The sequence below is a fragment of the Chitinophaga sp. genome, from assembly GCF_017745275.1.
Lineage (GTDB): Bacteria > Bacteroidota > Bacteroidia > Chitinophagales > Chitinophagaceae > Chitinophaga.
The window spans coordinates 1-182,686 of record NZ_JAGHZS010000012.1; the positions used below are offsets into that span (position 1 = coordinate 1).

At 45.2% G+C, this 182,686-nt stretch carries 143 protein-coding genes and 4 tRNA genes; 83 read left to right on the forward strand and 64 right to left on the reverse strand.

Going from position 1 to position 182,686, the window contains the following annotated elements:
• Positions 1–4 precede the first annotated feature (4 nt).
• The 11 genes from J7623_RS29880 (at position 5) to J7623_RS29930 (ending at position 29,750) form a co-directional block, all read left to right on the forward strand.
• Positions 5–1,861, forward strand: a complete 1,857-nt coding sequence (locus J7623_RS29880; RefSeq protein WP_291928814.1) for an ABC transporter ATP-binding protein — start codon at positions 5–7, stop codon at positions 1,859–1,861.
• A gap of 74 nt (positions 1,862–1,935) precedes the next feature.
• Positions 1,936–5,697 carry a DUF3857 domain-containing protein gene (locus J7623_RS29885; RefSeq protein WP_291928424.1) on the forward strand — a complete coding sequence of 1,254 codons (3,762 nt, stop codon included), beginning with the start codon at positions 1,936–1,938 and terminating at the stop codon, positions 5,695–5,697.
• Between the two features lie 443 nt (positions 5,698–6,140).
• Positions 6,141–7,295, forward strand: a complete 1,155-nt coding sequence (atpB, locus tag J7623_RS29890) for a F0F1 ATP synthase subunit A (RefSeq protein ID WP_291928427.1) — start codon at positions 6,141–6,143, stop codon at positions 7,293–7,295.
• A gap of 70 nt (positions 7,296–7,365) precedes the next feature.
• Positions 7,366–7,623, forward strand: a complete 258-nt coding sequence (atpE, locus tag J7623_RS29895) for an ATP synthase F0 subunit C (RefSeq protein ID WP_089758700.1) — start codon at positions 7,366–7,368, stop codon at positions 7,621–7,623.
• Positions 7,624–7,735: 112 nt separating this feature from the next.
• Entirely contained in the window at positions 7,736–8,230 is a 495-nt protein-coding gene (atpF, locus tag J7623_RS29900) for a F0F1 ATP synthase subunit B (RefSeq protein WP_291928438.1), read from the forward strand.
• 62 nt (positions 8,231–8,292) lie between these two features.
• A complete protein-coding gene (gene atpH, locus J7623_RS29905; protein ID WP_291928441.1) occupies positions 8,293–8,853 on the forward strand; it encodes an ATP synthase F1 subunit delta in 561 nt (186 codons plus the stop codon).
• Between the two features lie 83 nt (positions 8,854–8,936).
• On the forward strand, positions 8,937–10,514 hold the full coding sequence (gene atpA / locus J7623_RS29910) for a F0F1 ATP synthase subunit alpha (protein WP_291928443.1): 1,578 nt from the start codon (positions 8,937–8,939) through the stop codon (positions 10,512–10,514).
• A 442-nt stretch (positions 10,515–10,956) separates the two neighbouring features.
• Complete coding sequence (locus J7623_RS29915) at positions 10,957–26,379, forward strand: gliding motility-associated C-terminal domain-containing protein (RefSeq protein WP_291928446.1); 15,423 nt, start codon at positions 10,957–10,959, stop codon at positions 26,377–26,379.
• Between the two features lie 143 nt (positions 26,380–26,522).
• Positions 26,523–28,679 carry a TonB-dependent receptor gene (locus J7623_RS29920; protein WP_291928449.1) on the forward strand — a complete coding sequence of 719 codons (2,157 nt, stop codon included), beginning with the start codon at positions 26,523–26,525 and terminating at the stop codon, positions 28,677–28,679.
• 11 nt (positions 28,680–28,690) lie between these two features.
• Positions 28,691–29,341 (forward strand): hypothetical protein, encoded by a 651-nt coding sequence (locus tag J7623_RS29925; RefSeq protein ID WP_291928452.1) that lies wholly within the window; start codon positions 28,691–28,693, stop codon positions 29,339–29,341.
• A gap of 106 nt (positions 29,342–29,447) precedes the next feature.
• Positions 29,448–29,750 (forward strand): transcriptional regulator, encoded by a 303-nt coding sequence (locus tag J7623_RS29930; protein WP_291928454.1) that lies wholly within the window; start codon positions 29,448–29,450, stop codon positions 29,748–29,750.
• Between the two features lie 112 nt (positions 29,751–29,862).
• Here the strand turns inward: J7623_RS29930 and pdxA are convergent, their stop codons facing one another.
• Positions 29,863–30,924 (reverse strand): 4-hydroxythreonine-4-phosphate dehydrogenase PdxA, encoded by a 1,062-nt coding sequence (gene pdxA, locus J7623_RS29935; RefSeq protein WP_291928456.1) that lies wholly within the window; start codon positions 30,922–30,924, stop codon positions 29,863–29,865.
• 143 nt (positions 30,925–31,067) lie between these two features.
• Between pdxA and rsmA the strand changes: the two genes are divergently transcribed.
• The 4 genes from rsmA to J7623_RS29955 all read left to right on the forward strand — a co-directional run bounded on the left by rsmA (position 31,068) and on the right by J7623_RS29955 (position 33,888).
• Positions 31,068–31,823, forward strand: a complete 756-nt coding sequence (gene rsmA / locus J7623_RS29940; protein WP_291928459.1) for a 16S rRNA (adenine(1518)-N(6)/adenine(1519)-N(6))-dimethyltransferase RsmA — start codon at positions 31,068–31,070, stop codon at positions 31,821–31,823.
• Positions 31,820–32,749 carry an NAD(P)-dependent oxidoreductase gene (locus J7623_RS29945; RefSeq protein ID WP_291928462.1) on the forward strand — a complete coding sequence of 310 codons (930 nt, stop codon included), beginning with the start codon at positions 31,820–31,822 and terminating at the stop codon, positions 32,747–32,749. Before rsmA ends, J7623_RS29945 begins: the two co-directional genes overlap by 4 nt.
• Before the next feature lie 185 nt (positions 32,750–32,934).
• Positions 32,935–33,408, forward strand: coding sequence for a transcription elongation factor GreA (greA, locus tag J7623_RS29950; protein ID WP_291928465.1), 474 nt, complete (start codon positions 32,935–32,937; stop codon positions 33,406–33,408).
• Between the two features lie 90 nt (positions 33,409–33,498).
• On the forward strand, positions 33,499–33,888 hold the full coding sequence (locus J7623_RS29955; RefSeq protein WP_291928468.1) for an HIT family protein: 390 nt from the start codon (positions 33,499–33,501) through the stop codon (positions 33,886–33,888).
• A gap of 5 nt (positions 33,889–33,893) precedes the next feature.
• Here the strand turns inward: J7623_RS29955 and J7623_RS29960 are convergent, their stop codons facing one another.
• Positions 33,894–34,592, reverse strand: coding sequence for a response regulator transcription factor (locus J7623_RS29960; RefSeq protein ID WP_291928471.1), 699 nt, complete (start codon positions 34,590–34,592; stop codon positions 33,894–33,896).
• A gap of 183 nt (positions 34,593–34,775) precedes the next feature.
• Entirely contained in the window at positions 34,776–35,336 is a 561-nt protein-coding gene (ruvC, locus tag J7623_RS29965; protein ID WP_291928474.1) for a crossover junction endodeoxyribonuclease RuvC, read from the reverse strand.
• 13 nt (positions 35,337–35,349) lie between these two features.
• On the opposite strand from ruvC, the gene J7623_RS29970 reads away from it, so the two are divergent.
• The 3 genes from J7623_RS29970 (at position 35,350) to J7623_RS29980 (ending at position 37,987) form a co-directional block, all read left to right on the forward strand.
• Complete coding sequence (locus J7623_RS29970) at positions 35,350–36,357, forward strand: lysylphosphatidylglycerol synthase domain-containing protein (protein WP_291928477.1); 1,008 nt, start codon at positions 35,350–35,352, stop codon at positions 36,355–36,357.
• Positions 36,358–36,366: 9 nt separating this feature from the next.
• Entirely contained in the window at positions 36,367–37,158 is a 792-nt protein-coding gene (locus J7623_RS29975; RefSeq protein WP_291928480.1) for a DUF3108 domain-containing protein, read from the forward strand.
• Between the two features lie 124 nt (positions 37,159–37,282).
• On the forward strand, positions 37,283–37,987 hold the full coding sequence (locus J7623_RS29980) for a response regulator transcription factor (protein WP_291928483.1): 705 nt from the start codon (positions 37,283–37,285) through the stop codon (positions 37,985–37,987).
• Positions 37,988–38,094: 107 nt separating this feature from the next.
• On the opposite strand, the gene ruvB is transcribed toward J7623_RS29980, so the two are convergent.
• A complete protein-coding gene (gene ruvB, locus J7623_RS29985) occupies positions 38,095–39,123 on the reverse strand; it encodes a Holliday junction branch migration DNA helicase RuvB (protein ID WP_291928485.1) in 1,029 nt (342 codons plus the stop codon).
• Between the two features lie 270 nt (positions 39,124–39,393).
• Here ruvB and J7623_RS29990 point away from each other — a divergent pair, with 270 nt between their 5' ends.
• The gene (locus J7623_RS29990; RefSeq protein WP_291928488.1) at positions 39,394–40,713 is read left to right on the forward strand and encodes a M20/M25/M40 family metallo-hydrolase; all 1,320 of its coding nucleotides are present in this window, start codon (positions 39,394–39,396) and stop codon (positions 40,711–40,713) included.
• A gap of 155 nt (positions 40,714–40,868) precedes the next feature.
• Positions 40,869–41,630 (forward strand): hypothetical protein, encoded by a 762-nt coding sequence (locus tag J7623_RS29995; RefSeq protein ID WP_291928491.1) that lies wholly within the window; start codon positions 40,869–40,871, stop codon positions 41,628–41,630.
• 125 nt (positions 41,631–41,755) lie between these two features.
• Here the strand turns inward: J7623_RS29995 and J7623_RS30000 are convergent, their stop codons facing one another.
• Both J7623_RS30000 and J7623_RS30005 read right to left on the reverse strand, forming a co-directional pair.
• A complete protein-coding gene (locus J7623_RS30000; RefSeq protein WP_291928494.1) occupies positions 41,756–42,598 on the reverse strand; it encodes an endonuclease/exonuclease/phosphatase family protein in 843 nt (280 codons plus the stop codon).
• Positions 42,599–42,690: 92 nt separating this feature from the next.
• Complete coding sequence (locus J7623_RS30005) at positions 42,691–43,377, reverse strand: peptidoglycan DD-metalloendopeptidase family protein (RefSeq protein ID WP_291928495.1); 687 nt, start codon at positions 43,375–43,377, stop codon at positions 42,691–42,693.
• A 64-nt stretch (positions 43,378–43,441) separates the two neighbouring features.
• On the opposite strand from J7623_RS30005, the gene J7623_RS30010 reads away from it, so the two are divergent.
• Genes J7623_RS30010 through J7623_RS30025 form a run of 4 tightly spaced genes read left to right on the forward strand, consistent with a single transcriptional unit; the run spans position 43,442 to position 46,163 of the window.
• Positions 43,442–44,200 carry a prolipoprotein diacylglyceryl transferase family protein gene (locus J7623_RS30010; RefSeq protein ID WP_291928498.1) on the forward strand — a complete coding sequence of 253 codons (759 nt, stop codon included), beginning with the start codon at positions 43,442–43,444 and terminating at the stop codon, positions 44,198–44,200.
• The gene (locus J7623_RS30015; protein ID WP_291928501.1) at positions 44,193–45,602 is read left to right on the forward strand and encodes a radical SAM protein; all 1,410 of its coding nucleotides are present in this window, start codon (positions 44,193–44,195) and stop codon (positions 45,600–45,602) included. Before J7623_RS30010 ends, J7623_RS30015 begins: the two co-directional genes overlap by 8 nt.
• A 3-nt stretch (positions 45,603–45,605) precedes the next feature.
• Positions 45,606–45,881 carry a hypothetical protein gene (locus J7623_RS30020; RefSeq protein ID WP_291928503.1) on the forward strand — a complete coding sequence of 92 codons (276 nt, stop codon included), beginning with the start codon at positions 45,606–45,608 and terminating at the stop codon, positions 45,879–45,881.
• Between the two features lie 30 nt (positions 45,882–45,911).
• Positions 45,912–46,163, forward strand: a complete 252-nt coding sequence (locus J7623_RS30025) for a hypothetical protein (RefSeq protein WP_291928505.1) — start codon at positions 45,912–45,914, stop codon at positions 46,161–46,163.
• A gap of 58 nt (positions 46,164–46,221) precedes the next feature.
• On the opposite strand, the gene leuS is transcribed toward J7623_RS30025, so the two are convergent.
• Positions 46,222–48,987, reverse strand: coding sequence for a leucine--tRNA ligase (gene leuS / locus J7623_RS30030; protein ID WP_291928508.1), 2,766 nt, complete (start codon positions 48,985–48,987; stop codon positions 46,222–46,224).
• A gap of 262 nt (positions 48,988–49,249) precedes the next feature.
• Between leuS and J7623_RS30035 the strand changes: the two genes are divergently transcribed.
• From J7623_RS30035 to J7623_RS30045, 3 genes are all read left to right on the forward strand, one after another.
• Positions 49,250–50,122, forward strand: a complete 873-nt coding sequence (locus tag J7623_RS30035) for a permease-like cell division protein FtsX (RefSeq protein ID WP_291928511.1) — start codon at positions 49,250–49,252, stop codon at positions 50,120–50,122.
• Positions 50,123–50,161: 39 nt separating this feature from the next.
• On the forward strand, positions 50,162–50,437 hold the full coding sequence (locus J7623_RS30040) for a DUF3098 domain-containing protein (RefSeq protein ID WP_291928514.1): 276 nt from the start codon (positions 50,162–50,164) through the stop codon (positions 50,435–50,437).
• Positions 50,438–50,513: 76 nt separating this feature from the next.
• On the forward strand, positions 50,514–51,314 hold the full coding sequence (locus tag J7623_RS30045; RefSeq protein WP_291928517.1) for an undecaprenyl-diphosphate phosphatase: 801 nt from the start codon (positions 50,514–50,516) through the stop codon (positions 51,312–51,314).
• 113 nt (positions 51,315–51,427) lie between these two features.
• Here the strand turns inward: J7623_RS30045 and J7623_RS30050 are convergent, their stop codons facing one another.
• Both J7623_RS30050 and tsaE read right to left on the reverse strand, forming a co-directional pair.
• On the reverse strand, positions 51,428–52,645 hold the full coding sequence (locus J7623_RS30050; protein WP_291928520.1) for an alanine dehydrogenase: 1,218 nt from the start codon (positions 52,643–52,645) through the stop codon (positions 51,428–51,430).
• 42 nt (positions 52,646–52,687) lie between these two features.
• Positions 52,688–53,125 carry a tRNA (adenosine(37)-N6)-threonylcarbamoyltransferase complex ATPase subunit type 1 TsaE gene (tsaE, locus tag J7623_RS30055; protein ID WP_291928523.1) on the reverse strand — a complete coding sequence of 146 codons (438 nt, stop codon included), beginning with the start codon at positions 53,123–53,125 and terminating at the stop codon, positions 52,688–52,690.
• A 191-nt stretch (positions 53,126–53,316) separates the two neighbouring features.
• Here tsaE and J7623_RS30060 point away from each other — a divergent pair, with 191 nt between their 5' ends.
• Positions 53,317–55,422: a cation-translocating P-type ATPase gene (locus J7623_RS30060; protein ID WP_291928526.1), complete on the forward strand. Its 2,106-nt coding sequence runs from the start codon at positions 53,317–53,319 to the stop codon at positions 55,420–55,422.
• 81 nt (positions 55,423–55,503) lie between these two features.
• Positions 55,504–57,411: an ATP-dependent DNA helicase RecQ gene (locus J7623_RS30065; RefSeq protein ID WP_291928528.1), complete on the forward strand. Its 1,908-nt coding sequence runs from the start codon at positions 55,504–55,506 to the stop codon at positions 57,409–57,411.
• A gap of 56 nt (positions 57,412–57,467) precedes the next feature.
• On the opposite strand, the gene J7623_RS30070 is transcribed toward J7623_RS30065, so the two are convergent.
• On the reverse strand, positions 57,468–58,514 hold the full coding sequence (locus J7623_RS30070) for a Gfo/Idh/MocA family oxidoreductase (RefSeq protein WP_291928532.1): 1,047 nt from the start codon (positions 58,512–58,514) through the stop codon (positions 57,468–57,470).
• A 54-nt stretch (positions 58,515–58,568) separates the two neighbouring features.
• Entirely contained in the window at positions 58,569–60,122 is a 1,554-nt protein-coding gene (locus tag J7623_RS30075; protein ID WP_291928535.1) for a helicase HerA-like domain-containing protein, read from the reverse strand.
• A 165-nt stretch (positions 60,123–60,287) separates the two neighbouring features.
• Between J7623_RS30075 and J7623_RS30080 the strand changes: the two genes are divergently transcribed.
• From J7623_RS30080 to J7623_RS30090, 3 genes are all read left to right on the forward strand, one after another.
• Complete coding sequence (locus J7623_RS30080; RefSeq protein ID WP_291928537.1) at positions 60,288–60,695, forward strand: hypothetical protein; 408 nt, start codon at positions 60,288–60,290, stop codon at positions 60,693–60,695.
• 121 nt (positions 60,696–60,816) lie between these two features.
• Positions 60,817–61,269, forward strand: coding sequence for a DUF2975 domain-containing protein (locus tag J7623_RS30085; RefSeq protein ID WP_291928540.1), 453 nt, complete (start codon positions 60,817–60,819; stop codon positions 61,267–61,269).
• A gap of 8 nt (positions 61,270–61,277) precedes the next feature.
• Positions 61,278–61,484, forward strand: coding sequence for a helix-turn-helix transcriptional regulator (locus J7623_RS30090; RefSeq protein ID WP_291928543.1), 207 nt, complete (start codon positions 61,278–61,280; stop codon positions 61,482–61,484).
• A gap of 133 nt (positions 61,485–61,617) precedes the next feature.
• Here J7623_RS30090 and J7623_RS30095 read toward each other — a convergent pair whose 3' ends face one another.
• The 8 genes from J7623_RS30095 to J7623_RS30130 all read right to left on the reverse strand — a co-directional run bounded on the left by J7623_RS30095 (position 61,618) and on the right by J7623_RS30130 (position 69,645).
• Positions 61,618–61,998: a co-chaperone GroES family protein gene (locus tag J7623_RS30095; RefSeq protein ID WP_291928548.1), complete on the reverse strand. Its 381-nt coding sequence runs from the start codon at positions 61,996–61,998 to the stop codon at positions 61,618–61,620.
• 56 nt (positions 61,999–62,054) lie between these two features.
• The gene (locus J7623_RS30100; RefSeq protein WP_291928550.1) at positions 62,055–62,894 is read right to left on the reverse strand and encodes an MBL fold metallo-hydrolase; all 840 of its coding nucleotides are present in this window, start codon (positions 62,892–62,894) and stop codon (positions 62,055–62,057) included.
• Positions 62,895–62,976: 82 nt separating this feature from the next.
• Complete coding sequence (locus tag J7623_RS30105) at positions 62,977–64,251, reverse strand: MFS transporter (protein ID WP_291928553.1); 1,275 nt, start codon at positions 64,249–64,251, stop codon at positions 62,977–62,979.
• 156 nt (positions 64,252–64,407) lie between these two features.
• A complete protein-coding gene (locus J7623_RS30110; protein WP_291928555.1) occupies positions 64,408–65,034 on the reverse strand; it encodes an ATP-binding cassette domain-containing protein in 627 nt (208 codons plus the stop codon).
• Positions 65,018–65,821 carry an acyl-ACP--UDP-N-acetylglucosamine O-acyltransferase gene (gene lpxA / locus J7623_RS30115; RefSeq protein WP_291928558.1) on the reverse strand — a complete coding sequence of 268 codons (804 nt, stop codon included), beginning with the start codon at positions 65,819–65,821 and terminating at the stop codon, positions 65,018–65,020. The genes J7623_RS30110 and lpxA overlap by 17 nt, the downstream gene beginning before the upstream one ends.
• A 5-nt stretch (positions 65,822–65,826) precedes the next feature.
• On the reverse strand, positions 65,827–67,242 hold the full coding sequence (locus J7623_RS30120; RefSeq protein WP_291928561.1) for a bifunctional UDP-3-O-[3-hydroxymyristoyl] N-acetylglucosamine deacetylase/3-hydroxyacyl-ACP dehydratase: 1,416 nt from the start codon (positions 67,240–67,242) through the stop codon (positions 65,827–65,829).
• Positions 67,243–67,284: 42 nt separating this feature from the next.
• Positions 67,285–68,334, reverse strand: coding sequence for a UDP-3-O-(3-hydroxymyristoyl)glucosamine N-acyltransferase (lpxD, locus tag J7623_RS30125; RefSeq protein WP_291928564.1), 1,050 nt, complete (start codon positions 68,332–68,334; stop codon positions 67,285–67,287).
• Positions 68,335–68,400: 66 nt separating this feature from the next.
• Positions 68,401–69,645 carry an HD domain-containing protein gene (locus J7623_RS30130; protein ID WP_291928567.1) on the reverse strand — a complete coding sequence of 415 codons (1,245 nt, stop codon included), beginning with the start codon at positions 69,643–69,645 and terminating at the stop codon, positions 68,401–68,403.
• 345 nt (positions 69,646–69,990) lie between these two features.
• On the opposite strand from J7623_RS30130, the gene J7623_RS30135 reads away from it, so the two are divergent.
• The 6 genes from J7623_RS30135 (at position 69,991) to J7623_RS30160 (ending at position 76,283) form a co-directional block, all read left to right on the forward strand.
• On the forward strand, positions 69,991–71,544 hold the full coding sequence (locus J7623_RS30135; RefSeq protein ID WP_291928570.1) for a response regulator: 1,554 nt from the start codon (positions 69,991–69,993) through the stop codon (positions 71,542–71,544).
• Positions 71,545–71,658: 114 nt separating this feature from the next.
• Positions 71,659–72,003: a hypothetical protein gene (locus J7623_RS30140; protein ID WP_291928574.1), complete on the forward strand. Its 345-nt coding sequence runs from the start codon at positions 71,659–71,661 to the stop codon at positions 72,001–72,003.
• A 24-nt stretch (positions 72,004–72,027) separates the two neighbouring features.
• A complete protein-coding gene (locus J7623_RS30145) occupies positions 72,028–72,789 on the forward strand; it encodes an MBL fold metallo-hydrolase (RefSeq protein ID WP_291928578.1) in 762 nt (253 codons plus the stop codon).
• A 70-nt stretch (positions 72,790–72,859) separates the two neighbouring features.
• Positions 72,860–73,831: a helix-hairpin-helix domain-containing protein gene (locus J7623_RS30150; protein WP_291928581.1), complete on the forward strand. Its 972-nt coding sequence runs from the start codon at positions 72,860–72,862 to the stop codon at positions 73,829–73,831.
• Between the two features lie 12 nt (positions 73,832–73,843).
• Positions 73,844–74,983: an acyl-CoA dehydrogenase family protein gene (locus tag J7623_RS30155; protein WP_291928583.1), complete on the forward strand. Its 1,140-nt coding sequence runs from the start codon at positions 73,844–73,846 to the stop codon at positions 74,981–74,983.
• 424 nt (positions 74,984–75,407) lie between these two features.
• The gene (locus tag J7623_RS30160; RefSeq protein ID WP_291928586.1) at positions 75,408–76,283 is read left to right on the forward strand and encodes a cytochrome c; all 876 of its coding nucleotides are present in this window, start codon (positions 75,408–75,410) and stop codon (positions 76,281–76,283) included.
• 68 nt (positions 76,284–76,351) lie between these two features.
• On the opposite strand, the gene J7623_RS30165 is transcribed toward J7623_RS30160, so the two are convergent.
• From J7623_RS30165 to J7623_RS30215, 11 genes are all read right to left on the reverse strand, one after another.
• On the reverse strand, positions 76,352–76,639 hold the full coding sequence (locus tag J7623_RS30165; protein WP_291928589.1) for a hypothetical protein: 288 nt from the start codon (positions 76,637–76,639) through the stop codon (positions 76,352–76,354).
• A gap of 55 nt (positions 76,640–76,694) precedes the next feature.
• A complete protein-coding gene (clpX, locus tag J7623_RS30170; RefSeq protein ID WP_291928592.1) occupies positions 76,695–77,939 on the reverse strand; it encodes an ATP-dependent Clp protease ATP-binding subunit ClpX in 1,245 nt (414 codons plus the stop codon).
• 342 nt (positions 77,940–78,281) lie between these two features.
• Positions 78,282–78,986, reverse strand: coding sequence for an ATP-dependent Clp endopeptidase proteolytic subunit ClpP (gene clpP / locus J7623_RS30175; protein ID WP_291928596.1), 705 nt, complete (start codon positions 78,984–78,986; stop codon positions 78,282–78,284).
• The gene (tig, locus tag J7623_RS30180; RefSeq protein WP_291928601.1) at positions 78,976–80,355 is read right to left on the reverse strand and encodes a trigger factor; all 1,380 of its coding nucleotides are present in this window, start codon (positions 80,353–80,355) and stop codon (positions 78,976–78,978) included. Before tig ends, clpP begins: the two co-directional genes overlap by 11 nt.
• A 510-nt stretch (positions 80,356–80,865) precedes the next feature.
• Entirely contained in the window at positions 80,866–82,212 is a 1,347-nt protein-coding gene (locus tag J7623_RS30185; RefSeq protein WP_291928603.1) for a right-handed parallel beta-helix repeat-containing protein, read from the reverse strand.
• A gap of 72 nt (positions 82,213–82,284) precedes the next feature.
• Positions 82,285–83,583: an IPT/TIG domain-containing protein gene (locus J7623_RS30190; RefSeq protein WP_291928607.1), complete on the reverse strand. Its 1,299-nt coding sequence runs from the start codon at positions 83,581–83,583 to the stop codon at positions 82,285–82,287.
• Positions 83,584–83,613: 30 nt separating this feature from the next.
• Positions 83,614–85,437 carry a RagB/SusD family nutrient uptake outer membrane protein gene (locus tag J7623_RS30195; protein ID WP_291928610.1) on the reverse strand — a complete coding sequence of 608 codons (1,824 nt, stop codon included), beginning with the start codon at positions 85,435–85,437 and terminating at the stop codon, positions 83,614–83,616.
• A 28-nt stretch (positions 85,438–85,465) separates the two neighbouring features.
• A complete protein-coding gene (locus J7623_RS30200) occupies positions 85,466–88,837 on the reverse strand; it encodes a TonB-dependent receptor (protein ID WP_291928612.1) in 3,372 nt (1,123 codons plus the stop codon).
• A 280-nt stretch (positions 88,838–89,117) separates the two neighbouring features.
• Positions 89,118–90,110, reverse strand: a complete 993-nt coding sequence (locus tag J7623_RS30205; protein WP_291928615.1) for a FecR family protein — start codon at positions 90,108–90,110, stop codon at positions 89,118–89,120.
• A gap of 82 nt (positions 90,111–90,192) precedes the next feature.
• Positions 90,193–90,738 (reverse strand): sigma-70 family RNA polymerase sigma factor, encoded by a 546-nt coding sequence (locus J7623_RS30210; RefSeq protein WP_291928619.1) that lies wholly within the window; start codon positions 90,736–90,738, stop codon positions 90,193–90,195.
• A 170-nt stretch (positions 90,739–90,908) separates the two neighbouring features.
• Positions 90,909–90,990 (reverse strand) — tRNA-Leu (locus tag J7623_RS30215).
• A gap of 205 nt (positions 90,991–91,195) precedes the next feature.
• Here J7623_RS30215 and J7623_RS30220 point away from each other — a divergent pair.
• The gene (locus tag J7623_RS30220; RefSeq protein WP_291928622.1) at positions 91,196–92,419 is read left to right on the forward strand and encodes an ROK family transcriptional regulator; all 1,224 of its coding nucleotides are present in this window, start codon (positions 91,196–91,198) and stop codon (positions 92,417–92,419) included.
• Between the two features lie 73 nt (positions 92,420–92,492).
• Positions 92,493–92,915 carry a VOC family protein gene (locus tag J7623_RS30225; protein WP_291928624.1) on the forward strand — a complete coding sequence of 141 codons (423 nt, stop codon included), beginning with the start codon at positions 92,493–92,495 and terminating at the stop codon, positions 92,913–92,915.
• Positions 92,916–93,009: 94 nt separating this feature from the next.
• On the opposite strand, the gene J7623_RS30230 is transcribed toward J7623_RS30225, so the two are convergent.
• A complete protein-coding gene (locus tag J7623_RS30230; RefSeq protein WP_291928627.1) occupies positions 93,010–95,298 on the reverse strand; it encodes a hypothetical protein in 2,289 nt (762 codons plus the stop codon).
• Between the two features lie 130 nt (positions 95,299–95,428).
• On the opposite strand from J7623_RS30230, the gene J7623_RS30235 reads away from it, so the two are divergent.
• Positions 95,429–96,817: a S41 family peptidase gene (locus J7623_RS30235; protein WP_291928630.1), complete on the forward strand. Its 1,389-nt coding sequence runs from the start codon at positions 95,429–95,431 to the stop codon at positions 96,815–96,817.
• 150 nt (positions 96,818–96,967) lie between these two features.
• On the opposite strand, the gene J7623_RS30240 is transcribed toward J7623_RS30235, so the two are convergent.
• A complete protein-coding gene (locus tag J7623_RS30240) occupies positions 96,968–97,390 on the reverse strand; it encodes a response regulator (RefSeq protein ID WP_291928633.1) in 423 nt (140 codons plus the stop codon).
• 136 nt (positions 97,391–97,526) lie between these two features.
• On the opposite strand from J7623_RS30240, the gene J7623_RS30245 reads away from it, so the two are divergent.
• The 5 genes from J7623_RS30245 to J7623_RS30265 are packed head-to-tail and all read left to right on the forward strand — an operon-like array spanning position 97,527 to position 104,639.
• Positions 97,527–101,540: a response regulator gene (locus J7623_RS30245; protein WP_291928636.1), complete on the forward strand. Its 4,014-nt coding sequence runs from the start codon at positions 97,527–97,529 to the stop codon at positions 101,538–101,540.
• Between the two features lie 4 nt (positions 101,541–101,544).
• A complete protein-coding gene (locus tag J7623_RS30250; RefSeq protein ID WP_291928639.1) occupies positions 101,545–101,919 on the forward strand; it encodes a response regulator in 375 nt (124 codons plus the stop codon).
• A 2-nt stretch (positions 101,920–101,921) separates the two neighbouring features.
• Positions 101,922–102,749 carry a protein-glutamate O-methyltransferase CheR gene (locus J7623_RS30255; protein WP_291928643.1) on the forward strand — a complete coding sequence of 276 codons (828 nt, stop codon included), beginning with the start codon at positions 101,922–101,924 and terminating at the stop codon, positions 102,747–102,749.
• A 19-nt stretch (positions 102,750–102,768) separates the two neighbouring features.
• Entirely contained in the window at positions 102,769–103,341 is a 573-nt protein-coding gene (locus J7623_RS30260; protein ID WP_291928646.1) for a chemotaxis protein CheB, read from the forward strand.
• 35 nt (positions 103,342–103,376) lie between these two features.
• Entirely contained in the window at positions 103,377–104,639 is a 1,263-nt protein-coding gene (locus J7623_RS30265; RefSeq protein WP_291928649.1) for a response regulator, read from the forward strand.
• Between the two features lie 39 nt (positions 104,640–104,678).
• Here the strand turns inward: J7623_RS30265 and J7623_RS30270 are convergent.
• The 6 genes from J7623_RS30270 to J7623_RS30295 all read right to left on the reverse strand — a co-directional run bounded on the left by J7623_RS30270 (position 104,679) and on the right by J7623_RS30295 (position 110,369).
• Positions 104,679–104,751: transfer RNA gene (locus tag J7623_RS30270), tRNA-Ala, on the reverse strand.
• A 62-nt stretch (positions 104,752–104,813) separates the two neighbouring features.
• Positions 104,814–105,233, reverse strand: a complete 420-nt coding sequence (locus J7623_RS30275) for a response regulator (protein ID WP_291928652.1) — start codon at positions 105,231–105,233, stop codon at positions 104,814–104,816.
• Complete coding sequence (locus J7623_RS30280) at positions 105,217–106,314, reverse strand: hybrid sensor histidine kinase/response regulator (protein WP_291928655.1); 1,098 nt, start codon at positions 106,312–106,314, stop codon at positions 105,217–105,219. Before J7623_RS30280 ends, J7623_RS30275 begins: the two co-directional genes overlap by 17 nt.
• A gap of 19 nt (positions 106,315–106,333) precedes the next feature.
• A complete protein-coding gene (locus J7623_RS30285) occupies positions 106,334–108,484 on the reverse strand; it encodes a 7TM diverse intracellular signaling domain-containing protein (RefSeq protein ID WP_291928658.1) in 2,151 nt (716 codons plus the stop codon).
• 50 nt (positions 108,485–108,534) lie between these two features.
• Complete coding sequence (locus J7623_RS30290; RefSeq protein ID WP_291928662.1) at positions 108,535–109,185, reverse strand: hypothetical protein; 651 nt, start codon at positions 109,183–109,185, stop codon at positions 108,535–108,537.
• 86 nt (positions 109,186–109,271) lie between these two features.
• Entirely contained in the window at positions 109,272–110,369 is a 1,098-nt protein-coding gene (locus J7623_RS30295) for a ThiF family adenylyltransferase (RefSeq protein ID WP_291928664.1), read from the reverse strand.
• A gap of 450 nt (positions 110,370–110,819) precedes the next feature.
• On the opposite strand from J7623_RS30295, the gene J7623_RS30300 reads away from it, so the two are divergent.
• Entirely contained in the window at positions 110,820–111,557 is a 738-nt protein-coding gene (locus J7623_RS30300; protein ID WP_291928668.1) for a superoxide dismutase, read from the forward strand.
• 135 nt (positions 111,558–111,692) lie between these two features.
• On the opposite strand, the gene J7623_RS30305 is transcribed toward J7623_RS30300, so the two are convergent.
• The 3 genes from J7623_RS30305 to J7623_RS30315 form a co-directional block, all read right to left on the reverse strand.
• Positions 111,693–113,315 carry a glycosyltransferase family 39 protein gene (locus J7623_RS30305; RefSeq protein ID WP_291928671.1) on the reverse strand — a complete coding sequence of 541 codons (1,623 nt, stop codon included), beginning with the start codon at positions 113,313–113,315 and terminating at the stop codon, positions 111,693–111,695.
• Positions 113,316–113,446: 131 nt separating this feature from the next.
• On the reverse strand, positions 113,447–114,121 hold the full coding sequence (locus J7623_RS30310) for a phosphatase PAP2 family protein (RefSeq protein ID WP_291928675.1): 675 nt from the start codon (positions 114,119–114,121) through the stop codon (positions 113,447–113,449).
• 11 nt (positions 114,122–114,132) lie between these two features.
• A complete protein-coding gene (locus J7623_RS30315; protein ID WP_291928677.1) occupies positions 114,133–115,563 on the reverse strand; it encodes an LptF/LptG family permease in 1,431 nt (476 codons plus the stop codon).
• 132 nt (positions 115,564–115,695) lie between these two features.
• Here J7623_RS30315 and J7623_RS30320 point away from each other — a divergent pair, with 132 nt between their 5' ends.
• Positions 115,696–116,313, forward strand: a complete 618-nt coding sequence (locus tag J7623_RS30320) for a hypothetical protein (protein WP_291928682.1) — start codon at positions 115,696–115,698, stop codon at positions 116,311–116,313.
• Here the strand turns inward: J7623_RS30320 and J7623_RS30325 are convergent.
• On the reverse strand, positions 116,310–116,690 hold the full coding sequence (locus J7623_RS30325) for an START-like domain-containing protein (protein ID WP_291928686.1): 381 nt from the start codon (positions 116,688–116,690) through the stop codon (positions 116,310–116,312). The genes J7623_RS30320 and J7623_RS30325 overlap by 4 nt on opposite strands.
• Before the next feature lie 363 nt (positions 116,691–117,053).
• Between J7623_RS30325 and J7623_RS30330 the strand changes: the two genes are divergently transcribed.
• The 9 genes from J7623_RS30330 (at position 117,054) to J7623_RS30370 (ending at position 125,148) form a co-directional block, all read left to right on the forward strand.
• On the forward strand, positions 117,054–117,920 hold the full coding sequence (locus J7623_RS30330; protein WP_079473598.1) for an RNA polymerase sigma factor RpoD/SigA: 867 nt from the start codon (positions 117,054–117,056) through the stop codon (positions 117,918–117,920).
• A gap of 171 nt (positions 117,921–118,091) precedes the next feature.
• Positions 118,092–119,417 (forward strand): signal recognition particle protein, encoded by a 1,326-nt coding sequence (ffh, locus tag J7623_RS30335; protein WP_291928693.1) that lies wholly within the window; start codon positions 118,092–118,094, stop codon positions 119,415–119,417.
• A gap of 109 nt (positions 119,418–119,526) precedes the next feature.
• The gene (gene rpsP / locus J7623_RS31810) at positions 119,527–119,988 is read left to right on the forward strand and encodes a 30S ribosomal protein S16 (protein ID WP_145660373.1); all 462 of its coding nucleotides are present in this window, start codon (positions 119,527–119,529) and stop codon (positions 119,986–119,988) included.
• A 161-nt stretch (positions 119,989–120,149) separates the two neighbouring features.
• Positions 120,150–120,674: a ribosome maturation factor RimM gene (gene rimM, locus J7623_RS30345; protein ID WP_291928695.1), complete on the forward strand. Its 525-nt coding sequence runs from the start codon at positions 120,150–120,152 to the stop codon at positions 120,672–120,674.
• Between the two features lie 79 nt (positions 120,675–120,753).
• On the forward strand, positions 120,754–121,425 hold the full coding sequence (trmD, locus tag J7623_RS30350) for a tRNA (guanosine(37)-N1)-methyltransferase TrmD (protein WP_291928698.1): 672 nt from the start codon (positions 120,754–120,756) through the stop codon (positions 121,423–121,425).
• 119 nt (positions 121,426–121,544) lie between these two features.
• Complete coding sequence (gene rplS / locus J7623_RS30355) at positions 121,545–121,892, forward strand: 50S ribosomal protein L19 (protein ID WP_079473603.1); 348 nt, start codon at positions 121,545–121,547, stop codon at positions 121,890–121,892.
• Between the two features lie 191 nt (positions 121,893–122,083).
• On the forward strand, positions 122,084–122,350 hold the full coding sequence (locus J7623_RS30360; RefSeq protein WP_291928701.1) for a twin-arginine translocase TatA/TatE family subunit: 267 nt from the start codon (positions 122,084–122,086) through the stop codon (positions 122,348–122,350).
• A gap of 58 nt (positions 122,351–122,408) precedes the next feature.
• Positions 122,409–123,854 carry an Asp-tRNA(Asn)/Glu-tRNA(Gln) amidotransferase subunit GatA gene (gene gatA / locus J7623_RS30365; protein ID WP_291928703.1) on the forward strand — a complete coding sequence of 482 codons (1,446 nt, stop codon included), beginning with the start codon at positions 122,409–122,411 and terminating at the stop codon, positions 123,852–123,854.
• Positions 123,855–123,864: 10 nt separating this feature from the next.
• Complete coding sequence (locus tag J7623_RS30370) at positions 123,865–125,148, forward strand: lytic transglycosylase domain-containing protein (protein ID WP_291928705.1); 1,284 nt, start codon at positions 123,865–123,867, stop codon at positions 125,146–125,148.
• A 78-nt stretch (positions 125,149–125,226) separates the two neighbouring features.
• On the opposite strand, the gene J7623_RS30375 is transcribed toward J7623_RS30370, so the two are convergent.
• The 3 genes from J7623_RS30375 to gap all read right to left on the reverse strand — a co-directional run bounded on the left by J7623_RS30375 (position 125,227) and on the right by gap (position 129,161).
• Entirely contained in the window at positions 125,227–126,645 is a 1,419-nt protein-coding gene (locus J7623_RS30375) for a cation:proton antiporter (RefSeq protein ID WP_291928707.1), read from the reverse strand.
• Between the two features lie 136 nt (positions 126,646–126,781).
• A complete protein-coding gene (locus tag J7623_RS30380) occupies positions 126,782–127,978 on the reverse strand; it encodes a phosphoglycerate kinase (RefSeq protein WP_291928709.1) in 1,197 nt (398 codons plus the stop codon).
• 166 nt (positions 127,979–128,144) lie between these two features.
• On the reverse strand, positions 128,145–129,161 hold the full coding sequence (gap, locus tag J7623_RS30385) for a type I glyceraldehyde-3-phosphate dehydrogenase (protein WP_291928712.1): 1,017 nt from the start codon (positions 129,159–129,161) through the stop codon (positions 128,145–128,147).
• 143 nt (positions 129,162–129,304) lie between these two features.
• Here gap and J7623_RS30390 point away from each other — a divergent pair.
• Positions 129,305–129,376, forward strand: a tRNA-Glu gene (locus tag J7623_RS30390).
• A gap of 383 nt (positions 129,377–129,759) precedes the next feature.
• On the opposite strand, the gene J7623_RS30395 is transcribed toward J7623_RS30390, so the two are convergent.
• The 3 genes from J7623_RS30395 to J7623_RS30405 form a co-directional block, all read right to left on the reverse strand.
• A complete protein-coding gene (locus tag J7623_RS30395) occupies positions 129,760–130,776 on the reverse strand; it encodes a hypothetical protein (protein ID WP_291928715.1) in 1,017 nt (338 codons plus the stop codon).
• Positions 130,777–131,247: 471 nt separating this feature from the next.
• Positions 131,248–132,249, reverse strand: coding sequence for a terpene synthase family protein (locus J7623_RS30400; RefSeq protein ID WP_291928717.1), 1,002 nt, complete (start codon positions 132,247–132,249; stop codon positions 131,248–131,250).
• 193 nt (positions 132,250–132,442) lie between these two features.
• On the reverse strand, positions 132,443–133,438 hold the full coding sequence (locus J7623_RS30405; protein WP_291928718.1) for a hypothetical protein: 996 nt from the start codon (positions 133,436–133,438) through the stop codon (positions 132,443–132,445).
• 446 nt (positions 133,439–133,884) lie between these two features.
• On the opposite strand from J7623_RS30405, the gene J7623_RS30410 reads away from it, so the two are divergent.
• The gene (locus tag J7623_RS30410; protein WP_291928719.1) at positions 133,885–134,427 is read left to right on the forward strand and encodes a hypothetical protein; all 543 of its coding nucleotides are present in this window, start codon (positions 133,885–133,887) and stop codon (positions 134,425–134,427) included.
• Positions 134,428–134,544: 117 nt separating this feature from the next.
• On the forward strand, positions 134,545–135,015 hold the full coding sequence (locus J7623_RS30415; RefSeq protein ID WP_291928720.1) for a hypothetical protein: 471 nt from the start codon (positions 134,545–134,547) through the stop codon (positions 135,013–135,015).
• Positions 135,016–135,207: 192 nt separating this feature from the next.
• On the opposite strand, the gene J7623_RS30420 is transcribed toward J7623_RS30415, so the two are convergent.
• Positions 135,208–136,338, reverse strand: a complete 1,131-nt coding sequence (locus J7623_RS30420) for an FAD-dependent monooxygenase (protein ID WP_291928721.1) — start codon at positions 136,336–136,338, stop codon at positions 135,208–135,210.
• Between the two features lie 66 nt (positions 136,339–136,404).
• The gene (locus J7623_RS30425; protein WP_291928722.1) at positions 136,405–136,974 is read right to left on the reverse strand and encodes a Crp/Fnr family transcriptional regulator; all 570 of its coding nucleotides are present in this window, start codon (positions 136,972–136,974) and stop codon (positions 136,405–136,407) included.
• Between the two features lie 140 nt (positions 136,975–137,114).
• Between J7623_RS30425 and J7623_RS30430 the strand changes: the two genes are divergently transcribed.
• Genes J7623_RS30430 through J7623_RS30450 form a run of 5 tightly spaced genes read left to right on the forward strand, consistent with a single transcriptional unit; the run spans position 137,115 to position 140,887 of the window.
• The gene (locus J7623_RS30430; protein ID WP_291928723.1) at positions 137,115–137,723 is read left to right on the forward strand and encodes a Crp/Fnr family transcriptional regulator; all 609 of its coding nucleotides are present in this window, start codon (positions 137,115–137,117) and stop codon (positions 137,721–137,723) included.
• A gap of 57 nt (positions 137,724–137,780) precedes the next feature.
• Entirely contained in the window at positions 137,781–138,572 is a 792-nt protein-coding gene (locus J7623_RS30435) for a sulfite exporter TauE/SafE family protein (RefSeq protein WP_291928724.1), read from the forward strand.
• Between the two features lie 2 nt (positions 138,573–138,574).
• Positions 138,575–139,135, forward strand: coding sequence for a YeeE/YedE thiosulfate transporter family protein (locus tag J7623_RS30440; protein WP_291928725.1), 561 nt, complete (start codon positions 138,575–138,577; stop codon positions 139,133–139,135).
• Positions 139,132–139,542, forward strand: a complete 411-nt coding sequence (locus tag J7623_RS30445; protein ID WP_291928726.1) for a DUF6691 family protein — start codon at positions 139,132–139,134, stop codon at positions 139,540–139,542. The genes J7623_RS30440 and J7623_RS30445 overlap by 4 nt, the downstream gene beginning before the upstream one ends.
• Before the next feature lie 10 nt (positions 139,543–139,552).
• On the forward strand, positions 139,553–140,887 hold the full coding sequence (locus J7623_RS30450; RefSeq protein ID WP_291928727.1) for an MBL fold metallo-hydrolase: 1,335 nt from the start codon (positions 139,553–139,555) through the stop codon (positions 140,885–140,887).
• Positions 140,888–140,959: 72 nt separating this feature from the next.
• Here J7623_RS30450 and J7623_RS30455 read toward each other — a convergent pair whose 3' ends face one another.
• Positions 140,960–141,520 (reverse strand): hypothetical protein, encoded by a 561-nt coding sequence (locus J7623_RS30455; RefSeq protein WP_291928728.1) that lies wholly within the window; start codon positions 141,518–141,520, stop codon positions 140,960–140,962.
• A gap of 589 nt (positions 141,521–142,109) precedes the next feature.
• Between J7623_RS30455 and J7623_RS30460 the strand changes: the two genes are divergently transcribed.
• Genes J7623_RS30460 through J7623_RS30480 form a run of 5 tightly spaced genes read left to right on the forward strand, consistent with a single transcriptional unit; the run spans position 142,110 to position 146,902 of the window.
• Positions 142,110–143,351: a hypothetical protein gene (locus tag J7623_RS30460; RefSeq protein ID WP_291928729.1), complete on the forward strand. Its 1,242-nt coding sequence runs from the start codon at positions 142,110–142,112 to the stop codon at positions 143,349–143,351.
• A gap of 12 nt (positions 143,352–143,363) precedes the next feature.
• Positions 143,364–144,239: a hypothetical protein gene (locus tag J7623_RS30465; protein WP_291928730.1), complete on the forward strand. Its 876-nt coding sequence runs from the start codon at positions 143,364–143,366 to the stop codon at positions 144,237–144,239.
• Positions 144,240–144,248: 9 nt separating this feature from the next.
• On the forward strand, positions 144,249–145,184 hold the full coding sequence (locus J7623_RS30470; RefSeq protein WP_291928732.1) for a gliding motility-associated C-terminal domain-containing protein: 936 nt from the start codon (positions 144,249–144,251) through the stop codon (positions 145,182–145,184).
• Positions 145,185–145,189: 5 nt separating this feature from the next.
• The gene (locus tag J7623_RS30475) at positions 145,190–146,188 is read left to right on the forward strand and encodes a type IX secretion system membrane protein PorP/SprF (RefSeq protein ID WP_291928735.1); all 999 of its coding nucleotides are present in this window, start codon (positions 145,190–145,192) and stop codon (positions 146,186–146,188) included.
• 57 nt (positions 146,189–146,245) lie between these two features.
• Positions 146,246–146,902 (forward strand): hypothetical protein, encoded by a 657-nt coding sequence (locus J7623_RS30480; protein ID WP_291928738.1) that lies wholly within the window; start codon positions 146,246–146,248, stop codon positions 146,900–146,902.
• Positions 146,903–146,945: 43 nt separating this feature from the next.
• Here the strand turns inward: J7623_RS30480 and J7623_RS30485 are convergent, their stop codons facing one another.
• Positions 146,946–149,723, reverse strand: a complete 2,778-nt coding sequence (locus J7623_RS30485; protein WP_291928741.1) for a TonB-dependent receptor — start codon at positions 149,721–149,723, stop codon at positions 146,946–146,948.
• Between the two features lie 282 nt (positions 149,724–150,005).
• Between J7623_RS30485 and J7623_RS30490 the strand changes: the two genes are divergently transcribed.
• The 3 genes from J7623_RS30490 (at position 150,006) to J7623_RS30500 (ending at position 151,982) form a co-directional block, all read left to right on the forward strand.
• Positions 150,006–150,689, forward strand: coding sequence for a DUF1345 domain-containing protein (locus tag J7623_RS30490; RefSeq protein ID WP_291928743.1), 684 nt, complete (start codon positions 150,006–150,008; stop codon positions 150,687–150,689).
• Positions 150,690–150,943: 254 nt separating this feature from the next.
• Positions 150,944–151,015: transfer RNA gene (locus J7623_RS30495), tRNA-Glu, on the forward strand.
• Positions 151,016–151,121: 106 nt separating this feature from the next.
• Positions 151,122–151,982, forward strand: coding sequence for a sigma-70 family RNA polymerase sigma factor (locus J7623_RS30500; protein WP_291928746.1), 861 nt, complete (start codon positions 151,122–151,124; stop codon positions 151,980–151,982).
• Positions 151,983–151,985: 3 nt separating this feature from the next.
• On the opposite strand, the gene J7623_RS30505 is transcribed toward J7623_RS30500, so the two are convergent.
• A complete protein-coding gene (locus J7623_RS30505; protein WP_291928749.1) occupies positions 151,986–152,636 on the reverse strand; it encodes a hypothetical protein in 651 nt (216 codons plus the stop codon).
• Positions 152,637–152,767: 131 nt separating this feature from the next.
• Here J7623_RS30505 and J7623_RS30510 point away from each other — a divergent pair, with 131 nt between their 5' ends.
• Positions 152,768–155,980 (forward strand): two-component regulator propeller domain-containing protein, encoded by a 3,213-nt coding sequence (locus J7623_RS30510; RefSeq protein WP_291928752.1) that lies wholly within the window; start codon positions 152,768–152,770, stop codon positions 155,978–155,980.
• A gap of 137 nt (positions 155,981–156,117) precedes the next feature.
• Here the strand turns inward: J7623_RS30510 and J7623_RS30515 are convergent, their stop codons facing one another.
• Genes J7623_RS30515 through J7623_RS30535 form a run of 5 tightly spaced genes read right to left on the reverse strand, consistent with a single transcriptional unit; the run spans position 156,118 to position 161,851 of the window.
• Positions 156,118–157,521 carry an MBL fold metallo-hydrolase RNA specificity domain-containing protein gene (locus tag J7623_RS30515; protein ID WP_291928755.1) on the reverse strand — a complete coding sequence of 468 codons (1,404 nt, stop codon included), beginning with the start codon at positions 157,519–157,521 and terminating at the stop codon, positions 156,118–156,120.
• 32 nt (positions 157,522–157,553) lie between these two features.
• Positions 157,554–158,063, reverse strand: coding sequence for a DUF4442 domain-containing protein (locus tag J7623_RS30520; RefSeq protein ID WP_291928758.1), 510 nt, complete (start codon positions 158,061–158,063; stop codon positions 157,554–157,556).
• Positions 158,064–158,070: 7 nt separating this feature from the next.
• The gene (locus tag J7623_RS30525; protein ID WP_291928763.1) at positions 158,071–158,574 is read right to left on the reverse strand and encodes a thioredoxin family protein; all 504 of its coding nucleotides are present in this window, start codon (positions 158,572–158,574) and stop codon (positions 158,071–158,073) included.
• A gap of 28 nt (positions 158,575–158,602) precedes the next feature.
• Complete coding sequence (gene ppk1, locus J7623_RS30530) at positions 158,603–160,594, reverse strand: polyphosphate kinase 1 (protein ID WP_291928766.1); 1,992 nt, start codon at positions 160,592–160,594, stop codon at positions 158,603–158,605.
• 6 nt (positions 160,595–160,600) lie between these two features.
• Positions 160,601–161,851, reverse strand: coding sequence for a Pycsar system effector family protein (locus tag J7623_RS30535; protein WP_291928769.1), 1,251 nt, complete (start codon positions 161,849–161,851; stop codon positions 160,601–160,603).
• Between the two features lie 161 nt (positions 161,852–162,012).
• On the opposite strand from J7623_RS30535, the gene J7623_RS30540 reads away from it, so the two are divergent.
• Positions 162,013–162,864 (forward strand): hypothetical protein, encoded by an 852-nt coding sequence (locus J7623_RS30540; RefSeq protein WP_291928772.1) that lies wholly within the window; start codon positions 162,013–162,015, stop codon positions 162,862–162,864.
• Positions 162,861–166,511, forward strand: a complete 3,651-nt coding sequence (locus J7623_RS30545; protein ID WP_291928774.1) for a BamA/TamA family outer membrane protein — start codon at positions 162,861–162,863, stop codon at positions 166,509–166,511. The genes J7623_RS30540 and J7623_RS30545 overlap by 4 nt, the downstream gene beginning before the upstream one ends.
• 84 nt (positions 166,512–166,595) lie before the next feature.
• On the opposite strand, the gene J7623_RS30550 is transcribed toward J7623_RS30545, so the two are convergent.
• The 5 genes from J7623_RS30550 to J7623_RS30570 form a co-directional block, all read right to left on the reverse strand.
• The gene (locus J7623_RS30550) at positions 166,596–168,926 is read right to left on the reverse strand and encodes a GAF domain-containing protein (protein WP_291928777.1); all 2,331 of its coding nucleotides are present in this window, start codon (positions 168,924–168,926) and stop codon (positions 166,596–166,598) included.
• 226 nt (positions 168,927–169,152) lie between these two features.
• Entirely contained in the window at positions 169,153–170,376 is a 1,224-nt protein-coding gene (gene lysA / locus J7623_RS30555) for a diaminopimelate decarboxylase (RefSeq protein WP_291928780.1), read from the reverse strand.
• A gap of 213 nt (positions 170,377–170,589) precedes the next feature.
• Positions 170,590–170,985 (reverse strand): RNA-binding S4 domain-containing protein, encoded by a 396-nt coding sequence (locus J7623_RS30560; RefSeq protein WP_291928783.1) that lies wholly within the window; start codon positions 170,983–170,985, stop codon positions 170,590–170,592.
• Positions 170,986–171,075: 90 nt separating this feature from the next.
• The gene (locus J7623_RS30565; RefSeq protein WP_291928785.1) at positions 171,076–172,446 is read right to left on the reverse strand and encodes a dipeptidase; all 1,371 of its coding nucleotides are present in this window, start codon (positions 172,444–172,446) and stop codon (positions 171,076–171,078) included.
• A 166-nt stretch (positions 172,447–172,612) separates the two neighbouring features.
• Positions 172,613–173,077, reverse strand: coding sequence for a response regulator (locus tag J7623_RS30570; protein ID WP_291928788.1), 465 nt, complete (start codon positions 173,075–173,077; stop codon positions 172,613–172,615).
• Positions 173,078–173,511: 434 nt separating this feature from the next.
• Here J7623_RS30570 and J7623_RS30575 point away from each other — a divergent pair, with 434 nt between their 5' ends.
• The 4 genes from J7623_RS30575 to J7623_RS30590 all read left to right on the forward strand — a co-directional run bounded on the left by J7623_RS30575 (position 173,512) and on the right by J7623_RS30590 (position 176,373).
• Positions 173,512–174,045 (forward strand): LemA family protein, encoded by a 534-nt coding sequence (locus J7623_RS30575; protein ID WP_366840116.1) that lies wholly within the window; start codon positions 173,512–173,514, stop codon positions 174,043–174,045.
• 118 nt (positions 174,046–174,163) lie between these two features.
• A complete protein-coding gene (locus J7623_RS30580) occupies positions 174,164–174,622 on the forward strand; it encodes a TPM domain-containing protein (protein ID WP_291928794.1) in 459 nt (152 codons plus the stop codon).
• A gap of 36 nt (positions 174,623–174,658) precedes the next feature.
• Positions 174,659–175,438, forward strand: a complete 780-nt coding sequence (locus J7623_RS30585; RefSeq protein WP_291928797.1) for a YgcG family protein — start codon at positions 174,659–174,661, stop codon at positions 175,436–175,438.
• Positions 175,439–175,455: 17 nt separating this feature from the next.
• Positions 175,456–176,373: a hypothetical protein gene (locus J7623_RS30590; protein WP_291928799.1), complete on the forward strand. Its 918-nt coding sequence runs from the start codon at positions 175,456–175,458 to the stop codon at positions 176,371–176,373.
• A gap of 94 nt (positions 176,374–176,467) precedes the next feature.
• Here the strand turns inward: J7623_RS30590 and J7623_RS30595 are convergent, their stop codons facing one another.
• A complete protein-coding gene (locus tag J7623_RS30595) occupies positions 176,468–179,017 on the reverse strand; it encodes a M1 family metallopeptidase (RefSeq protein ID WP_291928802.1) in 2,550 nt (849 codons plus the stop codon).
• A 134-nt stretch (positions 179,018–179,151) separates the two neighbouring features.
• Between J7623_RS30595 and J7623_RS30600 the strand changes: the two genes are divergently transcribed.
• The 3 genes from J7623_RS30600 to truA all read left to right on the forward strand — a co-directional run bounded on the left by J7623_RS30600 (position 179,152) and on the right by truA (position 182,098).
• The gene (locus J7623_RS30600) at positions 179,152–179,649 is read left to right on the forward strand and encodes a biotin/lipoyl-containing protein (RefSeq protein ID WP_291928805.1); all 498 of its coding nucleotides are present in this window, start codon (positions 179,152–179,154) and stop codon (positions 179,647–179,649) included.
• 38 nt (positions 179,650–179,687) lie between these two features.
• The gene (locus J7623_RS30605) at positions 179,688–181,220 is read left to right on the forward strand and encodes a DUF4476 domain-containing protein (protein WP_291928809.1); all 1,533 of its coding nucleotides are present in this window, start codon (positions 179,688–179,690) and stop codon (positions 181,218–181,220) included.
• Between the two features lie 113 nt (positions 181,221–181,333).
• Positions 181,334–182,098, forward strand: a complete 765-nt coding sequence (truA, locus tag J7623_RS30610) for a tRNA pseudouridine(38-40) synthase TruA (RefSeq protein WP_291928812.1) — start codon at positions 181,334–181,336, stop codon at positions 182,096–182,098.
• The last annotated feature ends 588 nt before the right edge of the window (positions 182,099–182,686 follow it).

Here is a 182,686-nt window from a genome sequence, read left to right on the forward strand (position 1 = left end):
CGCTCTGGTCAATCGCTTCAATAGCTTTTTGCTTTCTGCTTTCAGCTTTCTGCTATTTGTCGTAGGTTTGTTGTATAATACAAATAAACTTCCTGGCACATTGGAAAATCTTGCGGTAAAGAAAGTATTCGATTTTAGTTTATTACGGCGCATATTCTCGTTCGCAGCCCCCTACAAACGCTCCTTCTACATATCCATGGTATTAACGGTTGTTTTAGCCGCTATATCTCCATTACGCCCTTACCTGATACAGGTAACAGTGGATAAATACATCGCTAACCAGTTAATGCAGATGTTGCTGCTGGTAACAGTTGTACAGGTGGGATTACTGATACTGGAAACTATTGTGCGCTTTTTCTTTTCTTATCTGACTAACTGGCTGGGACAGTCGGTGGTAAAAGATTTGCGGGTAACTGTGTATAAGAAGATTGTACACTTAAACCTGGCATTCTTCGATAAAACCCCCATTGGTACACTCACCACCCGCACCATCAATGATATTGAAGCTATTAATGATGTTTTTTCAGAAGGGATTATCTCTATTGTAGCGGATTTATTGATGATAGTGGCTATACTGGTGGTAATGTTTATGGAAGACTGGCGTCTGACCCTGATAAGCTTGTCGCCCTTCCCGATATTGATTTTTGCGACTTATATTTTTAAAGAAAGTGTAAATAAATCCTTTTACCGGGTGCGTAACGCCGTTGCTGCCCTCAACGCCTTTGTACAGGAACATCTTACCGGTATGGTGGTAGTACAGGCCTTTACAGGAGAGAAAAGGGAGTTTGCCCGCTTTAAGCACATCAACAAAGAACATCGTAAAGCGAATATAGACGCCATTTTTGCCTATTCCGTATTTTTCCCGGTAGTGGAAATCATCCTGGCTATTTCGCTGGGCTTAATGGTATGGTGGGGCGCCAATAAAGTATTAAACTACGAAGTAACGCAGGGCGTCATGATCGCCTTTATTATGTACCTGAATATGCTGTTCAGGCCGCTGCGTATGCTGGCAGATAAGTTCAACACGCTGCAAATGGGAATGGTGGCCAGTGAGCGCGTTTTCAAAGTGTTGGATAACCAGGATTATATCCCGGATACTGGTCAGCAGCGGGCAGACAATATGAAAGGTGCGATCACTTTTGATAATGTTTGCTTTGCGTATGTAGATGACCGTTACGTACTGAAGAATGTCAGCTTTCATGCGAATCCCGGCGACACCGTTGCCATTGTGGGACATACCGGTTCCGGCAAAACTACCATCATCAGTATCCTGAACCGACTATACGAAATTCAGCGGGGAAGCATCAAAATTGATGGAATTGATCTGCCGTCGTATTCCCTGGAATCGTTACGCAGCAAAATAGGCGTGGTATTACAGGATGTATTCCTGTTTGCCGGATCTATTTATGATAATATTACCCTGCATAACAGCAATATCACCCGCGAACAGGTGGAGAGTGCGGCTAAGCTCATTGGCATCCACGATTTCATTATGCAATTGCCCGGTGGTTACAACTACCAGGTGATGGAGCGGGGTAGTACCTTGTCTCTCGGCCAGCGGCAGCTGATATCCTTTGTACGTGCCCTCCTGTATAATCCGGCGATCCTGGTGCTGGACGAAGCCACCTCTTCAGTAGATACGGAATCTGAAATGATGATCCAGCAAGCGATCGATAAGCTCATCGCTGACCGTACCGCGATTATTATTGCACACCGGTTGTCGACTATCAGCAAGGCAGACAAGATTATTGTGCTGGATAAAGGAGAGATCAAAGAAATGGGAACCCATGAAGAATTGTTAAGACTGGAAGGGTTTTACTATAAACTGCATAGTATGCAGTTCAACGTAAGTAAAGTATAAAGGTATACATCATAAATAGGATATAACTGCGATAAATTTATTTGTACATTTATTGCAGTTAAATCCTATACCTGATGAAAAGAGTTGTTAACGCTATTCTTATCCTGTTACTGTGCCCCACTTTGTTGTTTGCAGGCGATTATGAAAAGGCCTGGGAAGCGATTCACAGAAACGATCTGAAACTGGCTGTCACGTATTTACAAAAAGTCATTAAATCCAACGGACCACAGAAGAACAGTGCTATTAGTACGCTGATCTTCATACAAACCGGCACCGGCTATGCCGATGAATTTTCTACCACCTACTTTAATCCGCTGACCAATTTTATTAATCCGGCACCTTATGTATATGCGTTGTGGTTTAATGGGTCCATGCTGGGTGAGTATGGAGCCAAAGCCGGTACACAGTTGGAAAACCTGGATCGTATTATTGCTGATACGGTGAACTTTAACGGTTCGCTAAGGGCTGCTGCCAGGTACTTTAAGGCGTATCACTATACCACCAGCAATCAGAGCAACCTTGCCAAAGCCTTGTACCCGCAAATGGGGGCATTGGAAGAATGGGCATATGTAGGGCCCTTTGATAATATTATGGGTAGTGGTTTTGACAAAGACTATGGGCCGGTTAATCAGCCAAATGGGAAAAGTTTTATATCCAGTAATAACGCACCCGTGAATTGGTATGTACCCCTGGTGACTACCCGGCAAGGCTGGAATTTTGTAGGCTCTTCCTTCTCTGCCAGTAGCGCTGTTGGTTATCTTCAGACTTTTGTGAAGTCGCCCGCAGATATGGAAGCATTGGTAGGTTTGGCTGGTAATGGCACCCTGAAGCTATGGATAAATGATAAACTGATCATCAGCCAGCCGGAAGAACAACTGACCGAGCTGGATTGGTGGAAAGCCAAAGTGCGCCTGAATAAAGGCTACAACCGTGTGCTGGTGCAACTGGGTTACACAGAAAGTAATACCACTCCTCATTTTATAGTGCGGTTAACGGACAACCAATATAACCCGGTTGCCGGCCTTACATCCAAGGCAGCGCCGGAGCCTTATCACCCGGATTTATCTCAAACGGAAGTAGTGACTGTCGGACATTTTGCGGAGGAGTACTTTAAAAAGGAATGTGCATTGCATCCAACAGATCCGGCATTGGCTGTATTACTCAGCAGGGTGTACATCCGCAACGAAGCCTGGGATAAAGCAAAGGCAGTGATGTACGACTGGCAGAAGAAATATCCGAAAGATATGCTGCTGCAGAGTTGCTATATCGATTGTCTCTCCAACGAAAATGACCGCACAGAAATAGCAGAAAAGCTGGAAACAGTGAAAATGCTCACACCGGATAATTACTGGATTTTAGGTGGCAAAGTGACTAAGCTGGAGGAGGAAAAGAATTATACAGAAGCCATGGATGTGCTTAACCAGATGATTGCTATTCATGGAGAACATCGTTTTACTACCTATCGGAAATTACAACTGTTATTGTCGCAGGAAAAAATAGATAGCGCGGTGCAGTTGTTGAAGTTTGCCTATGAAAAATATCCGTTTTCTTCCGATATCGTGCAAGCTATGTATCTGTATGAAAGTAAGGTGAATAATGATCCGGCTAAAGCATTAGCGGTATTGGAGAAATTTTGCGAGAAAAGGTCGCTTTATGACATGCAGGGAGTTTTGGCCGATGAGTATCTCAACCAGGGAAAAACAGCGGCAGCGCTGGAAGTGATGCATAAAATGAAAAACATGTCGGAGTTTGATACAAGAGCGTATAACAGGCTTATCAAGTTTTATTATGGCCGGCAGGAATATGATTCAGCCATGCGTTATCTGCGTATTGTGCATCAGATAAGCCCGTACAGTCATGGCCCATTTGGGGATATGGCCAATTGTTTCCTTCAGCAAAAGCAAACTGATTCTGCCATCCATTACTATAAGCAGGCATTGACCATGTATGCCGGTGGGTTTGGTTATCGCGAAAAAGTGCGCACACTGGAAAATAAACCAGCTATGGATAAGTATTTTCCGGTGCTGGATTATTACAAAGAGATCACTGCCGCGTTGAAAGCTCCCCGTGACTCATCCCAGTCTTACGCGTACGTTTTTGATGAAAAGAATGTGATCATTTACCCGGAGGGTGCAGGGGAACAAACCATTAATACTGCTATCTGTATTAATAACAAAAAAGGTATTTCCCGCTGGAAGGAAATTTCTATTCCCTACAATACTGTGTACCAGGATGTGATGATTGTGAAGGCAGAAGTGATTAAAGCCAATGGTTCTAAAATACCCGCGGAAACCAATAATAATGAGATTGTATTTACCAAGCTGGATGAGGGAGATGTGATTTATTTCAATTACAAGGTTAACAGTTATGGGCGCGGGCGTTTGGGTAGAGAGTATTGGGACAAGGTGTATTTTTCTTCTTATGTGCCTAAGCATATTTGCAGTTATAATGTGTTGATATCAGACAGTATTCCGTTGTATTATGAATATGCAAAAGGGGGGAATACAAAGCCTAAGATCAGCCAGTATGAGCAGTTTAAGATGTACAGTTGGAGGGAGGAAAATATCCCGGCGTTGCGCAATGAATCTTATATGCCTAGTGTGAATGATATCGGTAAAGTATTGCACGTGTCTACCGTGAAAGACTGGGATGTGATAGGGGAGTGGTACAGTGATATTACGCGGGTACAGTCGAAGGAAGACTTCGAGATTAACAAGGCGTGGAAAGAAATTTTCCCGGCAGGTGTGGAGAAACTGGATGACGTTACCAAAGCCAGAAGGATATACGAATACATAGAAAAGAATATTGCTTATAGTTCAGTATCATTCCGCCAGGGTGCTTATGTACCGCAGCGTGCGGGTAAAACGCTGGTAACGCGCCTGGGCGATTGCAAGGATTTATCCACCCTGTTCCTGGCGTTTGCGCGGAAGTCGGGGCTGGACGCTAACCTGATACTGGTGAGTACCCAGGACTATGGGGAGCATAATATGCAGTTGCCTTCTATGGACTTTAACCACTGCATTGTACGGTATAAAGCAGGCGGTGTGTACCGGTACCTGGAATTAACAGATAATGCCTTACCATTTAGCTCATTGTCTTCAGCGCTGGCAGGTGCGCAGATACTGAATATCCCTTACAATTATAAAGCGGGTGAGAAGATAAGTGTATTGTCTGGTGCTACCTTTGCACCTAAGTCTGTTTACCGCCGCCTGCAGGTAGATTTAACCGGCAGCGATCAGCGGATTATTTCTGAATGTGCCTACAGTGGAGAGCTGGCTTCGCATATCAGGCATACTTATCAGCATAAAACGGCAGAAGAAACCAGGGATGCGGTGCAACAGAATATTAGCGGTATGTTTAAGAACCAGGTGGTATTGGATACTTTTTCTTTCCGCAATTTGGATAACCTGGAAGATACGGTGTGGCTGCGTGTTACGTTTACGGTGAAAAATGATGTGATCAATGTAGGTGATTTCAGTATGATTAAGCCTGCATTTATGGACATTGTAGCTACGGCAGATATTTTTACGCCAGAGGCGCGTGTGCATCCTTTCCTGTATGGGGATTATGAAAATACGGATGATTACAGTACGGAGATCCGTATCCGGTTGCCGGCAGGTAAGCAGTTTGACCAGGTGCCGGGTAATGCCAGTTTACAGTTGGATGAGATGAGTTATGTGCTGGGATTCAAAAAGGAGGGAGATGACCAGTTAGTGATTAACCGGCATTTTAAAACCAATTGTAATAAGACAGTGGCGCCGGAGGCCTTTAAGCAACTGGAAACATTTTTCAATGGGATTATAAAAGCGGAGCAAAAGTATGTTTCGTTTAAATAGTGGGATAGGGGATCTGGTTGGTCAATGAAGATGACCAGGAGGTATCCATCTTTCTAAAAATTATAAAGGGCAATGACTGTGAAATTATTTTACGTAACCAACTTGCCATGGTTACGGGGAATGAATCACAGGATTGCCCTTTTGTTATTTATATATGTTATTATTATAATAATATCGGTGCTTCGGAGGATTAGTAGCGGCCGAAAAAAGATTCAACAAATAGTGAAAATAGTAATATGAATTACTTTAGCGGACCGTTCATTTTAACGGTCTTTTTTTATCAAAAAAAATGATATTTTTTTACCTGCAAGGGGCTGGTTATCAATATAATTAGAATATATCGGTCTTTTTTTTCGTAGTCGCTTAATTTTGAAGATAAAAACGAGTATCTTTGCGCAAAATTTCAGAAAACGGTGATTTCTTTCAATTGGTTCAAACATAGAATGGTAGCACTTGTGATGGTTTTAGGCCTTCACGGTATTAGTAATTTTTCCTTTGCACAGGACAGTCATCATGAGAAAGCAGCGGTGGAAGCCCCTGCTAACAGTGGGGATAGTGAGTCAAAAGAGGCTGAACCTAAGAAATTGGATATTAAGGAAACTATTTTCGGCCACGTAAAAGATGCGCATGACTGGCATTTGTTCGAGCTGGGCGAAACGCATGTAACTATTCCGTTGCCTGTGATCATCCATAATCCTGCACGTGGAACTTCTGTATTTATGTCTTCCGCTTTCCATCACGGTCATGAGTCGCATGATGGATACCGTTTGGTAACTGAGCATTACCGTGCTGAAAAGGGGCTGGATGCTGCCAAATATCCAAGTGGCGATATCATCGCAGTGGATGGCAATGATAATCCTACTGGTGAGAAAATTTATGATTTGTCTATCACCAAGAATATCACTTCCATGCTCATTGCCGCTATTCTGCTGGTGGTGATTATGCTGAATGTAGCAAAATCTTATAAAGAGCGTGGTTCCAAGAAAGCGCCTAAAGGTTTCCAAAGCCTGCTGGAGCCGGTAATTATATTTATGCGTGATGAGGTGGTAAAGCCAAATATTCCCGGTAAAGGCGCTGCTAAGTTTACGCCATTTATTCTGACTGTATTCTTTTTCATCCTGATCAACAACTTATTAGGTCTGATACCTGGTTCTGCGAACGTAACCGGTAACCTGGCCGTAACTGCTGCACTGGCTATTATCAGCTTTATCGCTATTATGCTGGGCAGTAATAAGCATTTCTGGGGTCACATCTTTAATCCTCCGGTACCAATGGGTGTAAAAATCATCCTGGTTCCAGTGGAGCTGATTGGCGTATTCACTAAGCCAGTATCCCTGATGATCCGGTTGTTTGCCAACATCCTGGCGGGTCACATCATTATCCTGAGCATTATCTGCCTGATATTTATATTTGGTGCTATGAGCCCGATCGCTGGTTTTGGTTTTATGCCAATCACCATCTTGTTCAATCTCGTTATGATGATGCTGGAGTTGCTGGTAGCGTTTATCCAGGCGTTTATCTTTGCCAACCTGACAGCCGTATTTATTGGCCAGGCGATGGAAGGTTCACATGATGATGCGCATGCAGCACATCACTAAGCTGACAGCAATAGCTGATAGCTTCCAATTTTAGAAATAACTTTTTTAATAATTCAAATACATATTCATTATGGCACTTTTGTCTATTTTATTGCAGGCTGCTGCTGCATCTGGTCTGGCTAAAGCTGGTGGTGCTGTTGGTGCTGGTATCGCTGCTATCGCGGCTGGTATTGGTGTTGGTAACATCGGTAAGAGCGCTCTGGAGTCTATCGCTCGTCAACCAGAAGCTGCTAACGACATCCGTGCAAACATGATCCTGGCTGCTGCGCTGGTTGAGGGTGTTGCCCTCTTCGGTGTAATCGCTGGTCTGTTGGCGGTAGTTATGTAAGCCGAAACTTTTTACTGCATCCGGCGCACAGGGCAATGGATGCAGTAATCTTTTATGCCAATTTTGAAATTAGTTAGTATCAATATAACAACAATAATAAAATTCTAATTATATGGATCTGTTACAACCCGGGTTAGGCTTGTTTCTTTTTTCATTTATCATTTTCGTTATCGTTTTCCTGGTCCTGAAGAAATTTGCCTGGACTCCCATCCTGGCTACTTTGAAGGAGAGAGAAGATTCCATCACTGATTCCATTACTACAGCAGAAAGAGTGAAGGAAGAGATGGCACAGATGAAAGCAGAACATGAGCATGTGCTGGCAGAAGCGAAAGCTGAAAGAAGTAAGATCCTGAAAGAAGCAAAAGACGCGAAAGATCTGATCATCAGCGAAGCTAAAGCACAGGCCCAGGCAGAAGCTAAAAAGATCATCGCTGAAGCTTACACCGCTATCGAAAACCAGAAAATGGCTGCGTTAACGGATGTTAAGAACCAGGTAGGTAACCTCGTTATTGAAGTAGCAGAGAAAGTGTTGAGAAGAGAACTGGCTGATAAAACAGCACAGGAAGGTTACGTGAAACAACTGGCAGGAGAAATCAAATTAAATTAAGAGATTAACTTTTGACCTTTGGCAGTACTGCTGAAGATTGGAAGCTAAAAGCTAAAAGCTATATGCAGAATCCCCGTTTAGCATCCCGGTATGCAAAATCATTGATAGATCTGGCACAGGAACTGAACCAGCTCGAAGCGGTGCATACTGACATGTTGTTTTTACAACAGGTGATGAAAAGCAATCCTGATGTGGTGAGTTTGCTGAAAAGCCCGATCATTAAGGCTGATAAAAAGCAAAAAATATTAACCGCTATCCTGGATGGCCGTGTAAGCACTACTACCATTTCCTTTATTAACCTGTTGGTAAATAAAGGTCGTGAAAGTGCACTGGCTGAAATGGCCACTGAGTTTGCCCGTCAATACATGACGCTGAAAAATATCAGCCCGGTTAAAATCACTACTGCTGTTGCACTGGACAACGCCACACTGGATGTTATTAAACAAAAGATCGCCAGCGAAACGCCACAACAGATTCAACTGGAAACATCTGTGAATCCTGACCTGATTGGTGGTTTCGTTCTGGAAGCAAACGATCAGCTGTTTGATGCGTCTATCCTGCGTGATCTGAAAGACATCAAACAACAGTTTAACAAGAACATTTACGTATCTGACATACGTTAATCAATACAGCAGCCGCTGCGTACACGCAAAGCTGTTGTCGTTATACTAAATTTCTTTAACGACTTTTTTTTAAAATCATAATTATGGTTGATATTAAACCTGATGAAATTTCGGCGATATTACGCCAGCAGTTGAGCAACTTCAATGCTTCTGCCGACCTGGAAGAGGTAGGTACTGTATTGTCGGTGGGTGATGGTATTGCCCGCATTTACGGTTTGGGTAACGTAGGTTACGGTGAACTGGTTGAATTCAGCAACGGCGTTAAAGCTATTGCACTGAACCTGGAAGAAGATAACGTGGGTGTGGTATTGATGGGTCAGTCAGCAGGTATTAAAGAAGGTGATAAAGTACGTCGTACCAAACAAATCGCATCCATTAAAGTGGGTGAGGGTGTAGTTGGTCGCGTTATCAATACACTGGGTGAACCGGTAGATGGTAAAGGCCCATTGAAAGGTGAACTGTACGAAATGCCACTGGAGCGTAAAGCACCAGGAGTATTGTACCGTGAGCCAGTAAAAGAACCACTGCAAACAGGTGTAAAAGCAATTGATGCGATGATCCCTGTAGGTCGTGGTCAGCGTGAGCTGGTAATTGGTGACCGTCAAACAGGTAAAACAGCTATCTGTATTGATACCATCATCAACCAGAAAGAATTTTATGAAGCAGGTAAACCTGTTTATTGCATATACGTAGCGATTGGCCAGAAAGCATCTACTGTTGCCGGTGTAATGAAAACATTACAGGAAGCAGGTGCAATGGCTTACACTACTATCGTTGCTGCGAACGCTGCTGATCCGGCTCCGTTGCAGTTCTACGCTCCATTTGCGGGTGCTGCTATCGGTGAATTCTTCCGTGACTCAGGTCGTCCTGCCCTGATCGTTTATGATGATCTGTCTAAACAGGCGGTGGCTTACCGTGAGGTATCCCTGTTGCTGAAACGTCCTCCTGGTCGTGAAGCTTATCCTGGTGACGTATTCTACCTGCATAGCCGTTTGCTCGAGCGTGCTGCGAAAATCATCAGCAACGACGAAATCGCAAAACAGATGAACGACTTACCTGAGTCTATCAGGCACCTGGTAAAAGGTGGTGGTTCCCTGACTGCATTGCCTATCATCGAAACACAGGCAAGTGACGTATCTGCTTACATCCCTACCAACGTAATCTCCATCACCGATGGTCAGATCTTCCTGGAAGGTAACCTGTTCAACGCCGGTATCCGTCCTGCGATCAACGTAGGTATCTCTGTAAGCCGCGTAGGTGGTAACGCTCAGATCAAATCCATGAAGAAAGTATCTGGTACCCTGAAACTCGATCAGGCACAATACCGCGAAATGGAAGCCTTCTCCAAATTCGGTGGTGACCTGGATGCTGCTACCAAGGCAGTTATCGACAAAGGTGCCCGTAACGTGGAAATCCTGAAACAAGCTCAGTTTAGCCCGTATGCCGTAGAAAAGCAAGTAGCTATGATCTACCTGGGTACCAACGGTCTGCTGCGCGACGTGCCTGTTAAACAAGTTCGTGCTTTCGAAGAAGCGTTCCTGAATGAAATGCAGGTACGTTTACCAGAAGTACTGGCTGAGTTCAAAAAAGGTAACCTGCCAGAAGATGGTATCAAGAAAATGGTTACTTTGGCCAACGAACTGAAACCAAGATTCGCATAATAACGTTCTATCGCATTATAAAAAAAGCACCCTTTGCTGAGAAGCAAAGGGTGCTTTTTTTATAGGTATTATGTACGATTTTGATATAAAATAATATTTATATAATTGATAACAAATCTTTTAAAAAAGAAAATATAAGAGCATTGCTCTTTATATGGACAGTCCGCTATACATTTGTCACATAACACATATCTACAAACCAGGACAATATTCCCATATTCGCCGCATAATCTTTCCCAACAGGGTTGTTCATAGCCACCACCTACCTTAAGAGTAATATCACCAAAAATTGTATCCGTAGTTCGCCTGTTTAGATTGGCTCTTATTCTATTATTTCTTTTAATTCATTTCAGAAAACTCCGATACGCTTGTCTGAACCCCGAGGACAACAGTGGGATGAAAGGTGTTTGTTCAGCAATGGTCTGAGACGCAAAACGCTTGTATGAAAAGATTTTTTACGCTTTGTTCAGTGGCATTATTTTCCCTGCTCCCTATTCTATATTGTCAAGCGGAAGGTAGTAAAGATATATATCCGGCAGGTGCTTTGGGGAACCGTGCCTATATGACCAGTTCTTCTACAGCTACCAGCGCACTGATTGGGAATATCTACAACCCCGGCAGAATGTTCGTGTATGCGAAGGTGGGAGAAGTAATTTATGTTGGTTCCAGTGCACAAGGTATTGGTACTGGTACCACCAGGTTGACGGCACCTAACGGGAACGCCTATAACACCAGCAATTCCACTACTGTAGGACGTATTAATAATCGTGCGGAGGAGCTATTGGGGCCTTCTGCCCTCGCAGTAGGGGGCTACAACGGATATTCGCGAACTGTGCAGACTGGAGAGCAAGGAATATGGACTATAGAATTTGATCCTCCCAATACATCAGCTACGGCATTAGGGAATGGGTTTAGTCCGCCGGCAGCCAATGCCGCCTGGACTATCGCCAATCAGACTGCGGTAAGTACTTTAGCACTGATTGTAGCATGGGATGTCACGGTGGCCAGCGTAGGAATACCACAATCCGGCCGCACTTTCCTCAATATATTTACTGGTAATGCCGGTACTGCCAGTTCAGCTTTTTATGGTAAATTCAATGTACTCACCAAAGATGGATTCACTTATACTGCGGCCAGCAATGGCATACAGCCATTTCTCTTTGCTTTTTTTGTAAATAATAAAGGTACCCGCGATAGGGCTACCGGGGTACCCGTATATAAAAGTGTAGACCTTAATTCTGTTGTTTCAGCCAATGGTGCCTATTCCTTCCATAACCCTACATTGCCGGATGATGCTACCAACATCACTCAGAAATTATTTTATAACACACCAGATAATACACTACCCGCCAACGCTCCCGTTTGGGTAAATGGCGCAGCTTCCACTACCTGGTTAATCAGTACACCTGTTACACCAGTGGTGTCCCAGGTATTTTTTACAGGCCGGGAAGGTACACCAGGTCGCGCCGGTACACCTCCACTAAACGGAGGTTATGTACATTTCACAGCTAACCAGAACGGTAACTTTAAAATATCAATAGATGTCAATAATAACGGGAGTACCAATGATCCCATAGACCGGATTATTACAGGGTCTTCTGTGGCAGGAGACAATGCTATTTTATGGGACGGAAAAGATGGGCTGGGCACCGATGTAGCTAATGGCGCTAATATCAATATTTCTGTTGTCCTCTATTCAGGAGAGGTACATTTCCCCTATATGGATGTGGAGAATAATGCTAACGGTATTATTATTACCCGCACCAATGGCTCCAACGCCCCTGACCCTACCGTATACTGGAATGATCAATTGCTGGGGAGTGGCAGCGGGGCCCCTGTTCCCGTGAATGCATCGGCGAGCCCGGGCATAAACAGCACTACTAACGGGCATAAATATACGAACAGCTATGGCGATAATAGCTTACTGGATACCTGGGCATATATTTTTAGCGCACCGCAAACAGCCAGTGTAATAGTAAAACAATATCAGGCGGACCTGGAAGTAGTCAACAACATTCCTGCGCTGACAGCTATTTGTGCCGGTCACCTAATTACTTATACTACCACGATAAGAAATAATGGGCCAGACTCAGCTAACGGCGCACGTTACAGCTTTACCTTTCCGTCACAGTTTACACCGGTCAATGTTACCAGCACCGGAAATGGTATTATCGTGTCTGGTGGGTTTTCCGGCAATGCATATACAGCCGTGCTTAACCTGGCCAATGGAGCAGTAGTTAACTACAGCTTTACGGGTACCATCACCGATGTGCCGGCAGGCGGAAACCTGGTCACCAAATCCAGTGTGATGCGTCCGCCGGATGTAACCGATCCAGATGCTACCAGCATTGCCAGTGGTAATCCAACCGATCCCGATGTGGAATGTAATGGCGCCCCTTCCGGAGCGGGATGTAATAATATTAAAACCAGCAGCATTCCTGTTTCCCCGGCTATCACTAATAACACCATTAGTGCGGCGCAGTCTGTTTGCATTGGTAATACTCCGGCTCCCCTTACCGGCAGTACTATTGCAGGCACCCCACAATACCTGTGGCAGTCCAGTATAGTCAGTGGTACGGCTGGTTTCATATCTGCTACCGGGACTAATAACGGTAAAGACTATACGCCCGCAGTGTTGTCTCAATCTACCTGGTATAGAAGGATTGTTAATGCTGGTAGTTGCAGCGATACCAGTGCTGCTATTATGATTACCATTAATCCATTATTGACACCGGGCGCGGTTGCAGGTAACCAAAGCTTTTGTAATAGTGGAGATCCGGTGATGTTCACACAAACTGTTGCGGCAACCGGAGGAAATGGTACCTATACATATCGTTGGCAATCCTCATTGGATAATATTTCCTTTAATGATATTTTTGGTGCGACACAAGCCACTTATGATGCGCCGGTAGTTTCACAGACAACCTATTTTCGTCGTATTGTGAGCAGTGGTAGTTCCGGCTGCGCCGACATGATCAGTGATACCCTGACTGTGCAGATCAATACTACGCCTACTACAGCTAATGCCGGCAGCGATCAAAACCTGTGTAATGTTACCTCGGCAACTTTGTCAGGCAATACTCCGGCAAATGGCAATGGTGCCTGGCAGCAAACAGGAGGCCCTGTTACTGCTGTGATAGCAGATACTACCTTGCCTGGTACAAGCATCAGTGGATTAACCAACGGAATTTTTACGTTTGTCTGGACTATCCGGAATGGCAATTGTCCACCATCTAAAGATACCGTTGTTATAAATGTAAGCTCACTTCCAACCGTGGCTAATGCCGGTCCCGATCAACCATTGTGTAATGTGACCAGCGCTGTACTCGCTGGCAACACACCCACCGCAGGAACGGGCCAGTGGTCACAGATAGCAGGACCTAATACGGCTTCTTTTGTGGACGCCACGCAACCCAATACAGCTGTGCAGAACCTGCAGCCTGGTACCTATTCGCTGGTATGGACTATCAGCAGCGGCCCATGCGCACCTTCGGCAGATACCATGCAGCTAATCATTTCTGCTGCGCCTGCAACCGCTAATGCGGGCCCGGATCAGACGAAGTATAACAACGGCGAATTCACCATCAGTGGTAATACGCCTTCCAGTGGACAAGGCACCTGGGCAGTGGTGAGCGGCAATGCGGTAATTGGCAGTACTACCACACCAGCTACTACGGCTACACTGCAACCCAATACCACCGCTACACTCACGTGGACGATTACCAGCGGTAACTGTCCGCCCAGTATTGATACCATTGTTTTGACTTACACTTCCCAGGCAGATCTGAAAGTGACGAAATCTGATGCGGGCAATACCTACAAAACCAATAGCCCATTAACTTACACCATCACCATCGAAAACGCAGGCCCATCAGATATCTACGGATTTACCCTGAAAGATACACTCCCTGCCCTGATGACCAGCGCCTCCTGGACTTCTGCAGTTACTGGTACCAATGTGGCTTTACGCCCACTCTCAGGCGCGGGTAATATCATTACCGCCAATGGAGATATTCCTTTTGCAGCAGGTAATAAAATAGTGATTACAGTAACCGGCACCGTAGCAGCCAACGCTATTGGTGGTAATGTAATTACTAATACGGCTACTGTTAGCAATCCTTCCGGCTTGCCGGATCCGGTGCCCGGAAATAATATTTCTACTGTAACCGGCGCGGTGCCTAACAACCCGCCTGTAGCAGTAGATGACAACTATACCACTATCCGCGATGTGCCGGTGAGCGGTAATGTGTTGACCAACGACAGCGATCCGGAAAATCAGCCTATAACGGTGTCGGCTACCCTGATACAATCACCTGCCTCCGGCAGCGTGATACAAAATGCTGACGGCACCTTTACTTATACGCCAGTACCGGGTTTTGTGGGTACAGATACTTATATCTACCAGGTGTGTGACAACCAGGGGGCCTGCTCCCAGGCCACAGTAACGATTACTGTGACGAAAGGGATGGCGCATCTTACCATTGCTAAAATTGCAACGCCGGCTACTGCCAGCGCCGGAGGGCCACTGACTTACACACTGACAGTGACTAATAATGGTCCATCTACTATTTTAAGTTCAGAAACGTTTTCGGTAGTAGATACCTTGCCGGTTGGGTTTATTGCCAGCAGCTATACGCCATCAGCGGGAAGTTATAACAATGGCAACTGGACCGGTGTAACGCTGAAGCCTGGCGCTTCTGTAACATTAACCATCGCTGGAAATGTGGCCTCATCTTTTGCCGGCGCCAGTCTCACTAATACGGCCAGTGCTACGCCGCCATCAGCCATTCCTGATTCTACTCCAGCCACTACTACCCTGGTAACCCCTGTTACCAAAGCAGTAGAAGTGGTGGTGACAAAAACAGATAATACCACTACGTACGTTCCGGGAACTACTACGCAGTATAAGATCACAGTTGTGAATAAAGGCCCGGCTGATCTTATAAACGCTACCTTCCAGGATCCTTTGCCGGCCGGTATTACCACCGCATCCTGGACCGCCGTAACCCCGGGTGGCGGACAGGCAAACGCCTCCGGTAACGGGGCTATTAATGAGACAATTAGTCTCCCGTCAGGAAGCACAATCGTATATACTTTAACGATAACTATTCCATCCAATTATACCGGTTCGTTAACCAACACGGCCAGCATAGTGGTACCATCCGGATATAATAATATTAATCCTTCAGGTAATAGTGCTACGGATACGGATACACCGAATCCACAGTTTAGCCTGGAAATAGATAAAAGTGGTCCTGCCAGTGCAGTGGCGGGTACATCGTTGAGCTACGATGTGATAATAGTGAACAATGGCCCTTCTGATCTTACCGGCGCTGCCGTGTTGGATCATTTGCCGGTAACGCTTCAAAATCCGGTATGGACTGTAACAACTACCGGTAGCGCCACTGCTTCCGTTAGCAGCGGTACCGGAGATGTTAGCTTCACTGCTGGTATTGTTGCTGGCGTTGGTAATAAAATCACTATCCATATCACCGGTACTATAAATCCGGGAGCCACAGGTACGCTGACAAATACCGCCAGCATTACTCCTCCGGGATCGCCGACATTATTTTCCAATACGGTGAATACTGTGATAGAGCGTTCCACTGGTATTACGCTGGTAAAACAAGGACCATCTGCCGGTCATGTAACAGCAGGACAGCCCATCAGTTACCAACTGAAGCTCACCAATGCGGGTCCATCTAATGCGGTGGGTATTGTATTGTCAGATGTGGTACCACCGGCTATTACAAATGTTAGTTGGGTGGTGAGTACTGCTGGCACTGCTGAAGTAGCTGCAGGTAGTGCCAGCAGCGGCACCGGAAATAATATTTCCACTACCGTAAATATACCTGCCGGGTTGGCAAATGTGGTTACCCTGCAAATCAATGGTACAGTTAGTTCTGCGGCTACGGATACCTTATTAAATACTGCCACAGCCAGGTTAGCCGGAGACACGACTGTTACAGCATTTAACAAAACGATAGTTGAGAACAAACCCGGCTTACAGGTTGTAAAAGCAGGTCCTGCTACTGCAGATGCCGGAACGAATATTACTTACACGATTACGGTGAATAATAGCGGTCCATCAAATGCGGTAAATGCAGTGATCTCAGATGTAGTAGGGCCAACCACGATGACCAACGTCACCTGGACAGCCACCGCTGCCGGCAATGCAGTGATTAACAGCGGTGCTAACGGTAACGGCAATACGTTATCAGTGAATGTAAACATTCCAGCCGGAAGCAGTAATAGTGTGACCATTGTGGTGCAGGGCACTATTCTTTCCGGAGCTGCCGGCGATATCCGTAATACAGCAACCGTAGCGGTAAACGGACAACAGCCGGTGATGTCAAACGAAGTAATTACACAGATTACCAACCGCGCCGGTCTTGTAGTAACGAAAACGGGGCCTGTTACGGCCACTGCTGGTGGATCGGCCTCATATCTCCTGAAAATTACCAATACAGGTCCTTCTGATGCCTTAAATGCAGTACTGCTGGATACATTAGGCAGTATGCTGCAGAATCCTGGTATTACTACGTTGTCGCACGGAAATGCTTCGGTAACATCTTCCCAAATCACCAATCGCATTGCACAGGTGGTAGGCAATATCCCTGCGGGAGATAGCAATTCCATTGATGTGATTATACAGGCTAAAATAGATCCTTCATTTGTTGGGCAGATAAGGAACCAGGGATTCATTAGCACGAATAATGGGCCAGTTGTAAGTTCCAATGCAGTGATCACCGATGTGGCTAACAAACCTATTTTAACGATCACGAAAGCAGGTAAGGATACTGCTGTTGCAGGACAATCGTTAAATTATACCATATCTGTTGGCAATACCGGTTTATCCGATGCTGTAAATGTGAATATATTGGATGCTGTACCGGCAGGTTTGTCGAATGTGAGCTGGACAACATCATTGATGAATGGCGCTACTATTGCCAGTGGTGCTACCGGCACTGGTAGCAATATTAATGTTACGGGCAATATCCCGGCAGGTAAGCAGGCATCTATCACCATCAATGTATCCGGAACAATAACGCCTTCTTTCACCGGCGACCTCTCTAACTTTGCCACTGCGGCAGTCAACGGAGACACGCCAATACCATCAGATACCGTAGTTACCCATGTAGTCAGCAAGCCGGCGTTGCAAATCACCAAATCAGGACCAGGTAATGTTTCTGCCGGTGGTTTTATCCGGTATACTCTACAGATCACCAATAGTGGCCCTTCAGATGCTGTGAATGTAAATATTGCTGATCCTGTAAATGGAGTGATACAAGCTACCAATTGGTTAACGTCTGTGAGTGGCGGTGCAAGCATCAGCAGCGGCGCAACGGGCAATGGAAATAACGTAGCTATTGTGGCGAATATACCAGCAGGTACAGGTAGTATCACTGTTTATGTAGATGGAACTGTGAATGCTGGTGCTGCTGGAACGGTCAATAACACGGCTACTGCTACGGTGACCGGAATGCCTCCTGTCAGCGCTTCCTCATCTGCCGTGGTGACTAATGATCCGTTGATCAGTATCAGCAAAACGGGCCCCGCCCAGGCCAATGCAGGCGAAACGATCAGCTATACGCTGGTAGTAACCAACTATGGAAAATCAAACGCAAAAAATGTAATTATTAGTGACCTGGTGCCATCACAATTAACCAATGTAAGCTGGTCTACTACCACCGCTGGTAGTATCAATGTGAATACCGGTGGTACGGGCACCGGCAATAATGTGGCTGTGCTGGCTGATGTAGATGCCGGTACGCAAAATCATTTATTCGTTACCGTTACCGGAACCATTGCACCCGACTTTACAGGTACATTTATCAATAGCTCCCGCGCTATAGTAAATCACAGGGACACCTCCCGAAGCGATACTGTTACCACAATTGTAGCTGGCAAGCCAGGAATACAACTTGTGAAAACATCGCCAGATACGGTAGCTGCCGGAGGTATTATTACTTACACCATTACTGCTACTAATATAGGACCATCTGATGCGCCACTGGTAACGATTACAGATGCGTTGCCTGTTTTCATTAAAAATGTGAACTGGTCGGCAGTAGCTGCTGGCCGAGCCACCGTACAAGTAGGAGGTGGTACGGGCAATAATGTAGGCGTGCAGGGTAGTATTCCTGCTGGCGCCGGTAATATGATTACCTTAACCATCACCGGTACAGTAGATCCTGCATTTACCGGAGACCTTAACAATGTGGCGTTGGCAACACCGGGTACACTACCGCCTATTTCCTCCAACACTACGGTTACGCATGTAGTGAAGAAAATAGCGCTGGCGCTTTCTAAATCCGGTCCTTCCCAGGAAGCTGCCGGAGAGGATATTATTTATCTGCTGAGGTTAAGCAATAACGGGCCTTCAGATGCACCGGGCGTTCAGTTCTTTGATACCATTCCTGCTGCCATTAAGAACGTTACATGGACAGCCGTTAAAACCGGCAATGCCGTTGTGCTTACCGGCGCAACCGGTACGGGTAACCAGGTGGTGGTAACCGGTGATATTCCGGCAGGAGCAGCTAACAATAACATCGTTATCCTTGTGAAAGGGGTGATCGATCCGGCATATACCGGTGCATCATTGCGGAACATTGCGTATGCATCTTCCCCAGACCAACCTATACCGGTAATGGATACTGCCACCACCCGTGTGGTGAAACAGTCGTTACTGAAACTCAGTAAGAGCGGTCCTTCGGTGTTGTTTGCCGGCGACCCGATTACTTACACCATTCACCTGCAAAATGGCGGCCCTTCTGACGCGGTGAATGTGCAGATTAATGATATCATTGATCCTGCTATCCTAAATCCATCCTGGAAGGCGATAGCTACTGGTGTTGGCACCAGCGTCAGCGATACGGGTAGTTTAGGCAACATTAGTTTGAATGGCAATATACCTGCAGGCGCCGGTCATAGTATTGATATAACGGTAACGGGTATATTAAATCCAGATTATACCGGGGATAGTATTGTCAACAGCGCCGTAGCGACACTTGCCGGACAGGTTCCGGTGGCATCTACCGTGAATACTCAGGTACTGCGCCGGGCTAACCTGAGAATTGTGAAGAGCGGCCCGGGTAGCGCTGCTGCCGGTGAAAAAATTAATTATACCATCACGGTCAATAACCTTGGCCCTTCTAATGTAACGGGGCTCACGATTACAGATATTATTCCTGCCAGCCTGCTGCAACCGGTATGGACTGCTACTGCAGCAGGTACAGGCAGCTCTGTATCTGCCAGCAATGGTACAGGCAATATTAATCTCACCGGCAACTTGCCGGTAGGCACCGGTAACAGTATTACCATCACTGTAAATGGTATTATTGATCCGTCTGCGACCGATAGCAGCTTCCTCGTTAATACTGCATCGGTAGCACCACCTCCTGACTTTGAAAATACGAACCCGGTTAATGCCACTGCTGTTACCCTGGTTCGTAAACAGGCAGACCTGGTGATTGTGAAATCCGGTCCGGCGAATATTGCAGCAGGACAAAATATCAGCTATCAATTGCTGGTCACTAACCGGGGTATTTCAGATGTTACCCATGCGCTGATCAGTGATGCGGTACCTGCCGGCGTGGCTATTACCAATGTTACAGCGACTACTACCGGCAATGCCAGCGCCGGTACAGCAGTTGTCAACGGTAATAATATTACGCTGACAGGCGATATCGTTGCTGGTATCGGCAACAGCATTATAGTAAAGATTGATGGAACGGTAAATCCGGCGGCTACCGGTACTATCACTAATACTGCTACTGTTGCACCTCCTGCAGATGTGAAAGAAATGAATCCGGCTAACAATACCAGTTCTATCAGTACCATCATATCTACCAACCTCGGACTGCAGGTATCCAAATCAGGACCTGCCAGTGTGAATATATTAGATCAAATCACGTATACCATTGTATTAACAAATAGTGGTGTTTCCGATGCCAGTGAAGTAACCGTAACAGACGTCGTGCCGGCAGACATTACCGGGGTAACCTGGACAGCTACCGCAACTGGTAATGCAGGTGTGTTATCCGCGGCTAACGGAAGTGGCAACAATATTAACCTCAGTGCAAGGGTAGGAGGTAGTAACTCTGGTACTGTCACTATCACTGTTACTGGTACTGTTAGCGCCACCGCCGCTGCTACTATTACCAACACAGTAACCGCCACCGCTCTTGGCAGCAGCTCCAGCACGGTAGTGACGTCTGTGAATAATTCGGTGGATTTGCGTATCAATAAAACAGCACCTACCAACATCGTAGCAGGTGAAGAAATAACTTATGTGGTGACGGTTACCAACGGAGGCCCTGCTGATGCAATAGGCGCAGCCATTACGGACGCCATGCCGGCTGCAGCAGATGTGCAGCATGTAACCTGGACAGCCACTGCTACTGGTGGTGCCAATGTTACGCCTACCAGTGGTACCGGTGATGCAGGTATTTTCCTGGCAGCTGATATTCCGGCCAATACTGGTGTGGTGACCATTACTATAAAAGGTACCGTGAACCCGGCAGCCAGCGGAGTATTGGACAATGCAGCGTCTACTGTTCCCGGCTTTGGACAAACGGATCCAACTCCTGCACAGGTATTAGTAAGTACAAATGTGACTACTGTACCGGGCTTGTCTGTAGTGAAATCAGGACCTGCACAGGTAATTGCCGGCGATACCATGAGCTATACGTTGCAAATACATAATAGCGGACCTTCAGATGCCACTGGTGTTACTATTAAAGATACCATACCAGGCGCCGTAACAGGTATCACCTGGTCGGCTGCTGCCACCAATGCTACCATTACAGATCCCGGTACGGGCACAGGTAATATAGTAGCCATTGTGGGAGATATCCCAGCCGGCGGTTCTGTTACCGTACACATAGCAGGTAAAACAGCTCCTGCTTTTGAAGGGTTCATGATCAATCATGCTGTAGTGAGTGGTAACGGGCAAACCGTGGTCAGCAACGATGTACGCACGCTGGTGCAGAATAAGCCTGGTCTTACTATCCGTAAGTCAGGACCGGCCAGGGCCGCCGCCGGTGCGCAGATTTCCTATGCTATTGCCATTGCCAACAACGGATTATCTGCTGCCAATGGTATTACTGTGTCTGATCTCTTACCTCCAAATCTGAAGAACCCCGTATGGTCGGCTGCAGCAGGTGGCAGTGCCGCTATCGTTGGTGGAAATATTAGTAATCATCCGGGAGATGTGAGCTTCAAGGCTAATGTACCGGCCGGAAGTGGCAACACGATTGTAGTAAACATCAGCGGTACTATCGATGCTGCCGCTATCGGCAGCTTAACCAATGTGGCTACAGCAACCCTGGCTAATGGCACGCCTACTGCCGATACAGTGGTTACACAGTTAGCTACGCAAACAGGTGTAAGATTGCTGAAAGCAGCGCCAGATAAGGCTACTGCAGGAACTACCATTACCTATACCCTGGATGTATATAACGATGGTCCATCAAATGCAGTAAACGTGAATGTGGCAGATGTAATACCTGCACAGTTAAAAGACAGCAAATGGTCTGCTACTGCCGCCGGTGCCGCAGTGGTACATGGAGGCAACCTGCAGCAGCAACCAGGCAACGTAGCGTTCACCGCTGATATTCCAGCCGGTAGCAGTAACGCAGTGCATGTGGTGATCACCGGTGTTATACAGGCTGATTATACAGGTGCAGTAAATAACCAGGCTACGGCTACGGCAGGAGGCGTGAATTATCTTTCCAATAATGTAGTAACACAAGTGGTGAGCAAGCCGGGATTACGTATTGTTAAGTCAGGTCCTTCCACAGGCGTAGCGGGTGGAGCTATCAGTTATAATATCATCTTAACCAATGAAGGCCCATCAGACGCCGCCAATATCAAAATAGCCGATATACTGCCTGCACAGGTACAGCAACCGGTTTGGTCTGCTACAGCGGCCGGCAACGCTGTTATTACCGGCGGCAATGTTACGAATCAGACCGGCGATGTAAGCCTGGTGGCGAGCGTTCCTGCCGGTGCAGCAAATCGTATAGTGGTTAACGTTAGTGGAACTATAATGCCTTCTTTCACTGGTAATATTACGAACATCGCCAGTTATTCACTGGATGGCAATAGTGTGAATACACCACCAGTCATCACAGAGGTTATCCAGGAAGTGAAAGTGAAAGTGAGCAAATCAGCGCCGGACACCATTGCTGCCGGTGGTAAAATCAACTACACCTTACTGGTGACCAACGAGGGATTGTCTGATGTGAATAATATAGTGATCAACGACCTGGTACCTGCTGCCATTCAACAGGTGAGCTGGAATGCTGTGGCCACAGGTGCTACGATTAACGGTACCAATAGTGGAACAGGTAATACTATCAGCGTCAACGCCAGCATACCTGCTGGTCCGCAACGGAATGTGCTGATCAATATCAGCGGTGTGGTAGCATCGTCTGCTACCGGTATTGTAGAAAATAAGGTAACCGTGAACGAGGGTGCAAAAGTAGTAGCCGGTGATTCGGTGGATACGCATGTTACTAATAAATCAGGTATACAATTTACCAAGTCGGGACCGCGCACTGCTGTTGCGGGAAGTGCTATTAATTATACCATCATACTAGGTAATAACGGTCCTTCTGACCTGGTAAATGCAAAGGTGGCCGACCTGGTACCTGTACAGGTAGAAAATGTTACCTGGAATATTACCACAACAGGCACTGCTACATTGGCCACGGGCACACCTGTTTCCGGTACAGGTAACCAGGTTGCATTCACTGCGAATGTACCGGCGGGTACAGGTAATGAAATTAAAGTGTTGATCTCAGGTACCGTAGCTCCGGGCTTCGTGGGTAATATCACTAATACTGCGCAGGTTACTGATAATGGTAACGTTTATACGTCGAATGTTAAAACCACTGTGCAGAATTCTGCGTTGCTGACGATTGAGAAAATAGGCCCCGATACAGTGAGTGCAGGAAGTAGTATCAGTTACCTCATTACAGCTACCAACCAGGGGCCATCCGATGGTAGTGGTATTAGCATTACAGACCTGGTACCAGTGGGAATTACCAATGTTAGTTGGACAGCAACTACTTTTGGTAGTGCGCAAATCACCGGACCGCTTTCCGGCACTGGTAATAATATCACCGTTAACGGCAACATCCCGGCAGGTATAACCAATAAAATACAGATTGTGGTGGATGGGCTGGTGCCACCAGATGCTATAGCAGAATCTATAACAAATACAGCTACACTCAGGAAGCCGGATACTACCACAATTAGTAGCACAGTGAATACGAAGATTCGTCAGCTTACGGCACTGACTATACATAAAGTGGCGCCGGCGACTGCAAATGCAGGGGATAGTTTGCGCTATAATATTACGGTAGCTAACAATGGCCCATCTGATGCCAGGAATATACAAATCACAGACCTGGTAAGCGATACGCTTACAGGGGTAAGATGGGTGGCCACTACTACCGGCAATGCACAAATTATTGGCGCTGCACAGGGAACCGGGAATACAGTGTCATTGCGCGCAAACATTGGCGCTGATGCAGCGAATGCCATCCAGGTAATGGTGGTAGGTAAGATTAATCCTGACTTTGTGGGTAAGATTACCAACAATGCAACCGCTACTGATGCGGCCGGAAAAGTGAACAGTGCGGCGGCCAGTACTATAGTAGGTAGCAAGCCATCGTTGCATATTACAAAAACCAGCGTGGGTAGTGTGAATGCAGGCGATACTATTCGTTACCTCATCACCGCTGCCAATGATGGACCTTCCAATGCTGCAGGGGTATCCATTACAGATAATGTACCTGCTGCTATTACTAATGTAACCTGGACAGCTACCGCGAATGGCACATCTCAGGTAATTGGTACATCCAGCGGCAGTGGTAACAGTATACTGGTGCATGGTAATATTGATGCGGGTGTGGGCAACACGATCGTAGTTAATATTATGGGTGTGGTGCCTGCAAATGCTACAGTGGCTTCACTCTCCAACATTGCGATACTGAATGACTCTATTCCAAGTGACTCCGTGATCACTCATGTAACGAAGAAACCGAATGTACATGTGGTGAAACAGGCAGCAGCAACGGCTATTGCAGGCGATAGCCTCCGTTATACGATCACTGTTACCAACGACGGCCCATCTGATGCCAGTGGTGTGAAGATCAGTGATATTGTTTCTGATACGCTCAGTGGTGTTAACTGGACAGCCACAACAACAGGCGCAGCGCAGATTACAGGCAGCAGCAGTGGTACAGGTAATGTAGCGCTGGCTGGTAATATTGCGGCCGGTACTGGTAACGCCATTAGCATACAGATAGCAGGTAAGATCAATCCGGACTTCACGGGTACTATCACGAATACAGCCAGTGCTACAGATGCAAATAACAATACCACCACTGGTACTGCTACTACGCAGGTAACCGGTAAATCAGCGTTAAGCATTACTAAAACCGGTAGTACAAGCGTGAAAGCCGGTGAGGTTATTCATTATGTAGTGGTAGCGACTAATGCGGGCCCTTCAACGGCTACCGGCATAAGTATTACTGACCTCGTACCAGCCACAATAACTAACGTAACCTGGACTGCCGTAGCCAATGGGACTTCTCAGTTAATTGGTCCGGCCACTGGCAGCGGCAACAGCGTGTCTGTGAAAGGTAACCTGGCGGCAGGTAATAGTAATACCATACAAGTGAATATCGATGGTATTATTCCTGCAGATGTTACCATTACATCCGTATCCAATACCGCAACACTCAATCCGGGAACAGGTACGTCCATTCCGTCAGCACCGGTAGTCACCACCGTGGTGCCTGCAGTGAAAACACTTGATCTCTCTATTACCAAATCAGGCCCGGCTGCTTTGTTTGTGAATGATTCCATTACTTACGAACTCAATGCACAAAATGCTGGTCCTGCTGCGGGTGACGGTGCGGTGATTACAGATATCCTGCCAGTGGGTATAGAAGGGGCTTACGCCGTGGTGACATCACTTACTGGTGGTGCTGCCAACGTGCAGCTCACTAACGCAGGAAATGTAGTGAAAGCGGCTATCGGCAGCTTCCCGGCCGGGGCTGGTATCCGGATCATAATACGTGGTAAGGTAACCAGCACAGCATCGTTGCGTAACCAGGCAGTAATTGCTGCACCGGATGGAATAGTGGATAGTCGTCCGGAAAACAATACCAGCGCCTCCGTAATTACAGTCATTAACCAGGTGGCCATGGCGGATCTCCAGGTGCAGAAAGAGCTGCTGAATACTACGCCATTGCGGGTAGGGGGTAAGGCGGAATTTGCGATTACGCTGAACAATGCCGGACCAGTTACGACTACCGGTATCTCCGTACGTGATACCCTGAACAGTAACCTGGAAATAGTGAATGGATTCGATGCCAGTATAGGTACCATTAATTACGATCCAAATACCAGGATCATCATATGGACACTGGATAGCCTGCGACTCACGCAAACGGCTACACTGAAATATACGGCAAGGGTTACCAATACCGGTGTGGTCGCTAACCGCGCTACCGCTACTGCACAGGTGACGGATCCAAACCCTGCCAACAATTCCGCCAGCAGTAAGGAAATGACCATAACAGGCGATGATATTCTTATTCCAAATGTTATCACACCAAATGGAGATGGTAAGAATGATAAGCTCGTCATTATCGGTGTTACCAGGTATCCAAATTCTTCCTTATTTATCTATAACCGTTGGGGTAATATGGTATTCCAGTCGAAAAATTATCAGAATAACTGGGATGGAAATGGGCTGAATGAGGGTACTTATTATTATATCCTCAAACTAAATACACCTAATGGAGAAAGGTCCTATAAAGGATGGATTGAGTTATTGAGATAAGTAACGCGTCAATTGTTTTTTGCTATGAATAAGGATCGTCCCGCCGGGTTGGCGGGACGATTCCTGTTTAAGATCTCTCTTATAGAATTTTTGGTTTATAAAATAAACTAGTTTACATTTGATGTGAAAATTAATCCCTAAACATGTCGAAATTCAACCTTTATCTATATTTATTCGTACTGGCGCCATTGTTATCCTTCGCCCAGCATAAGGTCAGCGGTAAAGTGACGGATAACAAGAAACATCCGTTAGCTGGCGTAAACATCGCCATAAAGGGTTCCTATGATGGGGCTACTACTACTGCCGATGGATCCTTTTCTTTTACTACCACTGCCACCGGAGATCACCTGTTGTCCGCTACCCTCACAGGCTATCAGATGCTGGAGTTACAAATAAATACAGACACAGATCAGCAACTGAATATAGTACTTAAAAATGCGGTGAATGCGCTACGCGTAGTCACTATATCTGCCGGTAGCTTTGAAGCCAGCGATGATAAAAAAGGGACAGTATTGAAACCGCTCGACATTGTAACAACGGCAGGTGCCGGTGCTGATATTGTGAACGCCATCAAAACTTTGCCTGGTGCACAACAAACCAACGACCGGGAAGGGCTGTTTGTACGCGGAGGAACAGGGTATGAAACTCAAACCCTCATAGATGGTATGCTGGTAAGGAATCCTTTTTCTACCAGCTTACCCGATATCCCTGGCCGTGGCCGTTTTTCTCCTTTTCTCTTTAAAGGAACTACCTTCAGCAGCGGTGGTTATTCTGCACAATATGGGCAGGGATTGTCTTCTGCCCTGATCCTGGAATCTGTTGATTTGCCGGAGCGTTCTTCTTCCTCTGTAGGTGTATCTGTTATTGGTGCCAGCGCTGGTTTAGATAACCTGTCGAAAGATAAAAAGACCTCTTACGGTGTGGAAGCTGACTACACGAACCTGTCTCCTTATTTCAATATTTTTAAACCCAAACAAACGCCCAACCTCGGTCCGGAAATTATAGGCACATCCGTTAACTTTCGCCATAAAACATCCAGGACAGGGATGCTGAAGTTTTATGGATATGGTAACTGGACAAAGATGGGATTCGATAAAAATAGCCTGGAATACCCGGGATATACAGAATCTTTTAAGTTGCATAACCATAACTTTTACACGAACCTCACTTACCGGGAGAATATCGGGCACGACTGGCACCTCTACCTGGGCGCCTCTTTCAGCTCTAACCTCGATAATATAGATGCAGACACTTTACGCAAAAATCCAATGCCGACGCTGATCCGGGGGCAGTCGGATCTAAGTCAGACAAAAGTGATGCTGCATAAGAACCTGGGACAATTCTCGGTGATTCGCTTTGGTGGGGAGTATCAGTATGCTATCGAAAAGTCGGCGTTTAACAGTAACAACGCTAATTACGTGGACAACTACACCGCTGCTTTTGCGGAAGGAGATATCTATTTTACTCCCAGCTTTGTAGGACGTGTAGGTGGCCGTGCAGAGTATACTTCTGTATTGGGAAAAATGAATTTAGCTCCCCGAGTGTCGCTGGCTTACAAGATGAATAACTACAGCCAGTTTTCTGTCGCCTATGGTGATTATTACCAGAAACCGGAACCACAGTATGTTCGCTTTGATCACCACCTCGGCTATATGAAAGCCACCCACTATATTGCCAGCTATCAACGGGTAGCCACTGATTATACTTTCCGTACGGAAGTGTTTTATAAGAAATACAGCGACCTGGTGAAAACAGTGCCCGGCTATAACAACAATGGTAGCGGCTATGCACAAGGTATAGAGGTATTCTGGCGTGATCGTAAAACCTTTAAAAACGTGGATTACTGGATCTCTTATTCTTACCTTGATACCAAGCGGGATTACCTGAACTATCCGTTCCGCGTACAGCCGGACTTCGCCGCCACACATACCGCAAGCCTTGTATATAAGCACTACTTTCCGAAGATCACCACTAACCTTGGATTAACGTATACATTTGCTACCGGTCGCCCGTATTACGACCCTACTTTGCCTGCTGACAAGTTTATGTCGGAAAAAACGATGACGTACAATGCATTGGGGGTAAGCGCCAGTTACCTGACCTCTATCCGCAAAGCTTTTACCATCTTTGTTTTGTCAGTTAGTAATGCACCGGGTAACAAGCAGGTGTTTGGTTACCACTATTCTTCTGATGGCCTGCGCCGGGATGAAATTACACCGAATGTACCCCGGTTTATTTTCCTGGGTATGTTTATGAATTTCGGTATAGACAGAAGACAGGATGTTATTAATAACCTCTAATCACAATAAATATGAAACGTTTCTTTTTAGCTTTTTTAATTGCGGGTACTTGTACTTCCGCTACCATGGCCCAAAGCGCACAGTACCAGGATGCGATGGTGAAACAAACCGCTGATCTGGATAGTGCCGGCACATTTACTCCTGAAGGGCTGCAACAGAAAAGCAATACCTTCGAACGCATTGCGGATGCCGAAAAAGTACAATGGTTACCCTATTACTACGCTGCTTATATGCAGGTAATGCAAGCCCTTACCCAGAAAGATAAAAGTCAGACAGATGCGCTGGCAGACAAAGCAGAAGCTAACCTGGATAAGGCAGATGCGCTAAGTCCCAAGAATTCAGAAATTGCCTGCGTTCGTTCACTGGTAGCTACAGCCAGACTCACCGTAGATCCTATGACAAGGGGAATGAAATATGGTATGGAAGCAGCCGCTCAGCTGGAAGCAGCCAAGGCACTGAATCCTGAAAATCCCCGTGTATACATGTTACAGGGACAATCCTTATTATTTACACCAGAACAATTTGGTGGTAGTAAGTCGAAAGCCAAAACTACCTTCGAGCTGGCGTTGGAAAAGTTTGCCGCCTTCAAGCCGGAAAGTAACATTGCTCCACATTGGGGAGAGGGGTATACCCGCAAGCTGCTGGAAGCCAGCCAGAAATAATTTGAAATCTATTATCCAGGTATTTAACTATTTTGTTCTCATTACACGGAAACCATTGGAACAAAATAGTTAAATGCCTGACCAGGTATCTCAGAAAAACATGCTCATGGACTTTAAAGATCTGGATCCCGTACTACATTCACAATTGCGGCTGGCTATCATGTCGATATTACTCAGCGAGGAGGAAGCAGAGTTTACTTTGCTGAAAGAAAAGACGAATGCCACCGCAGGTAATTTAAGTGTGCAGATTAACAAGTTGCGTGATGTGGCCTATATCACTGTAGTAAAGCAATTTAAGGACAATTATCCCCAAACAATTTGTAAAATAACTGCTGCCGGCAGGAAGGCCTTTGAGAATTATGTTAATTCTATCCAGGGGTATTTGAATGCAGGAAAGCGTAAAGCATAAAGCATAAAGCAAAAAGCTATTGAAGCGACTGACAAACGCGAGTAGGTTGTTATAATACTCACGTTTGTCAGTCGCTTCAATAGCTTTTTGCTTTATGCTTTCCGCTTTATGCTTATTCGGATGCCAATTCAGTTTTCTTCAGTGGGTTCCGGGTATTTTCTGCGTAGCGTATGCGTTGTTCGAGTATTTCCAGGCAGGTAAAGATGGCTTGTCTGAAGGAATCAGGGTCTGCTACATTTTTGCCGGCAATATCGAAGGCGGTACCATGATCCGGAGAGGTGCGTACAATGCCGAGACCTGCGGTATAGTTGATACCATTGCCGCTAGCCAGTGATTTGAAAGGAATGAGGCCCTGGTCGTGGTACATGGCCAATACGCCATCAAATTGTTTAAACATTTCACGGGCAAAAAATGCGTCGGCACTATAAGGTCCGAAACACAGTATACCATTGCCTTTGGCGTGACGGATAGCTGGAATAATCTGTTCTATTTCTTCGCGTCCTATCAGGCCGTCGTCGCCTGCATGTGGGTTGAGGCCCAGTACTGCGATACGGGGTTGATCTATACCGAAATCTTTTACCAGGCTGTCTTTCATGAGTTGCAGCTTGCCCAGGATATTTTCCTTGGTCACGTATTTGGCTACATCTGCTAAAGGAACATGTTCGGTGAGCAGGCCTACACGCATGTTGTCGGCGGTCATGAACATAAGTACATCCTTAGCCTGGAAGGCATCCCGCAGGTAAGGGGTATGACCGGTATAGTTAAAGTTAGCGCTCTGGATATTATTTTTATGAATGGGAGCAGTTACCAATCCGCTGATATAGCCGTCCTGCATACATTTGATGGCTACTTCCAGTGCCCGGGCAGCGTATTTACCCCCGGTTTCATTCAGCACACCCGGCGTGATCTGTACTTCCTCTTCCCAGCAGTTATACACATTTACCTGCTTATGATTCAGGCGGGTAAAGTCCTTGATACTCTGGTAATTGAAGTTGTTTTCATTCATCAGCTTCCGGTAAAAGTTGATGGTTTTGTTGGACGCAAAAATCACCGGCGTACAAAACTCCATCATACGTGTGTCCATAAACGTTTTGATGATAATTTCTGCGCCAATGCTGTTGATATCGCCAATGGTGATACCTATTACCGGTTTGTTGGTCTGGGTGGTACTCATGCTGTGTTGCCTCAATGAGGGGCAAATATAAGCATTTAGCTTTTAGCATTTAGTGGTTAGCTTTTGGCAAATACCGGGAAGATTAACGTCGCATTTGCTAAAAGCTAACAGCTAAGTGCTAAAAGCTTATCTTTGCATCCTCCATGTATACATTAAAAAAATCTCTCGGCCAGCATTTCCTGACGGATGAAAATATTTCCAGGAAAATTGTGGAGTCGTTACCTGTAACCGAAGGCCAGCAAGTGCTGGAAGTGGGCCCTGGTGGGGGTGCCATCACAAAATACCTGTTGCAGTTGCCAGGTATTCAATTTAAGGCCATCGAGCTGGATACTGAAAAGGTACAGTTCCTGGAAAAAACTTATCCCGATATCAGGGGTAAGCTGATCAATGAAAGCATCCTGGATGCCGCCTTACCTTTTGAAGGTCCCTTCCGCCTGATCGGCAACTTCCCTTACAATATTTCTACCCAGATCATGTTCAAAGTGCTCGATTGGCGCAGCCAGGTGGATGTGGTGGTAGGCATGTTCCAGAAGGAAGTAGCCCAGCGTATTGCTGCCCCGCATGGCAATAAGGAATATGGTATCCTGAGCGTGTTGTTACAAGCATATTATAAAATCGAATATTTATTTGAAGTACACGAAAATTGCTTCAATCCGCCCCCTAAAGTGAAATCTGCCGTAATCCGCCTTACCAGGCTGGAACAACCGGCTGATATTGCCTCTGAACGCAAATTTTTTGTATTGGTGAAAACAGCCTTCGGACAACGACGCAAGCAATTGCGTAATCCGCTGAAGACCATGTTTGATAAGGAACTGTTAGCACAGGATCCCATCTTTACAAAAAGAGCGGAAGAGTTGAGTGTGGCCGATTTTGCAGCATTATCCCATAAGATGATATGAGCAGGAAAGTATTAGTTACCGCAAAAACACACCCGTATTTGATAGACCAGCTGGAAAGCAAAGGATTTGATGTTATTTACCAGCCGGGCATTACGTATGATGAAGTATACAGCACCATTCATGATTGTGTGGGACTGATTGTGACTACCCGTATCCGGGTAGATAAATATATCCTGGATCACGCTACCTCCCTGCAGTGGATTGGACGTTTAGGCTCAGGCATGGAGCTGATAGATGTACCTTATGCAGAAAGCAAAGGGATTCACTGTGTGAGCAGTCCTGAAGGTAACCGGGATGCAGTAGGGGAGCAGGCCGTTGGCATGCTGCTTTGCCTGTTGAACAATGTGCTGAAAAGTAACCTGGAGCTAAGGAATGGCATCTGGGAGCGGGATGGCAACCGGGGCTATGAGTTGAATGGAAAAACCGTAGGGATTATTGGTTATGGTAATACCGGTAGCACCTTTGCGCATAAATTGCAGGGGTTTGATGTGAATATCCTGGCATACGATAAGTATAAAACCGGGTTTGGTACTGCTGCCGTGAAAGAAGCTACTATGGAGGATATCTTCCGGCAGGCGGATGTAGTAAGTGTACATCTGCCCTTAACAGCAGAAACAAAACACCTGGCTAATGCGGCCTTCTTTGCCGCCTTTGCTCGCCCGGTGTGGTTCATGAATACTGCCAGGGGGAAGCTGGTGAATACACCAGACCTGATAGCGGCGCTGGAAAACGGTGTGATAGCAGGGGCTTGCCTGGATGTATTGGAAAACGAAAAACCGGATACATATACCGAAGTTGAAAAAGCGCAATTAGCGTGGCTGTTGAAGGCGCCTAATGTGGTGGTAACCCCGCATATTGCTGGTTATTCCCACCAGGCGAGTATTAAAATGGCCCGCATTGTATTAGAGAAATTAAACATTTTATAAACCTGTCAAGCAGGTGGTGGTTTCTGAGGTAAATAATTGATTTTCAATTTATTTATCTCAGAAATAAGGCCCTTTTTTCTTTATAGGAAATTCATTATATTTGCGATAATACCAGTAAACAACGCTTCTGTGCAAATGGAGGCGTTGATTTTTTTTTCTTATAACCACAAAAAACACAACAGGTTATGTCTGGCATAAATTATATAACGAAGGAAACCCTGGATCAGATGATGAATGAACTGACCCAACTTAAAACCAAGGGTCGGGCTGAAATTGCGCGTGCTATTTCAGAGGCCAGGGAAAAGGGAGACTTGAAGGAAAATGCCGAATATGATGCCGCCAAGGAAGCACAGGGTTTGCATGAAGCTAAGATTGCCACACTTGAAAGTGCGATAGCTACCTCACGTATTGTGAGTGCAGATGCGATAGATACTTCTAAAGTATCTATTCTGTGTAAAGTAACTATTACCAATGTAGCTAATAAAAAGACAGTTACTTACCAGATAGTTTCTGAAACAGAGGCCGATCTTAAAGCGGGCAAAATTTCTGTTACTTCACCTATTGGAAAAGGCTTACTAGGAAAGCATGTAGGAGATGTGGCCGAAGTACAGGCGCCAAATGGACAGATTAAATTTAAGATTGATAGTATTACTGCTTAACCGGTACTGCTACTTTTTAATGATATTTGCAGGGGTTGCATTCATTTGCAACCCTTTTTATTTTTACTTTGGTAATAAGAAATAACGACTATGACCATCTTCACGAAAATCATCAAAGGTGAAATTCCGAGTTATAAGATAGCGGAGAATGAACATTTTTATGCCTTCCTGGATATTTTCCCGTTGGTAAAAGGGCATACCCTGGTAATTCCCAAAGTGGAAACAGATAAGTTTTTTGATGTTTCGGACGATCTGATGAAGGAGTGGCTATTGTTTGCCAAGCCTATTGCACATGCCATAGAGAAAGTCGTTCCCTGTAATCGTGTAGGCGTGAGTGTGGTAGGGCTGGAAGTTCCACATGCACATATGCATCTCATCCCGATTAACTCGGCTGACGACCTGAATTTTTCCCGTAGTAAGCTGAAGCTGTCTGCAGAAGAATTTAAGGAGATACAGTCACAAATTGTAGCTGCTTTATAAGCGTATTACCGGGGAGGGGGAACATTAAACCGGAAGCCCACCCCGTGTACTGTTTCCAGTTTAATTTGTGGATCTGATTTGAAATGTTTCCGTAGTTTGGTAATGAAAACATCCATACTACGTCCGAGGAAGTAGTCGTCTTTTCCCCATACATTGGAAAGAATGTCTTCTCTTTTAAGTGTTTTATTGGGATTATTACAGAAGTATTTCAACAGGTCTGCTTCTTTCTGTGTTACCGAAATAGACACATCTCCATTGGTAGTAAAGAGCCGAAGATCATCATAATCAAAGGTGAGCAGTCCGATAGCAAACTGGTTGGACTTGTCTTTACCGCGGCCCATGGTGCGTTTCAGGAACACTTCAATACGGAGTATTAACTCCTGCATACTGAAAGGTTTGCTGATATAATCATCCGCTCCTGTTTGGAGACCTGCTATTCTGTCTTCTTTTTCATTTTTGGAAGTGAGGAATAATATAGGAACGTGGTCGTTTAGTTCGCGGATTTGCTGCGCCAGTTGTAGTCCGTCTTTTTTGGGCATCATCACATCCAGTAAGCAAATATCAAAAGAGCGTAGCTGAAACTGCTCCCATGCCGCCTGGCCGTCTATACTGTGCACTACATCATAACCCGCTTCTTCCAATCGTTTTTTCGTAACCGCACCAATATTTTGATCATCTTCCACCAATAGGATTCTTGCTTTCATATCTGCCTGATGCTGATTAATATAAAAAAGCTTGTTATATAACCTGTCAATAACAATGATGGTCACTTTTCATAGTTAAGCTATGATCCGGTCTCTTGCCGGTAGCTTTAATTGGGTTGCTGAATTTCAACCAAAGTAACTACAATTTACGGATTTATGAAATAACCTTTCGCCTGTTTGTTTTTACCGGGTAATCCTTTCGGGGTGTTGCTGCAGGAATTGATCCCAACCTTTCGCTTTGCTGATGCCTGCAAGCGGATTAGCTTCCTGGTAAAAATGGCACACCGCTACAGCCAGCGCATCTGTAGCATCAAGGTAATCAGGACGTTCCGGGATGCTGAGAATACGCTGCAGCATCAGCCACACTTGCTCTTTATCTGCGTTACCATTACCAGTAACGGATTGCTTTACTTTTTTGGGAGAATATTCTGTTACTGCCAGGCCTCCCTGAATGGCGGCTGCAATGGCCACTCCCTGGGCACGCCCGAGTTTGAGCATACTTTGTACATTCTTTCCAAAAAAAGGTGCTTCAATCGCAAAACTGCTGGGTTTGTGCTCCTGTATAAGTTCCTGTACCCTTGTGTGAATCAGTTGTAGTCGTTCATAGTGGTCTTTAAATTTGGATAGCTTCAGGACATCCATCTCCAGGAGACGGGCTTTTTTCCCTTCTATAAGTATAAGCCCATAGCCCATTACGAGGGTACCGGGGTCAATGCCGAGAATTATTTTTGACTTGTTTGCCAACCACAGTTTATTTTTGCCAAAATTTGACTATCTGAACAAAAGTACCAAAATAATTCTCAATTACTTATTAGGGGCAGGGCTTTTTACCTGGTTGGCTTATTCTATCTATTCACAGTTAAAGCACCGGGATAACCTCCAGGTTTCTCTTCAGCACATGTGGGAAACACTGCAGGAAAAAGGCTGGGTAGGGATTTTCCTGGTAGTGGTGCTCATGCTTTTTAACTGGGGGCTGGAAGCCCGCAAATGGCAGAAGTTAGTGGCACCACTGGAATCTGTGTCTTTTCCAAGAGCCTTCAGCGCCATTCTTTCGGGAGTGTCTTTATCTATTAATACCCCAAATCGTGTAGGCGAGTACGGTGGACGCATCCTTTATCTTCAAAATGAGAATAAGCTGAAAGCCATTGCAGCCACTATTGTTGGAAGCTTTAGCCAGTTGATAGTGACTATTATCTTTGGGTTAATTGGTTTACTATACTATATCAACAACTTCGCGCTGGCAAAGGAAGGCGCTTTCCTGAACCCTTCCGCCTGGCAGAAAATAATCCTGATTGCCGGTATACTTATTTGTGGCCTGACGATATTGTTATATTTTCGGTTACAAATTATTCTGTCTGTATTTGAAAAGGTGCCTTTTTTGAAAAAAGCAAAGGCGTTTGTTCAAATTATAGTGCAATACTCATCCGGCGAATTGTGTTACCTGTTGCTGCTTTCAGCCTTCCGGTATATAGTCTTCTCGGCACAGTATTTGATTTTGTTGGACGCACTTGGCATGGAGTTTATGTGGTGGCAGGCTTTCCTATTGAACAGCGTAATTTACCTGGTAATGGCTGGCGTTCCTACCATCGCCATCGCAGAATTGGGGGTACGTGGAAAAGTGAGTATCTTTTTCCTTGGTTTGTTGAGCTCCAATACCATGGCCATTATTGCTGCCACAGTAGGGATATGGCTGATTAACCTGGTAGTGCCCGCCGTTTTGGGGAGTGTATTGTTGTTAGGAGTAAAAATTTTTAAGGAAAAATAGCTTCCACCAATGAAGTATCTGCTACTATTTATCTTATGGCTCTCCTGTATTCAACGTGTTGAAGCGCAAACTGATTTCTGCTCCATTCGTAACACCAGCTTTAATGCCGGCGAAAGCATCACCCTGAAAGTATTCTATAACCTTGGTAAAATGTATGTAGGCGCCGGGGAAGCTACTTTTAATGTAGGCCTCGAACGCTTCGCCAACCGCGATGTATACCACGTAGTAGGAGATGGTAAAACCTACCGGGCATACGACTGGATCTTTAAAGTGCGGGATAAATACGAAAGCTATATCGACACTGCCACCATGCAACCCCTGAAGTTTATCCGTAACGTAAATGAAGGCGGTTACAAAATCTTTAATAACGTGGTGTTTAACCAGGCCGCCCATCAGGCCATCAGTACCAACGGTACCTTTACCGTACCTCCTTGTGTACAGGACGTTATCAGCGCCATCTATTACGCCCGTAACATCAATTTCGATAAATACGTGGCCGGCGATAAAATACCTTTTGCCATGTTCCTGGACGACCAGGTATATAATATCTATATCCGGTACATGGGCAAAGAAGAGATCAATACCAAGTTTGGAAAGTTCCGTGCTATCAAATTCAAACCACTCCTGATCAAAGGAACCATCTTCGAAGGCGGGGAAAAAATGACCGTATGGGTGAGCGATGATGCGAATAAAGTGCCTTTACGTATAGAAAGCCCCATCTCTGTAGGTAATATTGTGGTAGATATGGTCAATTACAGTAACCTCCGTTATCCCTTTACATCACTGCTGAGTAAGAAATAACCCGTATTCCGGGCTTATCATAGTAATAGTTTTAACAATTCATTTGACCGGTGGCCCCTAAATTTTACCGACCTTTCGTGCCGCAGAAAAACTTTATATTTGTTATAATCAATCCTTTATGATTATGGAAGAACGTAAACCGAAAATATTACTGGCTGAGGATGATACCAATCTGGGTATGGTACTGAAAAACTACCTGGAGCTGAATGACTACGATGTGGAATTGTGCCGCGATGGTATCCTGGCTCTGGCAGCCTTCCGCCGCGAAAAATTTGACATCTGTCTGCTGGACATTATGATGCCCAATATGGACGGATTTAAGCTGGCAGAAGAAATCAGGGATGTAGATCCTGATATCCCGCTTTTCTTCCTCTCCGCCAAAACCATGAAGGAAGATATCATCCAGGGATATAAACTGGGTGCAGATGATTATATCTCCAAACCCTTCGACAGTGAATTACTGCTGCTGAAAATCAAAGCCATCCTGAAACGTAACCAGGAACTGAATAGCAAAGAAGAAGAAGTACATGAGTTTGTAATTGGCTCTTACTCCTTTAACTCCCGCCTGCGTACACTGGCGCATAACAATGAAACACATACGCTCTCCCCTAAAGAGAACGAATTACTGCATATGTTATGCGAACATAAGAATGACCTGCTACCAAGAGAACTGGCATTGAAAAAAATATGGGGTAGCGATACCTACTTCAATGGTCGTAGTATGGATGTATACATCGCTAAATTGCGTAAATACCTGAAAGACGATCCAAATATTGAAATTGTAAATATCCACGGTAACGGATTCCGTTTGGTGGTGAAGGAAGCATAAAGCAGAAAGGCTAAAGCATAAAGCTATTAAAGCGAATGGTCTAAGCGAAATATACGCTCTGATCATTCGCTTTAATAGCTTTATGCTTTAGCCTTTCTGCTTTATGCTTAAAAAAGCAAATTACTCCCGCCTCTAAACGAGGTTTTCCCAAGATGGACGTATGCTTTCTCTGTTACTTCTCTTCCCCGTGGGGTACGTTTAATAAAGCCTTCCTGGATCAGGAATGGTTCATATACTTCCTCCAGGGTACCCGCTTCTTCCCCTACAGCAGTAGCAATAGTGGTAATACCCACCGGGCCTCCTTTGAAGTTTTCGATGATTACATTCAGGATGCGGTTATCCATTTCATCCAGGCCGTATTCATCTACATTCAGGGCTTTTAAGCTGAGCTGGGCTATTTCCATATCAATCACACCAGTACCAATTACCTGGGCGAAGTCACGCACCCGCCGTAGCAGTCCGTTGGCAATACGAGGGGTTCCCCGCGAGCGCCGGGCTATTTCATGAGCGGCATCAGACGTGATTTTGGTATTAAGCAGGCCGGCAGCACGCCACAGAATTTTTTGTAAAGTATTGGCATTATAGTATTCCAGTCTGGACTTAATCCCGAAGCGCGACAACAACGGCGCTGTGAGCAACCCGGAGCGGGTGGTAGCGCCTATCAGGGTAAAAGGCAGCAGGCTGATTTGTATGGAACGCGCGCTGGGACCCGTATCAATCATGATATCAATACGGTAATCCTCCATGGCAGAATACAGGTATTCTTCCACCACGGTGCTGAGCCGGTGTATTTCGTCAATAAACAGCACGTCTTTATCTTCCAGGTTGGTGAGCAAACCGGCCAGGTCGCCGGGCTTTTCGATCACCGGCCCCGAAGTTTCGCGGATGTTTACCCCCAGTTCGTTGGCCACAATACGCGACAGGGTGGTTTTTCCCAGTCCCGGAGGACCGTGAAACAACACGTGGTCGAGGGCTTCGCCACGCATCTTCGCCGCTTTAATGAATATCTTCAGGTTCTCGATAATTTGATCCTGACCTGAAAAATCCATGATCTCTTTGGGACGAATACTATTCTCAAACTCTTTGTCTGCGGCACTGAGTCTGGTATCGTCTGGTCTTAAAGGCTGATTGGACATAATGATATAGCATCAAAAATACGCAAATATTCAAAGGGAGGAGGCAAGGTTCCTGTTTATATCATTCGCTATTGCAACATCTTTCATCATAAGATAGAAAAATCATATAAAGTGTATGGTTATCCTACCAAAGTGTTAGCTTCACCTGATGGGAAAACGTTAGACTTGCAATCTGCACAAACAATGCAGCTATGCCTAAGGTATGTTCAACCAGAGAAATAGCCACCATCAACAACCAATAAAAAAATAAGAAAAAGGATTAACTGCTTTATGAGGAAATCACTGTTATTATGTTTCGCTGCCGGTACGATAGCTATTACCGGTTATGCGCAGGATATTAAAGAAAAAGAAGTAGCCCGCATTATCGGCACATTGGCCGCAGATGATATGGGTGGCCGCTTACCTGGCACTCCCGGGATAGAAAAAGCTGCAAATTTTATCAGCAGCGAATTTAGTAAAGCGGGTCTGCAACCCTTGCCCGGCGAAAAGAATTTTTTCCAGGAATTTGGAAAATACCGCATGGAACAATCCAGTGTAGCCCTTACCGTTAATGGGCAGGAAAAAGACTGGCCCGTTATTCCCGTAGGCGCTGGCCGTGATTTTGACTGGGAAAAAGATGGCAGCTATAATGAGCTGCATGCAAAAGATCCGGCAGCGCTGATGCAGATCCTGCGTCATCCGGAAAAGTTAGAAAAGAATACGCTGATATGGCTGGATCCATCCATGGCTGGCTACCTGAGCGACTTATCCGCCTCTTTTTCTGAACGGAGCTATGATACCAGGGAAGCACTGGAAACAGCTGCCGATAAGGCATCCGAAGGAAAGCATATGATCATGGTCTTCGAAAAAGAACCGGTAGCGGCCGATGCTACCTGGCGTATACATCTCCGGAGGGCTATTCATATACAACACTTTGCCAATGTAGCCGGCATGATTAAAGGCAGTGGTAAACCCGACGAATATGTGGTGTTCTCCGGCCACTATGATCACCTGGGTACTTTACCTGCTGTAGCCGGCGATAGCATTGCCAACGGCGCAGATGATGATGCGTCCGGTACTACGGCAGTTATTATGTTGGCGAAACATTTTAAGAAACATCCACCGGTACGTTCTGTTATTTTCGTGGCTTTCACTGCTGAAGAGTCTGGCGGACACGGCTCCCGTTACTTCTCTGAAAAACAGGATCCGGACAAAGTAGTGGCTATGTTTAATATTGAAATGATTGGGAAGGAATCCAAATTTGGCAGGAACAGTGCCTTCATTACCGGCTTCGAGCGTTCTGATTTCGGACAAATCCTTCAACGTAACCTCCACGGCTCTACGTTTAGTTTTTATCCGGATCCTTATCCTGAACAAAATTTATTCTACCGTTCTGATAATGCCACCCTCGCCAGACAAGGTGTGCCGGCACATACTATTTCCACTACACAAATCGATAAAGACCAATACTATCACACAGTTGATGACGAGCTGTCTACACTGGATGTAGGAAATATTACTGATATCATTAATGCTATAGCTATCAGTGCCGGTACTATTGTGAATGGAACGGACACGCCTACACGAATTGAAAAGGCGTCTGTGAAGTAAAATAATGAGGGGCTGATATAATATATTGATCCGATGGAACGTTGTTCCGTCGGATCTTTCTTTTTTAATTAACAATGAACTTATTTGTTTTCGCAAATTCTTTGTTAAATTTACCGGAAGAATTTCCCCATTAGTCATTAAAAACCATATCAATAATGAAAACCGGAATCCTACAATTCTGCGGTGCTGTGGGCATTGCATCGATCATGCTGTCTTCTTGTTCTAACAAGGACATGGCTGGTCCTGACACACAACAACCAATCAACGATGCCGACGTAGCGAGTGTCAACTACGAAATTTCAGCCGTCAATCCGACTGCCACGTTATCTCCTGATGCTTCAGGACGCTTATCTGCTATTACAGGTGATGCTTCCATGGCAAAAGCAGCATCTGGTGGTTTTGACATCACCTGGGATACTGCTACGGCCCGCTTAAGAGAAATCCGCTTCGATGCCAGACGCGGAAAAGATGAACTGGAGTTCAAATTAAAAACAGATCGCCAGATTGATCTGAAGAAAGTACCAACCCTGCTGGGTGCCATTAAAATTCCAAAAGGCACTTATCAGCAGGTAAAAGTGTATGCCAGAGTAGAAGGAGATAAGAAAGATCCTGCAGTAAAACTCAAAGGCTTCATTACCTGGGATAGCAAAAAAATTCCAGTAGAAATTCTGCTTTCCGGCCAGATTGAATTAATGGCGCACGGAAAGGATGTAGTAGTAACAGATACCAAAATCGATTGGAAAGGTTCTCTGAAAATTTCTATGGACCTGATTCTGACCAAACTGCAAATCGGCGACTTCACTGGTTCCTTTAACAATGGTAAATTGCAAATCTCTGTTGACATCAATGGTAACCTCCATAACAAGGTGGTAGATGCATTGGAAAACAGCATGTCTGTTGAACACACACATGATTGAGGTGAGAAGCTGAAAGCATAAAGCTGAAAGCAAAAAGCTATTATAGCGAATAACAGAACTGTATGAGTAATTTAAATACTCGCCCTGTTATTCGCTATAATAGCTTTTTGCTTTCAGCTTCTTTGCTATAGCTGAACCTCCGCATACACAGCAAAGTGATCAGACGCATATCTTCCTTCCCACGCTTCAGATATGGTCGCATGTTTCTCCACATTGAATTTCCCTTTCAGGAAAATATAATCGATCGGTTGATCGCCTTCTACACGCCATCCATGGAAAGTGCCTACCGGGCCATAGTGTGGCGTTTGGCTAATGGATTTACTATCTGTTAAATGCAATGGATCATTGGCATTCTCAATGATTTGAATAGGTTCGTCAGCAGGAATTGCATTGAAATCACCAGTGATAATAGCCGGTGTAGTACCTGCTATTGAATGTACCTGCTGTAACAGGAACTTCGCACTTTCCCTGCGGGCAATTTTGCCCATATGATCAAAGTGTGTATTGAAGTGGAAAAATACTTTGTTTGTTTTTTTATCGCGGAATTTACCCCAGGTAACAATGCGTGTACACGCGCCATCCCAGCCTATCTTACCTGCCACCGTCGGTGTTTCGGACAACCAGAAGGTTTCGCTTTTTAATAACTGTAAACGGCTGGTATCATAAAATATCGCGGAGTATTCTCCCTTTGTTTTTCCATCGTCTCTGCCCACGCCAATGCTTTTATAAGCAGGCAAGCGTTGTTGCAGATCCTGCATCTGGTCATGTAGTGCTTCCTGTACGCCCAATGTAGACGCACCGTAGAACAATATTGTTGATGCTACTTTGTCTTTGCGATGAGGCCAGGCATTTAAGCTATCGTCGGGATTATTATACCGGATATTAAATGTCATTACCTTCAATGGTGCCTGTGCGGCCAGGGTACCCATCATCAGGCAGCAAAGGCCTGACAGCCATAGTTTTTTCATTCCCAAAAATTTTACCGCATAAAAATAATACCTGTAACGGGAAAACCGAATGAATTAACTATTTGATGTTTTTAAGAGGAGAAAGTAGAAGATCAATGTGTATATTGATTCAATTGTAAAATCACGTCCGGGTCCGGGCAGTTTTGCAAATATTTCTCTCTTTCGCTATACCGGCATACACCCGGGTAATCTCCCCGGAATCCCTGCATGTCTTCAATTAACTGAAAGTGTAAATGCGGTGGCCATCCGCCATTTTCGGAAGGAGTGCCAAAATGAGCCAACGGCTGTCCTGCAGTTATAGGCATATTCTCATATAATCCCTGCAGGTTCGAGATGCTAAGGTGCCCGTATAAGGTATAAAAGAGATATCCTTCCAACTGATGCTGCAACACAATGGTGGCCCCGTAATCCCCGAAATGATCGTTGAACCGGAAGCTATGTATATGTGCGTTCATGGGCGCAAATATCTGCGTGCCCACATCTCCCCATACGTCTACGCCCAGATGCAGCCTTCTCGGCTCTTCTCCGGCGTCGAAATGAGGACTTACCGCATAAATGGTACGATGCTCTGCATACCCGCCAATGCCCAACCGGCAGCCACTTTGCGCAAGCGTATTGTTGACGTACCTGCTAAACTTGTTAATGTCCTGCAGTATATTCTTCGTGAGAGTAGTATTGTTGGCTGTAAAATCCATTACCAGCAGGGATTCATGATCTCCTAAAAGCGGAATAACCGGCTTGAAGGTGGATTGATGCTTCTTTAAGACCTCCTGTAACATATTTTTTATGCTTGACTTTCGTCTAAATATAAATATTAATTTGTGGATTAAATAATGATCGCCCTTGCAGTTCCCCGTATATATCCACCTGTTTTCCTTACATCTGCTGCTGCACGCAGTCACAGAAACATTGGGCATGTTTATAGGCTTCCGTTATTTCCTGTACCTGCGCAGGCAACAAGGCGATAGTATCGCAAGCAGTAACCGCGTTTGGGCCATTATAGGAGCTATTTTCGGGGCATTATTCGGGAGCCGGCTATTGGGAATGCTGGAGAATCCGCCTGGCCTCCTGGAAGCGCATAATACGGTGTTATACATCTACCAAAATAAAACAATTGTGGGCGGACTACTCGGCGGACTGGCAGGCGTTGAACTGATCAAGAAAGCAATAGGGGAGCGACATTCCACCGGCGATTTATTTGTATACCCACTGATACTCGCCATGATCATAGGCCGTATTGGCTGCTTTTCTATGGGTGTGTATGAAGAAACCTACGGCCTGCCCACTTCATTGCCATGGGGCATGAACCTCGGCGATGGCCAGCTCAGGCATCCGGTATCTCTCTATGAAATTATCTTCCTCATCATACTCTGGCTAACACTGGCGGCTATCAGTAAACGTTGGACGCTGGTCAGCGGCGGACGATTCAAACTTTTCATGATCGCCTACCTGCTGTTTCGTTTCGGGTTGGATTTTATTAAGCCCGGCTATCGCTTTGCCTTTGGCCTGGGATCTATACAATTGGCCTGCCTGGCAGGATTATGTTACTATTTACCTGTTATTCTTTTTCCATCACGACTAATTCAAAAGCAATATGCCTGAAAAAAATTATACCTATTACGACTTCACACTAAGCATCTGCAGCACCTGTTTACGGCGTGTAGATGCAAAGGTGATATTTGAAGAGGGGAAAGTTTTCATGATCAAACATTGTCCGCATCATGGAAAAGAAAAGGTATTGATTGCTACAGATATGGACTACTACAAAAATACCCGTAATTATAACAAGCCCTCTGAGGCCCCACTCAAAACCAATACCAGTACACATTACGGCTGCCCTTATGATTGCGGTTTATGTGCAGATCATGAGCAGCACTCTTGCTTAACCGTAATCGAAGTAACGGACCGTTGTAATCTTACCTGTCCTACCTGTTACGCAATGTCGTCGCCTCATTACGGCCGGCACCGTACACTGGAAGAAATAGAGCAGATGCTGGACATCATTGTGGCCAACGAAGGACAGCCTGATGTAATACAGCTCAGCGGGGGAGAACCTACTATTCATCCGCAGTTTTTTGAGATATTGGACATCGCCAAACGCAAGCCTATCCGGCACCTGATGATTAACACCAACGGTATACGTATCGCGAAAGACAAAGAATTTACTGCCCGCCTGGCTACTTATATGCCGGATTTTGAAGTGTATCTGCAATTCGATTCCTTTAAACCGGAAGTGCTGGAACGTATGCGTGGAAAGGATTTGACCGATATACGCCAACAGGCGATCGCTAACCTGAATGAAGTAAATCTCAGCACCACGCTGGTGGTCACCCTACAGAAAGGACTGAACGATGATGAAATGGGTGCCATTGTTGATTATGCCGTGAAACAACCTTGTGTGCGTGGTGTTACCTTTCAACCCGTGCAGGTAGCAGGTCGCACCGATGACTTTGACCCTGCCACAGATCGTATCACGTTAACAGAAGTACGGCAACGTATCCTGGAGCAGTCGCCTATCTGGAATTCGAATGACATCATTCCGGTACCTTGCAACCCTGATGCGCTGGCTATGGCCTATGCGCTGAAAATAGATGGACAGGTATATCCGCTGACGCGTTACGTAGATCCTACCGTATTACTGAATAACTCTAAAAATACCATCGTGTATGAGCAGGATGAAAAGCTGCACCAGCACGTGCTGAAGATTTTTAGTACCGGTATTTCCACCGATGCTGCCGTAAACGATATGCAGTCGTTACTTTGCTGTTTACCACAGGTGCAGGCTCCCGGTCTTGACTATACGAATTTATTCCGCATCGTGATTATGCGTTTCCTGGATGCGTACGATTTTGATGTACGCGCCATCAAAAAATCGTGTGTGCATATTGTTCATAAAGACGGCCGCATAGTACCTTTTGAAACAATGAATTTATTTTATAGAGATGATAAAGAAGAGTATTTGAAGGAACTGCAGAAAGAACGCTCCATCACTTCAATTGTTTAGTTTATGAATAAGACATTTAAAGAAGTATTGCTGTTTAGCGGTGTGCCGCTGGGTATTTTACTGATGATTTGTTTAGCAGGAGGAGAAGCCATTATTGGTGCGGGTATACTTATGTTGCTGGTGGCCGGGGCTTATTTTATTATCGGACTGGTTATGTTGATTGCGTCAAATACACATATGGGCAAGGTGTTACTATTGTGCTCCGGAATTATTTTGCTGGTAGGTTTTTCTACCTGCGGATTGATTATGAGTGGGATGAGTGGAATGAGGTTTAATTAAAAAATCATTTGTCGAAAGCCTATGCCTAAGATGTTTAAGCAAGCCCTATTGTTAGCGGTTATTCCAACAGTGATAATGCTGTTCCTGATATATGCGGATTTCCGTAACCCATACCTGCAGGCGGAAATGATTTTTTTTATTCCTGTTGTCTATGGTATTATTGGCGCTGGATTGTTTTTCACAAAGTATTGGGAAATAGGTTTAATGGTATGGCTTGCTGTTGTGTTGACATTGGTATTGTTGTATGGTACAGTGGAGATAGTAAAAATAGTTGAGCCATAAAAAACGGCTGCTCTACACCTTGCAGAACAGCCGTTATATCTTAAATAAACAGTAGTAATTACACCACTACGTTGATCATTTTTCCTTTCACAATAATCACCTTTTTGGGCGCTTTACCTTCCATCCATTTCTGCACTATTTCATTACCCAATACTGCCTGTTCAATATCAGCAACAGCAGCATCCAGCGGGAAGCCCATCTCAGAGCGGGTTTTACCGTTGATGGCTACCGGGTAATTGAAGGCGCTTTCTTTGGTATATTCCTCATTGTAAACAGGATACAATGCATTCAGAATGCTTTCATTGTTACCCAGGTATTGCCACAGTTCTTCACAGAGGTGCGGTGCATATGGCGTGAGCAATATCAGCAATGGCTCCAGTATAGCGCGTTTATGACAACGGAGGGTAGCCAGCTCATTTACACAGATCATAAACTGACTTACTGCCGTGTTATAAGAGAAGCCATTGGTATCGTGATCTATTTTCTGAATGGTTTTATGCAATATTTTCAGTTCTTCCGGTGTAGGAACCTGCTCATTCACAATGATACCTTTTTGCTCATCGGCAAACAGGCGCCACAGTTTTTTGAGGAAGCGGTGTACTCCTTCAATACCTTTGGTATCCCAGGGTTTGGATTGTTCTACCGGACCGAGGAACATTTCATACATGCGGAAAGTATCAGCGCCGTATTTCTCTACCAGGTCGTTTGGATTAACGGTATTGAATAAACGCTTACTCATTTTTTCAAGCTGAACGCCACAGATATATTTGCCATCTTCGAGGATGAAGGTAGCATCTGCAAAGTCGGGCTTCCACTTTTTGAAAGCTGCTGTGTCCAGTTCTACGCCATCTACGATGTTCACATCTACGTGCAGTTCATCTGTTTCATACTGATCTTTCAATCCGTGAGAAACATACTGGTGAGTGCCACGAACGCGGTATACCAAACGGGAGCTACCACCAATCATGCCCTGGTTGATCAGTGATTTGAATGGCTCCTGGAATCCGATATGTCCGAGGTCGTACAGCACTTTGGTCCACATACGGGAATAGAGCAGGTGACCTACGGCATGTTCGGTCCCGCCTACGTATACATCTACCTGGTTCCAGTAGTCGGTGGCTTTACGATCTGCAAATGTGTGTTTGTTATGCGGATCCATATAACGTAGGAAATACCAGCTACTGCCGGCATAGCCAGGCATGGTGTTGGTTTCGCGTTTTACGCCGGGGGCTACATTTACCCAGTCGGTGATGTTAGCCAGTGGGCCTTCGCCTTCTGCGCCGGGTTTATAGTTTTCTACGTGTGGCAGTTCCAGCGGCAGGTCTTTTTCGTCCATGGCATAAGGAATACCATTCTTATAAACGATAGGGAATGGCTCGCCCCAATAGCGCTGGCGGCTAAAGCCGGCATCCCGCATTTTGTAATTGATTTTGCGTTTGCCGATACCCATTTCTTCCAGCTTGCTGATCACGATGTCAGTAGCGGTTTTCATGTCAACTCCATTGAGGAAGCCACTGTTTTGCAGTTTGGCATCTTTGGTGGCATTGGCCTCTTCTCCGTTAAACGCATCACCAATGATGTTGGTGATCGGGATGTTAAAGTGTTTGGCGAAGCCAAAGTCGCGCTGGTCACCGCATGGCACGGCCATGATGGCACCGGTACCGTAACCGGCCAGCACGTATTCAGCAATCCATACCGGAATTTCGCGGCCATCGAATGGATTGATGGCGTAGGCGCCGGTAAAGCAGCCGGTGATTTGTTTTACATCGGCCATACGTTCGCGTTCAGAGCGACTTTGAACGTATTCCAGGTATTTATCTATTTCACCCTGTTGTTCAGGAGTGGTGATAGACTTTACGAGATCATGTTCCGGAGCCAGCACCATGAAGTCAACGCCGAAGATGGTATCTGGACGGGTGGTGTATACTTCAATGTTTTCGGTGCTGTTTTTCAGCGCGAACTTAATTTCAGCCCCCTGGCTTTTACCGATCCAGTTCCGCTGCATTTCTTTCATGGCATCGCTGAAGGATACTGTTTCCAGGCCTTCCAGCAGGCGGTTAGCGTATTCGGTGATGCGCAGGAACCACTGGCTCATTTTCTTTTTCACTACAGGGTAGCCACCGCGTTCGCTGACGCCGTTTACTACCTCGTCGTTTGCCAGTACAGTACCCAGTGCAGCACACCAGTTTACTTCGGCATGCGCCAGGTAGGCCAGGCGATATTGCATTAATATATTGCGTTGTTCCGTTTCTCCATAGCTTTTCCATTCAGCGGCGGTGAACTGGATGGTACGGTCGCCCGGACAAATATGTCCGGCATTACCATTTTGTTCAAAGAGGCTGATCAGGGTGCTGATGGGCTCTGCTTTCTGGGTTTCCCGGTTATACCAGCTTTCGAAGATTTGCAGGAATATCCACTGTGTCCATTTGTAATAGGAAGGGTCGCTGGTGGTTACCTGGCGGTCCCAGTCGTAGCAAAAGCCGATGTTATCCAGCTGTTCGCGGAATGCTTTGATATTTTGTTCAGTGGTTACTGCGGGATGTTGACCGGTTTCCAGGGCATATTGCTCTGTAGGCAGGCCAAAGGCATCATACCCCATGGTATGTAGCACGTTAAAGCCTTTTAGTCTTTTATAGCGCGCATAGATGTCTGTTGCAATATAGCCCAGGGGGTGTCCTACGTGAAGACCCGCTCCGGAGGGGTAAGGGAACATGTCCAGTACGTAACATTTGGGCTTTGGACTGTCATTGCTAACGCGGTAAGCATGCGATTGCTCCCACTGTTCCTGCCATTTTTTTTCGATTGCCCTGAAATTGTATTCCATATATCGGTTGTAGATGGCCTTAATTAGCCGGATATCAACAATAGATCCGGTGATGAAGGCGTTATCAGTTATAATTTAAAAAATTGTCATAATGCCGGTTCAGCAAAATAATGTTAAATTCATTAATACGCCAATGTCATTCCCCAACATCTCCATATATTGCCATTTTATTGCCCGGATGAGCAAGGTTTCCTTGACGGGTTGGCAAAATTAAACACATAACTACTAATTTTTATTATTTTCGCCGATAAACTGCAGATTAATGGCGCAATCCGGGAAATCATCAGCAAAGAAGTCGAAACCATCCTACCTGTACTCCATCATTGGTGTGGCACTGGTATTGTTTTTACTGGGCACATTGGGTCTGGTGGTCATACATGCCAACAAACTGAGCGTGTATTTTAAGGAAAGCATTGAGGTACAGGTAATTCTGAGAGATAATGTAAAAGAAAGCCAGGCGCTTGCCCTGCGTGATTCTATGGCCCACAAACCATATATCAAGTCCATTGAGTATGTGTCTAAAGACATGGCCGCCCAACGTTTTAAAAAGGATTTCGGGGAAGATTTTATCACCCTGTTACAATATAACCCGCTCTATAGCAGCATTAACATAAAGGCCAACGCCAATTATGTGAACAATGATAGTTTGAAGATTATTGAAAGTAATCTCTCCCAACAAAGCATTGTAAGGGAAATCTCCTATCAGCGGATGCTGGTGAGCAAGCTGAATGAAAACGTGAACAGGATTGGTCTCATCATCCTTATCATTAGTGGGTTATTATGCCTGGTGGTGATATTCCTGATAGACAATACCATCCGTTTGGCGATGTTCAGCAACCGGTTCCTCATTAAAACCATGCAAATGGTAGGAGCTACCCGGTGGTTTATTGCCAAGCCATTCGATTTACGCAGTATTGCCAATGGGGCTATTGCCGCGTTGATTGCTATTGCCGGCCTGGTAGGCATTATGTCTGTTGCGGATAAGCTGCTGCCGGAACTGGCGGGCCTACGCGACAATGTAATGATCGCCCTCCTGTTCGTAGGCATGATCCTGATCGGTATCTGTATTTCCCTGGTAAGTACCCATCGCTCTGTGATGAAGTACCTGCGCCTGAAACTGGACGATCTTTATTAATTTTAGACATCTTTAACTGAAGATATAATACCAAACACTATGGCTAAAACTAGCGCAAATCCAGCATCAAAAGATGCATTGGCCAACAGCCGCCCTATTTTCCCGAAAGAGAATTATAAATTTATGCTGGCTGGTATTGTGGTGATTGTTCTGGGTTTTCTCCTGATGATGGGAGGCGACGCCAACGATCCTAACAGCTTTAAACCAGAGGAAGTGTATAGCTTTCGCAGAATTACCCTGGCGCCTACTGTGATAGTACTGGGTTTGCTGATCGAAGTATATGCGATTATGCGCCGTCCAAAAACAAATGCATAATTCGTTCCTATAAAAGTATTCTTACAGCGATGAGCAATCATCGCTTTTTTTTTCACTTTTAACCATATTAAATTCGATGAACGTTTTTCAGGCTATTATCATCGCCATCGTAGAGGGACTTACAGAATTCCTGCCCATTTCCTCCACCGGTCACATGATTATTGTGAGCGCGCTGCTGGGAATTGGTAAAGATGACTTCACAAAATTATTTGAAGTGGTGATCCAACTGGGTGCCATCCTGGCTGTAGTAGTATTCTATTGGAGGAAATTTTTTGTATTCGATAAAAACCGTTTAAACTTTTACCTGAAGCTGGCGGTAGCGGTTATCCCCGCGCTGATATTGGGTTTCCTGTTCAGTAAAAAAATAGACGCCCTGCTGGAAAGTCCCCTTACAGTAGGTATCACTTTGCTGGTGGGCGGTATCATATTATTATTCGTAGATAACTGGTTTAAAGAGCCAACCATTATCACGGAAGAGAAAATAGACATCTTTACCGCGTTACGCATCGGGTTTTACCAGTGTTTAGCCCTGATTCCGGGTACCAGCCGCAGTGCCGCCTCTATTGTGGGAGGGATGCAACAAAAACTGTCCCGCAGCGTGGCTGCAGAATTCTCCTTTTTCCTGGCGGTGCCTACTATGGCGGCTGCTACCGGTTATAAACTGTTAAAGGGAAAAGAGTTGCTGATGGCGCATCCGGACAACCTGAAACTGCTGCTGATCGGTAACATAGTAGCCTTTGTAGTAGCCCTGTTAGCCATTAAGTTCTTTATTGGTGCCGTAAAGAAATACGGATTTAAAATGTGGGGGTATTACAGGATTATAGTGGGAATCATTATTATAGCCGCCATCCTGATGGGGTATAACCTGGAAGTATAGTATTTAGCTTTTGGCAGTTAGCCATTAGCTTTTAGCAAAAATGCAGCGGAGAACATTATATATGTTAATCTCCGCTGCATTTTTGTTAAAAGCTAATGGCTAACTGCTAAAAGCTATCCTTTCACTGCCAGCAGTAGTTCCAGGTCGGTATACTTTAATTTAAATTTCTCACTTAAATGGTAGTTAGTCAGCGCACCTTTATACAGGTAAATACCATTCCGCACGCCGCGTTTTATCCATACCAGGTTTTCAAACCCGCCATCATCGGCAGCTTCCACCAATAAAGGCATCAGCACATTGCTGATAGCTTCGGAAGCGGTGCGGGCAAATCCGGATGGAATATTAGGCACACAGTAATGTACCACATCGTACTTTTTGAACACCGGGTTTTCGTGCGTAGTGATTTCGGAAGTTTCAAAACAGCCACCGCGGTCGATGCTCACATCTACAATCACAGAGCCGGCTTTCATATTGCTGACCATAGATTCACTGACTACAACAGGTGTGCGGCCACTTTGAGAGGATAACGCACCTACTGCCACGTCTGCATTCCGCAGTTGCTCTGCCAGTACTTTAGGCTGGATAACGGAAGTGAATACACGTACGCCAATATTGTTTTGCAGCCTTTTTAGCTTGTAGATATTATTATCAAATACTTTTACGGAAGAACCCAGTGCCAGGGCGGTGCGGGCGGCAAATTCCCCTACAATTCCTGCGCCTATGATCACTACTTTGGTAGGCGGGATACCCGTAATACCTCCCAGCAGGATGCCTTTCCCTTTGTTGTCGTTGCTGAGGTACTGTCCTGCAATGAGCATACAGGCGCCTCCGGCAATTTCACTCATGGCCCGTACAATCGGATAAGTGCCGGCATCATCTTTCAGGTTTTCGAAAGATAACAGTGTGATGCGCTTATCCATCATTTTCTCTACCTGCGATGCTTTCAGCGCAGCCAGGTGAATAGGGGAGATGACGATCTGGTGGGGATGGAGTAATTCTATTTCTTCATCGTTCAGGGGAGCGGATTTTACGATGATCTCCGCTTTGAACACTTCTTTTTTATCATATACTATTTCGGCGCCGGCTTCTGAATAGTCGGTATCGTAGTAATGTGATCCGTCACCCGCTTTGTGCTCCACTACAATATGGTGTCCGTGGGCAGCTAAAATGCTGACGGCGTCGGGGATAAGGGCGATCCGGTTTTCCTGGAAAGAGGTTTCCTTTGGAATACCTATAAACAGCCGGGAATTTTTCTGTGGAATATCCAGTGTTTCTTCCAGCGGTGAGTAGGTAAAGCCAGCACTTACTACAGGTTTTTGCCTCTGCTCCATATGATTGTTCTAGTTTTTTATATCGTAGTATTCAAAGATACGTTATTTGGAAGAGGAAGCGATTTCACGCAGGATCCTTTTTTGGTCTGGTTGTACTTCCAGTTGCAGGTGTATGGTGTCAGGGGGGAGCATATGTGCCACCACTTCCGGCCATTCCACAAAGCTGATAGCGTCCTGGTAGAGCGTATCTTCCACACCGGCGCTGATGGCGTCGTCTTCATCCTTCAGGCGGTAGAGGTCCAGGTGAAAAATGCGGCGTGGCTGCCCCTGCTTATCCCGGTAGGCGTATTCATTGATGATGGAAAAGGTAGGACTGGCAGTAGCATCTTCTACGCCTTTGGCGGCACATAGCGCCTTTACCAGCGTGGTTTTGCCGGCACCCATGGGGCCGTCCAGTGTAAAAACCTGTTTATCCGCAAAATGTTCCCAGAATTGCCGGGCAGTTTCGGGTAGTTGATCCAGCGTAAATGTCCATTGCATCCCCAAAAATAAGGATAAAGCAGAAAGGAGAAAGCAAAAAGCTATTGTAGCGAATGATTGGTGCGACTATCAGTCAAATATCCGCTATTATCAGCCGCTACAATAGCTTTTTGCTTTCAGCTTTATGCTTTCTGCTTCGCTGTTGCAATAATATTTCCCTTGCGTTGACCCTCATCTGGTACCTTTGTAAAATGACATCAATAAGTTGCAAGGTAGAAGGAATGCATTGCACTAGTTGTGCACTGAATGTTTCCAAATACCTGGAGAAAAAAGGAATGCAGGACGTAAATGTAAGCTTCGCTACAGAGGAAGTTCACTTTACAGCGCCTGCCGGAGCGGATTCAAAAGAGGTATTGAATGGAATTGCCCAAATGGGCTACCGGGTAGTATTACCCGAAGATGCCCCTACGCAGCAACCTATATATACCACGCTTACTTTCAAATTTATCTTTTGTGCCATATTTACTGCCCCGTTGCTGTTGCACATGTGGGTAAGCTGGCCATGGCTGCATGAGCCATGGGTGCAGTTTGCACTAACCTTGCCCGTATATATCACGGGGATGTGGCATTTCGGACTCAGCGCCGCCCGTGCATTGATGAACCGCATGGCTAATATGGACGTGCTGGTGACCCTGGGCGCCAGCGCCGCATTTGTATATAGTTTTGTAGGCACGGTGATATATGGTAACACGGACTATATGTTTTATGAAACCACCGCCGCCATCATTACCCTGGTATTCCTGGGCAATATGCTGGAGGAGAAGTCCGTGAAACAAACCACCAGCGCTATCTCGGACCTGGCGCGGATGCAGATCACTACCGCCAGGCTTATTAACACCGATCACGGTCATGAACATATTCATGAAGTAGATAATCGCACTCTCCGTACCGGCGACTGTGTGCTGGTAAATACCGGTGATAAAATCCCCATGGATGGCACCATTTACTGGGGTAGCGGCCATGCCAACGAAGCCATGATTACCGGCGAAAGCGCACCTGTCAGCAAAAAAGAAAAGGATAAGGTAATAGGAGGAACCATTTTGGAAGATGGCAGCATCAAAGTATACATCACTGCTACGGGTAAGGATACCGTGCTTTCTTATATCATTGAGCTGGTAAAACAAGCCCAGGCCGATAAGCCGCCCATGCAGAAGCTGGCAGATCGTATCAGCGCTATATTTGTACCATTGGTACTCAGTATTGCCGTAGTCACTTTCCTCGGCTGGTATTTTATTGGACATACCACCTTTGCCACCGCGATGATGCGGAGCGTAGCTGTGCTGGTGATTGCCTGCCCCTGTGCCATGGGACTGGCTACGCCTGCCGCCGTAATGGTGGGACTGGGCCGCGCCGCCCGCAACGGTATCCTTATCAAGGGAGGCCATACACTGGAAATGTTTAAGAACATCCGGCAGGTAGTATTTGATAAAACAGGTACACTCACTACCGGTAAGTTACAACTGGGCGAATACCAGTTTTTTGATATGTCAGAAGATGCATTTAAACAGGTGGTATACAGCCTGGAAAAATATTCTTCCCATCCTATTGCACGCGCTATTGCATCTGCCTGGAAAACGTTTGGAGAGCTGCCTTTACAGCAGGTTCGCGAACACAAAGGACTGGGCATGCGGGCCCACGATAAGGCCGGCAACGAATGGCAATTAGGTTCTTTCCGTATGATGGCTGGTATTACGGAAGATGATAGTCATAACCTGTATCTCGTGAAAAACGGGCAGTTAGCCGGTTGGATTAACTTTACAGATGAAATCCGGCCGGAAGCAGCTATCGTAGTGACACAGCTAAAACAGGCCGGTATTAAATCTATTTTGTTAAGTGGCGATACCACCCGCAAATGCCGGGAGCTGGCCGACAAGCTGGGGATTACAGAGGTATATGCAGAACAGTCACCGGAACAGAAGTTACAGAAAATAGATACCCTCATGCAAGCCGCTCCTACGGCCATGGTAGGCGATGGTATCAACGACGCACCGGCATTGGCCAAGGCCACTATCGGAATTTCTCTCAGCGATGCTACCCAGGTAGCTATGCAAAGCGCCAATGTAGTGTTACTGAATAATAACCTGGGTAGCCTGCCGCTGGCGCTGGGCCTGGGGAAACATACCTATCTCACTATTCAGCAGAATCTTTTCTGGGCATTCATCTACAACGTTGTGGCGATCCCGGTAGCCGCACTTGGATTCCTGAATCCTATTGTAGGCGCCGGTATTATGGGATTGTCTGATGTAGTACTCGCCATTAATTCTGTTCGGCTGCGGTATAAGAACGTGATGAACTAATATTTTTGTCTTAACCAGGATTAGACTGATTCTGGTAAAGACAAAATCCGCGTATCTTCGCGTTAACCATTAAATTTTTATTTGAATACACCCGTAGCCATATTACAGCAATACTGGGGATATAACCAGTTCCGGCCACTTCAGGAAGATATTGTAAATGCGATACTGGCAGGACAGGATACACTGGCCCTGTTGCCTACGGGAGGGGGGAAATCAATTTGTTTCCAGGTACCCGCTATGATGAAGCCTGGTCTGTGCCTGGTGATAACGCCTTTGATTGCCCTGATGAAAGACCAGGTAGCTAACCTCCGGAAAAAAGAAATTACGGCTTACTCCATCTATTCCGGGATGCAATACAAAGAAGTGGAAAGAATCCTGGAAGCCGCCCGCCGCGGTGGATGCAAGTTTCTGTATGTATCTCCTGAAAGACTCCAAAGCAAACTTTTTCAAACCTATTGCGATGGTTTACCGGTAAATATGATAGCGGTAGATGAAGCACATTGTATTTCTCAATGGGGCTACGACTTCCGCCCGGCCTATCTGCAAATTGCAGATATACGCAGCTTCTTCCCCGATGCGCCGGTGTTGGCGCTAACAGCTTCTGCTACACCCCGCGTGCAAACAGACATCTGCGATAAGCTGCTAATGAAAGACGCTAAAGTGTTTACCAAAAGTTTTGCACGGGCGAACCTCTCTTATAGTGTGCTGGAAGAAACCACCAAAATTGATAAAGTAAAACATATACTGGACCGTGTGCCTGGCTGTGGTATTGTATATTGCCGCAACCGTAAACGCACCCGGGAAATAGCCTCCCTGCTTGAACTACAGGGGATTTCTGCCAGTTACTATCACGCCGGGTTACCACAAGCCGAACGTGCCGCCAGGCAAGAGGCCTGGATCAACAATGAAACCAGCATCATGATATGTACCAATGCCTTCGGCATGGGGATCGACAAACCGGATGTACGCATCGTAGTGCATTACGATATGCCCGATAGCCTGGAAGCCTACTACCAGGAAGCTGGTCGCGCCGGCAGGAACGAAGAAAAAGCATACGCCGTACTGCTGTATAATGAAGATGAGCTGGCAGAAATGCAGGAACGCATAGCCCTGCAATTCCCTACCCTGGAGGAAATCCGGGAAGTATACCAGGCCATCGTGAATTATTTGCAGGTGCCGGTAGGTAGTGCAGAAGGCGTATATTTTGATTTCGATATCAATGATTTTGCACGCACTTTCCAGCTGAATCTTACCATTACTTACAGCGCGGTAAAGGTGCTGGAACAGGAAGGCATATTACAACTGAGTGAAAGCGTATTCCTGCCTTCCCGCGCGGAATTCGTGACTAATAAAGATTCCCTCTACGAATTTGAGAATGCGTATCCTGCACTTGAAGAAATCATTAAAACGTTGCTGCGTACCTATGAAGGCATCTTTGATACGGCTGTTCCCATTTACGAAAGACAGATAGGCCGCATCATGCTGATGGAAGATGATGACATCGCGGCACAGTTACAACAGCTACATCAATACGGAATTCTTAAATATCAGCCCCGTAGGGATGAACCACAACTCTGTTTTTTGCAGGAACGGGTATCCGCGCAAAACCTGCGCATTAATATGGCCCGCGTGGAGGTACGGAAAAAAGTATACACCGACAGGCTGGATGCCATGTTTGCGTATGTACGTAACCGTGATATCTGCCGCACGCAGCAAATTGTGCAATACTTCGGAGAAAAAGATGCCGCCCCCTGCGGTATCTGCGACATTTGTTTGAAGAAGAAAGCCCAGCCCATGGATGCTGCAGCTTTTAAACGTATATCTGATACAGTTATCAGCGTATTGAAGGAACAACCCTTGTTGTTTAGCCTTCTTCAGAATAAAATGCCAGATGTAAAGCGCAGTGACCTCATGGACGTATTACAATTCCTCAATGAAGAAGGCATGGTAGTACGGGATGACGCGGGACGGTTATCAGTAGCCCGATAAAAAAAGCGTGTACCACCCGGTGATACACGCTCGTTATATTTGTAAAAAGGCTTGATCTACAAAGTCACTACTTTCCCTTCTTTACTGCTTTCAAAAGCAGCTTCAATCACCCGGATTACTTTAATCGCATCCTGTGCTGGTACCGGGTTAGCAGCTTTATTTACCAATGCTTCATAGATACCGTTGTAATAATCCATGTAGTTACCATTGCCGCCAGGGATAAATTGTTTGATCACTTTACCGTCCGCTTCTGTGTGCAGCAGTCCCCATTCATGCGGCGCTTCCGCGCCCCAGTCGGGGCTATTAGGGAACAGGCCTCTTTGCAGTTGGGCTTCCTGTATATCAGATTTTGTCTTAATGAAGGAGCCAATGCGGCCATGCAGTTGATAGGCAGGCAATGCTTCACGTACCAGGTAACTACATTTAACACGCACGCGCAACTGATCGTAGTAGAGGAGCAGTTCGAAGTAATCATCTACAATAGAGTCTTTACGGATCACGCGGATATCTCCAAATACTGCTTTGGGCATGCCAAATAGGGTAATGGCCTGGTCAATCAGGTGAGAGCCGAGATCGTAGAGGGCACCGGTACCGGGACCGCCTACCTCTTTATGCTTTTTGTAACTTAGTTCTTCCTTGAAGCGGTCATAGTGGATTTCGGCTTCAAGTACATCACCGAGTTGACCGGATTGCAGTATTTGTTTTACTACTTTGTAATCGCTGTCGTAGCGGCGGTTATGGTATACGCTTAAGAGTAATCCCTTTTCTGCGGCCAGTGCGGCGAGGGTTTCTCCTTCTTTGGCGTGAACGGTAAAAGGTTTTTCCACAATTACGTTCTTACCTGCTTCCAGGGCTGCTTTTACATAGTCGAAGTGAGTGTAGTTGGGTGTGTTTACCACAATCAGTTCCAGGTCTTTGTCGGCCAGCATATCTTCTACGCTCGTATATACTTTTACGTTAGGATAGCGTTGTTGTGCCAGGTGTTTACTTCTTTCTACTACCGCTGTAAATTCAAATCCTGGATTCACATGCAGGAACGGGGCATGGAAAATTTGCCCGGACATGCCATACGAGCACACGCCCGTTTTAATAATTTTACTCATACGCTTTATAATATATTGATGTAAGCTGGCAGCCGTTGGCTGCCGGTTGCATAATTAAAACCAGCTTTTGCTTTTGCTGCTGCGGCCACCTAATCCGAGGGCGCCCAGCAGGCTACGGGTAATAACGCTGGCGGCTGTACGTCCTGCCTGTCTTACAGCGGAGCTTTCCATCACCTGTTCCAGTATGCCTTTTTCTTCTTTTTGTTTTCCGGTGGCTTTCGGTGCGGCTTCCTGCGTGGCTGTTTTATCAGCAGCTTCCTGTAGTTTGGCAGTGAGCATTTCGTACGCACTGTCGTTATCAATTTCCTCGGCGTATTTTTTCACCAGTTTGGAATTGGCCACGAGGGCATCAATTTCTGCGGGTGTTAATACATCCATGCGTGATCTTGGCGATACCAGCATGGTAGCGGCGAGGGGAGTAGGAACTCCTTTCTCGTTCAGGCAGGTGATCAGCGCCTCTCCGATACCTATCTGGGTAATGAGGTCATCGGTTTTATAGAAATCGGACAGCGGATAGTTCTCTGCGGTTTGTTTAATCGTTTTGCGGTCGTTGGCGGTGAAGGCGCGGAGGGCATGTTGTACCTTTAAGCCCAGCTGGCCCAATACAGAAGGCGGAACGTCCATCGGGTTTTGGGTACAGAAAAAGATGCCTACACCTTTGGAACGAATCAGTTTAATGATGGTATCTATTTGCTTGAGCAGGGCATCGCTGGCTTCGTTGAAGATCAGGTGCGCTTCGTCAATAAACATTACCAGCTTGGGTTTGTCGAGATCTCCTTCTTCCGGCAGGGTGGCATATAATTCCGCCAGGAGGCTGAGCATGAAGGTGGAGAAGAGTTTAGGACGATCCTGTATATCACTTACGCGCAAAATGGATACGATACCACGACCATCATCACTGATGCGCATGAGGTCATCCACTTCAAATGATTTCTCCCCAAAAAACTGGGCGGCGCCCTGTTGTTCCAGTTCTATCACCTTACGCAATATAGTGCCGGTGGAAGTAGTAGATATTTTACCGTAATCTTTTTCCAGGTCGGCTTTGCCTTCGTCGCTGGCATATTGTAATACCTTTTTAAAGTCTTTTAAGTCCAGTAAAGGCAGTTTATTATCATCGCAGTATTTGAATAACATGGCTATCAATCCGGCTTGCGTGTCATTCAATTCTAAAATTTTGGAAAGCAGGATAGGCCCAAATTCGCTGGTGGTGGCGCGTAAGCGCACGCCTTTTTCCTGGCTGAGCGACAGCAGTTCAGATGGATAAGCAGCCGGGCTCCAGGTGCCGCCAATTTTTTGATAACGATCGGTAATCTTGGCGTTGGAAGTACCTGCAGCGGCAATGCCACTGAGGTCGCCTTTAATATCCATCAGCAATACCGGTACGCTGGCATCGCTGAGTCCTTCTGCAATCACCTGCAGTGTTTTGGTTTTACCGGTACCGGTAGCTCCTGCAATCAGTCCGTGACGATTGAGGGTTTTGAGAGGAAGAAATACATCGGCGCCGGGTACTACTTCACCGTCCAACATGGCACAGCCGAGTTTAAAGTGCTCGCCTTGAAACGTATAACCGCTTTTGATATAATCCAGAAATGCATCCTGATTGGCCATGACCTGATTTTTTTTATGAAGATAATAAAAAGCAATTAGTGGTTGAACTTCAAATTGTTATCATCCTTTTTGATACTGTTTATCGTTTAATATTTATTGATAAACGATAAATTTATTTTGAGTTTCGATAAAAGAAAAATAGTTTTGGATTATTAAATCAATCATATGAAAATTATCCCCTCACCGCTTGTATTGAAAATTGTTGTTATTTTTTTCGCATTATTTGGTACAGCTGCTATTATCTGGAATATCAATTATATTTTTCAACTGAACCTGTCCTCACCGTCACAGAATACAATCGTAACAAGAAACATGATTGTGGAACATGCTATTGTAGGGGGACTTTATCTAATCATGGCTATTTTTTTTTTTAAGTTAGTGGGAGGTACTTCTAACAGAGAAATTATTTCCCGTAAAAACTTAAAGAGCGTAAATGGAATACTTTATATACTATGTGCTCTTGTGGTTACCAAGATTGTATTTGCATCTTTCATTGCATTTGGCCCTATTGGGAGGACACATGGTATCGGCTTTCAGTTAGTTTCGTTGATTTTTCTTCGTGGCAACCTGTAATGGGGATTGTAATAGTGTATGTACTAGCTGCTGTTTTTAAAAGAGCTGTTATTTTCAAAGAAGAAGAGGCGCTCACTATTTAAAAGCAGCTACTAATTTTTTTAATTCAACAATGGACTATATGAAAAATAAATCTTCCCAGTTTTATCTAAAGACGCTTATAATTACTTCAGTATTGGTTGGTGTTGCATTTGGTTTAGTTGCAGCATATAGAATGCAGAGCGCTCTTGTCTTATTAATGTTCCTGGGAGTGGGAGCTCCAGCGCTGGCGATAGCTGTTCTTTTATACCGGTTAGCGGCTACTTTGGGAACTAAAGAAATCATTTCCCGTGACAACCTGATGAGGGTTCAGCGTATCCGGTTTGTTTTGTTGACCGCACTGGTTGTCAAAGCAGTAATAGTGATGATGGTTGGTATTGGTAACTTGGCCTCCATTATCTCCATATTAATGATATTTTTCTCGGCTTTTTTCAGCTCCTGGGAACTATTGATTGGGATACTGATTATTCACATATTAGCCAAAGTATTTGAAGGAGCAATTATTTTGAAAGAAGAAGAAGCACTGACTATATAAAAGAAGCTATGGCAATAATCGTAAATCTGGATGTGATGCTGGCAAAAAGAAAAATGTCATTGACGGAGTTGAGTGTACAGGTAGGCATCACCATGGCAAACCTCAGCATCCTGAAAAGTGGCAAGGCTAAAGCAATACGCTTTTCCACGCTGGATGAAATATGCCGGGTACTGGAATGTCAACCGGCGGATATCCTCGAATATAAAGAAGCATAAAGAAAGCAGAAGGCATAAAGCGAAAAGCAAAAAGCTATTGAAGCGAATGATATTAGCGAGTAAGTAGTGTAATACCCGTTAATATCATTCGCTTCAATAGCTTTTTGCTTTTCGCTTTATGCCTTCTGCTCTTCTACAGATCTTCTTCCCGCTCCAGCATCAAAATAGCTCCTTGCGGCACTATATAATACGTTTCTTCTTCGTATACTACCTCTGTAGACCCACTGAGTAAGAAGATGGCTAAATCGCCTTCTTTTACCTGTAGAGGGATATATTTTACCTTCTCTTCCTCCGGCTTCCAGGATTCTTCCGATTCTGCCGGTACCGGAATAGCGTAACCCGGACCTGTTTTAATTACGTATCCGCGCTGTACTTTTTCCCTTTCCTGCACACCGGGTGGCAGGTATAATCCGCTGCTGGTGCGTTCGTGGGGAGTAGCAGGTTTTATCAGCACGCGGTCGCCCACAACGATCAGTTTTTTCAATTTATTATCTGTTGTTATGTGTATAGCCATACCCTATGCTATCAAATATAATGCAGCACGCAAAATAGTGACAGACTGACAGGGGATTACAGATCACGCAATGCAAAAATTTCACCTGCCCGGACGCCCTTTTCGGTTTGCTGTAACAGGCAACATTCATTGACAGGGTCATGCTCAAAAAACAGGACATATTGCTGGTCCACGGCTTCCTGTAAAAAGCTTTTCTTTTCCTGCAGTGTTTTCAGCGGAAACATATCATACGCCATTACATAAGGGATGGGAATATGACCAATAGACGGCAGCAGGTCGGCCATGTAAATAATGGTTTTGCCTTTATAGCTGATCTGTGGTAACATCATGGCATCCGTATGGCCATTGGCAAACCGGATAGAAATGTTATCTGCAAAAGAAATCCCTTCCTGGTGCTGTACAAACTTCAGTTGTCCGCTTTCCTGGATAGGAAGGATATTTTCTTTAAGAAAGGAAGCTTTCTCCCGGTCATTAGGCTGGGTCGCCCATTTCCAATGATCTTCATTACTCCAGTAGGTAGCATTTTTAAAAGCAGGTACCAGCTTATCGCCCTGCCGTATGATGCTGCCACCGCAATGATCAAAGTGAAGGTGCGTCAGGAATACATCGGTGATATCATCCCGGTGAAAGCCGTGAGCAGCAAGAGAGCTGTCCAGCGTAGCAGTGCCATGGGGTTGGTAATGACTGAAAAATTTTGCATCCTGTTTGTCGCCAAGACCGTTATCTACCAGGATCAGGCGGTTGCCATCTTCTATCAGCAGGCAACGCAGCGCCCAGGTACACAGGTTGTTTTCATCCGCAGGGTTTAATTTATTCCAGATGCTCTTAGGTACTACCCCAAACATAGCGCCGCCATCCAGTTTAAAAAATCCTGTGTCAATGGTATATAATTTCATAATGCAGTTATTTACTTATTTGAAGACAGAAAGTTACCCAATTCTGCGCACCCAATCAGTAAATAACTGCATTATTTCGTGGCTATGCCGTTTGCCGTTGCTTGCGCAGTGCGGATATAATAAATATTAATCCAATCGCGAAAAATACTATCAACGCCAGTACAGAGTTACGCATGTCTTCTGTGAGGTCGTCTATATAAGCAAAGGAAAACATCCCAATCACGATCGATATTTTTTCCGTTACATCATAATAACTGAAGAAGGAAGTAGTATCCTGTGTTTCAGGCATCAGCTTGGCGTAGGTAGAGCGACTGAGTGATTGAATGCCACCCATTACCAATCCAACAGCAGTAGCCAGCAAATAGAAATGCATCGCTGTCTGCATTTTATAACCTGCTACACAGATGCCTATCCAAAGCAGTATAACGCCAATTATTACACGTAGATTTCCAAACCGGGTAGAAAGGCGGGCCATACTCCAGGCTCCTGCAATCGCCACAATCTGGATAATCACTACTGTTACAATCAGCATAGAGGCTTCCAGGTGTAATACCTTGCTGCCAAAGATAGTAGCAGCCATCATTACGGTTTGTACGCCCATGCTGTAGAAAAAGAAACCACGCAGGAATCTTTTCAACACCGGCAACTGTTTTACCTGTGCATATACTTTACGTAATTCGGAGAAGCCTTCCGTTAATGCGCCGGCGCTATGTTTGCTCATAGTAGCAACGCTTTCAGGAAGACGTGAAAAGGTGATCAACGCAAACCCGAACCACCATACACCCACCAGCAAAAAGGTTAAGCGTACCGGCAGGCTCTCATCCATGCCCAGCTTAGGCCCCAGTACTACCAGGCCAAAGCCGATCAGTTGTAATAACACACTGCCAATATACCCCATGCTGAAGCCTCTCGCACTAATCCTGTCCCTGTCTTCCGGGGCGGCAATTTCGGGGAGATAGGAATTGTAAAAAACCAATCCGCCACAATAACCTACGGTCGAGAGCATGAAACAAACTACCCCCAACAACAGATTATTGCTGTTGAACCAAAAAAGCAAACTACAGGACAGCGCTCCCAGTATAGTAAAGAAACGCAGGAAGTTCTTTTTATTTCCCCTGGTATCTGCAATGGAAGACAAGATAGGGGAAGTAATGGCCACCAGCAGATAAGCAGCTGCCATGGTGTAATTGTACAAAGCGGAATTAACGAAATTCATTCCAAGGAATGAAACGTGTTCTTTGGTCACCGCTAAAAAATAGATAGGGAAAAAAGTAGTGGTGATCACGAGGTTGTACACGGAGTTAGCCCAGTCGTACATAGCCCAGCCATTGATCACTTTTTTACTGGCAGTCTTCATATAGCGTATTTAGCTTTGTACGAAGATAATTGTCATAGAGCAGAAAGCATAAAGCGGAAAGCAAAAAGCTATTAAAGCGAATGATGAATACGAAAGATCCAGGCAAAAATAGTTTCTGCTCTGGTTACGCGCGTCAATGGCTTTTTGCATTCTGCTTTATGCTTTATGCTTATAATCCTGGATGTGAATATGCTCTTTGCACATAAAATACTCCTGTTCATCATTGGAGCTAACAATGATCAGGCGGTTGCCACCGTATTCGGTGATGAGTTGCTGATATACCGCAACGCCGGCGGCATCGAGGTTGGTGCAGGGTTCATCGAGCAGTAATACCGGTACATCAGAAAGGATGGCCAGCGCCAGCTTAATACGTTGCTTCATACCAGAGGAGAAGTTGCGTATTTGCTTGTTGGCAGCTTTTTCCAGCCCAACCATCTGCATGGCTTTCGCCGGTGTGATACCGGGAAGGAAATTTTTAAACTGCTGATGAAACTGAATAATTTCTGTGAGGGTAAATTCTTCGATCAGCTCCAGGTAGGGAGCAGCGATGGTGCAATACCGGAAAAACGCATCAGGAGCGATGGGTTTTTCCGGTGTGCTATAAGTAACGGTGCCTTCATTATGTTGAATGGCACCGCTGATTACTTGTAATAAGGTTGACTTTCCTGAACCATTGGGCCCCAGGATGGCATAACGTTGTCCTTCACTAAAGGTGAGGGTTACACGCCGGAAGATCCAGTCGTAGTTAAAACGCTTACCTGCCTGGTTAAGAGATATCATCATTGTTGGTGCGGGAAGTATAGCCTCTCATAATACCACGACCTGATTCACGGATGAACGACAGGATTTCATCTCTTTCATCGGTGGCAGGGAATTCTGCTTCAATGATGTTAACCGCTTTGGATAATTTATAGCCTTTTACAAAGATGACACGGTAGATATCCAGGATAGAGTTGATTTTTTCAAGGGAAAATCCTCTTCTCTTTAGTCCAACGGAGTTCACGCCTACATATGATAAAGGTTCGCGGGCAGCTTTTACAAAAGGAGGTACATCTTTACGCACCATGGAACCACCGGTTACAAAGGCGTGATCACCTACTTTACAAAACTGCTGGATGGCTACCATTCCGGCCAGTACTACGTGATTGCCTACCGTGATGTGTCCGGCCAGGGTAGTGTTATTGGAAAATACGCAATAGTTACCTACCTCGCAATCGTGTGCAATGTGGCTGTACGCCATGATCAGGCAGTTATTGCCGATCACGGTTTTCCATTTGTCTTTGGTACCACGGTTAATAGTTACGTATTCACGGATAGTGGTGTTATCACCTATTTCCACGGTTGTTTCTTCACCCGCATATTTTAAATCCTGAGGGATGGCAGAAATAACAGCGCCTGGAAAAATACGGCAATTTCTGCCGATGCGGGCTCCTTCCATAATAGTTACGTTGGAACCTATCCAGGTACCATCACCGATTTCTACATTTTTATGTATTACGGTAAATGGATCAATTTTTACATTAGGCGCAACTTTGGCGTCCGGATGTATGTATGTTAGCGGGTGGATCATTGCTATTATTTGCCTTCTCTTGTTTTTATAATTTGTGCGATCATGTCGGCCTCAGTAGCTACCTTATTACCGATAAATACTGTCCCCCGCATTTCTACAAGACCTCTCCGGATTGGGCTGAGCAACTCCATTTTCAGGATCATTGTGTCGCCTGGCACCACCTTCGACTTAAATTTACAGTTATCTATTTTCAGGAAATAAGTATCGTAGTTTTCCGGATCCGGTACACGGTTCAGCGCCAGGATACCACCTACCTGTGCCAGTGCTTCCAATTGCAGTACACCCGGCATTACCGGGTTGCCCGGGAAGTGGCCCTGGAAGAAGCCTTCGTTGAAGGTAACGTTCTTGACACCTACTACTTTCTCTTCACCCAGTTCGATGATTTTATCTACCAGCAGCATCGGGTAACGATGTGGCAGTGTTCTTTCGATACGTGGAGTATCGAACACTGGTGGCTGATTAGGATCGTAAACAGGCACGTCTTTATTGTGCTTGTTCTTTTTGATGTACGCCTTGATCAAACGGGCAAACTCCACGTTGGAAGCATGTCCCGGACGGTTAGCAATGATGTGTGCATTAATCGGATAACCAATCAGTGCCAGGTCACCTACTATGTCCAGCAGCTTATGACGCGCTGGTTCGTTCGGGAAGCGTAATTCAATATTGTTCAGGATACCTTCTTTTTGTACAGAGATGGTTTCCCGGTTAAATACTTTGGCTAAACGGGCCAGTTCTTCTTCTGTTACCGGCTTGTCTACTACCACGATGGCATTGTTGATATCGCCGCCTTTGATCAGGTTGAGCGACAGCTGGTATTCCAGTTCATGTAAGAAGCAGAAGGTACGGCATGGGGCAATCTCTGTTTTGAACTCTTCAATACCCTTCATTTTAGCGTGTTGGGTACCCAGTACAGGGGAGTTGAAGTCGATCAGGCAGGTAATGCGATAGTCTACTGCTGGCATTGCCACCATTTCTACCTTTTTCTTCTCATCATAGTAACTGATGTTGGTATCAATAGTATAGTATATTTTTTTGGCATCCTGGTTTTGCAGGCCGATATTTTCAATGGCTTCAATGAATGCGTAGGCGCTACCATCCATAATAGGTATTTCGCCTCCATCCAGCTCTATCAGTACGTTATCCACACCTGTTCCTGCCAGCGCCGCCATGATATGTTCTATGGTGCTTACCCTGGCGCCATTGTGCTCGAGGGTGGTGCTACGGGTTGTTTCTACTACGTAATCCACATCAGCTTTAACGATAGGTTGTCCGGGCAGGTCTACACGTTGAAATTTGATTCCATGGCCGGGTGTTGCCGGCTTGAGTGTCATATTAACATAGGCGCCTGTATGCAAGCCAATACCTGACAGGGTAATTTCACCTTTCAGGGTATGTTGGTATTGCAACTGTTGATTTTCCATAATAAGCTAACTAATATGTAACTATTTGACCAGTAATTAGTTTTATACACCTGCTCTTTCCTGCAGCAGTTGTTTTACCATCTCTTCCAGCTCTTTCACGCGCTTTTCGAGGTCCGGCAAATTTCTAAAAATTGCCTGACTTTTCAGCGAACTTTTATAGTCATACGCCGGAGAGCCTGTGAGAGAAGAGTTAGGGACGGTAATAGACTTCGACAAACCACTCTGTGCATTGATTTTGGTGCCATCTGCAATGTGGATATGGCCTACCATACCTACCTGTCCGCCTATTACACAGTTCTGACCTATTTTGGTACTACCGGATACACCGGTTTGAGCCGCAATAACAGTGTTGGTGCCAATGTCTACGTTGTGGGCTACCTGGATCAGGTTATCCAGTTTCACACCCTGACGGATCACGGTACTACCCATGGTAGCTCTGTCGATAGTCGTGTTGGCGCCTATTTCCACGTCATCATGGATCACTACGTTACCAATCTGGGGTACCTTCTTGTAAGAACTGTCCGGCTGAGGGGCAAAGCCGAAGCCATCGCCGCCAATTACGCAACCGGCGTGCAGCATTACGCGGCTGCCTACAATACAGTTGTCATATACTTTTACGCCGGGATACAGGATGGAATCGTTGTTAACGATCACATTATCGCCCAGGTATACGCCAGGGTAAATCTTTACGTTGTTACCCAGCACCACGTTTTCGCCCAGGTAAGCGAAAGCGCCCACAAACACGTTTTCTCCCATTTTCACAGAAGCAGGCACATGAGAGGGCTGTTGAATACCAGACTTGTTACCGGTCAGGTACCTGTACTGCTCCAATAACAGGGCAAAGCTGCTGTAGGCATCTTTTACCCGGATCAGCGTCGATTTAATCGGACGCTCTATTACCAGGCTCTCATTCACAATCAGAATGGACGCGTTGGTAGTATATATGAATTCTTCATATTTAGGATTGGCAATGAAACTGAGCATGCCCTCGCCGGCTTCTTCAATTTTGGCGATGTTGCTCACCTTTACGTCCGGATTTCCCTCCAGCTTACCATCTAACATGGTAGCTAATTGTAATGCGCTAAACTGCATAGTTTAAAATTGTATGTTTTCCAGGCTACACCGGATAGTATGAACTTATTCTTTAACATTTTATGTTTATAAAACGTTGTTAGCCTGAATTTTTGGATGACAAATGTAGAATTTTTTTACCGGTATCGCCAGAGTATGGCTAATCAGTGCATTGTCGATGGAGGAAATGTCTTTTACAGTTCCGTCTTTAAATAGGATATTAATCTTCTCGTCATTAACGTTATAAGCCCTCAGCGTGGCTGCCCCGGAAAAAACAAAGTACTCCAGGTCAGCGCCTTCAATGCCCCACTTTTGTTTTACCTGTTCCTGCAATAATTGCTCCGCACTACCATCAAATGCCTGGTTACTTAATACTACTTTTAGTAAATTCCTGTTTATCAGCCATTTACACAAAAGGGACAATACTTTGTCCTCATGTGTAGCCCAAACTTTTATCGCGCCCATAATATCATAGTCGTCCAGCAGGCAAAACAGCCGCAAACAATCCGGCTCCCGCTCAAAATTATCTTTGGTCACTGTGTTATACAGGAAATAAGACAATGCCGGCGAACAAAACAGCTGCTTTCCTTCCTGTGCCAGCGCTTTTGCCCTGCTCAGGATCTTTACCAGCATGTTTTCTGCGCTTAGCACCGTTTTATGCAGGTATACCTGCCAGTACATCAGCCGCCGCGCTATGATAAACTTCTCAATAGAATAAATGCCCTTTTCTTCCACCATCAGCTCTCCATTGTGAACCGTCAGCATTTTAATAATGCGGTCGTACCCGATAGTACCTTCGGCCACACCGGTGAAGAAACTGTCCCTGTTCAGGTAATCCATCCGGTCTACATCCAGTTGACTGGACACCAGCTGGTGCAGGAATTTTTTATGATATCGTCCATTAAAAATATCCAGTGTGAGTGTCAGGGCGCCGTCCATCTGCCTGTTCAGGTCTTCCATCAGCCACTGGGAAATCTCTTCATGAGATACTCCTTCAATAATGCCATTCTCCAGGGCATGGGAGTAAGGCCCATGTCCAATGTCATGCAATAAAATGGCCATTTTAGCGGCTACCTCTTCTTCCGGGGTAATATCCGCTCCCTTGCTCCGGAGTTCCTGCAAGGCCATACACATCAGATGATAAGCACCCAGGCTATGATGAAATCGCGTATGCATAGCACCAGGATACACCAGCTGCGCCAGCGCCATCTGATGTATGCGGCGAAGCCGCTGGTAATATGGATGTGAAATGAGGTTAAAAATCAACGGGTGATCTATGGTAATAAAGCCATACACCGGATCATTAACAATTTTTCGCTTGCGTTCGGTCATTGCATTTAATTATACCTTTCAAACAAGGGGTATCCATGCCTGAAATCCCTGGTGCGGGTATGCAAAACTACACCATGAATTAATTATATGTAAATTTTTTACTTATAATGACGCTCTCCGTCCACGAAACCCCTATGACAGTAAAAAACAATTGGTAGGTTACAGGTAATTAAATGTTATGGATGCGAAGGTAAATAACTTTATCAGCCCGTTCGCTTTTTACTGCTATCATTTTACCGTGATCAACCGTTTTTAACATATAATTACCGGCAAATGATTGGCAGGGAACGATTTTTGCCAAAAAATAGGGGTAAATTTCTTTTTTATGGAACCTTAAATCTTACTATGAGCCAGATAAATATACTATGGGTAGACGATGAAATTGAGTCGCTTAAATCACAAATCATTTTTTTGGAAAGCAAAGGCTACAAAGTATCCGCCCTTACCAATGGATACGATGCCGTTGAATTTTTGAAAGACCAGGTCGTTGACGTGGTGTTGCTCGATGAGTCTATGCCCGGCATTACCGGCCTTGAAACCCTTGGGAAAATCAAGGAAATAGATCAGCAAATCCCTGTAGTGATGATCACCAAAAATGAGGCGGAAGACGTAATGGACGACGCCATTGGCTCCCAGATCACGGATTATCTCATCAAACCGGTAAATCCCAACCAGGTATTATTATCTCTCAAAAAAATAATTGATAACAAAAGACTGGTGGCCGAAAAAACCACCAATGCCTACCAGCAGGAGTTCCGCAGCCTTTTCATGGCCCTCAGCTCTAACCCCGATTACAACGAATGGATGGACATCTACAAGAAACTGGTATACTGGGAAATGGAGATGACCAAAGCCAACAGCCCGGAAATGCTGGAAGTATTCAACGCCCAGAAAACGGAAGCCAACAACGAATTTTCCAAATTCATCAGTCGTAATTACAGCGACTGGCTCCATCCCAAAGCAAAAGAGGCCCCGGTGATGTCGCACACACTGTTCCGCGATAAAGTGGTGCCTAACCTGGATCCCAATGTTCCTAATGTATTTTTGCTCATAGATAACCTGCGCTACGACCAGTGGAAGGCGATTCTACCTATTTTCCAGGAATCGTTCCGCCTGGTAGAGGAGGAATCTTTTTACAGCATTTTGCCTACCAGCACCCAATACAGCCGCAACGCCATCTTTGCCGGCCTGCTGCCGATAGATATTGAACACCGATTCCCCCAGGAATGGAAAAACGACGACGAAGAAGGCGGAAAAAATATGTATGAAGAACATTTCTTTGCCGCGCAGTTGAAGCAATTGAAAATGGATCCCCGGTTTTCGTATACCAAGGTGACCAATCACGCGGATGCACAAACGATGCTCAACAATATCCACAATATGCTGGATTATCCCCTGAGCGTAATTGTGTACAACTTTGTGGACATGCTCAGTCATGCCCGCACAGAAATGGAAGTATTAAAAGAACTGGCCGGGGATGAGGCTTCTTATCGCTCTATTACCGCCAGCTGGTTTGAACATAGCCCGTTGCATCAGGCGCTGAAGCGTATCAGCGATAAAAAAATAAACCTGATTATTGCTACCGACCACGGCAGCGTAAGAGTGAAAACGCCGGTGAAAGTGATCGGGGATAAACAAACCACCACCAATCTTCGCTATAAACATGGCCGTAACCTGAACTATGAAGCGAAAGAAGTATTGGCCTTTAGAGATCCCCGGGATGCCGGCTTACCTAAGCCTAACGTTAATTCTTCCTATATTTTTGCCAAGGGAGATGGGTACCTCTGTTATCCAAACAACTATAATTACTTTGTAAACTACTACCGTAATACCTTCCAGCATGGCGGCATTTCTCTGGAAGAAATGATTGTGCCGTTCGCGAGGATGGTGACGAAATAGCTTTTAGCCATTAGTTTTTAGCTTTTAGCAAATGCAGCGGACCACATGTTATGTTGATCTTCGCTGCATTTGCTAAAAGCTAAAAACTAATGGCTAAAAGCTTATTTTTGCTGCATGAACATAAAGATTACTCCAAACAACCTGACCAAGCTGGAAAAGATTTTTGAGGAAGCAAAATATGTGCTGCGCTTTGAAAAAGGTAGTTTCCTTTCCGGTTACTGCATCCTGGAACATAAGAAGGTGGTAGTGATCAATAAATTTCTAAACCTGGAAGGCCGTATCAATACCCTCATTGATATTTTATCCACATTGCCTCTCGATGAAGAGATCCTGACGGCAGAGTCACACAAGCTGTACAAGCAAATCCAGTCCAGCAAGCCGATCCCGGAAGCAGAGACAGATGAGCCGGATACACCGGAATCTCCGGAGTCGCCGGAAGCCGGACAAACAGCAGAATAGGTTAAACAGTCAAACGATTTTGGGATGAAAGTTACATTCTTAGGTACAGGTACGTCGCAGGGAGTTCCAGTTATAGCTTGTGGTTGTGAAGTGTGCGCCTCGCCGGATAAAAAAGATAAGCGTTTAAGAAGCAGTATCCTGGTTACTGCGCCTGCAGGCAATATTGTTGTGGATACTACGCCCGATTTCCGTTACCAGATGCTCCGCGAAAAAGTAGGACACCTGGAAGCGGTACTCATTACACATTCCCATAAAGATCATATTGCCGGCATGGATGATATCCGCGCCTTTAACTACTTTCAGCAAACGGCTATTAATATATACGCCACTGAATTTTCGCAAAGCGTGATCAAACGGGAGTTTGCCTATGCATTTGCGGATTTTAAATATCCCGGTATCCCGGAAATAAACCTGCGTACCATTGGCAGCGAACCTTTTGAGATCAATGGACTCAAGATTACGCCTGTACAGGTGATGCATCATAAAATGCCGGTGATAGGTTTCCGGATTCACGATTTCACTTATATCACAGATGCCAATTACATTGCACCCGAAGAAAAGGAAAAAATCAGGGGCTCAAAAATATTGGTGTTGAACGCCCTGCGCAAAGAAAAACATATCTCACATTTTACACTGGAAGAAGCCATTGCATTAGGCAAAGAGCTGGAAGTACCGAAAGTGTATTTTACGCATATCAGTCACCAGTTAGGGCTACACGAAGAAGTATCTAAAGAGTTGCCTGCAGGTATGGCCCTGGCCTATGATGGCCTCTCCCTGGAAATTTAATTCCGTTCTATTTCTATTAACAAAAACGCCATACGCAAAATGTAGCTTCGCTACAAATGACTGTTAGCCCATGTGGAAATCTTTTGTCCGCGGATACCTGCGTTTTTCGCGCCGGGAGCGGTACGGCATCTTTAGCCTGGTAGCAGGGATGATGTTAACGTGTTATACCCCTGACCTGCTTTTTTATTTTCAACGGCGTATACCCGTAGCCGATAGTAACGACTTAAAGGCGGCTGTTCTGGCCTTCGAAGCTGCTAACAAGCCAGCCGCTACTGCGCAAACACTTTTCTACTTTGATCCCAATACGTTGCCGGAGGCGGGATGGCAGCAGTTGGGCGTGCCGGAGCGCACGGCGCTCACGATTACGAAATATCTTTCTCATGGTGGCCATTTCCGTAAAGCCACAGACCTGACGCGGATTTACAGTTTGCCTCCTGATTTGTGTGCGCAGTTAATACCGTATGTGCGGATAGTGGAGAAGAAGGAGGAAAGGGTTTGGGAAAGACGGGAAAGCAAGGGCAGCTATCCGCGCTACGGGGCCTTCCAGGGGGCATCTTCCTTTCCCGGGAAAAGAGATTCAGCTAGATGGCACGGCAACGATGCGGCTTCGTTTACCCGTTATCGTAAGAAAGGCACTCCTGCTGTTATTGATATTAACACTGCAGATACACTCGCCTGGCAAACATTGCCGGGGATAGGACCGGGGTTTGCGCGCCGGATAGTAGCCTTCCGCGACCGCCTCGGAGGCTTCTATGAGGTAGCCCAGGTGGCCGAATGCTATGGATTGGCAGATACAGTATTTCAAAAAATTCAACCTTTTTTACAGATCGGTAATAGTTCTCTAATAAAACTAGACCTCAACCTCACAGATGAAAAATCTTTGGCGGCTCACCCATATATACGCTACAGATTAGCGCGGTTAATAGTACAGTATCGCAGTGCCCACGCGGGTTTTAAGGCGATAAGTGAGCTCCGCGCGCTGCCGTTGGTGGATGAAATTATTTATCGTAAAATTGAACATTACATTGAAATCACACCTTAAAGCCACACGTTTATGAATTTTGAGCCAACGGAAATGCAACAACAGATTGCACAAATGATCCGGGATTTCGGAAAAACAAATATTCAGCCGCACGTGTTGGAATGGGATGAACACCAGGAATTTCCACTGCATGTATTTAAAAAACTGGGGGAACTGGGGCTCATGGGCGTGCTGGTACCGCAGGAGTACGGTGGCAGTGGGTTGGGATACCTGGAGTATGTAACAGTGGTGAGTGAAATATCCCGTATCTGTGGGGCTATTGGATTAAGTGTGGCGGCGCATAATTCTTTATGTACCGGTCATATCCTCCAATTTGGCAATGAAGCGCAGAAACAGCGTTACCTGCCTAAGCTGGCCAGTGCAGAGTGGATTGGCGCCTGGGGGTTAACAGAACCCAATACAGGCTCTGATGCGATGAATATGAAATGTGTGGCAAAGAAAGATGGCAATGACTGGATTATCAACGGTACCAAGTGTTGGATCACACATGGTAAAAGCTGCGACGTGGCTGTGGTAATAGCCCGTACCGGTGATGTGCGTGATAGTCACGGTATGAGCGCGTTCATTGTAGAAAAAGGAACGCCCGGTTTCAGCGGCGGTAAGAAAGAAAATAAGCTGGGCATGCGTGCTTCTGAAACAGCAGAAATGATATTTGATAATTGTCGCGTTCCGGCAGAAAATATGCTGGGAGCGGAAGGAGATGGCTTTATCCAATCTATGAAAGTATTGGATGGTGGTCGTATTTCTATTGCGGCGTTATCGTTGGGCATTGCTAAAGGTGCTATGGATGCGGCTTTGAAATACTCTAAAGAGCGGCATCAGTTCGATAAGCCTATTGCTAGCTTCCAGGGTATTTCTTTTAAGCTGGCGGATATGGCAACGGAAATACAGGCAGCTGAACTATTAACAATGCAGGCGGCCGATATGAAAAACCGTAGGGTAAAAATGACACAACAGGCTGCCATGGCCAAATACTATGCTTCTGAAGTAGCAGTGAAAGTAGCCAATGATGCCGTGCAGATATTCGGTGGATACGGCTATACGAAGGATTTTCCCGTGGAAAAATTTTATCGTGATGCAAAATTATGCACCATAGGAGAGGGAACTTCAGAAATTCAGAAGATCGTGATTGCCCGCGAAGCACTCAGATAGAATAACGATTTTGCTATTGATTCTGATTAATTTGAAGTAGCGGTATTTTTTTAATTTAATAAAAGATAGATGATGAGCCGTTCATCATTTTTTCAAAATAATTTAATATTACCCCTTTAGTGTTATTGAATATTGCAAAAGGAACGTTAAATTTGGGTTAATTCATCACTCTTTACCGTTTATCAACCTTAACACACAAAATCAGGAAAGATTTGAAACACTTTTACGCAATGAGAAGCACCCTGTAATACGGGTGCTTTTCTATACCGGGTCTGGCTGGTTTATCCCATGTGAAGACGCTTCGTAAAGTAAAAGATATAGACCTGTAATCCCCACGTTATGATTCTTCTATAATTCAGTAGTTCTGCTGAAGCCTGTAATATTTATCCCTATTACTTTTGCCCCTTACATTATTCCAATTGTTATGTTCTCCAAAGTACTTAAATGGGCCTGCAGGGTATTACTTGGCCTGGTGTTAATCTGTGCAATCACCTACGGGGTGTTTTCCTTTCTTTTTCATCGACATCTGGATAAGTCTTACGCAGTAACGGTAAGGGACATTCCAATACCCGGAGATTCGGCCACTATTGCTGCCGGGAAGCATCTTTATGAAATCAGGGGTTGCGGGGAGTGCCATGGTGCGGATTTGCGTGGACGGCTGATCGTTGACGATCCGGGTCTGGGACGTATTGCCGGAACCAATCTTACCTATGGCAAAGGAGGTCTTTCTGCAGATTTTGACAACAAAGCCTGGTTAAGGGCCCTGCGGCACGGTTTAAATGCCGAAAACAAGACTTTATTGCTGATGCCCTCACAAGAGTTCGCCCGGATGGATGACCGCGATATAGCGGCTATAATCGCGTTTTGTAAAGCGCAGCCGGAAGTAGATACACCTAACATCCCTACGAAGATGGGGCCGGTAGGTAAAGTTTTGGCAGTATTGGGCAAAATAGACCTGTTTCCGGCCGAATTAATTGATCATGCCCAGCAGCAGCCGGCTATGGTAGTAAAGGCGCCTACGGCAGATTATGGCAGGTATTTATCAGCATCCTGCACCGGTTGCCACAAGCCAGGGTTAACGGGCGGCGACAATCCCGTTCCGGGTGGCCCTCCGGTGGCCAATATTACCAGTACAGGTCATGTGGGCAAATGGTCGAAAGACGAATTTATTACCGCGTTGCGCACCGGGAATACGCCGGAAGGAAAGCAGTTGCAGGCGAAAGATATGCCCTGGACGATGACCGCCCGGTATACAGACGAGGAATTGATCGCTTTATATCTTTACCTGAAAACACTGTAGAAACAGAAAAGGGCTTTCCCGGTGGTATTAACCATCAGAAAAGCCCTCTTTCCCTGTTATGGGAAGGATTACTTTTTATCTTTGTTGAAGAAGTCGGATACTTTTTCCTTTGCTTCTTCTGCCCAATCTTCTGCCTTATCTTTTACATTATCCAGGAAATCACCTGCCTGATCCATCAGACCGGCCTTTTTTTCTCCGGCTTTCTCTGACATTCCTGCAAACCAGTTATCCACTGTACCTGCAATAAAAGGAGGTAATTTGCCTTTCACATATTCTTTGATCACATCAATGGATTGTGCTGCCTGTTCGGCGGTCAACCCGGCTTTTTCCTGCAATTGCTGAATGAGTTCCTGCATAAATAGAGGTTTTATGATTAGAGATAGTGTAGCCATACCGGTATTCCGGCCATGGTTATGCTACTTTCAGTTTCACAAGGGTAGACTGCTCCAGCTTAGACTGTGCATATTCCCTGGTCAGATGGAACGTAGTTTCATTGGCAGAAGGCAACTCATACATCGCATCGCTCAGTACTACTTCGCAGATGGAGCGTAATCCGCGCGCACCCAGCTTGTATTCCATGGCCTTATCTACGATGTAGTCAATTGCTTCTTCTTCTACCTGCAAATCGATATTTTCCACCTTGAACAGTTTTTTGTACTGCTTCACCAGTGCATTTTTCGGCTCCGTTAAGATGGCTTTCAGGGTGTCTCTATCGAGTGAATTCAGATAGGTCACTACTGGCAAGCGGCCCAGTAATTCAGGAATGAGTCCGAAAGATTTCAGGTCCTGGGAGTTGATGTAACGCAGGATCTGTTTTCTGTTCTCTTCTTCTCTTTCCTTGTTAACGGTAAAGCCGATAGAATGTGTTTGAATTCTTCTGCTGATAATCTTTTCCACACCATCAAATGCGCCGCCGCAGATGAAAAGAATATTTTGTGTGTTCAGTTTGATCAGTTTCTGTTCGGGGTGCTTACGACCACCCTGTGGAGGTACCAGTACTTCTGTACCTTCCAGTAATTTCAGGAGGCCTTGTTGCACACCTTCGCCGCTTACGTCACGGGTAATGGAAGGGTTATCGCTTTTACGGGCAATTTTATCGATCTCATCGATGTAAACGATGCCGCGTTCAGCTGCTTCCACGTCGTAGTTACATACCTGTAACAGGCGGCTGAGGATACTTTCCACGTCTTCACCAACATAACCGGCTTCTGTAAATACGGTGGCATCTACAATAGCAAAGGGTACGTTTAATTGTTTGGCGATGGATTTAGCGAGGAGGGTTTTACCGGTACCGGTTTCTCCCACCATGATGATATTGGATTTTTCAATTTCCACTTCATCTTCACCTATCTGCTGATTGAGCCTTTTATAGTGGTTGTATACCGCTACGGCCAGTATTTTCTTGGCATCATCCTGTCCGATAACGTATTCGTCCAGGAATTTTTTCATGTCCATTGGTTTAGACACTTTTGGCGCGAAGTGCGGCGCCGCTGCCGAAGGAGCTTTCTTGCCAGGAGGAAACAGTTCCTGGTCAATTATTTCCTGCGCATTGGCTACACAGTTTTCACAAATGTGTCCTTCCGCGCCAGCTATCAATATCTGCACTTCTTCTTTAGAGCGGCTGCAAAAGGAACAACGAATTTTTGATTCTTTCATTTCGGAATAGATTATTTTTCTACGAAACTATCTGGCCTGCCGTGATAATGCAGGGTTACAAATTTACATTAAATAGCGTAAAGCATAAAGCCGGAAGCCCAAAGTTAGCATAAGCCTAAAGGCAAAGGGTTTCGTAACAACAGGTATAGAAAAAATGTTATATCATTTCCCTTTTCAGCGGTTAACTGTCAGCAAAAATGATATTGGACGCCGGTTTTATAAAAACTTAAAATTTTAAAAGCTCAAAGCTATTGTAGCGAATGATAGTAGCGACATGTACTAAAAAACCGCTATATCATTCGCTACAATAGCTTTGAGCTTTATGCTTTAAGCTTTATGGCTCTACTGTGGTGTATCCAGATTTTTCTTTGGATTCTTCTGGAGTACGTCATCGATGATGCCGTATTCTTTCGCTTCATCCGCAGTCATCCAGTAGTCACGGTCGGAATCTTTTTCCACTTTTTTCACTGGCTGTCCGCAGTGGCTGGCAATGATTTCGTTCAGTTCCTTTTTCAGTTTCACGAACTCACGGGCAGTGATTTCGATATCTGAAGTTTGGCCTTCTGCACCGCCATGAGGCTGGTGAATCATTACACGGGCATGCTTCAGCGCAGTACGTTTTCCTTTAGCGCCGGCTACCAGCAATACAGCGCCGAAAGAGGCTGCCATACCGGTACAGATAGTAGCGATTTCAGGAGAAACTACCTGCATGGTATCGTAGATACCTAAACCAGCATACACACTACCACCAGGGCTGTTGATGTACATCTGGATATCACGGGTACGATCGGAAGACTCCAGGAACAGTAACTGCGCAGTAATTACGTTTGCTACGTAGTCGTTAACCGGATCTCCGAGGAAAATAATACGATCAGCCATCAACCTGGAGAAAACGTCCATCTGTTGCATATTCAACTGACGCTCTTCAAGGATGTAAGGAGTCAGGCTGTTGAACTGGTTGTGGCTTTTAGCGTAACTATCTACTACCAGGCTGCTGATTCCCCGATGCTGGATGGCATATTTTCTAAATTCATTATTAATGTTCATGATGGTGATGTTTATGAGGTAAATTAACAAAATCTTCTGCTTTGATTTCCTCTTCTTTCACGTTCACCTTTGCTTCAGCCCAGTCAAATAACTTGGCAGTGATCATTTCACGGTAAGTCTGGTCTACAAATTTCTCATCCTGTAACAGGCGATCCAGGTAGCTGTCTAACCATTCTGCTCCATCTGCAGCGGCGCCGCCATAGTAGCCTAATACTTTTTGTTTGGCATTTTCTTTCAGTTCTTCGAAAGAAACTTCCAGTTTATTTTCTTTAACCAGTTTATCGCTGATCAGTGTCCAACGTAATTGGTGGTCGAAACCAGGGAATTCTTTTTCCGCTTCTTCTGCAGATTTAGGTTTTTCACCACCTACCTGCAGCCAGCGTTTGAGGAAATCCTTTGGTAAATCCATTGGCGTTTCGTGTACCAGTACTTCAAACAGGTCGTTGTGAAGGTGGTTACGGCTTTCAGAATCCCAGTATTTACCGATTTCTTCTTTCAGTTTAGCACGGAAAGCTTCTTCTGTAGTGATTTCTTCTCCCGGATAAACTTCTTTGAAGAACTCTTCATTCAGTTCTCTTTTTTCAATCAGACCTACTTTAGTGATGGTCAGTTTGAAATATTTCTGTGCCGCTTCTTTATCAGTTGCTTCAAAGCCCAGATCTTTCAGGATCCAGCCCAAACGTTGCTCATCAAAAGAAGTAGCTAATTGGAATACGATGCTGTCGTCATTCTTTTTACCCTGCAGTTCTGCCTGGATAGCAGGTGAGAAGTATTTAACCAGTAATGCATTTTCTTTTACAATACCGCCTTCTACTACGTTGCCTTTTGCATCTGACTCTTCGAATTTAACGTTAATCACGTTATCTTCAGAAGTAATTGTTTCTGGTTCGGTTGTTTTACCACCTTTCAACTGTAAACGCTGTACTTCGTCGTTTACCATTTCGTCGGTAACAACTACTTTATATTTGGTAAGGGTGGTTTTGTTGTTTTCCAGTGGAGTAATCGCGAAAGTTGGTTTCAGACCTACTTCAAATTCGAAGGCGTAATCAGCAGGCTTGTTGAAATCCAGGTCTTTTGCCTGTTTTTCCAGAGATAATGGCTGGCCAAAGATTTCCAGCTTCTCTGTCTGTACATAACCCATCAACTCTCTTTCAACAGTTTTCAGGATTTCGTCACCAAAGATAGCCTGACCGTGCATTTTCTTTACCATACCGGCAGGGACCATTCCTTTACGGAAGCCTGGTATGTTTGCATTCTTGCTGAATTGCTTTACTGCTTTGTCAAAATTAGGAAGGTAGTCTTCCTGGCTCACTTTCACAGTGATCTTATCGTTCAATAAACCAATGTTTTCTCTCGTAACGGTTGCCATAATTGAATTGTATAAAAGTGTTCTTTAAGAGCAATAATGATTCCTTGTTTATTTTTCTGTCATGAAGTCACAAGGGCAGTAGGAATGGCAGAGAACTCTTTTTTGAATAAAATCAGGTGAAACTGTGTCTGAACAGGACTACAGTGATAATGAAAGTGAGGGAGAGCATAGTATTATCACCTTGCCATATTGACGCATTGCCACACAACATTATATGTACGGCGGGAAGGAACGCATGCTGTGAAGCAACAGATCCAATCGCCAGCCTGTTTACCGGCTTTTTCCTCATCCGTGCGTTTTCGTACCTATTTCCTAATCTAACCTTTTTTAAACATAAACAACTAGTTTCCAGTTAGTTGTAAATATCGGTCAACTTTATGATCGCGCGAAGATAGCTAAATTTATTCTGTTTTTGGGGAATTCTGGACCAAAGGCATCCGGCTCCGGGGTTTTACAAAAAAGGCAGGCCCCTTCCTTAAAAGAGGCCTGCCCAGACATTATTTTCAGCATTTACTTCCGGCGATGCGTTGCCTTGACATCACACCCGCAGGCAGCTTGCCAATCCGCCAGTTTCGTATATAGGCGCCCGTTCCAGATCCATTGCCCGGACCCGGGAATAAAATACCGGTTGTCGTCGATGATGTTATCATGACCACTGCTGCTGTATTTGTGAATAAACACATCGATGCTGTCCCGGGCGTAAATTCGATTACCCCGGATTGTGTTCCGGATACAGTTTTCGGTGAGCCGGATTTCGCCTTCCGTTTCGCCGTTATGGCCCTTTGTCCGGTTGTTGTACCGCAGGGTGTTATTCACAATCGTATTGCCTTCGGCCCGGCCGTTGTTGTACCCTACATAGCCGCCCATATCTATCCCGGCCAGCCAGCAATGGTATACCAGGTTATCCCGCACAATGCAATTCATACTGGGAAATTGCTGGTTTTCGCTGGCCAGGCTGATCCCGCGATCACTGTCGTAGATCTTGTTTCTTTCAATTGTAATACTTCTTGCCCCATCTACATAAATACCAATGGCACCGTGCATATCACCGGAAGGACGAATAGGTCCGATAGACGCATCTACATTATACAACACGTTATCGCTGATTACCCCGTTACGGGCAAAGTTCACGGTTGAATCCGGGTTGGCCCAATAGCCACCGGCAGCATCAATGCCAATGTTTTCGCAATTGTAGATTTTATTGTGGGTAACGAAAAACGTATCTACGTAACCGTTAATAGTCAGGTTTTCACTGTAGCCGGTTTTGCAATCGTGTATGGTATTGCCGGTAATGGTCAGCTGTGTAATGGGAGCAGGGCTGTTGCCCAGCACGGAAATGGCGTGGGCGCTGCGACCTTTTTCCGGCGCTACTTCATGCGCAATATCATGTATTTCATTGTTCTTCACGATGATTTGGGTGCCGGCACCTTTTACCACAATCCCATCCGGGAAGCCACTGGTGGAATTACTTTTGAAATTACTTACTTCAAAACCATCCATAATTATCCAGCTTACATTGTTGATGGTGACCAGTCCTTCAAAGCCATTAACGGTGAGGGTGCTGCCATTGATCACCGGTTTTTCTCCTGCATAGGCTTTGAGCGTAATGTATTTCCCCTGGCTGCCGGAGCGGGGAAACACCACTTTCTCTGCATAGTTGCCGCCGCGTACCAGTACTATATCCCCCGGCATAGCCTTACTTAAAGCATGACTAATTGTTTGAAGGGGAGATTGTTTGCTGCCGGTGTTTTGATCATTTCCATTGTTGGCTACGTAGTAAGTAGCTGGTGGTTCGCTGTAGGCAAGCGCAGGAGCGGCCAGTAACAGGGCCGTCCAGAAAGATTTAAATAGTTGCATGGTATGAGTCCGTTCGTAATTATCTATAAATACAAACCTGACAGGCACTTCCACCTGCCAGGTTTGTCAGGATCAGCGGGAAATTATTTTCCGGATCCGGTAGTTCATGGCGTCCATCACGTAAACAACACCTTTGTCGTCTACGGTCAGTCCAACTGGTACATTAAAGAGCGACAAACTGGCGAGACCATCTGCATATCCTTTTGAGGAGCTGCCAGCATAGGTGGTCACATTCCAGGTGTTAGCTTCAATGAAACGAATACATTGATTGGTGTTATTGTCGCCACCACCATAGGAAGCGCCGCCATTACCGCCGATATAGAGGTTATCGTTTTTATCAATTGCAATACCCCATGGGTGATCAAATTTGGCGGCGGTACCTTGTCCATCTACCAAACCTGTTTGCCACATGGCACCGGCAATAACGGTCATTTGTTTGGAGGCTGCGTCTACCCGGCCAATAAAGGAACGGCTGTTATCTACCCCATAAAAATTCCCTTTGCTGTCTATTTCAATAGCGCTGAGGTTCTGGAAACCGCTGGCTACTTCGGTGAGGTTACCATTTATAGGATCCACTTCCAGGATTTTGCCAGGACCAAATTGTGCGACATAAACTTTTCCATTGCGTTTATCAATCGCCACATCGGTGATATCGCCTACCCAGGCAACGAGAGACACCATACCATCTGCAGAAATTTTGCGTAATGCGCCATTCCAGGTATCGGCAACGTAGATGTTGTTGTCTTTATCGATCTCAATACCATAAGGGTGATTAAACGTGGCTTCCGCTACAGGTCCGTTCCAATAGCCGCCGCTAGTGTTACTACCTGCTACAGTAGTCACTTTGCCATCGGGAGTTATTTTGCGGATATTGTTATTGCCTCCATCTGTGATATACAGGTTACCGGCGGCATCATGCGTCATTCCCTGTCCATACTGGAAGTTGAACCTGGCTGTTGCACTGTCGCCGTCTTTGTAACCGGCAATTCCAGAGCCGGTCATGGTGCTTACATATTGCGCCGGAAGGTAGTTGAAGTCCTGCGTGCTGGTAGCAGAAGTACCGTTAACGCTAATAGTAATTTTACCGGAGCCGGCGCCTTCCGGCACCAGGAATATCAGCCGGTTGGCTACTGTGCCGGTTACCACGGCTCTAACTCCGTTCACCAATACGGTTACACCGGTGGTGTCGTTATTGAAGTTATCTCCATATACCAGTATTTCAGCACCTGTACCACCTTTCATTGGCGAAAATTTTTCGATGATAATAGGGCTGCCGTTATTGTGTCCCTGTACTTTATCTTTTTTGCAGCTGGCAAAAAGGAATGGTAATGCGAGTAACAGCCACAAACGATATTTTATGATAGCGTTCATATGAATTTCTTTTAGGAATGAATAATACTATTACCAGCCTGGATTTTGCACCAGCAGGGTATCACGTACAATTTCGGATTGTGAAATAGGGAAGAGGTACATCTTTTTATCGAAGTAGCGTGTTTGTAACAGCGTACGTTGATAAAAGCCGGTATATCCAAAGCCCTGATCATTATCATCCGCCTCGAAGTTCATTCCGTATACTTTCTTAAAATTATCATTGTTCATGTCTTTCCGGCGGGCGCGGGTCCACCAGTTGTCTCCACGTTCGAAGGCCATTTCAATCATGCGTTCCCGGAGTATATGTTTGCGCATTTCGGCCTGGTTACCTATTGCTGCTGGGTACACCTGTTCTATAGGAGGTACGCCGGAACGTGCACGGATCATGTTCAGGTAGATCACGATGTCGGCAGCATCCTTATTGGATTCATTCAGGGCTTCCACGTAGTCAAGCAAAATGCCTGCATAGCGTGTGATGATGAAAGGCCGGTAGGGGCTACTCCATGCATAGGAGTTGCCCGCAGGGCTCACGCCTTTGGCGATGAGATAGCCGGGAAAAGCATATCCCAGTACTCTGCGTCCTGAAGCACCGCGGTAGTAGAACTCAATTCTTCCCTGCCCGTTTTTGTTACCGTCAGAAGAGTAGCGATTGCGGTCATCTGCGGTAGGCGCGGCAATTACCGGCCTTTTGTTGTAGCAGATGCTGGCATAAAAGCGAGGTTCGCGATTGGCATACATGTTCCAGTCGCCGGTTGCATGGCCCCAGCTTTTTTCACCGGGAGCGTTGGCAAAGCCGGTTTCCTGGTAGTTGGAGGTAGGGTCGGTAATCCATTTACCATCCTTTGTATAGTAGGCATCCACTGCATTTTGTGTGGCGGCAAATAATTGGAATCCGCCTGGTAATGCGGTGCAGTCGTGATCCCAGTAGTTGGTATTCCAGTTGGCGCAGGAGAAAATAATTTCATTATTCCATGGTGTCAGGAAAGTGCCGGTGTAAGATTTAAAGGGATCAAATTGTTCGCCGTCATCTTCATTGGTATACAATTTATAAACACCGAGATCAATAACTGCTTTGGCAGCAGCAGCAGCAGTAGCCCATTTGGATGCCTGAACGTCTGTAGGGGCCAGTTGTCTGCCGTCTTTGTTTTTGAAACCGGCAAAGTCCGGGTTACCATTCCATAATGGGCTCGCTGCCAATAATGCTGCTTCTGCTTTAATAGATAAACAGGCACCTTTGGTAGGCTTACCATACCAGGAAGAAGACCAGGTAAGCGGTAGAACTGCTGCCGCATCATCCATGAGTTGATTCACATAGTTGAGACAGGTATCAAACGGGGCGCGGGAATATTTGTTAAAATCCTCATTCAGGCCCAAGGTCCCATCCAGTTTAATAAAAGGACCGTAGCGTTTCAACAGGTTCCAGTAGTAGTATCCACGAAGGAATTTTACTTCCGCTTTGTATTGTCTTTTCAGGTCATCGCTGAGTTCCTGTGATGGAACTTTATCGATATTGTTTTCAAATACAAAGGTAGAGCGGATGTTGGTGTAACAGGTTCCCCAGATATCCCACGCAGTGGTAGAAGGGCTCCAGTTGCCATCATTTATTTTACGTGCGGCGGTTCCGGGTATGGTGATGTAGCTTTCTTCAGTGGTACCCAGTTGCCAGGCGCCATCGTTTTCTCCGAATATAATGTTGCCATATATGCCATAGAGATAGGATTCCGCCTGCTTCCTGGTTTTCCATACCAGGTCTTCTGATAAAAGACTATCCGGCTGCTTGTCCAGGTAATGGCAGGAAAGAAACGCGCTGAAAAGTGGTAATATCAATAATAGCTTGCAAATATTTTTCTTCATGATACTGCTGTTTTAGACGCAAAGCCGGTTAGAAATTTGTTTTGATCCCGAAGTTGATAGAGCGTAACGGCGGATAGCCGGTACCGTTAGCCTGGTTGAGTTCCGGATCCCACATTTTGAATTTGGAGAAAGTAAGGAGGTTCTGACCGGCAGTATATACATATAAAGTCTGGAGGCCCAGTCGTTTTAGTGTTTCCGGACGGAAACTGTAGCCAAACTGTACATTTTTCAGGCGCACATAGTCTGCATGGCGCAGCCACCAGGTGCTGTACTGGTAGTTGTTATCGCCGGGAGAGGCAATGCTGAGTCGTGGGTAAATAACATCCTGGCGTGGATTGTCTACCGTCCATCTGTTGGTGACTTCTGTATAGAGATTGGCAGAGGTAAGTCCTCCCATGAATGGAACGATGCCCCTTGCTCTATTATCTAATGCGCCTGTGCTACCAATCAGCATGATATCTACCTGGGCAGCTCCCTGGAAGAAACCTTCGAGGTGGAAACCGTGGAAATCCAGTGCCAGTCCCGCGCCATACATAATTTTAGGAGAGCTGGTGTTACCAATGGGAACCATATCATTTGCATCGATAACGTTATCGCCGTTGATGTCTTTATATTTGATATCACCCGGACGTACAGCGCCAAATTTTTGCGTGGCATGTTTGCTGATATCTCCATCGTCTGTAAATAATCCTTCTGCTATCAATCCTCTTAACTGACCGTATTGCTGACCCACGTTGGAAAGCCATGGGTACAATGGTACGGGCTCATCATTATTGATGATTTTATTGGTGGCATAGGTAAATGTACCATATACGTTGACCTTCAATGCGCCTATCTTATCTGTGTAATCCAGTGATCCATCTATACCCTTGTTATCCATAATACCCAGGTTAGCATAGACGGGCGCAGTATTACCCAGGAATCCAGGGAGAGAAGCGCGGCTGATCAATATTTTTTCTCTCCGCTCTTTGAATACATCTACTGTCAGGTTTAATTTGCTGAACAGTTCCAGGTCTATCCCGAGATTGCGTTTGGTAGCAACTTCCCAGGAGAGGCCCTGTACGCCTATTTTATTTTGGTAAATACCTCCATAGAAGGAAGGAGTATAGCCGAAGGAAATTCCGCCGCCGCCGGCATAAGAAGTGATATACGGGAACCTGTCACCATAACCAATTCTATCATTTCCTACTTTACCCCAGGAGCCTCTGATTTTCAACATGCTGATGGCCTGCTTTAAATTGGCAAAGAAATCTTCCTGGCTAATCACCCAGCCGGCAGATACAGATGGGAACACGCCGAAACGACGGCCTTGTTCGAAGTTTTCAGACCCGGTGGCGCCCATATTTACTTCCGCCAGGTATTTGTCTTTGTAACCATAAGTGGCTCTTGCTGCAAGGCCCTGGTTACGGTAAGGAATACCGCCAATGGCATTCGAGGCAGATCCATCTGTTTTTTCGCGCATATTGTACAGCAATAAGCCGCCTACGCGATGTTTACCATCAAACAGGTGATCATAAGAGATGTTGGTTTCCAGGTACATGGTGCGTTGTACATCAGAGGTACCGGAGCTGAAGCCCATGAAATTATCGCCATAGTTGGTTTGTATGTATACCAGGTTGCCCTGGGCATCACGGCGGTAAGCCTGCCAGGTATCGATGTTTTTGGTTCTGCGCAGGTCTGTTTCACTATACGAATCAAAGGAGAAACGGGCAGTGGCAGAGAGTCCTTCTGTGATACCATCCAGTTTTTGATTCAATGAAAAAACAGATTGCATGGTGGGCTTAAATTCACGGGAGTAGCCACTGTTTTGTAAGGCATTCACCGGGTTCACGCCCTGGTTGGTAATCGGGCCAGCCCATTTGCCATCAGGATACCTGATAGGAAACAGGGTAGGAGGCTGCATCATAGCATTGTACCATACGTCCTGCGCAGAAATACCCGGATAGTTGGCATTCACCAGCATCGCACCCAGGCTGAGACCCAGTGTGGTGGTTTTGGTGAGGCTCATGTCTATATTGGAGCGGAAGTCGAAGCGATTATAACCTACATTTGAATTGTAAGGATTATCGGGATTCATGCGATAGTTCCCCTTCTGGTTGAAGTAAGAACCTGAAACATAGTAACGGGCAAAAGCTCCACCACCATTTGCACTCAGGTTTACATTGGCGCCGGGAGGAGACCAGTCTTTGTACATTGCATCTACCCAGTTGATATCCGGGTACAGGTAAGGATCTACATGACTCCTTGTTTTTTCTATCTGGTCAGCGCTGAACTGTTCTTTGCCGAGGGCTTCGTTGTATAATGTCATCCAGGTGGCGCCATCTACAAACTTAGGCGTTTGCGTGAGGCCATTGATACCGGTTTCAACTTTTGCAGCGATACGCGGTTTACCGGCCACACCTCTTTTGGTAGTGATCAGTACTACGCCGTTGGCGCCTCTGGCACCATATACTGCTGTAGCAGAAGCGTCTTTCAGGAAAGAAACGCTTTCAATATCTTCCGGATCAATGTTGCTCCAGGAAGAAGCCTGGTCATCGCGTTGCACGCCGTCCACCAATACCATCGGGCTTGGATTACCTGTGAACGTACTTACACCACGGATGTTGAAGGTGTTAGGCTCATCGTAGCCAGGTTCTCCTCTCGACTGCTGCATGAGCACACCAGCAACGCGGCCACCCAGTGAGTTGGCGAGGGAGCGGCTGGGAGTTTTCAGTTGATCTACTTTAACGGTGGTTACCGCGCCGGTTACACTGATTTTCTTTTGTGTACCATAACCTACTACAATCAATTCATTCATTTTGGATACGCTGAAGTCCATGGTAATTTTCAGCGCTTGTTTCCCTTTCACGGCTACATCTTCAGGTATCATCCCCATCATGGTGAAATGCAGGGTATCACCGGTTTTGGCCGGGATGGTAAAAGTGCCCAGTTCATCAGACTGGGTGTTTTTACCGGTAGATTTATTTACGATGGTAACGCCAATCAATGCCTGGCCTTTTGTATCCCATATCTGGCCTTTCACAGGCACAGGTTGTTCCTGGTCCACCATGGGAACAACCACTACTTTTTTCTCAGGTGCCGGTTGTTTCGCGATATAGATTTGATTGCCTTCTGCATCAAAGCCCAACCCCAACGGCCGCAGCAGATCTCCGAGTACTTCCCGGAGCACTTTGTTATCGGCCTTTACAGATACTACTGATTCTTTGATCAGCGGGGTGCCTGCGTAATAAAATTTGACATTCATCCTGCCTGCGATCGTAGTGAGGGCATCAGGCAGTTTTACGTGGGAGAGGTGCAAGGTCATGCGGGCATCCAGCTCATGCTGTCCGTAACCTTTTGCACAATACGCTACCATAACGGTGGATAACAGGCATCCTAATACCAGCGTGGATATCCTCATAAACCTGATGAATAAAGAAAGTTGAAAGTGTAGTCCTCTTTTCATAGATTTGATAGTGAAAAATGATTAAGAAAATCCTGTTACTGCATCAAGGTTCCTACGCCCTGCAGTAATCGGATAAACAGACTTGACATTTTTTTCCCAGGGGCTGATAATTCCTCTTTCAGCCCCTTTAATTTTGGTTGACCTATCCTGGCATAACATGGTTTTTGTTGATGAACGAATTCCCGGTAAGCCTCACTGTTAGCTATTCCGAATAATTGACTCCTTTGTTCCTACACTATTTTCCTGCTTTCTTTAACGTGTATTTGTTCCCTGTTTTAGTGTATGTAAGTGACAGAATTTTCGTGATTTTTTTAATGGCTTCCTCAGGTGGTGTGTCAGCGAGGTCGGCGAAGATGGTCATCTTTTCTATCTCCGCCGGCATCTCCAGTGTGATATCATATTTGTGTGACAGTTGCAGGGCTACCACCGACATAGGTACATCGCGGAAAATGAGCTTTCCTTCTTTCCACGCCATATCGTCGGCTGCCGTTACTAATTCTTTTTTGAAGCTGTGTGCCTGTTTGTTGTAGGTAAGCTGCTCGTTGGCCTGTAATAAGGCAAAGGAAGCGGTGTCTTGTTCAGCAGATATCTTCACCGTTCCCGTTAGTACCGTTAGCGTAAACAGGTTGTAATCTGCATAGGCATTTACATTAAAACTGGTTCCCAGTACGTGGGTGGTCATGCCGGCAGCATTTACGGCAAAGGGATGCGTGCTGTTAGGCTTCACTTCAAAATAAGCTTCTCCTTCCAGGCTTACCTGGCGCGGACCGCGTTTGAATACTTTGGGATATACCAGTTTAGAGTCCGCATTTAGCCAAACAATGGATCCGTCGGATAAGGCTACCTGGGCCTTTTCGCCTTTGCCGGTTACCTTTTCAGTAAGCTGCTCTGGGTCCAGTACATTCATTAGTGCAGTCCATTTTAACGAAGCACCGTAACCCAGTAAAGCAGCTATACTGGCGGCAGCAGCCAGCCTGATAAATAATAGCCGCCTGTTGCCGCCAGGGACAGAAACCGGTTCCGGTATACTTATTTGCGCCAGGATAGTGCTTTTCATCTCTTGTTCCAGCTGTGCTTTATCTTTGGCACTAAAGGAGTCCAGTACGTTGGCTTCTTTCTCAAAATATTGGTAGTACTCCCAAAGAAAACTGGTTTCTTCAGGGGTAGTTTTTCCGGCTAAATACTTTTTGGCGAGCGCTGAAAACGCAGATTTTTTGTCCTGGTCCATAATAGGAAATACCCCTTTACGGTATATGTACCGAAAACAGGTAAATCTCCCACGCGGAACAAAAATTTATTTTAATTTTTTTTTAGACAAGTAATGTAAAGAGGTGGGTAAGACGGGTACGAAGATGCTGTACCGCTTTCCCCAGTTGGTTTTGAACTGTTTTTTGGGAGATGTTCAGGTGGATGGCAATATCCCGGGTATTCATTTTTTCCTCATAGTACAGGTGAAAAATTTCCCGGCGTTTTTCGGGCATGGTGTTAATCCAGGCATGTATGACCTGCTGGGTTTCTTTTGCGGCTAATGCATTGTCGGCAGCATAGGGAGAGGTGGCAATTTTCTCGAATAATTCCATGAAAGCAGGACCGGTGGCTTGTTTGGCTACCAGTTTATATACCTGGTAGTGAACCGCCATATGAAGATAGCCACTGACATTGTCGATATTTAATTCATTTTTCCGGCGCCAAAGGTCAGCAAAGATGTCTTGTAATAAATCCCGGCATTGTTCCCTGTTGCGTAAACGCTTGTAAGCCGCATTGTACATAGATTCCCAATAACGGTGGTATAGCTCCTCAAAAGCGGAGACATCATCGTTCCTGATCAATAACAGCAATTCCAGGTCACTCAGCATGATAAAATGATAACATCGAAATTATTCGGCACTCGCTAATCTAAGATGTGGTTGGTTCCGAAATATAAGAAGGAATATAAGATTTTCAAAATGAACCGGTAAATAGTGTTTACCGGTTGGGAAGAAGAAAGAAATCCATTCGGATTTATAAATAGCTGAAAATCAAAAAGTGCGGATGAAGGGACTCGAACCCCCATGCCTCGCGGCACCAGATCCTAAGTCTGGCATGTCTACCAATTTCATCACATCCGCAAAAAAAGTAAGATCTTTCCCTTGTGAACCGGATTTTGCCGGAGGCTAAAATAGCTCTTTATTTAGCTCAAAAAGGATTGCAAAGGTATCGTTTTTTGCGAATTAACAAAATCATTTATAAGAGAACTTCTGCCCCGATTTTAAAAATAATTAGAATTAGCTGCTTAAATTGGAGATCAATTATTCTATAAGTCTATCTGATGCTATGGCTAAAACCTTTTTTGAAGAACTAAACAGTGCAGGCGCTACCGGTGTAGCCTACAAAAATATCAACCTTAAAAAGGCCGCCCTGGCCTATTTTGCGAATTCTGGCAATGCCACTATTGCAGATCTGTGTAAAGAACTGAACCTGAGTACACCCAAAGTCACGAACCTGGTGAACGACCTGATCACCGATGGCCTGGTGATGGACTACGGTAAAATCGAGTCTACCGGCGGCCGTAAGCCCAACTTATATGGGCTGGTACCGGATTCTGCTTTTTTTATCGGGGTAGATGTAAAACAGGACCATCTCAACCTGGGCCTGTCTGATCTGCATAAAAACCTGGTGACTACCGTAGAAGGCCTGCCCTATGAACTGGATAACACAGAAACTTCCCTGGAGCAGTTATGCCAGTTGATCAACAATTTTATTAACGGGCTTTCTGTACCGAAGGAAAAAATTCTCGGGATAGGTATCAATATCGCCGGGCGTATCAACTACGCTACCGGCTACAACTACAGCCTGTTTTACTTTGATGATAAACCCCTCAGCGAGGTGATTGCTACCAAGGTAGGTATCAGGGTATTCCTGGAGAACGACTCCCGGGCCATGGCCTACGGGGAGTTTTGTTCCGACCTGGTAAATGGAGAACGTAATGTATTATTCCTCAACCTCGACTACGGCATTGGGATGGGCGTGTTGATAAACGGAGAGCTGTACTACGGGAAGTCCGGCTACAGCGGGGAAGTGGGCCATATCCCGATGTTTGATAATGAAATTATTTGCCACTGCGGGAAAAAAGGATGCCTCGAAACAGCGGCTTCCGGATGGGCCCTGGTAAACATGTTCCGCGAGAAGCTGGCTGCGGGTTCCTCTTCCATGCTGTCACGTACACATCAGTCGCCCGATGATATTCACCTGCACGATATTATTGAAGCCGCTAACAATGATGATATGCTGGCCATTGAACTGATTGCCAGGGTGGGAGAAAACCTGGGCAGGGGCGTGGCTTTGCTGATGAATATCTTCAACCCCGAACTGGTGATCCTGGGCGGAGCGCTGGCGGCTACACAGGATCATATCCGCCTGCCTATAAAGAGCGCCATGAAGAAGTATTCCCTGAGCCTGGTGAGCAACGACTCCAAATTGAAAATGTCCAGTCTGGGTGAGCGCGCCGGTATTATCGGTGCCTGCCTGCTGGTTAGAAATAAAGTATTGATAAGTTAATTTGAGGAAGGTGTGTTTTCAGTAACTTTATATACTACCTGAATTCCATTTTCTTATCCAAAAAAGATTTGTTATGTCGAACACACTAACGTCCTACCTCATTTTTAACAACAACTGCCGCGAAGCCATGAACTTTTATCATGGGGTGCTGGGCGGCGACCTCAAAGTAATGACTATGGCGGATTCTCCAATGAAAGACCAGGTGCCTCCCGGAGCAGAGAATTTAGTGATGCATGCTTTTTTACAAGCCGACGGATTTGCCATTATGGCGTCTGATGGGATGGTAGGAGCGCCTCCGGTAAATGGTGATTCCGTACAACTGGCGCTGGGTGTAAATTCTACTGAAGATGCAGATAGCATCTTTGGTAAGCTGGCTGCCGGTGGCTCTATTCAAATGCCTATCCAGGAAACGTTCTGGGCGCATCGTTACGGGCAACTGACTGATAAATTCGGCATCCACTGGATGGTGAGCTATAATAAGCCAATGCCGATGTAGCAGATAGCTTTTAGCTTTTAGTAAAATGCAGCGAAGATGATCATATGTTGGTCTTCGCTGCATTTTACTAAAAGCTAATGACTAAAAGCTGTTGCTATTTTTTCTTCCTGAAAAAAGAAAATATTCCTCCTCCTCTCAGTTGATTTTTTTTCTCCGCTGCCGGTTGATATCCGGGATCATTTAACACAATCAGGTCTATTAATTTTTTGCAGGATGCGGTATCGCCTTTTCCTTCAAAAGCCAATGCCATGGTATATCGTATGGAGGATGCCTCTGTGTCCCAGGCCCAGTTATTGGCCGCGTAAATGTTCACGCATTGCATAGCGTAGCTGATACATTCGTCGTACTCTTTTTCTCCCAGCCAGGCTTCTGCCATAAAAGCGTATACTCCAAACCGGTAGTTCGGGGAATTGTCGTTGGTATCACCGGTGGCCATGATATCGAGTGTCCGTTGCATATCCGCCAGGGCAGCTTTGTAGCGGCCCAGCTTCAGTGCTGCTTTACCTCTGAAGTAGTAGATTTTCATTTGTGAGATAACCGGTAATTGCGATATGCCACCAATGGAAATACGGTTGTTTATAGCGCCAATACAATGTTCATACTGGGCATTATCAAAGTAGAGATACATCAGGTTGAAATAGGCATCGCTGTCGTCCGGCTTCTCTACCAGGTGCGTTTCCAGCGCCAGTATACGTTCATACAGGTCATCTGCGCTATTGGTCCTGATAAAGGCGCGCCCGGTTTTTATACGGTCAATATTATACGTAATGGTCTGGCGATCGTATTCTTCCAGGTCTTCCATGTCGCGGGCAATCCAACTGTTGTATTCCGACAGTATTTTTTCATAGAGATCCAGTGCTTCCGCATGGCGTTCCAGGGAACACAGGTCATCGATCATGCGTTCGTGAATAGACACATAATACGTAAGCGGCAGGGCGTCTGTAAAGTTCTCCAGGATGGTTTGACGGTCGTCTATGGCTTCTGCCAGTTTGCCCATGCTGTGATACGCGTCTGCCCTGGATTCCAGCTGCTCCCAGAAAGGCGACATGTTATAGCCGACGGTATGTACATGGGCTGCTTCTACATAAATTCCTCCTTCATATAGTGCAATGCCGTAGTTGTTACAACACATGGCAAAATGATGTGGATGTCCGGCGTAAGAAGTGCCTTTATTTTCATACCAGTAAGCATGATAAATATCGAAGGCCTGTTTATAAAGAAACCGCTTTAATGGCAACGCTAATTGTTTAACGAGGTTGTCTTTTTCAAGTTGAATAATTTCGCTGAAAATAACACCGGCAGCGTACCAGTCGTACGGCACCGGATGCGTGATCTCCGGCCACTTCTCGGGGAATTGACCATTTACTTTATAGCTGGTGTAATACCATCTTACCATGCTGAATGGATAAGGATGGATGGCCATTGATTTTTCATACCAGGGGAGTGCTTCCTGGTAGCTACCAATGTTAAAGAACGCATTGGCGGTATAGTGATAGAAGTAAGCTTCTTCCGGATATTGGGCAATATATCTTTTACCGGCAGAAATCTGTTCCAGTGTGCCTTCATCATGATCATCCCCGTAGAACTGTTGCCAGAATTCGGTGGTGCCTTTGCAGAATTCCCTTGCCAATGCGGCATGGCGTACGCCATCTGCCAGCAGTTGCTGCACGTGCTTCAGCAGGCGTAACATATCTTCCCGGCTGTTTTCTCCTGAGCTGACCATGACCTGGAGCATGGCGGCGGCAAAGTCGTAGTCGGCCATATCCAGTGCAAACCAGGTGGTTGATAGCAACCGGTTGTTATACACCGTGCATTCAAAGGCCTGTTTATAATATTCCAGTGCGGCGGGCCGGTTATCGGTATGATAATACACATCCCCAATGCGGGTATAGCACTGGAACCTGGCTACGTTGAGCTGTGGCAGGTCGTCTGCGTACAATGATTCATACACCTGCAGGTTCCGGCGCATGTCAGCCAGCGCTTTTTCTGTTTCATTTTTCAGTACCCATACCTGGAACCGGTATAATAATGCTTTGGTAGTCAATTCTTCATCGCCTATGGCAATCAGGATGTCGCAGTCCCGGATGGCTTCGTCTCCCTTATCGGTCATTACGTTGGCGCCCATGTAGGCACGGTGTACCCTGGCTTGTTGATGATTAGGGTCAAGGGTCAGCACCTGGCTGAAGGCCTCGTAGGCGGCTTCGTACATGGCGGTGACCAGGTCGTTGTTGTCGGTGGCTTTGGCGTTTTCCAGCTGGGACAAGCCCAGTAACTGCCAGCCCCGGACTTCGCCGGGATGGTCCTGTAAATATATTTCCAGCTTTGTTATTGCTTCAGTATATGCCTGCTCATTGTACAGCCTTTCCAGTTCGTCTAAATGCATACGCGCTTAATTAGGACGTGTAATTTATTAATAAAGGGCCACGATGATAAATAAATTCTGAATAGTTCCGTCCGAAGATTTATATTTAAAGACCATTTTTTATCAGCCAGAAACATTCAAATCCTTTGCCATGAAAGCAATAACTGTATTGTTATTACTCCTGTGCAACACCATTGCGTATGCGCAGGAATGCGATTGCAGGAAGAAATTTGACAGCGTACAGGTCTATCTCAGAAAAAATTATGTAGGATTTATTGACAAAGTCACCCCGGCTTCCCAGCAGGCGTATCTCACTATGGTAGGTAAACTGCAGTTACAGGCAGCTACTATCAAAGGCGCTACCCATTGCCTGTTGCTGGTGAACCGGTATCTGCGTTTTTTTAAAGATCAGCACCTGGCGCTCCACATCGGTTATACACCGGTAAAAGAGAAAATTACCCTTCCGCCACCCCAGCTCAGTCAGTTGCAGCAACAGCCCATCACAGCAGTGGCAGGGATTTACCAGGCCGATAGCTTGTATAAAATTGCCCTGGTGAAAAACGCACGTGGCCTGCGCAGCTATGCTGCGGTAGTCCTGGAATCTGCAGTGCCAGACTGGCAACCCGGTGATGTAATTTTTGAACTCGCCGCCAGCGGAGGAGATAAGTTTGACGTCATCAGCTACCAGCATCACCGTGTGGATTTTGATACAGTAACGATTAACAAACAGCGGGATGGCCTGTCGGTTATGGGCTGGCAACGGGCTGGTACCCATCGTCCGGCGCCGTTGCAGGAAGCACCGGCTTTTGAAGATGTACCTGCCGCTGCTTTCTTTTTCAGGCAGATGAACGACAGCACGGGCTATCTGCGCATCAGTAGTTTCGACGCGGCAGAATACTACCTGGCCGATTCCGTGCTCAATGCCAACGATGAATATCTCCGGAAAAATACGAACCTGGTTATAGATGTACGGGGCAGCGGCCCGGGGGCAGATAAACTCACCGAGCGTCTCCGCCCGTTACTGTATACGCAACCTGTACGGATCATAGGAGCCGATTTTTATGCTACTCCCGATAATATCAAGTCGTGGAGCCACCTGCTGGACGAGCAGGCCGGCAAATTGCCGGAGGAATATGTGGAGCAACTCAGAAACCTGATCCACCAGGGCGATGGCCTGCAAGGTCGCTTAGTCAGCATGGGCCCCGATGAAAACATGATCCTCCCTTCTCCCTTACCTGTTCCGGCCAAAATTGGAATCATCATTAACGGCCGTAACAGCAGTACAACAGAGCAATTTTTACTCGAAGCCACACAAAGCAAGAAGGTAAAAGTATTTGGAATGCCATCTATGGGAGCGCTCGATTATGCCAATGTGAATGTGGTAAAGTTCACCGGGCCGGATTTTTCGATTGATTATCCCGTAACCCGGTCACGCAGAGTGCCCGCCGGACAAGGCATTGATAACAAAGGGATACAGCCGGAAGTAAAGCTGGATTTCTATCATCCCGGGTGGATGGCATCCGTTGTGAAAAGTTTATAATGCTGTAGTCATTAAGGATCGATTAACACTTGACGGCACAATATTATTCACCTTTATAGCAACAAAGCATATGCTCAATGCATATATGAGGGTTTAAAAATAGTAACAATGGTAGAAAAGCTGCCTCACAATTCTTTGTGAGGCTTTTCTTTAAAAATGCTTTTGTTGGAGAATATTAGTGAGTATATGTGTTAACTCATGCAGACTATTAGGCTTCGTCAGAAAATAAGCTGCGCCCAGCTCCCGGGTTTCTTTCTTATCGGATTCGTGCGAAGAAGTAGTATAGATGATAACGGGAATGTGTTTTAAATGATCCAGTTGCTGTATTTCAGCGAGGAATTGTTTCCCATCCACTCTGGGCATGTTCAGGTCCAGGAATATCAGGTCAGGAATAGGGTGATTGTTTAATTTAATTAATGCATCTTCCCCATTTGTAGCTTCCTGGTAAATAATATCCGGTGCCAGCTCTTTTAATACTTCACCAAATATCATCCTGTCGTCTATATCATCATCAATTAAAAGTACGGAGGTATATTTACAACTATCAGCCATATCAATTTTGAATAGGGACAAATCTATGATTTTGTTATTATTTTATTATCATTATAATTCAGTTTTGCTCACCATTTGGAATGAAATGTGCTTGAACCCGGTAAGCAATGCTATGGAGGAATAATAACGGCATTTAAAACTAAACAAGCTCAGGCAGATGAAGAAATTTTTTATGCAACTTCCATTGCCCAGGAAGTTGATGCTAATAGCTGTAATACCACTGATTTGTCTCATCTATTTTGGCGTAGCAGTATTTAATAAACAAACCGCAGATATTGATACCATTGATAACCTGGTCCGCAAAGTCACTACGGCTACGGCTATCATGAAGGTAGCAGACGAAATACATATGGAGCGCAGAAATAGCGTGAATTATGTAATACAAACCGGTAGCCTGAATGATCTCCTCACACAACGCGCCAAAACAGATCTTGCCATCGATGCCGTAAAAGGTCGTTTGCTGGCAAGCGACAGCCGTTTCTTCCAGTACTCACTGTTGAATACGCTCCCCAAAAAGCGTAAAGACATCGACAATAAAAGTATGCCCCAACGGGAAGTGCTGGATTATTATTCCAATCTTATTTTCCGTTTGAACGACCTGGCCAACACCAATACACCAGATATTCCTGCGCTGAAAGGATTGCAGCAAGACATGAATGCACAATACCTGCTGGCGCAGATGTCGGCCTACCAGGGCATGATACGCATGGATATCTACTATTTCATGCTGAAAAAAGAGGTGTGGCCGGACGACTTTGCCCGTATTGAAAACAATACGGATATGTACAACTCTCTCCGGGCAGAACTGGTAGATAAAGCTACTCCACAGGTAGTGAAAGACTTTCAGAAGATGGAAGCTACCAACGAGTACACCATCACCACCAACTTCATCAACAGTACTATTACTGCCCGTAAAATAGATACCCTCTTCAATGCCGATTCATGGTGGGATAATTCTTCTCTGGCGGTAGACCAGATCAAGCAATTACAACGCACCGTCATGGATAAGGTGAGCAGGGATGCCAAAGCCATTTCGCAGAAGGAAAATGACCTGAAAACCCGCTATCTTGTTGCTCTCGTGCTGATTGTGGTGTTGGTGGTTGCTTTCGTTTCTATCACCATCAAAAGCATTACAGATAGCCTGGAACTATTGAGAAACGCGGCCGTTAAAATAGCGAAGGGCATTCCCGGATCTGCTCCCGAAATACATACACGGGACTCCATTGGAAGCCTTGCCCGTTCTTTTGTCGCAATTGATCAAGCCAGCCAGGAGTTATCTGTTGCGGCAGACAGCATCGGCAAAGGGAATTTTAATATTGATTTGAAGCCCCGCAGCAACGACGATGTACTGGGACATGCCATCGTACAAATGGCTGCCGATCTCAGGAAATTCCGTTATCTGAACGACCAGAAAATATGGGTGCAAACCGGGTTGAGCAACATCAGTGAAACCTTGCTGGGAGACAAAGATATGGCCACCCTCAGCCAGGATGCGCTGACTGATATGGTGCGATATACCGGGGCACAAACAGGAGTATTGTATGTCAGGTATGCGGCAGAATTACATTTGTCTGCCGGTTATGCGCTGTCTACAACGCATCCTGCACCACCCGTTATAGAAGTAGGTAAAACCTTGCTGGGCCAGCAGGTATTGGAAAAGAAACCACTTTACCTCGAGAAAGCTCCTAATGATTTCCTGCATATTGCTGGTGGTACCGGCGCTGCACATCCCGGTTACATATTGATTATTCCATTGGTTCATGCCGGTATCACAGAAGGGGTGATTGAAATAGGTTCTCTTTATCCATTCAATGAAAACGTTATCGACTTTGCACAACAGGCATCTGTTAATATTGCCGTTGCACTGCAAAGTACCAGGAGCCGCACCCGGCTGCAGGAATTGCTGGAAGAAACGCAGGCGCAGGCAGAAGAATTGCAGACCCAGCACAGCGAACTGGAAAGCATGAACGTAGAACTGGAATCACAGGCACAGAAGCTGCAGGTATCAGAAGAAGAGCTGAAAGTACAACAGGAAGAACTGATGCAATCCAACGCAGAACTGGAAGAAAGAAGCCGCCTGCTCGAAGAAAAAAACCAGATCATCGTAGAACGTAACCTGGATATACATAAGAAAGCAGAAGAGCTGGCACTCAGCACCCGCTATAAATCAGAGTTCCTGGCTAATATGTCGCATGAACTGCGCACGCCGTTGAATTCTATCCTGCTGTTATCAAGACTGTTATCTGAAAATCATGACCTTAATCTTAATGGCGATCAGATAGAATATGCGCAGGTAATTAACAGTTCCGGTAAAGGATTGCTCACACTGATAGATGAAATACTGGATCTGTCGAAGATAGAATCCGGTAAAATGGAGCTGGAATACGGAGACGTATCCATTGCAGACATATGCTCCAATATGCAGGCGCTATTTGAGCCAATGGCCAAAGAGAAAGGGCTGCAACTGGTATTACATACGGCTGCCGGTGTGCCTGCTACGATTGAAACAGACCAGGTACGACTGGAACAGATTTTGAAAAACCTGTTGTCAAATGCACTGAAGTTCACCGCGCGGGGTTCAGTGCGACTGGAAGTACAAACAACAGAAACACCGCAGCAGATTCGCTTTGCGGTAAAAGATACCGGTATAGGTATTCCGGAAGATAAACAACAGGTGATTTTTGAAGCCTTCCAACAGGCCGATGGTTCTACCCGTCGCAAGTATGGCGGCACCGGGCTGGGCCTCTCTATTAGCCGGGAACTGGCCAAATTACTGGGTGGAGAACTAAGTGTGACCAGTGTGAGCAATGAAGGCAGTGAATTCTCCATCACTATTCCGGTGACCCGCAAAGCAACTACGCCAGCCAGTGATCCTTTCGTACTGCCGTCACCGGTAGTAGAAGCGCCAGGTGGTACATCTGATACACAGCGTTTCCTGTCGCCTGTTATTCCCGAAGGCGTGTACGATGACCGTGGCCTCATTAAAAAGGGAGAGCCGGTCATCCTCATTGTAGAAGATGACACCCATTTTGCCAAGGCCTTGCTTGATTTTACACATGCAAGGGGGTATAAAGGGATTGTGGCGGTAAGGGGAGATGAAGCCGCAGAATTGGCGCGTATCTATAAGCCTATCGGCATTTTGCTGGATATTCAGTTACCCATAAAAGATGGCTGGCAGGTGATGGAAGAATTAAAAAATGATCCGCAAACCCGGCCGATACCCGTGCATATCATGTCTTCCATGGAAGTTAAAAAAGAAAGCCTGCTGAAAGGCGCGGTAGACTTTATCAGCAAGCCGGTAGACATGGAAAGTATGCAACTCATTTTTGAAAAAATGGAGTTTGTATTGCAACGGTCTACTAAAAAGGTGCTGATACTGGAGGAGAATGCCAAACACGCCAAGGCATTGGCGTACTTCCTCAGCAATTATGAAGTAAGTTCAGAGATCAGTGATAACGTGGCCGATGGTGTATCATTGCTGCAGCAAAAAGATGTTGATTGCGTGATCCTGGATATGGGTATCCCGGATGCAAAAGCTTACGAAGCACTGGAAATGGTGAAGGAAATAAAAGGATTGGAAAATCTGCCTATTATCATCTTTACCGGTAAGAGCTTGTCGAAATCAGAAGAACAACGTATCCGTCAATATGCGGATTCTATAGTTGTAAAAACGGCACATTCCTATCAGCGTATGCTGGATGAAGTATCGCTGTTCCTGCACCTGGTGTCGGAGAATGCGCCAACTGCTGCCGGAGGAAATGGAAAAATGGGGATGTTGAATGAAGTATTGAAAGATAAGACGGTGTTAATTGCCGATGATGATGTTCGCAACATCTTTTCTTTAACCAAAGCACTGGAGAAACACCAGATGAAAGTATTGTCTGCTGTAGATGGAAAAGAAGCGCTGCAACAGCTTAATGATCATCCGGCAGACATTGTGCTCATGGATATGATGATGCCTGAAATGGACGGCTACGACGCCATTGCTACTATCCGTAAAAAGCCGGAATGGAGAAACCTGCCGATTATTGCGGTTACGGCCAAAGCCATGATGGGCGATCGCGAGAAGTGTTTGCAGGCAGGTGCCTCCGACTATATTTCCAAACCAGTAGATGTGGACCAGTTGTTGTCGCTCTTACGGGTATGGTTATACGATAAAGCCATGAAATAGTTGTATGGAACAGAAACAAGTGCTAATAGTAGATGATGATACGCGCAATATTTTTGCGCTGAAAGCCGTGTTGAAATCCAGGTCTATTCCTTGTTCATCAGCTGGTACCAGCGCGGAAGCCTTGCAGTTGTTATCGGCCAATCATAACATTGGTGTAGTACTGATGGATATTATGATGCCGGATATGGATGGGTATGAAACCATTGCGGCGTTGCGTGCCATGCCCTGGAATCATACTTTACCGGTGATTGCGGTTACTGCCAAAGCTATGGTAGGCGACCGCGAAAAGTGCCTCGAAGCAGGCGCTGACAATTATATTTCCAAACCTATTGATGTAGATGAATTACTCTTGCAGCTACATCAATATTTATCTGTGTAAACGTGAGCAGGAACCCGATAAGTGAGTCTGAAGTAAATTTGCTGCTGAACGATGTACTGGAAAGGTACGGATACGATTTTACAGCATATGCACCTGCTTCCATAAACCGGCGGGTGAATCACCTGTATGTGACAGATCGTTTTCCCAGTTTTGCAGAATATCGTTATCGCATTATTTCTGATCCGGCTTATGCCCTGCGTTTTGTGGAAGAGATTACTGTGAATGTGACCGAGATGTTCCGGGATCCTTTGTTTTACCAGGCTTTGCGTACACAGGTGTTGCCTATACTGGCTACTTATCCGTTTATTCGTGTCTGGCACGCGGGCTGTTCTACCGGCGAAGAAGTATATTCTTTTGCCATCCTGCTGAAGGAAGCCAGGCTGCTACATAAAGCAGTGATCTACGCCACAGACATCAATGCCAGTGTGCTGGAGAAAGGACGAAAGGGAATATTCCGGTTATCGCAGATGCAGCAATATTCCCGTAATTACATGGAATCAGGAGGGAGAGAGGATTTCTCCGCGTATTATACAGCTAATTACGAGTACGTGAAATTCCGGGAAGACCTGGGAGAGAAGATTATTTTTTCACCACATAACCTGGTGACAGATGGGTCTTTTAATGAGTTTCAGCTCATCATATGTCGCAATGTATTGATTTACTTTAATAAGCAATTACAAGACCGGGTATTAACCTTGTTTAGTGATAGCCTGGAGCAGCTTGGGTTTCTGGCATTAGGCAGTAAGGAAACACTTAACTTTACCAGTGTAACCGGTAAGTTCAGGCAACTGGAAAGCCGGGAGAAAATCTGGCGGAAAATGCAACTGTAATGACGAAATAATAGTCCTTATGACAACAGCGCCGTATTTAATTGTAATTGGTGGTTCAGCAGGGGGGCTACAACCCATACTCACCTTGCTGCCGGGACTCACTCTTTCGCTCAACGCAGCTGTTATTATTGTTTTACACCGGCAAAGCCAGTACGAATCTGTATTAACAGAATTGTTGTCTGCCAGGTCATCATTACCGGTAAAAGAGGCTGCTGAAAAGGAAGTGCTGCTGCCGGGCGTTATTTATATTGCGCCAGCTGATTATCACCTGTTGATTGAACGTGATCATACTTTGTCGCTGGACGATTCAGAGAAAGTGAATTTCAGTCGTCCCAGTATAGACGTTACTTTTTTGTCAGCTGCGCTGGCCTATCGTAGCAATATGGCTGCCCTGCTGCTGTCTGGTGCCAACAACGATGGCACGGAAGGATTAATAGATGTACATGAGGCCGGCGGCACTACCGCAGTGCAGGATCCGGCCACAGCAGAAGTAGACTATATGCCCCGCCAGGCTATTGAGCTGGCGCCGGTAGATATTATCCTGCAGCCAGGAGAAATGGCTGGTTTTATAAACGAGATAGCAGGTGTATAACAGGGATGTTATGACCATTTAAACAAGTTTGACGTATGATTTTAATTGTTGATGATAAACCGGAGAACATACTGTCTATCAGGAAAACACTTGAACTGTACCAGTTTGAAGTAGATGCTGCTTTGTCAGGAGAGGAAGCGCTGCGGAAAATATTAAAACATAATTATACCCTCATTATCCTGGATGTACAAATGCCCAGCATGGATGGCTTTGAAGTAGCAGAGGCGCTTTCAGGGCACAGTAAAGCAAAGGATATCCCTATTATATTTTTATCAGCAGTTAACAAAGACAAAAGATTCATTGTAAAAGGATATGACTCCGGCGGTATTGACTACATCACCAAACCCGTAGATCCCGATATCCTGTTGATGAAGGTGAAAACTTTTTCCCGCCTTTACCAGCAATCGCAGGAGCTGAAGCAAATGCATCAGTCGCTCAAAGAAGAAGTGGAAGTGCGCAAGCTAGCGCAGGAAGCGCTGATAGCGCATCAGCAGCAGGTAAATGAAATGCTGGAACAAAAGGTGCGGGAAAGGACAGAAGAATTAAGAGAGATCAATAAATCCCTGGAAGCCAGTAACCACGATCTGCAGCAATTTGCCTCGGTGGCCTCTCATGACCTGAAAGAACCCCTGCGTAAAATTCAGCTGTTTGGAGCCATTTTAAGGGATAAGTTTTTACAGATGGACCCCAGCGGGCTATCGTACATGGAGCGCATTGTAGGGTCTTCTGAGCGCATGGCCAGGCTCATTAACGACCTGCTGAATTATTCCCGTTTATCCGTTACCAATATATACGAAGTAACAGATCTCAACCACGTAGTGAGCGAAATTCTCAGCGACCTGGAGTTGATGATTACAGAGCGGAATGCGGTGATATCTGTAGGGCCTATGCCTACCATAGAAGCGGTGCCGGGGCAAATACGACAGGTGTTCCAGAATATTATCAGCAACGCCCTCAAGTTTTCCAGGAAAGATGTACCCCCGGTTATTGACATCAGCGCTGAAATAGTGACCGATTTAAACCCCGACAGCGCAGCCTTTGCCCATGGTCAGTATTGTCGGATTGTAATCCGTGACAATGGAATAGGCTTTAATGAAAAATATCTCTCGAAAATATTTACCATATTCCAGCGCCTGCACGCCTCTGAATTATATGAAGGAACCGGCATTGGGCTGGCCATCGCTAAAAAAGTAATAGACAAGCATAATGGTATTATTACAGCCAGGAGTAAGGAAGGAGAGGGAGCTACCTTTGTGATGGTATTGCCATTGCGGCAGGGGAAAAACAATGAAGCATAAAAAAAGCCTGTAAATCTTACGATCTACAGGCTTTCTTAGTGGAGGATAGCGGGCTCGAACCGCTCACCTCAAACATGCCATGCTTGCGCTCTACCAGATGAGCTAATCCCCCATATGTCAAATTTCCCCTTGCGGGAGTGCAAAAATATATTTTTTATTGTAAACACCAACATTTTATAAAAAATCTTTGAAAATTCCTTCTACGGTTTCTTTCAGATCCTTTAACAATAAGGGTTTACGAAGCAGTTTTATCACCATTGGATTGGCGTTGGTGCGGGTAATATCGCCATAATCCAGGGAAGACGACACCATTACGATGTGGCATTGCGATTTCACTTTGTGTGGATAAGCATCAAAAGCCTGGAGAAATTCAAATCCATCCATCTCCGGCATTTGTATATCCAGCAGGATAACGGTGGGAGGTATTTTGGGTAAAGCGATATTGGAAGAAAGAAATTCCAGGGCCTTGTTGGCATTGGCAAATGAAAGAACCGTTCTGCTGATTTGTTGAAATCCAATCAACTTCTCATGCAGTAATAAATCAATCTCATTGTCATCTATCAATATGACACGCAGGTCAGGTATCGAATTCATTTCTGTTGGGGATGGTAATTTCAAATTGGGTGCCTTCACCGTACTTAGACTCTACATTGATGGTTCCACCGATTTTGCTGAGTGCTTCTTTCACAATATATAAACCAATACCACTGCCCGGTTTATTATTGTTTTTGGAGCGGAAAAACATCTTAAAGATATTATTCAGGTGCTCACTCAAAATCCCGATACCGTTATCACGTATGCAAATAGTGGCTTTGTGAGGCTCTACTTTCACGGCCAGGTTCACCATCGGATGGGTTTCTTCCGGTTTTTGATACTTAACAGCATTTGAAATCAGATTGTTTAAAATAACACTGATCCGGAAGGTATCTCCCCTGAATTCTACTGCCTGTTCTACCTGGGTTTCAAATACAATATCGGTGTTCTGTGGCTTAAAGGCAGTGATACAGTCATTTAACAGGTTACGGAAATCAATTTTTTCATATTCTAATTCCAAACGGGAATTACGGTAGTATTCAATGATCTTCTGTATAAAATCATCCAGTTTCAGCACACAACTTTCCACCATATTGATATACCCGTTGGGATCTACCACGGAGTTATCAAGCCTGGAGAGGTTGATAATACCCAACACCGACATCAATGGAGAACGCAGGTCATGCGAGGTGGAGTAAATGAAGCGGTTTAACTCATCATTGGTTTTTTCCAGCTCTTCTATTTTTTCCCGCAGTTGCTTACGGGTACGGTAGATCTCGTAGGCGTTGTTGATGGTTTTATGCAGCTCGTTTTCATCCCACGGCTTTTTGATATAGGAATAGATGTGGCCTTTATTGATGGCGTCTATGATATCTTCCACATCGGTATAACCGGTCAATAAAATGCGCATCGGATCGGGGAGGATATCTTTTATTTCATTAAAAAAATCCACACCGGTAGATACAGGCATTTTCTGATCGGCAATAATGATATGCACCATGATCTCTTTCAGCAGCAGTTTCCCTTCCTGTGCCGAGGTAGCCGTATAGATTTCATAACTTCTCCGGAAACTCGCCTTGAATGCGTTGAGGTTATGGATCTCATCGTCTATGTATAATATTCTAATGCGGTTTTCTCTCATTAAAAGACCTTATGGTTAATTACGATAAATGGTTTGATATGTTCAGAGGTAAATATATAATAAATTCTGCTCCTTCTCCGGGGGCCGAGTTGACAACAATTTTACCCCGGTGCTTCTCTATAATACTGAATACGATAGATAAACCCAGCCCGGTGCCTTCACCTACATCTTTGGTGGTAAAGAACGGATCAAAGATCTTTTCCCTTACAGCTTCAGACATACCAATACCAGTATCTTTGATCGTAATCACAACAAAGGAGTTTTCCTGCGCTGTTTTTATAGAGATGAATTCGTTGTGATGTTCTTTCTTGCTTTTAATAGCATTCAATGCATTAGAAAAGATGTTCATGAACACCTGGTTGATTTTCCCTGCATAGCATTCTATTTTAGGCAAGCTGGCGTAGTCCTTAACGATGTTTACATAAGGAGGAATAGCATTGCGCAACAATACCAGCGTGGAGTCCAGTCCCTCATGAATATCGATCGACTTCACATCACTTTCATCGAGCCTGCTGAAGGTACGTAATCCTTTTACGATTTCTGCGGTGCGCGCTGCACCATCTTCGATTCCTTTTATCAGGGAAGAAATTTCTTCGTGTATATAATCGATATCGATTTCCCTTTTGAACTGGGCAATGTCTGCCAGCGTTTTAGGCACATCGCTGCTGTGGGGCAATTCATCGTAGCGATTCAGCAACTCTTTCAGATCTGCGATATCCAGTTTCAATGGTTTGATATTGGAGGTCACGAAGTTGATCGGGTTGTTGATTTCATGGGCAATGCCGGCTGTGAGCTGACCCAGCGATGCCATTTTCTCTTTTTCAACCAGCCGGGTTTGTGCATCTTTCAGGTTAGTCAGCGCTGTATTCAGTTCCAGGTTGGTGGCCTGCAGGTCTTCCGTTCTGTCTTTTACCTTGGTTTCCAGTATGATATTTTGTTCTCTTACCAGTCTTTCGTTTTCCTGTGAAATAGCCAGTGCCATTTGTTGGGAGGCTTCTTTTTCTGCTTTGAAAACGTTGATCTTATGGGCCAGCGCAAAAGACAGCAGCAGTACTTCACAACCGGATCCTATCTGCAGCGCGTAATAAGTGAAGTTATTATACGGCAGCACATTAAAGTTACGGAGTACGAATATAAAGATGCTGATCAGGAACACAGACCAGGCCAGGAGGAAGTACCTGGCGGCATTAACACCTTTCAGGCTGATGCGCCATGCTACTACAAAAGCCATGGAGGCAGCCAGGAAAGCGGCTATCTGCACCATTATCTGCGCATAGGTGTACTGATCTGCGAACGTGGGAATAAAGCAAAGCAGGTATAAACCTATCACCACATTCAACAATGTATGCCCGAGCGAGTAATTGATTTTGGTAGACAGGAACTTCTGTATGAATATCACGGCAGTCAGTCCATTGAAGATGGGCACCAGCACGGTAGCATGCATGGCCAGCCAGGGACTGTTGGGATAAAGGAAACGGAAGGAATAACCTTGCAGCGTTACCTGGGTAAGCCCCACGCAGATAATATAGCTCACATAAATCAGATAGCTATTGTCGCGGGTGGAGATATAGATAAATAGATTATAACACGCCATGGCGATAATAACGCCCACGTATATACCAAAAATCAGTTCCCGTTTATTGTTTTTTTCATATACGGTTTCAGGTGTACCCAGGTAAATTGGCAGCTGTAACTGCTCGCCTGCTCTCACTTTAAGATAGTACTCCCTTGTTTCGTTAGTGGGAACCTGGATTTGAAATTGATAGTTCTGATGATCGTAGCCCCTGTTTTTATAAGCGGTGAATTCACCCAGCCGGGTGGCTTTAGTACTCCCATCCGGTAACATTTCATACAGCGTGATATCATCGATAATCGGATACTCTACTTCCAGGAACAGCTGTGGCGACTTAGTCCGGTTAAGAATAGAAAACCTGGCCCATTGGGTATAGGGTGTGATCTGGAGATTGGGTACTTCCTGGCCGGAAGGTTTAAATTGTTGTTGCCTGACGCCGTCTAAAGTAAGTACATTATCCTTGTCGGTATATAAGGAAAGTGCACCGCCTATCTGTATCAGTGCCTTACTGTTGTTATACACAACAGGTTGTGCTGTTGTCGGAAACAGGAATAGGAGGGTAAAGATTGACCATAAAACAACAATCTTAGACAACATCACTTTAAAGAGATTAATTATGAGGCTTTAATTTAAACTTATTTTTTTAATTATGTGATAGAGTGTGCATGTGAAGGGATTTTAAGGCTGTAATTTACCTCATAGGACCCTTTTGGTCCAACTTCAATTTTTGATTGAATAGGATTTTCCCGCAAATCAGCGATCAACAGCTTTTCTTTAGGATCTGCATAGGGCAGTTCATAAGGGTCGGTGATTATCATTGCGGTAGCAAGGAAGTCATCTTTCGGATAGAAGAACGTACCATTGTTACCCAGTGATTCATCAATAACGAAGCCTACACGTTTGCCTACGCGGGTGGTGATAGGCGCACACAATACGTGATAGGTATCTATGGGCAACTGGGCGCCCAGTACCACGCCTACCCTGGCCAATACCTGGCTGCCAATTCCCATTCCTGCTACTTCTTTTGAATTCCACATGCCACAGATTTCAGCACTTCCTTTTTTTACGTAAGAGTAGATCTTTTCGTCGTATTTGCCAATCGCTGTTTCAATAGGGAGTGGTAATACGCCGTCTGCAATCTGAACACGAGCTCCCCCATATGTTTTGGTACGTGTGTCGTCCTCAACAATGATCACTATCGTGTTTTCGTGTTGCATCCAGTCTGCGCTGCCGGAGGTTACCTGGGCAATACCAAAATAAATTTCCAGCAACTTGAGGTGACCAGTATAAAATCTCATACAAGCCTCAGGATCATCCGGAGCCCTAAATACCCTTACATTAATCATGACATTTCGGAATAGCGCTTATACAAGGCGTAAGTATGTTAAACAATCAACTGCTCAAAATCTATATAATACCTGCCTGAGCTTTTTAGCTGATCCAGGGCGATTCGTCGACATGTATCGGCCACCAGTGCGCCTCCCAATACCACGGAAGAAGCCAGTTGTGGCCAGGTTGTAATGGTTTTACCAATTTCACCTAAAGAATATTTAAATCTGGCGGAAGCATTTTTTAGGCCCAGCATCGGACCGAAGATGGGGAGCTTTTCCGCATCTGAGAGGCCTTTCAGCGTGGCAATGTCTACTTCCGGAATTAACCCGTGCATCAATGGCCGATCCGGTTCCAGGTCAAAGCGTTCAATGTCAATCATCCCCCGGTCATTCATTTCCATGACCACGGGAATCCCTAATTCTTTTGCTTTTATTCTGCTTAATATTTTAATATCTACGCCGTCACATTCTTCCACAAAAATATCCAACTGGCCATCTGCTGTAAAGAAATCGTCCATATTGGCTGTTGTCATCCCGTCTTTATAAATCTTTACTTTAATAAAGGGGTCAAGCTCTGCTATTTCACGGGCGGCAATCACCACTTTGGGCGTTTGCAAGCTATGTACTCCGGCGCGGATCCGGTTCATGTTGGTCAGTTCCAGGGAGTCAAAGTCCGCCAGTCGCAGTTCTCCACAGATTCTTTCCATTGCCAGCGTTAATGCGATCGATTGCCCTACAGATAAACCAACAATACCGATCTTCTTTTTCGACAATATGGCAATTTCCGCAGCCGTGATTTTGTGCTGATTCCGGCTGGTACGCAGCTCAATGAACTCAGCCTCATCCACCAGGTGAACCAGGCGATCTATCCAGGAATAATATACCCATACGCCAAAGTGGTCTATAGGGGTTCCTCCCAGGTAAGCCTGCACCAGCTCATCATATTCCCCTGGAGTCAGGCGCTTAGTAGGATTCCTGATTTTCATCAACTCCTTTAGCTGGGAATAAATATTATCATTAATACGAATGTGTGGACGGGATTTTAAAAGGGCTTCAAATGCCTGAAGATCTTGTGCATGCTTTAAATCGTAAAAAACAGGCTTGTAGTCGTTATGCTCATCCTGTTGTAGCCTGATGTACTCTTGTATCATGTTTCCTGCTTTATCGCGGTAGTGCTTGGTCTAGCCGGCACTTGATTAGTTTATCCTTGTGAACAGCAAGCAACTCACATTGCTCAATAGTTTGCTTCGTAATCAATATGTTTATGTAGTCGGTTGTTACGTTGGCGCATTGGCGGGTTAATGAACAGGTGACTTGCTTACCTGCCAGGCCCGGGATAAATATGTCTGGCAATCATAAAGTTAACTACAAATAATCTTTGTAATCAAGATATGAATGTAAGGTAAAATAGTAATTTAATATGAAAACTACCCAAAAGTTTTCCTTTAATTTGATATTAAATTCCTGTTTTTATACTTTTATCTTAGTTTTAATATCACTTTCCATCTCTTCCCACCAATAAGATTTGGTTTAATATTTGAGGCCTCTTGCGCCTGACTTCGATCTTTATTACACTCTAATATATATTAAAAATAGTAAATATGGATAAGAGAGAATTCCTCAAGCTTACCAGTTTTGCCGGCGCCGCCATTCTGAGCGGGCCATTGAGCAGCCTGGCCTCTTCCTCTTCTTCAGTATCCGGCCAGCCGGCTTTTGCCGATCCTAAAGCACCCTTTGTTCTTCCTGCTTTACCCTATGGATACGATGCACTGGAACCCAACATCGACAAACTTACGATGGAAATCCACCACGACAAGCATCACGCGGCCTATGTGAAAAACCTGAATGAAGCCATTGCAGGTAGCGCATTTGCCAGCCTTAGCCTGGAGGAAATACTTAAAAAGGTAACGGATAAGGATAAACCAGCGATTCGCAACAATGGCGGCGGACACTATAATCACTCTCTCTTCTGGACACTGTTGTCGCCCACAAAGCAAACACCTTCAGAAAAACTGAAAACGGCCATCTCCCAATCCTTTGGAAGCTGGGAAGCTTTTCAGACCCAATTCAACGATGCCGCCAAAACCGTTTTTGGTTCCGGCTGGGCATGGCTGATTGTGACTCCCGGTAAAAAACTGGCAATCATTAAAACGCCCAACCAGGACAACCCGCTGATGCACAACATCGTGAAAGATACGGGCACGCCTATCCTGGCCCTGGACGTATGGGAACACGCCTATTACCTCAAACATCAGAACAAGCGCCCGGAATACATCGAGGCATTTTGGAACGCTGTTAACTGGGATGAGGTGGAAAAGCGCTATAACGCCGCTTCGTAAGAGCAGAAAGCATAAAGCAGAAAGCAAAAAGCTATTGAGGCGATTGATTAAAGCGGATAATATATTCGCTTTAATCAATCGCCTCAATAGCTTTTTGCTTTCTGCTTTATGCTTTCTGCTTTTCGCCTTCAGGTCTTACTTCCGTTTCAGGAATACAAACCCATTTTTTTCCCCGATTACCTCCAGGTTAGGATGCTGCCGGTATGGCTCGCTATCCGTAATGCGGCAAATGAAATACGCCGGTTTGTCTATCTGCCCGTTCAGCAGCCAGTCCAGGTTATAATAATTCTTATTGGTATGTGGTTGTTCCCGGGTATAGTAATGTTGCGCATAACTGTGATAGCCCAACGCTTTTACATATACATCTTTACCCTGCAGGGAGATGAAATAGTCAATAGCCGCCCGTTGGGAATAAGCTTCTATCTTGGGAACAAAATGTACAACGGTTACCTGTATCACCACAATAGTGCTGAGAAACAGGCAGAGCAGGCCTTTAACAACCTGTTTACGAACCAGCAGTACACCGCTGATGACCACTAAAATCATATAGCCCACCCCGTAAACGGATTCCGTTACCGACCAGGGTACAATCGCCTGCAGATTGGCCAGCGCAAATTTGTCACCGATGTAGGGAATGAGCATATCTTTATACACACCTACCAGCGGAAGCAGGGCGATGGCCAGCCCTAATACCAGGCCAATGAAAAATATCAGGGCAATGTTCCAGCCTTTTAATAGTTGTTTGCCTTCGGCAATTTTATATACCTGCCATGCCGCCAGGAAAGACAGCGGGAAGTAACAAAGCGAAGAGTAGTGTACGATCTTGGTTTTAACGATAGAAAAGAGAATCAGCACTACCCAGAATAATACCCACATCCATATCTTGAAATCCTTCATTTCTGTAGCAGCAGGTGTAGAATAGATTGTTTTCTTTCTGCGCTGTAAATAGGAGAAGAGGAAAGTGCTGGCAGGGAAACAGCCTATCAGCAATACAATCCAGTGGTAGAGGAACGGTCCGCCATGACCGGCGTCCTCTGTTGTCAGCAACCGGATCTGGTAAGCCACAAACTCGTTGACAAACCACCAGCCATGTGCCACAATTTCATAGCCAAACCACAGGAGCGTGGTGAGACTGGCAAATAAGGCAATCAGCCCCAGGTGAGCAAAGCCGATACCGATTTTGGCCTTGTTCCAGAGCCAGTATACCAGTAACGTCAGCAACGCTACAAGAATGGCCACCGGCCCCTTTGTCAGTACGGCCAGCCCCAGGAATAAACCACTGAGTATAGCCATCCTGTAAGGCCTGCTATTATAAGTAATGCGATAAGCAAAGTAAATGGAAAGGAATATAAAGAAGTTAAAAGTAGGGTCAATAATACCCGACTTGAAGTAAAAGTGTGGTAACCAGGAACCGGCATATACCAATGCCCACCAGAAACCCAGTTTCTCGTCTACCAGTCTTTTACCAATAGCAAACAGACTCACAATAGTAGCAACACCAATAATCGCATTCGGAAAACGTGCCGCGAAATCATTTACGCCAAAAATCATCATACTTCCCACCTGCATCCAGATGAATAATGGTGGCTTTTCCCAGAAAGGACGGAAGTCGATTTGTACCTGGCTATAGTTGTGACTTACTATCATTTCCCTGGCTGCTTCCGCAAAATTAATTTCGTCCCAGTCAAACAAGTGTACAGCGCCCAGAAATGGTATGAATAGCAAAGCCGCTACCAGGGCAATCAATAGATATTTCATTAACAGTTTTTATCGTTGGCATACCAGGAATTGCTACAAATACAACGGATTTGCAAATAGATGCAGCGAATCAGTTATCCGCCTACATCTATCCGCAAATCCGTCATCAGTAACGCGTACCTGTAATTTATTTAGGTGGTTGTATTAGCCTGTAGTACCGCTTCAGCACATACTTCAGGCGACGATGATGTATCCCTGAATTTAAAAAATCCATATACGGTAATCGTACTAAGTGTGCCTACAATGCTTCCCACGTATACATCGGCGAAGAAATGCTGCGCCAGATAAATACGGGAATAGGCCGCACATAAGGCCATTCCTATTAACAGTAATCCCAGCTTTTTATTGCGTGAAATTACCGCCAGGAAGCTGAACATCCCGAATGCAGCGGCAGAGTGTCCGGAAGGGAAACTGCAACTGCTATGCACTGTAACCCATTTTACTGTATGTACAAGGGTTGCCGTTTCATCGCCAAAATAGCTAATGGGCCTTGGTGCATTAAAATAATGTTTGGCTACCTGCACAACGAGGGTCACCAGCAGTAATACTGCCAGTCCAATAAAAAATAGTCTGAATCTCTGCGTTACCAGCATCAGAAACAAAACTATTCCAAACATAATACCGTCGCCGAGGTAAGTCAGCCCCGTGACAACTACATCCGCCCAGTTGGAATGTTCCCCGTTAATACTCAGGAATAATTCTCTTTGGCTGTACGTTGCCAGCAACACTCCGCCTACTATGACCCATAGTAGGAAAGGCAGAAAGAAGTAAGCATTCTTTCTGAACAGTGTAAACAGCGTTTTCAATTCTGTAGGTTTTAAATTGTAGGTTGTTTTTTAAATCTTCGTAAGAACTTCTTTACTTGTTGAATAACGCGAAAATAATACTCTTTATTAAATAGCTGCGAATCATTCATGGCTTTAACAATTAGAAAACCTGCAATAGGCAGCAGCACTATGTTAGATAACCACATGCCCGACCATGTAAACATCACTCCACTTTTCGCCATTTTCTCGCCGATCATGAAAAATACGTTAAATATCACAAAGAAAATTACAGCAAACACCAATGGGGTACCCAAACCACCTTTCCGGATAATAGAACCCAGTGGGGCACCTATCAGGAACATTACCACACAGGCTGCAGCCAGGGTGAATTTGCGCTGCCATTCCACTTTGTGCTGTATAATAAGATTGTGCTTGTCTTCATACTCCAGGGTGGGCTGGTCCAGGGCGCTCACCGTTTCCCGCAGATTTTGTTCTGATCTTTCCAGTACAGAGCGGCGGCTTTTATCGGGCACAATTTCTTCAAAACGTTTCACCTTCAGCGGAGGAGCAGTGGCAGCCCAGGCACTGTCTTTCCATTTGAAAAACGGGTATCGCACCGTCACATATGCATTAACAGTTTTGCTGAATTGTTTTTCGGCTTTCTGCATAGAGTCGATGGCCATATCCAGTTGCCGCACATTCAGCATTTGCTGGTTAGACGCAAACAGGTCCATATTTAACCGGTTAAAGGCAAAAGAGCTGAGGTCAAATGCTTTACTGTATTTTTTAAATCCTTGCCTGATCATATCGCCGGGAACAGTATAGCCGCGGTTACCTCTTTCCTCATATCGCCAGCCATTTTCCAGTACAAAGTACAGGAAACGCTTGTTGGCGGTGAGTACCATCTGCCCTTTTTCCGCCAGGATCATGGCATTCCCGTTTTTATGATCAATGATCATAACCTGGTGGATGGTTTGATTGTCTTTATCTTTTTGAGCTACTTTGATGGTGTAATCAGGAATATCTTTATAAAAAACGCCGGCTTTAATGTTAAATGCGGGTTTGGAATTGGTGATATCGTATAATAGCGATTTAGCCTGCAGGTTGGCTACAGGAATCACATAGTTGGCAAACAGGAAGGCCAGGAAAGCGATAATGGTACAAACAAACAATAAGGGGCGAATAAAACGTAACAGGGAAATACCAGACGATTTCAATGCCACCAGTTCGAAGCTTTCACCGAGGTTACCAAAGGTCATGATAGACGACAATAATACCGCCAGGGGAAGGGCAAGGGTTACCAGAGTGGCACTGGTATATGAAATCAGCTGAATAATGACACCGGTATCCAGGCCTTTACCCACCAGGTCATCCACATACTTCCAGAGGAACTGCATTACCAGCACGAATAAGGTGACAAAAAAGGTGGCAACAAAAGGACCCAGGAATGTTTTGATGATGAGTTTGTCGAGTTTTTTCACTGATAATGCGGTATTAAAAAATTGGAATCCCGATCTTCGTATTTTACTATTTCAGGATGCTACTAAATGGTAAAGTTAGCACGATTTCACAAAGGAGTGTTAAGCCCTACCTGAAAATACCGTTAAAATTATATGGAAAATTTTGATTTAACGCCGGAAGAAGCCACCCTTGTGGGGAGTGCGCACTTTATCCAGTTGAAAAACAGCGCAATAGATAAAGTAATGGGACTGATGGGGAACCTGGAGCGGGCGCTGGCGGCTTACGACCGGGATACTGATTTCCCTTTTCAGCCGGAATGGTTGTTACAGGGAGGTAAGATTTCGAAGGGGGAGCAGTACAAAGGTTTACCATGGGTAATGCTGGATTATCCCCGATTTTTCCATAAAACAGGCATTTTTGCATTTCGTACCATGTTCTGGTGGGGACATTATTTCAGCGCTACCCTGCACTTGGCGGGTAATGTAAAGGCGCATTTCAGCACTGCCTTAAGGGAGGCTTATTTGAAGCTGGCGGAGGCCGGATTTCAGGTTTATGTACAGGAAAATCCCTGGGAGCATGATTTCGAAAATGGGAATTACTGTTTCATAGACACGCTTAGTTTAGATGAGTGGAAAACGCTGGTTAGCCGTCATGATTTTATTAAGTTGGCTAAGCCCTTCGTGCTCGATCATTGGGGCGAAATAATTACTGACGTAGTGAAGGCATATGCAACGCTACTCAATGTACTTGACAATCAACGCGGTATTTAGCTGCCGATGCGGTGGAAGAGATCTTTCACCTGGTATCCCCATAGCTGACTTTGGTCCTTTATTTCTTTCTTCTCAGCGAAATCTTTTACTACCAGGATAGTTTCATTCGTTACTTCAGAAATTTGTATACGGAACTCAAAATATTCGTCTTTGGGAGCATGCGTCCAGTGCAGCCGGATGTACTCATCTTCCTCTTGTTCCAGGACTTCTGCTTCTTCTGCAGTACCATTCCAGGAGAAGGAAAAAACATTATCTCTGAAATCAACTCTATCTGCAAACCACTCCTGTAAACCAGCGGGTGTAGATAAGAATTCATACAGGATACCGGGTGAGCACCTTACCGGAAATTCTAACTCATAAAGCACTTTCTTAGACATCTCTCAAATAATTAGTAAATCAATATCATCCAGTTGCAATTATAGAAAATATTTTACTCTGTCAAAATAATTTACGGTTTTTTTTTAAAGAATGCATAAAAAGTTTATACGCCTTAATAAAACTATATATATTATCGTTTTAATAAATATTAAAATTTAACATATGGGACCGCCTGCTGTTTCGCCTTTATAGTGGCGAATTTCCACGAGAATTGCAAGCCCTTAATGATCAATCGATTTTATTTGTAAATGATCTAAAAACAATAGATTTTTTTTGGTTGCTTTCTAAAAAAAGTTATTTTTGTCAGGCATTCATCAAATCTTAACTTTTTCTTAACCTGTAACTGTTCCGACTCTATGTCAATGCGCCAACTTAAAATCACTAAATCCATTACCAACAGGGAGTCTCAATCCCTGGAAAAGTATTTACAGGAGATTGGGAAAGTGGATTTAATTACGCCGGAAGAAGAGGTAAACCTGGCTATCCGGATCAAGCAGGGCGATCAGAGAGCGTTGGAGAAGCTTACAAAAGCCAATCTTCGCTTTGTGGTATCTGTTGCGAAACAGTACCAGAACCAGGGCTTGTCGCTCAGTGACCTGATCAACGAGGGGAACCTCGGGTTAATTAAAGCTGCTCAACGTTTTGATGAAACGCGCGGTTTTAAATTCATTTCTTACGCAGTATGGTGGATTCGCCAGTCTATCCTGCAGGCATTGGCAGAACAATCCAGGATTGTTCGTCTCCCGCTGAATAAAGTGGGCCTGAGTAACAAGATCAGCAAGGCTTATTCCCAACTGGAACAGGAATATGAAAGAGAACCGTCTCCTGATGAATTAGCCACCATCCTCGAAATCAATACGGAAGAAGTGGAAGCTACCCTCGGTGTAGCTGCCCGCCATGTATCCATGGATGCGCCGTTTATTGATGGAGAAGATAATTCCCTGCTGGATGTGCTCGAGAACCCGAACGCTGTCAGCGCAGATGAAGAACTGGATCACCACGATTCACTCCGCCGCGAAATAGAACGTTCCCTTTCCACGTTAACGGACCGTCAGAAAGATGTGATCATGCTGTACTTCGGTATTGCAGTAGAACATCCGATGTCGCTCGAAGATATTGGCGAAAAATTTGGCCTCACCCGCGAACGGGTGCGTCAGATCAAAGACAAAGCCATCACCAAACTGAGAACTACTTCCAGAAGTAAGTTGCTCCGCAACTACCTCGGATAATTGATATAATTTTTTAAGATTAGCGAAGACAGAAGAGGCTTTTTCCTCATCTGTCTTCGCTAATCTTTTTTTATCACCAGGTAAAACCAGCCGGTAAAATCACTTAAATCCTGTTTTCAGACAAAATCCGGTAAAAAAATATACTTTTGCAATCCGTTTAAAATACCAACAATGTTTGAATCATTATCAGAGAGACTCGATTCCGCGTTTAAACAGCTTAAAGGGGAAGGTCGGATTTCCGAAATAAACATAGCCACTACTGTTAAAGAGATCCGTCGTGCACTGGTAGATGCGGATGTGAACTATAAAATAGCCAAGGAATTTACTGATAAGGTAAAGGATAAAGCGCTGGGTGAGAAGGTATTAACCTCCATTTCTCCCGGACAGCTGATGGTGAAAATCGTAAAAGACGAACTGGCAGAACTGATGGGAGGCACTGAGGCTGAGTTTGATCTCAAAGCCAATCCTACTATCGTATTGATCGCAGGTTTGCAGGGTTCCGGTAAAACCACGTTCTCCGGTAAACTGGCCAGTTTCCTGAAATCTAAAAAGAATAAGAAACCTTTACTGGTAGCGGCAGATATCTATCGTCCGGCAGCGATTGACCAGTTGAAAGTGCTGGGAGAGCAGATCGGGGTAGAAGTATATAGCGAGCCGGAAAATAAAAATGCCGTACAGATTGCTGAAAATGCGATCAGGCAGGCAAAAGCCAATAATAACAACGTCATCATTATCGATACTGCCGGTCGCTTGGCGATCGATGAAGCGATGATGACCGAAGTAGCCGCCGTAAAAGCAGCGGTGAAACCACAGGAAATCCTGTTTGTGGTGGATTCCATGACCGGCCAGGATGCGGTAAACACCGCGAAAGCGTTTAACGAACGCCTGGACTTTACCGGGGTGGTACTGACCAAACTGGACGGTGATACCCGCGGTGGTGCTGCATTGACCATCAAATACACCGTAGCGAAACCGATCAAGTTCGTGAGCATGGGTGAGAAACTCGATACCCTCGATGTTTTCTACCCTGAGCGTATGGCACAACGTATCCTGGGCATGGGTGATATCACCACCCTGGTAGAACGTGCACAGGCGCAGTTCAATGAAGAACAGGCTAAAAAACTCGAAAAGAAAATCCGTCAGAACCAGTTCGATTTCGATGATTTCAAGGAGCAGCTACAACAGATCAAAAAAATGGGTAACCTGAAAGATCTGATGGGCATGATCCCTGGTGTGGGTAAGGCGGTGAAAGACCTGGATATCAGCGACGATGCTTTTAAAGGCATTGAAGCCATGATCAACTCTATGACGAAGGCAGAGCGCGCCGACCCCGATATGATCGACGGAAGCCGCCGCAAACGCATCGCGAAAGGAGCCGGGAAGAACATCCAGGACGTGAACCAGTTTATGAAGCAGTTTGAGCAAATGCGCCAGATGATGAAGATGATGAATAAATTTGGCGGCGGTGGTAAGGGTTTGAAGGGAATGATGCGTTAATACGATCAAATCGACATAAATTTTTTTTGCAAATACCAACTTAGTGGTTACATTTGCATCCCTAATTAAACAATATTTCCTAACTCGCAAAAAATAACTCGACTTATTTATGCCAGTAAAAATCAGACTGCAGAGACATGGCGCGAAAAAAAGGCCTTTCTATTTTATCGTAGTAGCCGACGCGCGCGCACCAAGAGATGGTAAATTCATCCAGAAAATTGGTACTTACAATCCTTTAACAGTTCCAGCTTCTATCAACATCGATACCGAAAAGGCATTGCGTTGGTTACAGAAAGGTGCACAACCTACTGATACTGTTAGAAGAATCTTGTCATTCAAAGGTGTATTGTATTTGAAACACCTGTTAAGAGGTGTTACTTTGAACCTGTTCGATGAGCCTACTGCTTACCAAAAGTTCGCACAATGGCAAGCTGAACACGAACAAAAAGTTTCTGCCCGTCGTGACGGTCACAAGAAAGCTCGTATGGCTGCTCCAATCGTAAGAAAGGTAGAAGACACTCCAGCTCCTGCGACTGAAGCTCCAGCAGAAGGCGAAGGTACAGAAGCATAAAACGGCGACGTTTTAACAATACCTGAAAAAGGAAATATTTGCAGCCGCAAATATTTCCTTTTTTAATTTTTGAGGAATTGATGTAGCCTTTGGTAATCAGCCGTTATTAATGCTGTTGAATGCTAATCGCTACCTCCCGAAGGACTAACCAGCACAAGTTAATGGCTAACAACTATTTCAGTATCGGTAAACTCGCATCAGCTCATGGCTTGCAGGGCGACCTGGTGCTCAGGCACAGCCTGGGCAAAAGATCTTCCTTGAAAGGGGTGACCGTTATTTTCCTGGAAGAGCGGAAAAACAGCTTCATTCCCTACTTTGTTCAGCAGGTAACTGTAAAGGACACGGAAAGTGTGTATATCAAGCTGGAAGGCATAGATACCAAAGAAGCTGCGCATAAACTGATGCCGGCACAGGTATTTTTGCAGGAAGAAGACTTTAAGCAGCAAACCGCTTCCTCTGCTCCCCTGGCATTGCTGGGATTTGCCGTGGAAGATCAGCAATATGGTCCTTTGGGAACTATTGACGAGGTGATTGAAATGCCTATGCAGGTGCTTGTAAAGGTATTGATCAAGGGCAAAGAAGCACTTTTGCCGGTGAATGAACAGTCACTGGTAAAAATAGACAAGAAGAAACAGACCGTATTCCTGAATTTACCGGATGGTTTGATCGAGTTATACACCGAATAAGCTATCAGCTGTTAGCTATTAGCCTTTAGTGAATCGCTAATGGCCAATAGCTAACAGCTGGAGGCTAAAAGCTAGTACGATGCGAATTGATATAATTACTGTATTGCCGGAACTGCTGGAAAGCCCGCTGTCTCATTCTATCATGAAAAGAGCGCAGGCCAAAGGTTTACTGGAAATACATGTACATCCGCTCAGGCAGTATTCCAGCCTGAAACACGGCCAGGTAGACGATTACCAGTTTGGTGGCGGCGCCGGGATGGTGATGATGCTGGAACCCATTGTAAATGCGATTGAGTCGTTGCAGGCGAAGGTGCAGTACGATGAAGTCATCTACCTGACACCGGATGGGGAAACACTGAACCAGAAAATGGCCAATCAGTTGTCGCTGAAAGGCAATTTGCTGATGCTGTGTGGCCACTATAAAGGGATAGATCAGCGTATCCGGGATCATTTCATTACGAAAGAGATCTCTATCGGTGATTATGTGCTGAGTGGGGGAGAACTGGGGGCTGCGGTACTGGTAGATGCCATTGGCCGCCTGTTGCCCGGGGTGTTGAACAACGAAACCAGCGCCTTAACAGACTCTTTTCAGGATAATTTGCTGGCGCCGCCGGTATATACCCGTCCGGAAGAATTCCGCGGCTGGAAAGTACCGGAGATCCTTTTGAGCGGAGATCATAAAAAAATCGATGAGTGGAGACACCAGGAATCGATAGAAAGAACAAAACAACGCAGGCCCGACCTGTTATAACTTAATGATACATAGGTCATATAGATTGCTTTACCATTTGAAGATGATAATTTCTTGATTTTTAATTTGGTAAATGCTATTTCTTGACTTACTTTTGCACTCCCATAAATATTTGAAAGATGAACGCAATTTCGTTTGTTCACGAACAACTGACAGCTAACAAACAGTACCCGAAGTTTAAAGCAGGCGACAACGTCACTGTCAACTATAAAATCGTGGAAGGTAATAAAGAAAGGATTCAGTCCTTTAAAGGTGATGTGTTGAAAATCCAGGGTACAGGATCAACAATGTCTTTCACTGTTAGAAAAATTTCTGATGGCATTGGTGTGGAAAGACTGTTTCCGCTTTACTCTCCTCATATCGATGGTATCGTGTTGAACAAGGTGGGTAAAGTAAGAAGAGCTAAGCTTTACTACCTGCGCGAGCGTGCTGGTAAGAAAGCCCGTATCAAAGAAAAAAGGGTTTAGTATAAATACAGGGAAATTTGTTAAAAGCGGGACCTTAGCGGTGCCGCTTTTTTCGTGTGCTTAAAATGGTATTAAAACTCAGGCCAGATCAGGTAAAGAGCGTGAAAAAACCGATTTTATGATCTATCTTTGATGTCTGAACATTATAAACATTTGAGAAGATGACTGCTGTTTTTGTTAAATCATCATTTTTGTTTCTTCAGGACGTCGGAGGCTCTGAGCTGCTGTTGATCTTAGTGGTAGTATTGCTGCTTTTTGGAGGCAAGAAAATCCCTGAATTAATGCGTGGCCTGGGTAAAGGTATCCGTGAATTTAATGACGCCAAAAACAATGTGCGCCAGGAAATTGAAGAAGGCATGAGAGAAAAACCTGTAGCTCCTGCTGCACCGGCTACCACGGATGCTCCACATACGAGCTCTACCGTGATTCCGGAAAATCCGAACCATAACGCGCAGTAATCGCCAACATACACCAAGCGCATATTCCTGATTCGTTTATTTTTTAACTGGTTTAGCCTTGTCTGAATTCAGCAGTATAACTACTTTCCATAAAGCATTATACGCCGGCAGTACAAGCTGTACGGAAAGGGTACGCTATTACCTGGACCGCATAGCTCAGCTAAAACACTTGAATGCCTTCCTGGAAGTGTATGAGGAGGAAGCCCTGGAAAAAGCACGTTTGCTTGATACCCGCCTTAAAAACGGGGAAAAGCTGGGTGCTCTTGCTGGTGTGGTGGTAGGCATTAAAGATGTAATCTGCTATAAAGGCCATAATGTAAGTGCCGCTTCCCATATACTGGAAGGGTTTACCTCGTTATTTTCTGCCACTGCAGTGGAAAGACTGCTGGTGGAAGACGCCATTATCATTGGTAATCTTAATTGTGATGAATTCGCGATGGGATCTACCAATGAAAATTCTGCATTCGGACCTACGTTGAATGCCCTGGATAATACCCGTGTACCGGGAGGATCTTCTGGTGGTTCTGCAGTAGCTGTTCAGGCAGATCTATGCCAGGTTAGCCTGGGGAGTGATACAGGCGGTTCAGTTCGCCAGCCTGCGGATTTTTGCGGCATAGTAGGCCTGAAGCCTACCTATGGTCGTATTTCGCGTTTTGGCCTTATTGCTTACGCGTCTTCATTTGATCAGATCGGTATTTTTGGCAAGGATATTGCCGATGTGGCGGCAGTTCTACAGGTGATCGCAGGACCAGATGAGTTCGATAGTACGGCATCTCAAAAGGAAGTGCCTGATTATAAGGAACATCTGGAGGACAATAAATCTTTCAAATTCGCGTATTTAAGAGATGCCCAGTATCATGATGGTCTGGACACGGAAATGAAAGAAGGCTATATTGATTTCTTTGAAAGTTTGCAGTCGCTTGGTCATACCGTATCAGGAAAAAGTTTTGAATACCTTGACCATGTAGTACCAGCCTATTATGTGCTTACTACAGCAGAAGCATCCTCCAATTTGTCCCGTTATGATGGGGTAAAATATGGACACAGAACCGACCAGAAAAACCTGGATTTGACAGAATTTTACAAAAAAAGTAGATCAGAAGGGTTTGGGAAAGAAGTAAAACGTCGTATATTACTGGGGACTTTTGTGCTGAGTGCGGGCTATTACGACGCATATTATACTAAGGCACAACAGGTTAGGCGTCTGGTAACAGACAAGCTCAATGAAATTTTAGAAGAGTACGACGCCATTTTAATGCCAACTGTGCCATCCACAGCTTTTAAATTAGGGGAAAAAACAGATGACCCTATAGCCATGTACCTGGCGGATATTTATACGGTACTGGCAAATCTGGCAGGGGTTCCGGCTATATCAGTTCCCTTGTACCGGCATTCAAACGGGATGCCATACGGTGTGCAGATCATCACAAAGAAGTTTAGCGAAGCAAACTTGTTACACATAGCCAATCAAATCATGGCTAAGGAACAGGTTACTGTTGTTTAAAATAAATTGTATGAGAAAAATCTTTTTACTACTGCTGTTGCCAGCAACAAGTTTAGTGAGTGTAAGTGCGATGGGAGGCAATAGCAATCCTAAAGAGACGGTGTATCCGGTTGGGGCGCCCGATACTTCTGTACTGAAAATGAATCATAGGGTACATTTACCCAAGGATACTGCTGTACAGGCATCTCCCACCTCAGTGGCTGTTAAAAAAGCCGCGCAAAGTCTGCCTAATTCTATTCGCAGCCCGAAAGTATACGAGCAGATCAACAATAACCTGGTGGCCGGTTATGTAAGTAACTATGCTACCCGGTATAGTCAGCATTTACAAATCATGATTGATAAAGGCCAGCCTTATTTCACCATGATTGAAAAAGTGTTCCGTGATAATGGAATCCCTGAGGAAATGAAATACCTCGCGGTAATTGAATCCAGCTTTAACACCAACGCCCGCTCCAGAGTGGGTGCCGTAGGCGCCTGGCAATTTATGGCCGGTACTGCCCGCATCTTTGGTTTAAGCGTAGGTAAAAAAGTAGATGAAAGAAAAGATTTCTATAAATCTACTTTGGCTGCCGCCCAGTTCCTGAATCAACTGTATGCACAGTTCGACGACTGGTTACTGGTTGTAGCAGCTTATAACTGCGGTGCAGGTGGCGTACAACGCGCTATCAATGCCAGCGGACGTAAAGATTTCTGGGGCATGCAGTATTTCCTGCCAGCCGAATCACGTAACCATGTATACAAATTCATCGCTACCGGTTATATCCTCGATCGATTCAATAACTTCTTCGGTGTAAGCGACGACATAAATCCTACTATTACGGTTAACATGCCTGCAGCGGATAATATCACACCGATTGCAAGAGGGCCGTTAACTGAAGAGGAAATTTACAATACCGTTGAAATCAATGTAACCGGCAAATATCGCCTCGAAGCAATTGCTAAGAAACTGGACATGCAGGTGGCAGAATTAGACCGCTTCAATCCTGGCTTCTCTAAAGCAATGGCCAGCCCGGAAAATAATTATGACCTGCGCATCCCGAAAGATAAGATGAAGCAGTTCATGGCAGAAAAAGATGAGATGCTGAAAGAATCTGTTCAGCTCACCCTGGACGATAAAGCAGTAGGTGTGGATAAATCTAAATTCCCACCACCGGTGAAAATGGCTGATAAGCCTGCTCCGGTTGCTAAGAAAGTATCTTCTTCCAGGAAACATCATACTGCTTCTAAAAAATACCACAGCACCAAGAAATATACAGGAGCTAAAAAGAAGCATACTACTAAAAAGAAGAAATAATCACCACCAAGGTGTAAGGATAAAAAAAGAGCGTGTATCCCTGATACACGCTCTTTTTTTATGTTATGTGGGAAATAGTTATAGTGATTTTGCTGTCATTAACCCGCTGCGCTTTTCACTGAACGCTACCAGGTCGAGCAGTGGTCCGGTCATAAATGTGGTAGCCAGGGCCATCAACACCAGCATCGCGAATATTTCAGGAGATAAGATACCAAGATCAAAACCAATGTTGAGTACCACCAGCTCCATCAATCCACGGGTATTCATCAGTGCGCCAATAGATACAGACTGACGCCAGTTTTGACCCATTAGTCTGGCTGTTATGGTACTACCGCCAAACTTGCCGGCTACTGCCACCAGCATGATCATGCCACATACCGCCCACAAATCACCCTGGTTAAGTAACCCGATATGTGTTCTTAAGCCGGTGAAAACAAAGAAAATGGGGAGCAATATAATCACGCTTACATCTTCCAGTTTATCAGTCAATACTTTTTTGATAGGGGTAGCAGGCATGATAACACCCGACAGGAATGCGCCAAATAAGGCGTGTATGCCAATTACTTCCGCTATCCAGGCAGAGATTAGCAGTACAAAAAGGATCAGCGAAACGGCTGCCTTGTCTTTTCCTTTGGCGAGTTGTTTTTCGGTTATTTTGGCTAGCCAGGGTCGCACCAGCAGCAACATCACGGTTACAAATACAATGGCCAGCGCAATGGTGACCACCGCACTGAGTAAGCCGCCTGCATTTACAATAGCCACTACTACTGCCAGTATGCACCAGGCAGTGATATCATCTGCCGCTGCGCAGGTGATGGCCATAATACCCAGCGGTGTATGGGTTAATTTTCTTTCCTGAACAATACGCGCCAATACAGGGAAAGCAGTAATACTCATTGCAATACCCATAAACAGTGCAAACGATAAAAAGCTAACGTGGGCAGGGGCGAAGCGGGTAAAGAGGAAATAGGCCAGCCAAACGCCCAGGAAAAAGGGCACTACAATGCTGGCATGACTAATCATCACTGCATCATGGGCTTTATGCCTGATTTTATTGAGATCCAGCTCCATGCCTACGATGAACATGAAGAAGGCCAGCCCTATCTGGCTGAGGAATTGTAAGTTTTTCAACGATTCTGCCGGAAAAAGGAAGGCCGAAAAGCCTGGCATGGCCCAACCCAGCAGAGACGGGCCTAACAATACGCCTGCAATAATTTCACCTACTACTGCGGGTTGCCTCAACTTATTGGCAATAACGCCAAACAGCCTGGCAGTGAGCATAATAGCAATGATTTGCAGCAACAACAGTCCCAGTGGATGTTTGAGATTGTCGAGGTAACGCCACCAGCCGTGTACTTCCGGAGCCGCGGCCACCGGTACTTTGGGTGTAACAGGGAGCGCATTAACAGGAAGTGATTGTCCCTTCTGAAGGATCACCCATATCAGCGCGGCAAAAACACCAATAATGACAGGATACCATAGCAAGCGTTTGTTCATGACAGGAATGTGTTAATGGTTCTATGCAAGATATAAAAAAGCAAAAAGCTATTACAGCGCCAGCTGGTATTGCAAAGGTTAATTTTTTGCAACCAACTTTTCACCGTAATAACTTTTTGCACTATATGTTCTTTATCTACTGGCCAATAGCCGCAATACCTGGCAGTTCTTTTCCTTCGAAGAACTCCAGCAATGCGCCACCACCGGTAGACACATAACTTACCTTGTCGGCAATACCGAATTGGTTTACAGCAGCTACTGAGTCGCCACCACCAACGAGGGAGAATGCACCGTTTGCAGTAGCTGTTACAATGGCTTCAGCTACGCCTTTGGTACCGCCCTGGAATTTAGCCATTTCAAATACGCCCATCGGACCGTTCCATAAAATAGTTTTGGAAGCGGCGATCGTTTCGCTGAACAGCGCTACAGACTTAGGTCCTATGTCGAGGCCCATCCATCCTGCAGGGATGTTATCGTTGGAAACTTCCTGGGTGTTAGCATCTGCTGCAAATTTATCTGCAGCAATAGAATCTACTGGCAGGATCAGTTTTACGCCTTTTTCCTTCGCTTTTGCTACCAGGTCATTGGCCAGATCCAGCTTATCATTTTCGCAGAGGGAGCTGCCAATTTCTTTCCCTTGTGCTTTCAGGAAGGTATAGGCCATACCACCACCAATAATCAGGTTGTTGGCACGTTCCATCAGGGTTTCGATGATGAGGATTTTATCGCTCACTTTGGCGCCACCGAGAATAGCGGTGAAAGGCGCTGCAGCATCGTTCAGTACTTTGGTAGCGCTGTTAACTTCAGCTTCCATGAGTAAACCAAACATGCGGTTGGCAGGTGCAAAGTATTGTGCAATAACTGCAGTAGAAGCGTGTGCACGGTGAGCGGTACCAAATGCATCGTTTACATACACATTGCCGAGTTTAGACAGTTGTTCGGCAAAGGAAGCATCTCCTTTTTCTTCTGCTCTGTGGAAACGCAGGTTTTCCAGCAACAGTACTTCGCCCATTTGCAGGTCAGCAGCGGCTTTTTCTGCTACAGGGCCTACACAGTCGGCCGCAAATTTTACGGTAACGCCGCCCAGTAAAGAAATAAGGTGGTATACGAGGTGTCTTAAAGAGTATTTATCAGTGGGGCCATCTTTTGGACGGCCGAGGTGTGACATCAGGATAACGGCGCCGCCATCTTTCAGGATTTTCTTGATGGTAGGTACGGCAGCACGCATGCGGGTATCGTCGGTGATGTCGAAGTTATCGTTCAGGGGAACGTTGAAATCCACGCGGATAAGGGCTTTGCGGCCATTGAAGTTATAATCGGAGAATTTACTCATAAGAATCTATTTAAGATAACGAGAAAGGTATATCATTAAAAAACCGCGGTACCAACAGCACAAAGCGAGTATGCAACCAAAAAAGAATCTGGCCAATTGCTGCTATGGTGTAGTTCCGCGGAGATTTAAAGACTCCCCCACTGGTGCGGGGGAGTGCTTCGTATAATTATTTGCTGATCAGACCGGCGAAGTACTTTACAGTACGTACCAGTTGTGATACATAGCTCATTTCGTTATCGTACCAGGAAACGGTTTTAACCATTTGGAGATCACCAACAGTGAGTACTCTGGTTTGAGTTGCATCAAACAGGGAACCGTAGTGGATACCGATTACATCGGAGCTCACGATTTCATCTTCAGTATAACCGAAAGATTCGTTAGCAGCAGCTTTCATCGCAGCGTTAACTTCTTCAGCAGTTACTTTTTTATTGAGGATGGTAGTCAGTTCAGTGATGGAACCAGTGATAGTTGGAACGCGTTGTGCGCTACCGTCCAATTTACCTTTCAGTTCAGGCAGTACCAGTCCGATTGCTTTAGCAGCACCGGTGCTGTTAGGAACGATGTTAGCAGCAGCAGCACGTGCACGACGCAGGTCACCTTTTGCATGCGGAGCATCCAGGGTGTTCTGGTCGTTCGTGTAAGCGTGTACAGTGGTCATTAAGCCGGAAGCAATACCGTAGCTGTCTTGCAGTACTTTTGCCATAGGAGCCAGGCAGTTGGTGGTGCAGGAAGCGCAGGAGATAACAGTTTCGCTACCATCCAGCAGTTGGTGGTTAACGTTGAAAACGATCGTTTTCAGATCACCTGTAGCAGGAGCCGAGATAACAACGCGTTTAGCACCAGCAGTAATGTGAGCAGCAGCTTTATCCTTGTCAGCAAAGAAACCGGTACATTCGATTACTACATCGATGTCGTGCTCTTTCCATGGAATTTGAGACGGATCTCTCTGTGCATATATTTTCACATCTTCACCGTTCACATTGATTGCGTTTTCAGAATGCTTAACGTCTGCATCGAATCTACCCTGAGCTGAATCATATTTCAGCAAATGCGCCAGCACGTTAGGGCTGGTGAGGTCATTGATAGCTACCACATCAATGCCGGGCATTTTGTAAATCTGGCGGTATACCAAGCGGCCAATACGACCGAAACCATTAATACCAATTTTGAGAGTAGTTCCCATTTTACATCGTGATTTGAGTATGAAAAAATCGAGAGCGAATTTACAACCAATACCTTTAGTAATCAATAGAAATTTAGGTTATCAAAATTTTTTTTTGGAAATATAAAATAACGTCCTACATTTGCAATCCCAAAACGATACATGCCGCGTTGGTCAAGGGGTTAAGACGCCTCCCTTTCACGGAGGAGTCACGGGTTCGATTCCCGTACGTGGTACGAATGAAGCTGGCGCTTCAAACTTTATAGGGTTGCTCATAGATGGGCAACCCTTTTTTATTGATTTTTGTGGCGTTATCTTCAAACATTGGAGTCACAGCTGGTGTTCTAAATACTCCGCCAGAATAAGTCAATTTGTCTTTGAACACCGCTTTAACAAGTTGGTGTTGATCTTCCAAACTAATGGCCTCTCCACTGTCAATATCACCTTATAAAGCAGCAATGTTCGCCGATATTTCTTAAGCTACTTATGATAAGTGTCTTTATCAATTCCACCATCCAGGTATTTCTCCTCCAAGGATTCAATTTTCTTATTGATTTCTGCCATTGATTTTTTCCTGGCCGTCAATATTTCAGTATAGTTCCCTACCAAAGGATAAAAACTAATGACCCTGGCTAGTATATTCTCCATCTACATATCCTCCATTCACGTAGCGTGATACATCGTTCGTATGCCATGCGTAAATTCCGGCAATCATAATGCCCAGGTCTTGCACATATTCAGATACAGTGTCTTGCAGCTTTCCAAACGGAGGCAAGTGCTGATGTAACAGCATAAATTCATCCAGATAGCTATCATGGAGCTTTAGCGCCTCCATATAGGCTTCATTAACCGGTATTTTGCGTTCATGCTGTATTACTTTTATGAGATTCATGGTATCACCTTCCCTATGCAGTTCTTTGGGAAGGGAAATAAAATCATTATGCATACCTATCATCCATGAACAAAGGTTGTGGAGACGTAATATATGTGGATGCTCAAGCACGTCATCCGGTAGTTCACGGTAGTTCTTCTGCATCGCTACATATTTACAAAATGGAAGCACTCCGCTTGTGTCCAGCCTGATAATTAGGTAAATAGGGAGTGGTGGTGGTGTATTGGTTCTATAATATACTCTTTCTTCCGCATAGCCAACGAACACATTATGCATAGAAGCGATATATTTCTCATACAACCGGGTGGGCATTGCGCATTTAATGGCATCCTGTCGCAGGACCCAGAACTGATGAAATATTCCGTTGTCAGTTGGTTCAATAGTATCTTCCCCGGTTAAAATAGCCATTATACGATTCTTTATATCATACATTTCATTGCGGGAACAACGATCCCAATAATCATCCATCATGGCGCCATTGGCTGCATAGTTAGCAAGGGGGCGTAATTCTGCAAGTGTTCTTAAGAAGGGACACCCCCGTGAAGCAATATCAGTCAGATTATGTTGTTTATGCTTTTCACGGGCGGCTTTACTATGAAAGATATATTCCCTGTCAATCCAATCGTAGTATTCCTCCCGCTGCTGTTGGAAATCAGGATGTATAAAATCCGGAAAGGGATATTTAGGCATGGGCAAATGTTGCAGTCCTGCATAGAACTGTTCTTCCGAAAGGATTTTGGACATGGCTAAAAATTTTAACGGTTATTGTTGAGTTTTAAGTGACAAAGCTAAGAACGTATATCGAAATACACGGTAGTGTTGTACAAGATGAATATTTATTTACCATGAGCGGGCACTTCAGTGCTCTTTCCCATTATTAAATTACTACTATTAATTAGTTTAGTCTATAGCTTAAGGATTTAAAATATGCATCACAGTTTTATGCAGCATGTAAAATTATGGGAACTTTATTTTTGCGCCACTGGCGGAGGCATAAACCTTCCACAAGTGCTGGATGAGGATGAACAAATTGATGTAATACAAGTGCCTGTCAATGCAGCTTTACATTGCTCCTAAAAGCCGGATTAATGGACAATACACATGCTACAGCCTTTTGGAGCAGGGAATATAGTGGGATCGTAGTGGAGAGTACCGGGTACATGCCGGTTCTAAGATGTTATGATAGATAATCAGCAATCTTTCATAGGCTTTACTTCAGGGTTTACCGGCAACCACATTATTTTCCGGCCAGGCAAATCCCATTCCTCCATGCAGGTATCTATCTGTTTCCAGATAAAAAGAATTCACTCCCTGAAGCCCGACTCCTGCGTAATAGATGAATTTATCTATATGCTCCTGATATTCACCAAACTCACGATACTCTGCATGTAAGGCAAACACATTTGCCAATTCTTCATTATGGATACGGAGCGCCTCCGCGCAAGCATCCTTCAGCGAAAGATTATATTGTTGCTGCAATACAAAGACCAGGTTAAAAACCTCTGTTCCCTTCGCCATTTCTTTTGGCAGGGAGTGAATGTCGTTTTGCCATGCAACAACCAAGGTCATATGAGATATCATTTTTTGAACCACAATATGCTCAAAAATATGTTCCGGTAGTACGAGGCCCGATTCAATCTCACCAAAGATCAGGTATGGGCGCATAAGAACAGAATACTCACGAATGGTTTTGAAAAGCGTGAGCGACGGCGGGCGCTGCGCTATTTTATAAGGATACTCCAATTCAATCCCGTATCTGAAGGATTGATAGAAATAGTAAATGAAACGCTCAACCCACATGTCAGGCATCAGAACACGGAACTCATCCCTGATCAACGCCATGTGTTGATAGAGTGCGTTTTCTTCCGGCCTTGGTTGAGCGCCTTTGAGAATGGCTACACAACGGATCCGTAGCTGTTGGATTTCTTCAAGTGATGAATGTTCCACCTGGTCGTCGAGCGCAACATATTGGAGCATGAACCTGTTGCAGGGAATGGTTTGCTCATAGGTTAAATCGGGCCACATACGGGCAGTACAGATATGCAGCCTCATTTTCTTGTATTTCTCCCGTTGCTTTTCTGTTAAAAAAGTATAATCATTATCAATCCATCCATCCATATCTTTCCCCATCTGTTCTGCATGTGGGTTGATAAGATCAGGCCAGGGGTAATAACCACGTGGTAAATAGTCTGCGCTTTTATATTGATCTGCTGTCACTGTTTTACTTTTTAAATAGTATTTTTCGTTTTCCTGATTATTAATCCTGATAAATGTCCTTTACCTCAAACTCCAACGTTTTTTCACCTTGCATACCATATTGGGGAATTACAAAACCTTCGGGCGAATACTGTATTGTTCCGGATGTGTAATACCATTCGTTAAGACCTACAGCCATCAGTTTGATAAGTAGCTATATTTTATACTTTTGCTGCCTTAAAGTGCTGGCAGCAGGAAAACCATCTATACTGTTATACCGTGGCAGATTAAAGGACACAGATTTCCAGCCGCTTAACGTCATGCTTATATAGTGCACCCGGTTAACTACCACGTCCTGCCATTTACCAAAATCCGGCAGGAATGACTGAAGATGAATAAACTCTCTCAGGTATTCGTTATGCATATGCAGATCTTCCAGACAAGCCTCTTCAAGCGAAATATCCCGGTTATGCTGAATTGCCTTTACCACATTATAATAAATGCCATCCGTAGCTTCATCTTTTACCACAGACTGTACTTCATTAAAGCATACCATCATACGTATAGCAAGGGACATGAGCCGCTGCATTACGGGGTGATCGTGTATTTCATCCGGCAATGGCTGCCTGGTTTCCATATCCGCCAGTTCCAGGAAGGGGCGAAGACACAGCGAGTTCTCCCGGATGGTCAGACACTCCTCTACACCCGGAAAGATCTTCCTGAACTTATAGATCATTTCCTGCTCAAGCCCTATAAAATAGCTACTGAGAGCAGCTACAAAGCGATTTAAGGAATCTGTGCCAAGGAATTTTAACAACTCCGCCCTTAAAGAAGCCAATAACTGGCCAAGCGGCAATCCGGACTCCTCTGCGCTTATCTCTCCTTTCAATATAGCGATGGTATGTTTATGAACTAAACGTATCTCTTCAGGGGATGCCTCTTCATATATGTCGTCATTATAGAGTGTCCACAACATAAGCCGGCAAACAGGTTGCAACCGTTCATAACTTGCAGTAGGAAACCATTGTGAGGCAATATGCGCGGTTTGGGTCCGCTTATACTTCAACCTCGTAGCTTCATCATTCTGGTATAGCCAGCAGTACTCCTTGTCTATCCACTCGTTCTCGGTTAGCTCCTGAAGGGCCTCGGCAAATGGGTTTTTCAGCGTCGGGAACGGATAGTGAAACCTGGAAAGCATTTGCGGGTTCATAAGTCTCTGCACTTTAATGGTTAACCTAATGTATACTAAAAATAATGACACATAATGCAGAACGGTAGCAGGGAAAATATTTCACTTAAGTAACTCGAAAAATCACACAGCACAGCACGTTAGTTGCTCATGTCAAGACAGCATTTATCCGCAGCCAGGCTTTATTGCCTGCGAAATGCTGAGAGAATGGATAGATGCGGATAACCGCAAAATCATTACGATTACTACTGAACAGCCTTATGGAATAGATTCTAAATTTGATCTGTAAGTGAGCAGGTTATGTTGTAAGATGATCTTCCTATTTTCTTTTTCTGTGCATATTGGGCTAAGGTAATTCCTGCGGCTGAAATTATTGAATGACATGAGTAACCTTGCTTGTTTTAGTATTGGGTTAAATAGTTTATATTAGGGTATCGCCCATCGCTACCGCATATTAATCACTACCCATGACAACAAATTCTGCTATCGTTCCAAATAAATCAAAGCCCCCTTATCTATTAGGTCTTTTAGGCCTCATCCCATTAGTTGGCGCATTTGTAGGTGTAGCGCTTATATTATATGCGATTTTAAAATATCAAGATAAATGGCTGGCTATCATCGGGGCTGCTTGTATCACCCTGACTGTTATTTTTTATTCCGCGCTGTTTTATGCAACTACCCATGCGGATGTATTCAGAAAGGGCTTTGCAGACATAGAACAAAAGCAGTTGGTCAGCGTCATAAAAAGTATTGAGTTTTATAAATTGTCACATGGCCAATATCCAGATAGTTTACAACAGCTTTTGAAAGACGATGAATTGACACCAATTTACGATGGGGCCCGGGGAATGAAAATGACGGGACGCACCCTTTGTAACTACCAGAAAATAGGCGATAAATACACGCTTTTTTCATCCGGACAAGACGGCATACCACATACTAAAGACGATTTGTTCCCCCTGGTTACTATTACAGATAGCAGTAAAATTGGTTTAATAAGCGCACATTGAAACTTATTTTTGGGGTAAGTTAATGCCATATGTAGTGATCGCTTTTTATAGGGAATTATTGGTAGAAGATCTGAACCATATCAGGTACGAATATGGCCCGAAAAATGGAAACTTTAAATGATGAGAAGAATTCATATACTACTCCTGATTGTGCTGTGTTGCAGTAACGGCTGTAACGAACAAAGTGGTCAATCAAATGGAAATATTCACAAGATTCAAAATCCTGGTATGGACATCCATCAGGTTAAGTCGATTGAAATTGTTAGTGAAGGAGGTGAGCTGGGATATAGGTCCCGTTTATTGATATCTGCTGATTCAGTTAACTATAGCGTTCAAGTTGCTGTAGATGCAACAAAAAATACGCAGCATAGCATGAAAAATGCACCGGAAGATTGGGAGGCGATAGTAAAGGAGATCGATTTACCTGATTTTGAAAAGGCTGTTGACGGCGCCAGCAGACAACCCGTTGATGGGATTGATACCAGGGTCAGCATAACAACGAATACAGGAACCATTACAAGAACGAACGCCTATGAGAATAAAACATGGAACTACATTCTTGGAAGCGCAGAGAAATATGATAAATGAAAATTGCTATGTGAAGTGGTTGTCTGATCTTACGTGTAATTTGCAGACAGCACTCTTATTGGTTCAATAAGAGTGCCTTAAAGATTATTTTTACCCAGTGCAATAGCATACGTAGTGATCGCTTTAACGGGTGCATTAATCATGATTTTTGGCTTTTATAGCATGGCGGAAGCTAACAAATTGTTGCTAATCTCAGACGATGCTATCTAATTCAAAAATTCGTCCCAATTGCTTATTATTCGTAGAGGCGGGTGTAGATTTCATCAACGCATTACGCAGGGCAATAGCGAATGGGTTCTGCCAATGAGCCATCTTGCCTATCTTCCAGCTGGTATTAACAATGTGCCGGGCCTTTTTCATCCGGATAGCCGGATATCGCCGGAATGCTTCCCTAATGGAATAATTCTTTTTCAATAAGGCTCCTATTACATAAGCATCTTCAATGGCCTGGCAGGCGCCTTGTCCCAGGTTGGGTGTGGTGGCATGTGCTGCATCGCCAAGGAGGCATACACCTTCCATGTACCATTTAGGAATAGGAGCGAGATCAAACAGGCCGGCCGCAATCCATTTGTCTTTGGGAGTGGCTTGTACCAGCTGCTTTGCCAGCGGATGGAAGTCATTTAGAAAAACGAGCGGATCTACACCAGGCGTCATTAGTGCGGTATCCGCCAGCAAATACCAGTATACTTGTTTTCCATTGAGTTTTACAAATCCAAATCGTTTGCCTTTGCCCCATAACTCATTCAGCTCATGATGATATTGCTGCGGCAAATCAGCATCTACAACTCCCCGCCAACAAAATTGTTTGCTGTCGCGCATTTCACTTTCGCCAAACAGCTGCTGCCGTACTACTGAGCGAATCCCGTCAGCCCCAATTATATTTTCAGTGTCAATGACATTACCGTCTTCAAATTCAAGTGTAAAGCGGCCTTGGTGACGACTGATCTTTTTTAATTTCTTACCTAAAGCAATATTTCCCATTCCAATTGCTTCGGATAGGAAATGATGTAAATCGGCCCGGTGCACCGCGATATTGTGAAGGTGAAACTTGTCTTCAAAGGGCTGAAGTGAAGATGAGGAAAGCATCCGTAAGTTAGGTTGAGTAATATTTAAAACAGAGATCCGGTTGCCCAGGCGGGCAATGCCTTCGTGTACCCCCAGGTGGCGATACACCTGCATGGCATTGTTAGCAAGGATAATACCTGCACCTACTGCTTTTAATTCCGGTGCAGCTTCGTAAACTTTAAAAGGTATATTCACTGCTTTAAGCGCAAGGGCTGTGGTTAGTCCGCCAATGCCAGCGCCAATGATGGCTATTTCCATGGTTTGTTCAACTTTGATGATATGGCAAAGTTGACACTTTGGGATGCTTAAAAACGTTCACTAAAGTTAATTAATGATCCTTTTCCTGATCCGGCTGAGCGATTGTGGTGTGATGCCCAGGTAGCTGGAGATATATTTCTGGGGAATTTTGCGCATCACCTCCGGAGATTTTTGTAACAGATTTTGATAACGTTGTTCCGGGTTATAAAACAGCAGATCAGTGATCCGGTGTTTGGCTTCAAGGAAAACAATATCCGCCATTTGCCTGCCGAACTTTAACCAGAAAATATCGCTTTCCATCAGACGTTCCAGTGCTGTTTTTTCAAAGATTAATACTTCGCAGTCCAGCAGGGCTTCTATAATAAATTCGGCTTTATGGCCGGTAATGTAGCTTTCATAGTCGCCAAAAAAATCGCCGTTTACCTGCAGTAAAAAGCTGATGTCTTCGCCACGGTCGTTGATACAATATGTTCTGACGGCGCCATTGATGATGTAGCCAAGCCAGTTGCAGGTGGTACGGCCATCGAATATGGTAGTATTCTTTTTAAAGACTTTTGTTTCCGAGATCGACAGGAATTCCTGGAAACGAACTTTGTCTAATGATAGCTTTGCTGCAAGATCCTGTTCATCAAGCATCTTTTTTTGATCTAAAGATAACCGATTTAAAGTTATCCTTCCTGGAACGACATGAAGCGCGGAAGCCGCCATTTGACCCACATCTCCGGAAAGTGTACCTACCTGGAAAACAGTTATGGAAATAGGGTTACCTTTATAGCATGAAATTCTTTGGACCCATTTTAGAAGAAGCGGTACAATCTAACAGTCAGTATAAGAAGCTGCCGGCAGACACGGTGTTGGTGCAATCCAACAGCTATATCCGCGCTATACCACTGGTGCTGTCTGGAAGTATGCGGGTGATGCGGGAAGATGAAGATGGCCGGGAAATACTGTTGTACTATATTAAGCCCGGTGAAAGCTGTATCATGTCTTTTCTGGCTGGTATCCACGACGATACCAGTAAAGTACGACTGATTGTGGAAGAAGAAGCGGAAGTACTGATGCTGCCTATAGAAAAGGCCAGCGAATGGATTAAAGTGTATCCCGAATGGACCGATTTCATCTTCAAATTGTATCACAAGCGTTTTGAAGAACTACTGGATGTGGTGAATGCGGTGGCTTTTCAGAAACTGGATGACCGCATCGTAGAGCTACTGAAGAAGAAAGCGCATGTTTATCAATCGAAAGAGTTTAACATTACGCATCAGCAACTGGCAGAAGAATTGGGTACTACCAGGGAAGTAGTATCCCGGCTGCTGAAACAAATGGAAAAGCAGCAACTGATCAGCCTTTCAAGGAATAAGATTGTTTTAAATTTCCCTATGTAACATAAGTCACCAAACTCCTCCTGTACACCTTTTACTTTTGTGCTATAAAACAGCAACGTGGAAGTAATTGGTTACATAGCATCGGTATTTATTGGTTTGTCATTAGGACTAGTAGGGGGAGGGGGCTCTATTTTAACGGTGCCCATCTTAGTATACTTCTTTCACATTGACCCATTAATTGCTACTACTTATTCTCTTTTTATCGTAGGCCTTACCAGTGCGGTGGGTGCGGGGAGTCATTTCCGGAAAGGTAATGTCGATTTTAAAATCGCTTTGATTTTCGGAGTGCCTTCACTGGCAGCGGTATTTGTAATGCGTAAGTGGGTGATGCCGGCAATACCGGAGCATTTGCTGCAGGTAGGAGATGTGCTGCTCAGCAAATCTGTTTTGCTGATGTTGGTATTTGCCATCTTAATGGTATTTGCGGCGATAGCCATGATGCGTAAAAGTAAGAACGTTGTTGTTCCTGCTGCTCCGGTCAGTTATACCCGCCTGATGGCGCAGGGTGTAGCTGTTGGCCTGATTACAGGATTTGTAGGTGTAGGTGGCGGTTTTCTCATTATTCCTTCGCTTGTTTTATTTGGCGGGTTATCCATGAAAAAGGCAGTGGGTACATCTTTGATGGTGATGACTATCAGTTCCCTGTTAGGTATGCTGGGAGACCTCAGCAGGCATGCTGCTTTCGATTACCTGTTCCTGGTATACTTTTCCCTGTTTGCTGTGGGAGGCATTATAGCAGGAAGTTATTTAACGAAATATACCAATGATGCAAAGCTGAAACCAGTGTTCGGATGGTTTGTACTGGTAATGGGCATCTTTATTTTAATCAGCACTTTATATAATCAATAGCAATGGATGTAATTACACAACCCTGGCCCTGGTATATTGCGGGGCCGCTTATAGGACTTACTGTTCCTGTCTTGTTAATACTGGGGAACAAGACATTCGGGATATCGTCGGTACTCCGGCATACCTGTGCTGCGTGTATACCAGCGAATATTAAATTTTTCCGGTACGACTGGAAGAAGGAAACCTGGAATTTGTTTTTTGCGCTGGGTATTATACTCGGGGGCTTTGTTGCTACTTATGCGTTATCTGTGCCGGGACCTGTTGATATCAATCCGCAAACGGTTAGCTTATTACAGCAATACGGTGTGAAAGATTTCAGTGGCGTGTTACCGCAGGATATATTCAACTTTGGCCAGCTCTTTACCCTGCGTGGGTTTGCGCTAATAGTAGTTGGTGGATTCCTGGTTGGATTTGGCACTCGTTATGCCGGCGGATGCACGTCAGGGCATGCAATCATGGGTATTTCTTCTTTACAATGGCCTTCACTGGTAGCTACGTGTTGCTTTATGATAGGCGGATTTATTGCCAGCTGGTATCTTTTACCTTTTTTATTACAACTATGAGAAATATAAAATTTTTAATAACGGGGCTGTTGTTTGGTATTATCCTCGTTAAGTCCCAGGTAGTGTCCTGGTTTCGTATCCAGGAGATGTTTCATTTGCAATCGTTTCACATGTACGGTGTCATCGGGAGTGCCATTATAGTGGGCATAGTCTCTATACAGGTGATCAAACGTTTTCAGATAAAAACGATCAACAGGGAAGCGATTACTATTCCGGATAAAAAGTTCCACTGGGGAAACGTATACGGTGGATTAATATTTGGTGTGGGCTGGGCAATTACCGGTGCTTGTCCGGGGCCTTTACTGGCGCAGGTTGGGAGCGGTTTCCTGGTCATCTCCATTACTTTATTGAGTGCCATTGCCGGCACCTGGGTATATGGATTAATACGTGAAAAATTACCTCATTAAATGTATAATTATGAAGATTAAACAGTTTGAAGATATTGGATTAGCGCAGTATGGATATGCGATCAGTAATGAAGCAGAACGTACCATGGTACTGATAGATCCTGCGAGAGATATGGCGCCATACCTGGCGTATGCAGCAGAAGAACAGGCTACTATTGTGGGCGTGATAGAAACGCATCCGCATGCGGATTTTGTAAGTAGTCATCTGGCATTGCATCAGCAAACCGGCGCTACTATTTATTGTTCCCGGCTGGTAGGTGCTGCTTATCCACATCAGTCGTTTGATGATGGAGATGAAATTGTGCTGGGCAATATCCGGTTGAAAGCTGTGAACACGCCTGGGCACTCTCCGGATAGCATCAGCATTGTATTGGAAGAAGAAGGGCGTAATAAAGCAGTATTCACCGGAGATACATTGTTCGTGGGCGATTGTGGCAGACCGGACCTTCGCGAGAACGTGGGGAATATCACCGCAAAACGAACAGAACTGGCGAAGCAGATGTATGATTCGTTGCATAATAAGCTCATGTTATTGGAAGACGATGTGCTGGTGTATCCGGCACACGGGGCAGGGACTTTGTGCGGTAAATCTCTTGGAAAAGAAAAATACAGCACTATAGGTATTGAAAAAGTGAATAACTGGTCGCTGCAGGAAATGAGTGTAGACGTGTTCGTTAGTGCGTTAACCGAAGGACAACCTTTTATTCCTGCTTACTTTCCTTATGATGTGGACCTGAATAAGAGGGGAGCAGAAGACCAGGTGCATACTATAGCGAGGGTGCCACGTGGGGCGCAGGGAACGCCGGATGAAAATGTGGTGGTGATAGATACCAGGGCAGAAGCGGCTTTCAAGGAACATCATTTACCGGGCGCTTTGAACCTGCAAAATGGTGGCAAGTTTGAAACATGGCTCGGAAGTATTATAACGCCGGGTGAGCCTTTCTACCTGGTAGCAGCTAACCGGGAGATACTGGAGGAGTTAATTGTCCGCACTGCTAAAATTGGCTATGAGGCTTTTATAGCAAAGGCTTTTGTTTTTGAAGATGGAAAAGAAAGTATGGTACCAATAAATGTGGAGGATTTTGCCACCAATCTTTCCGGTTATACTATTGTAGACGTAAGGAATGGCAGTGAAGTGAAGGAACATCGGTTTTTTGACCAGGCATTGGCTATTCCATTACCTGAATTAAGACAAAGAGTAGCGGAGATTCCGTTGGATAAGCCTATAGTAGTACATTGCGCCGGTGGCTACCGGAGTGCTGCCGGAAGTAGTATTATTCAGGCGGCGGTAGGTAATAGTGTGAAAGTGTTCGACCTGGGAGAAAACATTAAACGATTTCAGTAGATAGAAAAAGGGGCCTTCTGTGATTTGGGATAATGATGGATAAGAGAGAAGGCCCTAATGTTGTGTAACGTTCTATTCCGGATCGCTTATATTCAGCAATTTAAATTCGCCTTTTATCCGTACGTGTTCCTGGTTGGGACCACATGTGTTAACTTCATATAGCGTTGCAGTGAAGGTTCCTTCTACATATCCTCCTGTGCCTTTAAATACGTCGAAAGGCTTTCCTATTTTCGTGATAGTAACTTCACCGTCTGCGTATTTGAAACCACCTTGCTGGCAATCTGGTATATATGAGTTGCCGTATGATTTACCTTTTGTGCCGTTACTGAATTGAATATCCGCCTGACCTGCCTGGCCGGCATCGCCCATCTTAAACGTGCCAGGTTGCTTGCCGTTAAATACGATCAACACGTGCGAATTGTCTTTCGTGAGTCCTGAAGTAGGACCTGTTTTATTTTCTGTTTGGGTATAGGCAGAATTACCACCTGCTGTGTAAGGGGTGCCATCTACTGTCCAGGTGATAGTGCTTTCATCTTTAAAGACCGCTGGTTTAGCCGGTTCATCTTTTTCACATGCTCCCATAAAAACAGTGAGCAATAAAAAGCCATAATGAATGAGAGGAATCTTTTTCATAATGTGGTTATTTAGGATACTAAATAAGTACATCTTTCGGAGGTAAAAATGAATGGTAGATAGTAACAGGACTTTGATCGGTATTCTACTTATAGAGGGGCTAAATGGTGTTTGTCGATGAACCTGTTTTAATGGGAAGGCGCTCGTTTAATATCATGCCAGTTTTTGAGATGACCAGCTGATAAATGATAAATTTTATAAAATACTATTTTATAATAATATATATAATATTTTATGTAAAATAATTGCCAATCCCAAAGCTTTCTTGTGCATTTTCTGTTCATCTTTTGCGCTTATTCATTTTGTTCATTACACCACGTAATCCGCTATGGCGCTGATTATTCGGTTACATTAGTTGTACCGAACCGAATTTCCCATTTAGCGACCATTATCCCTTATGCGATTCCCGTTGAATGCCTTGAATGCAATACTCATAGGAACGTTACCTGGAAATAACAGGAGGACGGGGTACGCTATTTTATTCACGCTATTTTCTTTCTTCTTTTTATCCTCATTCGTTCATGCGCAGAGCAGCAGTTGCCCGGTTCCACAAATCAGGAAATATGCATCCGGTCAAAAAACAGAAACGGTGTTGGGAAGTACATCGGGTGACGCCAACGCAGCAGATGGAAATCCCGCTACACAGTCTACCTTAAATACATTGGCGATACTTGGCATTACCTACGCAAAGCAGTATCTCAATTTTGATGCAACCATTGCTGCCGGTACGCCCGTGAGTGTAAAAATCGCCTATCCTTCCAATCTGGTGGGATTAGGTTCTGCAGTAACTATACAACCCTTTATTTATAATAGTTCGCATGTGGAAACTGCAGTAGGCGTAGCCTATACAGCGAGTGCGCTCTTATCCGTTGCCAGTGGCTCCGGTGATATGGAAGTAATGCTTACCCCTAAAGATGCTGCCGGCAACCCGGTAGCTTATGACGGTGTATGGATAAAGCTGACAGGCCTGTTATCCGCAGGACTCAGCATGGGCGTTTATGATGCATGGATACTGCAGAATGCACCGGCCAATACCAATTGTTACCAGGCTATAGATGTGCTGGCAGGCGTTCGCGCAGGACAACTCGCTTTACTGAATGCCACCGGCTGGGTGGATAACCCATGGCTCGCCATTGACAATGATCCTACACTGGCTACTTATGCGCAACTTAACACCGGTGTAAAAGTGTTAAGCGATGTATTCGAAACAGTGGTATTCAACACCAATGCCAAACCCGGAGATTCCGTGTATATCGTACTGCAGGATGCCGGTGCCGCATTGCTGGACCTCAACCTGCTAACCGGCTTTCAGATACAACCCATGCTGGGCAATACGCCGGTAGGCAGCCCGATTACCAATAGCAGTACGCTACTCAACCTACGACTGCTAGGTGGTCCCGGCCAGAAATATATATTGTCTGCCGCCATTCCTGCTGCGTTTGATCGCATAGATATCCAATTGGGAGGACTGGTGGGAGCACTCAGTGCATTGAGAATTTATGATGTCAGAATCGTAGCGCCCGCACCTGCTTTGTCGCTACAACTAAACGGCATTCCTAATCCCGGCCCTATCTGTATCAACGATGTTGGAAAAATAAAATTCACCGTAACAAATGCAGATGCCTGCGCAGTATATAACTGGTATAAATCAGATGGTACCCTGTTGTTGGGAAACAGCCTGACGTTTACACCTGCCATTACCACCGCAGGTAACTATACGTATTATGTAGAAGCCATCAGGAGTGGATGTAGCGGGAATGTAAAAAATCGTGTGCCCGTTTCCGTTACTGTGGCCCCGCGTCCCGGATCACCTTCATTAACAATACAATAAAACCCTTGACATATGAAAATTGCTACATTCGAAATGCGCCGTTTTTTACTGATCCCTGTTACCTGTTTACTCATGGTATTAATGGCAATGAGTACTACACAAGTAAATGCACAAACCATTAAACTGCCATCAGATCTATCTGTTGGTAACGATCCCAAACAAGGTACTTCTACCAGTACTGGTAGTACTTTGTTTTGTGCGGCTGCTTCCGGCTTTACGCTAAAGTCCACTACTGCAGACAACAGTGTTACACCTGCGGTAAATTATACCAGCTGGGCCTGGTCAGAACTGGACCCCGCAGGTACAGCAGGCGCTTTACCTGCAGGAACTGCCACAGCTACCAACGAAAAACTGGTAGTCACCTCTGCCACTCCGGGATGGCATACCTACCAGGTAATTGCTTCTACCGGTACGGCAGGCTGTCCGGCTGATCCCGTACTTTTTACAGTGTTTGTATTACCTGATCTCTCCATTACTTCTTCCATAGATCCATCAACACCTTCTTTGACTTATTGCGCGGCCAGTGGGGCACCAACAGGAGCCAATGCCATTACGTTGAAAAGCGCGGTGTCATTTGCTACTGCGCTAAGAACCATTACAGGGCTCAGATCACTGGCTGTAACAAACTTTGACCTCACGTATGTTTGGACCAAAGAAGACCTGGCAACCGGTACTAAAACAACCGTAGGTACTAACGCTGCCACCTATACGGTAGATGATGCAGCAAGTAGCACTGGTGGTGCAGAAAAGAAATATAAATACAGTGTACAGGTGGCTTATACAATGAAAACCTGCGGTACCTATACCGCTACTACCCAGTACAACAGTACCGATGCTACTATCACGGTCACTCCTAAACCAGGTGCACCAACTATTACCATCGAGTAATAAGCACATATGCGGGGGAAAATATCTGTCATTATCCTGGTCCTGAGCTGGTGGACGGCTGTAGCCATGGCGCAGTCGCCACCGGTCAGGTACATTATGCCCGGTCAGCAGGTGAAACTCACGGCCAACCCGGTGAATGCTCCCCGGTACCAATGGTACCGGGATGGCATCGCCATCACTGGCGCGTTTTTACCGGAGTATACCACTGCAACGCCAGGCAGATATACGGTAGAAGTATATAACGGAGAAGGATGTGTGTCGGACTTGTCCAGCCCCGTTATCATTGCAGAAATCACCGGCAGGGGACCAGATGCAGATATGCAGATCAACAAAACCGCCGATAATGGTACGTTTAAAATAAACAGCACCTTCAGTTATTATCTTACCGTAGTAAACAATGGTCCCGCAGATGCAACAGGGATCACGGTTACAGACAAGCTGCCGCGACAGGTAACGCTGGACTTACTGTCTGTTCCCACAATGGGCGCCGCTACCTATCAATCACAGGATCATACCGTATTGTGGAAAATGAACGGTCTGCAGGCAGGACAAACTGCCTCCCTGGCCATCCGGGTGAAAGTATTGGAGGCCGGGCAAATTACCAATACGGCTACTGTTTCCGCGGCTGAAAAAGATAATGTACTACCCAACAACAACAGCACCCATCAACTGTTGATATTACCCTTGCACATTCCTAACGCCATTACGCCTAATGGTGATGGCGTAAATGATGTATTCGTGATTAGCGGATTAGAACAATATCCGGAAAATGAATTAACGATTTTGAATCGCTGGGGTAATCATGTATTTGAACAAAAAGGATATACACAAAATTGGAGTGGCAAAGGATTGAATGAAGGGACCTATTTCTACCTGCTACGCGTTAAAGATGGAAATGGCCGCTGGCAAGAGTTTAAAGGTTATATCACGTTGTTAAAACCATAACAACTATGTACATCAAAAAATATCTGGTCTTCCTGGTGATGATATTAGTGAGTTGGCAACACGCCCATGCACAGCAGGATGCGCAATTCAGTCAATATATTTTCAATGGAATCTATATCAATCCTGCTTACGCGGGATACCGGCAGGAACTCAATGCCCATGCCTTTTACCGGGATCAGTGGGTGGGAATACCAGGTGCGCCGCAAACCATGTCGCTGGCGGTAGATGGGAGCGTTAACAACGACCGGGTAGGACTGGCGCTACAGGTATCGCACGATAGAATCGGGGCGCAAAGCCAGTTGGCAGCGTATGGGAATTATGCCTATCGCATTCCGTTAGGAGGGGAAACAGGGCGACTGGCCCTGGGAATTGGTGCCGGCATTGTACAACAGGGGCTTAATACCAACGCACTGGATTTCACCAATCCCAATGAACCGGGCATTAATGGAGCGGCTCAAAACATGGTACTGTTCGATACCAGGGCGGGGGTATACTATTCCACCGCTAACTGGTTTGTTGGTTTTTCGGCAGATAATCTTACAGCGCAGTACCAGGCGAAAAATAAACCATTGGGTCATTTTATCCCGGTGCCTAAACCCCACTATTATTTATCCGGGGGCGCCTTAGTACCCTTGAACGAGGAGGTGTCTTTAAAACCCGTTTTTCTGTTGAAAGATGACAGAGCGGGACCTACCAGTCTTGACCTGAATATGTTTGTATTGCTGAAAGATGTGGTATGGGTGGGTGGCGGCTATCGCACCGCAGTGGATCTCTATCATAAACCTGCATTACAGCCGGGAATGGCGAAATCCAGCGCAGTGGTGGCTATGGCAGAGGTATTTGTATTGCCTGAGCTGAGAATAGGCTATGCTTTTGATTATGCACTGAATAAATATCGTACCTACAACAATGGTACCCATGAAATATCTGTAGGATATTATTTTAAGAAGATGGATAACGCGCGGCGTACTTCATTAAGACAAGTTCGTTGCTCGTATTTTTGATTACAATTTTTTAGTAGTAGGTTTGTTGGGAAACCTATTGTTTAAAAGTTGTAGCCCATGAAAATTATTTCAGCCATTCTTTATTTTCTCAGCCATCATCCCGGATGGGCGTTCCCACTGTTGATCCTGCTTTTTTTGCTGCTATGGGCCTGGACAAAGAAGTGGATATTTGGCATCCTGGCGTTTGTGGTGCCGATATTTAATATTTTCCTGGCGCATATGTTCAACGCCTGGTTCCTGAATGCTTATGGCGTGAAAGGTACCGCTATCATTACCAAAGAAGAGCAAACTAATTCTACGCTCAACGACCAGTATATTTATGATTATGATGTATTGGTGAAAACAGCAGATGGGAAAGATGTATTAACCGGCTTTTCTACGATGTCTGCCGCGGTGTATCCGGTTCGGAATACTATTCTTATTCCCAATGTAAATGATCCATTTTTGGTGAAATATATTCCAGGCTATGAAAAGAACATCGTGATTTTAAGTGATGAATCTAACTTTGGGATCGCGCGGAAAATGATGAAAAATCAAATTGAAGTGCAGAAAGCGGAGATACAATATACCGCCAGTCCATTCAATAAAGCCTTTAAAGAAGAATATTTGCAGGCATTGAAGACCTATGTGACAGATAGCGACAACGTTTCAGATCCTAATGTAATCAACCGTTATAAAGCCATTATCCGGGAACTGGAATCAGGCCAGCAGTAAAATAATAACGGGGTAGTATATACGCTACCCCGTTATTATTTTATTAAAAGTTCAGGTTTAGTCTCGCAAACAGGAAGCGGCCATTGAAACCAAATTGCTGCGAAGCGCGGGAGTAAAGGAACCGGCCGGAGCTTTGATTGCCTACGGATAACTCATCAGGATATACATCCAGCAGGTTATTGGCGCCAATAGTCAGCCCCAGGTTTGAAATGAATCTATAACTCACACTGAGATCGGTAATGACTTTCCCCTTGTACGTATCCTGGTTGGCTACGATGTTGGTAGCTTCTGTTACTTTTCCGAAGTATACATTGCGCAGGAAGAAACTCCATTTCTGAATGCTGTAATTCAGCGACAGGTTCGCTTTGGTGCGTGGTACGGCTGATTCCAGGTAGATACGGCTGGCCGCATCAAAATAAGTATTTTCCAGGCCGGCTAACTGTTCAGATGAGTGAATAGGGCCTATCAGCGATGTTTGGGCAAAAGTACCTGAAAGGTCTGCCCTTAAAATACCTTTACCTGGATGTACCGTGTAGGTGATAACTACATCCACTCCTTTTGTTTCTGTATTAATAGCATTGGCGAAGAAGCGCGCCGTTTGCGCATTGGCAGAGCGGAGGATATTATAAATCTCCTGCTCTTTCGGCGTACCATTCTGTTTACCGGAGAACTGACCGGTATACACGATGCGGTCGTTAATACGGATATAATACCCATCCACCGTGATTTTCAACGGTCCGAGGTTGCTGGTTAACCCGGCGCTGTAGTTGTGGGAAGTTTCCTGTTTTAACTTAGGTATGCCCAGCAAAGCCGCCACCCGGCTATCGTTGGTGAAGGTACCTGATTCTACAAAGGCGCCATCAACGAATACGCTGGAGGTAGCATTGAAGTAACGCTGATGCAGGGAAGGGGCGCGAAATCCTGTGCTGGCAGCAGCTCTGAGCAATAATTTAGGACTGAACTGATAACGTCCTGCCAGCTTCCAGTTGAGGGTAGAACCAAAGTCGGAGTAGTTTTCAAAGCGAAGCGCTCCATCTACCAATAGTTTTTCTGTGAAGTTTACTTCCACATCGCCATAGCCGGCTACAGAAGTACGGGAAGCGTTGGTAGCATTATCGGGGCTGAAGCCCGGGAAGCTTTGCGAAGCGCCGGCAAAAGCGCTGCCGTTTGCAGCGAACCGGGTAGGGATATTGCCTTTGGGATCAGGGATCAGTATGGGCTTTCCGGTGGCGTCTGTGCCTATTTTCAATGCGTTGCCATAGTTCGTGTAAGAGGAGGCTTCGCCGGGTAGTATGCGGTAGTTTTCATAGCGGTGTTCGGCACCAAATGCCACGTTGATACCGTTTAATGCGCCGGTAAAGAAACGGCTGAAATCCAGGTTGGTAGTATTCTGCCGGAAGCGATAGCCGCCTGCTTCAAACGAAGTAGGAGAGGCTTTTAGCATGGAAGCATTCAGCGTGTGATCTACGGTAAAGTCCACGCCGTTTTCACCAAAGGTATTGCTGAAGTCTACTTTCCATTCATGCAATGTGCCCCGGATGCCTGCTGCGAGCGACTTGTCGCGGTTATCGGTGACGATTAACGGCAGGAAGCCATTCGGGTAAATGGTGTCATTATTTTGGGTGAGCTGGGAAGGTGTTCTGTAAAATGCTGCTGCTTCTGCATGTCGATAATTGAGTCCACCAAAAGCATATACTTCCGCATGTTCACTCACAGGGAGCGCTGCATTAAGAAACAAGCTACCACCGCGGTTGGCCGACTGACCTATCCGGGAGTTAAAGTCGTTGCGTGTTAATCCGCGTTTAGCCAGTTCTGCGTCGGTGATGTCTTTGCCGGTAGGGCTGCCGGGTGTGGCGGCCAGGGCTGGATCGTTGTAATCGTTGAAGATGGTGCCGTTGAACGTTCCGGTGCGATTGGTATAATTGCGATAGTCGTAAGAACCGGCGAGATTCACGAATCCGCCTTTATCACCCAGTGGCAAGCCGAAGTTGATATTGGTTTGAACGGTTTGTCCGTCGAGATTATTTTCTGCGTGTTTGGACACATATCCGCCGGTAGTAACGTTCACGTCTACTTTATTTACGGCGTCGTTTAACACGATGTTGATAACGCCGGCTATGGCATCGGAGCCGTATTGTGCGGCGGCGCCATCGCGCAGTATTTCAATTCTTTTGATCGCTGCAGTAGGAATGGCGTTCAGATCGGTACCTACAGAGCCTTTCCCGAAGCTGCTGTTGATGTTCACGAGCGAGGTGGTATGCCTTCTTTTACCATTGATTAACACAAGTACCTGGTCGGGCCCCAGACCACGAAGGGCGGCAGGGTCAATATGATCTGTTCCGTCAGACAGGGTTTGGGTATTAGAGGAGAAAGAAGGAGCCACATAGTTAAGTATCTGGTTAATGCTTACCTGTGGCGAGTATTGGGCAATTTGTTTTACATCTACCACGTCTACCGGCACTACAGTAGTGAGCTGGCTGCGCGGCTTGCTCCTGGAACCCAGTACCACTACCTCGTTGAGATCGTCGGTGGAGTTGAGGAGGAAGTCCAGCGTCACATGTTGGCCGGCCGTCAGTGTCACGTCTTTTACGGCCGTTTGATAGCCGATGTAGCTAACACTTACTTTATAAGTGCCGGGTTGCAGTGCTATTTTGTAATATCCTCCCAGGTCGGTGGCTGCGCCGGTATTCTGACCGGTTATTTTAACAGAAGCACCTACCAGGGGTTGATTCTTGTCAGCTACGCGTCCTTCGATGGATTGTCCATAGGCCGTATAAGAGAATAGGAAAAGGAGGAAGAGGACATAGCGTTTTCGTTTCATACACTTGTTTTTTTTATTGAGATGATGGCTAAAGCAATGAGGTCACTTTAGGAAAATAGGGAACAATATTTAAGGCTTTTGCCCGAAGGCAGATTGATGATAATCGGGTTGTTATTGGATAATAGACTGTTTGTTGCCAGTCGTAGATTTTGATTAAGTAGCGCTAATTTAATTAAATTGATTGACCTGACCAATAGTCTACTTATTTTGTAGGATAATAATTTAAGAAGATGATGGATAAGCTTTGAAAAACAGGATTATCTTTAGCGAATAAGAATTCTTATGAGAAAGAAGAAAGCTGTCAAGTTATTAGTAGCCATGCACCCTGTGCAGCGGGTGTTGGTCAGCCTGGCATTAACCGGGGTAGCCTTTGCGGCCCTGTTTTTCAGTGGGGTCAACATACATCCGCTGATTACCTACGTGATGCTCTGGGATGTATTTGCGTTGTCTTATATCACCACAGGTTGGATTGTATTTTATAACCGGTCGGTCAATGAAATCCGTACCTGGGCGAGGGTAGACGATGGCAGCCGGATCTTTGTTTCTTTTTCGGTAGTGATAGCGGCGTTCGCCAGTTTGGTGATCGTGTTATTGCTGATGCTGTCCAAAGATATTACAGGGGGCTCTTATCTGTATTTACCAGTGGCTATTACCGGGATGCTGGCCTCGTGGACGATGGTACATACTACGCTGACCTTCCATTACGCCAATTTATACTATGACGATGATACAGAAGATATAACCAAACACGCCGGCGGACTGGAATTCCCCAGCGAAAAATGGCCGGATTATCTCGACTTTGCCTATTTTTCTTTCGTAATAGGTATGACCTTCCAGGTATCGGACGTGGAAATTTCCGCAAGGGCGATCCGGCGTACCGCATTGGCACATGGATTATTGTCCTTTGCGCTGAATACGTTTGTAGTGGCATTGACCATTAACCTGATAGCCGGATTGAAACAATAGATCGTATAGGCTTTGGGGTTATACTGAGGTATTCATCTCCCTAAAAAATTATATACCAGTAAATAAATTTTTAGGAAGATGCCAGCATTTTGCTTATATCCGCGATGGTGGCCGCAAAGGATGTGATAGGTTGCGGCAAAAAGACGGAGAAATGCCCTGTTTTCTGTATGAATCTTCTTACCTTTACAAAAGAATCGAAAAAAAATTTTGGATTGTAAAACATTTTCCTATCTTTGCAATCCCAAACGAAAAATGCCGCGTTGGTCAAGGGGTTAAGACGCCTCCCTTTCACGGAGGAATCACGGGTTCGAATCCCGTACGTGGTACAATAAAAAAGCCTGCAAATTTTGCAGGCTTTTTTATTGCATTTATTCTCACGTGCATTACTAATCATCAGCATTACCTTTGGTGTTAAATAAATGATAGCTCCTGATGCCACATCATCGTGATCACTTGTCGGTTTTTTTAGCATACAAATCCAGGTTGCATGGGTTAGCATATAAGATGACGGAACGTGTAAGTGATGCGGAGGATATTTTGAGCGATGTATATCTTTCTTTTTCCAATCAACCCATTGAGCAGATCCAGGAACCCGAAAAATACCTGGTTCGTGCAGTGATACATGGATGCCTGGCGGTATTGAATAAGCAACAGCGTTTATCATATCCCGGTATCAACCTTCCGGAACCTATTGTTTACGAGCGTTTCCCTGATTTACAACAAAACGATGTTTCTTATGCACTGCTGGTGCTGCTTCAGAAGCTCAATGCGGTAGAAAGAGCTGTTTTTTTACTACGCGAAAGTTTTGACTATCATTACGATGAAATAGCCACGCTGCTGGGTATCAGCCAGGACAATTGCAGGCAACAGCTGCATCGTGCTAAAGAGAAACTGAGAACAGGTAAGGCCCGGTACATCCCTTCTCAAAAAGACAAAGAAGAAATGACTCAGGCCTTTCTTACCGCATGCGCCACCGGTGATGTAAAATGGCTGGAAGCATACCTGTCAAAAGAAGTCACCATTTTTGCCGATGGCGGCGGCAAGGCAATAGCTGCTGTCAGACCTGTTGCAGGGCAAGCCAGCGTTATTTCCTACCTGCTGGGTATCGCCAATAAATTTGGTAGTAACCTGTCTTACGCGATTAAACAGGTGAATCTTGAAACCGGCGTTTTGCTGGAGAACAGCTTAACTGTTCAACTGGATACCGTTATGATATTGACTTTCGACGATCATCTCCGTATCAGTGAAGTGTATCTCATCAGGAACCCGGACAAGATGAAATTTCTTGCTTAAGTGTTATCCTTTCCCGAAATATTTTGAAATAAAGGCCCGGTACTCTAACGGAATTTCCCACCAGTTAAAACAATGGGTGTACCCGATCATAATGAGCACAGACGCTATGATCCCCACAGTACCAATTGTACAGGCACTCCATTTTGACTTTGTTTTTAAATAGTGCAGGGAGGCAATATGCAGACTGATGGCGCAAACGCTCAGAAAATAATAGGGTATAAAGAATAAAGTAGCCGGATAAAGATTCAGTCCTGCCCCTGCAAAATAGAAATTGGTGTCTAAATGTTCTACGAGCCGTCCTGCGATAACGGCTGAAACGTGAACCGTTAAGAAGAACGAAAGATACATGCCTGACCAGATCTGTATGCTTTCTGAAATGGTCTTTTTTTGTTGATTAAACAATAATCTGGCGCCCGATATCACCTGTGTTAACACCGACAGCAACAGTATGGTTTCAATCACAGGTTGCCGGTACACCTTTCTGAGTTTTTCCATCAACCCAATATGAGCATCCGGGCCGGCCAGTGCCAATAAATGATTGAACAAATGAACACCAATAAAGACAGAAAGCGTGATGCCGGAAATGTAATGTAGTTGCTTAATAGCCGCTTTTGAAATGATAATTTTTTTCATGAATACGTCCTTTCTTCTCATAGAGAGACAGCAGCGGATTTTGTGACAGAAACCAAAAAAATAAAGTAGTTTGCTGCCATTCCGCTGACATGCTGCTAATTCACAACAACATTTAGTATTTTTATTTGAAGTACTGCTTCCCAACAATAAGAATGAGTCTACGGTGTATCAAGGCTACTGCCCAACGATGGCAATATGCAGTCAGGTATGTTTACTACCTGCTGTGGATGCTGGCATATATACCGGCTTCCCGCGCCCAGCAGCCGGGCAGCTTAACCTATGAGTTTTCCCATCTCGATATCAACAACGGGTTAGCCAGCAATCACGTTTCCGCCATTATGCAGGACCGGAAAGGATTTATCTGGATTGCCAGCACCGCCCTGCAACGCTATGATGGCACTAACCTCGTTACCATCGCCAGCTTTGACCGGGTGCCCGGTTCCATCTACTACGATGATATCTGCCTGTGTGAAGACCGGAAAGGTCGTATTTGGATGGGAACCCCGGACAATATTCGTGTATACGATCCGGTTACCGACCAGGTGAGGGCATTAAAAATATCCGATAAGGATATTCGCCCCGAAGGCCTGCAATGCAGCCAGATTGTACAGGATCACGACGGCGTAATATGGGCCACCACCCACGATGGCCTCCTGCGCTTCAACGAAAAAGCATTTAACTTCCAGAAAGCCACCGTCATTCCTGAAGCCGACCGCATACAAATGATGGATGCCATCATGGAAGACGAAACCGGGAACCTCTGGATCAGTGGTAAAAGGGGTGTTTATATACTCGATCGCCAACGGAAAAATCTCTACAGCAGGACCAATAACCCGGAACACCTGCCGGTACTGGATATCGACAATACCTTCAAAAAAATATATACAGACGCTTTTCACCAGATATGGCTGGCTGGCAGAAGTGCCCAATTATATCTTTATAACCCCGCCACCCGTCAGCTGAAAAATTACGTTTTCGATAAGCCGGTTGGGAAACAGCCTTCTGATAAACCCGTATACGGTGATGCCATCTTCAATATCATTTCCGACAAGGAAAAACATACCTGGATGGCAACGGAAAAAGGGGGCGTTTTCCGCTACAACAACATCCTCAAAGCATTCGACCTGAAAATTATTGCCAATAATGCTGATGAAAAAGGATTCCACTACACCTATGAAGCCAACTGTTTCCTGACCGATCGTGATGGTCACCTCTGGATTGGCACCGACAGAGGCGTGAATATCCTCAGCCTGCATAACAAAACATTCCGGCTGCTGGATGACCACACCATTTTCCCGGCACCCATCCACGAACGACTCCCCGCCGGCGAAGTAACCGGTATTTACCAGGCTACTAACGGTAACGTATACGTGGGCTATTGGGGACAAGGCTTCGCCCGCCTGTCATCCGACCTGAATCTTATTAAAAATTATGTTCACAATGACGGCCCGCCTGATATTACCATCCCCGAAGAACGGGGACTGGTATGGAGCTTCGCAGAGTTGAAAGACGGCACCATCCTGGTAGGACAGGAGAACGGTAATTTATCGCTCTTCAATCCCGCTACCGGAAAGTTTATTAAACATGTCACCTCGCCTGCCCTGTACGAGCAAACGCTGTTACAAATGAAGGTGGAAAATGATACTACCGTGTGGATCGGCTTGTACAAAAGAGGACTGGCCAGCTGGAACCCGGAACGTAACACCTTCCAGGCATTTAATGAATTAACCGACGCCCTGAAACGCCCGGTATCAGTAATGGATATCATACCGGAAGGTGACAGCACCCTTTGGCTGGGCACCAGCAGCGCAGGTCTTATAAAATTCAATACACAAACCAGGAAGATTTCCTTAAGGGAATCCTTCGCCTGGAATAATACCCATGTATACAACAACATTACCAGCCTGCTACGCTATAACGATAGCACACTGTTGGCCGGAACTGACCATGGACTGTGGATTTACAACACCCGGAAACATACTTATAAACCTCTTTTGATCAACAATAAACTATTCGATCAATGGGTGCTGAGTATGGAAAAAGGTGCGAAAGGAGAAATCTGGTTTACCACGCAATATGGCTTCTATCGCTATTTCCCGGAGGAATATAGAGTGGAAACATTCATCCAGGGAGATGATATTATTGATAACTCCCGCAAAGTACGGCGGCGTATTGTAAGGTTAACAAATGGTGAACTGGTAGTAGGGGCTTCTGATCACTTCGTGGTTTTTGACCCTGAAAGCCTGCGCGTGGCACCACCTCCGCCAGATGTTACCATCATCAACCTGAAAGCACTGGACAGTATTGTGCTGGTGCAGGCCGCATTGCGTGACAGCACGCCCATTGTGCTTAACTACAAACAAAACTTTATCAGCATAGAGTTTAAAAGCCTGCAATATCACCAGGAACGCATTCGCTATTATTATCAGCTGGAGGGTGTGGATGAAAACTGGGTGCTGAATGATAATATCCTGGTAGCTAAATATACCAACCTGCCTCCTGGTAACTATGTTTTCAAAGTACGTGCTGTAAATACCGCCGGCACTTTTTCTGAAAATATCAGCAGGCTGAAAATCTATATTAAACCTGCGTTCTGGCAAACCAGTTGGTTCCGGTTGTTATGCCTGCTGCTGGCAGCTTCACTGGTATATCTCTACTTCCGGTTACGCATTTCCAGTATCAGGAAGGAGGCCAAACAACGCGAGGCCATACAGCAACAAATTGCGCAACTGGAAATGAAAGCGCTGCGGGCACAAATGAATCCACACTTTATTTTTAATGCACTGAATTCTATTCAAACATTTATGATGAAAAGTGAAACGGAGCAGGCATTGTCGTACCTGAGCCGTTTCGCGAAGTTGATTCGGAATGTGCTGGATAATTCGCAGCTTAATAATATCACCATCGCGCAGGAAGTGAGTGTGCTCGAGAATTACATGGAATTGGAGAAGCTGCGTTTTACGGATGAATTTGAATATGAAATCATCGTGGATCCTTCCCTGGATCCGCATATGGTGGAAGTGCCTACCATGATTATTCAGCCCTTCGTGGAAAATGCTATCTGGCATGGTTTGCTGCATGAAAAAGGGAAAGGTAAAGTCACCATTATCTTCAATAAAGTAGATAACCGCATTCGTTGTACCATAGAAGATAATGGTATTGGCAGAGAAAAATCTGCTGCCATGAAGCGGGTGAATAAACCCCGGCACCAGTCACGCGGACTGCAAATTACGAGAGATCGTTTGTCGCTGTATAACAGCCGCTTTAACGTAGATGCCAGCTTTGATATTGAAGATCTTACCGATGAGGAAGGAAAGGCAATGGGGACGCGGGTTAATCTATGGTTGCCGTTGATCGAGGAATAAGTTAAGCAGAAAGCAGAAAGCAAAAAGCAAAAAGCTATTATAGCGAATGAGCTAAGCGAGTATTTAAATTACCTATACGCTTACATCATTCGCTATAATAGCTTTTTGCTTTCTGCTTTCTGCTTTCTGCTTTCCAACTAACTCAATCCCAGTTCATAATGACGTTCCGGAATTTCGATATCGAGGAATCCTTTTTTAAATAAGAACTTTTTGAAAATCTGTTGTACGTCGTATTCACCATGTACCAGGAATAGTTTTTTCACTTCTTTAGGATCCTGGCAGGCCAGCCACTGGCTTAAATCTTCATAGTCGCCGTGTGCACTCATAGAGCGGATTACGCCTACTTCCGCATTTACCTGGAAACGGGTACCGTAAATAGATACTTCTTTAGCGCCGCGCATGAGGCGTCCGCCGAGTGATTGAGGTTCGCAATAACCTACAATCAGGATAGTATTTTTCGGCTCATCAATGTTGTTGGCGATGTGGTGTTTTACACGACCCGCTTCCGCCATACCGGAGGCAGAGATGATCACGCAGGGTTCCTTGCGATAGTTCAGTGCTTTGGATTCATCTACTGATTTGATATAACGCAGGCCCGGGAAATCGAATGGATCATCGTCTGTTTTCAGTATGTTGGAAACTTCTCTGTTAAATACTTCCGGGTGTGCTTTGGTAACAGCGGTAGCTTCTGTAGACAGTGGGCTGTCTACAAAGATATCTACTTTCGGAAGCGTACCTTTGAGCTGCGCATTGTTCAGGGCGTACAATAGCTCCTGGGTGCGGCCTACGCTGAAAGCGGGGATGATGAGTTTACCTCTTTTTTGTATGCAGGTTTCCCGGATGTAGCGCAGCAGCTCATCGTCTGCCGGTGCTGCATCGGCGTGCAGGGTGCTGCCGTAGGTAGATTCTATCAGGATATAATCTGCCTGTGGGAAGGTAGCAGGTGATTTCAGGATGGCATCATTATACCGGCCTATATCGCCGCTGAAAGTGATTTGTTCTGTTTTGCCATTTTCGGTGATGCGCAGGTGTACGGAGGCAGCGCCTACAATGTGGCCGGCATCGGTAAACATGAGTTGCACATCCGGATCTATATTGGTCCAGTTGTTATAACCCATGGGCTTTAACGAGTTAATCGCAATTTTGGCATCTTCCACGCTGTACAGGGGTTGTACATAAGGAAGGCCTTCTTTGGCCATTTTTTTATTCGTGAATTTTACATCATCTTCCTGTATTTCGGCAGAGTCCAGGAGCAGTATCTCTGTCATATCGCGGGTGGCGGGAGTACAGAAGATATCGCCCTTATAGCCCATTTTCACGAGGCGGGGAATCAGGCCGGAATGGTCGATATGTGCATGCGATAACACCATGTAGGTAATGTCCTGTGGATCGAAGCCGAAGTCTCTGTTCATGGAATCGGTATCATGTCCCATACCCTGGAACATACCGCAATCCAATAAAATCTTTTTGCCATTCTTAAGTGTGATCAGGTGTTTTGATCCGGTAACGGTGCGCGCAGCGCCATGAAATGCAATCTTCATATCATTGTTTTAGGGTGAATGGATTCACCATTTTACGATTTGCTTTTAAATGACCAGGTGATGGCGAAAGAGGCAATTAGTATGCCGTCTTTGTCTCTTCCTTCGCTATGGAGCGTAACGGTTTCAGGTGCATCATTGTTCAGTGCTCTTTCCAGTGCAGCTCTCAACAGCGGTAGTTCTGAACAGGTAAACCGGGTAAGACCGGTCGCTTTTTTTACGAAAGTTGATTCCATACCGGTAACGAGCATGGATATACGCCGCGGGGCACTTTGAACATACATCATGGCAGGCAGACCAGTACTCAGTTCTGCAGCCATCGACAAACACGCGAAATAAGTTGACCGGAAAGGATTTTGCGACAACCAACGAAAAGGTACGGAAGTAACACAGGTGTTGGTTTCCAGCGACTGTACCCGTACACCGGCCAGCCAGGCTGCAGGAAGTTTCCAGAACAGGTAGGCCGAAAACTTAAACGGATGCAGTGCAAACTTTTGAAAAGCTTGTACCGCATCCGTATTAAAAGTGGTAGCGCCGTTATCCATGACGATGTTATTCGTTGATATAGTGGGAGGGCTGTAATGCTGACGGTGACCATTGTTTCAGGAACTCTTCCACTTTCTTCTTATCATAGGAATCAGCAGATTCCAGTAAGCCGGAGTTCTGAGTATGTAAGCGGTTGCCTTTTGCATCCAGTATTACCAGCACAGGGAATCCAAATCGCTGGGGAAATCCCAGCTCTTTCAATACCGGCAGGTTCTTGTTTTCCTTGCTGTAGTTCAGGTGATATACCACGTAGTTATTATTCATGGTGGCTTTCAGTTCGGCGTCATCTTCAATAAACTTATACAGTCTTTTGCACCAGATACACCAGTTGCCACCAATTTGCAGCAGCACATGTTTATTTTCTTTAGCGGCTTGTTGTTGAGCGGCAGCAATATCCGCTTTGGCATCGGCAGTTGGATTATAAATGTGTTCCAGGTCGTGAGTTTGCGCCTGGGTAACAGGAATTGCAAAGGCGAAACTCAATAGCAACAACAAAACATACTTCTTCATAAAAATCGATTATATCAGGATATCTAATTTACATTATATTTTGCACATAAGCCTGAATGGCTTGTTGGGCGGTATGCGGGTCGCTGATTTGCAGGCGCACAATATCTTTCAGCTGTTGTTGCAGGGCCGGTGCATATATGGGTACACATACTTCTATGCGGCGATGCAGGTTACGGTTCATCCAATCTGCAGAGCCCATGTATACTTCTTCCTGGTTATTATTATGGAAGATGAATACGCGGGCATGTTCAAGGTAACGGTCTACGATGCGGATGATGCGGATATGCCGGCTCTCCGGGATGTCTGGTACCAGGCAATTGATGCTGCGTACCAGGAGATCAACCTGTACACCAGCCATACTGGCTTCATATAACTTGTTGATCATCCCTCTTTCCTGCAGGTTATTTATCTTGATGATGATATGCGCCGGCTTCCCTTCCCGGGCATATTTAATTTCCCGGTCTATCAGCTCTGTAAAGCGCGAAGTCATATTAAACTGCGCTACCAGCAAGTGTTCGAACTGCAAAAATTGATAGGCCACTGGTTGTTCCCTGCTTTGGAGGTAGAGGAACAGCAATTCCATCTCCCGTGTAATGCCTATATGGCTGGTAAACAACACATGGTCCGTATAAAAACGGGCGGTGCTTTCATTAAAGTTTCCCGTAGCAATTAAGCCGCAATAGTCCCACTGGTAGCCGCGATTACGCTTAACCAATGCAGTTTTGGCATGAACTTTCATGCCTGGGATGCTATAGATCAGCTTTACACCAGCTTCTTTCATCCGCTTTGCCCAGCGGATGTTGTTGGCTTCATCAAAGCGGGCTTTGAGTTCCACAAACACTGTCACCTTTTTCCCGTTTTTAGCGGCGCTGATCAGCGCCTGCGCTATCTGGGAGCCGGAAGCGATCCGGTACAACGTTACATAAATCTCTGCTACATCCGGATCTGTGGCGGCTTCACTGAAAAAGCGCAAAATATAATCATAGCGTTGATAGGGAAGATGTACCAGCAAGTCCTGTTGTAGTACCAGGTCCAGCAGGCGATCCGTGGTGGCGGCTGTTTTATTTTCAGCAGGAATCACCTTCGGATAGTCTGCATTGGATAATCCCGGAGGCTGTGGCAGGCTGGATAAGTCTTTCAGGTTATGATAGCGTCCACCCTGTACCAGTTCATCTTCCTGCACATCAAATTGCTGCGCGAGGAAATGGAGTAGGGGAAGGGGCGTACGGGCGTCATAAAGGAAACGGGTAGGCACACCTAACTCACGTTTACGGATCAACGTTTCTACTTCTTCGAGTATATCGCCTTTCACTTCATCCATATCAATGTCGGCGTTGCGTGTAAGTTTCACGCTGTAGCAGGCATCCACGGTATAGTCCGGGAAAAGATAGTCCAGGTGCGTGCGGATCACATCATCCAGGAATGCGATATAGTGTCTGCCTTCCAGTGACGGCAGTTGTAAAAACCGGGGTAGGGATCCCGGAATATTTACTACCACATATTCCTGTACGGCCGGATTGCTTTTAGGAACCAGCGTTACCGCCAGGTATAGTGCATTGTTTTCCAGGAACAGTTTCTTCGGTTTGCCGGTCAGCCATACAGGTTGAAGGTAAGCGAGGATAGTGCTCAGGAAATAGTTTTTGGTAAAGTCATGATGTGCTTCCAGCAAAGGCTGGTTATAGTACAGTTGTACTCCCTGAGACAATAATGCTGGCAGCACACTACCAGTAAATATTTGTCCATATTCCTGCTGTTGCCGGTTTATCTCTCCCAGCACTTCCGTCAGGGTATTGGTGCTGACAGATTCATTTTCACCCACTGCCGGATCATTTTCCAATACTTTGTTAATGGCTAATACAGCAGGCATTCTTACCCGGAAAAACTCATCCAGGTTAGAGGAGAAAATAGAGAGAAATTTAATTCTTTCGTATAGTGGTACCTGTTGGTTTGCGGCCATCAGTAATACCCGGTAATTAAAAGACAACCAACTAAGGTCGCGGTTATAGAAAGGAACGCCCATGAATCATTATGCTTTTACCGGGAAGAAAATGGCTGCCACCAAAAATGCGAGTACAGAAATGATCAGGCCAAACATGAAAATATTATAGGAAATGCGCAGCAGTTTGTATTTATGACCTAACACTACGCCAAGAAAGTAAATGTCGCGGGTCATGCTGCTGTAAAGGAAATCAGCGTCATTCATCATCTGTTTCATCCCCCATTGGTATTCTTCCAGGTGCATTTTATAGAAGTTGCCGAAGAACAGCAGGTTGGCATCTTTCTTTTCAATATCTGTTTTTGTAAACACACCGCTGGTAACATTCGGACGGGTAGCCAGTACGGAAAATATCACGGTTAACACCGCAGTGGTCAGGAAGATGATAGAAGGGATGATCATGTTGGGATAATCTTCCAGTCTTCTTACCAATACACTCAATATCACGGAAATGATAATGGAGTTCACGGAAATCATGATATGTGCTTTACTGTCGGCCATGGAGCTGAGGCGGATGTGATTGGTGGAAGTTGTTCTGAACATGGTTTCCACGCCACGCTCCGGCTTTTGTTCTTTCCCTTTCTTTTTCTTCACCTTTTCTTTCACGGTGGTGGCGGTTGCAGACGCAGGGGAGGTAGTTGTATCTGGAGTATCGGCCGTTTCTTCCGCCATTTCAGCAGATTTCTTTTCCAGCTTTTTTTGCAGCTTCGCCAGGTTTTCCTCTTTTTGTTGCTTGAACAGGGTTTGGGCGTAGTCAGTCCAGTAATGATGGGCAGTTAAGAAAGCGATATTATTGGTCAGCCATTTAATACCGGGTATTTCCATTTGGTAGGTCAGTTCCAGTTCCTGCCGGAGTAACTTGTTGCGATCGGAAAATTCTTTGGAGCCAAGGTGTGACAGGTCCGCATCACAAACGATTTGTTCTATGAGGGTATGTGGCGACTGTGGCATTTTGGTGGCCATGATGGCTCCCTGTACCATGGTCTGAACATTTTCCGGTACCTGTTGTTGCTGTAAAAACTGCAGGGCTTCTTTGGCGCCGTTTTCTTCATGTACTTTTCCCTCTCCCACCAAATAGCCGGCATCATGGAACCAGGCAGCAACGTATACCGCCAGTAGTTCATCGTCCTGTAAACGATAGTGGGCGGCAATCTGGCCAGCCACCTGCACTACATGTTGCGTGTGAATGAGATTATGGTATACCAGGTTAGGGTGGGGATGTTGCTGATATTGAGCCAGCACATAATCCCGGGCTGCATCTATGATAACATTGTTTTGCATATGGAAGATGAAAATTAAAATAAGGAATGGTGAAAAGCAATCTATGTGTCCTGCTTTTCAGTGTGCATATAACGACCAGTTCACCATTTCGCGTATACAAATCGCAATTGTAACCTAAGTTACTGCATTTTTGAGTTAAATTTATGCTATAAAGTTACACTATGGACGTCCGGATCGGGTTAATCTTTCTTCTCTTCCTCCTGTCATGTAATGCTTACAGCGACAGGGAACAAAAAGTATATGCGTCGCCTGCAGGCTATGATTTAAAAGAGCCGGTACGTTATCGGCTGCGGGAGTCTATGCAGGAAATCTCTGGTATCGAACTGTTTCCCGATGAACATAAAATCATGGCTATTAACGACGAGGAAGGCCGGATCTATGAGGTAGACGTGGCCACCACTAAACCATATCCGTATTATAAATTCGCCAAAAACGGCGACTATGAAGATATTTGTCGTACCGACAGTGGCTGGTTTGTACTGAAAAGCAGCGGCTCCCTGTTTCATGTGCATGGCCTGTTCACCGACAGCGTGTATTCAGATCACTACAAGCTGGAGAAAACAGGCAAAAAGGAATTTGAAACCACTTACTATGATAGCGCCAAAAACAGTATCGTCATGGTATGTAAGAATTGTGAAGATGATAAAAAGGTTGGGATGACCAGCGCCTATCGGTTCGACCTGGCTACCAAAACATTTGATACTTCTGCCATTTATCGTTTCGATAACCGGGAAATTGCCAAACTGGTGGGCTCAGATATGCGGTTCTTTAAGCCGTCTGCTGCTGCCATCCATCCGATTGAGAAAAGACTGTATATCGTGGCATCTGTGAATGGCCTGCTGGTAATTTCCGACCTGCAGGGCCATGTACAGGAAGCGTATAACTTAAAACATCGGTTATTTTTGCAGCCGGAAGGCATTGCTTTTGCACCTAACGGCGATATGTATATTTCTAACGAAGGGGGGTATGACGGTGCCGCCAATATTCTCAAATTTACCTACAAGTCCAAATGATCAGATCAGCCATCATCTTTATAGCATTACTTATTTTCGGCTACAACGTCGGATACACCCAAACCCCGGCAGTGGTAAAACGTATTATCCTTATCGGGGACGCCGGAGAACTACATAGTAATGGTCAGAACCCGGTAATAGACGCTGTCCGCAAAACTTTTAATTTACAGGAAGATAAAAATACCATCTTATTCCTGGGAGATAACGTATATCCAAGGGGGGTACCTGACTCCGGCAGCCGCCAGTTTCCCGTAGCCAAAGAAATCCTGGACTACCAGATCAACCTCGTGAGAGGTACCAAATCGCAGGGCTACATCATCCCCGGCAACCACGACTGGGATAAAAGTAAGCCCGATGGCTGGAACATTATCCGTAACCAGCAACAGTATGTGGATTCTCAAAACCTGGACAATGTGCAGTTTGAACCGAAGGAAGGCTGCCCCGGTCCTATCGAAGTAAAAATTTCAGACCAGGTTACGCTGATCATCATGGACAGTGAATGGTGGGTGTTCTCTTATCAGAAACCGGGCCTGGAGTCATCATGCGATTGTAAAGATAAAGACGAAATACTGACGAAGTTATCAGAGATCGTAGCGCTGAACCGCAATAAGCTGATCATTTTTGCGACGCACCACCCGTTCCGCAGCTATGGTATTCACGGTGGTTATTACACCATCAAGCAACATATTTTCCCGCTAACAGACCTGAAACCTTCGCTGTATGTGCCTTTGCCGGTTATTGGGTCTATTTATCCACTTGCCCGTGGCGTGTTTGGAACAGCGGAAGATCTGCCCAATCCGAAGTACAAGGAAATGGTGAAAGGAGTAGAAGAAGCGCTCAAGCCGCATGGACCTGTAGTATTTGTATCCGGCCATGATCATACTTTGCAACTGATAAAAGACCAGTCGAATGCCTATATCGTGAGTGGGAGCGGCGCTAAAAATAACCGGGTGAAACAGGGATCAAAGTCCCTGTTTGCTTCTACGGCCAATGGTTTTAGTACCATTGAGCTGTTGTCAGATGGGACTGTACGTACGCAGTTTTATTATGCAGACAATGGTGCGGCGCCCGTTTTCAGCGACAATCTTTTCCGCCTGCAGGACATTAAGCAGGAGGCCATGACGTATACCACGCCGGCGCAACTACCTCCTTTCATATCCACAACGGCTGATTCGCAATATAATCGGGTGGGTAGCTTCCACCGGTTTTTGTTGGGAGAGAATTACCGTAAAGTATGGGCTACGCCGTTAAACTTCCCGGTGTTAAATCTTCAAACTGCTAAAGGTGGATTGAAAATTTTGCAGCGCGGCGGTGGTAAGCAAACGCGTTCCCTTCGTTTAGTGGATAGTACAGGCACGGAATGGGCAATGCGATCGCTGAAGAAATTCCCGCTGGCAGCCATTCCTGAGCTGTTAAGAGAAACTATTGCCAGAGATGTGGTACAGGACCAGATCTCTGCTGCCAACCCTTATGCCCCACTGGCAGTAAGTGTATTGGCGGAAGCTGCCGGGGTACCACACACCAATCCCACTTTTGTATACCTCCCTGCCGATACTTCCTTAGGCGTATTTGTAAAAGATTATGGCAATGAGGTATATCTCTTTGAAGAAAGGGAACCGATGACCGGCAAGAATGGGAAAACTTATAATACCCCGAAAGTACTTGCCAAAGTATTAGGAGATAATGATGTGCATATAGACCAGAAATCAGTGCTCCGGGCGCGGTTATTCGATATGTATATTATGGACTTTGATCGCCACGATGATCAATGGCGCTGGTACAAGGAGTCACATAAAGGGCAGGACTACTATTACCCCGTGCCCCGCGATCGGGACCAGGCGTTTTTTGTCAACGAAGGACTCATTCCACGCGCAGCCTCCCGTCCCTGGCTGATGCCCGGTGTACAAGGCTTCCGCGATTACATTCCCGATATCAATGGCTTCAATTTCAGCACCCGCTATTTCGACCGCTCTTTCCTCAATGAAATGGATGAGAAAGACTGGAAAAAACAAACTGATCGCTTACTGAAACGTATGACCGACAGCGTAATCGAAGCAGCCGTAAATGCCTTCCCTGACACTGTCCGCTCATTGGTGGGCCCCATGATGTTACATCGTTTGAAAGTGCGTCGTGATATCCTGGAAAAAAACACGATGAAGTACTATCGCTTCCTGGCAAAAGGGGTAGATGTTCCCGCTACTGAAAAGAATGAGCTGATCACCCTGGAAAAGCTGAAAGGAGGCGAGGTAGCGCTGAATATGTATAAGATCAGCAAGAAAGGCGAGATCCAGCAGAATTTCTATTCCCGCACCTTCGATCCGGGTGTTACCAAAGAACTGAATGTATACGGCATGGGCGGCAACGACCGCTTCGAAATAAAAGGGGATCACGCTACCCCTATCCGGATACGTCTCATCGGCGGTAAAGATGAAGATGTTTATATCGATAGCACCACCGTGAAAGCTGGCAAACGGATACGTATATACGATCAACGTACCGGTAAAGATAGTTTCGCACTTTCGCGCAATGAGCAACGCCGGCTTTCTGATGACCCGGGAAATATCAAATACAATCGCAGTGCATTCCAATATGAAAAAACAATGCCGCTGCTGGCTGGGGGCTACAACAGGGACGACGGTTTGTTATTGGGATTAGGTTTATCCGTTACCCGGCATGCTTTCAGAAAAGAACCATTTTCTGCCAAACATTTGTTCACCGCTACACATGCGGTGGCAACAAAGGCCTGGAATTTCCGCTACGAAGGCGAGCTAACGGACGTTATCGGAAAATCAGACCTGTTGCTGTTTGCCAGGGCAAAAGCACCGAACAATACCATTAACTTTTTCGGCTTCGGTAATGAAACCGTGTTTGATAAATCCACGAAAAATATCACTTATTATCGTGCGAGATATAACTTTTATACGGCGGAGGTATTGCTGAAAACCTCATTCAGCAATCATTTAAGTATTGCATATGGTCCTACGTTCAACAATTACGCAATCAATAAAGAGGAAAACAGTAACCGCTTTATTACGGACTTTAACAAAAATGGGCTCGATTCCGCCAGTATTTACAGCAACAAATCATACGCGGGAGGAAAAATTATGGCTACTATAGATACCCGGAATAATAAGATCATTCCTACCAGGGGGATCCTATGGACAACCACCTACTCCGGTAATTTTGGATTGAATGGAGCTAGCTATAACACCACGCAATTACAATCTGATCTGAGTATCTATATGAGTTTCCGCATACCGGCCAACTTTGTGATCGTGAGCCGCTTTGGTGGTGGTAAGTTATGGGGTAATTATGAATACTTCCAGGCGCTCACCGTAGGGGGAGTACAGAACCTGCGCGGATATCGTAATTATCGTTTCGCCGGTGATGCCAGTGTATATAACAACACAGAAATCCGGGTGAAATTATTTGATCTGAAAACTTATGTACTGCCAGCTGGTGTTGGCTTAATCGCTTTCAATGATGTTGGCCGGGTATGGAGAGAGAATGAAACATCACATGTATGGCACGACGGCTACGGCGGCGGAGTATTCATCGCGCCGATCAATGCACTCATCATTACGGCAGTGGTAGGGCATTCCAGGGAAGAAACCGTACCGTATGTAACATTTGGGTTTAAGTTCTAGTCAGATGTAATAAAGATGAAGGGAAGATATTAGCGAATAATCCCGCTATTATCTTCCCTTCATCTTTTAAAATATAAAATCAGTTTATTCCTGCTCCAGGTTCACTCTCACCCGGAGGGCTTTTAACCCGCTCACCCCTTGTAATTCTTCCAGGTCCAGCATTTCAATTTCAGGTAGCAATATCTTTTTGCTTTGCAGGAAGGTGATATATTTCTTTAATTCTTCCATTTCTCTCACATAAGAATATACCATGGCAATGGTCCCTGGTTGGGTCAATCGTTCGCCAGTATCTTTTATGTGCACTTTGTCGATCCGTTTTTTGATGATCTCATAACGCACGTTGTAAGCGCCTTCCACATCAAAGCGGCGTTCATCACTACGGAAGCTGATGGTGATCGGAGCGCTGTGCATCAGGATCATCTGCGTGGTTTGCAGCGGCACTTTCAATTTAGGTCCCATTTTATGGGTGAGCCGCGCAATATGTGCCATAGAGGAAAGCTGCCACAGGCGCAGGTTGCGGAGGTATAGTTGATCAAATTTCTTTTCCTGCGCAATAGACTGGCCAATGTAAATCGTATATTCTACACCGTCAGTACGGTACTTTTCGAAGTAGCAGGGGAAAGAGTGTTGGATGTATTGGCGCTCTTTCTCCAGGTATTGACTAATCGCGGTGTTGATTTTAGACAAACTCTCTTCGTATTCCCTGCGGTGATGATATACATGCCCTTCTGACTTGTCAATTTTGGCGAAATAGTTGGTCAGTAAGGGTTTCAACGCATCGTTGCCATCGCAGAGATGCTCCAGTACCGGCTGTATTTCCTGCTCCATGAACTCGTTTACTTTCAGATCTTCACCAGCCTGCAGGTTATCACTGAGGTTGTTGAGCAGGTCTTCTGTTTTAAACAACAGCTCTTCCAGCAAAGGAAGATGTATCGTGTTACCGATAGTTTCGAGTGTATCGCGGATTAATTCCAGTTGTTCCTGCAAGTCTTCCCGGATCGCATTACCTTGTTGTATAGAAGAGTTGCGGATATCAACGGCACCGTAAAGCGGGTATACTTCATCGAAGCTGATATTCTCAATATCTTTTCTTTCTTCCACTGGTGTCAGCAGGTAGTCCCAGGCGGCATCTACGAACTTCCACTCCACCGAAGGTTGTAATGCGGTGAACTGATCTTTGATCACTTCATTCAGCCGGCTTTCCAGGATGTTCATGCTTCGGTTGAGCATGAGCACCAGCAGGGGATAGGTGTTTTGCAGTTTCCATAATGGATCTGCAGATAACCTGTTAACAGTAGAAGACGCCAGTTCCAGCACCCCCAGTATTTCTTTTTTATGCGTGATGGGAAATACCAGGAAGCTTTTAATATTCTTTAGTGGCAGGTACTTGAGGAAGCTATATGGTGCAATCGTGGTATCATTAACATCAGGTACAATCAATGGTACCGGGTATTGCTGTAAGTGTTCCAGCATGGCGCCAAAGAAAAGCTGCTGCGTTTTTTTGTTGCCTACGCCGAGAATGGGATCTGTATTGGAGAATTGTTCTTCCAGTACATTCTTGCCATTTACTTTCGGGAAAGGCACCAGGTGAGCGGTTACGTCTGGAATGCCCAATATGGTAGGGATCATTTTTTCCAGGGTCCGATAGCTATCTACCTCATTGCTGGTGCGCATATTCATCACCAGGCTTTTGATATTATTGAGCGTTTCGGATTGGGTAACGTCTTTCACAGTCCATATTACGAAGCCTTCCAGCGAAAACATATTCGTTGGTAATATCTGTAGCAGCGACTCTTCTGTAATCTGTTTAGAGCAAAACTGGCCGTAGTCCAAAGGAGGTAGTTGCCCGTTTACTTTTACATCTACAAACCTCGGATCTATATTCACCTTTACATAACGTTTTCCTCCATCAGGTGTTTCTATGGTGTGGATGATTTCGTTTTTGTAGGTCATGGGGAAATGATATACTTTCTCCAGGATCAGTTTATAGAGCCAGGTCAGTTTATCTTTCTTCACCTGTGCCAGGGAAATACCATCCGGAACGGCGGTAAGCTCCTGCCCATTTTCCGTAAAGAGTTGTTTGAAGAGGTCAGAATAATAGAAGATAGCGAATTTAAAAGGTACGCCGATACCATAAATATCTTTCTCGGGATCTGTGGTAACCGGGAAGATCGCGGATATCAGCAGGTCCAGGTACTCTTTATATTTGGAGAGGTCACTATCCGGACGGATAGGCTTCAGTGTTTCCGGGTTACTTTCAAATTTATCTATGATCAACTTATAGAAAGAAGAACGAACTTCTTCGGCATTCTTCACCTTTTCCTTTAAATAATTCAGGAAGGGGACGAATGATATGTTGGACTCAATTACCTTATCATCGTTAAATATACCGGGGTGTGCAGTTAATACTTTCATATCTACGTATAATTATACCCAAAGGCCATCAGTTTTTGTGTGCCAGTAATAAATATCGTGTTACAATTTACAGTAAAATCAGTGCAGGAATAACAGAGAAGGAAGTATACTAATGTAGACGCAAAGGTAGGGGAAATATTGTATCATTAATAGCAGTGGGAATGCAGGTATTAGTTTTCTGAATCTATCTCCTTGAAAATCAAATACCTGCACCCCAGTCTATCACTTATTGCAATTCGATCTGGTTTCTCAGCAGATCGTCTATCGTATCGCGTTTACGGATCAGGTGCGGTTTACCTTCTTTCACCAATACTTCCGCCGGTTTCAGACGGGAGTTAAAGTTGGAAGACATTTCAAAACCGTAGGCGCCGGCATTATAAAACACCAGGTAGTCGCCTTCTCTTACTTCATTTATTTTCCTGTCCCATCCGAAGGTATCTGTTTCACAAATATTACCTACTACGGTATAAATGCGCTCAGTGCCCTTAGGGTTGGAAATATTGCGGATCAGGTGGAAAGCGTCGTAGAACATAGGTCTGATCAGGTGGTTGAAACCTGAATTCACGCCTACGAATACGTTAGCGGTAGTTTGTTTGATCACATTGGCTTTTACCACAAAGTAACCACTCTGGCTTACGAGGAACTTCCCTGGTTCAAACCACAGCTGTAACGGACGTACATAAGATTTCGCGAAGTTGTTAAATGCTTCGCTCAGTTTCTTACCCAGCAGGTCGATATCTGTTTCAGGATCGCCTTGTTGGTAAGCTACTTTAAAGCCGCTGCCCAGGTCAATTGACTCCAGGTCAGGGAAATGCTGTACCATTTCAAACATCACTTCCACGCCACGGAGGAACACATCTACGTCTTTGATTTCAGAGCCGGTGTGCATGTGCAGGCCGGTTACTTTCAGTTTGGTAGAATTGATAATGCGTTCAATATGGCGCATCTGGTGAATAGAGATACCAAATTTGCTATCGATATGCCCGGTGGAGATTTTGAAGTTACCACCCGCCATGATATGCGGGTTCAAACGGATGCAGATTGGATAGCTGCCGCCGAATTTGTTTCCAAACTGCTCCAGGATAGAGAGGTTGTCGATATTGATGATTACACCCAGGTCTTTGGCTGCAATGATTTCCTGCAGGTCCACACAGTTAGGGGTAAAGATGATATTCTTAGGATCAAATCCGGCTTTCAGGCCTAGTTGTACTTCCTGAATAGATACCGTGTCCAGTCCGCACCCAATAGAATTGATGTACTTCAGGATGTTGATATTGGTCAATGCCTTACAGGCGTAGAAAAAGCGGGTGTCCGACTTATGAAAGGCCTTTTGCAGCTTTTCATACTGAGTTTTAATCTTTTCTGCATGGTATATATATACCGGGGTACCAAATTCTTCTGCTACTTTTACGAGGAAGTCGGCAGTAAGTACATCGCTTTGTTTAGGCATTGATAATCCTTAGTTTAAGATTGAGGTGGCAAAATTACTACGCAAAAGTGAGAAATTGTAGAAAAAACGGGGAATGTAGGTTAGGAGAGGGAAGTATTTTACTTATTATTAAATTCATGAATTCATGGATCCGGGAAACCGGGTAATGCAAAAAACAAAAGGCGCCTCTGAAATACAAAGGAACCTTTTCAAAGAAAGCTATCTTTCTAAATACTACTCTTCTTCTCCTTCCATAAATCCTTCAATACTCCTTCTATCCTTCTTCGTCGGACGGCCAATCTTGCTCTGGCGCTTACCAGTCTGGAACACAGACGGCACAAACGCAGGCGCTAACTTATCCTCATCGGGGGTAGTATCAATATAGTACTTAATAGCTTCGCTATACGCCACCCTGTTGGATATCAGGCCTACTACTTCAATCACCCATTTCCGGGCTTCGCCTCTGATTTCAAATTTATCGCCTACAGATACAGGTTTGGCGGCCTTTACAGAAGAGCCGTTCATCTTTACTTTACCACTATCGCAGGCATCAGAAGCCTGGCTGCGGGTTTTAAATACCCGGATAGACCAGAGATATTTATCTACGCGTACTTTTTCAGTAGTGCTCATAATAAAGCTTTTAGCAGTTAGCTTTTAGCTATCAGCCATTAGTTTAGCCTGCAGGACTAAAAGCTAATGGCTAACAACTAAAAGCTTTTTTTATTTGCTCATTTCCGCAAAAAACTTGTGGAAATAAGGAATGGTCTCAATGCCTTTATAGTAGTTCGCTAAACCGTATTTCTCGTTAGGAGAGTGCAGGTTATCGCTATCCAGGCCAAAGCCCATCAGTACTGTTTTCAGTCCCAGTTCTTTTTCAAACAGTGCTACGATAGGAATACTACCGCCACCGCGAACAGGAATAGGTGCTTTACCGAAAGTAGCGTTGATGGCTTCATGAGCAGCCTTAAACGCAACAGAGTCAGTAGGTGTTACATATGGGCTGCCGCCATGGTGCTTGGTTACTTTCACTTTTACGCTCTTAGGCGCAATAGCCTCAAAGTGTTTGGTGAACAGGTCGGATATTTCGTGCCAGTCCTGGTTAGGAACGAGGCGCATAGATATTTTAGCGAATGCTTTGGATGGCAGCACGGTTTTAGAACCTTCGCCGGTGTAGCCGCCCCAGATACCGTTTACCTCCAGGGTAGGACGTATACCGGTTCTTTCGATGGTGGAGTAACCTTTTTCGCCCCAAACGTCTGCGATGCCGAGATCTGCTTTATATTCCTCTTCATCAAAAGGAGCGGCATTTAACGCTTCTCTTTCTTCTGCACTCAGTTCCTGTACTTTATCATAGAAGCCGGGAATGGTGATGTGGTTATTTTCATCGTGCAGTGAAGCAATCATTTTAGCGAGGATGGTAGCCGGGTTAGCCACAGCACCACCGTATACACCACTGTGCAGGTCGCGGTTAGGACCGGTTACTTCTACTTCCATGTAAGCCAGGCCACGTAAGCCGGTGTCGATAGACGGGTTTTCGAGGCTGATCATTGAAGTATCGGAAATCAGTACCACGTCTGCTTTCAGGCGGTCTTTATTTTCTTTCAGGAAGATGCCCAGGTTAGCGGAACCAACTTCTTCTTCTCCTTCAATCATAAATTTGATGTTGCAGGGAATGGTGTTGGTTTTGTTCATGGTTTCAAATGCCTTTACGTGCATATAAAACTGACCTTTATCGTCTGCGCTGCCGCGGGCGTATATGTTACCGTCTTTGATAACCGGTTCAAACGGACCGCTATGCCACAGTTCCAGTGGATCTGCAGGTTGTACGTCGTAGTGGCCGTATACCAGTACAGTGGGTAAAGAAGGGTCTATAATTTTTTCTCCGTAAACAATCGGGTGACCTGCTGTCTGACACACTTCTACATTATCGGCGCCGGCTTCCTGCAGGCGTACTTTTACTGCTTCCGCACAGCGTTGTGTATCTCCATTAAAACGGGAGTCTGCACTCACAGATGGAATGCGCAACAGCTCTAATAATTCCTCCAGGAAACGATCTTTATTCTGTGCCTGGTAATCTTTCCAAACTTGCATGTTTCAGGTATGATTAAGTGTACAATGTGGTGCAAGTTAACGGAAAAACAACATTTAGAAATTGCCGTTGCCGGGATTTTGATGAGTGGCTGGGCGCAAAAGCAGGCGCATAAAGAGTAGTACGCAGGTAAGTACCGGCGATATGGCATTGTTCACCCGGAAGAGATCAGGAAATCAGTTTCTGTCGTACCAGGAATTCCAGTTTCTGGTTTACATCCAACAGTTTGGCAGTCAGTTCTTTATTTTCCTTACGGAGAGCATACACTTCATAAGCTTTGTCGATGTTATGCTTTAATTCTTCTTCATTCCAGGGTTTGGAGAAATACTTATATACCTGTCCTTTGTTGATGGCGTCTACTACAGCGTTGATGTCGGCATAACCGGTGAGTAGCATGCGTATAGGTTCGGGGTACTTTTCAAGAATTGATTCGAAAAACTCTATCCCGGTAGTTTTGGGCATGCGCTGATCCGAGATAATGATGTGAAATTCCTGTTCCGCCAGGAGCTTTTCTGCTTCTTCAGCTGAAGTGGCTGTCACTACGTTGTACAGCCGTCTGAAAGAAGCTTTAAAGGCATTCAGATTGTGTATTTCATCATCAATATAGAGTATATGGATGTGTTGTGCACTCATTTAGCAGAGTTAGGTCCAAATTATTGATAATAAATGAGTTAGAAACAATGAGACTGTCGATGTCGGTGTTGTTATCCATTCTGCCCCATTCACTTTAATATCATATAATAAAACGTTGAACGTTTTCTTCACTGCAAAGGTACATATAAACATACTGTTTTATGAGGAATATTTCAAGGATGAATGAACTTTTTTAAAAAATAGCCGTTTCCTTATCCAATAGCGATTTAGTGGGGGAGTTTCCATATTTTCGTGTAGTTATGAAAAGCGTGCGTTTACCGCTTTTTTTATAGCATTCACCGGTAAAAACAATACATATACCGGCAAGCCTCAAAACAGGAATACGTTTTGCATCATTGCCGGCACCTAAAACTTAAATTTTAATTCAGATGAAAACAGGAATTATTGTAATTGTAGTAGTCGCTTTGTTAGTCATGTTAGGTTGTGGTAAATACAACGGCCTCGTGACTAAAGATGAAAACGTGAAGAATAAATGGGGAGTGGTACAGAGTAGCTATCAACGCCGCGCTGACCTGATTCCTAACCTGGTAGCCACTGTGAAAGGTGCTGCTAACTTCGAAACCGAAACACTGGAAAAAGTAATCCAGGCTCGTGCCAGCGCTACCCAGATTAAAGTAGACGTAAATGACCTGAGCCCTGAAAAAATTCAACAATACCAGGCAGCACAAGGTCAGCTGAGCCAGGCATTGGGCCGTTTACTCGCCGTGTCTGAAAACTATCCCGACCTGAAAGCGAATGCTAACTTCCAGAACCTGCAGGCACAGCTGGAAGGTACTGAAAACCGCATCAACGTAGCCAGAAACGACTTCAACGAAGCAGTAAATGGATATAACAGTGCCGTACGTACGTTCCCGAACAACATTGTAGCCGGTATCACTGGTTTCAAAGCTAAAGGTTACTTCGAAGCTGCCGCTGGTTCTGAAAATGCACCACAGGTAAAATTCTAATATAACCACCTTCGTATTCCGGTTTTTTGTTGCGGGAGATAGAAATGCAGAGGGAGCTACTTTCTCCGCAAATTTATCCCGGCATCAGAGAACCGGAATTTTTAAAAATATTATACGCATGCGCATTTTCCCCTTTAAAAGAAAAGAGATTTTTTCGGAAACGGAGAAGAACAGGCTAGTGCAGGCTATCCGGGTAGCAGAACGATTAACATCCGGAGAAATCAGGTTATTTGTTGAAAGTCGTTGCGCTTACGTAGACCCCATGGACAGAGCCAGAGAAGCATTTGTTTCCCTGGAAATGGGCAAAACGAAACTACGCAACGGGGTGTTGGTATATGTGGCCATTAAAGACCGTCAGTTCGCCATTCTCGGCGATCAGGGTATTCATGAGAAAGTAGGCGATGACTTCTGGGTGAAAGAAGCAGGATTGCTAATAGACCACTTCCAGAACAATCGTATCATCGAAGGTATAGAAGCCTGTATTGAAGAAATAGGCACTTCTCTCCGCACTTTCTTCCCCCATGAAGCCGACAGCGATGTAAATGAACTTCCGGACGATATCGTGTTCGGTAAATAGCGGCCACTCTTTTTAAACGATTTTACCTTAGAAACAATGAGGATACTACGCTGGATTTTACCGGGATTGTTAATGATGGCGGGCTTGCTGACGAAAGCACAGAACATTCCGCCCCGGCCTAATCCTCCAACTTTAGTAAATGATTTTGCCGGCGTATTGTTGAAAAATGAAGACGACGCCCTGGAGCATAAAGTAGTGACATACTTTGATAGTACCTCCACTCAGATTGCTGTCGTTACGTTGAAATCTATCGGCGACAACGATATCAGCGAGGTGTCGTTAAAAATATTACGTGACTGGGGAATTGGTACCAAAGGCAAGAACAATGGAATACTTATTCTTGTTTCAGTTGAAGACAGGAAGATAAGGATAGAAACGGGCTATGGCATGGAAGGTGTTGTTCCGGATGCCATTGCCAATGATATTATCAATAATATTATCAAGCCCAACTTCCGTGAGGGCCGTTATTATGAAGGGCTCGACGGCGCTGTGGATGCAATTGTTAAAGCAGCGGCGGGCGAATACAGGGCAGACCCAAAACGAAGTAAGCCAGGTATAAGTCCGGGAGGAATTTTCCTGATCATCATGATTATTGTGATTGTTGCTTCCCTGATCAGTCGCGGTGGCGGCGGCGGCGGAGGTGGTGGCACCACCTACAACAGACGTGGCGGTTGGATCTGGCCGGTATTAGGTGGTATGAGTAGCTTCGGTAGCGGCAGCGGTGGCGGCGGTTGGTCCGGTGGCGGTGGAGGAGGCGGCTTCGGCGGCTTCGGTGGAGGTTCCGGTGGCGGCGGTGGCGCCAGCGGTAGCTGGTAAAAGATGAAAACTATTTTATGTCATACGTACATGTGTTAAACGGAGATGCTACCCTTACCTTGTTCCGGCAAAGTGAGGTGCCGGGAGAAGTTGTAATATGCCGCGAAATGATGTGCGAAGGAAAAGTAAAGTATACCAAAGATCTGAATGAATTCTTCGCAAGCCGCGCCAAACACCTGGAATATCATTACGGAATTGACAAACAAACTTATTATACCAATGTTGTACAGGAGCTGGAGAAGTTAAATCTCTCCGGCTCCTCTGCTGATGAAATAGTCCTTTGGTTTGAATACGACCTGTTTTGTCAGATAAATATGCTGTTTATCCTGTATTACATCACCAGTCAACTCCCCTCTCTTCCCCCCATCAGTATTGCCAATCTGCCCCATCACGCATTGCCGGAGGAACTTTCCAGGGTATTTGAACAACGCATACGCCTGCAACCAGCCGATCTTATATGGGCCGCCGACGTGTGGGATGCCTGGTGCTTCCATACGCCGAAGGTGCTCGAAACTGTCAGTAAACTATCTCCCGGAAATCTTACTTCCCTGCCGGCAGCTATAGAGGCTCATCTGCAACGATTCCCCGATATAAACACCGGGCTGAGTATAATTGAAAACTATTTCCTGCTGCGATTGGTATTGGGCAGCTATCGCTGGTACGACCTGTACATGCTGTTCTGGGATGAACTGGAGATTTATGGCTTCAGCAACTTCCAGCTCGATATCCTCGTGCACCGGATGGTGCGTGCCGGTGTAATAGAAGAGCATGATCAGATGTTGAAGATTACCAGTTTAGGGAGGGAAATATTGGAAGAAGAAGAAAATTACCTGGATTATATTTCCCTCGGAGATCGCTGGCTGGGCGGCGTACGACTCGAAGGTACGCCCTGGCGTTGGGATCCCGCTATCAAGGCCTTGGTAGAAGTAATATAGACATAAAAGAGATGAGCAAAAATTGATGCGCTATCCACATCAATTTTTGCTCATCTCTTTTATGTCTTTGGGAAAATCATCTCCCCACAACAAACTATTCTTTAATAGACTTCCTGATTTCCTCAGACGCTTTACGCATATAGTCAGCCTGTTTCAGCAATTCATCCCGGTTAGTACCAGTAACGGCGGTAGCTTCCTGGGATTTACTTTTGCTGATTTCCTGCATCCAGTTGCTGATGTAAGTACTTACCTGTGAGTTGTTAAACTGGGCAGTCATGGCTTTCACCTGATCCACTCCTTTGGTAACTGCAGGAGTACTATTGATTTTAGAAAGGAAACCCAGGTAGTCGAAAGCAGCGTTTAGCTTGTCCTGGCCACTGGTTTCATCAAATTTTGCAGCCACAAAATTCACATCTGCAGCATTACCTTTACGGGCATACACGCCGGCAATAGCATTCACCAGTTTACCTTTGGTATCGCCTTCCAATTGCTTTGCAATTGTATAAGCTTTGTCCAGGTCCAGGGCTGCCAGGCCTTCCAGTCCAGCTGCCTCTACACCGTAGGATTTATCTTTGGTAGCAGCTTCAAACAAGGCAGAGTATTGTGCATCTTTCAGCTCACCCAGTTGTTGTAAAGCGGCGGCACGGACCAGCGAGCTGGGATCGCTTTTTGCCAGTTCCTGTAAAACAGGCAGGGCAACAGCTTTCACCGCACCGTTAGCCATATTCAGTTTACCAATAGCATACGTTCTTAAACCATGGTATTTATCTTTCAGGGCCAGTTGCAGTACTTTCACGGCTTCAGGATTGGTAGCCTGTGCATCTGCAGCTTCATCAATGGCAATACGGCGGTCCATGTAGTTAGGCGCATGTGCATATTGATAAGCATAAGTAGGGAAAGCGCGGTGGTCATCTATCTTAGCTAATACTACTTTGTCAGCATCTACATTTACGAGATCCGGGTGGGTAGTATAGGTGTAGGTGAAGGAATCTACCCTGTTTTCCATAAAGATATTATGCCTGGTAACTTTGCCACCTTCATAAATATCAATGGCCATTGGGATTTGCCATACTTTGGCTTCTTTCTGTATCTGTTGTAAGATAACGGTAACTGTTTTCGCGCTTTCGTTATACTTATAGCTGATATCCAGTTGAGGGAAGCCTTTGCCGAAATACCACTCGTTAAAGAACCAGTTCATATCACGACCGGTTACTTCTTCAAATGCCAGGCGCAGTTGATGCGCTTCGGTAGCCTTGAAGGCGTTCGTCTTCAGGTAAAGGTTCAGCGATTTGAAGAAGGCAGAATCGCCTACTGCATTGCGTAACATGTTCAGGATCCGGCCACCTTTCTGATAAGTGATCTGGTCAAACATATCTTCTTTGTCCCGGTAGTGGAAACGTACCAGGTCTTTATCTCCGGAATATTGCACCATCGACATGTAAGACTGCATCGCTTCGTAGCTATGCTCGTCTGCTGCGTCTTTACCGTATTTATGCTCCAGCCACAGGTATTCGCTGTAATCGGCGAAAGATTCATTCACGGTCAGATTGCTCCAGGACTCGGCAGTAGCCAGGTCGCCAAACCAGTGGTGGAACAATTCGTGAGCGATTACGCTTTCGTTGTAATTGTTGTTATCGAGCAGTTCACGATCTGTTTTCTGCATGAATTCACCGTGCAGGGTAGCGGTGGTGTTTTCCATGGCACCGGATACGTAGTCACGGCCGGTAATCTGTGAATACTTCACCCATGGGTAATCGTAGCCTAGTATTTTAGAATAGAAGGTGAGCATTTCCGGGGTGTTGCCGAAAATGTTCTTTGCATATTTTTCGTAAGCCTTTTCTACATAGTAGTTCACTTCTTTACCACGCCAGGTATCTTTTACAATGGCATAGTCACCTACGGCCATCATGAAAAGGTAAGGAGAGTGGGGGAGATCCATTTTCCAGGTATCGGTACGGGTGCCGTCGGCATTATTCTTCTGGCTTACCAGCTTACCATTGGAGAGGGTTACATATTTCTTTTCCACCGTCATGCTGATTTCCTCAGTGCATTTCTGGTTGGTTTTATCGATAGTAGGGAACCAGGCAGAAGAGCCTTCGGTTTCGCCCTGTGTCCAGATCTGGATAGGCTTATTCGGGTCTTTGCCGTCGGGGTTAATGAAATACAGGCCCTTGGCGTCAGAGATGGCAGCGCTTCCTTTTACTTTCAGCTCGTCGGGTTTAGCGGTATAGCTGATATAAATGATATAAGATTCGGCAGGCTTATATTGTTTATCGAGTGCAATATGCAGTTGAAGGCTGTCGTAGCTGTACTTCAGCGAGGTATTTTTACCTGCTTTTACAAGGGCTACTTCCTTAATGTCCATCCCTTTAGCATCGAGCGTGAGGGAGTCAGTAGCATAGAAATGAGGTTTCAGGGTAATCCAGGCCTTTCCATACAGATAACGCTTGGCATAGTCAAAACGCACGTCTAGCTTGGTATGTACCAAATCATTTACTTTAGTGGCTGCGGCACGGTAAATTTTTAACGCGGGGTCTTCCTGGGCAGCTTTGTCGGATTGGGCCATCAGGGAAGTACTCATTCCCAGGCCGGCAATTCCTCCGATGAGCATCCCCATCAGGGATTGCTTCAGATGTTGATTCATGTATAAAGCGGTTTTAAACAAATGTATCGGCTTGCGATATTAAAAAGAGCCAAATTTAAACAAATGGGCCAAATATGAGGTAAGTGGTTAAAAATGCTATTTTTGTTACTGTTATAGGCTTGTAAAACAGTATTATGATCAAAGCAATAGTGAATGGCAAATCTACATTTGCCGTGAATCAGGGCACAAAGCTTACCTGCGATAACCAGGAAGTAGATTGGTCCGCAGCAACACTGCCTTCCGGCGATTACAGTATCATAATGGACGGCCACAGCTATCAGGCGCAGGTGTTACGGGTTGACCGGGACACTAAAACAGTGGTACTACAGGTAAATCAACAGCAATTTGAAGTAGCCATAGAAGAACCGATTGATCAGTTATTGGCGTCTATGGGCATTAAAGATGCCATGACCCGCAAGGTGAATGACATTAAGGCGCCTATGCCGGGACTGGTACTGAAAGTACTGGTAACCCCCGGACAGGCCATCCATAAAGGGGATCCGGTGTTGATCCTGGAGGCGATGAAGATGGAAAATGTGTTTAAAGCTGCTTCAGATGCTATTGTAAAGGAAATTAAAGTGGCAGAGCGCACCGCCGTGGAAAAAGGCGAGGTGTTAATCGTGCTGGAATAATATTTGCACAGGAACAGTTTTTTATACCAATCTATAGTATGCATCTCAAATACAGGACAGTAATATTCGTTTGGGCATGCTTGTTATTATGCGGCCGTCTTTGGGCGCAGGAACAGCGTCATTACGTATATATTCAGAGCGAGAAAGGGCAACCATTTTATGTAAAGCACGATGGTAAAGTGCTGAGTTCTACGGAGCGGGGATATATTATCCTGCCCCAGCTGGAAAACGGTACTGTCCCTATCACCGTGGGCTTTCCGAAAAATGAAGCCAATGAAGCACAGTTTTATCTGAAGATAGCGAAGAACGATCAGGGCTTCTTATTAAAGCAGTCCGGTGAAAATGGTTACGCGCTCTATAACCTGCAAACCTTCCGTGAGCTGAAGTCAGAGGCAGGCGCTCCGGCAACGGCAGCCACTGAAACACTGGTGCCGGCAGATACTTTGGTCCCCGTGCTGGATACCGCAAAGAAGGAAATGATGACCAATCTGCAGAAGGACCTGGAAACTACATTCGCTGATAAGGCTGTTGTAACAGGCCCCAGCAAGCCATCTACCCCTGCTAAATCATCCAACCCGTTTTCTTCCGCTTTGGATAAAGTAGTAGTGACCGGCGACGACCGGAATGAACCGGAACCGGAAGTGAAACCAGCAGCACCTGCAGAACAGCCGGTAGCAGCTGATACGGAAGTAAAGAAGCCCAAAGGCAAAAAGCATAAAGGAGATAGAGAGCCTCTTACAGAAGAAGAAAAGGCTATCCTCAGCGATGTGCTGGCTGAAGAAGGAAAAGTCGCTGCCAGTGAAGCCGCCACAGAAGATGTTGCCAAAGCCGCACCTGCAGAAGAACAACCTGTAAAGAAACACAAGAAACATAAAGCCAAAGAAGGAGATCCGGATTTCATAGAATTTCAGGACGATAAATCCCAGCCTGCCGCTACCGGCGCTGCAGTAGCAGCAACTGCTGCCCCTGTGGTGGTGGAAGTGCCGGTAACAACGCCTGAAGAAGCGCCTGTTCGCAAGAAAAAGAAACGCAGCAAACTGTTTGATGACACCGAGAATCCGCCTAACATCATCACGGATTCCAGTGGTTATGGTGTGGCTGCTACTCGTCCGGTAACAGATGAAGAGCCGGTAAAAAGTAAAAAGAAAAAGAAGCACAATGATGCCGAAGTAGCCGTAGATGCAGCAGGAGCGCCGGTAGGAGCAGCAGTAGGTGCAGAAGTTACACCTGATGTACCGGTAACAAAAAAGAAAGGCGATACCCGTTTAATTAATTCAGATTGCGCCAATGTTATGGATGATGCCACTTTCCGTAAAGTATTACGTAAAGTGGTGGCCGCCAGAACGGATAACAGCATGATAGATGTATTCCAGCGCCAAACGCGTAACTACTGCCTGGAAACAGCGCAGATAAAAACACTGGCGCAGTTGCTCACTGCAGATGATACCCGCTATCGCTTACTGGATGCAGCTTATTCCAAAACATACGATACAGAAAAGTATGGCTCCCTGGAAACCCTGTTGATCGATGATTATTACAGGGGCCGATTCAGAGCCATGTTACATAAGTAATATTTATTACCTTATTAATTACGGAGTTATAGGCAGATGTACCACCCGGGCAGCTGTTTATAACTCCGTAATTTATTATCGGTAATTCGTAATTCTTTAATTTCGCCCCCATTATGAACAGGTATTTTATAGAAGTGGGATATAACGGAGCGCAGTATAGCGGATTCCAGGTACAGGAAAACTCGCATACTGTGCAGGCAGAAATAGACCGCGCATTGAGTGTATTACTGCGAGATACCATCGTCAGCACCGGCTCCAGCAGAACAGATGCAGGCGTAAATGCCCGGCAAAATTTTCTCCATTTCGATACCGCATTGCCACTGCACCCGCAGTTTATGTATAAGATTAATGCTATTCTGCCGGATGATGTGGTGCTGAGAGGAATATACCAGGTACCGGAAGATGCTAATAGCCGGTTTGCCGCAGTCAGTCGTTCTTATGAGTATACCCTATATATCCGTAAAGATCCTTTTATGCTGGACCGGGGATACTTCTTTCCTTACAAGATAGATCTGGCGGCACTGCAGGAAGCAGCGGCAGTTATTATGGAATACAACGACTTCACTACTTTTTCAAAGCGCAATACACAGGTGAAGACATATATATGTAAGATCACCGAATCTATCTGGAAGGTAGAAGGGGAGCGTATAGTCTATAACGTTACTGGTAACCGTTTCCTGAGGGGAATGGTACGCGGACTCGTAGGAACCATGCTGAGAGTGGGGCGTGGTAAGCTTTCCATGAAACAGTTCAGGGCTGCTATAGAGAGTAAGGATTGTACAAATGCCGACTTCGCCGTACCGCCGCAAGGGTTGTTTTTGATGAAGGTGAACTATCCGGAAGGGCTTTTACAGCCGGTTAGCTTCGATCGACCATAATTTTTTTGCCTCTGTAATCCTTTGTGGTAAAGGATTACAGAGAATGTTGTAAAATAGTTGGGTAAAAAAGTTGGAAGTGTTAAAAAACCGCCTACCTTTGCGCTCCGCTTTGATAGAAAGCACACATACAAAAGCTCTTTCTGACACTATATTTCTACACACTTTTTCTACGGCCACATGGCCGCTAACCACTGCCAGCAGTGACGCTGCGATCAGTGATAATGGAAAAAGAAAATTGAAAAAAAAACTTTAAAAAGATTTGGTAGAAATGAAAAGTTGATTACCTTTGCAACCCCAACAATAACGGGGCAACAAACGGAAAGCGAAAGTTGCGAAATTGAAATAAGATGTTTGGCTAAAGAGCCACAGAGATCGGATCTCACACATCATCTACCAGTTAGTAATAACTGAAAAGTTCTTTGAAAGATTGGAAACAACAGCACGATTCAAATTAGTGATAGTTTGAATCAAACACAGGTAATGTACAGCTATACATAATTAAATGATCCGATTGATTTCGAGAGAAATTAGTCAGGTATCAAAACTTCTTTACAATGGAGAGTTTGATCCTGGCTCAGGATGAACGCT

What these genes read in the sequence shown, in the direction of transcription:
- J7623_RS29885 (WP_291928424.1), top strand. Translation starts at nt 1,936, where the DNA reads ATGAAAAGAGTTGTTAACGCTATTCTTATCCTGTTACTGTGCCCCACT.
- atpB (WP_291928427.1), top strand. Translation starts at nt 6,141, where the DNA reads ATGGTAGCACTTGTGATGGTTTTAGGCCTTCACGGTATTAGTAATTTT.
- atpE (WP_089758700.1), top strand. Translation starts at nt 7,366, where the DNA reads ATGGCACTTTTGTCTATTTTATTGCAGGCTGCTGCTGCATCTGGTCTG.
- atpF (WP_291928438.1), top strand. Translation starts at nt 7,736, where the DNA reads ATGGATCTGTTACAACCCGGGTTAGGCTTGTTTCTTTTTTCATTTATC.
- atpH (WP_291928441.1), top strand. Translation starts at nt 8,293, where the DNA reads ATGCAGAATCCCCGTTTAGCATCCCGGTATGCAAAATCATTGATAGAT.
- atpA (WP_291928443.1), top strand. Translation starts at nt 8,937, where the DNA reads ATGGTTGATATTAAACCTGATGAAATTTCGGCGATATTACGCCAGCAG.
- J7623_RS29915 (WP_291928446.1), top strand. Translation starts at nt 10,957, where the DNA reads ATGAAAAGATTTTTTACGCTTTGTTCAGTGGCATTATTTTCCCTGCTC.
- J7623_RS29920 (WP_291928449.1), top strand. Translation starts at nt 26,523, where the DNA reads ATGTCGAAATTCAACCTTTATCTATATTTATTCGTACTGGCGCCATTG.
- J7623_RS29925 (WP_291928452.1), top strand. Translation starts at nt 28,691, where the DNA reads ATGAAACGTTTCTTTTTAGCTTTTTTAATTGCGGGTACTTGTACTTCC.
- J7623_RS29930 (WP_291928454.1), top strand. Translation starts at nt 29,448, where the DNA reads ATGGACTTTAAAGATCTGGATCCCGTACTACATTCACAATTGCGGCTG.
- pdxA (WP_291928456.1), bottom strand. Translation starts at nt 30,924, where the DNA reads ATGAGTACCACCCAGACCAACAAACCGGTAATAGGTATCACCATTGGC.
- rsmA (WP_291928459.1), top strand. Translation starts at nt 31,068, where the DNA reads ATGTATACATTAAAAAAATCTCTCGGCCAGCATTTCCTGACGGATGAA.
- J7623_RS29945 (WP_291928462.1), top strand. Translation starts at nt 31,820, where the DNA reads ATGAGCAGGAAAGTATTAGTTACCGCAAAAACACACCCGTATTTGATA.
- greA (WP_291928465.1), top strand. Translation starts at nt 32,935, where the DNA reads ATGTCTGGCATAAATTATATAACGAAGGAAACCCTGGATCAGATGATG.
- J7623_RS29955 (WP_291928468.1), top strand. Translation starts at nt 33,499, where the DNA reads ATGACCATCTTCACGAAAATCATCAAAGGTGAAATTCCGAGTTATAAG.
- J7623_RS29960 (WP_291928471.1), bottom strand. Translation starts at nt 34,592, where the DNA reads ATGAAAGCAAGAATCCTATTGGTGGAAGATGATCAAAATATTGGTGCG.
- J7623_RS29975 (WP_291928480.1), top strand. Translation starts at nt 36,367, where the DNA reads ATGAAGTATCTGCTACTATTTATCTTATGGCTCTCCTGTATTCAACGT.
- J7623_RS29980 (WP_291928483.1), top strand. Translation starts at nt 37,283, where the DNA reads ATGGAAGAACGTAAACCGAAAATATTACTGGCTGAGGATGATACCAAT.
- ruvB (WP_291928485.1), bottom strand. Translation starts at nt 39,123, where the DNA reads ATGTCCAATCAGCCTTTAAGACCAGACGATACCAGACTCAGTGCCGCA.
- J7623_RS29990 (WP_291928488.1), top strand. Translation starts at nt 39,394, where the DNA reads ATGAGGAAATCACTGTTATTATGTTTCGCTGCCGGTACGATAGCTATT.
- J7623_RS29995 (WP_291928491.1), top strand. Translation starts at nt 40,869, where the DNA reads ATGAAAACCGGAATCCTACAATTCTGCGGTGCTGTGGGCATTGCATCG.
- J7623_RS30000 (WP_291928494.1), bottom strand. Translation starts at nt 42,598, where the DNA reads ATGAAAAAACTATGGCTGTCAGGCCTTTGCTGCCTGATGATGGGTACC.
- J7623_RS30005 (WP_291928495.1), bottom strand. Translation starts at nt 43,377, where the DNA reads ATGTTACAGGAGGTCTTAAAGAAGCATCAATCCACCTTCAAGCCGGTT.
- J7623_RS30015 (WP_291928501.1), top strand. Translation starts at nt 44,193, where the DNA reads ATGCCTGAAAAAAATTATACCTATTACGACTTCACACTAAGCATCTGC.
- J7623_RS30020 (WP_291928503.1), top strand. Translation starts at nt 45,606, where the DNA reads ATGAATAAGACATTTAAAGAAGTATTGCTGTTTAGCGGTGTGCCGCTG.
- J7623_RS30025 (WP_291928505.1), top strand. Translation starts at nt 45,912, where the DNA reads ATGTTTAAGCAAGCCCTATTGTTAGCGGTTATTCCAACAGTGATAATG.
- leuS (WP_291928508.1), bottom strand. Translation starts at nt 48,987, where the DNA reads ATGGAATACAATTTCAGGGCAATCGAAAAAAAATGGCAGGAACAGTGG.
- J7623_RS30035 (WP_291928511.1), top strand. Translation starts at nt 49,250, where the DNA reads ATGGCGCAATCCGGGAAATCATCAGCAAAGAAGTCGAAACCATCCTAC.
- J7623_RS30040 (WP_291928514.1), top strand. Translation starts at nt 50,162, where the DNA reads ATGGCTAAAACTAGCGCAAATCCAGCATCAAAAGATGCATTGGCCAAC.
- J7623_RS30045 (WP_291928517.1), top strand. Translation starts at nt 50,514, where the DNA reads ATGAACGTTTTTCAGGCTATTATCATCGCCATCGTAGAGGGACTTACA.
- J7623_RS30050 (WP_291928520.1), bottom strand. Translation starts at nt 52,645, where the DNA reads ATGGAGCAGAGGCAAAAACCTGTAGTAAGTGCTGGCTTTACCTACTCA.
- tsaE (WP_291928523.1), bottom strand. Translation starts at nt 53,125, where the DNA reads ATGCAATGGACATTTACGCTGGATCAACTACCCGAAACTGCCCGGCAA.
- J7623_RS30060 (WP_291928526.1), top strand. Translation starts at nt 53,317, where the DNA reads ATGACATCAATAAGTTGCAAGGTAGAAGGAATGCATTGCACTAGTTGT.
- J7623_RS30070 (WP_291928532.1), bottom strand. Translation starts at nt 58,514, where the DNA reads ATGAGTAAAATTATTAAAACGGGCGTGTGCTCGTATGGCATGTCCGGG.
- J7623_RS30075 (WP_291928535.1), bottom strand. Translation starts at nt 60,122, where the DNA reads ATGGCCAATCAGGATGCATTTCTGGATTATATCAAAAGCGGTTATACG.
- J7623_RS30080 (WP_291928537.1), top strand. Translation starts at nt 60,288, where the DNA reads ATGAAAATTATCCCCTCACCGCTTGTATTGAAAATTGTTGTTATTTTT.
- J7623_RS30085 (WP_291928540.1), top strand. Translation starts at nt 60,817, where the DNA reads ATGAAAAATAAATCTTCCCAGTTTTATCTAAAGACGCTTATAATTACT.
- J7623_RS30090 (WP_291928543.1), top strand. Translation starts at nt 61,278, where the DNA reads ATGGCAATAATCGTAAATCTGGATGTGATGCTGGCAAAAAGAAAAATG.
- J7623_RS30095 (WP_291928548.1), bottom strand. Translation starts at nt 61,998, where the DNA reads ATGGCTATACACATAACAACAGATAATAAATTGAAAAAACTGATCGTT.
- J7623_RS30100 (WP_291928550.1), bottom strand. Translation starts at nt 62,894, where the DNA reads ATGAAATTATATACCATTGACACAGGATTTTTTAAACTGGATGGCGGC.
- J7623_RS30105 (WP_291928553.1), bottom strand. Translation starts at nt 64,251, where the DNA reads ATGAAGACTGCCAGTAAAAAAGTGATCAATGGCTGGGCTATGTACGAC.
- J7623_RS30110 (WP_291928555.1), bottom strand. Translation starts at nt 65,034, where the DNA reads ATGATGATATCTCTTAACCAGGCAGGTAAGCGTTTTAACTACGACTGG.
- lpxA (WP_291928558.1), bottom strand. Translation starts at nt 65,821, where the DNA reads ATGATCCACCCGCTAACATACATACATCCGGACGCCAAAGTTGCGCCT.
- J7623_RS30120 (WP_291928561.1), bottom strand. Translation starts at nt 67,242, where the DNA reads ATGGAAAATCAACAGTTGCAATACCAACATACCCTGAAAGGTGAAATT.
- lpxD (WP_291928564.1), bottom strand. Translation starts at nt 68,334, where the DNA reads ATGCAGTTTAGCGCATTACAATTAGCTACCATGTTAGATGGTAAGCTG.
- J7623_RS30130 (WP_291928567.1), bottom strand. Translation starts at nt 69,645, where the DNA reads ATGACCGAACGCAAGCGAAAAATTGTTAATGATCCGGTGTATGGCTTT.
- J7623_RS30135 (WP_291928570.1), top strand. Translation starts at nt 69,991, where the DNA reads ATGAGCCAGATAAATATACTATGGGTAGACGATGAAATTGAGTCGCTT.
- J7623_RS30140 (WP_291928574.1), top strand. Translation starts at nt 71,659, where the DNA reads ATGAACATAAAGATTACTCCAAACAACCTGACCAAGCTGGAAAAGATT.
- J7623_RS30145 (WP_291928578.1), top strand. Translation starts at nt 72,028, where the DNA reads ATGAAAGTTACATTCTTAGGTACAGGTACGTCGCAGGGAGTTCCAGTT.
- J7623_RS30150 (WP_291928581.1), top strand. Translation starts at nt 72,860, where the DNA reads ATGTGGAAATCTTTTGTCCGCGGATACCTGCGTTTTTCGCGCCGGGAG.
- J7623_RS30155 (WP_291928583.1), top strand. Translation starts at nt 73,844, where the DNA reads ATGAATTTTGAGCCAACGGAAATGCAACAACAGATTGCACAAATGATC.
- J7623_RS30160 (WP_291928586.1), top strand. Translation starts at nt 75,408, where the DNA reads ATGTTCTCCAAAGTACTTAAATGGGCCTGCAGGGTATTACTTGGCCTG.
- J7623_RS30165 (WP_291928589.1), bottom strand. Translation starts at nt 76,639, where the DNA reads ATGCAGGAACTCATTCAGCAATTGCAGGAAAAAGCCGGGTTGACCGCC.
- clpX (WP_291928592.1), bottom strand. Translation starts at nt 77,939, where the DNA reads ATGAAAGAATCAAAAATTCGTTGTTCCTTTTGCAGCCGCTCTAAAGAA.
- clpP (WP_291928596.1), bottom strand. Translation starts at nt 78,986, where the DNA reads ATGAACATTAATAATGAATTTAGAAAATATGCCATCCAGCATCGGGGA.
- tig (WP_291928601.1), bottom strand. Translation starts at nt 80,355, where the DNA reads ATGGCAACCGTTACGAGAGAAAACATTGGTTTATTGAACGATAAGATC.
- J7623_RS30185 (WP_291928603.1), bottom strand. Translation starts at nt 82,212, where the DNA reads ATGCAACTATTTAAATCTTTCTGGACGGCCCTGTTACTGGCCGCTCCT.
- J7623_RS30190 (WP_291928607.1), bottom strand. Translation starts at nt 83,583, where the DNA reads ATGAACGCTATCATAAAATATCGTTTGTGGCTGTTACTCGCATTACCA.
- J7623_RS30195 (WP_291928610.1), bottom strand. Translation starts at nt 85,437, where the DNA reads ATGAAGAAAAATATTTGCAAGCTATTATTGATATTACCACTTTTCAGC.
- J7623_RS30200 (WP_291928612.1), bottom strand. Translation starts at nt 88,837, where the DNA reads ATGAGGATATCCACGCTGGTATTAGGATGCCTGTTATCCACCGTTATG.
- J7623_RS30205 (WP_291928615.1), bottom strand. Translation starts at nt 90,110, where the DNA reads ATGGACCAGGACAAAAAATCTGCGTTTTCAGCGCTCGCCAAAAAGTAT.
- J7623_RS30210 (WP_291928619.1), bottom strand. Translation starts at nt 90,738, where the DNA reads ATGCTGAGTGACCTGGAATTGCTGTTATTGATCAGGAACGATGATGTC.
- J7623_RS30220 (WP_291928622.1), top strand. Translation starts at nt 91,196, where the DNA reads ATGGCTAAAACCTTTTTTGAAGAACTAAACAGTGCAGGCGCTACCGGT.
- J7623_RS30225 (WP_291928624.1), top strand. Translation starts at nt 92,493, where the DNA reads ATGTCGAACACACTAACGTCCTACCTCATTTTTAACAACAACTGCCGC.
- J7623_RS30230 (WP_291928627.1), bottom strand. Translation starts at nt 95,298, where the DNA reads ATGCATTTAGACGAACTGGAAAGGCTGTACAATGAGCAGGCATATACT.
- J7623_RS30235 (WP_291928630.1), top strand. Translation starts at nt 95,429, where the DNA reads ATGAAAGCAATAACTGTATTGTTATTACTCCTGTGCAACACCATTGCG.
- J7623_RS30245 (WP_291928636.1), top strand. Translation starts at nt 97,527, where the DNA reads ATGAAGAAATTTTTTATGCAACTTCCATTGCCCAGGAAGTTGATGCTA.
- J7623_RS30250 (WP_291928639.1), top strand. Translation starts at nt 101,545, where the DNA reads ATGGAACAGAAACAAGTGCTAATAGTAGATGATGATACGCGCAATATT.
- J7623_RS30260 (WP_291928646.1), top strand. Translation starts at nt 102,769, where the DNA reads ATGACAACAGCGCCGTATTTAATTGTAATTGGTGGTTCAGCAGGGGGG.
- J7623_RS30265 (WP_291928649.1), top strand. Translation starts at nt 103,377, where the DNA reads ATGATTTTAATTGTTGATGATAAACCGGAGAACATACTGTCTATCAGG.
- J7623_RS30275 (WP_291928652.1), bottom strand. Translation starts at nt 105,233, where the DNA reads ATGAATTCGATACCTGACCTGCGTGTCATATTGATAGATGACAATGAG.
- J7623_RS30280 (WP_291928655.1), bottom strand. Translation starts at nt 106,314, where the DNA reads ATGAGAGAAAACCGCATTAGAATATTATACATAGACGATGAGATCCAT.
- J7623_RS30285 (WP_291928658.1), bottom strand. Translation starts at nt 108,484, where the DNA reads ATGTTGTCTAAGATTGTTGTTTTATGGTCAATCTTTACCCTCCTATTC.
- J7623_RS30290 (WP_291928662.1), bottom strand. Translation starts at nt 109,185, where the DNA reads ATGAGATTTTATACTGGTCACCTCAAGTTGCTGGAAATTTATTTTGGT.
- J7623_RS30295 (WP_291928664.1), bottom strand. Translation starts at nt 110,369, where the DNA reads ATGATACAAGAGTACATCAGGCTACAACAGGATGAGCATAACGACTAC.
- J7623_RS30300 (WP_291928668.1), top strand. Translation starts at nt 110,820, where the DNA reads ATGGATAAGAGAGAATTCCTCAAGCTTACCAGTTTTGCCGGCGCCGCC.
- J7623_RS30305 (WP_291928671.1), bottom strand. Translation starts at nt 113,315, where the DNA reads ATGAAATATCTATTGATTGCCCTGGTAGCGGCTTTGCTATTCATACCA.
- J7623_RS30320 (WP_291928682.1), top strand. Translation starts at nt 115,696, where the DNA reads ATGGAAAATTTTGATTTAACGCCGGAAGAAGCCACCCTTGTGGGGAGT.
- J7623_RS30325 (WP_291928686.1), bottom strand. Translation starts at nt 116,690, where the DNA reads ATGTCTAAGAAAGTGCTTTATGAGTTAGAATTTCCGGTAAGGTGCTCA.
- J7623_RS30330 (WP_079473598.1), top strand. Translation starts at nt 117,054, where the DNA reads ATGCGCCAACTTAAAATCACTAAATCCATTACCAACAGGGAGTCTCAA.
- ffh (WP_291928693.1), top strand. Translation starts at nt 118,092, where the DNA reads ATGTTTGAATCATTATCAGAGAGACTCGATTCCGCGTTTAAACAGCTT.
- rpsP (WP_145660373.1), top strand. Translation starts at nt 119,527, where the DNA reads ATGCCAGTAAAAATCAGACTGCAGAGACATGGCGCGAAAAAAAGGCCT.
- rimM (WP_291928695.1), top strand. Translation starts at nt 120,150, where the DNA reads ATGGCTAACAACTATTTCAGTATCGGTAAACTCGCATCAGCTCATGGC.
- trmD (WP_291928698.1), top strand. Translation starts at nt 120,754, where the DNA reads ATGCGAATTGATATAATTACTGTATTGCCGGAACTGCTGGAAAGCCCG.
- rplS (WP_079473603.1), top strand. Translation starts at nt 121,545, where the DNA reads ATGAACGCAATTTCGTTTGTTCACGAACAACTGACAGCTAACAAACAG.
- J7623_RS30370 (WP_291928705.1), top strand. Translation starts at nt 123,865, where the DNA reads ATGAGAAAAATCTTTTTACTACTGCTGTTGCCAGCAACAAGTTTAGTG.
- J7623_RS30375 (WP_291928707.1), bottom strand. Translation starts at nt 126,645, where the DNA reads ATGAACAAACGCTTGCTATGGTATCCTGTCATTATTGGTGTTTTTGCC.
- J7623_RS30380 (WP_291928709.1), bottom strand. Translation starts at nt 127,978, where the DNA reads ATGAGTAAATTCTCCGATTATAACTTCAATGGCCGCAAAGCCCTTATC.
- gap (WP_291928712.1), bottom strand. Translation starts at nt 129,161, where the DNA reads ATGGGAACTACTCTCAAAATTGGTATTAATGGTTTCGGTCGTATTGGC.
- J7623_RS30395 (WP_291928715.1), bottom strand. Translation starts at nt 130,776, where the DNA reads ATGTCCAAAATCCTTTCGGAAGAACAGTTCTATGCAGGACTGCAACAT.
- J7623_RS30405 (WP_291928718.1), bottom strand. Translation starts at nt 133,438, where the DNA reads ATGAACCCGCAAATGCTTTCCAGGTTTCACTATCCGTTCCCGACGCTG.
- J7623_RS30410 (WP_291928719.1), top strand. Translation starts at nt 133,885, where the DNA reads ATGACAACAAATTCTGCTATCGTTCCAAATAAATCAAAGCCCCCTTAT.
- J7623_RS30415 (WP_291928720.1), top strand. Translation starts at nt 134,545, where the DNA reads ATGATGAGAAGAATTCATATACTACTCCTGATTGTGCTGTGTTGCAGT.
- J7623_RS30420 (WP_291928721.1), bottom strand. Translation starts at nt 136,338, where the DNA reads ATGGAAATAGCCATCATTGGCGCTGGCATTGGCGGACTAACCACAGCC.
- J7623_RS30425 (WP_291928722.1), bottom strand. Translation starts at nt 136,974, where the DNA reads ATGCTTGATGAACAGGATCTTGCAGCAAAGCTATCATTAGACAAAGTT.
- J7623_RS30430 (WP_291928723.1), top strand. Translation starts at nt 137,115, where the DNA reads ATGAAATTCTTTGGACCCATTTTAGAAGAAGCGGTACAATCTAACAGT.
- J7623_RS30440 (WP_291928725.1), top strand. Translation starts at nt 138,575, where the DNA reads ATGGATGTAATTACACAACCCTGGCCCTGGTATATTGCGGGGCCGCTT.
- J7623_RS30445 (WP_291928726.1), top strand. Translation starts at nt 139,132, where the DNA reads ATGAGAAATATAAAATTTTTAATAACGGGGCTGTTGTTTGGTATTATC.
- J7623_RS30450 (WP_291928727.1), top strand. Translation starts at nt 139,553, where the DNA reads ATGAAGATTAAACAGTTTGAAGATATTGGATTAGCGCAGTATGGATAT.
- J7623_RS30455 (WP_291928728.1), bottom strand. Translation starts at nt 141,520, where the DNA reads ATGAAAAAGATTCCTCTCATTCATTATGGCTTTTTATTGCTCACTGTT.
- J7623_RS30465 (WP_291928730.1), top strand. Translation starts at nt 143,364, where the DNA reads ATGAAAATTGCTACATTCGAAATGCGCCGTTTTTTACTGATCCCTGTT.
- J7623_RS30470 (WP_291928732.1), top strand. Translation starts at nt 144,249, where the DNA reads ATGCGGGGGAAAATATCTGTCATTATCCTGGTCCTGAGCTGGTGGACG.
- J7623_RS30475 (WP_291928735.1), top strand. Translation starts at nt 145,190, where the DNA reads ATGTACATCAAAAAATATCTGGTCTTCCTGGTGATGATATTAGTGAGT.
- J7623_RS30480 (WP_291928738.1), top strand. Translation starts at nt 146,246, where the DNA reads ATGAAAATTATTTCAGCCATTCTTTATTTTCTCAGCCATCATCCCGGA.
- J7623_RS30485 (WP_291928741.1), bottom strand. Translation starts at nt 149,723, where the DNA reads ATGAAACGAAAACGCTATGTCCTCTTCCTCCTTTTCCTATTCTCTTAT.
- J7623_RS30490 (WP_291928743.1), top strand. Translation starts at nt 150,006, where the DNA reads ATGAGAAAGAAGAAAGCTGTCAAGTTATTAGTAGCCATGCACCCTGTG.
- J7623_RS30500 (WP_291928746.1), top strand. Translation starts at nt 151,122, where the DNA reads ATGCCACATCATCGTGATCACTTGTCGGTTTTTTTAGCATACAAATCC.
- J7623_RS30505 (WP_291928749.1), bottom strand. Translation starts at nt 152,636, where the DNA reads ATGAGAAGAAAGGACGTATTCATGAAAAAAATTATCATTTCAAAAGCG.
- J7623_RS30510 (WP_291928752.1), top strand. Translation starts at nt 152,768, where the DNA reads ATGAGTCTACGGTGTATCAAGGCTACTGCCCAACGATGGCAATATGCA.
- J7623_RS30515 (WP_291928755.1), bottom strand. Translation starts at nt 157,521, where the DNA reads ATGAAGATTGCATTTCATGGCGCTGCGCGCACCGTTACCGGATCAAAA.
- J7623_RS30520 (WP_291928758.1), bottom strand. Translation starts at nt 158,063, where the DNA reads ATGGATAACGGCGCTACCACTTTTAATACGGATGCGGTACAAGCTTTT.
- J7623_RS30525 (WP_291928763.1), bottom strand. Translation starts at nt 158,574, where the DNA reads ATGAAGAAGTATGTTTTGTTGTTGCTATTGAGTTTCGCCTTTGCAATT.
- ppk1 (WP_291928766.1), bottom strand. Translation starts at nt 160,594, where the DNA reads ATGGGCGTTCCTTTCTATAACCGCGACCTTAGTTGGTTGTCTTTTAAT.
- J7623_RS30535 (WP_291928769.1), bottom strand. Translation starts at nt 161,851, where the DNA reads ATGCAAAACAATGTTATCATAGATGCAGCCCGGGATTATGTGCTGGCT.
- J7623_RS30540 (WP_291928772.1), top strand. Translation starts at nt 162,013, where the DNA reads ATGGACGTCCGGATCGGGTTAATCTTTCTTCTCTTCCTCCTGTCATGT.
- J7623_RS30545 (WP_291928774.1), top strand. Translation starts at nt 162,861, where the DNA reads ATGATCAGATCAGCCATCATCTTTATAGCATTACTTATTTTCGGCTAC.
- J7623_RS30550 (WP_291928777.1), bottom strand. Translation starts at nt 168,926, where the DNA reads ATGAAAGTATTAACTGCACACCCCGGTATATTTAACGATGATAAGGTA.
- lysA (WP_291928780.1), bottom strand. Translation starts at nt 170,376, where the DNA reads ATGCCTAAACAAAGCGATGTACTTACTGCCGACTTCCTCGTAAAAGTA.
- J7623_RS30560 (WP_291928783.1), bottom strand. Translation starts at nt 170,985, where the DNA reads ATGAGCACTACTGAAAAAGTACGCGTAGATAAATATCTCTGGTCTATC.
- J7623_RS30565 (WP_291928785.1), bottom strand. Translation starts at nt 172,446, where the DNA reads ATGCAAGTTTGGAAAGATTACCAGGCACAGAATAAAGATCGTTTCCTG.
- J7623_RS30570 (WP_291928788.1), bottom strand. Translation starts at nt 173,077, where the DNA reads ATGAGTGCACAACACATCCATATACTCTATATTGATGATGAAATACAC.
- J7623_RS30575 (WP_366840116.1), top strand. Translation starts at nt 173,512, where the DNA reads ATGTTAGGTTGTGGTAAATACAACGGCCTCGTGACTAAAGATGAAAAC.
- J7623_RS30580 (WP_291928794.1), top strand. Translation starts at nt 174,164, where the DNA reads ATGCGCATTTTCCCCTTTAAAAGAAAAGAGATTTTTTCGGAAACGGAG.
- J7623_RS30585 (WP_291928797.1), top strand. Translation starts at nt 174,659, where the DNA reads ATGAGGATACTACGCTGGATTTTACCGGGATTGTTAATGATGGCGGGC.
- J7623_RS30590 (WP_291928799.1), top strand. Translation starts at nt 175,456, where the DNA reads ATGTCATACGTACATGTGTTAAACGGAGATGCTACCCTTACCTTGTTC.
- J7623_RS30595 (WP_291928802.1), bottom strand. Translation starts at nt 179,017, where the DNA reads ATGAATCAACATCTGAAGCAATCCCTGATGGGGATGCTCATCGGAGGA.
- J7623_RS30600 (WP_291928805.1), top strand. Translation starts at nt 179,152, where the DNA reads ATGATCAAAGCAATAGTGAATGGCAAATCTACATTTGCCGTGAATCAG.
- J7623_RS30605 (WP_291928809.1), top strand. Translation starts at nt 179,688, where the DNA reads ATGCATCTCAAATACAGGACAGTAATATTCGTTTGGGCATGCTTGTTA.
- truA (WP_291928812.1), top strand. Translation starts at nt 181,334, where the DNA reads ATGAACAGGTATTTTATAGAAGTGGGATATAACGGAGCGCAGTATAGC.